The organism is Pedobacter suwonensis (assembly GCF_007833675.1).
Lineage (GTDB): Bacteria > Bacteroidota > Bacteroidia > Sphingobacteriales > Sphingobacteriaceae > Pedobacter > Pedobacter suwonensis.
Window position 1 is genome coordinate 4,035,428 of the sequence record NZ_CP031708.1, and the last position, 230,686, is coordinate 4,266,113.

The 230,686-nt window shown below is 39.9% G+C and carries 181 protein-coding genes, 4 tRNA genes, 6 rRNA genes and 2 pseudogenes (2 of these 193 cut by a window edge); 127 read left to right on the forward strand and 66 right to left on the reverse strand.

Annotated features, from left to right (window positions below):
* The 4 genes from DV942_RS16640 to DV942_RS16655 all read left to right on the forward strand — a co-directional run.
* Positions 1–2,986, forward strand: the 3' end of a protein-coding gene (locus DV942_RS16640; RefSeq protein ID WP_145859377.1) for an Ig-like domain-containing protein. 9,668 nt of this gene lie to the left of the window's left edge; 2,986 of the gene's 12,654 nt are visible here — the last part of the coding sequence; the start codon falls outside the window, past its left edge; it ends in the stop codon at positions 2,984–2,986.
* A 38-nt stretch (positions 2,987–3,024) separates the two neighbouring features.
* Positions 3,025–4,026: a PorP/SprF family type IX secretion system membrane protein gene (locus tag DV942_RS16645; RefSeq protein WP_145859380.1), complete on the forward strand. Its 1,002-nt coding sequence runs from the start codon at positions 3,025–3,027 to the stop codon at positions 4,024–4,026.
* A 71-nt stretch (positions 4,027–4,097) separates the two neighbouring features.
* Positions 4,098–6,098, forward strand: coding sequence for an OmpA family protein (locus DV942_RS16650; RefSeq protein WP_145859382.1), 2,001 nt, complete (start codon positions 4,098–4,100; stop codon positions 6,096–6,098).
* A gap of 321 nt (positions 6,099–6,419) precedes the next feature.
* On the forward strand, positions 6,420–9,218 hold the full coding sequence (locus DV942_RS16655) for a lantibiotic dehydratase (protein WP_145859385.1): 2,799 nt from the start codon (positions 6,420–6,422) through the stop codon (positions 9,216–9,218).
* Here the strand turns inward: DV942_RS16655 and DV942_RS16660 are convergent.
* Entirely contained in the window at positions 9,215–10,330 is a 1,116-nt protein-coding gene (locus DV942_RS16660) for a sensor histidine kinase (protein WP_145859387.1), read from the reverse strand. The genes DV942_RS16655 and DV942_RS16660 overlap by 4 nt on opposite strands.
* 145 nt (positions 10,331–10,475) lie before the next feature.
* On the opposite strand from DV942_RS16660, the gene DV942_RS23555 reads away from it, so the two are divergent.
* Positions 10,476–10,625 carry a hypothetical protein gene (locus DV942_RS23555; protein WP_159435288.1) on the forward strand — a complete coding sequence of 50 codons (150 nt, stop codon included), beginning with the start codon at positions 10,476–10,478 and terminating at the stop codon, positions 10,623–10,625.
* A 52-nt stretch (positions 10,626–10,677) separates the two neighbouring features.
* Entirely contained in the window at positions 10,678–10,827 is a 150-nt protein-coding gene (locus tag DV942_RS23560; RefSeq protein ID WP_159435287.1) for a hypothetical protein, read from the forward strand.
* A 238-nt stretch (positions 10,828–11,065) separates the two neighbouring features.
* Here the strand turns inward: DV942_RS23560 and DV942_RS16665 are convergent, their stop codons facing one another.
* Positions 11,066–11,809 (reverse strand): LytR/AlgR family response regulator transcription factor, encoded by a 744-nt coding sequence (locus DV942_RS16665; RefSeq protein ID WP_090986714.1) that lies wholly within the window; start codon positions 11,807–11,809, stop codon positions 11,066–11,068.
* Between the two features lie 375 nt (positions 11,810–12,184).
* On the opposite strand from DV942_RS16665, the gene DV942_RS16670 reads away from it, so the two are divergent.
* Together DV942_RS16670 and DV942_RS16675 are read left to right on the forward strand one after the other, a co-directional pair.
* Complete coding sequence (locus DV942_RS16670) at positions 12,185–12,559, forward strand: hypothetical protein (protein ID WP_090986711.1); 375 nt, start codon at positions 12,185–12,187, stop codon at positions 12,557–12,559.
* Positions 12,560–12,580: 21 nt separating this feature from the next.
* A complete protein-coding gene (locus DV942_RS16675) occupies positions 12,581–13,078 on the forward strand; it encodes a type I restriction enzyme HsdR N-terminal domain-containing protein (RefSeq protein WP_090986709.1) in 498 nt (165 codons plus the stop codon).
* Positions 13,079–13,216: 138 nt separating this feature from the next.
* Here DV942_RS16675 and htpG read toward each other — a convergent pair whose 3' ends face one another.
* From htpG to DV942_RS16710, 7 genes and pseudogenes are all read right to left on the reverse strand, one after another.
* Positions 13,217–15,103: a molecular chaperone HtpG gene (gene htpG / locus DV942_RS16680; protein WP_222431118.1), complete on the reverse strand. Its 1,887-nt coding sequence runs from the start codon at positions 15,101–15,103 to the stop codon at positions 13,217–13,219.
* 476 nt (positions 15,104–15,579) lie between these two features.
* Positions 15,580–16,320: a DUF4241 domain-containing protein gene (locus DV942_RS16685; RefSeq protein WP_145859389.1), complete on the reverse strand. Its 741-nt coding sequence runs from the start codon at positions 16,318–16,320 to the stop codon at positions 15,580–15,582.
* A 103-nt stretch (positions 16,321–16,423) separates the two neighbouring features.
* Positions 16,424–16,816 (reverse strand): response regulator, encoded by a 393-nt coding sequence (locus DV942_RS16690; protein ID WP_090498477.1) that lies wholly within the window; start codon positions 16,814–16,816, stop codon positions 16,424–16,426.
* A gap of 107 nt (positions 16,817–16,923) precedes the next feature.
* Positions 16,924–17,787, reverse strand: coding sequence for an N-acetylglucosamine kinase (locus DV942_RS16695; protein WP_244278870.1), 864 nt, complete (start codon positions 17,785–17,787; stop codon positions 16,924–16,926).
* Between the two features lie 157 nt (positions 17,788–17,944).
* Complete coding sequence (locus DV942_RS16700) at positions 17,945–19,228, reverse strand: TolC family protein (RefSeq protein ID WP_244950726.1); 1,284 nt, start codon at positions 19,226–19,228, stop codon at positions 17,945–17,947.
* A gap of 28 nt (positions 19,229–19,256) precedes the next feature.
* Positions 19,257–22,366 (reverse strand): annotated as a pseudogene (locus DV942_RS16705) (efflux RND transporter permease subunit).
* 2 nt (positions 22,367–22,368) lie between these two features.
* Positions 22,369–23,466: an efflux RND transporter periplasmic adaptor subunit gene (locus DV942_RS16710; protein ID WP_145859393.1), complete on the reverse strand. Its 1,098-nt coding sequence runs from the start codon at positions 23,464–23,466 to the stop codon at positions 22,369–22,371.
* 352 nt (positions 23,467–23,818) lie between these two features.
* Here DV942_RS16710 and DV942_RS16715 point away from each other — a divergent pair, with 352 nt between their 5' ends.
* The gene (locus tag DV942_RS16715) at positions 23,819–25,648 is read left to right on the forward strand and encodes a M61 family metallopeptidase (RefSeq protein ID WP_145859395.1); all 1,830 of its coding nucleotides are present in this window, start codon (positions 23,819–23,821) and stop codon (positions 25,646–25,648) included.
* Positions 25,649–25,781: 133 nt separating this feature from the next.
* Here the strand turns inward: DV942_RS16715 and DV942_RS16720 are convergent, their stop codons facing one another.
* A complete protein-coding gene (locus tag DV942_RS16720) occupies positions 25,782–26,246 on the reverse strand; it encodes a hypothetical protein (protein ID WP_145859397.1) in 465 nt (154 codons plus the stop codon).
* A gap of 258 nt (positions 26,247–26,504) precedes the next feature.
* Between DV942_RS16720 and DV942_RS16725 the strand changes: the two genes are divergently transcribed.
* Together DV942_RS16725 and ggt are read left to right on the forward strand one after the other, a co-directional pair.
* Entirely contained in the window at positions 26,505–28,280 is a 1,776-nt protein-coding gene (locus tag DV942_RS16725; protein WP_145859400.1) for an AMP-dependent synthetase/ligase, read from the forward strand.
* A complete protein-coding gene (gene ggt / locus DV942_RS16730) occupies positions 28,252–29,973 on the forward strand; it encodes a gamma-glutamyltransferase (RefSeq protein WP_145859403.1) in 1,722 nt (573 codons plus the stop codon). The genes DV942_RS16725 and ggt overlap by 29 nt, the downstream gene beginning before the upstream one ends.
* A gap of 263 nt (positions 29,974–30,236) precedes the next feature.
* Here ggt and DV942_RS16735 read toward each other — a convergent pair whose 3' ends face one another.
* Positions 30,237–31,637 carry an IS4 family transposase gene (locus DV942_RS16735; protein WP_145855910.1) on the reverse strand — a complete coding sequence of 467 codons (1,401 nt, stop codon included), beginning with the start codon at positions 31,635–31,637 and terminating at the stop codon, positions 30,237–30,239.
* Between the two features lie 352 nt (positions 31,638–31,989).
* On the opposite strand from DV942_RS16735, the gene DV942_RS16740 reads away from it, so the two are divergent.
* Positions 31,990–33,312, forward strand: a complete 1,323-nt coding sequence (locus tag DV942_RS16740; protein WP_145859406.1) for an OmpA family protein — start codon at positions 31,990–31,992, stop codon at positions 33,310–33,312.
* A 320-nt stretch (positions 33,313–33,632) separates the two neighbouring features.
* Here the strand turns inward: DV942_RS16740 and DV942_RS16745 are convergent, their stop codons facing one another.
* Positions 33,633–34,595: a hypothetical protein gene (locus tag DV942_RS16745; protein WP_186462332.1), complete on the reverse strand. Its 963-nt coding sequence runs from the start codon at positions 34,593–34,595 to the stop codon at positions 33,633–33,635.
* 125 nt (positions 34,596–34,720) lie between these two features.
* Between DV942_RS16745 and DV942_RS16750 the strand changes: the two genes are divergently transcribed.
* From DV942_RS16750 to DV942_RS16790, 9 genes are all read left to right on the forward strand, one after another.
* Positions 34,721–35,155, forward strand: coding sequence for a MarR family winged helix-turn-helix transcriptional regulator (locus DV942_RS16750; RefSeq protein ID WP_145859411.1), 435 nt, complete (start codon positions 34,721–34,723; stop codon positions 35,153–35,155).
* A 75-nt stretch (positions 35,156–35,230) separates the two neighbouring features.
* Positions 35,231–37,636 carry a 3-hydroxyacyl-CoA dehydrogenase/enoyl-CoA hydratase family protein gene (locus DV942_RS16755; RefSeq protein ID WP_186462494.1) on the forward strand — a complete coding sequence of 802 codons (2,406 nt, stop codon included), beginning with the start codon at positions 35,231–35,233 and terminating at the stop codon, positions 37,634–37,636.
* A 66-nt stretch (positions 37,637–37,702) separates the two neighbouring features.
* Positions 37,703–38,077 carry a four helix bundle protein gene (locus DV942_RS16760; protein WP_090986682.1) on the forward strand — a complete coding sequence of 125 codons (375 nt, stop codon included), beginning with the start codon at positions 37,703–37,705 and terminating at the stop codon, positions 38,075–38,077.
* Between the two features lie 131 nt (positions 38,078–38,208).
* Positions 38,209–39,384, forward strand: coding sequence for an acetyl-CoA C-acyltransferase (locus DV942_RS16765; RefSeq protein WP_145859416.1), 1,176 nt, complete (start codon positions 38,209–38,211; stop codon positions 39,382–39,384).
* Positions 39,385–39,427: 43 nt separating this feature from the next.
* Positions 39,428–39,679 carry a four helix bundle protein gene (locus tag DV942_RS16770; protein ID WP_244950728.1) on the forward strand — a complete coding sequence of 84 codons (252 nt, stop codon included), beginning with the start codon at positions 39,428–39,430 and terminating at the stop codon, positions 39,677–39,679.
* 289 nt (positions 39,680–39,968) lie between these two features.
* Complete coding sequence (locus tag DV942_RS16775; protein ID WP_145859418.1) at positions 39,969–41,762, forward strand: acyl-CoA dehydrogenase family protein; 1,794 nt, start codon at positions 39,969–39,971, stop codon at positions 41,760–41,762.
* Positions 41,763–41,970: 208 nt separating this feature from the next.
* Positions 41,971–42,417, forward strand: coding sequence for an FKBP-type peptidyl-prolyl cis-trans isomerase (locus tag DV942_RS16780; protein WP_145859421.1), 447 nt, complete (start codon positions 41,971–41,973; stop codon positions 42,415–42,417).
* A gap of 211 nt (positions 42,418–42,628) precedes the next feature.
* On the forward strand, positions 42,629–43,492 hold the full coding sequence (locus tag DV942_RS16785) for an FKBP-type peptidyl-prolyl cis-trans isomerase (protein WP_145859424.1): 864 nt from the start codon (positions 42,629–42,631) through the stop codon (positions 43,490–43,492).
* A gap of 124 nt (positions 43,493–43,616) precedes the next feature.
* Complete coding sequence (locus tag DV942_RS16790) at positions 43,617–44,636, forward strand: hypothetical protein (protein WP_145859428.1); 1,020 nt, start codon at positions 43,617–43,619, stop codon at positions 44,634–44,636.
* Between the two features lie 4 nt (positions 44,637–44,640).
* Here the strand turns inward: DV942_RS16790 and DV942_RS16795 are convergent, their stop codons facing one another.
* Entirely contained in the window at positions 44,641–45,936 is a 1,296-nt protein-coding gene (locus DV942_RS16795) for a cryptochrome/photolyase family protein (RefSeq protein ID WP_145859430.1), read from the reverse strand.
* A gap of 168 nt (positions 45,937–46,104) precedes the next feature.
* Complete coding sequence (locus DV942_RS16800) at positions 46,105–47,007, reverse strand: TIGR01777 family oxidoreductase (protein WP_145859433.1); 903 nt, start codon at positions 47,005–47,007, stop codon at positions 46,105–46,107.
* A gap of 167 nt (positions 47,008–47,174) precedes the next feature.
* On the opposite strand from DV942_RS16800, the gene DV942_RS16805 reads away from it, so the two are divergent.
* The 4 genes from DV942_RS16805 (at position 47,175) to DV942_RS16820 (ending at position 53,248) form a co-directional block, all read left to right on the forward strand.
* Entirely contained in the window at positions 47,175–48,449 is a 1,275-nt protein-coding gene (locus DV942_RS16805; RefSeq protein WP_145859435.1) for a DASH family cryptochrome, read from the forward strand.
* A gap of 209 nt (positions 48,450–48,658) precedes the next feature.
* Positions 48,659–51,454 carry a 2-oxoglutarate dehydrogenase E1 component gene (locus tag DV942_RS16810; protein WP_145859438.1) on the forward strand — a complete coding sequence of 932 codons (2,796 nt, stop codon included), beginning with the start codon at positions 48,659–48,661 and terminating at the stop codon, positions 51,452–51,454.
* A gap of 103 nt (positions 51,455–51,557) precedes the next feature.
* Positions 51,558–52,796, forward strand: coding sequence for a 2-oxoglutarate dehydrogenase complex dihydrolipoyllysine-residue succinyltransferase (odhB, locus tag DV942_RS16815; protein ID WP_145859440.1), 1,239 nt, complete (start codon positions 51,558–51,560; stop codon positions 52,794–52,796).
* Positions 52,797–52,888: 92 nt separating this feature from the next.
* Positions 52,889–53,248 (forward strand): ribosomal maturation YjgA family protein, encoded by a 360-nt coding sequence (locus DV942_RS16820; RefSeq protein ID WP_145859443.1) that lies wholly within the window; start codon positions 52,889–52,891, stop codon positions 53,246–53,248.
* A 162-nt stretch (positions 53,249–53,410) separates the two neighbouring features.
* Here DV942_RS16820 and DV942_RS16825 read toward each other — a convergent pair whose 3' ends face one another.
* The gene (locus DV942_RS16825) at positions 53,411–54,091 is read right to left on the reverse strand and encodes a 3-keto-disaccharide hydrolase (RefSeq protein WP_145859445.1); all 681 of its coding nucleotides are present in this window, start codon (positions 54,089–54,091) and stop codon (positions 53,411–53,413) included.
* A 270-nt stretch (positions 54,092–54,361) separates the two neighbouring features.
* Here DV942_RS16825 and DV942_RS16830 point away from each other — a divergent pair, with 270 nt between their 5' ends.
* On the forward strand, positions 54,362–55,330 hold the full coding sequence (locus tag DV942_RS16830) for a YpdA family putative bacillithiol disulfide reductase (protein WP_145859448.1): 969 nt from the start codon (positions 54,362–54,364) through the stop codon (positions 55,328–55,330).
* A 318-nt stretch (positions 55,331–55,648) separates the two neighbouring features.
* Here DV942_RS16830 and DV942_RS16835 read toward each other — a convergent pair whose 3' ends face one another.
* Complete coding sequence (locus tag DV942_RS16835; RefSeq protein WP_145859450.1) at positions 55,649–56,641, reverse strand: alpha/beta hydrolase; 993 nt, start codon at positions 56,639–56,641, stop codon at positions 55,649–55,651.
* A gap of 293 nt (positions 56,642–56,934) precedes the next feature.
* Here DV942_RS16835 and DV942_RS16840 point away from each other — a divergent pair, with 293 nt between their 5' ends.
* Both DV942_RS16840 and DV942_RS16845 read left to right on the forward strand, forming a co-directional pair.
* Positions 56,935–57,906: a polyprenyl synthetase family protein gene (locus tag DV942_RS16840; protein WP_090986653.1), complete on the forward strand. Its 972-nt coding sequence runs from the start codon at positions 56,935–56,937 to the stop codon at positions 57,904–57,906.
* Positions 57,903–58,961 carry a TerC family protein gene (locus tag DV942_RS16845; protein WP_342354887.1) on the forward strand — a complete coding sequence of 353 codons (1,059 nt, stop codon included), beginning with the start codon at positions 57,903–57,905 and terminating at the stop codon, positions 58,959–58,961. The genes DV942_RS16840 and DV942_RS16845 overlap by 4 nt, the downstream gene beginning before the upstream one ends.
* Before the next feature lie 122 nt (positions 58,962–59,083).
* Here DV942_RS16845 and DV942_RS16850 read toward each other — a convergent pair whose 3' ends face one another.
* Complete coding sequence (locus DV942_RS16850) at positions 59,084–60,109, reverse strand: IS110 family RNA-guided transposase (protein WP_145859452.1); 1,026 nt, start codon at positions 60,107–60,109, stop codon at positions 59,084–59,086.
* 334 nt (positions 60,110–60,443) lie between these two features.
* Between DV942_RS16850 and DV942_RS16855 the strand changes: the two genes are divergently transcribed.
* From DV942_RS16855 to DV942_RS16880, 6 genes are all read left to right on the forward strand, one after another.
* On the forward strand, positions 60,444–61,892 hold the full coding sequence (locus DV942_RS16855) for a M20/M25/M40 family metallo-hydrolase (RefSeq protein ID WP_145859455.1): 1,449 nt from the start codon (positions 60,444–60,446) through the stop codon (positions 61,890–61,892).
* Positions 61,893–62,413: 521 nt separating this feature from the next.
* Positions 62,414–63,151 carry a hypothetical protein gene (locus DV942_RS16860; protein WP_145859457.1) on the forward strand — a complete coding sequence of 246 codons (738 nt, stop codon included), beginning with the start codon at positions 62,414–62,416 and terminating at the stop codon, positions 63,149–63,151.
* Between the two features lie 637 nt (positions 63,152–63,788).
* Positions 63,789–65,105, forward strand: coding sequence for an adenosylhomocysteinase (ahcY, locus tag DV942_RS16865; protein WP_090986646.1), 1,317 nt, complete (start codon positions 63,789–63,791; stop codon positions 65,103–65,105).
* A gap of 347 nt (positions 65,106–65,452) precedes the next feature.
* Positions 65,453–66,787, forward strand: coding sequence for an IS5 family transposase (locus DV942_RS16870; protein ID WP_222431112.1), 1,335 nt, complete (start codon positions 65,453–65,455; stop codon positions 66,785–66,787).
* Positions 66,788–66,885: 98 nt separating this feature from the next.
* Positions 66,886–67,962 carry an IS110 family RNA-guided transposase gene (locus DV942_RS16875; protein WP_145859460.1) on the forward strand — a complete coding sequence of 359 codons (1,077 nt, stop codon included), beginning with the start codon at positions 66,886–66,888 and terminating at the stop codon, positions 67,960–67,962.
* A gap of 363 nt (positions 67,963–68,325) precedes the next feature.
* Positions 68,326–68,661 (forward strand): DUF6370 family protein, encoded by a 336-nt coding sequence (locus tag DV942_RS16880; RefSeq protein ID WP_145859463.1) that lies wholly within the window; start codon positions 68,326–68,328, stop codon positions 68,659–68,661.
* Between the two features lie 126 nt (positions 68,662–68,787).
* Here DV942_RS16880 and DV942_RS16885 read toward each other — a convergent pair whose 3' ends face one another.
* Complete coding sequence (locus tag DV942_RS16885; RefSeq protein WP_145859466.1) at positions 68,788–69,768, reverse strand: polysaccharide deacetylase family protein; 981 nt, start codon at positions 69,766–69,768, stop codon at positions 68,788–68,790.
* A 60-nt stretch (positions 69,769–69,828) separates the two neighbouring features.
* Here DV942_RS16885 and DV942_RS24030 point away from each other — a divergent pair, with 60 nt between their 5' ends.
* Positions 69,829–69,951, forward strand: a complete 123-nt coding sequence (locus DV942_RS24030) for a hypothetical protein (RefSeq protein WP_280525536.1) — start codon at positions 69,829–69,831, stop codon at positions 69,949–69,951.
* Positions 69,952–70,081: 130 nt separating this feature from the next.
* On the opposite strand, the gene DV942_RS16890 is transcribed toward DV942_RS24030, so the two are convergent.
* Together DV942_RS16890 and DV942_RS16895 are read right to left on the reverse strand one after the other, a co-directional pair.
* Positions 70,082–70,462: a GtrA family protein gene (locus DV942_RS16890; protein WP_145859468.1), complete on the reverse strand. Its 381-nt coding sequence runs from the start codon at positions 70,460–70,462 to the stop codon at positions 70,082–70,084.
* A 1-nt stretch (position 70,463) separates the two neighbouring features.
* Positions 70,464–72,104, reverse strand: coding sequence for an ArnT family glycosyltransferase (locus tag DV942_RS16895; RefSeq protein WP_145859470.1), 1,641 nt, complete (start codon positions 72,102–72,104; stop codon positions 70,464–70,466).
* Between the two features lie 83 nt (positions 72,105–72,187).
* On the opposite strand from DV942_RS16895, the gene DV942_RS16900 reads away from it, so the two are divergent.
* The 3 genes from DV942_RS16900 (at position 72,188) to DV942_RS16910 (ending at position 74,715) form a co-directional block, all read left to right on the forward strand.
* Entirely contained in the window at positions 72,188–72,904 is a 717-nt protein-coding gene (locus DV942_RS16900; RefSeq protein ID WP_145859472.1) for a pyridoxine 5'-phosphate synthase, read from the forward strand.
* A 93-nt stretch (positions 72,905–72,997) separates the two neighbouring features.
* Positions 72,998–73,888 carry an EamA family transporter gene (locus tag DV942_RS16905; RefSeq protein WP_145859475.1) on the forward strand — a complete coding sequence of 297 codons (891 nt, stop codon included), beginning with the start codon at positions 72,998–73,000 and terminating at the stop codon, positions 73,886–73,888.
* Between the two features lie 263 nt (positions 73,889–74,151).
* Positions 74,152–74,715 carry a hypothetical protein gene (locus DV942_RS16910; protein ID WP_145859478.1) on the forward strand — a complete coding sequence of 188 codons (564 nt, stop codon included), beginning with the start codon at positions 74,152–74,154 and terminating at the stop codon, positions 74,713–74,715.
* 49 nt (positions 74,716–74,764) lie between these two features.
* Here the strand turns inward: DV942_RS16910 and DV942_RS16915 are convergent, their stop codons facing one another.
* From DV942_RS16915 to DV942_RS16925, 3 genes are read right to left on the reverse strand one after another with little or no spacing between them, the layout of a single operon-like run.
* Positions 74,765–76,087 (reverse strand): serine hydrolase domain-containing protein, encoded by a 1,323-nt coding sequence (locus DV942_RS16915; RefSeq protein WP_145859480.1) that lies wholly within the window; start codon positions 76,085–76,087, stop codon positions 74,765–74,767.
* 4 nt (positions 76,088–76,091) lie between these two features.
* On the reverse strand, positions 76,092–76,682 hold the full coding sequence (locus tag DV942_RS16920) for an HAAS signaling domain-containing protein (RefSeq protein ID WP_145859483.1): 591 nt from the start codon (positions 76,680–76,682) through the stop codon (positions 76,092–76,094).
* Complete coding sequence (locus DV942_RS16925; protein WP_145859485.1) at positions 76,679–77,017, reverse strand: PadR family transcriptional regulator; 339 nt, start codon at positions 77,015–77,017, stop codon at positions 76,679–76,681. Before DV942_RS16925 ends, DV942_RS16920 begins: the two co-directional genes overlap by 4 nt.
* A 462-nt stretch (positions 77,018–77,479) precedes the next feature.
* Here DV942_RS16925 and gcvP point away from each other — a divergent pair, with 462 nt between their 5' ends.
* A complete protein-coding gene (gene gcvP / locus DV942_RS16930) occupies positions 77,480–80,356 on the forward strand; it encodes an aminomethyl-transferring glycine dehydrogenase (protein ID WP_145859488.1) in 2,877 nt (958 codons plus the stop codon).
* Between the two features lie 201 nt (positions 80,357–80,557).
* Here gcvP and DV942_RS16935 read toward each other — a convergent pair whose 3' ends face one another.
* The 3 genes from DV942_RS16935 to DV942_RS16945 all read right to left on the reverse strand — a co-directional run bounded on the left by DV942_RS16935 (position 80,558) and on the right by DV942_RS16945 (position 81,953).
* Complete coding sequence (locus DV942_RS16935; protein WP_145859490.1) at positions 80,558–80,995, reverse strand: hypothetical protein; 438 nt, start codon at positions 80,993–80,995, stop codon at positions 80,558–80,560.
* A 38-nt stretch (positions 80,996–81,033) separates the two neighbouring features.
* The gene (locus DV942_RS16940) at positions 81,034–81,489 is read right to left on the reverse strand and encodes a hypothetical protein (RefSeq protein ID WP_145859494.1); all 456 of its coding nucleotides are present in this window, start codon (positions 81,487–81,489) and stop codon (positions 81,034–81,036) included.
* An 83-nt stretch (positions 81,490–81,572) separates the two neighbouring features.
* A complete protein-coding gene (locus DV942_RS16945) occupies positions 81,573–81,953 on the reverse strand; it encodes a VOC family protein (RefSeq protein WP_145859497.1) in 381 nt (126 codons plus the stop codon).
* Between the two features lie 404 nt (positions 81,954–82,357).
* Between DV942_RS16945 and DV942_RS16950 the strand changes: the two genes are divergently transcribed.
* Entirely contained in the window at positions 82,358–82,942 is a 585-nt protein-coding gene (locus DV942_RS16950) for a YceI family protein (RefSeq protein WP_145859502.1), read from the forward strand.
* A 483-nt stretch (positions 82,943–83,425) separates the two neighbouring features.
* Here the strand turns inward: DV942_RS16950 and DV942_RS16955 are convergent, their stop codons facing one another.
* Positions 83,426–84,193 (reverse strand): MBL fold metallo-hydrolase, encoded by a 768-nt coding sequence (locus DV942_RS16955; protein WP_186462333.1) that lies wholly within the window; start codon positions 84,191–84,193, stop codon positions 83,426–83,428.
* 236 nt (positions 84,194–84,429) lie between these two features.
* Between DV942_RS16955 and recJ the strand changes: the two genes are divergently transcribed.
* From recJ to DV942_RS17005, 10 genes are all read left to right on the forward strand, one after another.
* The gene (gene recJ / locus DV942_RS16960; RefSeq protein WP_145859507.1) at positions 84,430–86,130 is read left to right on the forward strand and encodes a single-stranded-DNA-specific exonuclease RecJ; all 1,701 of its coding nucleotides are present in this window, start codon (positions 84,430–84,432) and stop codon (positions 86,128–86,130) included.
* A 47-nt stretch (positions 86,131–86,177) separates the two neighbouring features.
* Entirely contained in the window at positions 86,178–86,918 is a 741-nt protein-coding gene (gene lptB, locus DV942_RS16965) for an LPS export ABC transporter ATP-binding protein (RefSeq protein ID WP_090986617.1), read from the forward strand.
* A gap of 165 nt (positions 86,919–87,083) precedes the next feature.
* Positions 87,084–88,601 carry a GH3 auxin-responsive promoter family protein gene (locus tag DV942_RS16970; protein WP_145859509.1) on the forward strand — a complete coding sequence of 506 codons (1,518 nt, stop codon included), beginning with the start codon at positions 87,084–87,086 and terminating at the stop codon, positions 88,599–88,601.
* A gap of 289 nt (positions 88,602–88,890) precedes the next feature.
* On the forward strand, positions 88,891–89,298 hold the full coding sequence (locus tag DV942_RS16975; protein WP_145859512.1) for a hypothetical protein: 408 nt from the start codon (positions 88,891–88,893) through the stop codon (positions 89,296–89,298).
* Positions 89,299–89,925: a DUF2306 domain-containing protein gene (locus tag DV942_RS16980; RefSeq protein ID WP_244950729.1), complete on the forward strand. Its 627-nt coding sequence runs from the start codon at positions 89,299–89,301 to the stop codon at positions 89,923–89,925.
* A gap of 3 nt (positions 89,926–89,928) precedes the next feature.
* On the forward strand, positions 89,929–90,816 hold the full coding sequence (locus tag DV942_RS16985; RefSeq protein WP_145859514.1) for a YARHG domain-containing protein: 888 nt from the start codon (positions 89,929–89,931) through the stop codon (positions 90,814–90,816).
* 18 nt (positions 90,817–90,834) lie between these two features.
* Positions 90,835–91,263, forward strand: coding sequence for a YkvA family protein (locus DV942_RS16990; RefSeq protein ID WP_145859515.1), 429 nt, complete (start codon positions 90,835–90,837; stop codon positions 91,261–91,263).
* The gene (locus DV942_RS24175; RefSeq protein ID WP_145859517.1) at positions 91,247–91,567 is read left to right on the forward strand and encodes a DUF2752 domain-containing protein; all 321 of its coding nucleotides are present in this window, start codon (positions 91,247–91,249) and stop codon (positions 91,565–91,567) included. The genes DV942_RS16990 and DV942_RS24175 overlap by 17 nt, the downstream gene beginning before the upstream one ends.
* Positions 91,568–91,573: 6 nt before the next feature.
* The gene (locus DV942_RS23720) at positions 91,574–92,053 is read left to right on the forward strand and encodes a CCC motif membrane protein (RefSeq protein WP_208864428.1); all 480 of its coding nucleotides are present in this window, start codon (positions 91,574–91,576) and stop codon (positions 92,051–92,053) included.
* Between the two features lie 97 nt (positions 92,054–92,150).
* Entirely contained in the window at positions 92,151–92,564 is a 414-nt protein-coding gene (locus DV942_RS17005; RefSeq protein ID WP_145859519.1) for a BrxA/BrxB family bacilliredoxin, read from the forward strand.
* Between the two features lie 381 nt (positions 92,565–92,945).
* Here the strand turns inward: DV942_RS17005 and cdaA are convergent, their stop codons facing one another.
* The 3 genes from cdaA to folP all read right to left on the reverse strand — a co-directional run bounded on the left by cdaA (position 92,946) and on the right by folP (position 95,171).
* Positions 92,946–93,737 carry a diadenylate cyclase CdaA gene (gene cdaA / locus DV942_RS17010; protein WP_090986607.1) on the reverse strand — a complete coding sequence of 264 codons (792 nt, stop codon included), beginning with the start codon at positions 93,735–93,737 and terminating at the stop codon, positions 92,946–92,948.
* Between the two features lie 97 nt (positions 93,738–93,834).
* Complete coding sequence (locus DV942_RS17015) at positions 93,835–94,197, reverse strand: four helix bundle protein (RefSeq protein WP_145859522.1); 363 nt, start codon at positions 94,195–94,197, stop codon at positions 93,835–93,837.
* A gap of 119 nt (positions 94,198–94,316) precedes the next feature.
* On the reverse strand, positions 94,317–95,171 hold the full coding sequence (gene folP, locus DV942_RS17020) for a dihydropteroate synthase (protein ID WP_145859524.1): 855 nt from the start codon (positions 95,169–95,171) through the stop codon (positions 94,317–94,319).
* Between the two features lie 99 nt (positions 95,172–95,270).
* Between folP and DV942_RS17025 the strand changes: the two genes are divergently transcribed.
* From DV942_RS17025 to DV942_RS17045, 5 genes are read left to right on the forward strand one after another with little or no spacing between them, the layout of a single operon-like run.
* Complete coding sequence (locus DV942_RS17025; RefSeq protein WP_145859525.1) at positions 95,271–95,816, forward strand: DUF1599 domain-containing protein; 546 nt, start codon at positions 95,271–95,273, stop codon at positions 95,814–95,816.
* 28 nt (positions 95,817–95,844) lie between these two features.
* Positions 95,845–96,996, forward strand: a complete 1,152-nt coding sequence (locus DV942_RS17030; protein WP_145859527.1) for a BT_3928 family protein — start codon at positions 95,845–95,847, stop codon at positions 96,994–96,996.
* A 2-nt stretch (positions 96,997–96,998) separates the two neighbouring features.
* Positions 96,999–98,054: an ABC transporter permease gene (locus DV942_RS17035; protein WP_145859529.1), complete on the forward strand. Its 1,056-nt coding sequence runs from the start codon at positions 96,999–97,001 to the stop codon at positions 98,052–98,054.
* Positions 98,055–98,059: 5 nt separating this feature from the next.
* The gene (locus DV942_RS17040; RefSeq protein ID WP_145859532.1) at positions 98,060–98,506 is read left to right on the forward strand and encodes a DinB family protein; all 447 of its coding nucleotides are present in this window, start codon (positions 98,060–98,062) and stop codon (positions 98,504–98,506) included.
* A gap of 19 nt (positions 98,507–98,525) precedes the next feature.
* Positions 98,526–99,029 carry a shikimate kinase gene (locus tag DV942_RS17045; RefSeq protein ID WP_145859534.1) on the forward strand — a complete coding sequence of 168 codons (504 nt, stop codon included), beginning with the start codon at positions 98,526–98,528 and terminating at the stop codon, positions 99,027–99,029.
* Between the two features lie 115 nt (positions 99,030–99,144).
* On the opposite strand, the gene crtD is transcribed toward DV942_RS17045, so the two are convergent.
* Positions 99,145–100,629 (reverse strand): 1-hydroxycarotenoid 3,4-desaturase CrtD, encoded by a 1,485-nt coding sequence (gene crtD / locus DV942_RS17050; protein WP_145859537.1) that lies wholly within the window; start codon positions 100,627–100,629, stop codon positions 99,145–99,147.
* A gap of 39 nt (positions 100,630–100,668) precedes the next feature.
* Here crtD and rhuM point away from each other — a divergent pair, with 39 nt between their 5' ends.
* Positions 100,669–101,652, forward strand: coding sequence for a virulence protein RhuM/Fic/DOC family protein (gene rhuM / locus DV942_RS17055; RefSeq protein WP_145859541.1), 984 nt, complete (start codon positions 100,669–100,671; stop codon positions 101,650–101,652).
* Position 101,653: 1 nt separating this feature from the next.
* Here rhuM and DV942_RS17060 read toward each other — a convergent pair whose 3' ends face one another.
* A complete protein-coding gene (locus tag DV942_RS17060; RefSeq protein WP_145859543.1) occupies positions 101,654–103,357 on the reverse strand; it encodes a M28 family peptidase in 1,704 nt (567 codons plus the stop codon).
* Positions 103,358–103,399: 42 nt separating this feature from the next.
* Positions 103,400–103,858, reverse strand: coding sequence for a DoxX family protein (locus tag DV942_RS17065; protein ID WP_090986591.1), 459 nt, complete (start codon positions 103,856–103,858; stop codon positions 103,400–103,402).
* A gap of 231 nt (positions 103,859–104,089) precedes the next feature.
* On the opposite strand from DV942_RS17065, the gene DV942_RS17070 reads away from it, so the two are divergent.
* From DV942_RS17070 to DV942_RS17085, 3 genes are all read left to right on the forward strand, one after another.
* On the forward strand, positions 104,090–104,632 hold the full coding sequence (locus DV942_RS17070; RefSeq protein ID WP_145859546.1) for a hypothetical protein: 543 nt from the start codon (positions 104,090–104,092) through the stop codon (positions 104,630–104,632).
* Between the two features lie 397 nt (positions 104,633–105,029).
* Positions 105,030–106,442, forward strand: coding sequence for a 23S rRNA (uracil(1939)-C(5))-methyltransferase RlmD (gene rlmD, locus DV942_RS17080; RefSeq protein ID WP_145859547.1), 1,413 nt, complete (start codon positions 105,030–105,032; stop codon positions 106,440–106,442).
* A 69-nt stretch (positions 106,443–106,511) separates the two neighbouring features.
* Positions 106,512–106,925 carry a hypothetical protein gene (locus DV942_RS17085; RefSeq protein WP_145859549.1) on the forward strand — a complete coding sequence of 138 codons (414 nt, stop codon included), beginning with the start codon at positions 106,512–106,514 and terminating at the stop codon, positions 106,923–106,925.
* 141 nt (positions 106,926–107,066) lie between these two features.
* On the opposite strand, the gene DV942_RS17090 is transcribed toward DV942_RS17085, so the two are convergent.
* Complete coding sequence (locus DV942_RS17090; RefSeq protein ID WP_145859551.1) at positions 107,067–107,771, reverse strand: head GIN domain-containing protein; 705 nt, start codon at positions 107,769–107,771, stop codon at positions 107,067–107,069.
* Positions 107,772–107,960: 189 nt separating this feature from the next.
* Between DV942_RS17090 and DV942_RS17095 the strand changes: the two genes are divergently transcribed.
* Positions 107,961–108,467: a phosphoribosyltransferase family protein gene (locus DV942_RS17095; RefSeq protein ID WP_145859553.1), complete on the forward strand. Its 507-nt coding sequence runs from the start codon at positions 107,961–107,963 to the stop codon at positions 108,465–108,467.
* Positions 108,468–108,958: 491 nt separating this feature from the next.
* Here the strand turns inward: DV942_RS17095 and DV942_RS17100 are convergent, their stop codons facing one another.
* Positions 108,959–109,504 (reverse strand): REP-associated tyrosine transposase, encoded by a 546-nt coding sequence (locus DV942_RS17100; protein ID WP_145859555.1) that lies wholly within the window; start codon positions 109,502–109,504, stop codon positions 108,959–108,961.
* A 296-nt stretch (positions 109,505–109,800) separates the two neighbouring features.
* On the opposite strand from DV942_RS17100, the gene DV942_RS17105 reads away from it, so the two are divergent.
* The 9 genes from DV942_RS17105 to DV942_RS17145 all read left to right on the forward strand — a co-directional run bounded on the left by DV942_RS17105 (position 109,801) and on the right by DV942_RS17145 (position 116,344).
* Positions 109,801–110,439, forward strand: a complete 639-nt coding sequence (locus DV942_RS17105) for a 1-acyl-sn-glycerol-3-phosphate acyltransferase (RefSeq protein ID WP_244950730.1) — start codon at positions 109,801–109,803, stop codon at positions 110,437–110,439.
* The gene (locus DV942_RS17110; RefSeq protein ID WP_145859561.1) at positions 110,436–111,533 is read left to right on the forward strand and encodes a glycosyltransferase; all 1,098 of its coding nucleotides are present in this window, start codon (positions 110,436–110,438) and stop codon (positions 111,531–111,533) included. Before DV942_RS17105 ends, DV942_RS17110 begins: the two co-directional genes overlap by 4 nt.
* The gene (locus DV942_RS17115; RefSeq protein ID WP_145859564.1) at positions 111,503–112,177 is read left to right on the forward strand and encodes a carotenoid biosynthesis protein; all 675 of its coding nucleotides are present in this window, start codon (positions 111,503–111,505) and stop codon (positions 112,175–112,177) included. The genes DV942_RS17110 and DV942_RS17115 overlap by 31 nt, the downstream gene beginning before the upstream one ends.
* Before the next feature lie 28 nt (positions 112,178–112,205).
* A complete protein-coding gene (locus DV942_RS17120) occupies positions 112,206–112,415 on the forward strand; it encodes a DUF2683 family protein (RefSeq protein ID WP_145859567.1) in 210 nt (69 codons plus the stop codon).
* Positions 112,397–112,606 carry a type II toxin-antitoxin system YoeB family toxin gene (locus DV942_RS17125; protein WP_244278867.1) on the forward strand — a complete coding sequence of 70 codons (210 nt, stop codon included), beginning with the start codon at positions 112,397–112,399 and terminating at the stop codon, positions 112,604–112,606. The genes DV942_RS17120 and DV942_RS17125 overlap by 19 nt, the downstream gene beginning before the upstream one ends.
* An 88-nt stretch (positions 112,607–112,694) precedes the next feature.
* Positions 112,695–113,546 carry a 4-hydroxy-3-methylbut-2-enyl diphosphate reductase gene (locus tag DV942_RS17130; protein ID WP_090986568.1) on the forward strand — a complete coding sequence of 284 codons (852 nt, stop codon included), beginning with the start codon at positions 112,695–112,697 and terminating at the stop codon, positions 113,544–113,546.
* Positions 113,547–113,690: 144 nt separating this feature from the next.
* Positions 113,691–114,365: a fatty acid desaturase gene (locus tag DV942_RS17135; RefSeq protein WP_090986566.1), complete on the forward strand. Its 675-nt coding sequence runs from the start codon at positions 113,691–113,693 to the stop codon at positions 114,363–114,365.
* A 457-nt stretch (positions 114,366–114,822) separates the two neighbouring features.
* Positions 114,823–115,833, forward strand: a complete 1,011-nt coding sequence (gene hemH / locus DV942_RS17140) for a ferrochelatase (protein ID WP_090986564.1) — start codon at positions 114,823–114,825, stop codon at positions 115,831–115,833.
* Between the two features lie 7 nt (positions 115,834–115,840).
* A complete protein-coding gene (locus DV942_RS17145; RefSeq protein ID WP_145859569.1) occupies positions 115,841–116,344 on the forward strand; it encodes a gluconokinase in 504 nt (167 codons plus the stop codon).
* On the opposite strand, the gene DV942_RS17150 is transcribed toward DV942_RS17145, so the two are convergent.
* Positions 116,325–117,572 carry a 3-deoxy-D-manno-octulosonic acid transferase gene (locus DV942_RS17150; protein WP_145859571.1) on the reverse strand — a complete coding sequence of 416 codons (1,248 nt, stop codon included), beginning with the start codon at positions 117,570–117,572 and terminating at the stop codon, positions 116,325–116,327. The genes DV942_RS17145 and DV942_RS17150 overlap by 20 nt on opposite strands.
* A gap of 294 nt (positions 117,573–117,866) precedes the next feature.
* Between DV942_RS17150 and DV942_RS17155 the strand changes: the two genes are divergently transcribed.
* From DV942_RS17155 to DV942_RS17165, 3 genes are read left to right on the forward strand one after another with little or no spacing between them, the layout of a single operon-like run.
* A complete protein-coding gene (locus DV942_RS17155) occupies positions 117,867–118,895 on the forward strand; it encodes a UDP-glucuronic acid decarboxylase family protein (RefSeq protein ID WP_145859573.1) in 1,029 nt (342 codons plus the stop codon).
* 1 nt (position 118,896) lies between these two features.
* A complete protein-coding gene (gene galE, locus DV942_RS17160; RefSeq protein ID WP_145859575.1) occupies positions 118,897–119,919 on the forward strand; it encodes a UDP-glucose 4-epimerase GalE in 1,023 nt (340 codons plus the stop codon).
* Positions 119,920–120,477, forward strand: a complete 558-nt coding sequence (locus DV942_RS17165) for a hypothetical protein (protein WP_145859577.1) — start codon at positions 119,920–119,922, stop codon at positions 120,475–120,477.
* A gap of 47 nt (positions 120,478–120,524) precedes the next feature.
* Here DV942_RS17165 and DV942_RS17170 read toward each other — a convergent pair whose 3' ends face one another.
* Positions 120,525–121,754, reverse strand: coding sequence for an ABC transporter permease (locus tag DV942_RS17170; protein WP_090986552.1), 1,230 nt, complete (start codon positions 121,752–121,754; stop codon positions 120,525–120,527).
* 158 nt (positions 121,755–121,912) lie between these two features.
* Positions 121,913–122,266, reverse strand: a complete 354-nt coding sequence (locus DV942_RS17175) for a HesB/IscA family protein (protein ID WP_090986779.1) — start codon at positions 122,264–122,266, stop codon at positions 121,913–121,915.
* Positions 122,267–122,358: 92 nt separating this feature from the next.
* Here DV942_RS17175 and DV942_RS17180 point away from each other — a divergent pair, with 92 nt between their 5' ends.
* From DV942_RS17180 to dnaA, 3 genes are all read left to right on the forward strand, one after another.
* Entirely contained in the window at positions 122,359–122,889 is a 531-nt protein-coding gene (locus DV942_RS17180; protein ID WP_145859580.1) for a DUF7935 family protein, read from the forward strand.
* A gap of 150 nt (positions 122,890–123,039) precedes the next feature.
* Entirely contained in the window at positions 123,040–124,587 is a 1,548-nt protein-coding gene (locus DV942_RS17185; RefSeq protein ID WP_145859584.1) for an acyl-CoA mutase large subunit family protein, read from the forward strand.
* 540 nt (positions 124,588–125,127) lie between these two features.
* The gene (gene dnaA / locus DV942_RS17190; RefSeq protein WP_090502090.1) at positions 125,128–126,558 is read left to right on the forward strand and encodes a chromosomal replication initiator protein DnaA; all 1,431 of its coding nucleotides are present in this window, start codon (positions 125,128–125,130) and stop codon (positions 126,556–126,558) included.
* Positions 126,559–126,665: 107 nt separating this feature from the next.
* On the opposite strand, the gene DV942_RS17195 is transcribed toward dnaA, so the two are convergent.
* The 5 genes from DV942_RS17195 to DV942_RS17215 form a co-directional block, all read right to left on the reverse strand.
* Positions 126,666–127,217: an NUDIX hydrolase gene (locus DV942_RS17195; protein ID WP_145859588.1), complete on the reverse strand. Its 552-nt coding sequence runs from the start codon at positions 127,215–127,217 to the stop codon at positions 126,666–126,668.
* A gap of 44 nt (positions 127,218–127,261) precedes the next feature.
* Entirely contained in the window at positions 127,262–127,651 is a 390-nt protein-coding gene (locus DV942_RS17200) for a hypothetical protein (RefSeq protein ID WP_145859591.1), read from the reverse strand.
* Positions 127,652–127,801: 150 nt separating this feature from the next.
* Complete coding sequence (locus DV942_RS17205; RefSeq protein ID WP_090986544.1) at positions 127,802–128,572, reverse strand: TPM domain-containing protein; 771 nt, start codon at positions 128,570–128,572, stop codon at positions 127,802–127,804.
* A gap of 3 nt (positions 128,573–128,575) precedes the next feature.
* Positions 128,576–129,019, reverse strand: a complete 444-nt coding sequence (locus tag DV942_RS17210; RefSeq protein WP_090986542.1) for a TPM domain-containing protein — start codon at positions 129,017–129,019, stop codon at positions 128,576–128,578.
* A gap of 84 nt (positions 129,020–129,103) precedes the next feature.
* Positions 129,104–129,685: a LemA family protein gene (locus DV942_RS17215; protein ID WP_090986541.1), complete on the reverse strand. Its 582-nt coding sequence runs from the start codon at positions 129,683–129,685 to the stop codon at positions 129,104–129,106.
* A gap of 465 nt (positions 129,686–130,150) precedes the next feature.
* Here DV942_RS17215 and DV942_RS17220 point away from each other — a divergent pair, with 465 nt between their 5' ends.
* The 3 genes from DV942_RS17220 to DV942_RS17230 are packed head-to-tail and all read left to right on the forward strand — an operon-like array spanning position 130,151 to position 132,588.
* Positions 130,151–131,692 (forward strand): NAD(P)/FAD-dependent oxidoreductase, encoded by a 1,542-nt coding sequence (locus DV942_RS17220; protein ID WP_145859593.1) that lies wholly within the window; start codon positions 130,151–130,153, stop codon positions 131,690–131,692.
* Positions 131,693–131,726: 34 nt separating this feature from the next.
* A complete protein-coding gene (locus DV942_RS17225) occupies positions 131,727–132,194 on the forward strand; it encodes a DinB family protein (protein WP_145859594.1) in 468 nt (155 codons plus the stop codon).
* A gap of 34 nt (positions 132,195–132,228) precedes the next feature.
* Positions 132,229–132,588, forward strand: coding sequence for a CoA-binding protein (locus DV942_RS17230; protein ID WP_145859596.1), 360 nt, complete (start codon positions 132,229–132,231; stop codon positions 132,586–132,588).
* On the opposite strand, the gene DV942_RS17235 is transcribed toward DV942_RS17230, so the two are convergent.
* Both DV942_RS17235 and DV942_RS17240 read right to left on the reverse strand, forming a co-directional pair.
* Entirely contained in the window at positions 132,585–133,697 is a 1,113-nt protein-coding gene (locus DV942_RS17235) for an acyloxyacyl hydrolase (protein WP_145859598.1), read from the reverse strand. The two genes, DV942_RS17230 and DV942_RS17235, sit on opposite strands and share 4 nt — an antisense overlap.
* A complete protein-coding gene (locus tag DV942_RS17240) occupies positions 133,697–134,662 on the reverse strand; it encodes a lipid A deacylase LpxR family protein (protein ID WP_145859600.1) in 966 nt (321 codons plus the stop codon). Before DV942_RS17240 ends, DV942_RS17235 begins: the two co-directional genes overlap by 1 nt.
* A 1,042-nt stretch (positions 134,663–135,704) precedes the next feature.
* Here DV942_RS17240 and DV942_RS17245 point away from each other — a divergent pair.
* The 12 genes from DV942_RS17245 to DV942_RS17300 all read left to right on the forward strand — a co-directional run bounded on the left by DV942_RS17245 (position 135,705) and on the right by DV942_RS17300 (position 153,605).
* A 16S ribosomal RNA gene (locus tag DV942_RS17245) occupies positions 135,705–137,226 on the forward strand.
* A 263-nt stretch (positions 137,227–137,489) separates the two neighbouring features.
* A tRNA-Ile gene (locus tag DV942_RS17250) sits at positions 137,490–137,567 on the forward strand.
* Between the two features lie 80 nt (positions 137,568–137,647).
* Positions 137,648–137,723, forward strand: a tRNA-Ala gene (locus DV942_RS17255).
* A gap of 431 nt (positions 137,724–138,154) precedes the next feature.
* Positions 138,155–141,030, forward strand: a 23S ribosomal RNA gene (locus tag DV942_RS17260).
* Positions 141,031–141,169: 139 nt separating this feature from the next.
* A 5S ribosomal RNA gene (gene rrf / locus DV942_RS17265) occupies positions 141,170–141,281 on the forward strand.
* Together the 16S, 23S and 5S rRNA genes with 2 tRNA genes alongside form the textbook arrangement of a ribosomal RNA operon.
* Positions 141,282–143,401: 2,120 nt before the next feature.
* Complete coding sequence (locus DV942_RS17270) at positions 143,402–144,268, forward strand: DUF808 domain-containing protein (protein ID WP_145859602.1); 867 nt, start codon at positions 143,402–143,404, stop codon at positions 144,266–144,268.
* Between the two features lie 1,125 nt (positions 144,269–145,393).
* A 16S ribosomal RNA gene (locus DV942_RS17275) occupies positions 145,394–146,915 on the forward strand.
* Between the two features lie 263 nt (positions 146,916–147,178).
* Positions 147,179–147,256 (forward strand) — tRNA-Ile (locus DV942_RS17280).
* An 80-nt stretch (positions 147,257–147,336) separates the two neighbouring features.
* Positions 147,337–147,413 (forward strand) — tRNA-Ala (locus DV942_RS17285).
* 431 nt (positions 147,414–147,844) lie between these two features.
* Positions 147,845–150,720: ribosomal RNA gene (locus DV942_RS17290) — 23S ribosomal RNA — on the forward strand.
* Between the two features lie 139 nt (positions 150,721–150,859).
* Positions 150,860–150,971 (forward strand): 5S ribosomal RNA (gene rrf / locus DV942_RS17295).
* Between the two features lie 873 nt (positions 150,972–151,844).
* Complete coding sequence (locus DV942_RS17300; protein ID WP_450091357.1) at positions 151,845–153,605, forward strand: S8 family peptidase; 1,761 nt, start codon at positions 151,845–151,847, stop codon at positions 153,603–153,605.
* A 158-nt stretch (positions 153,606–153,763) separates the two neighbouring features.
* Here the strand turns inward: DV942_RS17300 and DV942_RS17305 are convergent, their stop codons facing one another.
* Genes DV942_RS17305 through DV942_RS17315 form a run of 3 tightly spaced genes read right to left on the reverse strand, consistent with a single transcriptional unit; the run spans position 153,764 to position 156,657 of the window.
* Positions 153,764–154,543: a polysaccharide deacetylase family protein gene (locus DV942_RS17305; RefSeq protein WP_145859606.1), complete on the reverse strand. Its 780-nt coding sequence runs from the start codon at positions 154,541–154,543 to the stop codon at positions 153,764–153,766.
* On the reverse strand, positions 154,544–155,476 hold the full coding sequence (locus DV942_RS17310; protein ID WP_145859610.1) for a glycosyltransferase family 2 protein: 933 nt from the start codon (positions 155,474–155,476) through the stop codon (positions 154,544–154,546).
* Entirely contained in the window at positions 155,473–156,657 is a 1,185-nt protein-coding gene (locus DV942_RS17315; protein WP_145859613.1) for a glycosyltransferase family 87 protein, read from the reverse strand. Before DV942_RS17315 ends, DV942_RS17310 begins: the two co-directional genes overlap by 4 nt.
* A 171-nt stretch (positions 156,658–156,828) precedes the next feature.
* On the opposite strand from DV942_RS17315, the gene DV942_RS17320 reads away from it, so the two are divergent.
* Positions 156,829–157,794, forward strand: a complete 966-nt coding sequence (locus tag DV942_RS17320; protein ID WP_090988308.1) for a phosphatidylinositol-specific phospholipase C — start codon at positions 156,829–156,831, stop codon at positions 157,792–157,794.
* 128 nt (positions 157,795–157,922) lie between these two features.
* Here DV942_RS17320 and DV942_RS17325 read toward each other — a convergent pair whose 3' ends face one another.
* A complete protein-coding gene (locus DV942_RS17325; RefSeq protein ID WP_244950731.1) occupies positions 157,923–160,499 on the reverse strand; it encodes an alpha-L-arabinofuranosidase C-terminal domain-containing protein in 2,577 nt (858 codons plus the stop codon).
* A 541-nt stretch (positions 160,500–161,040) separates the two neighbouring features.
* Between DV942_RS17325 and kdpA the strand changes: the two genes are divergently transcribed.
* The 7 genes from kdpA to DV942_RS17365 all read left to right on the forward strand — a co-directional run bounded on the left by kdpA (position 161,041) and on the right by DV942_RS17365 (position 170,304).
* Positions 161,041–162,753 carry a potassium-transporting ATPase subunit KdpA gene (kdpA, locus tag DV942_RS17335; RefSeq protein WP_145859615.1) on the forward strand — a complete coding sequence of 571 codons (1,713 nt, stop codon included), beginning with the start codon at positions 161,041–161,043 and terminating at the stop codon, positions 162,751–162,753.
* Positions 162,754–162,842: 89 nt separating this feature from the next.
* Positions 162,843–164,870, forward strand: coding sequence for a potassium-transporting ATPase subunit KdpB (gene kdpB / locus DV942_RS17340; protein WP_145859617.1), 2,028 nt, complete (start codon positions 162,843–162,845; stop codon positions 164,868–164,870).
* 117 nt (positions 164,871–164,987) lie between these two features.
* Positions 164,988–165,548, forward strand: a complete 561-nt coding sequence (locus DV942_RS17345) for a K(+)-transporting ATPase subunit C (RefSeq protein ID WP_145859619.1) — start codon at positions 164,988–164,990, stop codon at positions 165,546–165,548.
* 202 nt (positions 165,549–165,750) lie between these two features.
* A complete protein-coding gene (locus DV942_RS17350) occupies positions 165,751–166,821 on the forward strand; it encodes a porin (RefSeq protein WP_145859621.1) in 1,071 nt (356 codons plus the stop codon).
* A 373-nt stretch (positions 166,822–167,194) separates the two neighbouring features.
* Entirely contained in the window at positions 167,195–168,325 is a 1,131-nt protein-coding gene (locus DV942_RS17355; protein WP_145859623.1) for a sensor protein KdpD, read from the forward strand.
* A gap of 371 nt (positions 168,326–168,696) precedes the next feature.
* A complete protein-coding gene (locus DV942_RS17360; protein ID WP_145859625.1) occupies positions 168,697–169,074 on the forward strand; it encodes a hypothetical protein in 378 nt (125 codons plus the stop codon).
* A gap of 261 nt (positions 169,075–169,335) precedes the next feature.
* Entirely contained in the window at positions 169,336–170,304 is a 969-nt protein-coding gene (locus DV942_RS17365) for a helix-turn-helix transcriptional regulator (RefSeq protein ID WP_145859627.1), read from the forward strand.
* Between the two features lie 389 nt (positions 170,305–170,693).
* Here DV942_RS17365 and DV942_RS17370 read toward each other — a convergent pair whose 3' ends face one another.
* The 4 genes from DV942_RS17370 to DV942_RS17380 all read right to left on the reverse strand — a co-directional run bounded on the left by DV942_RS17370 (position 170,694) and on the right by DV942_RS17380 (position 173,133).
* Positions 170,694–171,164, reverse strand: a complete 471-nt coding sequence (locus tag DV942_RS17370) for a DinB family protein (protein WP_090985928.1) — start codon at positions 171,162–171,164, stop codon at positions 170,694–170,696.
* Positions 171,165–171,248: 84 nt separating this feature from the next.
* Positions 171,249–171,419, reverse strand: a complete 171-nt coding sequence (locus tag DV942_RS23565) for a hypothetical protein (protein ID WP_186462334.1) — start codon at positions 171,417–171,419, stop codon at positions 171,249–171,251.
* A gap of 161 nt (positions 171,420–171,580) precedes the next feature.
* A complete protein-coding gene (locus DV942_RS17375) occupies positions 171,581–171,832 on the reverse strand; it encodes an FUSC family protein (RefSeq protein WP_145859630.1) in 252 nt (83 codons plus the stop codon).
* A gap of 185 nt (positions 171,833–172,017) precedes the next feature.
* Positions 172,018–173,133: an acyltransferase family protein gene (locus DV942_RS17380; protein ID WP_145859632.1), complete on the reverse strand. Its 1,116-nt coding sequence runs from the start codon at positions 173,131–173,133 to the stop codon at positions 172,018–172,020.
* A 613-nt stretch (positions 173,134–173,746) separates the two neighbouring features.
* Here DV942_RS17380 and DV942_RS17385 point away from each other — a divergent pair.
* From DV942_RS17385 to DV942_RS17400, 5 genes are all read left to right on the forward strand, one after another.
* Entirely contained in the window at positions 173,747–178,123 is a 4,377-nt protein-coding gene (locus tag DV942_RS17385) for a CusA/CzcA family heavy metal efflux RND transporter (RefSeq protein WP_145859635.1), read from the forward strand.
* Positions 178,124–178,134: 11 nt separating this feature from the next.
* Positions 178,135–179,304: an efflux RND transporter periplasmic adaptor subunit gene (locus DV942_RS17390; protein ID WP_145859637.1), complete on the forward strand. Its 1,170-nt coding sequence runs from the start codon at positions 178,135–178,137 to the stop codon at positions 179,302–179,304.
* Between the two features lie 499 nt (positions 179,305–179,803).
* Positions 179,804–179,944 (forward strand): hypothetical protein, encoded by a 141-nt coding sequence (locus tag DV942_RS23570; protein ID WP_186462335.1) that lies wholly within the window; start codon positions 179,804–179,806, stop codon positions 179,942–179,944.
* Between the two features lie 181 nt (positions 179,945–180,125).
* Positions 180,126–180,728, forward strand: coding sequence for an MFS transporter (locus DV942_RS17395; RefSeq protein WP_134204736.1), 603 nt, complete (start codon positions 180,126–180,128; stop codon positions 180,726–180,728).
* Between the two features lie 301 nt (positions 180,729–181,029).
* A complete protein-coding gene (locus tag DV942_RS17400) occupies positions 181,030–182,148 on the forward strand; it encodes a Gfo/Idh/MocA family protein (RefSeq protein ID WP_145859639.1) in 1,119 nt (372 codons plus the stop codon).
* A 123-nt stretch (positions 182,149–182,271) separates the two neighbouring features.
* Here the strand turns inward: DV942_RS17400 and DV942_RS17405 are convergent, their stop codons facing one another.
* From DV942_RS17405 to DV942_RS17420, 4 genes are all read right to left on the reverse strand, one after another.
* Complete coding sequence (locus DV942_RS17405; protein ID WP_145859642.1) at positions 182,272–182,949, reverse strand: DUF4397 domain-containing protein; 678 nt, start codon at positions 182,947–182,949, stop codon at positions 182,272–182,274.
* A gap of 321 nt (positions 182,950–183,270) precedes the next feature.
* Entirely contained in the window at positions 183,271–185,124 is a 1,854-nt protein-coding gene (locus tag DV942_RS17410) for a RagB/SusD family nutrient uptake outer membrane protein (protein WP_186462336.1), read from the reverse strand.
* 4 nt (positions 185,125–185,128) lie between these two features.
* Positions 185,129–188,287: a SusC/RagA family TonB-linked outer membrane protein gene (locus DV942_RS17415; RefSeq protein ID WP_145859647.1), complete on the reverse strand. Its 3,159-nt coding sequence runs from the start codon at positions 188,285–188,287 to the stop codon at positions 185,129–185,131.
* A gap of 192 nt (positions 188,288–188,479) precedes the next feature.
* Positions 188,480–189,586 carry a glycoside hydrolase family 43 protein gene (locus tag DV942_RS17420; RefSeq protein ID WP_145859649.1) on the reverse strand — a complete coding sequence of 369 codons (1,107 nt, stop codon included), beginning with the start codon at positions 189,584–189,586 and terminating at the stop codon, positions 188,480–188,482.
* A gap of 292 nt (positions 189,587–189,878) precedes the next feature.
* Here DV942_RS17420 and DV942_RS17425 point away from each other — a divergent pair, with 292 nt between their 5' ends.
* Positions 189,879–191,486, forward strand: coding sequence for a DUF6377 domain-containing protein (locus tag DV942_RS17425; protein ID WP_145859651.1), 1,608 nt, complete (start codon positions 189,879–189,881; stop codon positions 191,484–191,486).
* A 147-nt stretch (positions 191,487–191,633) separates the two neighbouring features.
* Here DV942_RS17425 and DV942_RS17430 read toward each other — a convergent pair whose 3' ends face one another.
* Positions 191,634–192,005 carry an Hpt domain-containing protein gene (locus tag DV942_RS17430; protein WP_145859654.1) on the reverse strand — a complete coding sequence of 124 codons (372 nt, stop codon included), beginning with the start codon at positions 192,003–192,005 and terminating at the stop codon, positions 191,634–191,636.
* A 159-nt stretch (positions 192,006–192,164) separates the two neighbouring features.
* On the opposite strand from DV942_RS17430, the gene DV942_RS17435 reads away from it, so the two are divergent.
* From DV942_RS17435 to DV942_RS17450, 4 genes and pseudogenes are all read left to right on the forward strand, one after another.
* Positions 192,165–193,760: a response regulator gene (locus DV942_RS17435; RefSeq protein ID WP_145859656.1), complete on the forward strand. Its 1,596-nt coding sequence runs from the start codon at positions 192,165–192,167 to the stop codon at positions 193,758–193,760.
* 1,102 nt (positions 193,761–194,862) lie between these two features.
* Positions 194,863–197,517 (forward strand): hypothetical protein, encoded by a 2,655-nt coding sequence (locus tag DV942_RS17440; RefSeq protein ID WP_145859658.1) that lies wholly within the window; start codon positions 194,863–194,865, stop codon positions 197,515–197,517.
* Positions 197,518–197,520: 3 nt separating this feature from the next.
* Positions 197,521–198,579, forward strand: a pseudogene (locus tag DV942_RS17445) (nucleoid-associated protein).
* 4 nt (positions 198,580–198,583) lie between these two features.
* The gene (locus tag DV942_RS17450; RefSeq protein ID WP_145859660.1) at positions 198,584–198,907 is read left to right on the forward strand and encodes a hypothetical protein; all 324 of its coding nucleotides are present in this window, start codon (positions 198,584–198,586) and stop codon (positions 198,905–198,907) included.
* Between the two features lie 214 nt (positions 198,908–199,121).
* On the opposite strand, the gene DV942_RS17455 is transcribed toward DV942_RS17450, so the two are convergent.
* From DV942_RS17455 to DV942_RS17480, 6 genes are all read right to left on the reverse strand, one after another.
* Positions 199,122–199,928 carry a hypothetical protein gene (locus DV942_RS17455; protein ID WP_145859663.1) on the reverse strand — a complete coding sequence of 269 codons (807 nt, stop codon included), beginning with the start codon at positions 199,926–199,928 and terminating at the stop codon, positions 199,122–199,124.
* 14 nt (positions 199,929–199,942) lie between these two features.
* A complete protein-coding gene (locus DV942_RS17460; protein WP_145859665.1) occupies positions 199,943–200,176 on the reverse strand; it encodes a hypothetical protein in 234 nt (77 codons plus the stop codon).
* 500 nt (positions 200,177–200,676) lie between these two features.
* On the reverse strand, positions 200,677–201,234 hold the full coding sequence (locus tag DV942_RS17465; RefSeq protein WP_145859667.1) for a restriction endonuclease: 558 nt from the start codon (positions 201,232–201,234) through the stop codon (positions 200,677–200,679).
* A complete protein-coding gene (locus DV942_RS17470) occupies positions 201,218–202,063 on the reverse strand; it encodes a TIR domain-containing protein (RefSeq protein WP_145859669.1) in 846 nt (281 codons plus the stop codon). The genes DV942_RS17465 and DV942_RS17470 overlap by 17 nt, the downstream gene beginning before the upstream one ends.
* A 102-nt stretch (positions 202,064–202,165) precedes the next feature.
* Positions 202,166–203,110, reverse strand: coding sequence for a hypothetical protein (locus tag DV942_RS17475; RefSeq protein WP_145859672.1), 945 nt, complete (start codon positions 203,108–203,110; stop codon positions 202,166–202,168).
* Positions 203,111–203,140: 30 nt separating this feature from the next.
* Positions 203,141–205,744: a CHAT domain-containing protein gene (locus DV942_RS17480; RefSeq protein ID WP_145859674.1), complete on the reverse strand. Its 2,604-nt coding sequence runs from the start codon at positions 205,742–205,744 to the stop codon at positions 203,141–203,143.
* Between the two features lie 185 nt (positions 205,745–205,929).
* On the opposite strand from DV942_RS17480, the gene DV942_RS17485 reads away from it, so the two are divergent.
* Positions 205,930–207,834, forward strand: coding sequence for an ATP-dependent nuclease (locus DV942_RS17485; protein WP_222431119.1), 1,905 nt, complete (start codon positions 205,930–205,932; stop codon positions 207,832–207,834).
* Entirely contained in the window at positions 207,824–209,800 is a 1,977-nt protein-coding gene (locus tag DV942_RS17490) for a UvrD-helicase domain-containing protein (protein ID WP_145859676.1), read from the forward strand. Before DV942_RS17485 ends, DV942_RS17490 begins: the two co-directional genes overlap by 11 nt.
* Positions 209,801–210,237: 437 nt before the next feature.
* Here DV942_RS17490 and DV942_RS17495 read toward each other — a convergent pair whose 3' ends face one another.
* Complete coding sequence (locus tag DV942_RS17495; protein WP_145859679.1) at positions 210,238–211,857, reverse strand: hypothetical protein; 1,620 nt, start codon at positions 211,855–211,857, stop codon at positions 210,238–210,240.
* Between the two features lie 545 nt (positions 211,858–212,402).
* Here DV942_RS17495 and DV942_RS17500 point away from each other — a divergent pair.
* Together DV942_RS17500 and DV942_RS17505 are read left to right on the forward strand one after the other, a co-directional pair.
* Positions 212,403–213,335, forward strand: coding sequence for a hypothetical protein (locus DV942_RS17500; RefSeq protein ID WP_145859682.1), 933 nt, complete (start codon positions 212,403–212,405; stop codon positions 213,333–213,335).
* A 319-nt stretch (positions 213,336–213,654) separates the two neighbouring features.
* Positions 213,655–213,843: a hypothetical protein gene (locus tag DV942_RS17505; RefSeq protein WP_145859684.1), complete on the forward strand. Its 189-nt coding sequence runs from the start codon at positions 213,655–213,657 to the stop codon at positions 213,841–213,843.
* Positions 213,844–214,396: 553 nt separating this feature from the next.
* Here DV942_RS17505 and DV942_RS17510 read toward each other — a convergent pair.
* A complete protein-coding gene (locus DV942_RS17510) occupies positions 214,397–214,729 on the reverse strand; it encodes a YnfA family protein (protein ID WP_145859686.1) in 333 nt (110 codons plus the stop codon).
* Positions 214,730–214,781: 52 nt separating this feature from the next.
* Here DV942_RS17510 and DV942_RS17515 point away from each other — a divergent pair, with 52 nt between their 5' ends.
* The 15 genes from DV942_RS17515 to DV942_RS17585 form a co-directional block, all read left to right on the forward strand.
* Complete coding sequence (locus DV942_RS17515) at positions 214,782–215,102, forward strand: DUF6660 family protein (protein ID WP_145859689.1); 321 nt, start codon at positions 214,782–214,784, stop codon at positions 215,100–215,102.
* Positions 215,103–215,160: 58 nt separating this feature from the next.
* Positions 215,161–217,341: a TonB-dependent receptor gene (locus DV942_RS17520; RefSeq protein ID WP_145859691.1), complete on the forward strand. Its 2,181-nt coding sequence runs from the start codon at positions 215,161–215,163 to the stop codon at positions 217,339–217,341.
* Between the two features lie 119 nt (positions 217,342–217,460).
* Positions 217,461–218,384, forward strand: coding sequence for a cation diffusion facilitator family transporter (locus DV942_RS17525; RefSeq protein ID WP_145859693.1), 924 nt, complete (start codon positions 217,461–217,463; stop codon positions 218,382–218,384).
* Positions 218,385–218,533: 149 nt separating this feature from the next.
* Positions 218,534–218,887 (forward strand): HYC_CC_PP family protein, encoded by a 354-nt coding sequence (locus DV942_RS17530; RefSeq protein WP_145859695.1) that lies wholly within the window; start codon positions 218,534–218,536, stop codon positions 218,885–218,887.
* Positions 218,888–219,021: 134 nt separating this feature from the next.
* Positions 219,022–219,270 (forward strand): heavy metal-binding domain-containing protein, encoded by a 249-nt coding sequence (locus DV942_RS17535; RefSeq protein ID WP_145859698.1) that lies wholly within the window; start codon positions 219,022–219,024, stop codon positions 219,268–219,270.
* Between the two features lie 46 nt (positions 219,271–219,316).
* Positions 219,317–220,591, forward strand: a complete 1,275-nt coding sequence (locus DV942_RS24035; RefSeq protein ID WP_145859700.1) for an efflux RND transporter permease subunit — start codon at positions 219,317–219,319, stop codon at positions 220,589–220,591.
* Entirely contained in the window at positions 220,588–222,480 is a 1,893-nt protein-coding gene (locus tag DV942_RS24040; RefSeq protein ID WP_145859702.1) for an efflux RND transporter permease subunit, read from the forward strand. Before DV942_RS24035 ends, DV942_RS24040 begins: the two co-directional genes overlap by 4 nt.
* 3 nt (positions 222,481–222,483) lie before the next feature.
* Complete coding sequence (locus DV942_RS17550) at positions 222,484–223,719, forward strand: TolC family protein (protein WP_145859705.1); 1,236 nt, start codon at positions 222,484–222,486, stop codon at positions 223,717–223,719.
* A complete protein-coding gene (locus DV942_RS17555) occupies positions 223,694–224,962 on the forward strand; it encodes an efflux RND transporter periplasmic adaptor subunit (RefSeq protein ID WP_145859707.1) in 1,269 nt (422 codons plus the stop codon). Before DV942_RS17550 ends, DV942_RS17555 begins: the two co-directional genes overlap by 26 nt.
* Positions 224,955–226,169, forward strand: a complete 1,215-nt coding sequence (locus DV942_RS17560) for an efflux RND transporter periplasmic adaptor subunit (protein ID WP_145859709.1) — start codon at positions 224,955–224,957, stop codon at positions 226,167–226,169. Before DV942_RS17555 ends, DV942_RS17560 begins: the two co-directional genes overlap by 8 nt.
* Before the next feature lie 289 nt (positions 226,170–226,458).
* Positions 226,459–226,896: a hypothetical protein gene (locus tag DV942_RS17565; RefSeq protein WP_145859711.1), complete on the forward strand. Its 438-nt coding sequence runs from the start codon at positions 226,459–226,461 to the stop codon at positions 226,894–226,896.
* 109 nt (positions 226,897–227,005) lie between these two features.
* Positions 227,006–227,494 carry a DUF3347 domain-containing protein gene (locus tag DV942_RS17570; RefSeq protein WP_145859713.1) on the forward strand — a complete coding sequence of 163 codons (489 nt, stop codon included), beginning with the start codon at positions 227,006–227,008 and terminating at the stop codon, positions 227,492–227,494.
* A 117-nt stretch (positions 227,495–227,611) separates the two neighbouring features.
* Complete coding sequence (locus DV942_RS17575) at positions 227,612–228,184, forward strand: DUF3347 domain-containing protein (protein WP_145859716.1); 573 nt, start codon at positions 227,612–227,614, stop codon at positions 228,182–228,184.
* 58 nt (positions 228,185–228,242) lie between these two features.
* Positions 228,243–228,668, forward strand: coding sequence for a heme-binding domain-containing protein (locus DV942_RS17580; RefSeq protein WP_244950732.1), 426 nt, complete (start codon positions 228,243–228,245; stop codon positions 228,666–228,668).
* A 12-nt stretch (positions 228,669–228,680) separates the two neighbouring features.
* Positions 228,681–230,686 carry the 5' portion of a multicopper oxidase domain-containing protein gene (locus tag DV942_RS17585; protein ID WP_145859719.1) on the forward strand. It continues 778 nt past the right edge of the window, so only the first 2,006 of its 2,784 coding nucleotides appear in the window; its start codon is at positions 228,681–228,683; its stop codon lies off the right edge, out of view.

The following is a 230,686-nucleotide window of genomic DNA, read 5'->3' on the forward strand; positions in this document are numbered from 1 at the left end:
AAATACAGCGGCTAATGCAAAATCAATCACCATTACGATTAATTCTTCAGCCACTGACTCAGACATTGCCATTAGCGGGGTTACTTCAATCTGTAAAGGATCTACAGCTGCACTATCTGCCTCAGCAACATCGGTGATCAATCCTGTATTTACCTGGTATAGCGATGCTAATTTAACTACAGTAGCTTATGTAGGTGCTAGCTTTACAACTCCTGCACTTAATGCAACTACTAACTATTATGTAACTGTAAAGGGGGATAATAAATGCGGTAATTTAGCGGCAAGCGCTAAGATTGTTACGGTAACCGTTAAAGAATTTGCTACAGCTGCCGATATTGCAGTAAGCGATGCCCAAATCTGTTCAGGTTCTACCGTGATGTTAATGGCGTCAAGTATTACAGTTACTCAACCCGTATTTACCTGGTATAGCGATGCTTCATTAACGAACGCAGTATTTACCGGACCAACTTTTACAGTAACCGGTTTAACTGCCACTACTACTTATTATGTGAGTGTTAAGGGGGCTAATAAATGTGAAAACAGTGCTGCAGATGCCAAAGCGGTAACCGTAACAGTTAATCCACTGGCTACTACTACTGATATAATCCTCAACGGAAGTACCATCGCCTGTGCAGGATCATCAGCGGTATTGAGCGCAACATCTCCATCAGTAACTAATCCCGTATTTACCTGGTACAGTGATGCAGCTTTAACTAATGTAAGTTTTATTGGCGCAACATTCACCACTCCACCATTAACTGCCACCACTACTTATTATGTAACCGTTAAAGGTGATAATAAATGTGAGAATGCGCCTGGTACAGCCAGAGTAGTTACCATTAATGTTAGCCCGGTTGCCACTGCTGCTGATGTTGCTGCCGCTGATGCGACAATATGCGCTGGGGCTGGTACAACTTTGGTAGCAAGTACAACAACCGTAACCAACCCTACATTTACCTGGTACAACGATGCGGCTTTAACTTCGGTAGCTTATGTAGGTGCATCATTTGCCACGCCGGCATTAACTGCAACAACTAATTATTATGTAACGGTTAAAGGCGATAACAAATGTGAAAACTCAGCAATCACCGCTAAAATGGTAACGGTAACTGTTAACGAAGGTGCAACAGCTGCAGATATTGCCTTATCTGTATCGGCCAAGCTGTGTGGTTCTGGTTCCGCCGTAATCAATGCAAGTTCAACAACGGTAACCAACCCGGTATTTACCTGGTACAACGATGCCTCATTAACCAGTGTAGCCTTTACCGGACCAACATTTAACACACCGGTATTAACCGCTACTACCACTTATTATGCAACTGTTAAAGGAACCAATAAGTGTGAAAATACGGCAGCTAATGCAAAACCGGTAACCGTAACGGTTAACCCAAATGCTGTAGCAGCGGATATTACGGTAAATGGATCAACCTCAGTTTGTGGCAATACTGCAGCAACATTAGCTGCAACGAGCACAGCGGTAACCAACCCGGTATTTACCTGGTATAGCGATGCTACTTTAAATACGGTGGTATTTACAGGGCCAGTATTTACGACACCGGTATTAGCGGCAAATACAACATATTACGTAACTGTTAAAGGCGATAACAGATGTGAAAATACGTCTGCAACAGCAAGGGCAGTAGTGATTACGGTAAATGCGTCGCCAAATAATCCGGTAGTATCAGTGCCAAATGGCGGGATATGCGCGGGTGACGGAGCAACACTTACCATAACCAATGCTCAGGCAGGTGTTACTTACGAGTGGTACAATGCAGCAGTTGGTGGTAATTTACTGTTTACTGGTACAACATTTAATGTAACAGCTTTAACAGCAACAACAGATTACTATGTTTTAGCCATTGGAACAGGCGGTTGTACCAATAACAGCGGCCGCGTTAAAGTAACGGTCACCGTCAATACAAAACCTGCGGTGCCAACGGTAGCTGCTACATCAGTTAGCGTTTGTACAGGAAGTACAGCAATATTAACCGTTACGAATCCTCAAACAGGTGTTACCTACAATTGGTATACTACACCGGCAGGTGGAACGGTAGCTGGAACAGGTGTAAACTTTACAACACCAGCGGTCAATGCAAATACCACTTACTACGTTGAAGGTGCAAATGGAACTTGTATATCATCATCCAGAACAGCCGTGAATGTAATTGCACTACCGGTACCGGTTGTACCGGCATCGGTAACAGCGGCAAATGGAACACTTTGCGCAGGTAGCTCAACGATATTAACAGTAAATAATCCGGTAGCGGGATTAGCATACAGATGGTATGCTGCAAGCTCGGGTGGAACAGTGCTGGCAGAAGGCACCGCTTTTACCACACCAAACTTAAATGTGACTACAATCTATTATGTAGAAGCAAGTGCAGCAGGTGGTTGTGCAAGTGCAACAAGAACAGCTGTTACAATAACTGTGTTGCCGATATTGGCAAAACCAACCGTAGCCGTACAAACTACAACAGCTAATAGTGTAACGTTTGCATGGACCGCGGTAGCAGGTGCCACAGCATACGAGGTTTCACTAAATAATGGTTTAACCTGGGTTAACCCAACTGGCGGATCAACCGGAACAACTTACCTTATAGCAGGCCTGAAACCAGATCAAAGTGTAAGTATCCTGGTAAGGGCTAAAGGCCAGATCGAATGCCAGACCAGCCAAAATGGTTCGGCAACCGGCAAAGCTGCTAATCCTTTTGGCGATCAGGTTTATATACCGAATGCATTTACGCCAAATAACGACGGTAAAAACGATGTATTCCTAATTTATGGTAATACCATATCAAGCGCGAAAATGAGTATTTACACACAATGGGGTCAGTTGATATTTCAGTCAGATAACGTTTCAAACGGATGGGACGGAACCTTCAAAGGGGTAAATCAACCGAATGGAGTTTATGTGTACATGATTGATATTACCTTCAGTAACGGAACAACATCAATGAGAAAAGGTACAGTAACGCTGATTAGATAAGAAAAAGGATTAATAATAAACAGATAAAATCAAAGACCATGAAAATACTATCGGCTTTAAAAATATATGTTGCAGTACTGGTATCGTTGCTGTTTACAGCTAAGTCCTTTTCACAAACTGATCCGCATTTTTCACAATATTATGCAAACCCATTATACCTAAACCCCGCCTTAACCGGGGTAATAGATGGCGATTACCGTGCAACTGTAAATTTTAAACAACAATGGGGTGCACTAAACAGCTCTTTTTTAACCGGCGGCGCATCTTTCGATATGGCTCCAAAAAAGAACTTCGCATTTGGTGCAACCATTTTAAATCAAAGGGCGGGAGAGTTGGATTTTAACTATTTATCTGCTTTGGTATCAGGTTCGTACCGTTTAAGGTTTGGTGCCGAAGGACTGCAGATGGTGAGCTTTGGCTTACAGGCTGGTATCATTAACCGTAGTTTCGATTTCTCCCAGGCCAGGTTTGGTAACCAGTTTAATCCGATTACGGGTTACGATGGAGGCATGATGAGTGGAGAAACACTTTCATCTCAATCATCTTTGGTTCCTGACGTAAACGCCGGTATCATGTTTTTTGATGGCGATCCCAACAAAAACATTAACGTTTTCCTTGGTGCAAGTGCGGCACATTTAACCAGGCCTATGGATCGTTTCTCGGGTACAAACTCACGAGTTCCGGTACGTTTTACCGGACATGGTGGTGCGCGCATCAGGGCGTCAGAGCTATTGGATATTGTACCTAATGCCTTGTTCATGTATCAAGGTAATACAAACGAAGTGTCGTTAGGTGCTTATGCACAACTTAATGTCAATCCATCCGCTAATATTTTGTTCGGGGGTAACTACCGTATTAAAGACGCAGCTATTGCTTTTGTTGGTTTACAGTTAAAAAACATGGTTTTCGGGTTAAGTTATGACGTAAATACCTCTTCCTTTAATCGTGCATCAAACAGTAATGGTGGTTTAGAACTCTCGATATCGCTTATAGGCCGTAATGGTATAATTGGTCCGAATTTCTTTTGTCCACGTTTATAATTATTCAGGATAATATGGTTATGACTTGGAATCATGACGGTTTTATCACTATTGAAAACAAGTTTAGAAAGATGAGAAAAATATTATTCTTTTTTTTATTGGCATTTGGCGGTTTTGCAAACGCACAGTATGTGGTAAATTATAAAAAGGTGGCAGATACTTATTTCGAGAATAAGGATTATTATGCTGCAGCTACCTTTTATAAAAAAGCATTAAAAATTACTGGAGATAGCAGTCAGGTTGTTTTGCCTTATGGCAAGGAAAGAAAATCGGCAACTGATGAGAAGGTGATAGAAGATTATGAAGGGTCGATATATAATCTTGCGGAATCCAGCAGGCTTTATAGGGAATTTAACGATGCTGAAAAATATTATGCTATTGCCATAACCTTTACCAATACACGTTACAAAAAGGCATTATTTTATTATGCCGAGAGCTTAAGGGCAAATAAAAAATTTAACCAGGCTATTGATGCTTTTCAGCAGTTCATCCAGAAAAATCCTGGAGATCCTTTAACTAAAGATGCCAAAAAGGAAATAGAATCATGCAAGTTTGCGATTGAAGAAATGCGTTTCCCACGTATGATACAGGTTAAGAAAGTTCCAGCTGGTATAAATGGCCTGGGCTCTAATTATGCACCTGTTAAAATCAATAGTGAATTATATTTCACCTCATCCCGCCCGGTTACAGTAGGAAGTAAAAGAGATATGGTTAAAACAGCTACCGGAGAAATTCAGGTATCAACTAAAGCCAATCCATTTATGAATAACATTTATACGACTAAAGGAGAACTCAGTTCGGCTGATATTGACGTAAAAAAAGTAGATATCAATTTCCCTAAAAATATTGAAATCGCTGCAGCTGCTTTTACGACTGACGGAAATACCATGTACTTTACCGCCTGGAAGGATAAAGAAAAATATGCTATCTATTCGTCAAGGAAAGCCGGTGAAAAATGGTCAGATCCACAGCCGGTTGGTTTACAGGTAAATAGTAAAGATTTCAACTCTTCACAGCCTTTTGTTACCAGCGATGGTAAATTCCTGCTTTTTTCATCTGATAGAAGTGGCGGTTACGGCAAATTCGATCTTTGGTATTGTGCCATCCGCGAAGATGGTTCATTAGGTCAGGCGGTAAATTTTGGACCTGACATTAACACCGCAGATGATGAACGTGCGCCATATTATAATACGCTAACTAAAAAGTTATTGTTCAGTACCGATGGGCGTGTTGGTTTTGGTGGCCTCGATTTCTTTGAGTCAGAAGGAGATCTGGTAAACTGGTCTAAGCCAAAAAACCTGGGTTATCCATTCAATTCGTCAAAAGATGATCTTTACTTTACCGCTAGTGATGATCAAGGAACCAAAGGTTACATTAGTTCTGATCGCGAATCATCTTGTTGTCTGGAAGTATTTGAAGTGAAAAAAGAATACCTTTCTATAGCCGGTCTTTTAACTGATTGTAAAACCAGGCTACCGCTGGCAGATGCCGATGTAACTTTGACCAATGCAGAAGGATCGCAAAAGATGATTACAGGTTCTGACGGTATTTATACGTTTAAAGTAGACTCTAAAAGACCGGTCAAGTTACTTTTTGCAAAAGATAATTATTTCGCGGTTACTAAAAACTATCTTTATGAGGAGTTGGCAAAAGCAGATACCCTGCTTGATAAAGAATATTGTTTGAGTCCTTTTAAACTGGGCATACCCATAACCTTGGAGAATATTTATTATGAATTTAACAGTGCAGAACTTACAGAGCCTTCCAAAAAAGTATTAGACTTCCTCATTCCGATTATGGAAGATAATCCGCAAATGGAAATCGAATTGAGTTCCCATACCGATAATATCGGAACAGAAGAGTACAACCTGGACTTATCGAACAGAAGAGCAAAATCATGTACAGATTATTTGGAAAGTAAAGGAATAGCTGCGGCTAGAATGACTTCTAAAGGTTACGGAGAATCGATGCCTATTGAGCCGAATGAAATTATTGTAAAGCGCAAGAAAAAAGATAATCCTGAAGGAAGGGCAAAAAACAGAAGAACAGCGTTTAAAGTAATTAAAAAATAATACTTGTTATCATCCCAATTGAGCCATTTTCTGAAATAGAGATGGCTTTTTTGTGCCACCTGATTTATTGGTAAGCCACGCGATTATGCGTAGGATCTTCAATCTACTATTTATAAAAGTTACAGTTTCCGATTACCATTTTGCAATAAATTGTTTCAGGCTCGAGCCGCCATGAACAAAAAATAATTATAAACTCAATGCTCATTATCCCTGCAGATGTTGTTTTTTGAAATCAATAATGAAACAGATCGTCTCCAATTCTAAACTGAAAATTAATAATTGAATTAATCTTTGTAATTTTCGGCTTATCTTTTTAATGCAATGAAGCTGACTATTCAACCAACCATAATTTTTAGAACCCCTAAATTTTCATATCAATCCGAGCTGGTAGATTGTTGGGAGGAATTGAAGTCTGCCATCTCCATATCTTCAGCTGCTTTTTACGAAACCATCAAAGAAGTAAAGGCAAACGAACTCCATGATCTTCCGCCTAAGGTTTATTTTACCATTTGGAAATATTTTAACCGTGCAAAATTCCGGTCGACTCCTTATGGAACGTTTGCTGGTTTCAGTTTGCTAAACAATGCCATAAAGCCATCTGAAAGCAGGATCGTAATTGATGAAGACCAGAAAATACGTGAGCTGATCGATTGGCCATACAAGAATAATATTCAACTGCCATTGCAAGATTTGTTGCAAAAGAACTGCCTGCTATTTAGTAACAGCAGCTATTATTTAACATCGGATAGTATCCGTTATATTGCCTGCACTGATGGTGTTTTTGAGCTGGCTGAATTGGATCAGAACGAATTTGTACAACAGATATTGGCTGCCTGCCTAAAGCCGATCAGACTTAATGATTTACTAAGCCAACTAAGCTTAACTGATACTGAAACGCAAAATTTCTTTGGCTTGCTGCAGGATATGCATGATTTGCAGCTCATTTTTACCAACTACGACCCCAATATTATAGGAGATGATTATTTTGAACGTTTGGGACTAACCGCCACCGAAGACCTGCCAAAATACCTTATTGCGCAACGTAGAGCTGTATCCGGATGCATCAATGACCGTTTGCTTCAGTCTGTTCCGGGTTTGATCAGTATGTTACATAACATCATGCCGGTAAAAGGTCATGGTGCCCTTGATCAGTTTCGGAATAGGTTTAAGAAGAAATTCGAAGATCAGGAAGTACCGTTGTTATTGGCGCTAGACCCTGAAATGGGCGTAGGCTACGACGAATTGGAGCAAGCCGGTCAAAACAGCGGTTTTATAACACGTTTCATTAATAAGCCGGCTAAAAAAGAAGAAACAGAAAATCTGAAAACAACATTAAAAAGTTATCTTGCCGAACAGAGATTTGAAAAAGATAAAACTATTTATCTGAACAAACTTGATTTACCACAGCATCAGAAGCTGGTGCCATTACCTAACTCATTTAGCATGGTCATGTCGGTTCATGATGACCTGATTTTTGTAGAACAGATTGGTGGAGTTACATCCAACGCCTTAAGCGGAAGGTTTACCATGGCTGATGAAAGTGTAGCAAATTATGCAAAAGCCATTGCCGCTGCAGAACAAGAGGCAAATCCCGATGTTTTGTTTTTTGATGTGGCTTATATGGTAGAAGCTAATGTAGATAATGTAAACCGGCGGAAATTAATCTATGGGCATCAGTTGTCAATTTTAAATTTCGATACCTCATCTGTTCCACTTGCATTAAATGATATACAAATTTCAGTTAAGGGTACGGAGATTATCCTTCGCTCCAGGCAATTAAATAAAAGGTTGGTGCCAAGAATGGCCTCTGCCTATAATTATATCCGTTCAGACCTTTCTGTATTTAGGCTATTATGCGATTTGCAGCATCAGGGCTTGCAAACCAGTCTTTCCTTTCCGCTTGATGCCATTATTCCTGATCTTGACTACTACCCAAGGTTGCAATATCAGAATATTGTTTTAAGCAGCAATAAATGGAAAATTAAAAAAGAAGCGCTATTGGGTACCGGTCAAAAATTGCTCTCCATCACCGATTGTAGATCATACCTCAAAAATTTAGGCATAAGTGAATATTTTAAAGCCGGTATGTCTGATCAGACCTTGTGCTTTGCCTTAAACAACGACGATGATATAAATGCGTTTTTGCAGTATGTGCACAAACAGGGCAATACTTACGTTGAAGAAGTGATAATGCCTGAAAATAGTATTGTGGTTGATGAAGCTGCTAAGCCCTATTTCGCACAGTTCGTTTTAAGCATCAGCCATGGCGAACAAATTTATAGTCGTTTGGCTACAACACCCGCAGATAAAGGTGTTACCCGTTTTTTTCTGCCAGGTAAAGAATGGCTGTATTTCGAAATTTATTGCCACCAGCAAAGGAGCGATGAGATTTTGATGCAAGTAATTGCCCCCTTCCTTATTACTTATGCAGATCAGGTAAAATCATGGTTTTTTATTCGTTACAACGAAAATGGAAACCACATTAGGTTTAGGGTTCAACTCAACAATCCAAATGGTGGGCAGTTGTTGATAGCAAAGTTGATGGACGATCTGGAAGTGTTTGTAAATTCGGGTTTCGTGTCAGATGTGCAACTTAAAACGTATAAGCGCGAACTGGAACGTTATGGCAGTAATATAATCGAAGATGTAGAGAAGCACTTTGGTATAGACAGTAGATTTGTATTATCGCTTTTAGAAACGCAGACCGATGATTTTAATAAATATAGATTATGCAGTGTTTTGTTTTCTAAGGTTATTAAATCTAACATAATCGATAATTCGGCCATCAGTAAGATTGTGAGGTTAATGTCTGATAACTTTAATGAAGAGCATAGGTTGGATGCAGCCGATTTTAAGCAATTAAATATTCATTACCAGGAATTTCGGAAAACCGAATGGACAGCATTAACTGTAGAACAGGAGCACTGGTTTACTGCTTTTTCTGATTCGTTTATCAAAACCCTTGCACAATGTGGCGCGGAAAATGCACCAAAGTTACTGACCGATTTAATGCATATGCACGTAAACCGGCTTTTCAACAAAGATCAGCGAACACATGAAATGGTGATGTACTATTTTCTGCTAAAGGATATCCAGCGCCAAAATGCGACAAGAACTTAACGGTTTAGCTTGGCCAATGGATTATTTACCGTTACCTCTATTTCAGTAATATAACGGTTAAGCGGATCTTGATAATACTTGAATACATAATCATTGCCATAAAAATTACTTAAACGTTTGCCAACATTTTCAATACCTACATGATGGCTTTCTGTCTGTTTGCCATTATTATCATTAATCATATTTATGGTACTGATATTCAACTTGTCATTTTCGTAAGCAATTTTAATAATTGACGGCTGGGTAGAGTGTGAAACATTTCCGTGCTTAAATATATTTTCGACCAATGTCAATAAAATAAGCGGAGGAAATCTTAGCCCAAACATATCGCCTGTTACTTTAAGTTCCAGATTAATGGTATTAGCTGTACGGAGCTTATGGAGGTTGATCAGGTGTTCGATCTGTTCGATTTCTTCACTCAGCGGAACCATCTCTGATGCTGATGGGCGTTTTAGCGCATAACGCATCATTTCTGCCAGGTTCATAATGGCATCAGCCGCCATAGGCGCCTTTTTGCGGGCATCGTTATAAATGAAGTTTAAGGTATTAAACAGGAAGTGTGGATTGATCTGGCTACGCAGATAATTGTTTTGCGATTGAACAAGATCATTTTCCAAAGCCTGCTTTTCTATCTGTGTAACCAGATTCTGCCGTTCTAAGGCTTCGAATTTTTTCTGATCCTGAAATGATTTAACAACGTATATGTAGCCGGTTGAATAACCAATATATAATATGGAGCGATAAATGCATGGAAGTATAAATTCCATGTTAAACGATCTAGATGGATTTATTTCAATTAACCTGATCTGCTCAAACAAAATAATAAGCAGAAAGGTAGAAACAACGTATGCAAAAATGATTATGGCAATAAGGGCGGCAATCTTAAGAAGTTTTATGGGAAAGGATCCGGTTTTGAGCATTTTTTTTAGAAAAAAACCGTACACGTAAAAGGTAAAAATATTAACAATATAAACTAACAGGTAAGCTCCGGGTTCTCTGAATCTATGGGTAGCTAAACCCAGAATAAATACTTCATAAATGATATAAAGACTCCATACCAATAAGTGAAACTTATACTTTTCGTAGAATTTTTTTAAATGTAAAAAGCTCATTTTTTTCTTTTAATCTATTAAAATGGGGTTTTTATCTCCCAAAAACAGGGGTTGGTGTAAAAAAGTAGTTGGGGCTAATTTTGCGGTGCATCTTTACAGAAAATTAATCACAACGATAATAACAAAAATTTAAATACTATATATTATGAAAGCTCAACATACCAATCCTTCTGCAAAACTTGCTAAAAAAACTGTTTTTGTTTATAAAAATGTTAAAGCAAAAAACAACTTTTCTACTAACCCGACAGGAGATCAAAGCCACACGGTAATGACTAGTTTTATTATCGAATTTTAATTTCAAAATAACTCATTTTAATAGTTAACTCATCATTTTTAACATCATCATCATGAAAGTTCAACACACTGATTCTGCTGCAAAACTTGCTAAAAAAACTGTTTTTGTTTATAAAAATGTTAAAGCAAAAAACAACTTCTCTACTAATCCGACAGGAGATCAAAGCCACACGGTAATGACCAGCTTTATTATCGAATTTTAATTCTTAATAAGATATTCAATATTATATCATCATATTTAAACATCGTTACCATGAAAGCTCAGCACACAGGCAAACTTGCTAAAAAGACTGTTTTTGTTTATAAAAACGTTAAATCCAAAAACAACTTTTCCACTAACCCAACAGGAGACCAAAGTCACACCGTAATGACTAGCTTCATCTTTGGATTGTAGTCTCTTAACTTCATCACTTATCCTATTAGTGAGAAACCAGAAGGGTATTAATTTCGGTTCGATTTTAATAAACTACTCTGTACATAGGCGAAGAAAGCCTCTTTGTAACCTTCTCCTATTTGTATCATCTCGTTATTGATGAGCCTGATTATATTTCCGTCTACTTTCTTAATTGCTGCCTTGGCAACAATATTTGATTTATTGACACGGATAAATGCATGATTTTCCAGGGCCTTTTCAATTTCCTTCAGCGTAAGGTATGTGGTGTGGATCTCAGATTTTGTAATAATCTGTATATAATTCTGTAGTGCTTTGATATAAAGTATTTCATCAATAGCAATATTTGAAAAAGCATATTTGTGGTCGCCTTTAATATAAAGGGCGGCAACCTGATCAGCTTCTTTTGTTGTTGCCTTGTTGCTATTGTTTGATTCCTTCTTTAATATCCGATCAATACCTAATGCAAATTTTGCAAATGAAATAGGTTTTAATAGGTACTGATCTGATTGTACATCAAATGCTTGCAGGGCATAATCGGGATGCGCAGTTGTAAAAACCAGATACTTCGCCTTTTCCCTGATATTTTTGGCCAGTTCTAATCCGTTTATTCCTGGCATATCAATATCCATAAATAATAAATCAATTTCGTCTTCGATACTTATTTCGGTAAGTGCCTGGACAGGACTGGTAAAAGTTTTAAAAACAGTTAAACCAGGCATTTCTGCAATGTGGTCAGTTAATACTTCAATTGCATGTTGCTCGTCGTCTATAACAACGCATTTTAGATTCATGTGTAGAATTTGTGGGTTTATTTGATTTGAATGCAAGTTAAATAAAAATGAGTTGAATTAACAATTGCGCCTTAAAAAAACTTATCTCCCGGTTTTGTCTATTGAAAACCTGGGTTTCGTGTAATATTCCGGGTGGTTGATGTAAAAAAATTAACAGCGCTTCTTCTTTTTATAATCTTTATACTGTTTGCCAAAAACAAATGATTAGTAGTTAAAAGTTACTAATTGCAAAAACATCTGCCTGCCCAATCTTGTGTAGCCTGTAGATAATAATATTAAAAACAGGCCATACAATACTGGGTTTGATAGTGAAAACCTAAAAAAAGAAATACCGGAAAACCAAATAAATATTCCCTACATCTACCCATCCTCCAAATGAAAAACAACGAATACGAATATTTACTTAATAAGATCTACTATAAGGGGATTCTGAAAAATCAAGGAATTAACTCAGACATGTACCAGAGAATGCAAAATGAATATAGCAATCTTAACGGACAGCAGCCTGTTAGAGGCCAATTGGAGCGTGAATATGCCTTCAGGAAATCTTTCCTGGTTGTACGTAATTATGTACAACAGGCAATAAAAGATGGTATGAGAAGTTTTCAGTTTAAGATGGAAACAAATGACATCAATAAATTGACTTATATGGTTGATATGTTGGACAGAAACTTTTTTGATAAACAAAGCTTAGATCAGATTATCGCTACAGCAAATTCGGTATTCAACCAGTATCATTTAAAAAATTAACTATCTATAATAGGTAACAATATGGAATTGAAAGACGAAATCGGGCAATTTGCCGTAAGAATTAAGAAAATGCTTCCGCAAGTTCAATCTGAGGATTTAACAAGGAATGCGTTGGTTATGCCTTTTATCCAAATCTTAGGATTTGATCCTTCTGAGGTTCAATCTGACGCTGTTCTAGACTTCGGAGTTAAAAAGAGTAAAAAAGTTGATTATACCATTATGAAAGATGGTGAGCCAACAATTCTGGTTGAATGTAAACACCACAATGACAATTTGGATATTCACGATTCGCGCTTATCTAAATACTTCCGTAAAACAAAAGCCAAATATGGTTTATTGACCAATGGTTTGGTGTACCGCTTTTATACGGAGAAAATGGTGAGATCAAAGAAAAATCAAGAGCCTTTGTTCGAGTTTAAAATAACCGATACCAAAGCGGCTATCATTGCAAAAATGATCGAAGATCACAAAGATTATTTTAATGTAGATCAAAAAGTAAATGTTGTAACAGCTGGCTAAGCCTATTAAAACTATTTTAGGCGTTCTCGAAAATGCTTTAAAAGTCTTGATCTGATCAGGACTTTTTTTGTGTCTTTATATCAAAAAGAAGGGAGAAACCGATCCGATTTCTCCCTTGAAAATGATAGTATAATAAAACTATATTAATTCTACACTTCTGCTTACAAAAGCAGTTAACTCTGCTCCGGTTAACATACCTTGCGCCAAAAGCGCTAAATCTACTGCTTGTTTAGCCAGGTTTTGCTGCTCTTCTCCTTCAGCATTTAAAATTTTTCCTACCAATTTATGGTTTCCGTTAATGGCAACTTTGTAATTGTCGGGCATTTGACCATAAAAGTTCATTCCGCCTCCCATTGCAGCCATATCCTTCATCCTGCGCATAAATTCGTCCATGGTAATTGTAACTGGTAACTCATCCGGATGTAAAGCTACAACTTCTACATGCATGCCAGGTTTGGTAATGGCTTTTTCAAAAATAGTGGTTACTTCTTTCACCTGATCCTCACTTAAAACATGCTCGTTCTGCTCATCTTTCTCAATTAATTTATCCACCACACTAGAGTCAACCCGTTTAATTGATGTTTTTTCTAATTTTTGCTCCAGTTGATTAATAAAGTGATTGTCAATCGGCGAATCTAACACCAAAACATCATAATCCTTTTTATTGGCTGATTGGATAAATGCATCTTGTTTTGCAGCGTCGTTAGTGTATAAATACACAACATTTCCATTTTTATCCGTTTGTAATGCAGTTACTTTTTCTTTATATTCAGGAAGTGTATAAAGCTCATTTTTAGTATTGCCAACTAAGGCGAAGTCCTTGGCTTTATCGTAAAATTTCTCTTCGCTGATCATGCCGTATTTAACAAAAAGACCAATGTCTTTCCATTTATCTTCGTAGGCTTTACGATCTTTAGCAAATAATTCACTTAATTTATCTGCAACCTTTTTAGTAATGTAGTTATTGATTTTTTTAACGTTGCTGTCGGCCTGCAAGAAACTACGTGATACATTTAAAGGGATATCAGGAGAATCGATTACACCGTGCAATAACATCAAAAACTCGGGAACAATATCTTTAACCTCATCGGTAATAAATACCTGGCGGGAGTATAATTTAATTTTGTTGCGTTGCATTTCGAAATCGTTTTTCAACTTAGGGAAATACAGTACGCCGGTTAAATTAAAAGGATAATCAACATTCAGGTGGATCCAGAATAATGGTTCTTCGCTAAATGGGTATAGTTCACGGTAGAATTTTAAATAATCCTCATCTGACAAATCTGCAGGCGCCTTTGTCCAGATCGGGTTAGTGGTATTGATGATGTTATCAACTTCAACATCTCTATATTTAGTTTTGCCTTCTTCATCGGTACCGTCTTCTACCGATTCGGTTTTAGTGCCAAATTTAATTGGAACCGGTAAAAATTTAGCGTATTTGTTAAGGATTTCCTGCAGTTTACTTTCTTCTAAAAATTCTTCCGAATCTTTGTTTACATGTAAGATAATATCTGTACCACGGGTAGTTTTAGTGCCTGCTGTAATTTCAAATTCTGTACTTCCATCGCAAACCCAGCGGGCAGGCTCAGCACCATCCTGATAAGATAAAGTTTGAATTTCAACCAGATCAGCAACCATAAAAGCCGAATAGAAACCTAAACCGAATTTACCGATAATTTCGTTGGCATCTTTCGCATCTTTAAATTTCTCTACAAACTCACTTGCGCCAGAAAAAGCAACCTGGTTAATGTACTTTTTAATTTCCTCTGCCGTCATTCCCAGGCCATTATCGCTAATGGTAATGGTTTTTGCATCTTTATCAACCGCAACTTGTACTAACGGTGCGCCAACTTCGCCATTAAACTGGCCTAATGAAGCAAGTCTTTTAATTTTCTGAACAGCATCTACTGCGTTAGAAACCAATTCACGAAGAAAAATTTCGTTATCAGAGTATAAAAACTTTTTAATTATCGGGAAAATATTCTCAGTATGTATAGAAATATTTCCTTTTTCCTGTATGCTCATATGTAAATAAATTGTTTAATCTACATCCTGCATATCAAGGGTTGTTCCAAAAGAATTTGTTTGCCAAAATGACAGTAAGATGTAAGATGGAAAATGGGAGATGGAGAAAGAATGATTAATTTCTTTAGTAAAGATTCAAGACGATCGGCACTTCGAACGAAGTGCAACGCAGTAGAAATTTAATGTGATTCCGGAGTCTGTGTCCTCAGAACACTATTCGTTTTTATTGTTATACAATTTAAACTATGATTTGAAACGCAAAACCTGTATTTCAATTCATCTTAACCCGCTGTATCTTCTGCCCTGGATGAAAAATCGGGGGCATTCGTGCCATCGGGTTTAGATCATTTGGTGTTTGTGCTAATAGGAGCGGTTTCCACTCAGGGCGCCGATTCTATCGTCTTTATTTTAAGTTAAGCTCAGTTTTTGTTAGTTTAATACCATGGTTTTTACGGCCCACCGACAACAAGTATTTATTACTGCTCTTCTTCACTATAGGCCAATTCAATATCTATAAACTGGATAATCAGTGAACATACATTACCTTCTATATCAAAACCATAATAAACCGGGTAAGTGCCATCACCAAAGCCACTTTGAAAAAATGGAATATGATAATTAGTCTCTGGTATTTTCCAGTTAATCCAATCACCGTCTTTACGTTGGTAATCAGGGTTCTCAGAATAGCTGGCTGCAAAAAGTGCAGCGAAATAGTCATCATAGAGGTTTTTACCTGGATGTTCGTTATGAAATTTATCCTGAAACGTACAGAAATGTTTTAAAGTTTCTTTATCCAGTACACAAGCCAAGCCTGCATCCACATTAAAACCGAAAAATTCACCTTCATTAAAATCAATCAGATTTTCTGTGCCAATTAATGCTTCTTCAAAGCGAATGGCATCATAAGCTGTAAACTGCACTTTAACGGCAGTATACCGCGCGCAATCATCGTCGTCAGGAATAATAACAGCCGCCGTTACCGGAAATTCACCAATAGGAACCTTAATCAAATATGGCTCGGCATTTTTCTGGATATATACCAGGGGATCTCTCACCAGAATTTCTCCTGTAGGGATAGATACACTTCCCAGTTCAAGGCGATCTATCTTTTTGCCAGCCACAGCTGTTTCTTCAAAATAATCGTTCAAGTTGTTGGGGCAGGTTAATAATGCGCGTTTCTCGTTCCAGGTTTTTAACCATTCATTGCTTGGTATCATTAAGATCAGGTTAATTTTTTTGAGAGGTGATTTTTGTGCTGTAAATAAAGAAGCTAAGAAAATTTAAGATCTTCTTGGCTGAATATTTTAAATCTGAATGAGTTTAATTTAAAAGAAAACTTGGCTTATCTTCTTCCAGCGATAAGATTTTAGTGATTTTTTTTAGCAATACATCCATTTGGAAAGGTTTTGATAAAAAATCATCCTGACCATAATTTAAGGTTGTAAAATCTTTTTGATCGTATAAGCCGGAGATAAGCAGGATAGGTATTTTAGAAGTGCTTTCAATAGATTTTAGCTGTTCACATAATACACGGCCATCTATATGCCCTAAAGAAATATCAAGTAAGATTAAATCAGGACTGAATTTTTCAATTCTGTTAAAAATTTCTTCACCATCATTTAGTGCCGAAACTTTAAACCCTCCAATTTCCAGGATCAATTGTATGGTTTCTAAAACCTCAATATCATCATCTACTACCAATATTCTCTTCATATGTGTGTGCAATTATATGCTTTTAAAAGTATAACAAAAGTTTGCGCGGATATGTTTACCATATTAAGCATATTTTAACAAATTATGATGTAAATGTATATTTTAACTTAACTGGCCTGTTGTGCAATGCCCTCTTTGTTTAAGATGAAACTAAACAGCTCATCTATTGGTTTTTGTAAAATTTTGCCAGCCTCGATGCCGTTTTCCTGTAATACCGAAATGAGTTCATCCTGATAATAATAGGCAATGGAGCCTACGAAATGGCAAGGTACGTTTTTGTATCTGGGATAGTCTTTAACGTTCGTATCTACAAATTCCTGAAAGCCATTTCTTAATATTTCCTGAATAAAAGGGTGGTCTTTGTGGCTGGCCATGAAGCGGCTAAAGCTTGCCAGGTAGATGTTGGGGAAAGGTTTCTGGTAAACATTGGTAATAATCTGCTCTTTTTCGGCAGGGAAGGATTTTTTAAATTCTGCTGCCAATGTTGATGGCATTTTTCCGTACAGATAGCTTAGGAGCACCTTTTTTCCAAAGAAGGTGCCAGAGCCCTCATCACCTAAAACATAGCCCAGACCATGGTGACCATCATGAATTTTTTTGCCATCAAAATAACAGATATTAGATCCGGTACCTAAAATACAGTTTAAGCCTTCGGCGCTTCCACAGGTAGCATATACTGAACCCAGAAGGTCGTGGTCTACAGAAATAAAAGCACGGCTAAAAACAGCTGATAAACCGTTTGAAACCACTTCATGTTTATCTGGCGAAGAACAACCAGCTCCAAAAAAGTAAATCTCTTTCACCTCACCGGCGTATTGCAATAAGGATTCGTTTTTGGAAATCAGCTTGGTAATTTCTTGTTCACTTAAAAAATATGGGTTTATTCCAGGGGTATTAAATTTAATGGTTTCGCCATTATGATAACCCATCCAATCGGTTTTTGATGAGCCACTATCTGCAACAAGTATCATGGCCCTAAATATAAAAATTAATTATAGCATTTTATATTTGAAATAATTTCGTTACTTCTTTTAAAGCTTACTAGCACCGTTTTAGATATGGCTGTATTTTAGAAAGTTTGATAGTATGCCTTATGTTTGATTGCTCTTGGCAAGGGATTGAAACTATTTAGTTCAGCAAATCAACACTTCCGCTAATTGTTTTTAAAGTGTTTTCGGCTATTTTTGCCTGATATTGCATTTCGATGAAACGGTTTTGCGCGTCGATGGCATTACGCTGTGCTTCTCTCAGTTCTAACGGAGCTATGCTGCCCAAACGGTATTTTGCCAGAGTAATATCTAAATTCTGTTTCGCTATATCTACATTCCGCTGTTCTAATCTAATCAGATCAAGATAAGTACTATAATTTTTATAGGCAGCAAGTAACTGCGCATTCACATCCAATCTGGTTTTGTTCAGGTTAAGAATCGAATTATCGATCTCGATTTTGGCATTGCGCTCTTGCTGACGCTGTAAAAAGCCATTAAATAAATTGATACTTGCTGTAACGCCATAGGTAAATCCATTGGCCGCAAATTTTTGGTTAAAACCCGTGGGGCTGGTACTGTTTGCCCTGCTGTAACCCGAGTTCAGGCTAACTGCCGGATAACGGGCCCCACGGATAGACTTTAAATTCAAAGAAGCAATGCGTTGATTGATAAATGCATTCTGCACGTCAGGGTTCTGCTTTTCAGCCATTTCGGCCATCTTGCTAAATAAGATGCCTTTGTCTACATCAATACTATCAGCAACAGAAAAAGTGGTTCCAATGTCCCTAACCATTAATTGGTTTAAGCGAACTTTAGCGATCTGCAGCGCATTTTTGGTTTGCAGGTAATTTGATGTATCCGTATTATAATCAACCTGTGCGGTCAGCACGTCCAGTTTAGAACCACGTCCAAGCTGTAATTTCGTTTTGGCAATATTGGTGCGCAATACCGAAACATCCATGGCGCTATCCGCTGCTTTAACCAGTTGTTGTTGTCTTACAATATCATAATAGGCTGCAATTACATCAGCAACAGTAGTTAAAATGGTTAAGCGAGAATTTAATTCACCCTGTTTTTGTAATTCCTTTAAACGATCGTAATTGGCAAACATGCGAAAGCCATCGAAAATGGTCCAGTTTAATTCTGCACCATAACTGTTATTGGTACTCTTAGCACCGGTAATTACCCGATCAGGACCAGTTACAGGACTTTGCCTGGTATTTTGGATACTTCCGCCATTGGTGTAATTTCCGGTTATACTGGGTAGCATACCGGCATTGCCAATATTGGCATTGTTCTTTGCTATATCGATCTGGTTTTTGCTGATTTTGATGTCGTAATTGTGCTGTAAAGCAATAGTGATGGCTTCTTTCAGGCTTAATTTTTCTTGTGCAAAACCTGAAAACGATAAGCTTATCAGCATGATAAATATTTTTAATTTCTTGCTCATCTTATTCTTCTGTGTGTAAAGCTTCCTGTTCAAAACGATGTGCTTCTTTTAATTCTTGATTGGGCCGGTAAGGTTTTGCCCAATAAGAGTAAATGGCCGGTATTACAAATAGGGTTAATACCAAAGAGAATAAAGTTCCGCCTACAATAACGGTTCCCATGCTCATTCTGCTTTTTGCCGCAGCACCCAATGCGAGCGCAATAGGTAAGGCACCAATGGCAATGGCCAAACTGGTCATTAATATTGGGCGTAACCTCGAAACCGCAGCTTCCCTGATGGCCTCTGGGATGGGAATACCTTTTTCTTTAAGCTGGTTGGCAAACTCTACAATTAAAATTCCGTTTTTAGTTACCAAACCAATCAGCATAATGGTACCGATCTGACTGAAGATATTCCAGCTTTGGCCACACAACCAGAGCGATAAAAATGCCCCCGCAACTGCCATTGGTACAGTTAAAATTATAATAACCGGATCTTTAAAACTCTCAAACTGCGCAGAAAGAATTAAATAAACCAAAAGCAGGGCCAAACCAAACGCGAAAACGGTATTGGAAGAACTCTCCTTAAAATCGCGCGATTCTCCACCTAAGTCAGTAGAGAAAGTCTCATCCAATACTTTTTTTGAAATGGCATCCATCGCTTCTATACCTTCACCAATACTTTTGCCCGGTGCTAAACCTGCCGAAATGGTAGCGGCAATAAAGCGGTTATTACGGTACAGCTGCGGCGGACTGCTTTCTTCTTTGGCGGTTACCAGGTTATCAAGCTGCACCAATTCCCCTTTGTCGTTACGTACGTAAACTGAACTTAAATCCAATGGATCTTTTCTATCACCCCGGTCAAACTGCCCAATTACCTGATACTGTTTTCCATTCATAAAAAAGTACGAGAACCTTTGTCCGCTCAACCCTAAGTTCAGGGTTTGGGCAATGGCCGAAATAGAAACACCTAAATTTTTGGCTTTATCCCTGTCGATGGTCAGGTTAATTTCGGGTTTGTTAAATTTCAGGTTCACATCCGAAACGGTAAATGTGGGGTCTTTGGCTACAGCATCCATAAACAATGGAATTTTCTCACGTAGCTTTTCGAAATTTTGAGCCTGGATAATGTAGCTGATGGGTAAGCCACCACGGCGTCCTACTGAGATGGTAGGTTGCTGATTCACAATGGTTTTTCCTTCTGTATATTTTTTAGTTACGCGGGTAAGCATATCTGCAATCTCCTTTTGCGAACGCTCACGGGTTTCCGGATCGGTAAGGCCCATCCGTACATACCCAGAGTTTACCGCGCCAGAGCCGCCAAAACTTGGCGAAGTAATGGTAATGTTCACATTTTTTTCAGGAACAGAATCAATCACCAACTGATTCAGCTTCATGATAAACTTATCCGTGTAGGCAAATGAAGCGCCTTCCGGTGTAGATACGTTGATGTTGATGGCACTCCTGTCATCATATGGGGCAGTTTCTTTCGGTAATATCTTCCAGAAAAGGAAAATAAGCCCCATACAAACTAATATAATCGGCACAGAAAGCCATCTTTTAGCCAAAAATTTATTCAGGTTCGATCCGTATGCATCATTCAATTTTACAAAATAGGGTTCTGTCCAGTTGTAGAATCTAGACGGCTTATGCCCCCTTTTTTCATCAGGTAGGCATTTAACATCGGTGTTAGAGTAAGCGATACAAAGGCAGATATCAATACTGCAGCACCGATTACTACACCGAACTCTCTAAATAAACGACCAACAAAGCCTTGTAAGAAGATTACGGGTAAGAATACGGCTGCAAGGGTAATGGAAATCGAAATTACCGCGAAAAAGATTTCATTGGATCCTTTAATGGCTGCCTCAAATGGCGACATCCCTTCTTCAACCTTTTTAAAGATATTCTCGGTAACTACAATACCATCATCTACCACCAGGCCCGTAGCCAGTACAATGGCCAATAAACTTAGTACGTTTATAGAAAAGCCAAAGGCATACATGATAAAGAAGGTAAAAATCAATGATACAGGAATATCAATCAATGGCCTGAAGGCGATGGCCCAGTCCCTGAAAAAGAGATAGATGATTAAAATTACCAATACCAGCGATAAGCCAATTGTTTCAGCTACTTCGGTTACCGAACGCTTGATGAAAAGCGTATTATCTAATGCCACTTTTAGTTTAATATCCTGCGGTATATCGGCTTTTAACTTATCAAAACGTTTGTAAAACTCTTTACTGATGTCAAGGTAATTAGCACCCGGCTGGGGGATAATAGCGATGGCCACCATCGGTTTACCCGATTCGCGTAAAATGGTTTCTTCGTTTTCTGGTCCTAAAACTGCAAAACCCACATCTTTCAGTTTAACCACCTGGTTGCTGTCGGCTTTTAAGATTAGGTTGTTAAACTGACTTTCGTTGGTGAGTTTCCCTAAAGTTTTAACCGTTAGTTCAGTGGTAGCCCCGGTAATTTTTCCTGATGGGAGTTCCACGTTTTCATTATCTAAGGCCGTAACAATATCTTGTGAGGTTAAGCCATAAGCACTGAGCTTATTCGGGTCCATCCAGATACGCATGGCATATTTCCTTTGCCCTTGGATTTGCACACTACTAACGCCGGGAATGGTTTGGATCCGGTCAGCAATTACGTTTTCGGCAAAATCACTTAATTCAAGGGTATTCCGTTTATCACTTTGTATCGTCATCGATAAAATCGGATCGGAGTTGGCATCGGCTTTACTCACTACCGGTAATCCGTCAATGTCTTTAGGTAAAGTTCTGGCTGCCTGCGATACTTTATCACGTACATCATTTGCGGCCTCTTCAATATTTTTATCGAGGTTAAACTCTATGGTGATATTACTTGCTCCCTGGTTACTTGATGAAGAGATATTTCTGATCCCATCAATAGAATTGATCGATTTTTCTAAAGGTTCGGTAATTTGTGATTCAATAATATCGGCGTTGGCTCCGGGGTAAGAGGTTCTTACTGAAACTACGGTCGGATCAATGGAAGGGTACTCACGGACACCCAAAAAAGTGTAACCTATAATCCCGAAAAGAACAATTAACAGGTTCATCACAATGGCCAGCACCGGCCTTTTTATACTCGTGGTAGAGATACTCATAATTATTCTTTAACCAAATGAACTTTAACCGGTGCACCTTTTTTCAAAGCCATTGATCCGGTGGTTAATACCGTGTCGCCAGCTTTTAATCCCGATGTAATCACAATGTTTTCATCGGTACGTGTACCCGCTTCTACCTTAACCTCTTGTGCTTTACCATCTTTTTGGATATAAACGATCTTACCTTTCAAAACCGGGATAACAGCCTCGTTAGGAATCAGAATAGCATTTTGAAGGGTACTTAAAGCCAGTTTGATTTTCGCAAAGGAACCTGGTAGCAAAGCGTTGTCCGCATTGGGAGATAAAGCCCTAATTTGTAAGGTTCTGGTAGCGGAATTAATCCCCGGTTCTATCGCATAAACTTTTCCCTTGTTTTCTTTTGAAGAGCCATCAGTAGTAAATATAATTTCGGAGTTCACTTTGATCTGCCCTGCATATTTTTCCGGAACAGAGAAAGTAACTTTAACAGGATTTGTACTCACCAGGTTGGCAATCACTGTGGTTGGCGTTAAATAAGTGCCGATAGAAATGTTACGTAAACCGATACGGCCTGTAAAAGGTGCGCGGATAGTGGTTTTGGCCAATTGCGCCCGTACTAATTGTGCCTGGGCCTGCAACGACCTTAAATCTGCTAAGGAAGTATCGTATTCTTCCTGACTGATTGCCCCTTTTGCAAGCAATTGTTTTGCCCTGTTCTCATTTGTGCCGGAAAGTTTTTGTTTCGTCAGTGCATCCTGCAATTGCGCTTGTATATCCCGGTCATTTACTTTAACCAGTACACTTCCTTTTGATACCATAGTGCCTTCCTTAAAATAAATTCCGGTCACCAGTCCCGACACTTCACTTTTTAATACAACCGATTCGTTTGCGTCAATAGCGCCGGTTATTTCCAGGTCATTGTCAAACGATACCGGCTTTACAATAATTCCATCCACTGCCAGTGGAGCAGAGGCGCCTCCCTTACCAGCCTCTTTACCCTTTCCGGCACCAGCAGATGCACCACCTTTTCCTTCTAGTTTTTTATTTGCATTAATTCTGTAATATACCAGATAAGCCAGGCCTATTGCTAAAACAGCATAGATAATATACCTTTTCTTCATGTTATGATTTGTGTAGTGCGTATTCCAACGTTAAAAATGAAATTAATGTTTGGAATTAGAGCGTAAAAATATTCAAATAGTTTAGTCCTAATTTCGTTGTATTAAGGATGTTACCATCTCGGTCCGAAGTTCACAGCTTGGTTGCCGCATAATATTTATACTAAGTTGTTATTCCTTCATAAATCAACCAGTTAATGCCTGATGACATTTGGTGCTAAATCGCCCTGAGTTTTTCGCAAATCGCCAAGCGCCAGAAGTAAATTGAACAGAAACAACTATTTTACACCACATTGAGCTATTTTATATTAAAACCCCATCAATAAATCTAAATTTGTAGCAAAACACAGTGAATATGTTTAATAAAAAATCAGTTTTAAGTTTAGTTTTACTACTAACGTGTATTATGGCAGCGAAGGCGCAGGTAAAAATAGGCTTTGAGGTTTCGTTTAAAGAACCGCAAGCGCATTATGCAGAAGTGCAGATGAATATTTCTGGACTGACAAAAGATTATGTAGACGTAAAAATGCCTGTATGGACACCAGGTTCTTATTTAGTGCGTGAGTTTGAAAAAAGTGTTGAAGAATTTAAGGCTACTGCGGGTGGCAAAGCGGCAAAGGTTGAAAAGGTTAGCAAAAACACCTGGAGGATTTTCTCAGCAAAGGCTCCTAACATTCAGGTCAATTACCGGGTTTATGCATTTGAAATCTCAGTGCGTACACCATTTATTGATGAATCTCATGCTTTCTTATCACCAACTGGTATTTTTATGCACCCTGACGGCATGATCAAATCGGCAAGTACGGTAAAAATCGTTCCGTTCAATACCTGGAGTAAGGTTTCTACCGGCTTAGCTCCTGTTGCTGGCGAGCAGTTTACTTATAAGGCCAGCGATTTCGATATTCTGTACGATAGCCCTATTGAGGTAGGCAATCAGGACACTTTTGAATTTACAGCTGCCGGTGTTCGCCATGAAGTGGCTATGTATGGAGGCGGTAATTATGATAAAGAAAAACTAAAAGTTGATATGGCCAAAATTGTAGAAAAGGAAACTGCAGTTTATGGCGAAAATCCTAATAAATATTACCTGTTTATTGTTCATAATTTCTTAAAAGGGGGCGGTGGTCTGGAACACCTCAACTCCACTACTTTAGGTGCTACAAGAAATGCTTACAATACAGCCGAAGGTTATAAAGGCTTCTTAAGCCTGGTTGCGCATGAGTATCATCACCTGTGGAATGTGAAACGTTTGCGCCCTATTGCTTTAGGCCCTTTTGATTATGATAACGAAAATTACACCACTAACCTTTGGGTGGCTGAAGGTTTTACATCATATTATGAGAACAAATACCTGCACCGCGCAGGTTTTACCGATGTGAACGAATTTTTGAAAGATTTAGTTGGTGGCGTGGGTACAGTCTTAAATACCCCGGGTGCCAAATACCAGTCGGCAGCTTCGTCTAGTTATGATGCCTGGATTATTGGTTACCGCCCGAATGAAAATTCGAAAAACAATTCAATCTCTTATTATAATAAAGGCGAAGTAATTGGTATTTTAATGGATTTGGAAATTATCAATGCCACCAAAGGTGCTAAAAGCCTGGATGATGTAATGAAAGCGATGTATCTGCAGTGCAAAACTTTAAAGCGAGGTTATACCGATGCCGAATTTAAAGCCATGGTGGAGAAAATATCCGGAATCAGCTTTAACAATTTTTGGGCTAAATATGTAAATGGGGTAGATGATGTAGAATATGTGAAGTACTTTGGTTATGCCGGTGTAGATGTTTCGACAGAAAATGCAACGCCAGGTAAGCCGGTTACCGGTGCTGCCGGACAGTTGACCAATGATGGTCTGGTAATTACTTCAACAACAAGAAATTCTGCGGCCTGGATCAGCGGATTGAACGTAAATGACGTTGTACTCAGTTTAGATGATACCTCATTAGGTGATGCGCTAGCAACAGTAAGGTTGAAAAGCCCGATGATTTCGTTGGATGTTATCCCGTTGGTAGGTAAAAAGAATATTGGTGATGTGTTGAAACTTAAGGTTAGACGTGATGGATTAGAGAAAGAAATTTCGTTAACCCTGAAAGAGAATCCAAATGTACGCCTAAAAGTAACTGTTAACGAAAATGCCACACCGGCGCAGAAAGCAGTACTTAAAAAATGGACAGGAGTTTAATTTTTAATCGTAAATCTTTAGTCTATATATAAAGCACAAAAAATCCCGTAAGGAATTAATCTTACGGGATTTTTATGTTAAATGCTTTACTATACAAAGCTTAACGTCATGCGCTTAGCGCTAAACGCTATACCTAGAAAGTATATCTAAATCCCAGACCAAATCTTCCAGCATTAAAATCGCTGTTGTTGTCGCCAATGTAAAGTCTTGGTCTCCAATCTAAAGCCAATGCCAATGGTGCACCAGAGAATTTATAGTCTAAACCAACCATTGGAACAAGGTAAAAACTAGAACCGCCATCGTACAATTGAACGGAAGGACCACCACCTAAATACCAATCTAAACCTTTTGCGCCACGGATAGATGAATTGTATTGAATGAAACCTTGAATAACGGTTGAATTTCCACCAAACAATACATCTCCCTGAAGGGCCGCCTTAGGGCTGAAATGGTGTCTGATTGAAGGACCTACCAATGTAGCGCCGTCTCCGAAGTCAATACCTAAGCCTAATCCGGTTTTGTAGTTTTGGGCTTTAACGTTTGTTGTACTAAGGGCAAATAATGCAATGCATCCTAAAATTGTAAATAACTTTTTCATAATTTAAATGTTTTTGTAAATAATTATCAGCCTAACAACTTTAATGCCGTTTCTGTTTTTTCGGTAAAAATTTTAACCTGATAAAAAACAATGCTTGCATAGTAATTTTGTAATCGCTAAGTTTATTAAAAATATTTTAACGGAAAGTAAATACGGCATTTCACTCATTGCCAAGTATTATTTTCATTAATAAATACACATAAAGTAACCATCTTTATGTTTGATTTTTTTAATTTAACCAAATAATATACAATTCATATGGCGGCAGAAATTAAACGGGTTTTTGATCTCTTAAAGTACAGCCTCGAAAATCCTAAGCAGGAATTCATCAGCGGAAAAATTAACGGGAAATGGATAAATTATAGTACAGTAGATTTTTGCAATGCTGTAGATAACTTAAGCCGTGGACTAATTAAACAAGGTATTGGGAAAGGGGGAAGGGTTGCTGTAATGTCTCACAACCGGCCTGAATGGAATATTGCTGATTTTGCTGCCAGCCAGATCGGGGCTTACCAGATCCCCTTATATCCAACCTTAGCCGAGCATGATATTCATTTTATCTTAAAAGATGCAGAAATAGCCATAATTTTTGTAGCTGACGAAGAATTGTATAAAAAAATTAAACCTTGTGCCGATGCCATAAATCCTGATATTAAGATTTATACTTTTAACGAAGTTACAGCAACCGAAAACTGGAATACCTTAATTGAACTCGGTAAGGCAAGTACGGATATTGACCTGGAAGCCTATCGGTCAAATGTGGAGCCAGATGATGTTTTGACCTTAATTTATACTTCAGGTACAACAGGAACGCCAAAGGGAGTAATGCTAACGCACAATAACTTAGTTGCAAATTTTGTAAACTCGGCTGTAGTTATGCCCGAGGGGGTCAACAAAAGTTTAAGTTTTCTGCCTTTATCGCACATTTTTGAGCGGATGATCATTTATCTATACCTGTTTAATTATACAGGGATCTATTATGCAGAAAGTATGGAGACCATTGTTGCCGATATTCAGCATGTAAAACCTAATGCCTTTTCTACTGTTCCAAGGCTTCTTGAAAAAGTGTACGATAAGATCATGGAAAAAGGGAAGGCATTAACCGGGATAAAAAAAGGAATTTTCTTTTGGTCGGTAGCCTTGGCCGAAAAATATACCATCAATGCAGGTGCCTGGTACAATTTCAAGCTGGGTATTGCCCGTAAACTGGTGTTCAAAAAATGGAAAGAAGCTCTGGGTGGAGAAATCGTGGTCATCGTATCTGGCGGTGCTGCCCTCAATCCGCGATTGGCGAGGATTTTCTGGGCAGCTGGTATGCCTGTTTTTGAGGGTTATGGATTGACCGAAACCTCGCCTGTAATTACCGTTAATCATTTCGGCGGAACCATGTTTGGTACCGTTGGTGAGGTAATTAAAGGTGTGGAAGTTAAAATTGCTCCTGATGGGGAAGTATTGACCCGTGGACACCAGGTGATGAAAGGTTATTATAACCGGCCCGACTTAACCCAGGAGGCTATAGATCAGGATGGATGGTTTCATACCGGAGATATTGGTGAGTTGGTTGATGGCCGCTTTTTAAGAATTACCGACCGTAAAAAAGAGATGTTTAAAACAGCTGGTGGTAAATACGTTGCCCCGCAAATGCTGGAGAATAAATATAAAGAATCGATTTTTATCGAGCAGATCATGGTTCTGGGCGAAAATAGAAAATTTCCTTCTGCATTGATTGTTCCTAATTTCGAAACCTTAAAAACCTGGGCAGGCAGAAAGGGCATTAATTTCAGCTCAAACGAAGAGATAATTAAAAACGAGCAGGTGCTTGCTAAATATAATGAGGTTATTGAAGTGGCAAATGTGGATTTTGGTAAATGGGAACAGGTAAAGCGATTTGCACTCTTACCTAAAGAGTGGAGCATAGATGGGGGCGAGCTAACGCCAAAATTAAGTTTGAAAAGAAAAGTGATTACCGAAAAAAATAGTGAAATAATCGAAAAAATCTATCGGGATGCAGAAAACTATAAAGCCCCTCACTAATTATAAAAAATCAGTAATATACCTAAGCATGATGTTTTTATTGGCTGGTTGTGCAACCGGACAATTAGGTAAAAACAATAGTGGCGAATATAAAAACGGCATGGTGGTTTCAGCTCATCCGGAAGCATCTCAGGTAGGTATATATATCTTAAAAAAGGGAGGGAATGCAGTTGATGCCGCTGTTGCTGCTCAGTTTGCCCTGGCAGTGGTTTATCCTAATGCGGGAAATATCGGGGGAGGCGGTTTTATGGTTTACCGCAGTTCAACCGGAGAAATAAATGCCCTGGATTTCAGGGAAAAAGCAGCGAAGGCTGCTACCAGAGATATGTATCTGGATGCAGCCGGCAATCCAATTGTAGATAGAAGCCTTTATGGCCATTTAGCTGCGGGGGTACCAGGATCGGTAGATGGTATGGTAGAGGCGCATAAGAAATATGGAAAGCTTTCCTGGGCGCAGGTACTACAGCCGGCAATAGACCTGGCTCAACTTGGTTTTAAAATTACCAAAAGGCAGGCCGCTGAATTGAACGGTTTGCATAGAAAGTTTATGGAGTTTAACCCAAATGGAACAGCATTTGTAAATTTGGAAAGCACCTGGCAGGAAAATGATGTGTTGGTACAAAAAGAGCTGGCCAATACTTTAAAGCTGATCCAGGAGAAAGGCAGAGCCGGTTTTTATGAAGGGGCTGTGGCCGATTCGCTTGTAGCCGAAATGCAGCGCGGAAAAGGACTTATTACAAAAGAAGATTTAAAAAATTATCATGCCGTTTGGCGTAAGCCGGTAACAGGCAGTTACCGGGGCTATAAAATTATCACCATGCCGCCAACATCAAGCGGAGGCATTGCCCTCATCCAGCTGCTTCAGTCTGTAGAGCCTTATCCTTTGAAAAAATGGGGACATAATGCCGATTCAACCATACAGGTAATGGTCGAGGCAGAAAGAAGGGTATACGCCGATCGCGCAAAGCATTTGGGCGATCCTGATTTTTATGCCGTTCCGCAACAGCAGTTATTAGATGCTGCGTATAATAAAAACCGGATGGCAAACTTTAGCTGGGCCTCTGCAACTCCAAGTAGTGTTGTGTCAGCCGGTGAAATAAATGACAAAGAACATGAAGAAACCACGCATTTCTCTATCGTAGACCGTGATGGAAATGCCGTTTCCATTACCACCACTTTAAACGGTTCTTATGGATCGTTGGTGGCCGTAAAAGGAGCAGGTTTTTTGTTGAACAACGAAATGGACGATTTTTCAGTTAAACCAGGCGCACCAAATATGTATGGCTTGGTTGGCGGCGAAGCCAATGCTATCGCCCCGAATAAAAGAATGTTGAGCTCCATGACGCCGAGCATTGTGGAGAAAGACGGAAAATTATTTATGGTGGTAGGTACACCAGGAGGTTCCACCATTATTACTTCTGTATTCCAAACCATTATAAATGTAATCGATTTCGATATGTCTATGCAATCTGCTGTTAATGCTAAAAAGTTTCATCACCAGTGGTTGCCAGATGAGGTGTATGTAGAAAAGGATGCTATTGACAGCTTATCAATATCGAAGTTAAAGGCAAAAGGTTATAAAATTTTACAGCGAGGCCCAATTGGCAGAGTTGATGCCATCTTGAGGACCAAATGGGGAAATTATCAGGGTGGTGCCGACCCAAGGGGTGATGATAAAGCCATTGGCTGGTAGCCATTTCAGCTCTATTCATTAATTTTCTATTGTATCAAATTAGCTACATATTAATTGGGCATAATTTGGTGCATGATATGCTCAATAATGGTGTAACTAAACAGTGGACCTCATAATTGCTTTTTGACTATTTAACGTGAGCTATGGGGCTTAATTTTGCCGACATGCATGAACGTTTGGCTAGCCACAGCAGAAAATCTTCTTTCTCGGCATCACCGGCCTAACATCCCGATTGCTATCCTACCGTGTTGACACATCTTTTGCTAAGTTTCAGGGATATTTTTGATTCTCCATCCAATATTTATTTCAGCGAATTTTTGTAGACCAATCCATAATGTTGTTATTCCAGGCGGTCTTTCGCTTGCATAGCCTTTCCAGCCCCCCAGTCTGGCTATTGTCCAAACATGTCTTTTTAGGCTCTGCTTTTTATATAGATTTTTTTGTTTTTCAGTTTTTCCCTCCAATATTTTGATAAGATCTTCGCTGCACTCCTGTTCCTGTTTGGAAAAGCAGCTTTCGGCACAGAGGCCTTCTTCCTCTGGAACAGCATATGAGAGCTGCATCATAAAAAGCTTTAGTATCACATCCAACATTAGAAGGCTTAATTTCCTAATACTCTGACCATATTCGAGTTCGCTGGCCTCAATATTGAATCCTTCTTTTTTTAATATCCTAAAAACTTCTTCTATAGTCCAACGCCAGCTGTACCACTCTATACAACATAACGCCATATCAATATTTTCTAAAGGTATTGTCGTTAAGATCCTCCAACAAACAGGGTTGTTGCAGCCTTTTGATACTTTCTCCTTTGCCTCGATATAGAATAGCTTAACCGTATCGGGGCTTTCTTTTGAACTTGTGCCGGTTCTTTTGATCTCAACCTCTTTATACCTTACTTCTATATCGGCTATTCGGGTAGATCTCTTCTTTCTCTTATCGCCCTCAACCTTAATCTGATAACTGCCCTGGGCAGGGTGACCATCAAACACGTCGAAAAGCTTTGTTTTATCCGTAAGGGTACGGTTGGTGCTTGCCCGCACCAGCAAATCCGTTCTTTCATCGGGTATGCAGGAAAACTGTTCATAAATATCGCCTTCCCTATCCTGTACAATAATGATGGATTCAGCTTCTTTCAAAGCCTCTTTGCTCTTCTTGGACGATTCTATCCATTTATATGACTCCTTTTCCTGTATGGGAAGCGTGCTGTATTTACGCACATGTTTATTGACCCGAACCTCGGGCCTATTCCAAATTTTGATATAGGAAAAGCCATAGGGAACACAGCTTTGGGCATCCACAACCAGGGATGGATGGAGTAAATAGCCCAAACCTTGGAATTTTGCATTGGTAGTACCTAAACTACCATCTTTTTGCAATCGGTTTCTATGTTTGTACATATTGATTTCTGTACTATCCTGGATGCATAAGACTGTTTTTCCCTTGCAACTTACTCCACAACGGGAGGATATATCGGAAATGATGCTATCTTCTTCAACCCGCTCATTCTTCAGGAATCTATAAAAACCTTTTGCCTGTGAAAGGCTATCGGACAGTTGGCGTATGGAATGGACACCTTTGGTAAACAAATTATTTATAACCTCGACACAACGGTTATTTAAACGCTTGTCTGGAAAACAATCTCTATACCCATTTGATAATAACATCTACAAAACTAAAAATATTTGTGTCCACACGGTAGGATTGCTATCGGGATTCGGGAAGCACAGTCAAAGCCTACTCGCTGCCTTTAGCAGAAAAATTTTCAGCCGGCGTTTTTTGTTTCTTTCAAAAAGGAAGAAGCCCATCCCGCCATGACAAATAGAATGCTCAATTAACATAAAAATACAGTTGTTATTATCGCAAATGATCTTTTAGATCCATAGTTCACGTTATTTAACAGAGGTTTCAATAGCGCAAATTGGTGTTGATAAGTTAATAAGTATTTTTACCGCGTTGTATTTTTGGTATGGCTATTGTAAAGATTGTGAGACGCTATTCAACGTTAAACAGAAAATTATGAAACTACAATTATCTAAAGCCCTACCAGTTGCAATTGCTGGTTTATTAATCGGGTCGGTTGCTTCAGCTCAGGAAAGTCCGGCAACTTCAACTACAACCTTTAGAACATGGTCTATTGGAGTAAACGCTGGTGTGCTAACGCCATTATCACCACTGGGTGGAAAAAACGATTTCAGTAATAACAAATCAAGTTTGGGATATGGCCTATACATTAAAAAGCAGTTTACGCCTTATTTCTCTCTACGTTTAGACGGAGTTCGCGGTAAATTAAAAGGCGATAACTCCGAACCCTATGAAAGCGGTTTGGTAAACAACGCTCCGGTAAAATCTTTTGATACAGACTTATCTTATTCAGGAAGTTTAAATGCTGTAGTAAACATGTTCAATATCGATATGTTTAAAAAAGAAAATACTTTACAGCTTTATGCTTCTGCAGGAGCGGGTATTGCTGCTTACAAACCCACCATCACTACAGCAGCAGGAACTTCAGTATTTGGTAGTGGTGATAACATCCACGAATTGATTATTCCGGTAGGTTTAGGTGCGAAATTTAAAATTTCTGATGCCGTAAACTTTGATCTGGGTTGGACAATCAACTTTGTTGATGGCGATAACTTAGACGGTTATTACCAAAATGGAAACGATAAATACAATTATGCTTATGCAGGTTTAGAGTTTGCGTTAGGTAGTGGAAAACAATTGGCTTTCCATAATCCGGTAGCTTTAACTTATGATGAAGCCCTAAAAGCAAAACAAACTGCTGAAGGTCTACGGTCTGAATTGAATGCCCAAAAAGCTGATAATGCAAAGCTACGCTCAGAACTTAACGATGTATTGAAAGATTCAGATGGTGATGGCGTTGCTGATAAATTGGATAAATGTCCGGATACACCATCAGGTACCGTTGTGGATGGTGCTGGTTGCCCGTTAAAAACTCCGGAGAAAGTAGTAGAAAAAGTTATCGTAACAGAAGAAGACCGTAAAGTAGTTAACGAAGCGATTAAAAACTTAGAGTTCGATTTAGGTAAAGCTACTATTCGTTCTAAATCTTATGCTTCATTAAATAGGGTTGCAGCATTGTTGATACAGAAAAACTTTAGCTTAAAATTGGCTGGTCATACCGATAATACAGGATCAAAAGAACTAAACCTGCGTTTATCAAAAGAAAGAGCAGAATCTGTTAAAGCATACTTGGTTTCTCAAGGTGCCAACGCTTCACGTATTGAAGCTACAGGTTACGGTATGGGTCAACCGATTGCAACTAACAAAACAGCAGCCGGACGTCAACAAAACCGTCGGGTAGAGTTTACACTTTACTAAGTTGTTTTTAAACAATATTAAAAAGTCCTGGTGAAAATCAGGACTTTTTCAGTTTATGACGTTTTATGCAATGGTCGCTAGCCGATTTGGTTAATGGCTATAAATGCGGGTTGTCATCCTGAATGTAGAATCAATTTGCTTCAATGTAGGGGTAACTAAATGGCTATAAATACGAATTGTCATCCTGAACGCAGTGAAGGATCTTTCTTAGGCTTACTTGCGGCACGATTGGATTTGAAATTATGAGGAAATAGGTCTTATGGTAAAGATTCTTCACTGCGTTCAGAATGACAGCGTAATAATTAGTATTTGAAATCAACTTATTTCAGTGATACAATCACCTTTTTAATCTCGCTTAAATCGTTCATCTCAAAATCCGGCGATTGCGGGTAAAAGCGTTGATAAATAATTTTATCATCTTTACTGTCGTATACACTGATGATTTTATCGTTATCTCGCTGCGTATAAACCACATATTTAATAGGAGTAGCGTTACTCAGGATTAAACTATCCAATGCTTTATACGATACAAACTTAAGTTTATAATTATAAGGTTCGGCAATAATTCCTGATGGTGGTAAGAGAGCTAGTCTCGAAGAAAAAACCTCCTTAATATATTCGGGCACATACAGCGTTTCTTTTGCCAGTTCCGGCAAACGCACTCTATTGTAAAATTGGTAATCTAGATTACAATTTTCGCTGGCGAGCAATCCATCGTTTATTTGTTTTAAATAACCGCTTAAAAAGCCGGGCGACCAATTATAGAAACTGGCTTTATTATAGAAATGAGATAAAATATTATTTTTTATTCTTCGTTTCGTGCCATATTGCTGATCCTGTGTTTCAACCAGGAAATTGGTACTCGGATCAGCAAAAAGCGCTACTGCCGCCAATAAAATTTCTTCTTTTACCTTAGGCTTTTTAGACGGTGTTATTAACTTCAGTGCATAAATAATATTTGTATTGTTAATAGTGTCTGACTTTTCGGTATAAGCATCAAAATAAAAAAGTGAATAATTGGCAAGCGTATCATAACGTGCCAACTCTTCGGGTTTAATGATTTTATATGGTGTGATTTTCCAATTTTTTTTAATGGCCTGCTCAAATTTTTCCAATTCAGCATAGTCATTATACTGAAAGGTAAATACAGTGGTTGTTTTTTTGAAAACCTCTAGCTTTTGACTGTTTAGAAGAGATTTTCCAAAATAGGCAACTTGGCTTTGTGCAATAGCCGCCCATAAAATAAAAAAACTAAACAAGAGTATTTGCTTTACTTTAAACATATTCTGCGGTTTCATTTTGTGTATGGCTATGATAAGAAAAAATTGACAAATATTTTGAATTTTTCTATTGCATTAACAAAATACATTCATTAGCTTTGTTATGCAAGCATAATAAATTAGTGAAAATGAAGCATCAACAAACCATAGATTACCATATTAAGTTTGCCTGGCAAAATATGTTTAATAAGTATAATCAAATGGCTTCCAGTTTCGGGATTACACAGGCTATTGGTTATATGCTTATTAATATAGATGATGTTGAGGGCACTGCGGTTTCAAATTTAGCTGGCTTGCTTGGGGTTAAAGCAACCAGTTTATCGCGTATGCTGAATAACATGGAAGAGGCTAACCTTATTTTTCGGGAAACATCAGTAGGGGATAAACGTTCGGTAAAGGTTTTTTTGACTGATTTTGGTAAAGAGAAAAAGCAGTTGGCCAAGGGGGTTGTTCGGAAATTTAACGAATATCTTGATGAGCATTTTTCAAAAAAAGAAAAAGAGACTTTTATCAACCTCCTGATTAAATTGAATGACATAACAGTAGCCTATACTGTAGATTAATAAATATAGTAATGAAATCTGTTTGACAAGGACTGTATAAAACGGTTCGTCAGACTAATGAAAAGCAAATAGATGATGAAACGAAGCATTAATAAAGTTGCAGTTTTAGGGTCGGGTATTATGGGTTCGCGTATTGCATGCCACTTCGCCAATATTGGTGTTGAGGTATTATTGTTGGATATCGCACCAAAAGAACTCAGTCCCGAGGAGCAGGCAAAAGGATTAACATTGGACAACCCCATTGTAAAAAACCGGATTGTAAATACTGCTTTGCAAACGGCCGTGAAAACAAATCCATCTCCGGTTTACTCAAAAAAAGCCTTAAATAAAATCAAAACCGGAAACTTCGAAGATGATATGTCTAAAATCGCCGCTTACGACTGGGTGATTGAAGTGGTTGTCGAAAACCTAGATATTAAGAAAAAGGTTTTCGAACAGGTAGAGCAATTCCGTAAACCGGGCACCTTAGTTACATCAAATACGTCTGGTATTCCCATTCATTTAATGGCTGAAGGAAGAAGCGAAGATTTTAAATCGCATTTCTGCGGGACACACTTTTTTAATCCGCCACGTTATTTAAAGTTGCTGGAAATTATTCCTACGCCACATACAAAGCAGGAAATTGTTGATTTTCTGATGCAATATGGTGATAAGTTTTTAGGGAAAACAACTGTTTTATGTAAAGATACCCCGGCGTTTATTGCCAATAGGGTGGGCGTTTATTCGATTATGGCACTTTTGCATCTGGTCGAAAAATTAGATTTAACGGTAGAGGAGGTTGATAAATTTACAGGGCCGGCATTGGGCAGACCAAAATCGGCCACATTCCGCACATCGGATGTTGTAGGTTTAGATACCATGATCAAAGTGGCCAAAGGGCTTTATGACAACTGCCCTGATGATAAAGCACACGATTTGTTTAAACTTCCTGCATACGTGCAAAAAATGGAAGAAAATAAATGGCTGGGCGATAAAACCAAACAGGGTTTTTATAAGAAAACCAAAACTGCTGACGGAAAAACTGAAATTCTTGCACTCGACTTAAAAACATTAGAATATAAGCCTCAGCAGAAGGTCAAATCGGCGACTTTAGAAATGACCAAGCCGGTGGAAAACCTTCGTGAGCGCATGAAGATTTTTGCCAAAGGAAAAGATAAGGCAGGCGAATTGTTCCGCCATTCTTCATTTGGTTTATTTGAATATGTATCAGATAGGATCCCAGAAATTTCTGATGAATTGTATCGTATTGATGATGCGATGCGGGCTGGTTTTGGCTGGGAACTCGGTCCTTTCGAATTGTGGGATGCCATTGGCGTAAAAGAAGCCATCGAGGGGATGGATCAATATGGCAATAAAGCTGCAGCCTGGGTACAAGAAATGCTGGACGCTGGAAATACGTCATTTTATAAAGTAGAAAACGGGGTTAAAAAATATTACGATATCCCTTCCAAAAGTTATAAAGCGCTACCAGGAACAGAGGAGTTTATCATTTTGGATAACCTGCGCGAAAATAAAACACTTTGGAAAAATTCTGGCGTCTCCATTATTGATCTGGGTGATGGCATTCTGAATGTAGAATTTCATACTAAAATGAATACCATTGGCGGTGACGTGATTTCGGGAATCAATAAGGCCATTGATATGGCAGAAAAAGATTACCGTGGTTTAGTTATCGGCAATGATGGCGCAAATTTTTCTGCCGGTGCCAACGTAGGGATGATTTTTATGATGGCGGTAGAACAGGAGTGGGATGAATTAAACATGGCGATCAAAATGTTCCAGAATACGTCAATGCGCATCCGATATTCTTCTATTCCGGTGGTGGTAGCCCCGCATAATTTAACCCTGGGCGGAGGCTGTGAATTTAGTTTACATGCTGATCATGTTCAGCTTTCTGCCGAAACCTATATGGGCCTGGTTGAATTTGGTGTAGGTGTAATTCCTGGCGGTGGCGGTACTAAAGAGTTTGCACTACGTGCTTCTGATGAGTTTAAAGACGATCAGATTGTGCAGAATGCCCTGAAAGATCGTTTCCTAACTATCGGCATGGCCAAAGTCTCCACTTCGGGTTACGAAGCTTATGAGTTGGGCTATCTGCAAAAAGATAAATTCTCGATCTCAATGAACCGCAACCGTTTACTGGCCGATGCAAAAGCAAAAGCGATTGAGCTTGCAGATGCCGGTTATACCAAACCAGTACAACGTAACGATATTAAAGTGTTAGGAAAGCAGGGATTGGGAATTGTTTATGCCGGTGCAAATAGTATGTACGCAGGGCATTTCATCTCCGAACATGATAAAAAAATCTCTGAGAAACTAGGCTATGTAATGTGTGGTGGTGATTTATCTGCACCAACAGAAGTAACCGAACAATACTTATTGGATCTTGAAAGAGAGGCATTTTTATCACTCGCAGGAGAAAGGAAATCGTTAGAACGGATTCAGAGTATCATTACAAAAGGGAAACCGTTGAGGAATTAGATGTGAGACAGTAGACATTAGATTTGAGACAGTTTGCATCGTTCATAGCATCAGCAATAATAGAATATGAATAATTTAAAAGAGTTAAAAATTTGGAATAAGGCTATTAATTTAGCTGTTGATGTTTACAAAGCAACATCAACCTTTCCGACTGATGAGCGCTTTGGCTTAACCAGTCAATCTCGAAGGGCAGCTATCTCAATTCCATCTAACATTGCCGAAGGTGCCGGAAGAAATTCAGTCAAAGAATTTAATAATTTTTTAGGGATAGCTAATGGATCTTCTTATGAATTGCAAACTCAATTGGTAATCGCTAACAGACTTGATATTCTCGAATCTGAAATTTTAGATCTTTTACTGAATCAAATTGATGAACTACAAAAAATGACTTATGGTTTTCAGCAGATGCTGAATAAGAAAATTAATATGAAAAAGATGTGAGGGAGTAGATTTGAGACCAATTATCATCTCATGTCTCACATTTAATGCTTTAAATCTAAATACTAATCGATTTGAATTATTAGTTTGGGTTAAGTCTCACATCTAATATCTCAAATCTCAAATTTCAAACAATGGAAGCATATATTATAGCCGGATACCGTACAGCAGTGGGTAAAGCACCTCGTGGCGTATTCCGTTTTACAAGAGCTGATGATTTGGCCGCAGAAGTAATCAGGGCTTTGGTAGCATCAGTCCCAAATTTAGATAAAGAACAGATTGATGATGTAATCGTGGGTAATGCTACGCCAGAGGCAGAACAAGGCCTGAATATTGGCCGTATGATCTCGCTGATGGGGTTGGATACAGATAAAGTACCAGGTGTTACCGTAAACCGTTACTGTGCATCAGGTTTGGATACCATTGCCACAGCAGTTGCCAAAATTAAAGCGGGCATGGCCGATTGTATTATCGCAGGTGGCGTAGAGGTGATGAGCGGAATGCCTTTTGGTGGCTGGAAACTGGTGCCAAATGCAGAGGTAGCAAAAAATAATCCAGACTGGTATTGGGGCATGGGCTTAACTGCTGAAGCGGTAGCCAAAGAATATGATGTAAGCCGTGAAGATCAGGATGCTTTTTCATTAAAATCTCATGAAAAAGCTATTCACGCCATAAAAAACGGTCATTTGAAAGACGGCATTTTGCCAATTACGGTAAATGAAAACTATCTGGATGACAACCTTAAAAAGAAAACCCGTTCTTACGTGGTTGATACCGATGAAGGGCCACGTGCAGATACAACGCTGGAAAAGTTGGCGAAACTGAAACCTGTATTTGACGCAGTAGGCAGTGTAACTGCAGGTAATTCCTCGCAAACATCGGATGGTGCTGCATTCGTTCTGGTCGTGTCTGAAAAGAAAATGAAAGAATTAAATGCCGAGCCGATTGCCAGATTGGTAAGTTACGGTATTGCAGGTGTGCCGCCACGTATTATGGGCATTGGTCCGATTGAGGCGATTCCAAAAGCTTTGAAGCAAGCCGGATTGAAAAAGGAAGATATTGATTTAATCGAACTGAATGAAGCTTTTGCCTCACAATCGTTAGCGGTAATCAGAACATTGGATTTAAACCCGGATGTGATTAATGTAAACGGTGGAGCAATTGCCCTGGGCCATCCACTTGGTTGTACCGGAGCGAAGCTTACTGTGCAGATCATGAATGAGCTGAAAAGACAAAACAAAAAATACGGAATGGTAACCATGTGCGTAGGAACCGGGCAAGGTGCAGCTGGAATTTTTGAGCTTCTTTAGATCTGAGATCTTAGATGCGAGATTTGAGAAAATGTATAAGAACATGCCTGAGACAAATAATTTTTACAAAATGAATAATTTGAAAGCGCTAAAAATCTGGAATAAAGCAATTGATTTGGCCGTTGATTTATATAAAGCAACTTCAACATATCCGTCAGATGAACGTTTTGGATTGACTAGCCAATCTCGAAGAGCAGCTGTATCAAATCCATCTAATATTGCAGAAGGAGCAGGCAGAAATTTGCCTAAGGAATTTAATAATTTTTTTAGGCATAGCCAATTGATCTTCTTATGAATTACAAACTCAATTGGTTATTGCTAATAAACTCACAATTCTAAAATTTTGGGTTCTTAATCACTCAAATTGATGTATTACAAAAAATGACTTAAGGTTTTCAGCAGATGCTGGAAATGAAAATTAATAAAAAGGACATGAGACGATAGATATTAGATTTGAGATAATGTGGTTCGATCAAGAGAACTAAGATCTCACATCTGATATCTAAAAACTCATACAAAAATGATTTGAGTTTGAATTTGGGCAGGTCTCAAATCTCAAATCTCATTTCTCAAATCTCATAGCAATGGAAACAACTGAAAAAAAGACAATTAAAGGTGGCGAATTCTTAATTAAGGATACCACTTATCAGGAAGTATTTATCCCTGAAGAGTTTGACGAAGAGCAGCAGATGATTGCACAAACTTGTCGCGATTTTCTGGCGGCTGAGGTTTATCCCAATTTAGAAAAAATCGACAAGCAGGAAGATCCTGAACTCATGCCAACATTGTTAACCAAAGCTGGCGAACTGGGCATTCTTGGTGTTTCAGTACCCGAAGAATATGGCGGTTTCGGCAAAAATTTCAATACTTCCATGCTGGTTGCAGATGTGGTAGGTGCAGGCCACTCTTTTGCCGTTGCACTTTCTGCCCATACTGGAATTGGTACATTACCGATTTTATATTATGGCAACGAAGAACAAAAAGCAAAGTATATCCCTAAACTTGGTTCGGGTGAATGGAAGGCAGCTTATTGCTTAACGGAACCAAACTCAGGTTCGGATGCAAACTCAGGAAAAACAAAGGCTAAATTGAGCGATGATGGTAAACACTACATCATCAATGGTCAGAAAATGTGGATCACTAATGGTGGTTTTGCTGATGTTTTTATCGTTTTTGCTAAGATAGACGACGATAAAAACTTAACTGCATTTATTGTAGAGAAAGATTTCGGCGGCATTACCATGAACCCGGAAGAACACAAAATGGGGATTAAGGGTTCTTCAACCCGTCAGGTTTTCTTTAACGATTGCCCGGTGCCTGTTGAGAACATGTTAAGCGAGCGCGAAAACGGATTTAAAATCGCAGTAAATATTCTAAACATTGGCCGTATTAAATTATCTGCGGCAGCTATCGGAGCATCGAAAGCAACTTTAAATACGGCGATTAACTATTCAAACGAGCGGATCCAGTTTGGCCGCCCGATTTCTAAATACGGTGCAATCCGCTTTAAAATTGCAGAAATCGCATCTAAGCTTTATGCGGTTGATTCGGCAAACTATCGTGCAGGGCAAAATATTGATGATACTTACGATCAACTGGTTGCAGGTGGAATGGAATCTGGCAAAGCAAGATTAAAGTCTGTTGAACAATTTGCGGTAGAGTGTGCCATTTTAAAGGTTTGGGGTTCTGAAGCTTTAGATTACACGGTAGATGAAGGTGTGCAGATTTATGGGGGTATGGGCTTTAGTGCCGATGCACCTATGGATAGGGCCTACCGCGATGCCCGCATCAACCGTATTTTTGAAGGTACAAACGAAATTAACCGCTTGTTAACGGTTGATATGATGCTGAAACGCGCCATGAAAGGTGAGCTGGATTTAATGACGCCTGCTACAGCAGTTGCCGCCGAGCTGATGAGTATACCTGATTTTGGTGAAGAGGATGATACCTTATTTGCTGCAGAGAAAAAAGTGCTTTCTAATCTGAAAAAAGCAACGTTAATGGTAGCTGGTGCTGCGGTTCAAAAATTGATGATGACCCTGAGCAAAGAACAGGAAATTTTAATGAACATTGCCGATATGGCCAGTTATGTTTATGTACTGGAATCAGCTTTGCTGAGGACGGAAAAATTAGTGCATACCCGGGGTGAAGAAGCATGTGCAGGTCAGCTGGATTTATTGCGGATTTACATGGTAGAAGCTGTAGATGGCATAGCCAAAGCGGGTAAAGAAGCACTTTGGGCTTTTGCGGAAGGTGATGAACTGCGCATGATGCAGGTTGGTTTACGCCGTTTTACCAAAGTTGAACCTTTTAATGTTAAAGATGCCCGTCAAAGAGTTGCACAACAGCTTATTGAGGCAAATAAATATATTTTTTAGTAGAAGGCTGAGAGGTTTAGGGTTTAAGGATTGGGCGTGTAACCAATACCTTAAACCCTTTTTTATTGTGCGATGCCTAATAATATGCTGTCATGCTGAGGCACGAAGCATCTGCAACCGATGAAACAGATGCTTCGTGCCTCAGCATGACAGAAGCTGAAAAATAATAAGTCCTTAGCTTTATGGTATAAAAATCATATTTTCGCGTATGATTAAATTTAGATTACTTACGATACTATTTTTAAGTGTAGCTGTTATTTCATCTTGTAAAAAAGACGAAGATCCCGAAAAACAGATCACAGATTTTATCAAAAAAAATAATATCAATGCCATTAGAGATAACTCGGGTTTATATTATGAGATCATTAAGCCTGGATCGGGTTCATTTACTTATCCAAGCAATACCAAAATTACCATCAAATATGAGGGAAGGTTGTTAAATGGAAATGTATTTGATAATGGAGGTGGCAAAGAACAAACCTTTAACCTTGCAGAACTGATTCAAGGCTGGCGTATCGGTATTCCCAAAATCCAGAAAGGTGGCGAAATCAGGTTAATTGTTCCTCCAGGTTTAGGTTATGGTAGTAGTTCGGTAGGTCCTATCCCCGGAAATTCGGTGTTGGATTTTAATATCCAGCTATCAAACGTACAATAAGCATAAGATTAAAGGCAAAAGACCAAAGCAGCGATTTGATTTATCTATTTTTACCATAAGCATGTTTTTTAAGTGCTACAATTGTTAAAATAGGTTAAAAATTGTTGCAACCACATTAAAAGCTTATTTTTGCGGATAATGGTTAAGATTAAACATATTATTCTATTGATATGATATATTAACCATAACACTTACAGACGTACAATAATAAATGAACAAATTTACTAAACTTGGCCTATTCGCGATTTTACTGGCTACCATAATTTTCAGCTCATGTAAAAAAGAGTATGAGTCCATCCAAAGCATAGATGATGCGGCTATTCAAACATATTTGAAGCAGAATAATCTTAGCTTTACCAAAGATCCAACAAAAGGGTATTATTATAAAATTACGGCACAAGGTACAGGCAGTGCTGTGGCAAATCAGGATTCGGTTTATTATTCTTATACATTTAAAACATTATCAGGGCAAGTTTTTTTTCAATCTACTGATTTAATGATACCAGGTAATTATTTAGGTTATACAGACAGGTTTACTTTTAATCAACAACAATTCCTTTTAACTCCAGTTAGAGAAGTGCTATCGAAATTAAATCGAGGTGGGAAAGCCACTCTTATTATGCCATCATATATGGTTTTTGGTAAAAATGGTCTGAGTGCTCTTAACATTGCATCAAATGAAAATATTATTGTTGACCTAGGCCTATATCTTGAATCGAAGAGACATGAAATTGATGAATTGGAGATTAATAAGTTAATTTCCAATAATAATTTAACATTAACTAAGGATCCGTCAAGGGCAAGATACTCAATTATTACACCTGGTACTGGAACTGATGCTATTAATTTAAATTCTACAATAGTTGCAAATTATACATTAAGAACTTTAGATGGAGTTGTCGTACCACAACCTGCTCAAATAACGGATGTTTTAAGTAACTTATTTAAAGGTTGGCAATTAATATTACCTGGCAAGGTAACTGCTGGTGGAAAGCTTCGTTTGATTTTACCTTCTGATTTGGCTAATGGGATGCCTCTAGACTTCGATATTGAAATTGTAAGCGTTACAAATTAGATGAATCTATTCTCATTATAACGATATGCTCAACTAATAGTTGGGCATTTTTTTTGCTTTTAATTTTCTTAACTTATTTTTTAGGTGTATGTTTGGTGTGTAAGGGAAAACATACAATCTAATTATGATAAATAAATTTAATTTACGCTATTTAATACTACCTTTTTTGGTTAGTATATCAATCTTTTCCTGTAAAAAGGATGCCAATGTTGGAAATCAAGAAGAAAAACTTTTAACAAATGCTGTAAGCATTGAAAACGGATATTTAAAATTCAGAGATCAGAAAGCTTTTGATTCTTTGGTTAATATTTTGGTAAAACCAGAAAATTTTAATTCAAAACCAAAAGAATTACAAAATTTTAAGTCTTATAGGGACATCTATCTGGAAATAAGCAAAGAATATGAAAATGTAAATACCAATAAATCATTTGATGACTTTAAGAATAAATATTCGGAAATAGTAGAAATAAAATCAGATAGCTCCCTTACATATAAATTCGGTACTCCTCTTTCTGCATTATTTACTAATATAAAAGGGGAAGTAAAGATTGGTGATGTAACTACGGTTTACACTAATGATCAAAGAATGGTATCTTATTCGGGTAAACATAAAAGTGAATTGGAAGTTAGTAACATCAGTAGAACAGATTTGACTAAAGGAATATTTGTTTCCAATATTTCAACGAAGACACATACTTCGGGCAGTAATCAAGCATCAACGGAGGCTGAAGTTGTTACCACAGCGATAAAATCTCAATTATATTATAATGAAGATGGGAAAAGAAGATTGTTTGTTGATTTATGGCTTGAAAGCATGCCTGCACCCAGTACACATGATGCCTCTTTTAGATATTACTTTACTTCAAGACAGGAACTGAAAAGAACATTTGGTGGGTGGAGAACAAATGAAACAGATTATTACTTTAGTAACCTGAATTATAATTTTTCTGGCTTTACATACCCAATGGCGCCAGACGGTGTATCATATAATTTTAACTTGCCTAGTTATAGTGTTGGGAATGCAACAGGTCCAATTATTATCGATTTGGGAGTTAAAACGGGCTTAGGAAATGGAATTGCTGGTACAGGCCGCTTTTTTTCAGGAGGAGTACCCAATGCACCTTCATTTAATGTGCCTAATTAATAATTCAATTCAACGCCTCTTTAAAAACTTTTAAAACCCTTTCCCTTGCAAAAGTATGCTCAACTATTGGTTGGGCATATTTTTTTGTGCCAAATTCTGGTACCCATTTTTTTATATATTCAAGTTTAGGGTCAAATCTTTTGGTCTGCAGTTCGGGGTTAAAAACCCTGAAATAAGGTGCCGCATCATTCCCTGATCCTGCGGCCCATTGCCAGCCACCAACATTACTCGCCATTTCGTAATCCAATAATTTTTCGGCAAAGTAGGCTTCTCCCCAGCGCCAGTCAATCAGTAAATGTTTGCTTAGAAAACTGCCCACAATCATCCGTACACGATTGTGCATCCAGCCGGTTTGGTTCAGCTGGCGCATACCTGCATCAACAATCGGGTAGCCGGTATTGCCCTCACGCCAGGCCTTAAACTCCTCTTCGTTGTTGCGCCACTTAATTTTATCGTACTGTTTTTTAAACGAATCGAAAGCAGCGTAGGGGAAGTGCCAGATTATAGTCATGTAAAATTCCCGCCAGGCCAGTTCCGAAAGCCAGACATTCGATTTTGCTTCCAATGCATCTTTAACGGCTTTCCGAATGCTTAAGGTTCCAAAACGCAGGTGCAGCCCAACATGTGTGGTGCCATCAAGGGCGGGGAAATCGCGTTCTTTTGCATAACTATCGAGCTTGTCTTTGTAATCTATTTTCGGAAAATGCAGCTGACTCTTTTCAAAGCCCATTTCTTTTAAGCCCGGGCTTGGCAGGTGCCTGGTTTGTAGCAGGTTTTTAAAATACTTTTTAGTTGGATAAGCCTTTACATAAAAATCGTCTAGTTTGGCGTGCCATTGTTTATAAAAAGGCGTAAAAACGGTATAAGGCGTTTTATCTGCCTTTAAAATTTCGTTTTTTTCAAAAATAACCTGGTCTTTATAGGTTTTAAACACAATTTTTTCGCTGGTTAAAAACTCAGCCATGTTATCATCGCGTTCGCGGGCATAAGGCTCATAATCGTGATTGGTATACACCTCTTTGACCTGGTATTCCTTTAAAATCTCCGGCCATATTTTTTCGGGTTTCCCGTATTTTACCAGTAAATCTGATCCTTGCTGCTGAAGTTCTTTCTTTAGCGCTTCAATGGTTTCATAAATGAAGCTTACACGAGCATCATCTTTTGGTAGTTTATCCAGTATATTCTGGTCAAAAATAAAAAGTGGCAACACCGGGTAATTGCCTTTAAGGGCGTGATATAAAGCGGCGTTATCTGTTAATCGCAAATCGCGACGGAACCAGAAGATGGATATTGGAGTCATTCGGGGAAATTATAAATTAATTATTTTACGCCATGCTGAACTTGTTTACAAGAAGAAATATTGTTTTCTATTGCCTTGTAGCTACTTCGTGGTCAGCATCTATCCTGGAAAGACCAGAAATAAATCCGATAGCTATCGCATCAGGATGACGAAATTTGATCATTTAACCTATTTATAAAGATCTTTCAAAGCATCATCCAAATGTGTGAATTTAAATTTGAATCCTGCGTCTAAAATCTTTTGTGCAGAGGTATTATTGCTCATCAAAACGGCATCTACACGCTCTCCCAATAATAATTCCAATGCTTTTTTAGGTACTTTTATGGGCCAGAACGGACGGCGGAGCTGTTTGGCAATAGCTTTGGTTAAGGCAATGTTGGTTACCGGAAATGGAGCACAGGCGTTGTAGCAGCCTTCCATTTTCGGGTTTTCGATGGCTTCGATATACATTTCCACCATGTCGTCGATGTGTAGCCAGGGTGTCCATTGTTTTCCCGTACCCAAGCCCGCGCCAACAAATAATTTTACCGGTTTATCCAGTTGAGGTAATGCACCTCCATCATTGCTCAACACAATCCCGGTACGAAGTTTTACAATCCTTAGGCTCAGTTTTTTGCCTTGGTCTACCGCATCCTCCCAAAGTTTGCAGCAATCTGCCAAAAATCCATAACCTTTCGGGCTTTCTTCAGTTAAGATTTCATCGCCACAATCGCCATAAAAACCCACCGCAGAAGCCGAAATGAACGATTTTAGCTGAAGTCCAGGCTTTGATCTTATTGTTTTAAAGAGTAATTCGGTCGACTTTACACGGCTGTCAATAATCTGCTTTTTGCGTTCATCTGTCCATTTTTTATCGGCAACAGGCTCGCCCGCTAAATGGATGATGGCATCTACACCATTCAAACAGTCAGCCTCAATAGTTCCCTTATAAACATCCCATACAAAATTATTTGCATCGTTATCTTTCTTCCGCGAAAGTGTATTCACTTCATAACCCTTGTTCAGCAAGTGTTTTTTTAGTTCAGTACCCACAAGCCCTGTAGCGCCGGTAATCAGAATCTTTTTTGCCATCTTTTTTAAACACCAAAGATACAAAAGGGTTTGGTTGAGGCGCCTAAAATGCATTAACCTGGTTCTAATTCTTTTGTTTCCTATTTGTAAAGAATTACTTAGCCATTGGATGAAGAATAAAAATAAGATAAATTTGTAAAGCGTTCTTATACCCTTTTCGATAAAATATGTCCAAAAAAATTCTAGTCTGGTTTAGAAATGATCTTCGCTTGCATGATAACGAAATGCTGGTGGAAGCGATTGCTAAATCTGATGCGATTTTACCTGTTTACATTCTAGATCACCGTTCTTTTGGCGAAACCAGGTACGGGAGTTTAAAAACAGGTAATATCAGAGCGCAGTTTATTTTAGAAAGTGTTTTGGGCTTGCGCAATGCTTTAAAACAGATTGGCGGGAATTTGCTGATTGCTGAAGGTAAGCCCGAAGATATTATTCCTCAGCTTGTTCAGGAATATGAGATTACTGAAGTTTACCATCACCGCGAAGTAGCACGTGAAGAAACACATATTTCTACGCTGGTAGAAAATGCACTTTGGAAATTACGGGTCAACCTGAAACATTTTATCGGCCATACCTTATATAATAAGGAAGATTTGCCCTTCCCCATTAAGGACATTCCTGATGCTTTTAACCAGTTCAAAAAGAAAATTGAACGCGATTCGATTATCAAACCATGTTTTGCAGCACCAGATCGGATTAACGTAGCGGAGGTGATTGATTGGGGTACCTTACCTTCTTTGGAAGAACTTAATCTATTGCCGCAGCAAAAAGACCTGCGTGCTGATTTTGAATTTAAAGGTGGAGAAGCCGAAGGTCTGGCTCATCTTCAAAAGGTGATTTTGGCCATGCAACAAGCTGCGACCACAAAAAATTTAATTCTTGCTTCTAAACTCTCTGCCTGGTTAGCCATTGGAAGTTTATCTCCGCGCAAAGTGTACTGGGAAATAAAAAAGATGGAGAGTGTGCCCAATACCAAAGCAATGTTCAATCATATTTTATTGGGCCTGCTGTGGAGGGATTATTTCCGTTTCATGTTTAAAAAGTACGGTAATACGTTTTTTAGTCCGAATGGGTTTGGTAGCCAGGGCCTGGTTGATGTGGCAAATGAGCAGGAGAATTTTAATAAATGGCGCAACGCACAAACTGGTTTTGCTGTGGTAGATGCGGTAATGACAGAGTTAAACCAAACTGGTTTTATTTCGAACATTGCCCGCCAAACAGCAGCGCTCTACCTGATCAATAATTTAGAGGTAAGCTGGGTTTTAGGTGCTGCCTATTTTGAAGAAAAATTGATTGATTATAATCCTGCAAGTAATTGGGGCAATTGGGCCAATGTTGCCGGTGTAGGTAATGATCAAAAATCAAAAAGTGTTTTCGATCTTGATAAAAATATCAAAAATCTCGACCCAAAAGGCAACTACTCCATAACTTGGGCATCATAGTTGTGAGGATTGGATTTAAAATGGCTGGCTGTTAAATGAGCGCATTTGGGTAATTGAATTTTAACAGATTCTACCCATATTTTGTGTAACAGGCTGGTTCATTTACGCACTCGCAAATTTAATGCCCGCTCATTTATTTTAATCGAGATTTTTGCCGTTTATATAAGGTAAAATTCTAATTTTGTAATGCTTATAGTAAATAGTTAATAATGGATAAATTATCTTATCTTAATGGCGCAAACGCCGAATATATAGAGTCTTTATATCAATCCTACCAGCAAGATCCGTCATCTGTTGAGTTTGGATGGCAGAAATTTTTCGAAGGTTTTGATTTTGGAAGAGGATCGGAAGCACCTGCAGTAACAGCAGAAACGCCAGAACACTTTTTAAAAGAGGTTAATGTTTTAAATCTAATTGATGGTTACCGTAGCCGTGGACATTTGTTTACGCACACTAATCCTGTGCGCGAACGGCGTAAACATTTACCAACATTGGATCTGGCAAATTTTGGATTATCCGATGCCGATCTGGAAACTGTTTTCAATTCTGGTGTAGAGATTGGTATTGGTGCGGCAAAATTAAAGGACATTGTAGCCTTTTTAAAACAAACATATGCAGGTTCTATAGGAGCCGAATTTAAATTTTTACGTACGCCGGAAGTGTTGAACTGGATTCAGCAAAAAATGGAAAGTGCGCGTAATACCCCTAATTTTTCCATCGATGAGAAAAAACGTATCCTCCGTAAATTAAACGAAGCGGTAAGTTTTGAAAATTTCCTGGGTACAAAGTTTTTGGGGCAAAAGCGTTTTTCTTTAGAAGGTGCAGAAGCTTTGATTCCTGCTTTGGATTCGGTCATCGAAAAAGGTGCTGAATTGGGGATAGAGGAATTTGTAATTGGTATGGCACACCGCGGTCGTTTAAACGTACTGGCCAATATCATGCAAAAAACATATAAAGATATTTTTGCTGAATTTGAAGGTAAAAGTTATAGTCCTGATACTCCATACGGTGGTGATGTAAAATACCATTTAGGTTATTCTACAGATATAGCTACTGTTTCAGGCAAAAGCGTTCACTTAAGTTTATGTCCTAACCCATCGCACTTAGAAACCGTTGATGGTGTGGTAGAAGGCATGAGCCGCTCTAAAATCGATTTCAAATATGGTGGCGACAACAGTCGTTTAGCCCCGATTTTGATTCATGGTGATGCATCAGTTGCCGGACAGGGAATTGTTTATGAAGTTATTCAGATGGCAGGCCTTGAAGGTTACAAAACAGGAGGTACCATTCATCTCGTAATTAATAACCAGATCGGTTTTACCACCAACTATAAAGATGCCCGTACCAGCACTTACTGTACTGATATTGCAAAAGTAACGTTATCTCCGGTTTTCCATGTGAATGGTGATGATCCTGAAGCTTTGGTTTATGCCATTAATTTAGCCATGGAATACCGTCAGAAATATAAAAACGATGTTTTTATTGATATTCTTTGTTATCGTCGCTTCGGTCATAATGAGTCTGATGAACCTAAATTTACACAGCCGTTATTATATAAAACGATCGAAAAACACCCTAACCCAAGGGAAATATATATTGATCAGCTAACGAAAGAAGGTAAGCTGGAGGCTGGTTTGGCAAAAGAGATGGAAAAAGATTTCCGAGGCATTTTGCAGGAACGCTTAAATGAAGCTAAAGAATATGTGGCCAGCAACAGCGAAGTTAAATTTGGTGGTGCATGGGCAGATTTGCGGATGGCTACACCTAAAGATTTCGAAGCCTCACCGGTTACAGCCGTTAAAAAAAGTACTTTATTGGAAATCGGTAAACGCATTACCACTTTACCATCAAATAAAAAATTCTTCAAGAAAATCGAGAAACTATTTGCCGAACGTACCAAAATGGTAAACGAAACGCTGGTTTTCGATTGGGCAATGGGGGAGCAACTGGCTTATGGTACTTTATTATCAGAAGGTAAACGCGTTCGTTTAAGTGGTCAGGATGTGGAGCGAGGTACTTTTTCTCACCGTCATGCCGTATTGACACTTGAAGACAGCGAGGAAGAATATGTACCATTGGCCAATATCTCAGATCAACAGGCTTCATTTGATATTTACAATTCACACTTATCAGAGTATGGTGTTTTAGGTTTTGAATATGGATATGCCATGGCCAATCCAAACGCCTTAACCATCTGGGAAGCACAGTTTGGTGATTTCTTTAACGGTGCACAGATTGTTGTCGATCAGTATATTGCAAGTGCTGAAACCAAGTGGCAACGTGAAAATGGTTTGGTGATGTTGTTGCCTCACGGTTACGAAGGGCAGGGACCAGAACATTCGTCAGCGCGTATTGAGCGTTTTATGGAGCTTTGTGCAGATTACAATATGCAGGTAACCAACTGTACCACTCCGGCAAACTTCTTCCATGTTTTACGTCGCCAGTTTAAACGCGATTTCCGTAAACCTTTGGTTGTATTTACGCCAAAAAGTTTGTTACGTCATCCGGCCTGTGTTTCTAAATTAGAAGAATTTACCGAAGGTGGTTTTAAAGAAGTAATTGACGATGCAAATGCTAAAGTTGCAGATGTAACGCGTATTGTTTTCTGTAGCGGCAAAATTTATTACGAATTGTTGGAGAAACAACAGGCTGACAAAATTAACCATGTAGCCCTGGTTCGTGTAGAGCAGTTATATCCAACTCCGGTTGATCAGATGGAAGCCATTCAGAAGAAATATAAAAATGCAAAAGAAATTTTCTGGGTACAGGAAGAACCGGAAAACATGGGTGCATGGCCATATTTGTTCCGCAAGCTGTATAAAACCGGTTTAAAAGGCATTGATGTAATTTCGAGAAGAGAAAGCAGTAGTACAGCTACAGGTTTTGCAAAACAACATTCAAACCAGCAAGCTTATATTTTAGCCAAAGCTTTAGAAGTTTCGGTTACGGAGGATGTAAAGGATATTGCTAAAAAAGCTACAAAAAAATTAGTTCAAATAGATTAAATGAGGTTTAAGGTGTAGGGTTTGAGGTAGAAGGATGAGCAGCCCGGGCATTTCAACTTGATAATACTTAACCTTTAACAATAAAAAATATAACATTACAAAAATGAGTTTAGAGATAAAAGTTCCACCTGTTGGTGAATCGATTACCGAAGTTGTTTTATCAAGGTGGATAAAAAACGACGGCGATGTTGTTGAAATGGATGAAGTTATTGCCGAATTAGAATCGGATAAAGCAACATTCGAATTAACTGCAGAACAGGCCGGAACTTTAAAAACCATAGCAGCCGAAGGCGATACCTTAGCCATTGGCGCAGTAGTTTGTCAGATTGAAGAAGGTGGTGCAGCTTCTGGTCCTAAGGCCGAAGTTGAAAGTCCTAAAGCTGATGCACAAGCCCCGGCTGCAGTAGCGGAAGCACCAAAGGCTCAGGATACAGCTGCTTCTAAAGATTCTTATGCTTCGGGAACGCCTTCACCTGCTGCGGGTAAAATCCTTGCTGAAAAAGGCATTGATGCTGCCGCTGTAAAGGGTACAGGTGTTGATGGCCGTATTACCAAAGATGATGCTGTAAAGGCAGAAGTGGGTAAAAAAGCCGAAGCGCCAAAAGCAAGTGCTCCGGTTGCAGCTGCTGCTCCTGCAGGTAGCCGTAGCGAGCGCCGTGAAAAAATGTCGCCATTGCGTAGAACCGTTGCAAAACGTTTGGTTGCTGTGAAAAATGAAACCGCAATGTTAACCACTTTTAACGAGGTTAATATGAAACCAATTATGGATTTACGCGGAAAATATAAAGATCAGTTTAAAGAGAAATTTGGCGTTGGTTTAGGGTTTATGAGCTTTTTCACCAAAGCTGTTACCGAAGCATTAAAAGATTTCCCTGCTGTAAATGGTCGCATCGAAGGTGATGAATTGGTATTTAATGATTTTGCTGATATTTCTATCGCCGTTTCTGCACCAAAAGGTTTGGTGGTACCCGTTATCCGTAATGCAGAAAGCATGACACTGGCTCAGATTGAAAAATCGGTGTTGGAATTGGCTTTAAAAGCACGCGATAGCAAATTAACGATCGAAGAGATGACCGGTGGAACATTTACCATCACCAATGGTGGTGTATTTGGTTCAATGATGTCTACTCCAATTATTAATGCACCACAGTCGGCTATTTTAGGTATGCACAATATTGTTGAGCGTCCGGTAGCTGAAAAAGGTGAAGTGGTGATCCGTCCGATGATGTATGTCGCTTTATCTTACGACCACAGAATTATAGACGGACGTGAGTCTGTTGGTTTTCTGGTTCGTGTTAAACAGTTATTAGAAGATCCGGCAAGATTGTTACTAGGTGTTTAGTCCAAAACCCGATTAATCGGTATTAATATAGGAAGTCAAGTTTTATTAGCCATTGTGCGATAAAAGACTTGACTTCTTTTTTATGACCAAAAATGAAATTAACGTTCAACTTAAAATTTCTCTTCATTTTTTTAGCGATATTCCTGATTGAAGTTCTAATCGCAAAATATCTTCACGATGCTTTTATCAGGCCTTTTGGCGGTGATGTGTTGGTGGTGGTATTAATTTATGCATTCTTCAGAATATTTTTAGTAACCAATAATAAAAGGCTTGCTTTAGGTGTATTGGTCTTTTCCTTTATAATCGAATTCTTACAGGCCGTTCATTATGTAAACTGGCTGGGCCTGCAGGATAATAAGTTCTGGAGTATTGTTTTAGGGACTTACTTTTCTGTTTATGACCTGCTTGCTTACTTTATTGGCTATCTGATCTGTTTGTGTTTTAAGGGTTAATAAGGTGTTGGTCCGGATTTGTAATCCGGAACTGTTATGCTTTCCATAATCCAGTTCAACATTATATTAATAGATACATTTTTAGAGGATTATAAAATCCTTAGTTCAAAAGACGGGATTACAAATCCTGACTAACAATCAGGATTGAGGTGAAACACTTTCTTATCTTGAAAGTGCTTTAATGGGGTTCAGATCCAGCTGTTTAAATTCTACTTCGCTACCTTCCGCTTGTAAAGCAATTTGACCACTACTTGCAGTACAATTGATGCCATGGTTTACCAGAATGCGGTTTACCCAAACTTTTATTTCATTGTTTAGACATTGTATAATCATGGTATTCCATTCGCCAGCTGGTTTTTCACTATCGTCTGTTAAGTTTTTTATACGGCGTAGCTTGTCGCCATTTATACCCCAGTTTTCTTTTGGTCCACGCCTGTTTACCATGTCCGGTACGGTGATGTCTTCCTCAATGCACCAAAAATCGCCGGCATCTTTATGTTGCATCTGAACCTCCATGGATTTTGGAAACATTCCATACAGTATGCGTGGGGTTGAGGCGTGTACTAAAACGCCACAATTGCCTGGCTTGCCGGCAAAGCGGTACTGAACGGTTAATTGATAATTTTTATAAATTTTATCGGTTATCAAATGTCCGCCAGGTGTACCTAAACTCACCAACATGCCATTGCGAACAATAAATGGGTTGATGGTATCTGGCTTACTGTCCATTGCAGGCACGTCTGTGTGCCAGCCATCTAAATTTTTGCCGTTAAAAAGGCTCTTCTGGGCAAATGCCGACATATTTAATGTGAAGAATAATAGCAGGCTGAAACGAAATTTCATGATATTTGGTTTTATAGCTCAAATATACTTATTATCAAAATGTTAATGTCTGTATATTTTACTTAAAATGGTTTGCAACAGGCATAAATCCGTTGTGGTAAAGCGGTTGAAAACATCAACCCCGATAAAAAATTGCATTTGCATTACCCTGTATTGTCTATTTTTGCAAGAGTTGATTTAGTTCCTATTCTTTAACTCCCGTCCTAATAAAGGGGGAATATACTATTTTGATTTACCACATTAACAAATTGCATTTTTAGGCATAAAACAATGACCAAGAATCAGAATCATTACGACGTATTAATTATCGGTGCCGGCCCGATAGGGATGGCCTGTGCAATTGAAGCCAAAAGAGCAAACCTAAGTTACGTAATTATAGAAAAAGGTGCCTTGGTAAACAGTTTGTTCAACTATCCGGTATTTATGACCTTCTTCTCTACTTCACAGAAATTAGAGATAGGGGGCGTGCCTTTTGTAACCATTAGTCCGAAACCAAATCGTAATGAAGCTGTAGAATATTATCGCCGTGTGGCCGGAAAATTTGATTTAAAGATCAATCTTTTTGAACGTGTGCAACAGGTGGTTAAAAACGAATCTGATGTTTTTGAAATCAAGACTTCTAAAACAGGTTATACAGCAAAGAATGTAATTGTTGCCACAGGATTTTATGATGTGCCTTTGTTGATGAACGTGCCGGGCGAGGATCTGCCAAAAGTAACGCACTACTATAAAGATCCGCATTTGTATGCCTTTCAGAATGTAGTGGTAGTTGGTGCCAATAATTCTGGAGTTGATGCGGCTTTAGAAACCTATCGTAAAGGGGCAAACGTTACCATGGTGGTGAGAAGTGGTGAACTAGGTCCGCATGTTAAATATTGGGTGCGCCCGGATATACAGAATAGGATTAAAGAGGGCGAAATTACGGCATTTTTCCATTCGGAATTGGTTGAAATACGAGAGGGTGAGGTTGATATTAAAACGCACGAAGGAATGAAAACCATTCCAAACGATTTTGTAATTGCCATGACGGGTTACCAACCCGATTTTTCGATGTTGAAGAAATTCGGTATTGAATTACCAGAAAGCCTTTGCCCGGTCTACAATGAAGAAACCATGGAAACCAACGTAAAGGGTTTATACCTGGCTGGTGTAGTTTGCGGTGGATTAGATACACATAAATTGTTTATCGAAAACTCTAGGGTACATGCTGAAATGATTGTGAAGAATATTGTAGGCTAGGAACGATTTCTTTTAAGCTTGGATTATTGGGCACAGCTTTTTATCCTAATTGTAGACTATTGGAGAGATCGTCATTCCGAACTCGATTGGGAATCGTTATACAAGCGCTTTAAGATTAGCTTCGCTGAGCACTCCGTGGTTCCCACATGCGCGAGAATGACGACCACGTTGGTGGATTCTAGCAATGGTAGCGAAGTTTATAGGCCGCCCGAGAACCACGCGGTGCTCAGCCGGGCTAAATCTGTTTATATAGATCTCTCCATTGCGCTGCGCTTCAGTCGAGATGACGATCATCCTATCGAAAATTACGAACTATTATCAATAAACAGCAACTTTCAGCGTACGCTCTACAAAACTTTCAATTGCTTTTTCCACACTTGGCAAATCTTTCGAAGTAATATAAGATCCCATTACGTGGTTACCAGCATTAGGTATAGCTACTTTTATTTTTAAATGGTCTGGTGTACCCAGTTCATCAAACATTTTCAGCATGGCATCTACGCGAACAACAGGATCCTGTTCGAGTTCATTTTTATAATAATAAAGCATTAAAACAGGTTGCTTTACTTTCTGGAAAGTTTTTTTTACCATACTGCGTTCAATAAATTCTTCCAGTTCCACTAACGATTCGAGCCGGTAATTGGTGTACCAGTACTTTTTGTATTCGTCGGTGCGGTCGTCTACCTTACGTTCATCAGCACCAACAACCCGTCTGGCAATTTGCAAACCCCACGGATTATTCAAAAGCCAGGCGTTTTTATCATTGATGGCCACATTTGGCGACATTAAAATCAGGCTGTTAATTTCAGGATAAGTTGCTGCTAGTTTTAAAGCCACCGTTCCACCGGTAGAAGTACCCACTAGAATGACCTTTTTGCCCAGTTTTTTACCTATGGCATAGGCCTGTTTGCTGGTTTCCCAAAGGCGGTCTGCGGTAAAATACTGCATGGGCGCCAGGGTATCGATACCATGGTCGGCCAGGCGGGCAAGGTATAAATTAGCATGGAGCGCTTTAGCCAAGTTTAAATGTACCGGATTGCCTTCTGTTTTTGAGGCTGAAAAACCATGTAAATACACAATGGCATATTCAGTTTGCTGGTGGTGCATATCAGCCCAAACAATTTCGGCTTCATTACCTGGTTTTATCTTATGCATGGATTCTACGCTGGCGATGTAGTTATCCAGATCACCAAGATCGGGTACTTTAGTCAACTCTTTGCTAAATAATGGCTTTTTGGGCTTCGGGCCTAATAAGTAGGTCGCAACAACAAGTACAGATAGGCCAAGTATAATTTTGTAGCGTTTTTTCATTGATGCCAGCTTAAACGGGTTTAAATGTAAAGCTTGAAATTAAATAATGCTAATATTTCGAAGATTTATTATGCGCCATGAGGGGAATCTTACTGGCACAGCCCTTTCGACATAAACCTGATAGCGCCAAATAGCCCGCAGCCCGAAGCATGAGGGTGAGGACTATAGGCAATAGCAGGGGTGAAGATGTTAAATATCGCTGTCCGTGGCTTTCCAAATCCTTAATAATAAGACTATAGATTACCTTTTTATGGGAAATTAGCTTAAGTTTGCAATCAAAATTTTTCGACTTAATGCCGGGGATCGAACAGATAAAAACACCTATAGCTGCTGATATAAAAGCGTTTGAAAAAACCTTTAAGGAATCGATGCATAGCGACGCACCGTTGCTGGATAGGATTACCCATTATATTGTAAAACAAAAAGGCAAACAAATGCGGCCGATGTTCGTATTTTTTGCAGCTAAATTATGCGGTGGAATTACAGATTCGACCCACCGTGGGGCGGCTTTGGTTGAGCTTTTACATACCGCCACTTTAGTGCATGATGATGTAGTGGATAATGCTTATGAGCGTCGCGGCTTTTTCTCTATTAACGCTTTATGGAAAAATAAAATTGCCGTATTAGTTGGCGATTACCTGCTGGCGAAAGGATTATTGCTCTCGGTAAACAATAATGAGCACCGTTTGTTACAGATTGTATCAGAAGCGGTAAAACAGATGAGTGAGGGGGAGTTGTTGCAGGTGGAGAAGGTGCGTAGAATGGACATATCGGAAGATTTATATTTTGACGTGATCCGTCAGAAAACCGCTTCTCTGATTGCTTCCTGTTGTGCTGCTGGGGCAGCTTCGGCAGGTGCTGATGATGAAACGATAGAAAAAATGCGCCTGTTTGGCGAAAAAGTTGGTATTGCCTTTCAGATTAAAGATGATACTTTCGATTTTGGGACCGATGACGTAGGAAAACCTCTGGGAATTGATATTAAAGAGAAGAAAGTAACGCTACCTCTGATTTATGCCTTAAACAAGGCGGAGAAAGCAGAACGTAAAAAAATGATCAACCTGGTGAAAAATCATCAGGACGATCCGGTTAAAATACAGCAGATTATTGATTTCGTAAACAACCATAAGGGCGTTTATTATGCAAACCAAAAAATGTTGGATTACCAAAATGAAGCATTTGAGCTACTGCACGGTTTTGATGCAGGCGAAGCCAGAACGGGTTTAGAACAACTTGTACTCTATACCACTGAACGTAAAAAATGATGGGTAACGAATTACTTTTTAGCTTAGGTTTTCTACTTTTTATTGTCTTGATTCTGGCTTTAGACCTGGGTTTATTCAGCAGGAAAGATCATGTGGTAAGCTTAAAACAGGCAGGGATCATGAGCGTGATTATGGTGGCCCTGGCGATAGGATTTTATTTTATTCTGCTGGTTGAGGGGCATCAGTTGCATGGAATAAAGGATTTTGCACATCTGCAGGAAATTGTAACGTTGCACCAACACCATATTAAATTAATCCCTGATGATTTTGATGCCAGTTTAGCAATTTACAAGCAAAATCTTGGGCTCGAATTTTTAACGGGTTATGTTATTGAATACGCCCTTTCGGTAGATAATATCTTTGTAATCGTCCTCATCTTCTCGGCATTTGCGGTTGAGGAAAAATATTATCACAGAGTATTGTTCTGGGGGATATTGGGCGCTATTATTATGCGCTTTATCTTCATTTTTGTGGGGGCGGCATTAATTACCAAATTTGCATGGATCCTGTATGTTTTTGGGGCCTTTTTGGTATTTACCGGGGTGAAAATGTTTTTCAGCAAAGAAGAAGATGATAAAATTGATCCCGAAAACCATCCTGTTGTAAAATGGGCTTCAAAGATATTTTCCATTCATCCAAAATATGAGGGTAAAAGCTTCTTTGTTAAGATCAATCATAAAAGAATGGTTACGCCATTGTTTCTGGTGTTATTGATTGTCGAGTTCACTGATCTTTTATTTGCGGTGGATTCTATCCCGGCTATTTTTGCGGTAACCAAAGATCCCTATATTGTATTTTTCTCTAATATTTTTGCCATCATGGGCTTAAGGTCTATGTTCTTTTTATTGGTGAATATTATTCATAAATTCCATTACTTAAAAACTGGTCTAGCTTTTTTACTGGCTTTTATTGGCGTAAAAATGTTAGGGCATACCTATCTCGAAAAATGGGGTTTTACTACCGAGCATTCGCTGATTGTGATCTTAAGTATCTTGGTGATCAGTATTGTGGCTTCGTTGGCTTTTCCGAAGAAAGTGAATCATATTAAAAATTAATTTTTCCAATCAATAAATACGTCATCTCGACTGTAGCGCAGCGAAATGGAGAGATCTATCGAGACAGATTTCTCGACTGCGTTGCACTCCGGTCGAAATGATTGTTATGATAAAAACAAATTTTATGCAGCTATATTATAGTTATTTTTATAGCTGGTCTGATTTTTTATAACTGCAGCGACTTTCAGTGCTATTTTGTTTCTAACGGCATTGATTATGCTCATGCTGTGCTTCCCTTCATCCTTTTTTCTATTATAGTATGCTTTGAATTCCTGATTGTGCTGGATTAAAGATAATTCACACATGTGCAAAAGCCTTTTAAGCTCTTTATTGGCCATCCGGTGAACCTTTGGCTTGCCTTTTATGCTTATACCGCTGGTCTGTTCAAATGGTGCAACCCCTGCGTAACAGGCCAGTTCCTTTCCGCTAGGCCTGCCCGAAAAATTTCCTGTACAGCCGATCAGGTATACTGCTGTAACATGTCCCATTCCAGGGATACTTATCAATAGTTTATAGTTACGTTTGAAATCCCGTTTTCCCATGATAATCTTTTTGATCTGGTCCTCAACGTCCCTGATTGATCTGGCTATACCGTTTATTGCGCTTTTAAGTGCTTTTTCAACCACTTTCTGATACGCTTTCCCATTGACATTGCCAAGTTCTTTCATCGATACACTGATGCCGGCCCTTTGCCTAAGCAGTTTGGTCCTTGCCGATACCAGGTCTTTCAGCAGCATCAGCTCGGGATCAAGTGCAGCTGTAGCCTTTAGTTCATCCGCTTCCTTGAATGCATAGTTACATAAACGGATACTGTCTATCTTATCGTTCTTGCCCCGGGCTATCCCAAAACTCCATTTAATATGGGCTGCATTGCCAATATGGATGGGCAGGTTTCTCCTGCTGCAGAAACTCCATATCAAACGGTGATAGATGCCGGTGTTTTCCATGACAACCAGGGAATCTGCATTGAATGTGGTTTTCTGCAATTTCAACCACTTCTCGAACAGCTTTATGCCTGGAGCTGTATTATCAAACCGTGCAGTTCTTATCTCCTGTTTCACATGATCCAAAACAGCCATAACTGCAACATCAAAGTGGGGCTTGGAGACATCGATACCAATAAAGAATTTTGTAGTGGCAATCATCATCTTATTTTTTATGTTTGCATAAGGTTACCTAAATTTTGCCCCATCGATCCTAGTCCTTAATAATGGGGAATACCCTAATTGTTATCTGGTCACTAAGGGAAAAAACGGTAGCGGATTGCATCATTTCTTAGGTATAAAAACCTTGACGACATATTAATGTGCCGCTACCGTTTTAGGTAATCTGATTTATAATTTAAGCAAAGTAGATATTTCTTATCCTTAAATAAATATCAAAACAAATCTAAAGGACGAGTATGCGAGAAAAGCAAAATAAACGTTACAGCTGGTAATCTCTATTGAAAATTTGTACTTTCAGCAGATATAACTAAACCTAATGAAATACCTTTTCTCTACTGCTCTTCTGTGTACCGCGTTATTCGCTAATGCGCAAGATCAATTCGGAGCTGTTTTTGCCAAAATTAATGCTGATGTACAACAAAACTCAAAAGCTTATCAAACCCTTAAATATGAAACCGAGACAATCGGTCACCGTTTAACAGGTTCGGAAAATGGAGCAAAGGCAGAGCAATATGCCTTCGACTTATTAAAATCATACGGATGTGAAGTAAAATTTCAGCCTTTTGAAGTCGAAAGCTGGGCAAGAAAGACAATTAGTTTAGAAATCGGTAAGGATAAAAATAGCCTGATCAAAATGAAAGCCGTTACGCTTGCGCATTCGCCGGTGAGTGCTGATGTTACAGGTGAAATTGTTGATGCAGGTAACGGCTTGGAATCAGATTATCAGGCGAATCCGGAAAAATTTAAAGGTAAAATTGCATTGATTTATCTGGGGGTATTACCAGGCTCTGCAGCAGGAACCAAATCATTACACCGCTCAGAAAAAACTGCTATCGCTACCAAGTATGGCGCCATTGGGGTAATCATTATCAATACGGTAAAAGATGGCGTACTCTTAACTGGAACGGCTTCAGTCACAGGAAAATTGATTCCAATCCCTGCAGTGTGCATTGGTTTGGAAGATGGAATGGCTTTGAAAGACAAAATTAAATCGGAAACGCAGATTGCGCATATCACGATGACGAATTTCTCAGGTTTGATCAAAGCCCGAAACGTAATCGCTACTTTTAAAGGAACAGCGTTGCCTAAAGATAAAATTGTAGTTGGCGGACATTTGGATAGCTGGGATTTGGCAACAGGTGCCATCGACAATGGAATAGGATCTTTCGCCATTATAGATATGGCCCGGACTTTTAAAAAGCTAAATCTAAAAACCAAACGTACGGTAGAGTTTGTATTGTTTATGGGCGAGGAGCAAGGTTTGTTAGGCTCTAAAGCATACATCGATCAAGCTAAGAAAGACAAAACCTTGAACCAGGTAAAGTTTATGCTCAACTATGACATGACCAACGACCCTAAAGGTTTTTCTACTTCACGAGCTGAAATGAAAGATCTTTTTACATCCTGGGGAGCTGCTATCGTAAAAATTGATACTGGATTTAAAAATCTGTTTAATGCAGGCGCAGGTTTGCACAGCGATCATCAGCCATTTATGCTGGAAGGTATTCCTACAGGTGGTGGTTTTGGTGGTAAACTGCCCAATAACTCAGGACCTTTTTACCATTCAGATGGCGATAGTTTCAAACTGGTTGATGAACAGGAACTTAAAAATACCGTTCGCTATAGTGCCATGTTGACTTACGCTTTGGCCAATACGTCGAAAATCCCGGTAGGTGTTCAGGGCGAAGAGGAGTTGAGGGCTTTCCTGGAATCACAGAATTTAAAAGAACCCCTCACTATTGCTGGCGAGTGGAGATGGAAGTAATGATTTGCTAGATTCGCTTCTCGGATGATTACACTGATGTTGGGATTGAACCGATTATGATACAGTTAATTTGGGTAAGATAATTTATCAGTTAGAGCTTAGAGAACATACCAGTATTCATCTAAAAAATCACAATTTAAATAAGCGAATAGCTCGCTTAAATGAGGTTTGGTGTAAAAATTTTTTGGTGTTTGTGTAAGGTTCTGGATGATTGATGTAAAATTTAGCATTGACTTAATTTAGTGCTAACGGCGATCGGCATTCTTAACTATATTTGAATCATCAGATAATGGGGATTGAATTAATTATAGCTCAAAAACTAATCATTATTAATCTAAATTAATCCGAATTCTAAAAATGAGAATTATTAACACTCTCTTGCGCCCTGCGAAAAAGTTTTTTAAAGGGATGTTCGCAATGTCTATGCTCCACGCCATTGCCTTTGTATGCGTATTTATTTTTGATTCATGTAATAAAAATGACCTGGTAAAGGACATCACGGCTTGGCAAGAACCCGTTTCATGAATGCCCTTAAAACACAGAAAGAAAAAGTGGGATGTACTTCTTTTGGTGCTTATGCATTAAACAACAAATTACAAATTGGTGGTGGCAAGGGGAAATTGATGGTTGAAAATCCTAATAGTCCCGTTTACGAACCGATATACGTCGATTATCCTCCAGGTACAAATCCTGAGATTTATCCGATCCAGACTGTACACAATGTTTCACAGCTAGCCGAATTATTGTACGCTACAGACGGAACCGTACAATATGAGCCTACGCCAACCAATTCCGGAAATGCAATAGTTGTAGATGTTCAAGCTATCAATCAGGCATTAGATCCCGTAATATTAGAAGCAAAACAGTATTTGTACGCAAAAGGATTTACACCAAATGATATTACCGATATGATAACAGAACATAATGGTACTCAGCAAGATTTGGTCCCGTTCGTAATTGGATTAACATGGGCTGAAACACAGTCGCCATTAGAAATCACTAAAAACTATAATCCTTTTATCAGCACAGCAAATGCAAAATTAAATGCACAAGATTACATTAATTGCGCCGTAGCCGCCTTGGGTGTCGATATTTTATATGCCCTTAGCCAGTCTACATTGTCGACATGGTCTATTCCATTAATGAAAAAGGCCTTTGGAACCGTAGCAAAAAAAGTATTGGGTCCAATTGGAGTTGCAATTACTGTAGCCAGTTTTGGCTTCTGCCTTTATGCTACTGACCACATACAACCACATTAATATGAACTTATCTTATTTTGTGTTTGGCTTTATTATCCTGATATCTTTCGTTAAGAAGATAAAAGATCTCACTAGAGATATTAGAAGGAACAATACAGGCAAATTAAAAGCAGACGCTTTCTTTTTGGTACTTATGATTTTGGTAACAACGATAGTATTGTTTGCACTCTCAAAGCTAAATCATAATACCTAGAGTTTATATTTCATTTAATTCATCCCATTATCTGATATAATACGCTTTAGACGTCTATGGAGGTTCTAAATTTAACTGAATGATTTATTTTTTCAGATTTAGCATATCAATCAAGGTTTGTTAACCTTAAATGTTCGATAACTACGATTATGTATGTTGCTCTAACTCAATTTCAAATTTTAATTGTTTATAATTATACTTTATGGCTTAAATGAGCATGTCTATACAGCTGGTTTAGTTTTCTTTAGTAAAATACTGTCCAATTCAGTTTGATGTTGTAAAGTAATTGAAATGTATAATTTGAATCAAGAATTTTAATACGGCGAAATCAATTTAAGTTTGATTACTATTTTGTGTACTTTTGTAAAGTGTTGGAAATGTTTGCGTAATGTGGAATTGAAGACACATAAAGTTTTGAAAAACAGTTAATTAAATACAATTTATATGTCATCAGTAGAGACTACATACGTTCCTTACAAAGTTAAGGACATTTCACTGGCAGAATGGGGCCGTAAAGAAATCGAATTAGCCGAAGCAGAAATGCCAGGTTTAATGAGTTTGCGTAAAGAATTCGGTCCGTCACAACCGTTAAAAGGTGCGCGCATTGCAGGCTGTCTGCACATGACCATCCAAACGGCTGTATTAATCGAAACATTGGTGGCCCTTGGTGCTGAAGTTACCTGGTCATCTTGCAATATTTTTTCTACACAGGATCATGCTGCGGCTGCAATTGCTGCTGCGGGTATTCAGGTTTATGCCTGGAAAGGTTTAAATGAAGAAGAATTCGACTGGTGTATTGAGCAAACTTTACACTTCGGTCCTGATCAACAACCATTAAACATGATTTTGGATGATGGTGGCGATTTAACCAACATGGTTTTCGATAAATATCCTGAGCTAATTGCAGGTATCAGAGGTTTATCAGAAGAAACGACGACTGGTGTTCACCGTTTGTACGAAAGAATGAAAAACGGAACCTTGCACTTGCCTGCAATCAACGTAAACGATTCAGTTACTAAATCTAAATTTGATAACAAATACGGATGCCGTGAGTCATTAGTTGATGCGATCCGTCGTGCTACCGATGTAATGATGGCTGGTAAAGTAGCCGTGGTTTGTGGTTATGGCGATGTGGGTAAAGGTTCTGCAGAATCATTAAGCTCACAAGGTGTACGTGTTATTGTAACTGAAATTGACCCAATCTGTGCTTTACAGGCTGCAATGGAAGGTTACGAAGTGAAAAAACTAGCTAACGCCATTAAAGAAGCTGATATTGTAGTGACTACAACTGGTAACTGTGATATCGTTCGCGAGCAACACTTCAGGGCGTTAAAAGATAAAGCGATTGTTTGTAACATTGGTCACTTCGATAATGAAATCGATATGGCCTGGTTAAACGGCGCTTATGGCGATACAAAAGTAGAGATTAAACCTCAGGTTGATAAATATACGATAGATGGTAAAGACGTTATCGTTCTTGCCGAAGGTCGTTTGGTTAACTTAGGTTGTGCAACTGGCCACCCAAGTTTTGTAATGAGTAATTCTTTTACCAACCAGACTTTGGCGCAGATCGAACTTTGGACCAATACTGACAAGTATGAAAACAAAGTATATACTTTGCCTAAACATTTAGATGAAAAAGTTGCCCGTTTACATTTAGAAAAAATCGGTGTAGAATTAGATGTTTTAGATCAACACCAGGCTGATTATATCGGCGTACCGGTTGAAGGTCCTTTCAAAGCAGATACTTACAGGTACTAGTTCAGTTTACAGTTTTTAGTTAGCAGTTAACATAAGACAAATAATATAGAGGGATGTGCAGATTTGCATGTCCCTTTTTATTCCCCTCTCCCAGAGGGGTGCCTGTAAGGCGGGGTGTCCCTGTAGTTTTTTGAAAACGTACGTTCAATGCTCTTCGGAGGCAATAGTCCTGCTATCCCTTCAAGTCCTCACTCATGCTTCGCTTCGGTCTTTCCGTTCTATCAGTATCTATGTAGTCGCCCCTTAAAAACAATTTAAATATTTGATTGTCAATAATTTGTTGATAAATTTCAGTATTATAAATTGCGGGTTTTGGTTATATTTATATCAAAAGCTTGCAGATATTTATGCTTAAACAACCAAAAAACACAACACAACTAAGTTTTTTACAGCCGGGTTTAAAGGAACAATTGTCGAACAAACATCCCTTGTACATTTTAGCGGAGTATGTTAACTGGCAATTGTTCGAGGACAGTTTTAAGAAGCATTACAAGGAGAATTTTGGCCGCCCGGCCAAGCCGATCCGCCTGATGGTAGCGCTGTTGATGCTCAAGCACATCCGCAACCTGAGCGACGAAAGTGTTGTAGAACAGTGGGCAGAGAATGCTTATTACCAATATTTCAGCGGAGAGCGGGTATTTGCGGCAAAAGCCCCTTGTGAGGCATCAGAGCTTGTTCACTTTCGTAACCGTATCGGTGCCGAAGGTGTGGAACTGATCTTCAGGGAAAGTATCCGTATCAATGGAAAAGGTGGCAAGGAAGATAAGGCCAGCATAGACACTACTGTACAGGAGAAGAACATTACTTATCCTACCGATAGCAAACTGCACCGGAAGATCATCAAAAAATGTATCGGGATAGCTGACAAAGCAGGACTCGTGCTTCGTCAGCGTTATACCCGCACTTTAAAGAAGCTGAGTGTTGAACAGCGTTTCCGCAACCATCCTAAGAACGGAGCCAAAGCGCGGAAAGCAGACAAAAAAGTAAAAACAATAGCGGGCAGACTGGTACGGGAACTACAAAGGGAATTACCGGCAGAAAACTACAAAACCGACCTGGAGCTGTTTGAGCGTGTACTCCTCCAAAAACGGCAGGACAAAAACAAGGTGTATAGCCTGCATGAGCCGGATGTAGTATGCATCAGCAAAGGCAAAGAGCATAAAAAATACGAGTTTGGCAGTAAAGTATCCATCACAGTCACCCAGAACAGCGGTGTGATCATCGGTGCAATCAATATCCAGGGGAATGACTACGACGGACATACACTGGATGCAGCTCTGGAACAACAGCAAAGGTTAACCGGTCATACGCTTAAAGAGGTCTTTGTAGACCGGGGTTACCGAGGGAGAAAAGAGGTGCTCGGAACTACTATCCATACCCCAAAAACTTTCAGCAGTAAACTAACGAACTACCGAAAGACCAAACTAAAGGCAGGCTTTACCAAAAGAGCGGCCATCGAACCTAAGATCGGGCATCTGAAAACAGACCATCGCTTAAGCCGCAATTTTTACAAAGGAATAAAAGGCGATAACATCAATGTAATGTTAGCTGCCGCCGCGATGAACTTCAAAAGGATGATGAATATCTGGAAAGATCATCTTTGGGCGCTTTTTTTAAGCTTTGTTCAGCTCGTAAAAACATTCATGAAACAACCAAAATATGATACAATCTTTGTTCAATGACTTTTTAAGGAACGACTATGTAATAAAGTGATCTTAGTTCAAGTGGTCTTTAGCAAGCCACAATTGTTTAAATTTAAACAAAGAATAGAACTAAGATCATGACAAATTTAGCAGAAAAATTAGATTTTAGCGGTCATACGATAAGCTGTGGCATCGATGTGCACCTTAAAAGCTGGACAGTTTCACTTTATCTGGGTAAACAGTATCTCAAAAGTTTCGTCCAGTCTCCTCCATCAGTTGATGGACTGTGGAATTTTCTTTCGACCAACTATCCTAAAGCCCGTTATGAATGTGCTTACGAAAGTGGTTTCTGTGGATTCTGGATACAGCGTGCTTTTGCTGTGCATTCAATAAGCTGTATCGCGGTAAATGCTGCAGATGTTCCACGGACCGATAAAGGCACAAAGAACAAGAATGACAGGAACGATTCCAGGCGGATAGCCGAGGCACTTCAGGCTGGTCAGTTGGCAGGTGTTTATGTACCTGATCCCGAACTTGAGGCAGACAGGCAGCTGGTACGGCTCAACGAGCGGTATAGCAATGATCTTACCCGGTCAAAGAACAGGATAAAGGGTCTTCTCCGTCTGATGGGGATTGAGATACCCCAAAGGTTTGGGAAGGCCAACTGGAGCGGGGCATTTGTGAAATGGTTAAAAGAGGTCAGCTGTGGGGAGCCGAGCATCCGCATCGTACTGGACAGGCAGCTTTCTATAATGGAAGTGATCAGGATCCAGAAATTAGACACGCTAAGGGAAATAAGGAAACTTATGGACAAGGCGCACTACCGTACTATCGTAGGCCTGCTCTGCTCTATCCCGGGAATAGGCCCGGTCACAGCAGCTGTACTGATTGTTGAAATCGGTGATATTTCACGCTTTAAGAAATTTGACAGGCTCAACTCATTTGTCGGACTGTGTCCCATGGAGCATTCTACGGGTGAAAACGACAGAAAGGGAAGCATAACCACAAGACAGCACCGCCGGCTCAGGTATATGCTGGTGGAGGCAGCATGGGTAGCGGTAAGAACAGATCCCGCCCTTACGCTATGCTATAGCAGATGGACGGCAAGGGTTGGCTCCAGACGGGCCATTATCAAGGTAGCGAGAAAACTGCTTTCCAGGGTAAGGCATGTTTGGAATAACCGGACACCGTATGTGAGCGGACTTGTGAAATAAAAAACAAAAACCAGCTGTAAAGATATGATAGACTGCTTTCTAAACCTTGCCTGGCAAAAACCTGCTTTAATCAGTGTGCGGCTATCTTTTAACCCAATTATTGATAGATACCTGCGGCAAATTTAATGACCGCTAATAGGAGGATATAGCTAAGTTTTTATACTTTTATAAAAAAAAAAGCTTCTGAGAGGCATTAATTTAAACAATAGACAGCCAATTCTCAGGACAGGGAACGTCTTTTGCCCATAAAAAAGAAAAAGCTTTCTAAGCTGCTTGAAAGGGGTTTTATTCATAGGAGGTTTATTTTACTGCGGGCTGTGATTCTTTTGCAGCTGAAGACTTACATTTGAAAAAATAAAAACGATGAAAAGGTTAATATTTGCGCTGATACTTGGTGTATTTTCAGTTGCTGGGAATGCGCAAACTGGTTCTCAAAAAACTGCAAAAGTAATTACTAAACAGGTGGTTGATATTGCCTGTGGCGAATGCCGGTTTAAAATGAAAGGAAAAGATTGCGAACTGGCGGTTAAAATTGATGGCAAACCTTATTTTGTGGATGGAAAAGGCATCGATGATTTTGGCGACGCCCATGGCGAACATGGTTTCTGCAATGCCGTAAGTAAAGCAGAAGTGACTGGCGAGATTGTGAACAACCGCTTTAAAGCTAAGGAAATAAAGTTATTGACAATTAAGAAGTAGCTTTACCTCAAAGAACGCAAAGTTTTTCGGAAAGATGCGCCAAGGTTGATGCAAAAGATCTGCACCTAGCTTTGTGTTCTTTGTGACTTTTTCTCTGTGTTCTCTGCGGTTAAAAAACGTGATAGATTATTCAAATTCTTTCTCCAAACCCTGCCTTAAATCGAAAAGCAACCACTGTTTATTCTTTACATCAGCCTGTTTCGTTTTTAGCAACTGGATAAAATCTTTCACTCCAATTTCTTCATTGCCATTGCCATGGATCAGTACAATGCTGCCGGCGTTAGGTTGTTGTCCTTTGGCTAACCAGGCATCGCTTCCAACAGGTATTAATCCATAAGTTTCGATTCTTTCAACAATTTTTTGATCAGATACCAGTCCAGGAAAGCGGAAAAATACTGAAGGGGTTAGCCCATTTTTTAACATGAGTTTTTCGTTTTCCAATACCTCTACATCTAGGTTGGTTCCGGGTGCCAACAGGAAATTCTCAGCCAATGGCAGTTTATTTACCTCGTGATTGTAGGTATGATTGACCCAGGTAATATCCAGTTCCTTATTCTTTACTAAACTTTTTAACCAATTCAAATCATCTTGGTGTTTTAACATCCATTTGCCGGAAACAGAAATCGCTAATGGCGCAGGCTGTTCTGTTTTTTTAAATTCATCGAAAACAGATTGAAAAATAATCCTGTCTAAAGCCTTATGCGAAGGACAAAGATCGATGGTTAGTGTGATGCCCTTTTCCTTTGGAATGGCATGATCAATGCCAGCATTCTGAAGTTGCAAATCTCTGGCTGCTGCGGCTTCAATTGATTTGATATAAACTGTGTTTTTAAAAATGGCAAGTACGTTGGAATATTGCAGACCTCTGGTGCTGTAATTACTGGCCAGATCTACTTTGGTATCTAAAGTTTCAGGGTTTACCAGCAGTAAGTATTTTTGGTTATTTGCAGAAAAGCTTCTAAGCGCAATCAACCGCTCATTGTCATGCGTTGCCAGGGCAAAATTTACTTTATAGCGTTTAATATCTTCAAAATTTTGCGCAAAGATTTCAGTGCAGAAAAAGCAGATACAAAAAAGGCTGAGCAACGCGGGTTTAGATAACTTCATATTTCCTTATTTAAAATCTTTCTAATTTAAGCCAAATCCATTATCTTTACAAACGTCGCCATGAACAAAGAAAAATTAAAATTATGGTTTAAGCGGGTAGGGCTGATTGGTTTTTTATTCTTCCTGATTAAAGGATTAATATGGCTTGTTGTATTCTACTTTATCGGCAAAAATGTGAGTTAGGTAGTTCATTAGGTCGCTGGCCATTCGTTCGTTGGTTCGTGCCAGTGGTGTAAAATCTTTAGCCGACCGTGATCCTGATCTAATTGCTATCGGATTTGTTTCATGATCTTTCTGGTAAATATTCTAACGACTACTTAAATGTAAACAACATATTGGCCAAAAAATTCCAGACAAATACGATTACAATCGCAAAAAATTTTGCCACATAAAAGTTTGTTCCGTTTCTCCGTTGGTGGAAAAGATAGATGATAAAGGTATTTAAACCTAGGCCGATTAAACTCACTATTAAAAACTTAGTGAATTCAGTTCCCCAGTGGCTGTTGGTACTCTGGAATGTCCATATCCGGTTAATGAGATAATTATTGGTTACGGCTAAAGTAAAACCGATGGCATTAGCAATGTATTTATTGATTTTGATTTTTTCTTTACACAGCCAGGTTGCTCCAAAGTCGATTGCCATACCGAGCAGGCCTGTCAATCCAAATTTTATGATGCGGAAGAATAAATCCATTTTAATGCAATTTAACCAGGTAAAAATGTTCTAATAGCTGAGAACGCGTTTGCGCATTGATAAATTTTGGGGTGAGTTTGGTGATGTGATAGTAATCGAACGTTTTTAGCACTTGGGCGCCATATTCGTTTTTCAATTTTGCCAGTTCCGATTCTGGCGTGTAAATCACGAGGTCTTTTATATCCTTTGATTTATCCAGTTCCTCATAACTCCAAAAGTATTTCGGTTCCCCGCTGGCATAAAAATCGAAAGAATAAGCGTCAGGGTACATTAAAACAGCAGCTTTGGCTTTAGGGTAATTTTCTTTTAACCAGTTTCCCGCTTCCATGCCCGATTCATATTTCAGCACCGACGGATAGAAAAATACCGATAGAAAAATCATCAAGCCAACAGAAATCATCGCACTTCTGGCCAGTAGGTTGTCGATTTTTAATCCTTTGAAGATTGAAAACGAAACTGCCAATAAAATAACTAAAACGGCAATCGCTATATAATGATTTGTAAACCTGAAAAAGATTGCAACGGTAGATAAAATCAAAACAATTAAAATTGCCAGTGTATTTTGGACGGTAAAAAATACTTTCAAGCTTTTGCCTTCCAATTTCTGTATATATAAAGCCGTAATGATGGCGAATTGTGGCAAAATAATCAGGATGTAATGCGGCAACTGGAATTTCGAAAGAGAAAACAATAAAAAGGTAATGGCTGCACTCGTCCAGATCATGATGCTTGCTGCAGGTAACATTATTCTATTTTTCTTTTTGAAAAGGTTAACCACGGCGGTGTAAAACAAAATCGACCAGGGTAAAAAAGCCCACAGCGTGGTATGCAAAAAGAAGGATATATCGCCTTTACCTTTTATAGGGCCATTGTTAAAGAAGCGACCAAACTGGCTGTCCCAAAAGAAAAACTTCAAACCAGATACGCCGGTTTTTCCAAATACTACCTTTTCGGGATGCAAGTCGAACTGTATATATAAAGTATATAATTCCGGGATAATAAAAATAAAAATCAATGTAATGGCAATCCACCATTTGAGCTTTAGCAACTGTTTCCATTGCCTGGTGAGCAACCAGTAAATGATAAAACCACCAAAAACGGGGATGAGTACAAATATGCCTTTAATCATGATGGCGCACGCAGCGAAAAAAGAGCCTGTAACAATATGCCAGAAAGAACCCTGATGAGCTTTATAATAATGATAAATGGCTGCTAAAGTAAATGTGGTGATATAAACCTCAGCACGAACATCGAAAGTAGAAATGAGGATGTGCAGCGAACTTAAAAAAATCAATGCACTGATTAATCCTGTTTTTTCGTTGTAAATGTCTTTTGCCAGTTTATAAAGATACCATGCGCCTAATAGTCCAAATAAGAAAGAAGGAAGTTTATAGGCAAAGGCTGTGATTCCAAAAGCTTTAAATGAAGCAGCGGCCAGCCAAAAAGTTAAATGTGGTTTGTCTAACCAATCTGCACCACGGACATAAATATTCACCCAATCGTTGCGCTGTACCATGTTTTTGGCTATGGAGGCATAAAGTGCAGAATCTGGTTCCATTATACCGCCAAAAAGTGCTGGCACACTGACCAGTGCAACCAAAGCGATTAAAGTTTTATATAACGTGTTCTCTTTTAAGTTCATTTACAGGAAGCAAATATGAGCAAAAAAAAGTCAAATTTTTTTAAGGTTTAAGATTAACATGGGCAAAGCCTTATCTTTGCGTTATGACAAAGTTATCGGTTAACATCAATAAAATTGCTACACTCCGCAACAGTCGCGGAGGCAATAATCCTGATTTGGTAAAGGTTGCGTTAGACTGCGAACGTTTCGGTGCGGAGGGAATTACGGTACACCCGCGCCCTGATGAACGCCATATCCGTTACCAGGATGTTTACGATCTAAAGGCGGTTATTGCGACCGAGTTTAACATTGAAGGAAATTGTAAGGAAGATAAATTTGTTGACCTGGTTTTGGCCAACAAACCAGCCCAGGTTACTTTGGTACCCGATGCCGAAGGTCAGATTACCTCAAACCATGGTTGGGATACCATCAAACATAAAGATTACCTGAAAGAAATGGTTTCGGTTTTTCAGCAGGAGGGCATCCGCGTTTCGATTTTTGTTGATCCGGTAGTAGAAATGGTGGAAGGTGCAGCTGAAACCGGAACAGATCGGATCGAATTATATACCGAAGCCTATGCACATAATTATTTTGCAGATCGCGAAAAGGCAGTAGTGAGTTACATTGCTGCAGCCCATCATGCCAATAAATTAGGCTTAGGCATTAATGCCGGCCACGACCTGGATCTGCACAACCTGCATTATTTCGCACAAAGCATCCCAGGCTTATTAGAAGTATCAATTGGGCATGCCTTAATTAGTGATGCGCTTTATTTAGGTTTAGAAACGACCATTCAGAAATATTTACAACAACTCGCATAATTAACCACAGAGTGCACAAAGGAACACACAGAGAAACAGAGCCTCTGTGTGTTCTGTGAAGACTCTTATTTCTCTGTGGTTAAAAAATACACTATGTTTAAAGGAATTCTCCTTGTTTTTTTGGGTGCCTGTAGTTTCGGCATCCTGTCTACTTTTGTTAAACTGGCTTATCATGAAGGTTATACTTTGGGTGATGTTACCGGTGCGCAGGCTTTTTTCGGGGCGGTAATTTTATGGGTATTATTTTTCATCCAAAGTAGAACCACAGCCTATAAAGCTAAGGCTTTGCCCGCTAAAACACCCTGGTGGCAAATGGTCATTGCAGGAACCTGCACGGGTATGGTTAGTATTTTTTACTATCAATGTGTAAAGCTGGTGCCTAATTCGGTGGCCATTATTTTATTGATGCAGTTTATCTGGATGAGTATTTTAATGGAATACCTCATTTTTAAAAAGAAACCCACTGGTTTGCAATTGGTTGCTATTTTGTTGGTTCTGGGAGGTACAGTTTTGGCCAGTGGAATGGCAGAAACCAGTATGGGTAGCATGGATTTAAAAGGGATTGGTTTTGGTTTACTGGCTGCATTATGTTATGCCGGCTTTTTGTTGTTGAGTGGTAGAATCGGGAATGAATATGTGCCGCTAAAGAAAAGTGCGCTGATGATTACAGGTGCCTGTATTTTGATTTTCATCATCTTTCCTCCTGCATTTTTGTTTAATGGCGCTTTGAGTGGAAGCTTACTGAAATGGGGATTGATTATTTCTGTTTTCGGTACCGTAATCCCGCCATTATTTTACGCAGAAGGTGTACCGAGAATTGGCACTGCTATTAGTTCTATTTTGAGCGCTGCAGAATTACCTGTCGCTGTGATGTTGGCCGGTTTTGTATTGCAAGAACAGGTTTCGTTTTTAAGATGGGTTGGCGTTGTGGTCATTTTATCGGCAATGGTTTTACCAAATCTGAAGTTTTTAAAAAAGAATTAACCCGTTTTTAACCGCAGAGTTTGCAGAGAAGGCGCTAAGGGCGCAAAGTTATGAGAGCTGTCAAAAAATTATTTTTTTCTTTCTGTGGATGTGTGACTAGAATGACTTAAGTTTTTACTTCAAAACTAAAATAATTTCGTGTTGTTTAGCATGAACTTCGCGTACTTTGCCATTGTGTTTTCTTTCTTAGAAGGATAGTGCCATTGCGCGCTTTGCGGTTAAACTAAAAATAAATACCTTTAAAAAGCATATAGCATTTACATATGAAAAAAATAACCATTTATATCTTATCCCTGATCATTATCGGCATAGCTGGGTGCAAAACCAAAACCACCATCAACCAGGATGAGGCTGCTGAAGTGATTACCAATTATTTAAAAGCCAATCCGGAATATAAAACCACCAGGTTTAAATTTGGTGAGATGAAATTTAACAGTACGAACGATATGTTCGAACTGGGGAAATATAAATCTTTGGCCAGCAAAGGTTTGGTTACCCTAAGTTTAAAAGAAGCGAAGAAGAAATTTCTTTCTAAAGACAGCAGTTTTGTTTACCAGATTACCTTAACCGATAAAGCGGGTCCACTGGTGTTGAAACAGGATCGCGACAGGGCAACGGTAAAAGTGGTAGAATATGTTTTATCAGACGAGAAACCGGTTGATTTTGCGCAGGTAAACTCCAGCACAGCAAAGGTGACCGTATCACTTAAAATGACCACTACTGATTTCGAACCTTTTGATAAGGATGCAAACAAAAACAGCAACTTCATTACCAAAACCTATAAATTAAAGTTAAGTAAAGATGAAGGATGGAAAGTGCAGAAATAAGCAGGTTAGTCCGCGTTAAACTAACCTGCCTATTGATGGGGTAATCTATCTATTCTTTTGTAAACTTAAATTCTTTTCCGCCCTGTTTCAGGATCATTTGGCTTTCTGTGGGGTTGAAGTATAGGATGATGCCTGCATCTTCGAATATAAACTCATGGTTACCTTTGGAGCTTAATCTTATTGCAGGTTGGCCTGTGGCCTGCGCGATTAAAGTTGTATTGTCTTTCGTAATGGTGATTTTTATCGGGATTGCCGTTGATGCATAGGTGCCTAAATATTTATTTAAGTCTGTAGTGCTTTGCTCAGCTGTTTTAAAATCAGGAATTTGATATTCCTTATTAAAAACAGCACTTAATACGGCCAGTGAAATGGAATTATTGTTGAAGTTCGTGCCGTTACTGGTTAAAGCATAGGCTATATTTCCATCGCTGAAATATGAAAATGTAGCGCTGAAACCATCTATACTGCCCGAATGACCAAAACCTGCTTTATCATAAAACGGAATAGCCAAAATACCCATGCCGTATTTGCCGTTAACTGTTTTCATCTGAGCTAAACTATTTTGAGAAATCACTTTTCTTTCAAATAAGGCTGTGCTGAATTTCACCAGATCAATCGGGGTTGAAACAATCCCTCCGGCACCGAGTGGAATCGAAATATCAGTTTCATCGGCTAATTTCCAATTCCCTTCAAAACGGTACGAGCTGGCTTCGTTATTTTTAGAATTGATCTTTTTGCCTAAAAAAGTGTTGGTCAGGGCGAGGGGTTTAACGATGTACTTGTCCAATATTTGGGCATAAGGCATTTTAAACGTTTTTTCAAGAATATAAGATAGCAGTAAATAGTTCGAATTGCTGTAATCAGATTGAGTGTCCGGCTCAAAATCAATCCCGCCCTTACTAATTATGGCAAGCATTTCTTTTTCGGTCTTGCGATGTGTGTGCCATTTCAAGTATTCCTCTTTGTCATCTGTAAAATCATGTATTCCACTTCTGTGGTAAAGCAAATTCGCAATGGTGATGTTATCGGAATTTTTAATGTCAGGGAAAAATTTCTGGATAGTTTGATCAAGGCTGATTTTCTTTTCGTCGATAGCTTTAAATATTAAAGCGGCGGTAAATGTTTTAGAAATTGATCCGATCCTGTATTTGGTCTTTTCGTTTGCTTTTTGCTGTTCTTTAAGGTTTGCGAAACCCAATGTGCGGTTATAAATCACATGCCCATTTTGAGCAACAGCTACACTCCCCATAAATTTATTGTATTTGGAAAGCGTATCGAAGTAAGCATCCAGCTTAATCTTATCAAATGATTGTGAAAAGCTGAAATGGACCAGAATTGTCAGAAAGGTAAAGAGTGTTAATTTTTTGATCATGATGTTATTTGTTAATGGTTCTTTTTAATTTAAGGAGTAAAGTGATAATAAGGTAAAGTGCAATAGCCGAAACAACCATTGCTGGAATAAACCAGCTTCCTAGAAGCTCATCGGCAGGATTTACCAGGCCTTTTGAAAGCCCAAGGATAAAAACTTCACCTGGTTTATAGAAAAAGCCTACCTGTGATGGATTCCATAGTTTAGCACCGATCAAAAACACAAAACCAAACAGAAACAGGTACAGAATAAAGAATATAATGTATGATATACCATTGGTTAGATTGAGCAATAAAGCTTTAAAAACATGTACGGGGTTAAATGTTCTGGTGGCTTCTGCCATTTTTTTGTCAGCCACCAACGGTTTGAGTATTTCCTCAGGTCTTCCTAATTTTTCTAAGATATTAAGAAGATTTTCTACTTCATTTCCGGTTGGATGTGCCTGCAGGTTTTCATAAATATGACTGTTCAGCTCCATCAATATTTCATCCTGATTTTGCTGATTGAGGCCTCTAACCTCTTTTTTTATTCTGTACAGATAATCTTTGTAAATCCGCTCAGCCGATTGATCGTTAAATGGTATTTCTTTTAATTTCATTTCGTGATTTTTAATACTGAGTTATTCAGGTTGTGCCAGTATTCTTCCATTTTGGTTACCGTGTTTTTCCCCTCCGGCGTAATGCTGTAATATTTTCTGGGGATACCCGATTCTTGCTCCACCCATTCTGATAGGATCAATTTTTCATCTTTAAGCCGGTTCATCAGCGGGTACAGCGTTCCTTCGGCAATTTCGATCTCCGTAATCTTTTTTATCTCATTGATCAGATCATAGCCGTAATAAGCTTTGCCACTTTTTAAAACATTGAGCACAATAAAGGATAAGGTTCCCTTTTTAACCTGCGATATCCATTTATGAATAAAATCTTCGTTCATAAAGCAAAGGTATAACAAAATACATAGTATAACAATGTGTATGCTATTTTGATTAAATATTTTCGCATAAATTATTGATAATGAGTTTGATGTTTTTTTGTTAGGATTTGATTCAAAAGTTTAGTTCTTCAAACCTTGGTTTATTGCAGTTTCCATTGTGCCTAAACCCGACAGCAGTGGAAATCCTTTTTGCGGCAGATGCTTTGTACCTCAGTACGAAAAAGCAGCAAAAAGATTGTAGCGAATGGCGGGAACAGACTTAAATTTTAGGGCAGCCACTGCTTTCCAAATAATCAAGAAAACAGCTTAAAACTAGACAAGCGTTTGTCAGGCTTTTTACTCATAAAATCTATCTGTTTTGTCGCTTTTGAGTGTAAATAAGACGCCTTTTTTACACTGATTGATAGTGAAATACAGCTTCATTTTTGCTACCTTTGCACGCAAATTTATTATTCATACCGCATGAGCTTAAATATCCACTACAAGGAAGATTTTCAAAATCGTCATATTGCTCCTAATGAGGCTGATACAGCCGAAATGTTGCAAACTGTTGGCGTAAATTCTATCGACGAGCTGATTGAACAGACTGTTCCGACGGCAATCAGGTTAAAACAACCGTTAAACTTGCCTGCAGCGAAATCAGAAACTGAATATCTTGGTGCTTTAAAACAAACTTCATTGTTGAATAAAGTTTTCAAAAGCTTTATCGGTCAGGGTTATTACGATACCATTACGCCTGGTGTTATTTTACGTAACGTATTCGAAAACCCGGGATGGTACACACAATACACGCCATATCAGGCAGAAATTGCACAGGGTCGTTTACAGGCCTTATTAAATTTCCAAACCATGGTTATCGATTTAACCGGAATGGAAATTGCGAATGCATCTTTACTGGATGAAGGTACAGCTGCGGCTGAGGCTATGTTTATGCAATACAGCTTACGCAAAAACCAGGCAGCTAAAAAGTTTTTCGTTTCTGAATTACTTTTCCCTCAAACCATCGATATTTTAAAAACACGTGCCAATCCTTATGGTATCGAGCTGGTAATCGGCAGCCATCTAGATTTCACTGCTTCCGAAGAATTTTTCGGTGCAATTGTTCAGTATCCGGCAGGAAATGGCGAAGTTTTCAATTATGAAGCTTTCGCATCAGCTTTACACAGTCAAAATATTAAATTAACCGTAGTCGCCGATATCTTAAGCTTAACCTTATTAACGCCTCCGGGCGAGTGGGGTGCTGATGTAGTTGTAGGTACTACACAGCGTTTAGGTATACCAATGGGTTTTGGTGGACCGCACGCTGCATTTTTTGCCACTAAAGAAGAATACAAGCGTAATATCCCTGGTCGTATTATCGGTGTAACCATCGATAGCCACGGCGATTATGCTTTACGTATGGCCTTGCAAACGCGCGAGCAGCACATCCGTAGAGATAAAGCAACTTCAAACATCTGTACTGCACAGGCATTATTGGCTATCATGGCCGGTTTTTATGCTGCTTACCATGGCCCGAAAGGATTAAAAGCCATTGCTGAGCGTACACACGGTTTGGCCATCAGTTTGGCATCGACCCTTAAAAATTTAGGTTATGAGCAACTAAATTCAGCTTATTTCGATACCATCCGTTTCGATTTGGGCGATTTGAAAGGTGGTATCCATGCTTATTGTTTAGACAACGAAATCAACTTAAATTATGTGGGTAATACGGTGACCATTTCGGTTGATGAAACCACTACTTTTCAAGACATTACTTTAATTGCCAAAATATTTGCAAGGGCAAAAGGCATTGCTGGAGATCAGGTAGAGGTTGTCGAGAATGTAGAAACAGTTATTCCAGCCCCTCTGAAACGTACTTCTGCTTATTTAACACACCCGATTTTTAACTCGCACCACTCGGAACATGAAATGTTGCGTTATATCAAATCGTTGGAAGCAAAAGATTTATCGCTTTGCCACTCGATGATCGCTTTGGGTAGCTGTACCATGAAATTAAATGCTACGGCAGAGATGATTCCGGTTACCTGGTCTCACTTCGGTCGCATTCATCCGTTTGCCCCGGCCGATCAGGTATTGGGCTATTATTCTGTTTTTAACGAACTGGATAAGTGGTTAAGCGAAATTACCGGTTTTGCGGCCATGAGCTTACAGCCAAATGCGGGTGCCCAGGGTGAATACGCTGGTTTAATGGTTATCCGCGCTTACCACCACGATAGGGGCGATTTCCACCGTAACGTGGCGTTAATTCCGGCTTCGGCACATGGAACAAACCCTGCTTCTGCTGCAATGGCCGATATGAAAATTGTAGTGGTTAAATCTTTAGAAAACGGTAACATCGATGTTGAAGATTTAAAAGCTAAGGCAGAATTACATAAAGACAACTTATCGTGTTTAATGGTAACTTATCCATCTACTCACGGCGTATTTGAAGAAAGCATAATCGAAATCTGTGAAACGATCCACGCTAACGGCGGACAGGTTTATATGGATGGTGCGAATATGAATGCACAGGTGGGTTTAACAAGTCCGGCCAATATTGGTGCCGATGTTTGCCACTTAAACCTGCATAAAACTTTCTGTATCCCTCACGGTGGTGGTGGTCCTGGTATGGGCCCAATCGGTGTGGCTAAACACCTGGTTCCTTATCTTCCAGGTCATGCCGTGGTTGATATCGACAAAGGGAAATCTATTTCTGCAGTTTCGTCTGCTCCATGGGGTTCGGCTTCTATCCTGATCATTTCTCACGCATATATTGCGATGATGGGCGCTGAAGGTTTAACGAATGCTACCAAATATGCCATTTTAAATGCGAACTACATGAAAGCACGTTTAGAGCAGCACTATCCGGTGCTTTATTCAGGCGCTCAGGGCCGTTGCGCACATGAGATGATTTTAGATTGCCGTGCTTTCAAAGCTTTCGGAATTGAAGTAACTGACATTGCAAAACGTTTAATGGATTATGGTTTCCACGCACCAACGGTTTCGTTCCCGGTTGCGGGTACTTTAATGGTTGAGCCTACAGAATCTGAACCTAAGCATGAGTTAGACCGTTTCTGTGATGCATTGATCGCAATTAAAAATGAAATAGATCAGGTAGAGAATTTAACTTTCGATAAAACGGATAACCCGCTAAAAAATGCACCTCACACCGTTTCAGTAATTACTGCTGACAATTGGGAGCATGCTTATAGCCGTCAAACTGCTGCATTCCCGCTTCCTTATGTGTTAGAACGCAAGTTCTGGCCATCGGTTGGTCGTGTTAATGATAGTCATGGCGATAGATCTTTGATCTGTGCATGCCCTCCAGTGGAGAGTTATTTGGAAGAGATAGTTCCTTAGTGAGGTAGAAGGCGGGGAGGTAAAGGGTTTAAGGTTTTCCGTTCCATCGCCTAATTCTCCTCTCGATCGTCATTGCGAGGAGGGACAACGAAGCGCTCTATTGAGATAAATCATCTGCAAGTTCTATGAATTTTTTCATAAAGCTTGCAGATTTTTTTGTTTAAAGCTATTTAATGCTTGAACGCCTGGTTGTATCAAATGTTATTTATTTAATTGATTAATTTCAAAAGCAATATCATACATCATTGAATTATTTCTAACTAGTGAAATGAACCAATTCATTCCGCCAAGCCAAATTAACGGCATACCAGCTAACCAGATTTTGTAAAATGCTATAGATATTGACATGCCAATTAGTGTAAGGTAAACTAAAATGTGGTCTATTTCAATTCTATAAATGAGCAATAATTTTCCTTTATCCTCCGCTATCGTAAATTTTCCGCTATTTACTGATGCACAAATGTTGCCCCTCCATGCTGAATAAGTTCCTTTAAAATGCAATTCATTATTACTTTTTAAAACGATGATGCCTTTTTTTTCATCGATGTGTTCCTTTACCACTTTAATTTCGGCAGGATACCCGTCTAGGCTAATTGGCCGGTCAATACTAGTAGAGAATTTATACTTGAACAGGTTCATCAAACATCAATATTACTTAAGGTGAAGAGGTATCAATTTTATTTTCCTAACAGCAAGCCATCAGAATTTACGCTGTAGCCTTGTATTTTGATCTGATTATTTTCTGCCGTGAGTATAACCGTTTCTTTCGATTGGTATTTTGTTCTTTCTACCACGTAGTAAAGCACATAATTTGCAGAAGGATTGCTACCTTTTACCACTTTCGATTCCCAATGATCGAGTTTTTCACTTTTAATTTCGCCTAATTTGCTTAAAGCTCCATTTAAATAGTCGTTTAATTTTTCGGTGCTGGTTGCAGCTTTGAATTTTGTACTCAATAATGGGATTACTTTTTGAAATTCTTTTTTCTGAAGGAATTCGTAAAACTGATTAGCTACTCTTTCTGCATCTTTTTTATCTTCTTCACGGTTGATGTACGTGCTGTTAACATTGCAGCTACTTGCGAAAAAAAGCATAGTTGTTAAGTATAAAGCCGCGTAGATTTTTTTTCTCATAGAGGGTTAATTTTTCAAATAAAGGGTTATGTGATAAATATTAAAGATGTGCCAACAGCCTTAAGGCTGGTTTAAGTGTATAATCAGACAACTGCAGTTAATTTTTTAAATGTCCTGAAATGCCATAAAATCCCTGAAGGATCGTGCAGGACACATTCACTACCCCATTCTTCGTTGCGGACAGGCACAAGTTTTACGTTTTGATATTTGCCGGGTAAATCGAGGGCAAGCAATTCGGTATAATAACGGTCTACATCGTCGACATCCATAAAAACCATGCTTTTGTCGATCCAGTCTTTCACATAAGCATTCTGGAGGTAAAAGGCCAGGTTACCTGTTTTAAAGACCGACATCTGTGTGCCCAGCGTAGTTTTTTCGAACCCCAGGTCGCAGTAAAAGCTTCTCGATATTTCAAAATCTTTTGCACCAATAAATGGGCGGATGGATGTTGCTCTCTGGTTCATAGCTTTGTTTAAAATGATGAACCAATATAATAATTTATTATGGTTTGGTGGTTTGCAACCTCAAATAGTAGCACCGTATTTGCCATATAAATGGGATTGGAATGGTATCCTTTTTTGTTGCAGTTGCTTCGATGTGTTCAGTATAAGGATCGCAAAAAGATTTAATGAAAAGCCCGGTTAACCTAATATTTGCTTCTGTACTTGCTTTCCAAATCATTTAAAGGGATGTGGCTATAAACCTTATTTTACATAAAAAAGGAAACAAATTAAACCATTACCATAATTATAAAGTCAATAGAATGATTTTAAATAAATCCGATCATTTTTGAAAAAACTTAACATAGGTCAACAACAAGAGAGGGGTTGTTCATCTATATTTGTATCAAATTTTAAAAAACCAGAAAATGAAATTAAAAATCTCTTCAATTTTTTTATTAGTTGCAGTTGTTTCTTTATCAGCTTTTACAACTATTAAACCAGTAACCTATACTGTAGATGTAGCAAAATCAACCATTACCTGGATTGGTAAAAAAGTAACCGGTTCTCACAACGGAACAGTGGCTTTACAGTCAGGTACATTAGCAGTTAATGGTAAAAGCGTAACAGGTGGTACTTTTGTAATCGATATGACTTCAATTAAAGATGCTGATGGTAGTGCTAAATTAGAAGGTCACTTAAAAGCAGATGATTTCTTTGGTACAGCTAAATTCCCAACTTCAACTTTCGTTATTACTAAAGTTGCGGGTTCAGGTGCTAACGTAACCGTAACCGGTAATTTAACCATCAAAGGTATCACTAAACCATTAAGCTTCCCTGCAACTGTAACGGTTAATGCAGACGGAACAGCTTCAGCTTTAGCGGGTAAAATCATTGTAGACAGAACTAAATATGACATCAAATATGGTTCAAAATCATTCTTTGATAGCATTGGCGACAAAGCAATTGACGATAACTTCGAATTGTCTGTTAAATTGGTCGCTAAAAAATAATTTCCGGTCTCGGAAAATGGAAGCCCCGGCATCCGTCGGGGCTTTTTTTGTTAACCGCAAAGTGACGCTAAGGTTAACCATAGAGGAAGCCGAGTTTTTCACAGAGAAGCGCAGAGTTTATTAATAATACTAAATATTGCACCCAACTCTGTTTACTTTGTGCCTTCTCCGTGTACTTTGTGGTAAAAAGCAACTCTGCGCGCTTAGCGATTTTTCTTTGCTCCCTTCGCGGTAAAAAATAGAGACTTTAAAAACTCAGGATAATGCAAGAAACCAGGCGGCAAGGTGCTGCAAAGTCCAAAGATCTCTCCACTTCGCGTTGCTCCGGTCGAGATGACGAAACGATGTCAGTGCGTACCGAAATAAAATAAATTGATTTTTTAAACTTAAATTATACTAATCACTTCAGGATCTGTTTTCCCTAAACCCTAAACCCTAAACCCTAAACCCTAAACCCTAAACCCTAAACCCTAAACCCTAAACCTATCTTATCCGAAACCCCCCTTCAATAACATCCACAAAACCAGTTGCTGCACTTTTGCCATGATAGAATAAACATTCCCAATTCTCTTCAGCTGCTCTTTTACCAAACTCTTTCCGTAATTCCATTGCCTTGCGACCGTCGAAATCGTATTTGGCAATAAAATTTTTAACCAGTTCTTCTGGTTCAGGTAAAACATCACCGCCAAAAAATACTTTTTGATTGCCTTCTGTTAAAAGAAAAACCTGGTGATTCGGACAGTGGGCACCGGTAAATTCATATGCAATAGTTTCATCCAAAGCGCCATCCCCCTCCACAAATTTCAATTGTGCATTACGTTGCACGAAATCGAAAATATCAGTATGGTAAGATGACGAAGTGCTGCTGAAAGCCGTTTCCCATTCGCCCCGGTTGATTACATATTCAGCATCAGGAAAACTCAGTTCTATTTTATCATTGCTTTGTTTGTGGATCATCCCGCCAGAATGGTCGTAATGTAAGTGCGACATTAAAACTTTAGTCACATCAGTTGGATCGAAACCTGCATTGCGGATATTTTTGTGTAAAATCAGTTCGCCATGGTCATCACTAAAACCTAAACCTGTATCGAAAAGTACGAGGTCGTTTTTCAGTTCAACCAAAAAAGGCTGAACATTGATAAATAATGAAGCAGGTCTGTCTTTAAAGCTGTGTATAGCGGAATCGAAAGGCACAAATTTCTTTGATGCGTTAACAGAATAGGTTCCTTCGAATAGGGTGTGAACTTGCAAAATATAAATCTTTTAAATGTGTGTACAAAGGTAACAATCTAAACATTAGTATTTATCATAAGGACAGGTCTAATCAATTTCGATAGGGCTTTTCAGCATGACATGATTAAACAATCTTTACTGTTTGAAGTTAAATCTAACTTTTTGTATTTAAATGCTTTGTAAGGCATCGTACTCAAGTTTAGCGCCATCGTATCCAATTAAAATGTATATTTACTGTTCGGAGACAGTATAAAATGGAAAAAAGATGGGTGCTGGCATCAGATTGTGATGATGATACAGTAGCAAAAGTAGCAGAACAACTTAACATAGATCGTTCATTGGCACAGATTCTTGTGCAGCGGAATATCTGTGATTTTGATCAGGCGAAAAGTTTCTTCAGACCAGATCTTAATCATCTTCATGATCCTTTTTTAATGAAGGATATGGATGTTGCTATTGCCCGTATCGAAACCGCACTGGCCAGCCACGAAAAGATATTGATTTATGGGGATTATGATGTGGATGGCACCACTTCGGTTGCACTCGCTTATAGTTTCTTTTCAAAGCTCACTAAAAATATAGAATATTATATCCCAGATCGTTATCTGGAAGGTTATGGCATTTCTACTGCCGGGATTGATTATGCCAATGAAAATGGGTTCTCCCTTATTATTGCATTAGACTGTGGCATAAAATCGATCGATAAAATTGATTATGCCAATAACCTGGGGATCGATTTCATTATCTGCGATCACCATTTACCTGGAGATGAACTTCCACAGGCCATAGCCGTTTTGGACCCTAAACGTTCAGACTGCGCATATCCTTTTAAAGAACTGGCCGGCTGCGGAATTGGTTTTAAACTGGCGCAGGCTTATGCACAAAAACATCAGCTTCCAAAAGAAACCTATCTGCAATATTTAGATCTGGTGATGGTAAGTATTGCGGCAGATATTGTGCCTGTAGTAGGCGAGAACCGAATTTTAGCTTATTACGGACTGAAAAAATTGAACGCTAATCCTTGCGAAGGTTTACGGGCTTTGATGGAGGTTTCAGGCAAAACCGAAAATTACACCATTACCGATGTGGTTTTTACATTAGGTCCGCGGATTAATGCTGCCGGAAGGATCGATCATGCGAAACATGCCGTTGCCATGCTGCTTTGCCAGGTAGATAGCAATTCCCTGGAACAAAGTGAACTCATCAACCTTAAAAATACCGAACGCAAAACTTATGATCAGGACATTACCCGCGAGGCTTTGGCTTTAATTGGGGAAAGTGAAATCCTCATCAATAGAAAAACCACCGTGGTGTTTAACGAAAACTGGCACAAGGGGGTCATTGGGATAGTAGCTTCGCGCCTGACAGAAAAATATTACCGTCCAACCATTGTTCTTACCAAATCTAACGGACATGTAGCTGGCTCGTGCCGCTCGGTAGTAGGTTTTGATTTGTATGAAGCTTTAAGCGGTTGTGCATATTTATTAGATCAGTATGGCGGACATAAATTTGCTGCAGGCTTAACCATGCAGGAGCAAAATGTAAATGCTTTTGCCGATAAATTTGAAGAAATTGTATCGGCGAGTATTACAGAAGAGTTGCTGACACCCATGATCAGGATTGATGCCGAAATTGAACTGGCACAGATCGACGGTAAATTCTTCCGGGTTTTATCGCAGATGGGCCCTTTCGGGCCGGAAAATATGACACCAATATTTGTTACTCATAACGTATATCTTGCACAGCATGCCATGGCAGTTGGTCAAAATCATTTAAAAATTAACATAAAGCAACAAAATTCGCCTATTTTTGAGGGCATTGCATTTGGATTGGCAGAATTTCAAAATCTTTTGCAACCCAGGGTGCCGTTTTCCGTTTGTTATACGTTAGAAGAAAATGTGTGGCGGGATAAGAAACGCTTACAGTTAAATATTAAAGGGATAAAAGTTAATTAATTGAAACCTTACAGGTTTTTAAAACCTGTAAGGTTTAGCTAATATGTATGATACTAAAAGCCGAAAATCTGGTTAAAAAATATAAACAGCGTACTGTTGTAAACAACGTTTCCTTTAACGTAAGCCAAGGGGAAATTGTGGGGCTTTTAGGTCCGAACGGGGCAGGGAAAACAACTTCTTTTTACATGATCGTTGGTTTAATTAAACCGAATGAGGGGCGTATCTTTTTAGAAGAAGAAGATATTACTGAAGATCCGATGTACCGCAGGGCGCAAAAAGGAATCGGCTATCTGGCACAGGAAGCATCAGTTTTTAGAAAACTTACCGTAGAAGATAACATCCTGGCCATTTTGGAAATGAGCAATTTAACCAAGGAAGAACAGCGTGATAAACTCGAAGAACTGATCAATGAATTTAGTTTGCACAAAGTACGTAAAAACCGTGGTGATTTATTATCCGGAGGCGAGCGTCGCCGTACCGAAATTGCCCGGGCTTTAGCTGCAAATCCTAATTTTATCTTATTGGATGAACCTTTTGCGGGGGTAGATCCTATTGCTGTAGAGGAAATTCAAAGTATTGTGGCTAAACTGAAACATAAAAATATTGGAATTTTAATCACAGATCACAACGTACAGGAAACACTATCCATTACTGATAGGGCATATCTACTTTTTGAGGGAAAAATTCTGGAACAAGGCGTTCCGGAAGTGCTTGCTGAGAATGAAATGGTGAGAAAAGTATATTTGGGATCAAATTTTGTATTGAAACGTAAGAAATTTGATATTTAAAATAGTTACAAACAAAATTCAACCTGGCATGTTGCCTACTCGCAAGGTTAAACCAAAAGCTACTAAATTTATTGTGTATAAAAATCTCTGTATATTCCCATTTAACCATAGGGCTGGTGTGAAAGTCTGTGGCGGCCTGGCACCCGTTAGTTTTAGCATTTAAAAATGGCAATTGTAAATTCAATTTTTACCTGGTTAATGAAAAAGCGGATCCACCAGATCGAGCTTTTTATGAAATATCCGCACGATGTTCAGGAAGAGTGGTTTCACAGTCTGATTGATAGTGCAGAGAATACCGAGTGGGGTAAATTGTACGATTATAAATCAATATTAACACCGCAACAATACCAGCAGCGTGTTCCGATCCAGAACTACGATACCCTAAAACCTTACATTGAGCGTATGCTTAATGGCGAACAGAACATCCTTTGGCCGTCTGATATTAAATGGTTTGCAAAATCATCGGGTACCACTAGCGACAGGAGTAAGTTTATCCCAGTCTCTGAGGAGTCGTTGGAAGAATGCCACTTTAAAGGGGGAAAGGATATGCTTTCTATCTATTGTAATAACCGTCCCGATAACCAGATGTTTACCGGAAAAGGTTTGGTTTTGGGTGGGAGCCATCAGGTTAACCAGTTAAATGAAGATTGTTTTTATGGTGATTTATCTGCTGTACTGATTAAAAACCTTCCTATCTGGGCCGAATATTACCGCACACCCGATATGTCTATCGCTTTGATGGACAATTACGAAATTAAGATGGATAGAATGGCAGAAGCCACCATTAATGAAAACGTAACCAGTATTTCGGGCGTACCAACCTGGACCATCGTATTGGCTAAAAAAGTACTCGAACTTACCGGAAAGCAAAATTTATTGGAAGTTTGGCCTAAACTTGAATTATATATCCATGGAGCGGTAAATTTTGCGCCTTATCGCGAACAGTTTAAACAGTTGATTCCTTCCGCTGAAATGTATTATCTGGAAACTTATAACGCATCAGAAGGATTTTTCGGCATCCAGGATCAGGATCATTCAGACGAAATGTTGCTGATGCTTGATTATGGGATTTTCTATGAATTTGTGCCGATGGAAAATATAGGAGAAGAAAATCCTAAGGCGCTGTTGCTAGGAGAGGTAGAGCTGCATAAAAATTACGCGATAGTTATTTCTACAAACGGTGGTTTATGGCGATACATGATCGGCGACACTATTCAGTTTACCTCCCTTTCTCCTTACCGCATAAAAATTACCGGGCGTACAAAACATTTTATTAATGCCTTTGGCGAAGAGGTGATCATCGATAATGCGGAGCAGGCCTTAACTAAAGCCTGCCAGCAAACAGGCGCTGAAATAAAAGATTATACCGCAGGGCCTATTTACTTTAAGGATGAAAAGGCGGGCGGACACGAATGGATCATAGAATTTGATAAGCAGCCTGATGATTTTGAAAAATTTGTGGATGTGATGGACCAAACCCTGCGCGAGGTAAACTCAGATTACGATGCCAAACGTTTTAAAGATATGGCGCTGGCCCGTCCTAAAGTACATAATGCACCTGCTCACACTTTCTACAACTGGTTAAAGGCGAAAGATAAATTGGGCGGTCAGCATAAAGTGCCCCGGTTAGCCAATGAGCGTAAGTATGTAGATGATATTTTGGAGATGATGAAATCAGCTTAATTTTTATTTAAACATGTCAGTGAGAACTGTAGAAATACATTTAGCGGTGTTGCAGCATATTATTATTGACAGACACCCTAAAAAAAGTCGTCCTTGCGAGGAGGAACGACGAAGCAATCTTTCATGCTGATGATCCTTACTATAAAGATTGCTTCGTCGGCTGAAAAAGCCTTCTCGCAATGACGATCCCCGGAGAGGTTTATTTCAATTAGATGTTGCTCTCAATAATATTGGTTTTATAAAATAAATTATTCCTTAGTGTGCTGGCTATAAATAACTTCACTCCATCATGAAAAATATCATACTTTTTTTCTTTATTTTAGGATCATCAATATACCAATCAAAAGCCCAGGTAAAAGAAAGCTACAAAGCACAGATTGCCTATAAAATTGTAGAAACTTCTCCTCGTTGTAAACAGCTTACCAAAGGACTTTACGAAAGGATTGTTAAAAATGGTGGTACCTCTTATGGTGTTATGCTTGAGAGCAGCCCCAATCCTAAAACCGATCCATCGCAGGGATACTCTAAAACCTATAATTTTAACCTGCACGAAAGTTATGCCGATAGGATGCCTGTTCTAGCTCGGTTTGTGTTTGATCCAAAAAAGCAACAGCTTTACGAGGAGGATGTACTAAATGATAAACTGATTGCCATCACTTTCGACAAAAAGTTATTGAAGCACTTTAATGAAAAGTAGATGAAAAGTATCAGCTATAAACAGTTAGCATGGGTATTGTTTTTTACCTACTTTTTTATGCTGATGGTGCAGATTACATCCCGTTACATTCCACTAAATAGTGAGGTGTCTTTCCTGCAGATTAAACAAACAGAAGTAGCAGGCATCAAAGCCTATCTTCCCATATTTTATGTGCACGTTTACAGTGCTATAATTGTTTTATTGGCTGGCTTTACGCAATTTAATCCTAAAATTTTATCCAGGTATCCGAAAGTACATCAATGGCTGGGCTATTGCTATGGAGGCTTTGTGTTGTTCTTTTCCGCACCATCTGGCATTTTTATAGGCTATTTTGCAAATGGCGGTTTAATAGCGAAAACATCGTTCATAATATTGGGTTTTTTATGGTTTTGGTTTACTTTAAAGGCTGTTTTGCTCATCTTAAATGGGAAAATAACAGCCCATAAAGAGTTTATGTACAGAAGTTTCGCCCTGGCCGCTTCAGCTATTACCTTGAGGCTGTGGAAAGTTATTTTAGTATATTTATTCCATCCTGCACCAATGGATGTTTATCAGATTATAGCATGGTTAGGTTGGATACCCAATTTATTGATCGCCGAGTGGCTTATTAAACGGAAAATAATTTAATTGATGAAAAAGATCTTCTTATTAACGCTGTTCCCAATTTTAATGCTTTCTTGCAGGGACGCTAAAAAAACAAATGAACAAAAAAAAGCTGTTCAGATAGCTCAGCCCGAAATCCACAAAGAACTTTACGGTTTTTGGGTAGGTAATTTTTACTCGGAAGATGAACTGGAATATGATGGCGATATGATCGATGCGCTAAAAAAGCTCAATATCAATATTAAAAAGATTACTAAAGATACCGTAATTGCACAATGCATAGTATCGGGGAATAGTCGACCTTTATTGGGTAAGCTATCAAACCAAGGCGGTAAAATCACTATTATGTTAGGTGAACCAGGCGGCGATAAGGAGGATGGGAAATTCGAAATTACCTTAATTGGCGATACTTTAATTGGCAAATGGAAAGCTTATAAAACTGAATTAAAATTGCCAGAAAGAATGTTCAAACTTACCAAAAAGGCATTCGTTTATAATGCAAACCTGATGCTGCCCACCGAAAGTAATTATGTAGACTGGAGCAAGTGTAAAATGATCCCAAAAGTGGATACTGCAGAAGATGGAAAAATAGATACGTTGGAGGGAAATGCTTTTTACAGAAGTGCATCAGATCAGATATTTAAGATAAATGCTTCGACCACCTTACTAAAAGAAGAAGATTTAAAAAATTTAAGAAAACTAGACTTGCAGATTATTAAAAATACCATTTTTGCCAGACATGGTTATGCTTTCAAAAAGCAAACTTTTAGAAATTTTTTCGATCCTGTAGAATGGTATGTCCCCGTAAAAAACAACGTTGATAATGATTTAACACCTCTAGAAAACAAAAATATCAAGTTATTAGACCGTTTTACAAAATATGCGGAAGACAATTATGATGCTTTTGGCCGTTAATTTGTAATATGCTAAACCATGAAGTTGAACAGGGAAAAAATATTAGGTTTCTTTAAGAAATCGCAAAGCAAAGCTTCGGTAATCTTGAGTGATAAAACCAAAGCCAGCAATACCATCAAAGATGCTTTAGGTAAGGCCGTAAGCAATAAAGGGGAATTGGAGGGAATCTGGTCAAAACTGGTTCTGCTTTTTGCGGTATCTAAAGATTATGTAAATGGCGATTATACCGAAATCCCTAAAAGATCGATCATTGCCATTTTAGGAGGACTAATTTATTTCCTATCCCCAATTGATGTAATTCCTGATTTTGTGCCTGTTCTGGGATTCATTGATGACATATACGTTCTAAATCTGGTATACAGACAGGTGCTTAAAGATCTGGAAAGATATAAAGCCTGGAAAGATGGCCAGGGAAAAATAATTGACATAAATGGCTCGACCGCATAAAACCTTTTTAGAATGGTTGGGCGAACATCTTTTTAGTTGTCCGTTTAAAACTCATTTCGGGATTGACTGTCCGGGCTGTGGCCTGCAGCGATCCGTTTTGGCTTTGTTTAAAGGTGATTTATCCGCATCATTTAAGTTTTATCCTGCAACAATCCCGCTTATTTTTCTGGTATTATTTAGTTTGATTCACTTAAAATTGGACTTTAAATTTGGCGCGCAGCTGATCAAAATCGTTTTTGCAGGGGTTGCAGTAATTATTTTAATCAATTACATTTACAAAATATACACTCACCAATTGATCTAAATATCTATGTCAGAAGAACAGGAAACCCCTCAAGAAAATAAACCTATTGATCTTTCTAAAGGTCAACAGTCAGAACCTGCACCATTTCAGCCCCTGGGGAACGGGCCGGTAACCCCGCCGCCTTTTCAACAGCCACCACCATTTGGCCAGTTTGGAGGTGGAGGTTTTGGTCAGCAGAATTTGCCAAATGCTACAGCTGCACTTGTATTGGGTATTATAGCTATCCCCGCATGTTGTTTTTACGGCATATTTGGGTTAGTATTTGGTGTAATAGCCTGGATATTAGGTGCTGGTGATATGAAAAAATATCAGCTTAATCCGGGGTTATATACGGAGTCATCATATAAAAATGCAAAAGCAGGCAAGATCTGCGGAATGATTGCGACTATTTTAAGTGCATTATTTATTGTGATCTTTATATTGATTATAGCGGGAGCGATTACCAACCCTCAAATGTTTGATAATTTTATCAAAGGAATGAAATAGGTTATTAATTTTACCTTAAAAATATAAATCGGATGGTGCATGCCATTCGATTTTCTTATTTTTGTACTATTGATATTGTAAATAAAAAACTAAGATAATGTATCCAGAATATTTAGTAGAGCCAATGCGTAAGGAATTAACCAACGTTGGTTTTCAAGAGTTAAAAAATGCAGCAGACGTAGATCAGGCGATTAAAGGCGAAGGAACTGTATTGGTGGTTGTAAATTCTGTTTGTGGTTGTGCAGCAGCAAACGCACGTCCGGCAGCCCGCGCAGCGGCAGCACACGAAAAACATCCTGATAAATTGGTTACCGTTTTTGCAGGTATGGAAAAAGAAGCAGTAGATCAGGCTAGAAATTACATGATGCCTTTTCCTCCATCTTCTCCGGCAATGGCTTTGTTTAAAGATGGTAAATTGGTACATATGATCGAGCGCCACCAGATTGAAGGCAGACCAGCACAAATGATTGCTGATAACCTGATCGGTGCTTTTGAACAATACTGCTCATAAATGATTGCACAGATTATTGGATTACACCGGTAATTAGCTGATTTAAATTATAATGAGATGGTGAATGGAAACATTCACCATTTTGCGTTTAAATGGATTGATGAAATGATTATTTTTTATTTACGAGACTTCTACTTGATCGTCGTGCTGATGCGACAGCTATCGGATTTATTTCAGCAAAAATCCCCTCTCTGGTCTTAGCGTCCCACAGCTGGTCTTAGCATCTCGCTAAGACTTTAATTAGGTTGTTCCTTTAACCCCATAACACTAAATAAATAACAGGTCTTAGCGAGATGCTAAGACTAGAGAAGAGTCGGAAAGGCTAGAGGATTAAAGATTCTTCACTGCGTTCAGAATGACAGTAATGTGAAAATTTGTGCTTTAAAAATCTTTGTTAAGCAATTTCTCCAGTTCGCCGAAAGAAACATTCATTCTTACACGGCCTTGTTTGGCATAAGATATTTCTCCGGTTTCTTCAGATATAATTACGGCCACCGCATCAGTGGTTTCCGAAACGCCGATACCTGCGCGGTGCCTTAAGCCGAATTGAGGGGGCAACTGGTCATTATCTGTTAAAGGCAAAATGCAACTCGCGCTTTTAATTCTGTTTTCAGAGATTACTACGGCGCCGTCGTGCAGCGGACTGTTTTTCTGGAAAATGCTTTCTAGTAAACGTTTTGATATTTTGGAATCAACAAATTCGCAGCTATTGGCAAAAAACTGTTCATCATAAAATTTAACAAATACGATTAAGGCTCCTGTACGCGTTTTCTTCATGCTTTTACAAGCATCGATAATAGGCTTTATACGGGTTAAATTGTTTCTTTCAATTTCTTTCCGGCCAAATAAATAACCCCACCAGGCTTTGTTTTTTTGTAAAAAGGCATTTTTTCCGATCAGCAAAAGAAAACGCCTGATTTCAGGGTGGAAAATTACAATAAGGGCAATAATCCCCACACTCATAAATCTGTCTATGATGGCAGTCAGTAATTCCATGTGCAGGGCCTTTACTATCCAGTAAAAAACGGTGATAATAAACATCCCAACCAGAAGGTTAACAGCTAAAGTGTTTCGGATCAGGGTATAAACATAGTAAATTAATAAAGCCACCAAAATGATATCAACGATATCAGTTGGTGATACTTTAAGGAAATCAAAATCAAAACCTTTCATTAGTGGCAAGATAGCAAAACGGATTCCAGTTTACAAGCAGGATAGATTAACTGTTTAAACTGGTTAATCGGTTAATTGTAGAGCTGGTGCAGAAAACCTAATTTCTTAATATCGATTTACGCAAAGCGTTTAATTTATTGGTTAATTCATCAAGTTTTAGTCGAAATGAAATATATTCTTCTTCGCTGATATATTCCAGGTCATACGCACCAATGATATGGTTGATGGTTTCGATTGCACTCGAATAAGACATAGTTATAAAATGTGCTTTATCTTTAGGCGTAACTCTCGCTGAACCTTCTGCTAAGCAATCACCAATACTGCTTGCAGATCTTTTGATCTGACTTGTTAAGCAAAATACCTCCTCTTTTGGGAATTTCCTGGTCAAATTATAAATATCTTTTCTAAATATCCTGGCTTTTTGCCAGGTCTCTAATTTTTCAAATGAGTAAATATGCATAACAATTAGTTTAGATTATATCAGGAACTGGAGTGTAATTACAATTTAACAAGATATTGAAATTATCAGACATAGGCAATTTGCTATTTGTACGATTAACCGATTTAACAATTGACCGATTAACCCTTTATCTTCTCCACCAACCGCACACACTCTACCGCTTCTTTCACATCGTGTACCCTTAAAATACCCGCACCTTTTTGTAGCGCAATGGTGTTGAGTACTGAAGTGCCGTTTAAAGCCTCTGGTGCTGTAATGCCAAGTGTTTTATAGACCATTCCCTTTCTCGAGAAACCCACTAAAACAGGGAGTTTGAAGATTTTAAACGCTTCCATTTGTTTGAGCAGTTCATAATTATGTTCAGCGGTTTTCCCAAAGCCAAAACCCGGGTCAATAATCACATCATGGATGTGCAGTGCTTTAAGTGCAGCAACTTTTTTTGCCAGATCATCGATCACTTCGAGCAATACATTATTATAAACCGGATTTTGCTGCATATTTTGTGGTGTACCCTTCATGTGCATAATGATGTATGGCACCTGCAGCCTGGCTACTGTTTCGAACATCTGCCCGTCCAGATTTCCGGCTGCAATGTCGTTAATGATATGTGCACCAGCTTCAATGGTTTCCCGGGCAACCTTTGCCCTGAAAGTATCAATGGAAATAATCGCTTCTGGAAATGCTTTTACCAAACTTTCTACCACAGGTACCAAACGGTCTGTTTCTTCATTGGTAGAGATATCCTGAGCGCCTGGCCTTGATGAGTAACCACCAACATCAATAAATGTAGCCCCTTCACTTAAAAATTGTGCTGCTTTACTCAAAGCTTCATCAATCGTTTTTGTACGGCTGTTGTGATAAAAGGAATCAGGAGTGATATTTAAAATTCCCATTACTTTTGGCGTGCTTAAGTCGATAAGTCTGCCTTTTATATTTAAGCTTTGTTTGGGCTCAAAAAAGTTTTTTTCTGCCATAATAAACCCTTTCGGGATTTGGGTTTCGCTTTAAAAATGTATCTTTAGCTTTTGTTTTTTCACGACAAAAATACACTAAAAACTAAATAATTATTGGCTTTGGCACAAACAAATACCTCTACAGAATTTGACGAAGTGATTGCGGTTTGCAGATCATTATTTTTAAAAAAAACTAAAGATTACGGAACTGCATGGCGGATTTTGAGACTAAGTTCAATAACTGACCAGATTTTTATCAAAGCACAGCGTATCCGTACCCTGGAAGAAAAAAAAGTAAGTAAGGTGGGAGAGGGTGTGATATCTGAATACATCGGGATTGTAAACTATTGCGTGATTGCCATGATGCAACTCGAATTAACGGAAAGCGACCCGAATGAAATGCCTTTTGAAGAAGTTGAAAAAAGGTTTGACGATAAGGTAACGGAAACCAAAGATTTGATGTTTGCCAAGAATCACGATTATGGAGAGGCCTGGCGAGATATGCGCATTAGTTCGTTAACCGACCTGATTTTGATGAAAATTTTTAGGGTTAAACAGATAGAAGATAACGAAGGCCAAACGCTGGCTTCAGAAGGTGTTAATGCGAATTATCAGGATATGTTGAACTATTCTGTTTTCGCACTGATCAAACTTGGCGTAAAATAGCAAAATAGCCTTTAAAATAGATACATAGATGCGAAATATAGTTTTAAGATTCTCCAGGATTTTTGTCGGTGCTTTATTCATATTTTCAGGATTAATCAAAGCGAATGATCCGCTTGGCTTTGGCTATAAACTACAAGAATATTTTGAAGTTTTTCATATGAATTTCCTGAGTGGAATGGCTACTGGTATTGCCATTTTACTTTGTACCTTAGAAATTGTGCTCGGTGCCTTATTGTTATTGGGTTTCTGGAGCAAAAAAGTAGCCTGGGGCCTGTTGCTGCTCATTATCTTTTTTACCCTGCTTACCTTTATATCCGCAGCATTTAAAGTAGTAACCAGTTGTGGATGTTTCGGCGATGCCATTCCGCTTACACCGTGGCAGTCGTTTACCAAGGATCTGATCCTTTTGGCAATGATCATTGTTATTTTCCTTAATAAAAATCTCGTCCATCCATTATTTAAAAAAGAAGCAACACAAAGAAATATTGCCCTTTTAGTAACGGTTGTATCGCTAGGTTTTGGATTATATACTTACAATGTTTTGCCTGTTATTGATTTTTTGCCTTATAAAGTCGGCGCACATATTCCATCGTTAATGGTCATTCCTGCAGGAGAAAAGCCTGATGAATTTGAGATCATGTATCACCTCAAAAATAAGAAAACCAAAGAGGAAAAAGACATGAGCGATAAAGCCTATCTTAAAACGGAGATCTGGAAAGATAACAATTGGGAAATTATCGGCGAACCGGCAAAAAGGCTGGTTAAAAAAGGATTTGAGCCTAAAATCAAAGATTTAAACATTACGGATGCTTCCGGAACTGATTATACAAAGGAACTGATCGAAAACCCATACTATAATTTAATTTTTGTGGCTTACGATCTGCACGCAACCAATGAAGCTGCTATTGGTAAATTAAACGCACTGGCCTTAAATGCCACCCAACAGTTTAATATCCGTACAGTATTGCTTACTTCTAATTCGGCACAGGATGCACAAGCATTTATTAAAAAAAATAACCTGTTCTCAGAAGTATTTTTTGCAGATGCCGTTCCGCTAAAAAGTATGGTAAGGGCAAATCCTGGTGTTTTATTGATGAAAAACGGAGTGGTGATCAATAAGTGGCATTACCATAATGTACCCACTTTCGACCAACTCAGCCGGAAATATTTCGATAAATAAACATGATCGGATATGCACTAAAAAAACTCATATATGGACTGCTGGTGATGGGCGGTGTGATATTGGTTGTTTTTGTGCTGTTTAACATTTTACCCGGCGACCCTGCAAGAATGACAATGGGGCAGCGGGCCGATGTACAATCACTTGAGGCTGTTCGTAAAGAATTTGGTTTAGATCGATCGAAGCCGGTTCAGTTTATTTTATATCTGAACGACTTATCGCCTGTCAGTATTTTGGATAATAACAGTGCCAGTCAACAGAAATACCATTACGCCAAACTCATAACTTTTGATCAAAAAGTACTGGCTTTAAAATGGCCCTATCTGCGTAGTTCTTACCAAACTAAGCGAGATGTTACTGCGATTCTTTCCGAAACGGTGCCTAATACTTTTATCCTGGCATTAACAGCAATGATTTTTGCTACCATAATAGGTGTGTTGCTGGGAGTGCTGTCTGCAGTATATAGAGATTCGTGGATTGATAAAACAGCCAATGCATTTGCTATTTTAGGGATATCCGCCCCTTCATTTTTCGCGGGAATTATTATTGCCTGGCTATTTGGCTTTGTGCTGAGCGATTTTACAGGCTTAAAAATGAATGGGAGTCTTTATTCCTACGATCCATTTAATGGAGAGGTGTTAACGTTAAGAAACTTGTGGTTACCAATGATTACACTGGGGTTAAGGCCATTGGCCATTATTGTGCAGTTAACTCGTAGCGCCATGCTGGATGTTTTGGCGCAGGACTACATCAGAACCGCAAAGGCTAAAGGTTTAAGCAAAAATGCGATTATTTATAAGCATGCCCTAAGAAATGCCATGAATCCTGTTATTACAGCTATTTCCGGATGGTTTGCATCTTTATTGGCAGGCTCTTTCTTTGTCGAATACATTTTCGGCTATAACGGTTTAGGGAGGACAACAGTAACCGCCTTAGAAATGTCTGATTTTCCGGTAGTCATGGGATCAATTCTTTTTATTGCCTTTGTTTTTGTAGTCATTAATATTCTGGTCGACATTTTATATGCCTATGTTGATCCGAGGGTTAAATTAAGTTAATTACGATGAGTGAAGAGGAAATCATTAAGTATACTGAACTTGCCGATAGACGGATTATCGAAATATTTAAGCAGGCAATTATCGAACTGCCTGATGCAGAACGTTTGTTCAGCCATGTGCTGAATGCCCAGCATATTTGGGCGCAACGTATTTTTGGCAAAAAACCGGTTTACGGTGTCTGGGATATTCACCCCAGAGAAAATTTTGAAAGTATCTCTTTAGAAAATTTCAGACTGATTAAAGAGGCATTGAATAATTACACTTTAGATCAAAGGATTTTATATTCGAACTCCAGAGGGGATCAATATGAAAACCGTGTAGATGAAATTTTATTTCATTTGTTTAATCATTCTACTTATCATCGCGGGCAGGTTGTAACCTTATTAAAGAAGGCTGGGTTTACGCCACCTGTAACCGACTATATTATGTTAAAACGCGACCATTTATTTTAGGTCGGCAATCAGAAATCACATGAAAATTTTCCTTATCGGCTATATGGGCTGCGGCAAAAGTACCAAAGCAAAACAACTCGCACACCGTTTAGCATGTCCGGTGATTGATCTGGATGCCGAAATCGTTACGAAAACAGGTAAAAGCATTGCAGAATATTTTGCAGAATTTGGGGAAAGTGGTTTCAGGGATTATGAAAGTGAAATGCTTAAAACCTTTAACTATCCGGAAAGTTGTGTAGTGGCTACCGGAGGTGGATTACCTTGTTTCTTCGATAATATGGAATGGATGAATGCACATGGTACAACGGTTTATCTGCAAATGGAACCTGCTGCTTTGGTTTCACGCTTACATAACCGCCAAAAGCGTCCGTTGATTAAAGATTTGGATGATCAGCAACTCCTGGTCTTTATAAAAGAAAAACTCCATGAACGTGAACCTTTTTATACCCGGGCAAAAATAATTGTAGATGCATTTGATCTTGATGGAGAGCAGTTGGAGGAAGCCGTTAAGAGAGGTTGTTAGTCTGCAGTCCATAGTCTTTAGTCTTCAGTTGATTAATCGCTTTTAGCAATACTGCGATAGGTCGTAAGCGATCAACTATAGACCATCAAACCATTGACCCAATGGCTATGAACTATTAAACCACTAAACGAATATCATCATCAATAATCTTAGCAGATAATAAAGCCAATGGGATTCCGCCACCTGGATGTACGCTACCACCGCAGAAGTAAAGATTCTTCACTTTAGAACTGAAGTTGGAGTGCCTTAAAAATGCGGAAAACTGATTGTTGGAGCTATTGCCATATAAAGCGCCCTGATATGATCCTGTTTTGCTTTCTATCGATCTAGGATCAAGAATCTGTTCGCAAATGATATCTTTTTCAATGTTCCGGTTTAAAATCCGGCTGATTTTTTTTGTGATATTTACCTTCGCTTCCTTGATCAACTGATCCCAGTTTTGTCCGGTATTGGCAGGTACATTAATCATCACAAACCAATTCTCAGCATGGGCCGGTGCATCCGTTCTGATGTGTTTAGAACTGATGTTAATGTAAACGGTAGGGTCGCGGCTCACGGTTTTATCTTTCCAGATGGCATTAAATTCCTTTTGATAATCTTCGGTAAAGAAAATGTTGTGCAGGCCTAGCTCACTATAATTGCTGTCCATGCCCCAGTAGAAAATTAAGGCTGAACTACTTCGTTCCTGCGTTAATAGTTTTTTCGGCTCTGCTATTCCTTTCAATAAATTTTTATAAGTAAACCAGATATCAAAGTTAGAGATTACGATGTCTGCTTTGTAGATTTTATTGTTAACTTTAACACTCTTTATTTTAGGTTTGCCTGCATCGGTGTATAGAATTTCTTCAACTTTCTGGCTGTAATGAAACCTAGTACCCAGTTCTTCAGCCAATTTTACTAAAGCGCTTACAATACCATACATTCCATCTTTTGGGATAAAAGCACCAAAATGATATTCGAAATGCGGAATTACATTTAGTGTAGCTGGTGCCTGATAGGGGTCTGAACCATTATAGGTGGCATAACGATTGAAAAGCTGGGCAATGCGCCCATCTTTAAAAAATGCCTGGTTTGCCAAAGCCTGTGTTCTGAAAGCATCAATCTGACCAAAACGGAATATCGATTTTAAAGTATCCCAATGCAGGTAACTTTTAAGTTTATGTAAACTCCTTTCTAAAAAAACGCGATGTGTAACCTCGTATATTGTCTCGCTTTTTTTTAAATAACGCTGTACTTCAGCTGCGGTTGAATGGCTTTTTTCTTCAATATCCCGGGCAAATTTGTCAAGATCAGCGGTAGCATTTAGCCTTAAACCATCTTCATAAAAGTAACGGCAAATTTCGTTTAATTTAGTGTATTTAAAATAATCTTCAGGATTTTTCCCGGCCAGTTTAAAGAGTTCATCCACGTATTGTGGCATGGTAAAAAGACTTGGGCCGGCATCGAACCTGAAACCATTCATTTTTATTTCCCCTAGTTTACCTCCGGCTTTTGAGTTGGCTTCAAAAACATCAACTTGATAACCTTTAATAGCGAGGCGGATAGCAGAAGCAATTCCCGCGATTCCGGCTCCGATAATTATGGCTTTTGGTTTAGGCATAATACGAAAATAGCATAAATATTTTACTAACTTGATGCAATGACTAAGGATGAAATTATTATTTATAAAAATGAAGCAGGACTGCCAGCAATAGAAGTGGTTTTCGGTAATGATACTGTTTGGCTTACTCAACAGCAGATGCAACAGCTTTTTAATAAAACTAAACAGAATATTAGTCTCCATATTAAGAATATATTTAATGAAAATGAACTTGTAAAAGATTCAGTTGTCAAGAAATCCTTGACAACTGCCTTAGATGGTAAAAGTTATAATACATTTTACTATTCACTTGATGTAGTTATTTCTGTAGGCTATCGGGTAAAATCGGTTGAGGGAACAAAATTTCGTATATGGGCTAACCAGATTTTAAAAGATTATCTACTAAATGGATATGCCTTAAATTACAAAAGATTACAAGAACAAAGCCAGCAACTCATTGAATTAAAGCAAGCCATTAAGTTGGTTAATGCTGTTCAAAATAGTCACATGCTTAATAATGAAGAATTAAAAGATACTTTTAAAATTCTTACAGATTATGTTTATGCTTTAGATGTTCTTGACCGTTACGACCATCAGCAGTTAGAAAATGAAGTTTCTGGCCATAAGGGTGATTTTAGAATAGATTACAATTCTGCACTTGAAGCAATAGAAGATTTGAGAGTGAAATTTGGTGGAAGCAAACTTTTTGGAAATGAAAAAGATCAGTCATTTAAAAGTTCATTGTACACCATTTATCAAACATTTGATGGGGAAGAACTTTATCCGAGTATGGAAGAAAAGGCGGCAAATCTATTATATTTTGTAGTAAAAAACCATTCATTTTCTGATGGCAATAAACGGATTGCTGCCTTTTTATTTGTTTGGTTTCTAGATAAAAATAAAATGCTCTATCGAGAAGATGGCACAAAAAGAATTGCCGATAACGCGTTGGTTGCACTCACGTTACTCATAGCAGAAAGTGATCCTAAAGAAAAGGAAATGATGGTTAAAGTAATTATTAATTTGATCAACTATAAAAATTAACCTATCTCAATTCCTCCAGATACGCTTTTGTCTGTTTTTCGATCTCATTAGTGGCAAATTTAATGGACGAACCTACTCTCGTAGTTTCTGTTTTAACTGCCATTTTGTTGATTGTTGCCAGTGCATCAACGTACCATTTGCCCCAAACCTCAATAATATGTTTCTCAACATCTGCCGATTTTCCATTCGCAATTGCTTTTTTGCTGAGCTCAAATTCTGTTTTTAAGCGGATCAGCGCATCTCCTTTAACTTGAGAAACAGTAGCAATAGCCGTATTTTCGTCTGCAGAAATTAAGGTATAGGCCGCAGTTAAACCACTTATACCCACGTTTTTCATTTCCGTTGCAGAAACTTTATCAATTCTATCGTTATCGGTGTGATAAAAAACATCGGTAAAGTGCCACATCAGTAAACCTGGTATTTTATTTTGTAAAAACGGAGTGTGATCGCTTCCCCCTTCAAAAGGGTTATAGTTAACCGTCCAATTGGCAAATTTACCCTGTGCTTTACAGATATCGAAAATAAAATCGTTGAAATAATGCGGGAAAAGATCTTTCTCACTCACATCACCAGCACCCCATTCCGTATGTTTATCCGTACCTCTTGTCCAAATGGCTGATGGATCTGGCATTTTTTCGATTAAGAAAGAGCCGCCAGTTTTTTTAGTGTTTTCGCCAACCATATCCAAACTCATTCCCCACATAATACCCCTGGCCCTCGTGGTATCCTCGGTAATATATCTTCTTGTTGATACGATTTCATCGCCCCATAAAAAGGTCAAGCTGCGTTCAGGTTTTATCTTTTTTGCCTGATACAGTTCTGCCGTTAATCTTGCCATTTCTGCTAATGTGCCGACACCACTGGCATTATCGTTTGCACCAGGCTCCTGAACATGTGCACTGAAAACAAAACGTTCATTAGGATTTATACTTCCTTTAACATTTGCCACAATGGTTAATTCTTCGGAAGGATATATTTTAGTCTGAATATTGACTTTTAATTTAGTATGACCTTTTAGGCAAGCGGCTTTTAACTTTTCTTTTGCTGCATAGGAAAGGAGTAATGTCCATACTTCGCTATTGGCTTTCATGCTGCCAAACTGAATGGAAGTTTGATGAATTTCCGGTTGGGTATATTTTGGCATTGAATAGCCTAAAACCCCAATGGCCCCTGCTTTAGTTGCGATTTGTAGTAAACGCGATGGATTATTTTCAGAAAACAGAATTTTTCCTTTCAAATCCATCTTTTCTATTTCTGCTGCAACTATTTTTTCGATGTAAACCACGTTAGCCGTTACACCAGCAGCAGCAGTTGAGCCACAATTGATGGGAATCATGTTACGGTTGGTTTTATAAGAAATAAGCGGTTGTGTCTCACCTATAATATTGATATTGGCATCAATAGGCTCCCAGGTGTTATTTTTCATCGCTCTTTTTTCAATCCGATAAGTTAAGGGCGCTTCAAACTCATTTTTTTTCTGTTCTACAAAACCAGCCTTTTTAAGGATATTTTCCACGTAATGAATACTGGCGTTAAAGCCAGTATTGCCAGGTACACGAAAGTATTTTTCTACAAAGGCCGTTGTTTCGTAGGCATTTTTTTCCTGAAACCCTGCTCTTGTCATTTTGAAAAATCCATCTGTAGTGTTTTGCGCATAACAGGTAACGCCCGCCAAAAGCAGTAGAAAAAGTATCTTAGTTTTCATGATCATTAGTAAAAACGAAAGATACTAAGAATTTAATGTTGTTTAGTCGTAACGCTTTCCCATTTTACGTTTTAATCCTTCATCAACCGATAGTGGTCCAGAGCCAACTACCCAAAAAATGATAAGAAGAAATAAAATTAACACGGAGAACCAGAGTTCTGAATTCAGGGGTGAGAATCCTATAGTAAGGTTAACGAAAAATACGGCAAACAATAAAATTGGAAGCTGAATAACAACTGCAAAGCGGGTAACTAAACCTAAAGTGATCAAAATACCACCGACTAAATGTGCAAATGCAACAACATGAATGGCAACACTGATCAACATGCCTGAAAAACCAAATACGTTGTTTTGTGTAATCATGTTCTGGAGAACAGAAGTGTCGCTGACAAAAGAAACACCTTTTCCAAAAATGATCAGGCCAAGTACAATCCGAAGATAATCCAGCCATTTTGCGTGATGAACATCTCCCCAATGTTCAATTTTACGGATAACGTTCATAATGAACCTCCATTTTTATGTAAATGATATATTAAGTTAAGAATTTATATTTATTATATCAAATAAGTATTTGAAAATCAATTTATAATAGCCTTTTTAAGAACTGGATATTTTTATTTTCAGATATTGTTTGGACTAAAAATTAGCTTATACGGAAAGCCGTAATCGAATGTTATTTTCTATTCTGATGTTTGTGGAAAGACAACACTTAAAAATTTAATAAAATTTATCATGACGCTTAAAGATTTAACAAGGGATAAAAAAGGCTTATTTAGTAAATTACATATACTTATTGCCATCATAATTCTGTTTTCTTGTAAGAAGACTGTCAATGAAAAGCCCGAAGAACTTTTATCCCCGGTTGAGTATGGCTATGAAGTAACATGTGATTACTGTGATATTTCCTATGTAGACATTTATAACCAAAATAAGATCATAAGAAGTAATACCGGAAAATGGACATACAAGATTGGCTCTGCCGTTTCTTTTGATTTAAAACTATCCATTAAAACAAGTATGTTGAGCGCGCAAAATATCCATGCTTATATTTTAAGAAATGATGAAATAGTATATGGCAATCTTGGATATAATTTTGCAGAAATATCATACAATACTAAACTAGGAAATGGTACATCAAGTTTTGGTAGTTATGCATCAACAGGAACAGGAAGTAGCACTACGCCGGTTTCTTCAATTTGTGGGGCAAAAACCAAAGCCGGAGGGTATTGTAAACGTGTAGTCTCAGGAGGGGGAAGATGTTGGCAGCATAAATAGGTGTCTTTGAGCATCAGATAATTTAACATAAAATTAATTTGTACCGTTTTGGTTTTTGGTCTGAATTTTGTATTATTGCTTAAATAGATTCGTTTTTTATCATGAGCAAGGAAATACTAGAGTTTTCTGTACAAGTGGATGAAAAATTCGACCTAAAATTTAACTGGTTGGGCGGCTTTTGGGACGCAGCATTTAGATTTTTTGGAAAATAATTTTTTAAAGCCATAATTATTGAAGGAGAATCAGCTTCCTGATGGAAAGTTATGGCTTGATTTTTCTGGTTCTTCAGTCTATCGCGCTCTTTATTGCTGGTTTCAATCTTTTTGACCGACAGTTTTTAAGCCTTCTGTCTTTCTGTCCTACACCTTCTACCTCTTTTTCCTATCTTTGCAAAATAATGAGTAGAAGAAAACCTGGTACGGTAACTATTGTTCCAAACGTACAAATAATTGATATTGCTGAAGAAGGAAAAGGTGTTGGCAAAGCTGATGAATTGGTCATCTTTGTGGATAAAGCTGTTCCTGGTGATGTAGTAGATGTGCGGTTGACCAAAAAGAAAAAGAATTTTGCAGAAGCAATCATTGATCAGTTGCATGAAAAATCAGCATTGCGTACTGATCCTTTTTGTCCTCATTTCGGAACCTGTGGTGGTTGTAAATGGCAGCACATGGGTTACGATGCTCAATTAAAGTTTAAGCAGAAAAATGTTGAGGCAGCTTTACAGCGCTTGGGCAAAATAGATACCTCTGGTACAGAACCGATTCTGGGTTCTGCAAAAAACAGATATTACCGCAATAAATTAGAATTTACTTTCTCGAACAAACGTTGGTTGGAGAAAACTGATGTAGAGCGCGATGAAGATTTTGATATGAACGCATTGGGTTTTCACGTACCCTTACGTTTCGATAAAATTTTAGATATCGAACATTGTTATTTACAGGATGAACCCTCCAACTCCATCAGAAACGCTGTCCGTAAATATGCTTTAGAAAATGATTTGTCTTTTTACGATCTGCGTAACCATGAGGGCGTTTTGCGTAACCTGATTATCCGTACTTCCAGTACAGGAGAAGTAATGGTGGCGGTGGTATTTGCTTATCCTGAACAAAAACAGGTTGATGGTTTAATGGAATTTGTGAAAAATGAATTCCCGCAAATTACCTCTTTACTTTATATTATTAACCAAAAGAAAAACGATACTATTTTTGATCAGGATGTCGTAGTTTTCTCTGGTCGCGATCATATTTTCGAAGAGATGGATGGCATCCGCTTTAAAATCGGGGTAAAATCTTTTTACCAGACCAATTCTGAACAAGCCTTCGAACTTTATAAAATTACCAGGGAATTTGCCGGATTTAAAGGTGACGAACTGGTTTATGATTTGTACACCGGGGCAGGAACAATTGCCAACTTTGTGGCCCGAAATGTAAAACAGGTGGTAGGCGTAGAATATGTACCTACCGCGATTGAAGATGCTAAGTTCAATTCTGAACTCAACGGAATTGATAATACGATCTTTTATGCCGGTGACATGAAAGACATTCTTACTTCCGAATTTATATCGGCCCATGGTAAGCCTGATGTAGTAATCACCGATCCACCACGTGCCGGGATGCATGCGGATGTAGTACAAAGGCTACTGGAAATGGAAGCTGAAAAAATTGTTTATGTAAGCTGTAATGCGGCCACGCAAGCTAGAGATTTAGAGTTACTGAAAGAGAAATACGATGTGGTGCGCATTAAACCCGTAGATATGTTTCCGCATACACAGCACGTAGAAAATGTAGTGCTTTTGAGGTTAAAGGCGTAAGATGTAAAAATGGAAGATGTATGATGGAATTTAAAACGTTTCAACATTTAAACCTTTCGATAATAAAAAATGGATAGAGAAGAATTATTAGGCGCAACACCCGAGGAGAACGGAGCACCACAAAAGAAGCAGGAAAGTCCGCTGATAAGCTTAGAAAAAGACCTGGAGTTTTATGCTGATGCGATTAAAGAAGTTGCCATCGAAATTATGGTTGAAGGCATTTCAGCCTACCCGATTTTTATTGCGCACCAACACGAGGTGAACATTGGAGAACTTATCTTAAACAAGGAAGAACTTAATACCGATTGGACGATACAAGCTTCTACCTTTGAAGAGTTTGTAGAAAAAGGGATCATCAGCAAAGAGAAAAAAGAACCCTTCTTAAAAGTGTATAAAAAACCGGAAGATTTTATGTGCGTATTCGTAATCGTTCCTGAAGGTGCTAACTTTATTTATTATCCGTATAAAAGAGGTAGAGGGTAGAACGATGGAGGGGTAAAGATTTATGTGCCAATGGCAATAGTAGCCAGAATCTGTATAATCTTCGAGTATCTGGGAATTTTTTATAAAGAAGACGCTGCTTGCATCCACAGAGCAGCGCCTATCATTAACTAAACTAAACTTTTAATTTACGTGGTGCACATCCCCACTTTTTGAGCTTGATGTTTTTTTAAGTGACGCGTTCCCCTTATAACTTACATCGCCACCGCCACTTGCACTGGCTTCCAAGCCTTTGTTTACGTAAAGATTTACATCAGAACCACCAGAAGCCTGAACCTTTGCATAATCTGCAATTAATTCATAAGCATCGATATCGCTACCGCCACTGGATTGAATAGTCATATTTTCTGCTTTTCCTTTTAAATCAATGTCGCTGCCTCCGCTTGATTGGATAGATAGATCTTTACAAACTACGCTAAGTTTCAAATCTGATCCACCGGATGACCGGATGGCAAGTTTATCTGTCTTGAGCTGATTTTGTGTAAAAACATCTGAACCTCCCGAAGCTGCTATCGCATTTAAGCTTTTAAAACTGACGTAAGCTTTAATGGTACGGTTTTTAAACATACCTCCCCAGTTGATGCCATCTTTAAATTTGATGGTAACATTGCTGCCACTTTGCTCTACAACAATATCTTTTAATATTTCCGAATCAGCTTTTACATTTACACTTTCGCTTCCACCCTGGGTTAAGTACAAATCAATTCCGCTACTTACCCCAATGCTGTTGAAGTTTTTAACTGTGAAGCTTTTGGTTTCCTGTGCTTTAGCTATGTAGCTAGCTGCCACTATAAATAAGATGGCGGATGATTTGATAAAGATTTTCATATTTGTTTTTCGTTAAATGATTATGAAGCTATTGCAATGCAATATTTGCATCTCAAGGCTTCGGTTCTCGTTTTGGTTACAGATTAGACGCATCTCTGGCGAAAACGTTGCAAACGATAGAAATTATTTTTTAAATAGTTTGAATTTCATCCTTAAAATCGTTCTTTTTGTATTCAATCCGATTATACAATGGCATCGCAATTACTTATTCTTAACAAGAAACAAATTCAGCAAAAAATAGATCGTATCGCTTATCAGATTTTAGAAGATAACCTGAACGAGAAAGAAGTGGTACTTGCCGGTATTTGGGACCGCGGTTATAAATTAGCGCAAAGGTTAGAGAAAGTGCTTAAAAAGATTTCAGGCTTTAAACTTACCTTGTTGCGTATCGATCTGCAGAAGGAAAGCAGCAAACTGGTAGCTTCAACAAATTTGGATGAAAGCCATTGGAAAAACAAAGTGATTATTATTGTTGATGATGTATTGAATAGTGGTAAAACCCTTGCTTATGGTTTAGGTGTTTTCTTAAACACGCCACATAAAAAAATCCGTACGGTGGTTTTGGTTGACCGCAGCCATAAAATCTTTCCCATTGCCACTGATTTTGTTGGACTTGAACTTGCCACTGTTTTAAAAGAGCATGTTGATGTAGTGATGGATGTGGAGGGTGAGGAAGACCGGGTTTATTTGAGCTAGGATTGATGTAAGATGGAAGAGGTGGTATGGGCGATGGGATAGTATAACTGATATTGTTGCGCGTACTACAACTACTCAATATCGTCCTCGTTTGTAACGAGGATGTGAGAAGAGCGATTTTATCGCTTATTTAATTATTTATATTGAAGATATTTGCGCCACACATTACAAATGTGGATCTCTCTGATCCTCGTTTCAAACGAGGACCATAATTTTATTCTGGAGTCAGCATAATTTTGGCGTTTCTTTACATTGCGATATCGTCCTCATTTGTAATGAGGATGTATTAGAAACGCGATTTTATCACTTATTTAATTATTTATATTATAGGTACTTACGCCACATTACAAATGTGGATCTCTCTGATCCTCGTTTCAAACGAGGACCATAATTTTATCTTGGATTTAGCATAATTTTGGCGTTTTTTTATATTGCGATATCGTCCTCGTTTGTAACGAGGACGCGTGAAAAGAGCGATTTTATCGCTCTCTTTAAATCAATTCAATTTTTATTAAACCCTCAATTCCTGCATAATCCCTGGCGCTACTGTAAATATATTGTTCAGGAGATTCAACTATACCAGCTTTAACTGGGTTCTCATGGATATAATGTAGTTTTTGATATGCATCTATTTCTTGCAAATCGATAGGATGATTGTCATATTGCCAGATTTTATAATTTTCGGCCCTATTGGTTTTTCTAGCTTCAAAATTAAACTTATCTAAAAGCCAATCTTTTCTGCTTTCAGGTATTTCCTTAATTGCTGTTGCAAGTTTTTTAGATGTAAATTTTTTAAAGTCTCTCAGAAAATCAGACATTTTATTTGGCTCTTCACATCTTCCAATAAAATGAATGTGATTCGTCATCAGAACCCAAGCATTCAGTATTAATCCTTTATACTCAATACAGTGCCTTAATGAATCAACAATTATGTTTTTATATTCCGGTCGCGTAAATAAATCGATCCAACCGACTATTGTGCAGGTTATGAAATAAGTTTGATGCTGACCCGTAATGATGTATCTGCTTCCTCCCATAATAACAGATATTTAAATCTTTCAATAAAATTATGCCATCGGTAATGCAATATTTGGGAGATTTACAGTAAATATAAATAAATATTCGTTTGTTATAATAAGATTATAGTCCTGGTTTGGAACTTGGATGTATCAAAAAAGTGGTGAAATTGCTTATTGAGAAATTATTATGTAGTTTCATCACATTAGAAATGTGAATCTCGCTGATCCTAGTTAAAAACGAGGACCATCAATTCATCAAAACAATCTTTTTAATCATCTATATATAGTACACATTTGCAATTCACCTCAATTTTTTGCAATTTTCCGAAATGTATCAGCCCAGAAAAAATAATCTGATTTTCAAATTTTTCTCATGGTATATTCAGTTTATTATCAAAAAAGATTTTGCTGCATTCAATTATAATGCAGTAGAAATAAAATCGGATTCTTCTATTTTGATCCTGGCCAATCATTTCAGCTGGTGGGATGGTTTTTTTCTGTTTTACATCAACAAAAAAGTGTTAAAAAAACAGTTTCATGTTTTGGTGAATGCCGAGAACTACACTAAAATAGGTTTTTTGAAGTATTTAGGTGCTTTTGCTGCCGAAAATAAAGGTAAAGATGTGCTGGAGACGCTCAACTATGCAGGCAAATTGTTAGATAATCCTGCAAACCTGGTGCTGGTATTTCCACAAGGCAAATTGTATTCTAACCATTTAAACGGTATTAATTTTGAAAAAGGGGTCATGCAGATCATTAATGCCAGCCAGAAAAAAATCAATATCATTTTTGCTGCTACTTTTATCGATTATTTTGCCAAGAGAAAGCCTACAGTTTATAATTATTTACAGCGTTGGGAAACTGAAGAGTATGTAAGTTTGCAATTGCTAAAAAGCGCCTATAATAAACATTACGATCAATCGGTTGTTAAACAAAATCAACTAATTGAATGACAGTTTTTATTTACGCCGTTTTAATTTTTCTGGTCATCCGCGTTTCGGTTACGGTTTTCAATTTCCTTTCTAACCCAAAGTTGCCAAGGGTTGTTAAACATCATCATGACCTGGTTTCGATTCTCATTCCTGCAAGAAATGAGGCGGAGAATATTTTAGAATTGCTTATTTCGATAAAAAATCAGGATTATACCAATTATGAGGTTTTTGTTTTGGATGATAACAGCAACGATAATACTTTCGGGGTAGTCGAAAAATTTTGCCTTGATAATCCGAAATTCAAGGTGGTAAGTGGTAAAGCGTTACCTCCAGACTGGCTGGGTAAAAACTATGCCTGTCACCAGCTTAGCGAATTGGCCACCGGTAAATACTTATTATTCATTGATGCTGATGAAACCATTAAAAGAGGGTTGATCAACAGCCTCATCAGCAGGATGGAAATTGGAAGCCTTACCTTGCTCAGCGTTTTTACCAACCAAACAATGAAATCGATAGGTGAATGGTTAACTGTGCCTTTGATGCATTTTATCCTGTTGAATTTATTGCCTTTGCGATTGGTGAAGCTTTCTAAAAATCCGGCTTTTGCAGCAGCCAGTGGGCAATGTATGTTTTTTAATGCCCATAATTATAAAGAAAACCGTTGGCATGAGCGGGTTAAACATCATGTTGTGGAAGATGTGGAAATTATGAAACTGGTAAAACAGGAAAAATTTAATGCAGAAGCACTTCTGGGCAACGGATTGATTTATTGCAGAATGTATAAGAATTTGAGCGAAAGCATAAATGGCTTTAGTAAAAATTTACTTGCAGGTTTTGGTAATAACATCATAATATTATTACTTTACCAGCTTTTGGTAACGGTAGGACCATTGGTTTTGATCTTAAACTTTAATGTTACTTTACTTGTATTACCATTAACTTTAATAGTATTAAGCAGAATGATGATTTCCTATTTATCCGGACAGCGTGTTTTGATAAATCTGGTTCTACATCCTTTACAGATGTTGTTCTTCTTAATCATTTCACTCATTTCTATAAAAAAACACATTTTTAAAACGAGCACATGGAAGGGCAGAACGATCAAAACGATTTAAAGGTTAAAAGAATTGCAGTTGCAATAATTGTCGTTTTTCATGTAGTTGGCTTGTTTGGCTTCATAATCCCCGCTGCACAGCCTTATTTTGTAAAACTAGTCCCTTTTCATTTATTGCTGATGTTTGCCATAATTGTTTTTTCATACAATGGCGATGTAAAAAGATTATTATTGTTCGTTTCAGGAGTATTTCTCTGTGGCTTTTTAGTCGAAGTATTGGGCGTACATACGGGAAAGATATTTGGCAGCTACTACTATGGCGATACACTGGGTTACAAAGTTGCTGCAGTTCCATTGCTAATGGGTATAAATTGGGTGATCCTGATATTCAGTATTGGGCAAATGATGAAAAGTATAAAAATCAGGCATAGTATTTTGGCATCGGTTATAGGGGGCTTTGCACTTGTAGGGCTTGATTTCTTTTTAGAACCGGTGGCTATGAAGTTCGATTACTGGCACTGGGACTGGCACGAAATTCCGGTTCAGAATTATGTGGCCTGGTTTATTGTTTCGGTAATTTTGCTGAAGTTTTATAATGCTTTAGGCCTAAAACAGCAGAAATATATTGGTGTGACTATGTTTGCCGCACAGTTAATCTTTTTTGTTGTCTTATACATGACAACCGGAACAAATATTTTTGCTTAATTTTGTATGTTAATTCTAATTAATTTGCATGATGGAAACTCTAATCGTACAGCCTAAAAATAAAAAACAGCTTTTGGCGGTTGAGGCCGTTTTACAAGCACTAAATGTAACTTTTAAAAAAGAGAAGAGCTATAGTCGTGACTCCATAAATGACATAGCCAAAGGAGAAGAAGATATAAAAAATGGACGTTTAACAAGGGTTAAGGATGTTCAAAATATATGGGAAAGTATTTTGTAGACATTACAGATCAAGCTAAAAAGCAATTAGCTGAGATTTTTAAATCAGGAGACAAAGCTTCCATTAAAAAACTTCAGCAAATTTTTATAGAATTAAGTATTCATCCAAAATCAGGTGTAGGTAAACCTGAACAGTTAAAATTTGAATTTTCCGGTTATTGGTCAAGGCAAGTAAATAAAAAGATAGATTAGTTTATAGAATTGATGAAGAGATTATTGCTGTATTTGTAATTTCTGCAAAGGGACACTACCATGATAAATAACTAATCCTAAGAAAAAAATGAGCAATCTAAACTTACAGGTTAATATCGATAAATCATCAGGCTTTTGCTTTGGCGTAGTATATGCTATAGAAATGGCAGAAGACATTCTGGATAACGAAGGTTATTTATATTGCCTTGGCGATATTGTGCATAATGATGAAGAAGTAGCGCGTTTAACCAATCGCGGATTAAAAATTATCGATCATGAGTTCCTAAAAAACTTAAAGAACGAAAAAGTTTTGATCAGGGCACACGGTGAGGCACCTTCAACCTATCAACTGGCTTTAGAAAATAACCTTACATTAATAGATGCTTCATGCCCGGTTGTGCTTAAATTACAGAACAGGATTAAAAATTCGCATGATGATAATGAGCAGGTTCTTATTTTTGGTAAGCATGGCCATGCTGAAGTGATCGGATTACAAGGCCAAACAGCTGGTAAAGCCATTGTTTTTCAGGATTTGGCCGAATTAGATCAGGTTGAGCTTCCGGCTAAATTTACCTTATACAGCCAAACTACTAAAAGCACCGATAAATTCTATCACATTAAAGATGAATTATTGAGTCGTGGTTACGAAGTTAAGGCCAACGATACCATTTGCAGACAAGTATCTAACCGATATGAAGAACTGGAAGATTTTGTGAGTCATTATGATAAGATCGTTTTTGTTTCGGGAAAGAAATCTTCAAACGGAAAAGTGCTTTATGATGTTTGTAAGAAATATAATGCTAATTCTTACTTCATTTCGAATGTAGAAGAGTTGGAGCAAGGCTGGTTTGCTGAAAACGATAGGGTAGGTATCTGCGGAGCTACCTCTACCCCAATGTGGCTGATGGAAAATGTTAAAGCCGCTTTGGAGCAGTATTAGATTATAAGAAGATCTGATAAGTATTCTATAGTAGAATCGTCATCTCGACTGTAACGCAGTGGAATGGAGAGATCTGCTTTGATAGATCTCTCGACTTCGTTGCACTTCGCTCGAGATGACGATCACATATTTTGATATAAAAAATTGAAAAAGATAAATCCATATGCCGGAATTCTGGTTGCGTTAACCGTAATTACCTGTTGGTTTATTTCTCTTTATTTTTTGCTGATATGGGATTTTAAATGGAGCAATCCTTTGGTTTATCTCATGGTTTTTGTTCAGATGCACTTGTACACCGGCTTGTTTATAACCGCCCACGATGCCATGCATGGAACAATAGCGCCGAACACAAAGGCGAATAATTTTATTGGTTATCTATCTGTTTTTCTCTACGCTGGTTTTTTTTATAACCGTTTGTATGCGAAACATCACCAACATCACCGTCATGTACATACTGAAAAGGATCCGGATTTTGCGCCACATGGCTTTTGGAAATGGTATTTCCGTTTTATGTTAAATTATGTTACCATTATTCAATTGGTTATTATGGCCATAGCTTTTAATGTTTTAAAAATCTGGATTGATGAAAAAAATCTCTTACTATTTTGGGTACTGCCATCTTTGTTAAGCACTTTTCAACTCTTTTATTTTGGAACATATTTGCCTCATAGAGGAGAGCATGATAATGAATACCATTCGAATACGTTACAGAAAAACCATTTTGTAGCTTTTATAACCTGTTACTTTTTTGGTTATCACTTTGAGCACCATCAAAAGCCAGGTATGCCCTGGTGGCAGCTTTATAAAACGAAGGGATAACAGTATCATCAGTAGTGAGGCCGGGTTAGCAACATCTGATCATAGCGTAAGATGTTTTTACCTTACACTAAATAAACAACCTCTAATTTCCTAAAGAATCTTTTGCTGGTTTCTCCAACTGTCAGATAGTAAAATCCGGCTGCACAGCGATAGTAGCCGCTACAAATAAGAGTTAATAAGGTCTAAAAACGTTAAAAACTTGCACAAAACTGCGTACATAAACCTGACTGGACGAAAATCCTTTTTGAGGTATGAACGTTTAAATAGCATTACCTGCCACAAAAAGATTGTAGGGAAGGCAGGACCATACTTAAATGTACTTGCTATCTTCGCTTTTCTAATAAATAGGTAGCCAATACAAGTTTTTTGACCAAAAAATGGCGGCCATTAAATTTTTACATAGGGAAAAAGCAATAAAAAGGCGATATTTGCGCCACAAAACATATTCTTGGTATAAATGAGCAAAAAGGGAATTTTACTGGTAAATTTAGGAACACCTGATAGTCCGGCAACAGCTGATGTTAGAAGATACTTAGACCAATTTTTAATGGATGAAAGGGTAATCGATATTCCCAAACTGAACAGGACATTATTGGTTAAAGGTATTATTGTTCCCTTCCGTAGTCCTAAAACTGCAAAATTATATAAAGAAATCTGGAATGAAGATGGCTCACCGTTGCTGTTTTACAGCAGGGTACAGGCTAAAATGCTTCAGGAAAGATTAGGTGATGAATACCATGTAGAACTGGCTATGCGTTACCAAAATCCATCTATTGCCTCTGCTCTGGCCAATTTAAAAGCAGGTTTGGTAGAAAGTATACAGGTAATCCCCATGTTTCCACAATATGCTTCTGCCAGTACCGGTTCGGTAATGCAGCTGGTAATGGAATTGGTGAGTAAATGGCCAACAGTTCCCCCCATCTCTTTCATTAATTCATTCCACGATAACGAATTAATGATAAAAGTTTTTGCCGAAAATGCAAGAAAACATCACGTAGAAAGTTATGACCACGTATTGTTTAGTTTCCACGGCTTACCAGAACGTCAGCTTTTAAAATGCGATCATACCGGGAGTTATTGTTTAAAAAATGCCGATTGCTGCCAAACATTAAATGATACTAATAAATTCTGCTATTCTGCCCAGGGACATGATACCGCCAGGTTAATCGCTCAGGAATTAAACCTGTCAAAAGATCAATATACTGTTTGTTTTCAGTCCCGTTTAGGTAAGGAACCATGGGTACAGCCTTACACTACCGATGTGTTAAAGAAATTGGCTGCCGAAGGCAAAAAACGCCTTTTAGTTTTTAGCCCGGCTTTTGTGGCTGATTGTTTGGAAACGCTTTACGAAATCACGGTAGAATACCACGAAGAATTTAAAGCGTTGGGTGGCGAACATGTTCAGTTGGTGGAAAGTTTAAACGATAGTCCTGTATTTATTGAGGCTTTGGCCGGAATGGTAAAATAGATCAACGATGGGAAGTTTTATTATTTTAATGGGCGTATCAGGAAGTGGTAAAACAGTAATCGGAAAAGCCCTGGCCCCAAAAATAAATGCAGAATTTATAGATGGTGATAACCTGCATTCGCAACGGAACGTAGATAAAATGGCAGCTGGGATTGCCTTGACAGATGCTGATCGCTTAGATTGGCTACAGTTGATTGCTAAAGTTGGCCGTGAACATGCTGACAATGGAGGCAATTGTATTATCGCTTGTTCTGCACTTAAAAAATCTTACCGGGATCTGTTGAGAGCAGATAATAAATCCATACATTTTGTGTATTTGAAAGGAAGTTTCGATTTGATCCACGATCGCATTGTTAAACGCAGTCATCAATACATGCCTTCCAGCTTATTACAAAGTCAGTTTGAAACCTTAGAAGAGCCGCAAGCAGATGAACCGGATGTATTTACCGTTTCTATAGACCAAAGTATATCCGAAATAGTTGAAGAAATTGCTAAGGCTGATCTGGTTTAGTAATTACAGAAACAATCTGACCTGTTGCCCCTTTTTTATCCCCCACATATTTGCTGGCCGCATTCGCTGCGTGTCGATCGCTTGCAAAAGCATTAAAGGCATTAATTAGTTCTTCAGCTGATGTTATGCTTCTCGCCGCACCGATGGCAATAAGATCTTTTGCTTCCTGAAATTTATTGTATTTAGGTCCGAAAATTACCGGTAACCCAAATGCCGCAGCTTCTAAAGTGTTGTGGATGCCTATGCCGAAGCCGCCGCCGATATAAGCCAGCTTACCATATTGATATAATGACGAAAGCATACCAATGTTGTCGATGATTAAGATTTGAGATTTTAGATTTAAGCGTTGAGAACTGCTGACTTCTGACTGGGAACTGAAAGCTGAAAACCGTACACTGCCAACGGAAAACTGTTTCTCAATACTTTCTATATGGCTTTCGTGGATCTCGTGTGGGGCAATGATAAATTTCCAATTCGGATATTGCAGAGGTAATGCAGATAATATTTTTTCATCTTCGGGCCAGGTACTTCCGCAAACTAAAGTAGGGGCGCTACCGATAAAGCTTTCAATAATATCGAGCTGTTTTGGTGATTGCGCATTTTCGTAAACCCTGTCGAAACGGGTATCGCCACTAATGGTTACATGATTTAATCCGATTGATTTTAAAAGGTTTGCGCTTTCCTCATTTTGCACAAAAAAGTGGGTGACCGATTTTAATATGTTTCGGTAAAAACTGCCATACCATTTAAAAAATACCTGACTTTCTCTGAAAATCCCGGAAATCACATATAAAGGAATGCCCTTGGCTTTTAGTTCCTTAAAATAGAAATGCCAAAATTCATATTTGGTAAAAATCGCTATTTCAGGGTTAACGGCTGCTATGAAACGTTTGGCATTAGCCGCAGTATCAATCGGGAGATAAAATACGTCAGCCAAGGCATAATTTTTTCTAATCTCGTATCCCGAAGGTGAGAAAAAAGTAACTACAATTTTCTTTGTCGGGTAAAGAGCTTTCAGTTTTTCTAAAACCGGCCGGCCTTGTTCAAATTCGCCTAAAGAAGCAAAATGGAACCATACATGTTTTTCTGCTGGATTAACTATCTGGGCAATCGAGGTAAAGATATTTTTGCGGCCATTGATAAACAATTTTGCCTTTGGATTAAATAATGAGAATATCCTGATGAGTAAAGTATAGCCCCAGATTCCGATGATGTAAAGTAATTTCATATCTTCGTGCCAAGATAAAAGGAATATATTTAAAAAGCTTAAAATATATGAAAGCCTTGCGTTTTACTGATATTAATGGATAAACAGACTTCACGGCCCGCCTTTTAGCTAGTCAAAATAAAATGAGGAATCTGCCTGAAAAATTAAATCATTTTTGATGGGCGGAATTGATACGATTTGAAAAAAATGACCGATCTTGGCTATAATTATAACGCTAAAGGTAGAAGACTATAAACCCCTGTTTTACCATTGTGGATAACATCAAAAATATATTGAATAAGATTATTAAAAAATATGAGTGAAATAAAGGAAAAATTCCCTTCGGAAAGTTTGGGGAGTAGAAAGAGAATATTGATTACAGGCGCAGCCGGATTTTTAGGCTCACACCTTTGTGATCGTTTTGTAAAAGAGGATTATCACGTGATCGGGATGGATAACCTGATTACCGGAGATATAGCTAATATCGAACACCTCTTTAAACTGGAGAATTTTGAGTTTTATAACCACGACGTTTCCAAATTTGTTCACATTCCAGGTAAGCTCGATTATATTTTACATTTTGCTTCACCTGCAAGTCCGATTGATTATCTTAAAATTCCAATCCAGACCCTTAAGGTAGGCTCTCTGGGCACACATAATCTTTTGGGTTTGGCGCGTAATAAGAATGCCAGGATGCTGATTGCATCGACCTCAGAAGTGTATGGTGATCCGAATGTAAATCCTCAGCCGGAAGAGTATTGGGGAAATGTAAATCCGGTGGGGCCACGTGGTGTTTACGATGAGGCCAAGCGTTTTCAGGAAGCCATAACTATGGCTTACCATACTTTCCATGGCGTAGAAACCAGAATTGTTAGGATTTTTAATACCTATGGACCAAGAATGCGACTAAATGATGGACGTGTTTTACCTGCTTTTATCGGACAGGCTTTAAGAGGGGAAGATTTAACTGTTTTTGGTGATGGAAGTCAGACACGCTCTTTTTGTTATGTTGATGATCTGATAGAGGGTATATACCGTTTATTAATGAGCGACTATGCTCAGCCGGTAAACATTGGTAATCCGGATGAAATCACGATCAAACAGTTTTGTGAGGAAATCATCAAGCTTACTGGTACTACACAGAAAATTGTTTACAAGGAACTTCCGCAGGATGATCCGAAACAGCGTAGGCCGGATATTTCAAAAGCGGAAGAGCTATTGGGTTGGGAGCCAAAAATAGGTCGTGCAGAAGGATTAAAAATTACATATGAATACTTTAAGTCTTTGTCTTCAGAGGCTTTGGAAAAAATAGAACATAAAGATTTTACCACATTTAACCGTTAAAATGGCAAAAATATTAGTTACTGGCGGAACAGGATATATCGGTTCGCACACAGCAGTAGAATTACACAACGCAGGATACGAGGTTGTAATTATCGATAACCTTTCTAATTCGAATATCAAGATTTTAACCCAGCTGCATGCCATCACCGGTAAATGGTTTAATTTTCATGAAATTGATTTACAGGATGAAAAAGCAGTAAGGGAATTTGCCGAAAACCATGCTGATATAGATGGAATTATCCATTTTGCTGCTTACAAGGCGGTGGGTGAATCGGTAGAACAACCCTTAAAATATTATAAAAATAACTTTTTCGGATTAATTAACCTGCTTACTTCATTTAACAGAAAAATTAATTTTGTGTTTTCTTCATCATGTACAGTTTATGGTCAGCCAGATACTTTGCCGGTAACCGAAGCGGCATCAGTTAAAAAAGCAGAATCTCCTTATGGGAATACCAAACAGATTGCTGAAGAGATACTGGCAGAAACTGCTGCGGTAACGCCTGATCTAAGTGTAATCGCTTTGCGTTATTTTAATCCGGTTGGTGCACATGAAACTGCTTTGATTGGTGAGCTGCCAAATGGTGTGCCTGCAAACCTTGTTCCCTTTATTACCCAATCAGCTATTGGAAAACGTGGTCCGATTACTGTTCACGGAAATGATTATGATACGCCGGATGGTTCCGCTATCCGCGATTATATCCATGTGGTTGATCTTGCAAAAGCACATGTTGCCGCTATAAAAAAATTAGAAGATGGGAATCCTAACGGTAACTATGATGTATTCAATATCGGTACCGGTAAAGGATTTTCAGTTTTGGAGATTATTGCTGCTTTCGAAAAAGCAAACGGACAGAAACTGGATTATAAAATCGGGCCAAGAAGGGCTGGAGATGTTGTGGAGATTTATGGCGATGTAGAGAAATCAAATAACGAATTGGGCTGGAAGGCCGCCCTCGATATCAATGAAATGATGCGCTCTGCCTGGGAGTGGGAAAAATACATTAAGGCTAATCCTTTTTAAATGAAATTATCGGAGCACAAAGATTTAAAAACCGCTATTGCTGCACTGCCTGTTAAAGAAAAAGACAAGCTGTTATTGCGTCTGGTAGCAAAAGATAAAGTGCTTACCGAACACCTTCATTATAAGTTATTAGAGGATGAGACGGATCTGGAAGACCGCAAGGAAAGGATTAAGGCTGAAGTTGAGGAGCAGATTACTGAGCTTAAAAAACTGAATGCAAAAGAAGCTTTAGTAAAAGTGAGGAAGATGATCACTGCTGTCAATCATTTTTACAAAGTGACAAAAGATCCTGTTGGAGAGGTTGAGCTAAAATTGTTTATTCTTAATACTATCCCTCTGGATTATAAAAAGTCAATTTTTGGTTACCGCGATTTTATGATGCTTTTTAGTGTTTATTACATTAAAACGGTTGCGGTAACCATCAATAAATTCAAAAAACTTCATGAAGACCTGCAGTTCGACTTTGCGGAAAACCTAAATCAGCTGCTTGATAAAATTTACTCCTCTAAATTGGCTGGTGCTGCAGAAGCCAGCAATTTACCAAAAGAAATCGTCTAAAGCTATAGCTTATCATTAGGCTCGGATTACAGCACTACTGAACCAGTTTATTCATACCTTAACGCCTCTACAGGATCCAGTCTGGAAGCTTTTTTTGCGGGATAATAACCAGATAAAATTCCAACTAATACACATAATACAAAACCACCAATAATAAACAACCACGGGATTAAAAATGAACCACCCATGGCCAGGGAGATTAAGTTTCCTAATACAATGCCGAGGAAAATCCCGAATACACCACCCATTAAGCAGATTACTACGGCCTCAATTAAAAACTGGCGACGGATGACTTTTGGATTGGCTCCAATGGCTTTACGTATACCAATTTCGCGCGTACGTTCGGTAACAGAAACCAGCATGATATTCATCAAACCTATCGAGGCTCCAATTAAAGTGATAATACCGATTGCAACACCACCGATGGCTACAAACGCCAGGTTTTCGAACAAGGTTTGGGCAATGGCATCACTTTTGGTAATTTCGAAATTGTTGGGTTCGCTTACCTTTACTTTGCGTATATTTCTGAATAGCGCAGTAGATTCACCAATAATGTTTTCCTGCATGTCATTACTAGGTACCATTACTGTAATGGTATAAGATGGATTGGCATTGGCATTAATCTGCTTTGCTTTCAGCAGTGGCACGTAAACGGCCCTGTCTCCACTAAAGCCCATACTCGATCCTTTTTTCTCCAAAATACCAACAATTTTAAATCGGTTATTGCCTACATTGATCAACTTATCCAAGGGATCTGAATCTTTGAAGAGTTTTTCAACTACTTCGCCACCAACTATACAAACATTACTTCCCAACTGTATTTCAGAAACGCTAAAATTTCTTCCCTGTGAGAGGTTTAAGCCCTGAGCGGCTAAACCATTTTCATCAATCCCCTGAACGTTAATATTTGGGTTGGTTTTTAAACTACCATATTTTATAGTAGAACCACCACTAGCAAAAACACTTACTGCCACGGTAGCGGGGGTATTCAGGCTATCTTTAAACTTAACGGCATCTTCGTAACGGATGGCTTTAAAAGGTTTGGGTCTTTTCCCGTTTCCAATCCTGATTCCTGTACCCCGGTTTCTGATGGTAAATGAGTTGGCTCCCATGCTACTAAAAGCATCTGTCATACTTTTTTTTACAGCATCAAGAGTGGTTAAAATCCCCACCAAAGCCATTAAACCAATGGCAATAATCAAGGCGGTAAGCATGGTACGCAAGCGGTTCGCTTTAATAGATTCTAATGCCAGTCGGATGTTTTCTCTGTAATTCATTTATTGTAAGTGCCAGGTCAGGTATTGAGTATTAAGTATGGAGATGGGATTTAACCTTATACCCTACACCTTTTGCCTTAAACCATTATGTGTAAAAATAAAAAAAGTCCCGATGTTTAGACAAGGGGACTGTATGATATGTTACAATAATATTTTATTTATGCCGAGAAACTCGTGCCACAGCCACAGGTGCTGGTTGCATTGGGGTTAATGAAGGTAAACCCACGTGAATTTAAGCCGTCCTGCCAATCAATCATCATGCCCATTAAGTACATCTGGTGTGCTTTGTTCATGAAAACCTTGATGCCGTTGATCAGAAATTCCTGATCGCCATCTTTTTTCTGATCAAAACCTAAAACGTAATTCATGCCGGCACAGCCACCACCTTCAACGCCAACGCGCAATCCGTAATCATCGCCAATTTCCTGCTGATCTTTTAATTTATATAACTCTTTGGCTGCCCCTTCGGAAAAACTAACTGGTGCAAATGCTGTATCAACTGTTGTGCTCATGTTATTTAAATTTAATCTGTTACAAATATAAATAATAATGTACATTTTTGCTTTTAGCAGGCAGTTAATATTACTGTACTTAAACAATACTTATGAATACACAACAGATTTTAGTTGATATAATGATCTTATTTGCAGGCATTTTTATGGCCTTAATGGCAACTTATTACATTTTAAGAAACGATATTCAACGTTTTTTTAACTTAAAAACCATCGAACTGAACAAAGAGAGCCGGGCGCAGATTTTACCCCTGCGCTTACAGGCCCATGAACGTTTGATTATATTTGTTGACCGTATTAACCCTGCTAATTTGCTTGTTCGGTTGCATCAGCAAGGGATTGCCATCGCTACTTTACAAGCAGGTATTTTAAATGAAATCCGTGCAGAATATCAACATAACATTACCCAGCAGCTGTATATAGATAGTGTAACCTGGGGAGTGGTGAGAAAACTAAAAGATGATACCATTGCCATGATCAATAACGCGGTGCCAGGTTTACCAGCCGATGCAAATGGGATCGAACTCAGTAAAGCAATTTTACAGCACATGGCCGGTATAGAAGAAAATCCGTATGATTTAACAATTGAGATGATCAAGAAAGATATTTATAAACTGTTTTAGCGTTGATTGTTAAATGAAATCTGGTGAATAGCTGAGTTTACAGTTACCGATTAACCGTTTTCGATAAGTAACCACGAACTGCTGGCTATTGGTCTGTAAAGCACAAACAAACTAATGGCTAATGAAGCATTGAACTAATAAACTAACCAAATGAGCGAGAAAAAACATACTACTACTTCGGGGATTGAAATAAAAGCCTTATATACAGAAGCGAGGCCCATGAAAGAGTTTCCTGGTGAATTTCCTTTTACCAGGGGAATCCAAAAAGATATGTACCGTGGGCGCTTATGGACGATGCGGCAGTATGCTGGTTTCTCAACCGCTGAAGAATCAAACAAACGTTATCATTATTTATTGGCGCAGGGAACAACTGGTTTGTCTGTTGCTTTTGATCTTCCCACGCAAATTGGTTACGACTCTGATCATGAAATGGCTGAAGGAGAGGTGGGCAAAGTTGGAGTGGCTATTGATTCATTAAAGGATCTTGAAATTTTATTTGATGGTATCGAGCTGAAAGACATCACGACCTCAATGACGATCAATGCAACGGCTTCAATTTTATTGGCCATGTACATTGCGCTGGCCAAAAAACAAGGGGCAGATTTAAAGCAGATTTCAGGTACAATACAGAACGACATCCTTAAAGAGTATGCAGCAAGGGGAACATACATCTATCCGCCAAAGCCATCGATGCGTTTAATTACCGATATTTTTGAGTTTTGCAGTAACGAAGTACCAAAATGGAATACCATCTCTATATCTGGCTATCATATCCGTGAAGCTGGATCTACCGCGGTGCAGGAACTTGCTTTTACATTGGCCAATGGCAAAGCTTATTTAAAAGCTGCTTTAGATCAAGGTTTAAATATTAACATCTTTGCGAAACGTTTGTCATTCTTCTTCAACTGCCACAATAATTTTTTTGAAGAAATAGCCAAGTTTAGGGCCGCAAGGCGCATGTGGGCAAAAATTACCAAAGATCTGGGCGCGACAGATGAAAAGGCCCAGATGTTGAGGTTTCACACCCAAACCGGAGGTTCAACCTTAACTGCGCAACAACCATTAAACAATGTAATCAGGGTTAGCAACCAGGCCATGGCTGCGGTTTTAGGCGGGACCCAATCCTTACATACCAACGGTTATGACGAAGCGTTGTCACTTCCAACAGAATCGGCGGCGAAAATTGCTTTACGCACTCAGCAAATCATTGCTTTTGAAAGCGGGGTTACTGATACGGTAGATCCGTTAGCAGGCTCATTTTTTGTAGAAAGCCTCACTGATGAGGTAGAAGCTGCAGCCTGGGCTTATATCGATAGGATAGATGCTATGGGAGGATCAGTTAATGCCATTGAAAATGATTATATGCAAAATGAAATTGCTGGTGCTGCGTATCAATATCAAAAGGAAATTGAAAACGGTGAAAGGATTTCGGTCGGCGTAAATAAATTTACCCAGGAGGAAGAAGGTTTTACCGAAGTGTTTAATATAGATGATTCCATCCGCAAGCTGCAATCCGAAAAGCTGGATCATTTAAAATCAACCCGCGATCAGCTTGCGGTTGAGCAAGCATTACACCAATTAAAAGAAGCAGCCAAAGGCGAAACGAACCTGATGCCATTGATCATTAACGCCGTTGAGAAATATGCTACACTTGGAGAAATTGCAGATGTATTTAGAGTCGCTTTCGGCGTTTATTAACTGAATATTTAACGCATTGATGTTTGCTTTGCTTTGAAAGTAAATTTTAAGTGTTCTGCTTTTGATAAACATCGCAACGTAACAAAAATTTTCGTTCTTCGATAATGAAAATATCAGCACTAAACTGTTGTAAAATTAATTCAGTGATAAAACGCCGGGAGATATATTATGCCATATTTTTAATTCAATATTAATTTATCGAAGCTATGGTTTTGATTCTCAGTTTATTTGAAATTTAAAATGCTAAAACGGTTAAGTGTGGTTAAAAATGGCTTAGATTTTGCTTTTCAGGAGCCGTTCGAAGTGAAGAACGGATATTGGCGATAAATCGTGAATAATGTGGATAACCAGTGTTAATAAATAGTTATCAACATAAAAAATTGAGGTTAACAGGTATACTGTATTACCTATCAATAGGTTACGATTTATTTAAAATTTTTGTTTAAAATGTTGATAATTATGTCAATATTCGTAGTCCCTAAACGGACCATCCCTTTAATTCGAATAGGTACTGTTAACCAATAAATTATAGAAATCGCAATGGAAAAAACTTGTACAGAAGTATGGAAGAACTGTCTTCAAATTATTAAGGATAACATTCCGGGCCAAAGTTTCAAAACTTGGTTCGAGCCGATAACGGCTCTTAAATTGGAAGGCAAGGTTTTAACCATACAGGTGCCAAGTTTGTTCTTTTACGAATGGCTTGAAGAACATTATGTGGGCTTGCTGCGCAAGACCGTAAAGAAACAACTTGGAGAGGATGGCAGGTTGGAATATAACATCGTTGTAGATAAATCATCAAACAGCGGTAATCCTTATACTACCAATATGCCCTCAAATGGAAATGGAGCGGAGGCAAAGGTACAATCGATGCCGATTCCGGTTTCCATTAATAAGGATATTAAAAACCCATTTATTATCCCTGGATTAAAAAAATTAAATGTTGATCCACAATTAAACGCTAACTATACTTTCGAAAATTATATTGAGGGAGATTGTAATCGCCTGGCGCGTTCTGCAGGTTACGCTGTAGCAGCTAAACCAGGTGGCACATCTTTTAACCCCTTAATGATTTATGGCGGAGTTGGTTTGGGTAAAACGCATCTGGCACAGGCAATCGGTAATGAGATTAAACGGAGCATGCCAGATAAATTGGTAATTTACGTAAGCTGCGAGAAATTCTGTCAGCAGTTTGTAGATTCCTTAAAAAACAACACCATTAACGATTTCGTTAACTTTTACCAAGCAATGGATGTAATCATTATGGATGATGTGCACAACTTCGCAGGTAAAGAAAAAACACAGGATATTTTCTTCCACATCTTCAACCACTTGCATCAATCGGGCAAACAGGTAATTTTAACTTCTGATAAAGCACCGAAAGATTTAGCCGGTTTGGAAGAACGTTTGTTAAGCCGTTTTAAATGGGGTCTATCTGCTGATCTGCAAATTCCTGATCTGGAGACGCGTATCGCTATTTTAAGGAAGAAAATGTATGCAGATGGTATTGAGTTACCTGGTGAGGTGGTTGAGTATGTTGCGCACAACATTGATAATAATGTGCGTGAATTAGAAGGTGCTATGGTATCTCTTTTGGCACAGGCCACGCTAAATAAAAAAGAAATTGATTTGGCGCTAGCTAAGCAGATGTTGAAAAACTTTATTAAAAATACCTCAAAGGAAATTTCAATGGAGTACATCCAGAAATTGGTTTGCGAGTATTTTGAGGTTCCTGTTGATATGGTGAAATCGCAAACACGTAAACGCGAAATTGTTCAGGCTCGTCAGATTTCAATGTATCTCTCTAAAAGCCATACTAAATCATCATTAAAAACAATTGGTGCTTTCTTTGGTGGACGGGATCACAGTACGGTAATTTATGCCTGCCAAACCGTTGAAGATTTAATCGATACTGATAAAAAGTTCAAAGCTTACGTACACGATATCCAAAAGAAATTGAAAATGAGCTAAACTTTTACGAGCTTATTGCTAATAATAAAAGCAGCCAGACGTTTAGCATCTGGCTGCTTTTTTTACCTGTAATTTTTGAGATGGGAATAAGGGGCCTGTCTCAGATTTTACAAACCCTTGGCTATTTCCTGGAACCCATAAAACAAAGCTGCAACGTGTAAGGCCTGGGCTATTTTGTTTTCATTAATCAGTTGCTTTACTTCATCAACAGTATACTCTTCAACATTTAAAATTTCGTGTTCATCTAAATGCTGTTCATGGGTTTTGATACCACCTGTTAAAAAGTAGGTAAATGTTCGGTTGTTCGATGTTGCAGGATTGGGATAAAGTTCGGCAATAAATTTACAGGTTTTAAAACTGTAACCTGTTTCTTCCAGCAGTTCACGCTTTACTGCAAACTCCGGAGCTTCGTCACCATCAATCACGCCACCTGGAACTTCCAGGGAAACGATATCGGCTGCATGGCGGTACTGGCGTACCATAATTATTTTTCCTTCTTCTGTTAACGCAATGGCATTTACCCAATTTGGGTATTCTAAAACATAATAATCATCCTTTATTACGCCACCCGGAAGTTTCACTTCATCAACGCGCAAGGTAGCCCACTGTTCGCGTACCAAATATTTAGAGGCAATTTTCTGCCACTTTTCTATAATCATTTAATTTATGTTGTTTATTTTGTTTGGCTCCATGCGCTTGGCGTTTAGCGCAGGTATTGTTGTATTGTTTTCTGACGGTGCAGGTTTACCAAATGTACAATCTTATGTTCATCCGACAGGTATTGATACACAAAATTAAGTTTTGGCACAACAGTCTGGTTACGCTCCTGACTTATGCCTAACTCATAATATAAAAATTCGCTTAACGAATCAAGTTTTTCGGGAGGAAGGTTGCTTGCCACGAGCCAATTTTCAAAAACAGACAGATCTTCATTTTCTAAAATTTCTTTCGGCAATTGAAAACCACTTTCCATAGTTTCTTCGAAAAGTCGATCGGCTTCAGTTAATTTACCCTCTAATTTGAGTCCCATGATGCGGGCTAAAACCTGGGTCAGTTTCTGTATTTCAGCTGTAATTAAATCTCTTCGGTACATGGATGTAAGTTGAAATGTTATTTTGTTGGAAAATTAAAATGTTCTGTAACGCTCAAAACAAAACCTTTTCCAATCTATGGACTATGGACTATGGACTATGGACTATGGACTATGGACTATGGACTATGGACTATGGACTATGGACTAAAGCTACCAGCTTCCACTGCTGCCCCCTCCACCAAAACTGCCTCCGCCAAAACCACCGAATCCGCCGCCTCCGCCACCGGAAGAACCGCCTCCCCAGCCACCACTGCTCCGACCACCGCCGCTTCCAAATAACATCGCCCAGAAAAGCGCGTTAGATGCTCCTCGTCCGCCAATAACTTCGCTTCCGCCTCCACCACCTTTTCTCATGATGATGATTATCACAATTACAATAATAATAATGATGGCAATGCTACCTGAGCCGCCTTTCTTTGAAGAAGCTTTCGGATTATCATTTTTATATTCTCCTCTGGTATATTTTATAATGGATGTAGTAGCCTCATCTAAGCCTGCATAATAATTTCCTGCTCTAAAATTGGGTTTAATATCATTATCAATAATACGCTTGGCATAAATGTCGGGTAAGGCGCCTTCAAGGCCGTAACCGGTTTGTATAGAGATTTTTCGGTCGCCAACTGCCACCACGATCATAATACCATTGTTTTTGCCGCTTTGCCCAACACCCCATTTTCGGCCTAGTTCTACAGCATACTCATTAATATCATAATCGCCTACCGATTTTAAAATAGCAACAGCAATCTGTGTAGAAGACGAATCGTTAAAGGTTACCAGTTTATTTTCGAGCTCCTGTTTCTGATCGGCCGATAATACATTGGCATAATCGTTAACCAAAGTACCAGGCTTTTCCGGAAAATCCTGAGCAAAAGCAAAAGCAAATAATAAACTGAATAATGATAAAAGGAATATTTTCTTCATCTCTTATTTGTTTTCAAGGTTATCCATAAAAACAATATCGTTCGGTAATTCATTGATATCACCTTTTTGCGGAGGGAAGAACAAGGCTAACTTTTCTCCAGCCAATGCTACACCCGCAATAATACCATCAGCCAGATTACCTTTTGCAAAATGCGCTGTCATGGCAATTTTAGTCGTTTCCCAAAAGTTGTCAGGTACTACTTTGTGAATGCCAACATCGCCGATAATGGCGAATTTATGGTCAGCATGTGCCAGATAAATCAGCACACCATTTCTTTTTGCAGTTTTATCCATATCCAGTTTAGCAAAGTATTCGGTGGCTTTTTCGTATGGATCGCCTGCGCAATGTTTATCAATAGCGATTCTAATTTCTCCGGAGGTTGCCCTTTCTGCATCGGAAATCGCATTTGCTATTTTTTCCTGTTCAATATCTGAAAATAACGACATGTACTTATTTTTATATGAAGTAAAAAGGGTAATAAATGTTCAATTTATAAACATTCACTACCCTGGTATGTGGTGTCGGGAATATTAAAATTCTACTTTAGGTGCATCTTTGGCAGAAGCATCAGCCTCAAAATATCCTTTAGGTTTAAATCCGAACATCCCAGCTGTTAAATTGGTAGGGAACGACCTGATTTTTCCATTGTATTCCTGCACTGCATCATTAAAATCTTTACGGGCAACAGTAATTCTGTTTTCGGTACTCTCTAACTGTGCAGATAAATCACTGAACTGTTGTGTAGCCCTTAATTCAGGGTAACTTTCAGTAATCGATAATAATTTACCCAGTGCCTGACTTAATTGTCCCTGAGCAGCCTGGTATTTCTGGATATTCTCAGGAGTTAGTTCATCAGCTTTAACCGTCATCTGTGTTGCTTTTGCACGTGCTTCCGTTACTGCAGTTAGTGTTCCCTGCTCAAATTTAGCAGCTCCTTTTACAGTTGCTACCAGGTTCGGAATCAAATCCGCTCTTCGTTGGTACTGGGTTTGCACCGTTCCCCATTTCGATTTAACGTTCTCGTCGAGTTTAACCATGCTGTTATAACCGCATGAACTTAAAGTACTCACTGCAATAACTGCAGCTAAAAATCCAAATATTAATCTTTTCATTTTTATGGTTTTGTCTTTTTAATAGAATTGATTGATGGTCAATTTACGAATTAGATATCAAATTGCATGCCTTTGTTACACTTTGAATGTTTATATGACAGGTTGGCAAGCTACTTGCCGGAATTCATTCACAGCATCAGGCATTTTTTTTAACGAATATCCAATTTAACAGCTTTTTTATAGAACGCAAGGTGCCACATTTTTAAGCGGACGTTCCTGCGCTGGGCCTTATCCTGATGAAAACCTGTGAAGCATGCAAACACACCGAAAAATTAGGTCTGCAATATTGAAAACCTAGATAGTAGCAGAAAAAAAACAGCCTATGAAATGCTGAAACTGCTTTTCAAAAAATGAAAAAAGCAACATTAATCATCCAACAAGTTTTAGGAAGCATTCCAAAAGCAACAAATATTCTTTCCGGATGCTTATCTTTGTAACTGTTCGGGATAAAAACCTGACTTATTTATGCAAAAAGACATCGAAATTACTTTGCTCCCTGATCAGGTTGAGCAGACTGAAGTTATTGAACAGAAACTTGCGGCAGGTTTAAAACTTTCTGAAACGAGGATTAAAGGTTATGAAATTCTCAAAAGATCGATTGATGCCCGTTCAAGAAAGGTGATCTTTCGTTTACAGGTAAGGGTTTTTGTAGATGAAGAAGCAGTTCCCGAAGTTTATCACATCAACTATCCCAACGTAAGCGAAGCCAAACCTGTCATTATTATCGGCGCTGGTCCGGCGGGTTTGTTTGCAGCACTGCAATGCATCGAAAATGGATTAAAACCCATTATTATCGAAAGAGGAAAAGATGTTAAACAGCGGCGTAGAGATTTGGCGGCCATAAATAAGCAGGGTTTGGTTAACACCGAATCTAATTACTGTTATGGCGAAGGTGGTGCCGGAACCTATTCTGACGGTAAACTATATACACGCTCTAATAAACGTGGCGACATCAATAAAGTACTACAGGTTTTTGTAAACCATGGGGCAGAAGCCGATATTGCGATCGATGCCCGTCCACATATTGGTACCAATAAACTTCCCCATATCATTACATCTATAAAAGATACGATCTTAAATGCCGGCGGCGAAGTGATGTTCGATAGCCGGATGACGGATATTTTGATCGAATTTGGAAAAGTAAAAGGCATTGAGATAAATTTTGAAGAAAAATTCTTTGCTGATGACATTATCTTGGCAACTGGTCACTCCGCAAGAGATGTGTACGAATTATTGAACAGTAAAAATATTCTGATTGAAGCAAAGCCATTTGCGTTAGGTGTCCGGATTGAACATCCTCAGGCAATTATTGATTCGGCTCAATACCATTGCGATATCCGCTCTGAATTTTTGCCGCCAGCTTATTACAGTTTGGTTGAGCAGGTTGGTACACGTGGCGTATTTTCTTTTTGCATGTGTCCCGGGGGAATCATTGCACCTTGTTCCACCGGCGAAAATGAGATTGTGGTTAACGGTTGGTCGCCATCTAAACGGAATAATCCTTTCGCTAATTCCGGAACTGTGGTTCAGATCACATTAAACGATGTTCAGGGTTATGATCCGTTGAGAATGTTAAATTTTCAGTCTGAAATCGAAAAAGCCGCTTTTGAAGCCGGCGGCGGTAATTTGGTGGCTCCTGCACAGCGAATGGTCGACTTTGTGAACAATAAATTATCAATCGATCTGCCAAAAAACTCCTATCTGCCTGGTACCAAAAGTTCGATGCTGGATAATATCCTGCCCAATTTCGTATCTGATAGTCTGCGTGCGGCATTGCCACTGTTTGGAAAAAAAATTAGAGGATATTATACAAACGAAGCCATTCTAGTTGGGGTAGAAAGCAGGACATCCTCACCGGTCAGGATTCCGAGAGATAAAGAAACCTATCAGCATCCTCAGGTAAAAGGTTTATATCCTTGTGCAGAAGGAGCGGGTTATGCCGGTGGAATTGTTTCGGCAGCAATTGATGGAATCAACTGTGCAAATGCAATATTGAGCGCATCTTAACAAACTTTTACCGTGTACCAATTGTTATCCGGGTATGTTTACTATTACGAACGAAATAAAAAAAGCTTTTAATGGCGATGCCTGGCATGGTAACCATGTGATGCAAACGCTCAATAATGTTAATCCAGAAAGCGCGTTTAGCCATTTTGTTCCGGGTGCGCATTCTATTGCTGAAATCGCCCTGCATTTAACCGCATGGACGGAAGAAGTTTCTTCCAGACTCGTAGGCAAACCAGCTGCTGAGCCAGAGAGGGGTGACTGGCCTGAACCCGAAGAGCGTACAGCCCAGGCCTGGGAACGCATTATCTTTGATTTTAAGATCGCCAACGAAGAACTGATCCGCCTTTGCGAAAGTTTAAAAGACAGCCAGTGGAATGAGGATGTAAAAAATGAACGAAATCCGGCGCTTGGCACCGGTGTAACCCATGCGGAGCTTGTAAGTGGACTGGCACAGCACCATGCCTATCACTCCGGCCAGATTGCTTTATTATCGAAATTTTAGGCTGTGTAATCCTTCATATGTGTAATCATTTGTTATGAAAAAGACTTTAATTATCGGCGCATCGCCAGATCCATCCAGGTATGCATACAAGGCAGCCCATATGCTCAGGCGTTTCAATCATGACATTGTTAATGTTGGGATAAAGAAAGGGGAAGTAGCAGGTGTTGAAATCGAAAAGCCTGGAGAAATCCATCAGGATATTGATACCATCACCTTATACATCGGTCCGGCTTTGCAGCCACAATACCACGATTATATTTTATCTACAAAACCAAAAAGGGTAATCTTCAATCCGGGTACCGAAAATTATGAATTGGAGAAATTATTAGACTTGCACGGTATAGAACCTGTTGAAGCCTGCACCTTGGTTTTGCTTAGCACAGGGCAATATTAAAATCTATAAACTACACCCCAGTTTACGAAATCGGCCTGAGCAAAATGCATATAGGTTTTGGCCTGTAAACCCAAATGTGGGGTGATGTTGAAAGTTGGTCCAAAGGTCCAATACCAGGTTGCTTTATCCATCAATCTATTGAAATGGATGTATTTACCGATCTGTCCCGCAACGGTTACCCGCCATAAGTTAATGTCAGCACCTATACTGATGCCGGTTCGCCATTGATCATATGAAGTGCCATAGTTTTGAAATGTATTACCATAGTTGTTGGGATCGAAAGTAGTATAATAATAAACTGCATCGGCACCCGCCTTAAGCGACATTACATCATTCAAATAAAAGTTATAACCTGCATATAACCCACTTTTGTACAGGCTTTTATTTCTATTCTCAAATACGCCCCTCGCGCCCAAACCTACACTAAGTTCAATCGAATTACGCTGTAAGGTTGTGTAGGTGCTTTTCCGTTCCTCAGTTAATGTTTTTGGATTGTTGAGTTTAAGCCCGATGTAAACATTCCCGGTATTCAATCCGCCATTGGGAACAGTAGCCCCTCCGTTTGATGCATGTAGAAAACCGAAACCAGCCAATAAATCAATGTGTTTACTGACTGCCAGCTCCATACCTAAATCTGCTTTAATGATTTCGTTAACCGCACTCCCCAAAAACCGGTTTTTAGTATTATTATAATAATACTTGTTTGTGTAACCCAGGCCCACACCTGGTGTGAAGTTAAATCTGGCTCTTCCGGTTTTGAATAATTGAAAGTCCATCTGGGCCACTAAGCCATATATTTGCCCAAAGGCATTGGCCGATGTATCTTTTGAGCCTTTCAGTTTACTTAAATTCCTAAAAACAAAGCCAATTCCGTAAGATTTTGCCCCGCTGAATCCGATCCATTTATCGCCGTTCTGGCTAATGTCCTTAAAATAAGCCGCGTCTAAACCTGTAATCTGATCCTGAAACAAATGTCCCTGATCGTTATTAATATGTGTACCAAATATGGGCTTAAAAATAATAGAACGATTTTCTGGGGCCATCTGAGCCCTGGCAAATGAATAGCCTGTGGTGACTAAAATCAACAATAAGAGTAGCTGTTTTTTCATTAGTTTTTACTAAAACGGTAAGCAAGACTATAAAAGGCATAACGATAGCCTTTTGCACTATGTTGAACCTCGTTTGAAGTAAAGGTAGCAGTATAATTGGCTGTCCAGCGCGCGATGCTAAAAGTTAGGCCCATCTGCGTGGTAAAAACCATGGGCTTCGGCTTAAAGGTAACCGGACCCTTATCGTTCAGGAACAGACCGCCCTGAAGGCTCGAATCATAGGCTATTGCGTGTAGCTGTGGTGCCACCGAAAGGAAAAGTTCATATTTACGTTTAGCATGATTTTTATGATGATTGCTTATCAAACTGTTAAATGCAGCTGAGCCATCCATTTCATTAAATTTTCCTAATCTGAATAATGCACCAACATTTGCTTTCGTTATTACATTGCCCGCTGCTGCCGAAGCAGTTCCTGTAACATCAAATATTTCGTTAGGTGTAGCCAGCAGGCGTTTGTTGTATTCGATACCAAGATTAAGCGTGGGTTCGCTATTTAGTCCATATTCCCAGCCGGCAATTTGATTCTGGCCAACGAGTTTATGGTAAGTTTTCTGGAATTCTTCGCCCAGAGCATCCTTTCCAGTTAGCCCAACCTGTGCCGAAACCTTTAAGAGCTGTTTGTTTTGATAGAATCTGCTGTAATTAGCCTCACCATAAAGATAGGCCGTAAAAGGACGGTCGTGCAGGGCAGGGTTCGGAGCAAAACTATAATAAGGATTGTATATTTTCTGGCCCAATTCGAAACCAATAACTTCCTTACTACGTCCGGTTTTCAGGTTGTCGCCATCTAAAGCATGCCTGTATTTAATAAAAAAACCATTAGTGTAATATTTATCGCTCGTAATATCTATGTAGGCGTCATTCTCTGTAATAACCACGAGTTCATTTTTGTAATTCTGGGCCTGGCTAAGCTTTGCCATAAAGATAAAGAGCAGTGGTAAGTATGTTTTAAGCGCAATTTTCATTAATAAGGATGTTTATTACGTGGTAAAAGTATTAATTATTGTTTAATATCCCGATAATTCAATTATTCACTTATTGTGCTATTGTTTATTAGCAAAGCAGGGTCAGTGGTACCATATAAGCATGTTCCCGCTATTTGCTCCAAATCCTCGCTGCGCTGCGGGTTTTCCGCTGCTATCGGGTTTAGGTGGGCAGTTTCTTCTGAATTTTCAATTGGCCGGGCGCAGGGGAACTTCGGAAGTTTAGTATGTTTCTCCAGCCGATCCGTCATCCTGCGGGTAGCCGAAGGATCTTTTTGCCATCCCGGATTTCGGACCTTATCAGATCCTGGAACTGTTCAAGACAGCAATAAACAGGCGAAAGGCATAATTGTTTTGGTCTGTCGAAAAATATTTCCCATTGAAAACCATGAACTTACGTTAAAACCTCTATTAATCGTTTCAAAATCTTTGTGGGGAATGATATTTTTCCTACTTTTGCATCCCGCTTCGGAGGAAGGGATTTGTTGAAAAGATGGCTTAGAGAGATGGAGGGCGATATTATTTTAAAATAAATATTGCTTAAGAGAAAAAGATTGCTACCTTTGCAGCCCGGTTCGGAAGAACGGAAAGCTGGTGAACACCGGCATATTGAAACAGAGGGAGAGAAGAAAAAGCAATCAGAAAAATAAAAATTATTTTATTTGGAAGTTCGAAAAAGATTCCTACCTTTGCACTCCCAACGGAAACGAAGGGAAAACAAAGAAAGATCAGGTAGCGGATGTTACGGCGATCAGCAGAAAAGATTGAAACAGACGGAAACGCGTTCAGGACAAACAAGACCTGGACGAACTGAAATCTGGAGATATATAAAGACGGGCCGCGAGGCAACAACAGTCGATAAGTTCTTAAAAGAGATGTCAATGTAGCGCAGTGAGGTAATGAAGTACGTATTCAAGTACAGAATGCCTGACTGAATTTTAAAGTCAATGTCTGACAGACATAACAAAAAAGAAGACTATTTTTAACGATAGTTAAAACTGGTCAGTATTGAACAACACATTTTACAATGGAGAGTTTGATCCTGGCTCAGGATGAACGCTAGCGGCAGGCCTAATACATGCAAGTCGAACGATACTTTCCAGCTTGCTGGAGAGGAAAGTGGCGCACGGGTGCGTAACGCGTATGCAACCTACCTTCATCAGGGGGATAGCCCGGAGAAATCCGGATTAATACCGCATAAAATCACAGGATGGCATTATCCAATGATCAAACATTTATGGGATGGAGATGGGCATGCGTGTCATTAGCTGGTTGGCGGGGTAACGGCCCACCAAGGCGACGATGACTAGGGGATCTGAGAGGATGGCCCCCCACACTGGTACTGAGACACGGACCAGACTCCTACGGGAGGCAGCAGTAAGGAATATTGGTCAATGGAGGCAACTCTGAACCAGCCATGCCGCGTGCAGGAAGACTGCCCTATGGGTTGTAAACTGCTTTTATCCGGGAATAAACCTAAATACGTGTATTTAGCTGAATGTACCGGAAGAATAAGGATCGGCTAACTCCGTGCCAGCAGCCGCGGTAATACGGAGGATCCAAGCGTTATCCGGATTTATTGGGTTTAAAGGGTGCGTAGGCGGCCTGTTAAGTCAGGGGTGAAAGACGGTAGCTCAACTATCGCAGTGCCCTTGATACTGATGGGCTTGAATGGACTAGAGGTAGGCGGAATGAGACAAGTAGCGGTGAAATGCATAGATATGTCTCAGAACACCGATTGCGAAGGCAGCTTACTATGGTCTTATTGACGCTGAGGCACGAAAGCGTGGGGATCAAACAGGATTAGATACCCTGGTAGTCCACGCCCTAAACGATGAACACTCGCTGTTGGCGATACACAGTCAGCGGCTAAGCGAAAGCGTTAAGTGTTCCACCTGGGGAGTACGCCCGCAAGGGTGAAACTCAAAGGAATTGACGGGGGCCCGCACAAGCGGAGGAGCATGTGGTTTAATTCGATGATACGCGAGGAACCTTACCCGGGCTTGAAAGTTAGTGAATGATTTAGAGATAGATCAGTCCGCAAGGACACGAAACTAGGTGCTGCATGGCTGTCGTCAGCTCGTGCCGTGAGGTGTTGGGTTAAGTCCCGCAACGAGCGCAACCCCTATGTTTAGTTGCCAGCATGTCATGGTGGGGACTCTAAACAGACTGCCTGTGCAAACAGAGAGGAAGGAGGGGACGACGTCAAGTCATCATGGCCCTTACGTCCGGGGCTACACACGTGCTACAATGGACGGTACAGAGGGCAGCTACATAGCAATATGATGCGAATCTCACAAAGCCGTTCACAGTTCGGATTGGGGTCTGCAACTCGACCCCATGAAGTTGGATTCGCTAGTAATCGCGTATCAGCAATGACGCGGTGAATACGTTCCCGGGCCTTGTACACACCGCCCGTCAAGCCATGGAAGCTGGGGGTACCTAAAGTATGTAACCGCAAGGAGCGTCCTAGGGTAAAACCGGTAACTGGGGCTAAGTCGTAACAAGGTAGCCGTACCGGAAGGTGCGGCTGGAATACCTCCTTTCTGGAGTAGCGTTGACTACTCACTGCGCAACATGATATTTCTAAATAAGGTAGAGGGTAAAGAGGTAGAAGGTATAGGGTTCAAGGACCATATCGTTCAAGCTGATACCATATACTTTATAACAAAGAGAAAAAAAAAGAAACACCCAGAAGAAAACGGTGGGCATACTATAAGGGTAAGCTTAACGGATGAAGCTGAGGTTAGCAAAGGAAAAGCGGTAGCGGTAAGATACTATATACTGCATCAGATGCTGCCCAAAGCAAAGTCCCGTAGCTCAGCCTGGTTAGAGCACTACACTGATAATGTAGGGGTCTCCAGTTCAAATCTGGACGGGACTACCATTGAAGTTTACAATTGGCGGTTTGCAGTTGACAGTTACCATAACTGAAAACCTGGAACTGAAAACTGATAACTACACTCTGGGGATTAGCTCAGCTGGCTAGAGCGCCTGCCTTGCACGCAGGAGGTCAACGGTTCGACTCCGTTATTCTCCACCATTAAAGGTTGAGGGCTGAAAGGTAGAAGGTTTAGGGTAAGACCCATGGCACTACCGGCCACGACAGAAAACAAAAAAACGAGTTTACCTGGATCGGTAACATACATTGACATAAAGAGAGAAAAGAAGAAAACGCCACGGGGCACATACATTACAAAAAGTATGAAACGGTTCGAGACCGCAGTTTTTCACTAACAAGGTTAAGCAGAGGCTTAGGCGCAGGACAATGAAACCCTCCACCTTTATACCCTCTACCTTTAACCTCGGTAAAGTTCTTTGACATATTGGAAGAAGTTAAAAAAGAAGAGCAAACAACAATAGGCGACTGTTGTGTTTGTGCTCACCAGGCGGAGTAGCAATACGATGTTAGGTATGAGACATCATAACAAGAGCAAAAAAGCATACCATGCGGCGCAAAAGGCGCATGAGTAGAAGAAAGTAAGAAAGAGTACACGGGGGATGCCTTGGCTCTCAGAGGCGAAGAAGGACGTGATAAGCTGCGATAAGCTCCGGGGATCTGCAAATAGGAACTAGATCCGGAGATTTCCGAATGGGGCAACCCGGCATGTTGAAGACATGTCACATATAATGAGCAAACCTGCCGAACTGAAACATCTAAGTAAGCAGAGGAAGAGAAAATAACAATGATTTCCTGAGTAGTGGCGAGCGAAAGGGAAAGAGCCCAAACCTACCTTGTTACGGCAAAGTGGGGGTTGTAGGACTGCAACGTGGCATTGGTAAACAGAAGTGGAACGGGATGGGAAGCCCGGCGATACATGGTGATAGCCCAGTACACGTATAGAATACCAGTCTAGCAGTATCCTGAGTACCGCGAGGTCGGAGACGCCTTGTGGGAATCAGCCGGCACCATCCGGTAAGGCTAAATACTCCTGAGAGACCGATAGTGAACCAGTACCGTGAGGGAAAGGTGAAAAGAACCCCGAACAGGGGAGTGAAATAGAACCTGAAACCGTGTACTTACAAGCGGTCGGAGCATCCAAGTGGTGTGACGGCGTGCCTTTTGCATAATGAGCCTACGAGTTACTCTTCTCTGGCAAGGTTAAGTGCTTCAGGCACGGATCCGAAGCGAAAGCGAGTCTGAACAGGGCGTATAGTCAGAGGAGGTAGACGCGAAACCTTGTGATCTACCCATGGACAGGTTGAAGGTGCGGTAACACGTACTGGAGGACCGAACCGATAAACGTTGAAAAGTTTCCGGATGATCTGTGGGTAGGGGTGAAAGGCTAATCAAACTGGGAAATAGCTCGTACTCCCCGAAATGTTTTTAGGAACAGCGTCGGCATCGAGTTACATAGAGGTAGAGCTACTGATTGGGTGCGGGGGAGTCAAATCCTACCAAATCCAGACAAACTCCGAATGCTATGTAATATGGCCGGCAGTGAGGCGCGGGGTGCTAAGGTCACGCGCCGAGAGGGAAAGAACCCAGACCATCAGCTAAGGTCCCCAAGTTACGGTTAAGTTGAACTAACGAGGTCCGATTGCACAGACAGCTAGGATGTTGGCTTGGAAGCAGCCATTCATTTAAAGAGTGCGTAACAGCTCACTAGTCGAGCGATCGGGCATGGATAATAAACGGGCATTAAACCGTACACCGAAGCTATGGGATTGAAATATATCGGTAGGGGAGCATTCTATGTGCAGTGAAGGTATCTGGTAATGGGTGCTGGAGCGCATAGAAAAGCAAATGTAGGCATAAGTAACGATAAGGCGGGCGAGAAACCCGCCCACCGAAAGGATAAGGTTTCCTGATCAACGCTAATCGGATCAGGGTCAGTCGGGACCTAAGGAGAACCCGAAGGGGAAATTCGATGGACAACTGGTTAATATTCCAGTACTTTTTATAACTGCGATGTGGGGACGGAGTAGTGACACTGCCGCGATCTGACGGAATAGATCGTTGAAGGCTGTAGGTATATCGAACATAGGCAAATCCGTGATCGATGCTGAGCGCTGATAGTACCAAGGACCTTCGGGCGATTGGATAGTGCAGGTAATCAGACTTCCAAGAAAAACCGCTAAGCTCCAGGTTATAAAAACCCGTACCGCAAACCGACACAGGTATCCGGGAAGAGGATTCTAAGGTGCTCGAGTGAATCATGGCTAAGGAACTCGGCAAAATGGCCCTGTAACTTCGGGAGAAGGGGCGCTGACAGCAATGTCAGCCGCAGTGAAAAGGCCCAGGCGACTGTTTAACAAAAACACATGGCTTTGCAAAATCGAAAGATGAGGTATAAGGCCTGACACCTGCCCGGTGCTGGAAGGTTAAGAGGGGATGTCATCGCAAGAGAAGCATTGAATCGAAGCCCCAGTAAACGGCGGCCGTAACTATAACGGTCCTAAGGTAGCGAAATTCCTTGTCGGGTAAGTTCCGACCTGCACGAATGGTGTAACGATCTGGGCGCTGTCTCAGCCATGAGCTCGGTGAAATTGTGGTCCCGGTGAAGACGCCGGGTACCCGCAACGGGACGGAAAGACCCCATGCACCTTCACTACAATTTAACATTGACATTGGGTACAGGATGTGTAGGATAGGTGGGAGGCTATGAATCGGTGTCGCCAGGCATCGTGGAGCCAACGTTGAAATACCACCCTTTCTGTATTCGGTGTCTAATCCCGCTAAGCGGGAGACATTGTTTGATGGGTAGTTTGACTGGGGTGGTCGCCTCCAAAAAGGTAACGGAGGCTTTCAAAGGTAAGCTCAGTACGCTTGGTAACCGTACGTGGAGTGCAATAGCATAAGCTTGCTTGACTGTGAGACATACAGGTCGATCAGGGTCGAAAGACGGATATAGTGATCCGGTGGTTCTGCATGGAAGGGCCATCGCTCAAAGGATAAAAGGTACGCTGGGGATAACAGGCTGATCTCCCCCAAGAGCTCATATCGACGGGGAGGTTTGGCACCTCGATGTCGGCTCGTCACATCCTGGGGCTGGAGAAGGTCCCAAGGGTTCGGCTGTTCGCCGATTAAAGTGGCACGCGAGCTGGGTTCAGAACGTCGCGAGACAGTTCGGTCCCTATCTGTTGTGGGCGTAGGAATTTTGAGTGGGGCTGACCTTAGTACGAGAGGACCGGGTTGGACCAGCCTCTAGTGAATCTGTTGTTCCGCCAGGGGCATTGCAGAGTAGCTACGCTGGGAATAGATAAGCGCTGAAAGCATCTAAGTGCGAAACTAGCCACGAGATGAGAATTCCATATAGGACCGTAGCAGACTACTACGTTGATAGGCTACAGATGTAAAGGTGGCGACACCACAGTCGAGTAGTACTAATCATCCGAAGCTTTCAAAGCAAACAGAACTGTTGTTTGTTCTTCATGCTAACTTCTTTCAATAATATGTCATTTGAGGCCGGAAGGCGGAAGGCATAAAGGCGGAAGGTTTACCCTCTACCTTAATACCCTCCCTCCCTCAACCTTAAATAAAAATATTCAGGTGCCTATATCGGTGGTGTCCACCTCTTCCCATTCCGAACAGAGAAGTTAAGCCCACCAGAGCCGATGGTACTGCGGTAACACGTGGGAGAGTAGGTCGGTGCCAGATCTTAAAGAGAAGCCCTTCAGCAGTAATGTTGAAGGGCTTTCTTGTTTTATCAGCAAAGGGCATAGGGCATAGCGCATAGCGGTTTCCCGGCATTATGGGATTAGGACGCTAAGCTTTGTTTCCCGCAGATTACACCCATCTCCGCAGAAAGCCATTTCATCATCCGTTCTACATTCTTCCATCTTTTAAAATTTAAACGGCTCGTGAGCTTTTCCTTACCATTGAGGAGTTAAGCAGCTATTGCAACGTTTCCCGCAGATTACACCCATCTCCGCAGAAAGCCATTTCATCATCCGTTCTACATTCTTCCATCTTTTAAAATTTAAACGGCTCGTGAGCTTTTCCTTACCATTGAGGAGTTAAGCAGCTATTGCAACGTTTCCCGCAGATTCCACTGATCTCCGCAGAGAGCATTCCATCATCCATTTTGATTCTTCCGTCTTTTACAAGTTAAACGGCCGTGAGCTTTTCCGTACCATTAAGGAGTTAAGCAGCTAAGCTTCGTTTCCCGCAGATTACACTGATCTCCGCAGAAGCATTCCATCATCCATTTTACATCTTCCATTATATCTCGGGTAGAACAGCCCTGATGGGAGCGTCATCCCTTTTGGATAAGAAAAATTGTTTAAAAAATAAGGTTTCCCAAAAGGATAGAGCGCACAGCAGGACGGGACACAACCGACAAGCACAGGAAACTGCGCTCCAAGACCAAGAGGTATCTAAACCATTAAGGAGTTGAGAAAAGTTAAGGTTGTACTCCCGCAGAAAACGCTGATCTCCGCAGAGACCATTCCATCATCTATTTTACATCTTCCATCTTTTACAATTTAAACGGTCTGTGAGCTTTTCCGTACCATTGGGGAGTTAAGCAGCTAAGCTTCGTTTCCCGCAGGTTACACTGATCTCTGCAAAAGCGAGCATTCCATCATCCATTTTACATCTTCCATCTTTACTCCTTTATTTTATGTCCCGGGTAAAACAGCCCTGATGGGAGCGGCATCCTTTTGGCTAATAAAAATTGTTTAAAAAATAAGGTTTCCAAAAGGATAGAGCGGACAGCAGGACGGAACCCAACTTACAAGCACAGGAAACTGCGGTCCAAGACGAAAAAATTTTTTAACAATTAAGGAGTTGAGAAAAGTTAAGGTTGTGCTCCCGCAGAAAACGCTGATCTCCGCAGAGACCATTCCATCATCCGTTTTACATCTTCCGTCTTTTATGTTATGTCCTAGCTAAAATAGCCGTGATGGAAGCGGCATCCCTTTTGGCTAAGAAAAATTGTTAAAAAATAAGGTTTCCAAAAGGATAGAGCGCACAGCAGGACGGGACCTATCCCAAATGCTCGGGACACTGCGCTCCAAGACGACAAAATTTTTTAACAATTGAGGAGTTGAGAAAAATTAAGGTTGTGCTCCCGCAGAAAACGCTGATCTCCGCAGAGAGCATTCCATCATCCGTTTTACATCTTCCGTCTTTTATGTTATGTCCTAGCTAAAATAGCCCTGATGGTAGCGGCATCCCTTTTGGCTAAGAAAAATTGTTTAAAAAATAAGGTTTCCAAAAGGATAAAGCGCACAGCAGGACGGAACCCGGCCCAAACGCTCGGGACGTTGCGCTCCAAGACGAAAAAAATTTTTAACAATTAAGGAATTGAGAAAAGTTAAGGTTGTGCTCCCGCAGAAGACGCTGATCTCCGCATAGACCATTCCATCTTCGTTTTACATATTCAATGTCATATTCCTGGTTAGATAGTCCTGATAGAAGCGGTATTTCTTTTGGAAGAGATGAAATATGTCTAAGGAGCAAGGTTTTCCCGAAAGGATTGCAACGGACAGGACTGCCCCCGACTTATACGCACGGGACGCTGCGCTTCGCAATAACCTGACTGTGTCATTACCCAGATATTCTCTATGAACTTCTTTAGAAATTTCAGCAATAGTAGCTTATTTTTTCTTTTTCGAACAGTTTTGGATTATTAATGTTATAATGCGGATAAATATTATTGACTTTTAATTAAATCTGTGGGAAATAGCCTTGGTATAATATAGCTAAAGATTTAATGTGAGATCATTTAAATTTAAAAAGTAATCGATATTTTGCGACATTAATAAATTTTAAATATGGCTTCTGGTTTTTTTGCGATTTTGGATGATATAGGTGCGTTAATGGATGATGTGGCTGTAACGGCAAAGGTAGCAGCTAAGAAAACGGCTGGTATTTTGGGAGATGACCTGGCAGTAAATGCAGAGAAATCAACTGGTTTTCTTTCTTCCAGGGAACTACCGGTATTATGGGCAATTACCAAGGGTTCACTGGTTAACAAGCTCATTATAGTACCCATTGCGCTATTGCTCAACTTCTTTTTTCCGGTAGCTATTAAAATGATCTTAGTACTCGGAGGATTATATCTGGCATACGAAGGGGTAGAAAAAGTTGTAGAATATTTTTTCCATCGCTCGAAACCCGCACATGTGGAAGCAAAAGAGATTATTCAGAATGACGAGACGGCAGAAAAAGCCAAAATCAGATCAGCTATTATAACAGATTTCATTCTTTCCATAGAAATTGTCATCATCGCCCTGGGCAGTGTTTTAGATGAAACGCTTACCGTCCAAATTTTAACCGTTTCATTGATCGCATTATTGGCTACAATTGGTGTTTATGGAATTGTTGCGCTTATTGTTAGGATGGATGACGCCGGATACCGTTTAGTTAAAGCGTCCGGCGATAAAGGTATTCTTTCATCAGTTGGTAAAACACTGGTAAAATCGTTACCTATTATCATTAAAATTTTAAGCATTGTGGGTACCGTTGCATTGATACTGGTATCAGGAGGAATTTTTGCGCACAATATTGCATTTATGCATCATATTTTCCCTTCGTTTCCATCTATTCTGAGGGAATTTGCTTTTGGATTAATAATCGGCCTGGCTTCCGTATTAGTGGTAATGGCCATTAAAAAACTTTTGGCCATTATTAGAAGATAAAAAGTAGCTATTCATTTTACTGCTTAAGTTGTTATTCTTAAAATTTGATCTCTGCAGGTCAGGCTAGCTTCCTGTTGTTATTAACTCATGGGTTTTTACGCTTCCATAAACTTTAATTGCCAGTTGAGTGGTGTTGTAGAGTGTCGGTAGTTTTCGGGTTTATTTTTCTCTTTAGCAAAGCAGGGTCAGTGGTACTATATAAGCATGTTCCCGCTTTCGCTTATAGTCCTCGCTGCGCTCCGGGCTATTCCGCTGCTATCGGGTTTAGGTGGGCAGTTTCTTCCGAAATTTCAAGTGGCGGGGCGCAGGGGAACTTCGGAAGTTTAGTATGTTTCTCCAGCCGATCCGTCATCCTGCGGGTAGCCGAAGGATCTTTTTGCCATCCCGGATTTCGGACCTTATCAGATCCTGGAACTGTTCAAGACAGCAATAAACAGGCGAAAGGCATAATTGTTTTGGTCTGTCGAAAAATATTTCCCATTGAAAACCATGAACTTACGTTAAAACCTCTATTAATCGTTTCAAAATCTTTGTGGGGAATGATATTTTTCCTACTTTTGCATCCCGCTTCGGAGGAAGGGATTTGTTGAAAAGATGGCTTAGAGAGATGGAGGGCGATATTATTTTAAAATAAATATTGCTTAAGAGAAAAAGATTGCTACCTTTGCAGCCCGGTTCGGAAGAACGGAAAGCTGGTGAACACCGGCATATTGAAACAGAGGGAGAGAAGAAAAAGCAATCAGAAAAATAAAAATTATTTTATTTGGAAGTTCGAAAAAGATTCCTACCTTTGCACTCCCAACGGAAACGAAGGGAAAACAAAGAAAGATCAGGTAGCGGATGTTACGGCGATCAGCAGAAAAGATTGAAACAGACGGAAACGCGTTCAGGACAAACAAGACCTGGACGAACTGAAATCTGGAGATATATAAAGACGGGCCGCGAGGCAACAACAGTCGATAAGTTCTTAAAAGAGATGTCAATGTAGCGCAGTGAGGTAATGAAGTACGTATTCAAGTACAGAATGCCTGACTGAATTTTAAAGTCAATGTCTGACAGACATAACAAAAAAGAAGACTATTTTTAACGATAGTTAAAACTGGTCAGTATTGAACAACACATTTTACAATGGAGAGTTTGATCCTGGCTCAGGATGAACGCTAGCGGCAGGCCTAATACATGCAAGTCGAACGATACTTTCCAGCTTGCTGGAGAGGAAAGTGGCGCACGGGTGCGTAACGCGTATGCAACCTACCTTCATCAGGGGGATAGCCCGGAGAAATCCGGATTAATACCGCATAAAATCACAGGATGGCATTATCCAATGATCAAACATTTATGGGATGGAGATGGGCATGCGTGTCATTAGCTGGTTGGCGGGGTAACGGCCCACCAAGGCGACGATGACTAGGGGATCTGAGAGGATGGCCCCCCACACTGGTACTGAGACACGGACCAGACTCCTACGGGAGGCAGCAGTAAGGAATATTGGTCAATGGAGGCAACTCTGAACCAGCCATGCCGCGTGCAGGAAGACTGCCCTATGGGTTGTAAACTGCTTTTATCCGGGAATAAACCTAAATACGTGTATTTAGCTGAATGTACCGGAAGAATAAGGATCGGCTAACTCCGTGCCAGCAGCCGCGGTAATACGGAGGATCCAAGCGTTATCCGGATTTATTGGGTTTAAAGGGTGCGTAGGCGGCCTGTTAAGTCAGGGGTGAAAGACGGTAGCTCAACTATCGCAGTGCCCTTGATACTGATGGGCTTGAATGGACTAGAGGTAGGCGGAATGAGACAAGTAGCGGTGAAATGCATAGATATGTCTCAGAACACCGATTGCGAAGGCAGCTTACTATGGTCTTATTGACGCTGAGGCACGAAAGCGTGGGGATCAAACAGGATTAGATACCCTGGTAGTCCACGCCCTAAACGATGAACACTCGCTGTTGGCGATACACAGTCAGCGGCTAAGCGAAAGCGTTAAGTGTTCCACCTGGGGAGTACGCCCGCAAGGGTGAAACTCAAAGGAATTGACGGGGGCCCGCACAAGCGGAGGAGCATGTGGTTTAATTCGATGATACGCGAGGAACCTTACCCGGGCTTGAAAGTTAGTGAATGATTTAGAGATAGATCAGTCCGCAAGGACACGAAACTAGGTGCTGCATGGCTGTCGTCAGCTCGTGCCGTGAGGTGTTGGGTTAAGTCCCGCAACGAGCGCAACCCCTATGTTTAGTTGCCAGCATGTCATGGTGGGGACTCTAAACAGACTGCCTGTGCAAACAGAGAGGAAGGAGGGGACGACGTCAAGTCATCATGGCCCTTACGTCCGGGGCTACACACGTGCTACAATGGACGGTACAGAGGGCAGCTACATAGCAATATGATGCGAATCTCACAAAGCCGTTCACAGTTCGGATTGGGGTCTGCAACTCGACCCCATGAAGTTGGATTCGCTAGTAATCGCGTATCAGCAATGACGCGGTGAATACGTTCCCGGGCCTTGTACACACCGCCCGTCAAGCCATGGAAGCTGGGGGTACCTAAAGTATGTAACCGCAAGGAGCGTCCTAGGGTAAAACCGGTAACTGGGGCTAAGTCGTAACAAGGTAGCCGTACCGGAAGGTGCGGCTGGAATACCTCCTTTCTGGAGTAGCGTTGACTACTCACTGCGCAACATGATATTTCTAAATAAGGTAGAGGGTAAAGAGGTAGAAGGTATAGGGTTCAAGGACCATATCGTTCAAGCTGATACCATATACTTTATAACAAAGAGAAAAAAAAAGAAACACCCAGAAGAAAACGGTGGGCATACTATAAGGGTAAGCTTAACGGATGAAGCTGAGGTTAGCAAAGGAAAAGCGGTAGCGGTAAGATACTATATACTGCATCAGATGCTGCCCAAAGCAAAGTCCCGTAGCTCAGCCTGGTTAGAGCACTACACTGATAATGTAGGGGTCTCCAGTTCAAATCTGGACGGGACTACCATTGAAGTTTACAATTGGCGGTTTGCAGTTGACAGTTACCATAACTGAAAACCTGGAACTGAAAACTGATAACTACACTCTGGGGGATTAGCTCAGCTGGCTAGAGCGCCTGCCTTGCACGCAGGAGGTCAACGGTTCGACTCCGTTATTCTCCACCATTAAAGGTTGAGGGCTGAAAGGTAGAAGGTTTAGGGTAAGACCCATGGCACTACCGGCCACGACAGAAAACAAAAAAACGAGTTTACCTGGATCGGTAACATACATTGACATAAAGAGAGAAAAGAAGAAAACGCCACGGGGCACATACATTACAAAAAGTATGAAACGGTTCGAGACCGCAGTTTTTCACTAACAAGGTTAAGCAGAGGCTTAGGCGCAGGACAATGAAACCCTCCACCTTTATACCCTCTACCTTTAACCTCGGTAAAGTTCTTTGACATATTGGAAGAAGTTAAAAAAGAAGAGCAAACAACAATAGGCGACTGTTGTGTTTGTGCTCACCAGGCGGAGTAGCAATACGATGTTAGGTATGAGACATCATAACAAGAGCAAAAAAGCATACCATGCGGCGCAAAAGGCGCATGAGTAGAAGAAAGTAAGAAAGAGTACACGGGGGATGCCTTGGCTCTCAGAGGCGAAGAAGGACGTGATAAGCTGCGATAAGCTCCGGGGATCTGCAAATAGGAACTAGATCCGGAGATTTCCGAATGGGGCAACCCGGCATGTTGAAGACATGTCACATATAATGAGCAAACCTGCCGAACTGAAACATCTAAGTAAGCAGAGGAAGAGAAAATAACAATGATTTCCTGAGTAGTGGCGAGCGAAAGGGAAAGAGCCCAAACCTACCTTGTTACGGCAAAGTGGGGGTTGTAGGACTGCAACGTGGCATTGGTAAACAGAAGTGGAACGGGATGGGAAGCCCGGCGATACATGGTGATAGCCCAGTACACGTATAGAATACCAGTCTAGCAGTATCCTGAGTACCGCGAGGTCGGAGACGCCTTGTGGGAATCAGCCGGCACCATCCGGTAAGGCTAAATACTCCTGAGAGACCGATAGTGAACCAGTACCGTGAGGGAAAGGTGAAAAGAACCCCGAACAGGGGAGTGAAATAGAACCTGAAACCGTGTACTTACAAGCGGTCGGAGCATCCAAGTGGTGTGACGGCGTGCCTTTTGCATAATGAGCCTACGAGTTACTCTTCTCTGGCAAGGTTAAGTGCTTCAGGCACGGATCCGAAGCGAAAGCGAGTCTGAACAGGGCGTATAGTCAGAGGAGGTAGACGCGAAACCTTGTGATCTACCCATGGACAGGTTGAAGGTGCGGTAACACGTACTGGAGGACCGAACCGATAAACGTTGAAAAGTTTCCGGATGATCTGTGGGTAGGGGTGAAAGGCTAATCAAACTGGGAAATAGCTCGTACTCCCCGAAATGTTTTTAGGAACAGCGTCGGCATCGAGTTACATAGAGGTAGAGCTACTGATTGGGTGCGGGGGAGTCAAATCCTACCAAATCCAGACAAACTCCGAATGCTATGTAATATGGCCGGCAGTGAGGCGCGGGGTGCTAAGGTCACGCGCCGAGAGGGAAAGAACCCAGACCATCAGCTAAGGTCCCCAAGTTACGGTTAAGTTGAACTAACGAGGTCCGATTGCACAGACAGCTAGGATGTTGGCTTGGAAGCAGCCATTCATTTAAAGAGTGCGTAACAGCTCACTAGTCGAGCGATCGGGCATGGATAATAAACGGGCATTAAACCGTACACCGAAGCTATGGGATTGAAATATATCGGTAGGGGAGCATTCTATGTGCAGTGAAGGTATCTGGTAATGGGTGCTGGAGCGCATAGAAAAGCAAATGTAGGCATAAGTAACGATAAGGCGGGCGAGAAACCCGCCCACCGAAAGGATAAGGTTTCCTGATCAACGCTAATCGGATCAGGGTCAGTCGGGACCTAAGGAGAACCCGAAGGGGAAATTCGATGGACAACTGGTTAATATTCCAGTACTTTTTATAACTGCGATGTGGGGACGGAGTAGTGACACTGCCGCGATCTGACGGAATAGATCGTTGAAGGCTGTAGGTATATCGAACATAGGCAAATCCGTGATCGATGCTGAGCGCTGATAGTACCAAGGACCTTCGGGCGATTGGATAGTGCAGGTAATCAGACTTCCAAGAAAAACCGCTAAGCTCCAGGTTATAAAAACCCGTACCGCAAACCGACACAGGTATCCGGGAAGAGGATTCTAAGGTGCTCGAGTGAATCATGGCTAAGGAACTCGGCAAAATGGCCCTGTAACTTCGGGAGAAGGGGCGCTGACAGCAATGTCAGCCGCAGTGAAAAGGCCCAGGCGACTGTTTAACAAAAACACATGGCTTTGCAAAATCGAAAGATGAGGTATAAGGCCTGACACCTGCCCGGTGCTGGAAGGTTAAGAGGGGATGTCATCGCAAGAGAAGCATTGAATCGAAGCCCCAGTAAACGGCGGCCGTAACTATAACGGTCCTAAGGTAGCGAAATTCCTTGTCGGGTAAGTTCCGACCTGCACGAATGGTGTAACGATCTGGGCGCTGTCTCAGCCATGAGCTCGGTGAAATTGTGGTCCCGGTGAAGACGCCGGGTACCCGCAACGGGACGGAAAGACCCCATGCACCTTCACTACAATTTAACATTGACATTGGGTACAGGATGTGTAGGATAGGTGGGAGGCTATGAATCGGTGTCGCCAGGCATCGTGGAGCCAACGTTGAAATACCACCCTTTCTGTATTCGGTGTCTAATCCCGCTAAGCGGGAGACATTGTTTGATGGGTAGTTTGACTGGGGTGGTCGCCTCCAAAAAGGTAACGGAGGCTTTCAAAGGTAAGCTCAGTACGCTTGGTAACCGTACGTGGAGTGCAATAGCATAAGCTTGCTTGACTGTGAGACATACAGGTCGATCAGGGTCGAAAGACGGATATAGTGATCCGGTGGTTCTGCATGGAAGGGCCATCGCTCAAAGGATAAAAGGTACGCTGGGGATAACAGGCTGATCTCCCCCAAGAGCTCATATCGACGGGGAGGTTTGGCACCTCGATGTCGGCTCGTCACATCCTGGGGCTGGAGAAGGTCCCAAGGGTTCGGCTGTTCGCCGATTAAAGTGGCACGCGAGCTGGGTTCAGAACGTCGCGAGACAGTTCGGTCCCTATCTGTTGTGGGCGTAGGAATTTTGAGTGGGGCTGACCTTAGTACGAGAGGACCGGGTTGGACCAGCCTCTAGTGAATCTGTTGTTCCGCCAGGGGCATTGCAGAGTAGCTACGCTGGGAATAGATAAGCGCTGAAAGCATCTAAGTGCGAAACTAGCCACGAGATGAGAATTCCATATAGGACCGTAGCAGACTACTACGTTGATAGGCTACAGATGTAAAGGTGGCGACACCACAGTCGAGTAGTACTAATCATCCGAAGCTTTCAAAGCAAACAGAACTGTTGTTTGTTCTTCATGCTAACTTCTTTCAATAATATGTCATTTGAGGCCGGAAGGCGGAAGGCATAAAGGCGGAAGGTTTACCCTCTACCTTAATACCCTCCCTCCCTCAACCTTAAATAAAAATATTCAGGTGCCTATATCGGTGGTGTCCACCTCTTCCCATTCCGAACAGAGAAGTTAAGCCCACCAGAGCCGATGGTACTGCGGTAACACGTGGGAGAGTAGGTCGGTGCCAGATCTTAAAGAGAAGCCCTTCAGCAGTAATGTTGAAGGGCTTTCTTGTTTTATCAGCAAAGGGCATAGGGCATAGGGCATAGCGGTTTCCCGGCGTTAGGGGGTTAGGGCGCATAGCGGTTCCCCGCAGATTACGCTGATCTCCGCTGAAAGCATTCCATCATCCGTTTTACATTTTCCATCTTTACTCCTCTATTTTCTGTCCCGGGTTAAATAGCCCTGATGGGAGCGGCATCCCTTTTGGCTAAGAAAATTTGTTTAAAAAATAAGGTTTCCAAAAGGATAGAGCGCACAGCAGGAACGGAGCCGGCCCAAACGCTCGGGACACTGCGCTCCAAGACCAAGAGGTATTTAAACCATTAAGGAGTTGAGAAAAGTTAAGGTTGTGCTCCCGCAGAAAACGCTGATCTCCGCAGAGACCATTCCATCATCCGTTTACATCTTCCATCCTTACTCCTTTATTTTATGTCCCGGGTAAAACAGCCCTGATGGTAGCGGCATCCCTTTTGGATAAGAAAAATTGTTTAAAAAATAAGGTTTCCCAAAAGGATAGAGCGGACAGCAGGACGGGACCTATCCCAAATGCTCGGGACATTGCGCTCCAAGACCAATAGGTATTTAAACCATTAAGGAGCTGAGAAAAGTTAAGGTTGTGCTCCCGCAGAAACGCTGATCTCCGCAGAGACCATTCCATCATCCGTTTTACATCTTCCATGTTTCCGATCAAAAAGCGAGCGGGACGGTACCTGACCCAAAAAGCACAGAAACTGCGCTCCAAAATAGATCAAATACGCTTGTTAAAAGATGTGAAAACTTTCATCCTGAAAGTAATAAAACCGTATTATTGTAGTAATACGTACATATGATGATGATGAATGTGAACCTTAAGAAATTAACTTTTCTCGCTATTATTTTGGGCTTAAATTTTAATGTTTTTGCACAAAGTAAGAATGTACAACTCCCCGCAAATTGGTTTAACCTCGATTTATTGGAAAATGGATATTTCGGTATCAGTACAGAGAGGGCTTATCGCGAACTTTTAAAAGATAAAAAACCTAAACAAAATGTTGTGGTAGCCGTAATAGATGGTGGTGTAGATACTGCACATCCTGATCTAAAAGGTGTTTTATGGACAAATAAAAAAGAGATTCCTGGAAATGGAATAGATGATGATGGCAATGGTTATATTGATGATATTCATGGCTGGAATTTTATTGGCTCTAAAAAGGGTAACCTGGAGTTCGATAATTTGGAACTCGTTCGTTTGTTAAGAATTTATACGCCGAAATATCAGTCGACAACCAATTTAACACCATTAGACAGCACACAAAAGGAAGAATTTAAACTGTATAAAAAAATGGTGGGCGATTTTGGTAAAAAATATGAAGATGCCAGTAATACCTTTTCAGTGTTGATTGCCATTAACAAAGTTTTGGATACGGTAGCTAAAATCAGTAAAAAGGAGATCCCAACGATGGATGATGTGGATCGCTACAAAGCTGATGATGAAACTGAAGAGCAGGTAAAAACAATTATCAGGAAAGGTGCAAGGGAAGATGGAAGTTTCGAGAAATTTTATAAGAGTATTAAAGAGGGGTATAAGCAATACGACGCGATGTTGAAGTATAACTTAAATCCTAAATATGACATGCGCGCAGAACTGGTTGGAGACGACTACAGCAATGCTTACCAAAAGGATTATGGAAATAATGATGTAAAAGGTCCGGATGCTTTTCACGGTACGCACGTTTCGGGGATTATTGGTGCCGGTCGTACCAATTCCTTAGGAATCATGGGGGTAGCCAATCATGTCAGTATCATGGCCATCAGGGTAGTACCGACGGGCGATGAACGTGATAAAGATGTAGCCAACGGCATCAGATATGCCGTAGATAATGGTGCGAAAGTAGTTAACATGAGCTTTGGTAAAAGTTATAAGTGGGATAAGAAAGCGGTAGATTCTGCGGTGAAATATGCTGAACTTAAAGGGGTATTGCTAGTGCATGCAGCCGGAAATGATAATCAGAATAATGATCTGGAAGAAAATTTTCCCAATAAATTTTTCGACAGTAAAGAGGCAGATGCCTATAAAGAAGCCAATAAAAAGCCGGTCAAGCCAGATTTTACGCCACCGAAACCTATGGCACAAAATAATGGAATGGGTATGAGGCCACCTTATAACCGATCTACATTCGTAAAACCTATACCAATAGACTCTGCAAAGTTTAATCTTCCTCATGCCAATAATTGGATTGAAGTAGGTGCCAGTGCCTATAAAGATGATGATAATCTGAAAGCCAGTTTCTCCAATTATGGTAAATATACTGTAGATGTGTTTGCTCCCGGATTTTTAATTAATTCAACGATTCCTGATAATAAATATGAAGAGGCGGACGGAACGAGCATGGCTTCGCCTGTGGTGGCCGGATTGGCGGCACTGATCTTAAGTTATTATCCGGATTTAAAGCCGGCACAGGTACGGGAAATTATTATGAAATCGGTTTCCAAAGTGGCCCATAAGGTGAAGTATAAGAATGAAAGAGGCGAAAACACCCGTGTACCTTTTAGTGAAATTTGTGTGAGTGGTGGGATTGTTAATGCCTATAACGCACTGAAATTGGCAGAGACGTATAAATAAGGCAGGTTTTTAGTTTGTGGAGCGCAGGATCATTGCAGCTATTTAGGCTTGTTCCCGTGCTCCGCTATATCCCTCGGCTGCGCATTCGGGGATGTCGCTTCGCCCGGGGCTAAACACGCTGGTTGCAGCCCTGAATGAAATGACAATACCCTTAAAATCTAAGAATTGAGGGTTTTAATAAACTCCTGGAAGGTGCCAAATGGGTAGTTTTTTGCTTTCATCCATGAAATAAGCGCTTCCATGCGCTTAATCATTTTCACACCCGTATTCTTCCTAACGTAACCAGGGAAACCAAAGCGTTCAAAATCACTTAAGTCGGTAAATTCCCATGGATGAAAGTAAATATTCAGGTATTTATCTTTTTTATAGGTCCAGCTGGCTAAGGTTTTGTAAATACTTAAGGGCAGGTTATGGAAGGAAAGCCAGAATAGAGGGAAACGAATCACTGGACTAACGGAAGCAGGAATCTGCAAAACGTTATCTTTGATAAAATGTGTTCGTGAAATATTGAAGTTATTGTAGCGTCCGGGCAAATAAGTTGGATTAATAGAAGTATTGTAGGTATATCCGGCCTTTTCAATCTCCTTTTCATCAACTGGCATCATTCTCGCCATGCGATAACCTGTAATTTCTTTGCCCGAAAGTTCTTCTAGTTTTAATTTTGATTGAAGCAGATGTTCTGGCTTAAAGTTAGAATGATAATACCCGTGCGAAGCGAGTTCGTGTCCGGTTTCGGTAATCCTTTTAATCAGATCGGGAATATTTTCTGCAAAGGTAACGGTGCAGAAAAAGGTAGCCTTCACCCTGTATTTATCCAAAATATCTAAAATGGCAATGGTACCTGCCCTCGAAATGGCAATTTGATCTTCAAAAGAAATATCTTTTCCATACTCGAAAGGCATATCAAATTCTTCGATATCAAAACTTAATAGTACCATTTATTTTTGTTGAATATTGGTTGAACGGATAATGTAATTAGGGCGGTTTTTAGTTTGCATAAACATTTTGCCTACGTAAATGCCTATAATACCTAAGATGATGAGCTGTAAACCTCCAAAAAAAACAATCGTCATAATTACAGATGCCCAACCAGAAACTTCTACATGGTTTACAAAGGCGTAGATAATATAAGGCACATAAAGCACAGAGGCAAAAGACAGGATAAAACCCAGGTAAACTGCGGTGTAGAGCGGCTTGATGCTAAAAGAAGTAACGCCGTGCAAGGCTAACCTAAGCATTTTTTTAAGGGTGTATTTACTTTTACCTGAAAAACGTGCCGCCGGATTATATTTAATAGCATATTGCTTAAAACCCAGCCATTTTACCAGGCCTCGAAGAAATGGCTCGTTTTCATGAAAATTACGGAAAACATTAACCACCCGCTGATCGAGCAGACGGAAATCTGCTGCTCCAGGCTCTAAATCGATATCAGAAAGCCAGTTTAATACCTTATAAAACAGGCTTGATGAACTTCTCTTACCTTTCGATAGATTTTTATCTTCTTCACGAATGGTGTAAACCACTTCATAACCCGCTTCCCATTTTGCAATCATATCAGGAATCAGTTCTGGAGGGTGTTGCATATCGCAATCCATCGAAATTACACAATCGCCAAAAGCATGATCCATGCCTGCCTTAACAGCCAGTTGATGACCAAAATTTTTAGAAAATTCAAGGAAAAAGATATTACTTGCTGTTGAAGCATAATCTTTAATCTGTTCGAGCGTATGATCGGCACTACCATCATCTACCAATATTATTTCGTACTCGTAATTGATGGTTGAAAAAACTTGTTTAATGCTTTCTGCAATGACAAAAATATTATCGGCTTCGTTGTAAGCAGGAATTACTATAGAAACTAACTTCTTCATTTATCGGTAATCAGATAAGACTCAAAATCTTCTTTCATCATTTGGTAGATTATAGTTAGCCAAATGATGACGCAAGGTAGGGCTTTAAGCGAATATAGACGAATAAATTCTTTAACCTGTCCTGGGAAAATATCCGTTGGAGACAGGCTGGTTAATATAAATGCAAAGATAAATAAGCCAATGGTCCATCCATTTTTTGGGTTCTGCTGCAGCATAAACCAAATGGCAACCCCTGCAAAAGCAATAATATAAGTTGGCGATTCGGAACCGCTGCTAAATATCACCGTAAAAATCAATGTTGAAGCCAATAACATTAACCTAAAACCTAGATGTTTATACTGATTGATACGGACATAAGGCAAACCAAATAATATTAATCCACCTAGCAAAAAAGGGGTATTCGGAATGTTGATATTACCGGTTATACGCCTCACAATTCCCATTAAAGAAATATCCTGAAAAGATGTTAACGAGGCATTTAAATCATTTTTATGAGCTAAAGAATGATACCAGTCACTATAGGATTGCATGACAAAAGCCGGCGAGGAAATGACCATTGGCAAGGCAAACAACCCCGCAAATGCAATAAAGCAGCCTAAAATAAATTTTAACTTATTTTTGGTGAAAAAGAAAAATGCCAGTCCAACAATCCCGTAAAGTTTAATCAACGTGCCTAAGGCAATAAAAAAAGCAGATTGTACTTCCTTCTTTTTGATCAGATAAGAGAAACTAAGCAATATTAATCCAGTCAGGGCGATGTTAAACTGGAAACTGAAGAGTGCGGTTAAGGTTTCATGTGCACAGATCCATGCTATTATTGTTCGCTTGTTAAGGGATATGGGGAGGCTGTAAATGCCCCAAAGTAATATGGTTACATTGGCGATGTTCCACAATATACAACCAAGGCCGTCAGGCAATAAGGCAAAAGGCGCTATGAAAACAGAAAATACCGGCCCGTAATGGTTACTGTCTTGGTATTCGGGATAATTATTATATAGATTCTGCAAGTCTACAGTATGCCAGTAAACATATTTGAAGATCAGATAATTATTGTAAGAATGGTGGTGGTATTGTTTAAAACCAGCTACCAAAGCCAGTATGAGATAAACGGCAAATACACATTGCTTTTTTAAAAGTAATGAAGACAGTTTGCTGAGGTTATTTTTTGTGAAAATGTTCATTATGATTTGATGCCGCAATATAACTATTTCGTTACGTCAATACGAAATAGATCGTCCGGAACAGCGAGCCAATATTAATTAATTATGAAATTAGTGATGGAATATCGATTTAGTAAATCATTTTACTAGTTTTATTAAGCTGAACCAGATAATCATCAATCTTAAAAAACTATGAGAAAATTACAACTACCACTTTTTGTGGCCTTGGTGCTAACCTTTAGTGCCTGTAAAAAAGAACAACAAGAAACTGAAAAATTTTCTGGACCAAAACTCAAAGAAAATGTAAATCCAAATGCGGCTTTATCAGGTTTTTCGCTTAATAACTGGATGAGCGTACTTGCCGATCAAAACAGCATAGCACTCATTTCTATCCCAGGTACGCACGATTCCGGCGCTACGATCGAACCTGTTTCAGGCACTGCAAAATGCCAGAACCTGAGCATTACCGATCAGTTAAATGCTGGCGTTCGTTATCTGGATATCCGCTGCAGGCACATAGACAACGCTTTTGCCATTCATCATGGAGCCATTTATCAAAATCTTAATTTTAATGACGTGCTGAATGCCTGTATCAATTTCCTGAACAGTCACCCAACAGAAGCCATTATTATGAGCGTAAAAGAAGAACATACCCCATCAAACAATAGCCGTTCTTTTGAACAAACATTCGATAGTTATGTACAGCAAAATCCCGGCAAGTGGGATTTAGGAAACAACATTCCTACTTTGGGCAGTATCCGTGGGAAAATCAGACTTTTGCGAAGGTTTTCCGCATCATCGCCAAAAGGAATTGACGCTACGGCCTGGGCCGATAATACTACATTTGAGATCAATAACGCGGCAAATTTAAAAGTTCAGGATTTTTACAATGTTAATGATGTAAATACAAAGTGGACGAGAATAGAAACCTTGTTAAATGAAGCCAAAAATGATACATCAAATAAACTTTACCTGAATTATGCAAGTGGTTATAAAGCTGGTATATTCAGTATCCCAAGTATTACAACGGTATCGAATTTCATCAATCCAAAAATTACCACATTTTTTGCCAACAATACCCATGGGAAATTCGGAATTGTGGCACTTGACTTTATTGATTCGGGCAGAAGCCAATCAATTGTTAATACCAATTTCTAATATTAACGCAGCGATTTAATGGTTCAGTTTACTTAAAAAGGATGCACAGTCTAACTAGATAAAGTGCATCCTTAATGAAATATTATTTTACATTGCAAAAATTGTAAAAGGGGGATATTTCCTATATCCTACTTTGCTTTAAATCTTAAAACGGTAAATGAATAAGCCGGCAGCTCCAGTTGTCTGATTGTTTCAGAATCAATTTTTGTCACAACCGGAACAGCTCTCTTGTCATTCGGGTTGCCGGAAAGTACGGTTTTAAAGGCATTTTTCCCAAACTGTTGCTGATTGAAATCAAATGAGGTGTTTACATTTACCGGAAGCAGGTTAACCATTTTAACGACTAAATCTCCGGTTTTAGCATCTTTAACCATTGAACAGGCTATCCGTTTTCTCACGTTTTCTTGATTCGAAGAGAGTACCACAGTTGATGGAATATGCTCATCTCCGGCATTCTGTCCATATAGTTGTTGTACAAAGTAGCCTATAGTAGGTTTTACTTCTGTATTGTTAAAATAAATCAGATCAGGATCCCATTGGGTATGGCCCTCTTTAGCTAAAAGCGGGGCGTAAGAGGCCATGCTCACCACATCACCATTGCGTTCAAGTGAAAGGAGATACAAGGCCTCGGCAAGCGAGGTTTCCAGGTTTGTCCTGTTACCACCTGGTAAACTTGCTGCATATTCGCCCAGGTAAACTTTAGATTTAGAACGATCATAACTATCGTAAAAATCCTGATTATTGATAAACCAGCCTGGCGACTGGTAATAATGTTCGTCAATTATCGGTACATTAAGGTTTGATGCAATTTGCCAGCCGGCTTCATAGTCAGTTCCTTCAAAAAATGGACCTGCAGTGCCAATAACTGTAATTTCGGGGTGCGATTTTTTTAAGGCATTGTAAATCATCGTAAACCGTTCAGCAAATACCTCTGTAATCTGGTCTTCATTACCAATGCCAATATATTTCAGGTTAAATGGTTTGGGGTGTCCTGCTTCGGCACGTTTTTTCCCCCATTCAGTTTTTACATCGCCATTGGCGTATTCAATTAAATCTACAATATCTTGGATATATTGCCCCATTTCACTCATTGGTATACCGCCCTGCTGGCCACCACCACCTGTGGCCGAATTTTGGCAAGGTACACCAGCAGCTATAACGGGAACAGGTGCAGCACCAATATCTTCACAAAACTGGAAATATTCATAATAACCAAGCCCCATGGTTTGATGATAGCCCCAAAGATTTCGGTCTGGTTTGCGTGCCGCTAAAGGTCCGATGGAGTTTTTCCATTTATAGATATTGGCAATACCATCTCCGTGGGCAAGGCAACCTCCCGGAAAACGTACAAAACGCGGATGTATAGCTCCAATGGCTTGTGCCAAATCCGACCTCAAGCCATTTTTGCGGCCCTTAAATGTGTTTTTTGGAAATAATGAAACCATATCAATTGCAATACGCCCTTGGTTAGCCATCACGATTTCGAGTTTTGCATCGCTTGCATCCGCAGCAGACACTAAACTTAAAGCTGCTGTTTTCCAGTTGTTTGAAGTAATATTTAAATTTGATTTGGCCAAAATTCCTAGTTTGTCACTTACCAGCCTTACCTCAAGATTCATCCTTTTTGTATCCAGTAATTTCGCTGATAGTGAAAAATCGTAAGTTCCGCCTTTTTTTACTGTTATTCCATCAAAACCGCTATTTAGGATAGATGCCCCGGCAACTGGAATATCCAAAACTGCATAGTGCGGATTATTGGGATGGATTGGCGAAACCGAATCTATTTTCATTGTTGCACGGTCGCCTTTCAATGTCCAGGCGTAACTGCTGTTCCAGTTTTGGTCATTATACTCTTTATCACGAATGTGATATTCGAAATCCCGGTTTTGAATCAGTTCTGCATACAATCCTCCATCAGCCGCATAATTTAAATCTTCGAAAAATACACCTGTTAGCATGTTGCTGATCGGCTTTGTCTGATCAGGTTTGAAAGTTATCCTGGCCTCTACATTTTTAAGACCTGCAAAACGCACGGCATCATCTTTAGTTGTCTCTCCATTCTGTTTATTTTTGTAATCTTTTAACTCATATGTTTTTTTCAAACCCAAAATAACTTTCCATGGCAAATGGTACACCTGACCCTTACCGGCATGGGGTAGATTAACAGCGGTACGCAGGTCATGATAAGCTGATGCGGGCACTTCTTTTATAGGGCTGTAATGGCTTAAATCTTTGGTTTTGGTTTGAAAATACTTTTCGTCGGCATCCGCATAGGTTACGGTATATTCATCAAGATTAGGGTTATAGGCAATAACCGGACGTAAAACATTCTTACCCTGATTTACATAGGGGTAGCTTTGCGGGTTCCAGCTGATCAGATCTTCAGAAGTTGAAGTTGCAAATTGTAATGTATGGTTATTCAGGCTCCAGATGCATACCCACAGTCCGTTTTTACCCTGAATAAGGAAAGGTGTTATCATTTTTTTCTCGCTTCCCCATCGGCCATAATCACTCTTTAAAAAGGTATAATCATTTCCTATCGGCGTCCAGTTCTGTTTATCCAAACTCCAGGCAAACCGAAGTCCGTTGGCATTGTAAGCGAATAAATAAGCCGAATCAGGCTCGTTGGCTATTTTTTTGTTGATGGCCAATACATTTGCAGCCATGAAGATGAATGCGGCAAAAAGCCAAAACTTTCTTTTCATTTTCTGTTAAAATTTAGTCGTTAAATTCAACAATGCATCAGCAGCAAAACGATTCGGGCTTGCTTAGGAGTGATGATTTTGGTTAGAATTTTTTCTAAATTAAATAATAATCGTCATTATAACGATTATTATTTTGATTCTCTTACAGAGAAACACTTTAGTAAGCGCGTATAACCGATACCAATATGAAAAAAACCTTTCCAAAATGGAAGGGTTTTTTAACACCTGCTTAAGGTTAAAGCAGAATATTGTTGTTTAAGGTATTAGTTATCTGTTATTTAAGTGCGTGTTCTCTTTTCTGGTATAAGAGTTGGCTACTGGCCTGTAAAATCATTACAATCATGACAATATTATTTTTCTTAATCCTGGTGCTGCTCTGCTGTGCTACTTACAAATCAATAAACTGGTTCGAAAAAATCTAACACTATGATCGCATTATTTATGATCGCCGTCGCCGTATTTATCTATATGATTTACGTGCTGATCAAACCCGAAAAATTTTAATCCTTCCTCCATCAATGGAGATTTAACAAATTAAAAAATGAATACTGAATTAACAGGCATTATAGCCACATTTCTGCTCACCCTGGTTATTGCTATACCTCTAGGTAAATACCTGGCCAAGGTTTTTGCAGGAGAAAAAGTCTGGACAGATTTTTTGAAACCAGTTGAAGCTGGTATTTACAAGCTTTCCGGAATCAATATCAAAGAACAGATGAACTGGAAACAGCAGTTGAAAGCACTGTTTACCATTAATGTCTTATGGTTGTTCTATGGATTTTTTGTACTTATTTTTCAGGATAAACTTCCGTTCAACCCGGATGGGAATCCTGGAATGACACCTGATCTGGCTTTTAACACCATTATCAGCTTTGTTGCCAACTGTAATCTACAACATTATTCTGGCGAGAGTGGCGTAAGTTACCTTACCCAGCAATATGTGCTGATGTTTCTTCAGTTTGTAAGCGCGGCAACAGGTATTGCTGCTGCAGTAGTGCTTTTTAAAGCATTTAGAGATAAAACAACAACCGAGCTCGGCAATTTCTGGGAATTTTTTGTAAAATCCATTACACGTTTATTGCTGCCATTATCTTTTATAATGGCTTTGATCTTAACCTTTAATGGTACACCAGCCAGTTATAAGGGGAAAGATAAATTCATTTCATTGCAAGGCGATACCATTAATGTTTCGAGGGGACCAGCTGCTCAAATGATCGCGATTAAACATTTAGGTACAAATGGCGGAGGTTATTTTGGAGCCAATTCGGCACATCCTTTCGAAAACCCGAGTTATTTTACCAATATGGTTGAACTGATTGCACAGGTTATTATTCCTATTGCCATGGTAATTGCATTCGGCTATTTTATCCGCAGAAAAAAAATGGGCTGGACCATTTTTGGGGTGATGACCATCGGTTTATTTATGCTGCTGCTTCCTATGCTTAGTTCAGAACTAGGCGGGAATCCAGCCTTAGCCAAAATGGGTATTTCACAAACAACCGGGGCGATGGAAGGTAAAGAAGTGCGCTTCGGTCCGGCTGCCTCTGCCTATTGGGCAACCGTAACTACCATTATTTCTACAGGTTCCGTAAACAGCATGCACGATAGTACCATGCCAATGTCGGGTACCTGGCAGTTATTGGGGATGATGATCAACTCATTCTACGGAGGTTGTGGTGTTGGTTTATTAAATTACTTCATTTACCTGATTGTTGCCGTGTTTATTTCAGGCCTGATGGTGGGCAGAACGCCGGAGTTTCTGGGACATAAGGTAGAAGCCAGAGAAATTAAAATTGCGGCCATTATTACTTTGTTGAGTCCGTTTTTAATCCTTGCCGGAACTGCAATCGCAAGTTATATATTCACCAATTATGGCAATGCTGCATGGGCTGTTCAGCCTAAAAACTGGCTCAATAATCCTGGTTTCCATGGCTTCTCTGAAATGCTGTATGAAATGACTTCATCTAATGCCAACAACGGTTCCGGCTTTGAGGGGCTTGGAGATAACAATATATTCTGGAATCTATCTACCGGTATAGTGATCTTCCTGGGGCGTTTCCTGCCAATTATAGGCCCGGTTGCCATCGCTGGATTACTAGGCGCTAAAAAATTCATCCCTGAATCGGCTGGTACACTTAAAACAGATACCAAAACCTTTGCACTGATGACTTTTGCGGTTATCATTGTTTTAAACGCACTTTCTTATTTCCCTGCCCTGGCTTTAGGTCCGTTGGCAGAATACTTTACTCACTAGGATGGAAAAGGTAAGATGGATAATGGAAAATGCGCAATTAACGCCTACATCATCCATCACACATCTTCCATCATACATAAATAAATAATATGAAACCCAATAATAAATTGTTCGAACCTGCCTTGGTGCAGACCGCGCTAAAACAATCTTTCATTAAGCTTGATCCTAGGGCAATGGTACGGAACCCCGTTATGTTTACCGTAGAAATCGGAACCCTGATCATGGCTTATGTTACGGTATACTCTTTCAGCCATACCGGACAAGGAGCGCCCTTATACAACTTCTTCATCTTTTTAGTTTTATTGCTTACCGTTTTGTTTGCAAACTTCGCTGAAGCCATTGCAGAGGCAAGAGGTAAGGCACAGGCCGACAGCCTTCGTAAAACAAGAGAAGAAACACCTGCAAAAGTGCTTCTGGATAATGGAAGTATCGAAATCCGTTCTTCTAACCAGTTAAAAAAAGGTGATGTATTTATATGTGAAGCAGGCGATACGATTCCAACGGATGGAGAGATTATTGAAGGTATTGCTACTATTGACGAATCGGCCATTACGGGTGAGTCTGCTCCGGTAATCCGCGAATCAGGAGGTGATAAGTCTTCGGTAACAGGCGGAACAAAAGTTTTATCTGATGAGATTAAAGTTCAGGTAAGTACAGCTCCGGGAGAAAGCTTTTTAGATAAGATGATTGCCTTGGTTGAAGGTGCATCACGTCAGAAAACACCAAACGAGATTGCTTTAACTATTCTGCTGGCCAGTTTTACACTGGTATTCATCATTGTATGCGTAACCTTGAAACCTTTTGCTGATTATGCCAATACACCGATCACCATTGCCGCGTTGATTTCGCTTTTTGTATGCCTGATCCCAACTACTATCGGCGGACTTTTATCTGCCATTGGTATTGCCGGAATGGACAGGGCCTTAAGGGCAAACGTAATTACCAAATCGGGTAAAGCGGTTGAAACAGCAGGCGATATTGATGTATTGCTATTAGACAAAACCGGAACCATTACCATCGGTAACCGTAAAGCCACCAATTTTTATCCAACTGCAGGTGTAAATATTAAAGTTTTTACAGATGCCTGTGTATTAAGTTCTTTGGCAGATGAAACTCCGGAGGGAAAATCAATCATTGAACTGGCCGCCGAACAGGGTGTTCAATCTACCGGAACGCCAGAAGGATCTGTTTTTATCAAGTTTACTGCCGAAACCCGTTCGAGCGGACTAGATACTGCCGATGGCAAAAGGATCAGAAAAGGTGCTTTTGATTCGATCAGGAACATGGTGCAAAAAGCCGGAAATCATTTTCCTTCTGATATTGAAGATCATGTAAAAACCATCGCTACCAATGGCGGTACACCTTTAGTGGTAGCTGAAAATGAAAAAGCCCTTGGTGTAATCGAATTACAGGATATTATTAAACCCGGCATTAGCGAACGTTTTGAACGCTTAAGGAAAATGGGGGTAAAAACAGTAATGGTAACCGGAGATAACCCGTTGACCGCTAAATACATTGCAGAGAAAGCGGGTGTTGATGATTTTATTGCCGAGGCCAAACCTGAGGATAAAATGAATTACATTAAAGATGAACAAACCCTTGGTAAGCTGGTAGCGATGATGGGTGATGGTACCAATGATGCACCTGCTTTGGCACAGGCCGATGTGGGTGTTGCCATGAACAGCGGAACACAGGCCGCTAAGGAAGCTGGTAACATGGTTGATTTGGATAACGATCCGACCAAACTGATCGAGATTGTAGAAATCGGTAAACAATTGTTGATTACCCGCGGCACATTAACCACTTTTTCCATTGCAAATGATGTGGCCAAGTATTTTGCCATTGTTCCGGCTTTATTTATCGCTTCAATACCAGCGCTGCAAAGTCTGAATATTATGGGCTTGCATTCGCCAGAATCGGCGATCATGTCGGCAGTAATTTTTAACGCCATCATTATCCCGATACTGATCCCATTGGCTTTAAAAGGTGTGGCTTACAAACCCATCGGAGCAACTGCTTTATTACGCAGAAACCTGTTTATCTATGGTATTGGTGGGGTAGTAGCCCCGTTTATAGGGATTAAAATAATTGATTTATTAGTCGGCCTGTTTGTATAAATGTCAATTTGAGCGCAGAATCTTTAGATATGGGATAGCAGAAAAATAAGCACTATTAGCAGATAAAGATGCTTCGCAACTCAGCATGACACCAAGAAAATTTAAAAAGAAAACAAAATGAAAAAATACATCGTTCAATCCATCCGCTTAACATTGGTATTATTGGTACTGTTATGCGTAATATATCCTGTTACTGTTGCCTTTATCGGCAAAATGTCTAAAGGAAATGGTGGTGGAGAAAAAATCACCAAAAATGGTAAAACAGTAGGTTATGCCTTATTGGGCCAGTCGTTTACTAAACCGCAATATTTCTGGGGAAGGCCATCGGCTGTGGCCTATAATGCAGCGGGTTCTGCAGGTTCTAACAAAGGACCATCAAATCCTGATTATTTAAAAGAAGTGCAATCCCGTATTGATACTTTATTGAAATATAACCCTGGTATCAAAAAATCTGATATCCCCGCCGATATGGTTACTGCATCAGGAAGCGGACTTGACCCAAATATTTCGGAACAAGGCGCTGCGATTCAGGTTGACAGAGTTGCTGCGGCCCGTAAAATCGATGTGAAAAAGGTAAAAGAACTGGTGGCCATGAATACACTGAAACCATTTATGGGTTTATTTGGCCCCTCATCCGTAAATGTGTTGAAATTAAATCTTGCCCTTGATGCGTTTTAGTTTTAATATCGTCCTTTCGACTGTAGCGGAGAGATCTAAAATCACTCGTTTAAAGATCTCTCCATTCCACTGCGTTCCAGTCGAGATGACGACCGTTTATAACAAACAATTTCCCAAAACAATAACAACGGCAATGCATTAAGGCCTGGTATCAAAGAAATCTGGGCCTTAGGCTTTGCCCAATACAAAACAATCAGATAAAATGAAAAAAATACTATTACTTGCCGTTACACTCGCTACAGGATCTATTGCCAAAGCACAGGAAGAACCTAAAATTAAAGTAACGGGATACCTTGAGGCTTATTATGGATACGACTTTAATCAACCTGCAGACCACAACCGTCCTGGTTTTATATATTCGCATAACCGCGCAAACGAAGTAAACCTAAACCTGGGTTTCATCAAAGCTGCTTATGACAGCGGAATGATCAGGGCTAATGTAGCTGTTATGGCAGGAACTTATGCCAATGCCAACCTGGTTGCCGAGCCTGGCGTATTAAAAAATATCTTGGAGGCCAATGCAGGGGTGAAATTATCCAAAACAGAAAATCTTTGGGTCGATGCCGGAGTCTTTTCGTCGCACATCGGTTTCGAAAGTGCAGTTTCGAAAGATTGTTGGGTGCTGACCAGAAATATTTCTTCAGAAAATACACCTTATTATGAATCGGGTGCAAAAATTACTTATGGCACTAAAGACGGTAAATTTACGGCTAGCGCACTATACCTGAACGGATGGCAGCGCATTAGCCGCCAGAATGGAAACAATAGACCTGCCGGTGGACTTCAGCTTACCTTGAAACCTACAGATAAAATTACAGTAAACTATAGTAATTATCTTGGAACGGAAGGTGTTGATTCAGTTCGGGTTAATCGGTTTTACCACAACCTTTATGGCATCTTCCAGCTAACCAATAAATTTGGCATCACCCTTGGATTTGATTATGGTACGCAACAAAAGCAAAAAGGCAGCAGTGATAAAAATGAAGTCATTTCTCCGGTAGCTATTGCACAATACAAGTTTGCACCAAAATGGGCCATTGCCGGAAGGTTTGAATATTATGAGGATAAAAACGGCATTTTTATTCCAACTGGCACGCCACAGGGTTTTAAAACCAAAGGTTATTCTTTAAATCTTGATTATTCGCCAATAGCCAATGCTGTTGTAAGGCTGGAGGGAAAAGCCTATGATAGCAAAGACAAAATATTTACCAGGGAAGGTGCTGCGGTTAATGCCAATGCAAGTTTAACGGCGAGTATTGCAGTATCGTTTTAGCATACCAAAGCTTTCGTCATTTCGAGCGGAGCAAAGCGGAGTCGAGAAATCTTTCGATACAGATCTCTCCATTCCGTTGCACTTCAGTCGAGATGACGTTCATTTTCGAAAAAAATAAAAGCATGCATCCCTACATAGAAATCATATTCAGCCTGTTTTTAGCGTTCTTAGGAATATTCATGATGTGGAAATTAAATTCTTTAAAAAGACAGGGCAGGTGCAAAAAAAGAAGTTATGCCACAGAAAAGTATTTCAAACTGCTTTATAATAAGATTTCTTTTAGGTTTATAATCTTATTATTTACGTTGGCTATGATCATAGTCATTACGACATTAATAGAAAAAGGAATCATGAATGTTAGCTGGTAAAGATTGTGGAAGAAGAACAAAAAGAAGAATCGGTCAGGCATTTTTTAGACCTGGTTAAAAAATCCAGGCGCGGAAAGCTTAAAATCTATATGGGCATGAGTGCTGGTGTGGGTAAAACTTACCGAATGCTCCAGGAATCGCATGCCTTGCTTCGAAATGGTGTAGATGTCTGTATCGGTTATGTGGAAACCCATAAAAGGGCGGAAACCGAAGCACTTGTTGCAGGCTTGCCGATTATTCCAAGACGGAAAATCTTTTATCGGGGCAAGGAAATAGAGGAAATGGATCTCAAGGGGATCCTGAACCGCCATCCCGAAATTGTGATTGTGGACGAACTCGCCCATACCAATGTTGAGGGCAGTAAAAACACTAAACGCTGGCAAGATGTTTTCGATCTGCTCGAAGCGGGGATCAGCGTTATTTCTGCAGTAAACATTCAGCACCTGGAAAGTATTAATGAAGAAATTGAGCAGATTACTGGTATTGCCATTACCGAACGGATCCCGGATAAGATATTAGAAATTGCCGATGAAATCGTAAATATCGACCTTACTGCTGACGAATTGGTTACCCGCCTTAAAGAAGGCAAAATTTATGAGCAGTCAAAAATTGAAAGAGCGTTAGCTAACTTTTTTCAGTCTGATAAAATCCTTCAATTGCGCGAACTGGCTTTAAAAGAAGTAGTGCATCAGGTAGAACGGAAAATCCAGACTGAAATTCCCAAATCGATTAAGCTCAGGCCCGAACGTTTTTTGGCCTGTATTTCATCTAATGCCGAAACTGCGGGAATAGTGATCCGCAAAACAGCAAGACTGGCTTCCTATTACCGATCGCCATGGATGGTATTGTATGTGCAGCGCGAGAACGAAAGTATGGAGCGCATTAAATTGGACAAGCAGCGCCATTTGATCAACCATTTTAAACTGGCTACCGAACTGGGTGCCGAAGTCATTAAAATTAAAAGTAACGCCATTACCGAAACCATCATTGATGTTGCTACTAAAAAGGAAATTACAACGATATGTATCGGTAAGCCCCATCTTAATATTTTTCAGGTAATTTTACGTACACCGGTATTTAACGGACTATTAAAAAATCTGGCCATGAAGGATATTGATCTGGTGATTTTATCATGAAAAATTTACTCCATGTCTTAAGATTAGCTTCCAGTTTATAAAATCGTAAGGCGCAGAAACTTTATAGCTGCCTAATTACCGTTTGCCTGGTATCTTGTTTGATATTAGACCGGTTGATTCTAGAAACTACCTTATCCAAATAAAATTTTATTAGTGCATTCTGCCTTGTGGCACGGTAGTTTTTTCGCAGCTGTGGTTGTTTTCAGGATTCCATCAGTATACATTAAATTGCTGGATTTGGTCTTGAAGATTTCAGGCCGCTGATCGGCTTATCATCAGCTTTGTCTTACTCTTGTCGTATATCCACTGTTCTACTTTTCTCAAATTTATCAAAACTATATCTTTTGTGTGGGGTTAAAATAATAGGACCTATGAAAAGCGATATGGAAAGAAATGATACGAAAACACGTCTGATTAATGAGATTACCACTACAGGTTTACAAAGTGCAGCGAAGAAATTAGGGGCTCCGGCAAGTAAAAGACAGATCAGGAAAGGTGTTTCTAAAAACATCAGTTTAATAGATGAGCTGTTGCGTCTTGCTTTAATTAAAAACAAAGATGCATCAAAACAAGTGCAGCGCAATATTGAGTTTGTTGGTCTTGGGGTAATAGCTGCACATACTTTTTACAAGGGTTTTAAAAAGAAAAAACCATTGTGGATTTATGAAGGCATTTTCTTAACGGCGGCACTTGGCGGCGTGTTATTGGCTACGCAACTTAAAGCAGCAAAAATGATGATTAATCAGTAACATCATTTTATTCAATAGTTTTAAAACAGGCAAAAGAACATTCGCAAATGTGGTAAAACCGTATAAATTGCAATTGTCTTTGATCTTACCTAGATTCTATAAGGCTTGGATAACCTCCCTTAATCTATAAAACATAAGTTGCTACTGCCATAAGGCTGTCATCATATTTCCTAAATTTGCAATGCGGATAAATTAATCTGGATTCCTGCCAAAGGGCAAACAGATTAAATTAGCTGAGAAATTTAAACTGCATTTTAAGGAATGGATATTACCAAAAGATTTGACCGGATATTACAGCTATTTTTTCTTTTACAATCTAAATCTATAGTTACTGCGGAAGAATTACAAAAACGGTTCGAAATCAGTTTGAGGACGATTTACAGGGATTTAAAGGCCCTGGAGATGGCCGGAATACCGATCGTAAATGAACCAGGAAGTGGTTATTCGATTATGGAAGGTTTTAGGTTACAGCCATCCAGGTTTAGCCAGGAAGAAATTCTCAGTTTAATGGTTGCTGAAAAAGTGATGCAGAAACATGAAACAGAATTTGTTAAAAAACATTTTGATGCTGCACTCATCAAGATAAAAAGCTCTTTCCAGGTGCATCAAAAAAAAGATTTTCTGCATTTAGAAGATACCATACATCTTAAAAATGATTTTAAATCCAATGATTACCTGCCCAACATTATTGATGTATTGCTCAATAGCACGTTAAAGAAGAAGATAACCCGCATCGATTACCTCAAAAGTAGTGATGTTTATCCGGTTGGCAGATCTGTAGAACCTATAGGTATATTTTATGAACATGGTTTCTGGTATCTTTTGGCCTATTGCCATTTAAGGAAAGATTACCGAAATTTTAGGTTGGACAGGATTAAAAAAGTTACGGTACTTGAAGAAAATTTTACTATTTCACACCCGCCAATTCATGAGTTTCGTGATAAAGGATTGTCAGAAAACAAAACGAAAATCGAACTCAGGGTAGATCGGAAGTACGCCCACTACCTATACTGGGACCGCCAGATTTTCGGATTCAGGGAAGAGGAAATTTCGGATGATTTTGTGTTGATGTATTTCGATTGTTCCCTCTCTGTTGTTTCTTTTGTACGCTGGTTTATTAAATTCGTTGATGTAGCTGAAATTATAGAGCCAGCCCATTTAAATCATGAACTGGTAGAAATCATGGAATCTGGTTTAAAAAGGATAAAAAACAAAGGGGCTATCTTATAAATTATAATTCGCTTGGAATTTGTCACGTTGAGCCTGTCGAAACACTTTATCAGAAATCTAAAAGAAGTCCTTCGACAAGCTCAGGATGACAATTTTATTTCATAATACAGTTTTTTATTTAATAACCTGAACTTGATAATTATTTAATTAAAATACTGCCTTATAAACGACTCGTCTCCGACCGATTCGTCATACTGAACTTGTTTTACAAGTAGAAATAATATTTTCAATGGTCTTGTAGCTACTCCGTGGTCAGCATCTTTTTAGCAGGAAAGACCCTGAAATGAATTACCTTCGGTGAGCTCGCTAAGGCTCGGTTCAGGGTGACGGCATCTTAATTAAAAGTCGATATAAGCTACAGAGAGGCAATATTATTAATCGAACTCAGGTTAATACCTATCCCAGAAAAATGGAGGTTCAATACCTAATGCCCTCAAATAAACAAAGCCCTGCCCACGGTGGTGTATTTCGTTATCGATGAAATATAAGAGGTGACTAATGATGGTAAACTCATACATTCCAAACAATTTGATGGTGTCGTGAAGCTGTTCTTCATTTATTTTATTAAAGTATGCTGCAATTTTGGTAGTATCCTCATCCCATTTCGTTAGTAACTCTTCTTTGGTATGCAACGGAAGATCATGATTAAAAGGTGAAGTTTCTCCCGTTACCATTTCCTTTAAACCCGGAACATCAATCGATAGTAATTCTTTAATCAATGCTGAAAATGGTCTCATTCCACCGATTGAGAATTCGAATAATTCTTTTTCAGGAAATTTTTCAATGGTTTTTCGGGTTAGCTTTCGGTGACCTAACCAGTGTTGTAGTAATTCGCTTTTGGTAATCATAACTGCTGACATTTTGTTATATAATTTAATAGAACAAAACTAAAACCAGCCTATGACAACGGCCTGTCACTCAAAACAGATTAAATATTTTCATTTTTAGTTTCTTTTTTGTTGGCCCGGAGCAAATGGTCTGGCCGATTTGGAAGCCGTACCTTTTTTAGCCTGCCCCGGAGGCACTTTTCCGCTGTTGCCGGCTGTTCTTGTGCTATAACAGGCACTGGAAAGCAGCATTACCGATAAGGTTACAATAAAATATATCTTTTTCATAATCATACTAGAGCGATAACTGTGCCAAATGGAGGTTTTCCCTCCGATTAGTAGTGTCAAGCTTGTTGTTACTATACCGAGCGGTAGCTACCATTAAACCCTCATCATGAGTTTAAAGCTTTAAGGATATGATCAAGATATGCTGTTAACTCTCCATCTAGTTATTTCAGTCCTCTTTCTTTTAAAAGGTTTTCTAATTCGCTGTTATCATATTCAGAATTATTAACCAGTTTATAGATGAAAAACAAAGGGATGAGTGTTAAAAAGCCTAATGTATTTTTTGCCACGCTAAAAAATATAATGCCAGCCAGAAACCCTATTAACAATGCATTCATCACGGCTGCCGATTTCTTTTTCTTTGCTTCCTGCAGTAATTCCTGGTCCGTTAATTCTGATAGTTTTTTCGTTTCCATTTTGGTGAGCTAGTACGTTTTTTAGTTAATGATTCCAGTCAATATGCCAAATATAAATAATTGGTGCCACAAGCATCCTGATTTGCGTTTTAAAAAATTGGGAAATCACCTATCCGAAAACGTAATTTAAAACTGTACCTAACGTTACGGCTTTTGGTAACGAGATTCAAAGAATGATACTCATGTTATGCAAACTTTTTTCGTAACCATTTACGGACTGGTTCATCATACCACTTTAAAGTGGCATAGGCTAAAGCAACACTTCCTATTAAAATGATTAAAGCGTATGGCCAGGCCTTTATAATGGTAATGCCATTATGGTTACTGATCCAGGCCACATAAAAATAAACCAAAGGATAATGCACCAGATAAATCGGGTAGGATAGATCACCCAGAAATTTGCATATCTTGTACTCTGATTTTGTTTGCAATACGCCGCTGGCACCAATGTACACAATAAGTGGAAAAACGATGATGATACCTATCGACTCATATAACCCATTCATCCAAAGATGCTGAGCACCACCAATGCGGGGCATATAAAGTATCAGGGCAATTAATAAGCTGCACCATAAAAAAGCATTTTTAATTTTGGCAGGCTTCGCAACGCGGGAAAGCAACAAACCTGCAAAGAAAGGGTACATGGTCCGGGTAAAACCAATACGTACCTGTTCTACGTTTAATGTCCAGCCACCACTTACATCTCCATTGGTAATGGCCAGATAGGACAATGCAATGGCTGCAATCACTACTAAGATGCTTAATGCTGTTTTTGAAAATTTTCTGATCCATACCGCATAAAGAATATTGGCTATGTATTCAAAAAATAACGACCAGCCCACACTGTTCATCGGATGCATTTCTTGCCAGCCACGTATGTCAAGTGATAGTGGTATGGGCAGAATGGTATAACCGATCAGCAATACCAGTAACATCTTCCACAGCGGTACGGTATGAATGAGCGGCCATATGGCAGAGTCTGTAAAATAGAATCCGATAGCGCCAATGGTCATACCCAAAATGACCATGGGTTGCAGACGTACGATACGGCGCTTGAAAAAACTGCCGACACTCATTTTATTCCATCTGTCGTCATAAGCATAACCCATCACAAAACCCGATAACAAAAAGAAAAAATCTACCGCAAGATAGCCGTGGTTCACCAGGATGTCAAGGTGGCCAGTTCCAAGCGGTTCGGTTAAATGAAAGGTGACAACGATTATAGCGGCAATACCCCTCAGACCATCCAGAATAGGGTAGTGCGGCTTGGTAATTAACTCATTACCCGGTTTAATATTCATGTAAAGGCTTTAAAAAAAGGTAAGCCATAAAAATAGCCAACATTCCTTGCCGCATCACTTTGCATCTATAATGATACGTAACATATGTAGTCAATGAAGAGATTATCATTTTTAACGATCAAAACAAGATCTAGATAATAAAACCAGCTTTGTAAATTAAAAACTTAAATCATTACATTTGCCCTTGGTGAAAAACTTTATATTCCTTTTTTCTTTTTATTTGATCCTTCTGGGCCTAATGCCCTGCCAGGACAAGGAAGATATGGTTTCAAGGTTTCAAACCGAAAGCATCGTACAAAGTGGTCATACTAAAGCTGAACATGCACATGGAGAAGCCTGTCCGCCAATCTGTAGCTGTGCCTGCTGCTCGGTCGGTCAGCACTTCCCTTCAGAAAAGTTAACCAACCTCACTATTCCGGTATTTCGCAAACCATACCCAATTTTCAAATGCTCTGCATTGAAAAAGCAACCCATTGATATCTGGCAACCGCCTAAACTCGTTTAATCAATTTATCTTATTGCTGTCCGTGAAAAGACAGTTTCTTACCTGCATATTTTGTGCTACACAGCGCAATAATGCCCTGCTATTTATTGATTTTTGATTTAAACAACCATGTTGAACAGAATAATACAGTTCTCCATCAGGCAAAAACTGCTGGTGGGAATTTTGATGCTGGCGCTCATTGCCTGGGGAATCTACTCCCTGAGGCAACTTCCTATAGATGCGCTTCCGGATATTACCAATAACCAGGTCCAGATTATTACTTCGTCTCCCAGCAATGGCGCGGAAGATATCGAGCGTTTTGTAACCTATCCGGTAGAGCAGACCATGGCCACTATTCCTGGAATAGAAGAAGTCCGTTCCTTTAGCCGGTTCGGTCTTTCAGTTGTAACGGTCGTGTTCAAGGAAAATATAGAAATTTACTGGGCCCGTCAGCAAGTGAGCGAAAGGCTTACTGAAGTAGAAAGAGCTATTCCAAAGGGGATCGGCACACCAGAAATTGCACCTTTAACTACCGGGCTGGGAGAGATCTACCAATATGTTATCCACCCTAAAAAAGGATATGAAAAGAAATACGATGCCACCGAGCTTCGCACCATTCAAGACTGGATTGTTCGCCGCCAGCTTTTGGGTGTGGAGGGTATAGCAGATGTGAGCAGCTTTGGCGGCTACCTCAAGCAGTACGAGATTGCCATTAATCCGGATAAACTGAGAAGCATGAATATCTCCATTAGCGACATTTTTAAGGCGCTTGAGAAAAACAACCAGAATACCGGCGGATCATACATTGATAAAAAGCCTAATGCCTATTTTATCCGGAGCGAAGGACTGATCAACAGTATAGACGATATTGAGAATATCGTGGTAAGGACAAATGAAAACAGTACCCCTGTGCTGATCAGAAATGTAGCTGAAGTGAGGATCGGAGCGGCCACCAGATATGGTGCCATGACCCGGAACGATCAGGGGGAGGTAGTAGGCGCGGTAGTGATGATGTTAAAGGGCGCCAACTCATCAAAGGTTATCAAAAACGTAAAAACCCGGATGGATCAGATAGCCAAAAATCTTCCGGAGGGGGTTGTCATTGAGCCATTCCTTGATCGTACCAAATTGGTAAACAGTGCCATTGGCACAGTAACGAAAAACCTGGCAGAAGGTGCATTAATTGTGATTTTTGTATTGGTACTGCTTTTAGGGAATTTCCGCGCCGGATTGATTGTGGCTTCGGTGATTCCGCTCGCCATGCTTTTTGCCATCTGTTTGATGAACCTTTTTGGCGTCAGTGGAAACCTGATGAGCCTGGGTGCGATAGACTTTGGACTCATTGTAGATGGCGCGGTTATTATTGTAGAAGCCTCACTTCATCATCTTGGGCTTCGCCAAAACAAAAACAGGTTAAGCCAGCAGGAAATGGACGCAGAAATTTTTGAATCTGCTTCCAAAATCCGTAACAGTGCCGCTTTTGGCGAAATCATTATCCTGATTGTTTATCTACCGATTTTGGCTCTGGTAGGCATAGAAGGTAAAATGTTCAGGCCAATGGCGCAAACAGTAGCCTTTGCTATTTTAGGTGCTTTTATCTTATCGTTAACGTATGTACCGATGATGAGTGCACTTTTTCTAAGTAAAACCATCAATACCAAAAGAAATATTTCAGACCGGATTATGTCTTTTTTTCAACGCGTATATACGCCGATGCTCAACTTTGCATTGCGGGCAAGAGTGGCAGTTGTGGGTATTGCAGTTGGATTATTTGTGCTTGGCCTGGTCATTTTCAATTACCTGGGGGCCGAATTTATTCCTACATTGGAAGAGGGCGATTTTGCCGTAGAAACCAGGGTGCTTACCGGAAGCAGCCTTTCGCAAACCATTGAAGCCTCTACGCGTGCAGCGAAAGTATTAAAGGCAAATTTTCCGGAGGTAAAGGAGGTTATCGGAAAGATTGGCTCCAGCGAAATTCCTACCGACCCGATGCCGGTAGAAGCCTGTGACCTGATTATTATCCTCAAAAATAAGCGCGATTGGACAACTGCTTCAACGAGAGATGAACTGGCAGAAAAAATGCAGACCAAGCTCGAACAGTATATCCCGGGAGTTACTTTCGGTTTCCAACAGCCTATACAAATGCGTTTTAATGAACTTATGACTGGCGCAAGGCAAGATGTGGTAATCAAAATTTACGGAGAAGATTTTTCCAAGCTCAGTACCTACGCAGCGCAGGTTGGTGCTATAGCCGGGAAAATAAAAGGGGCACAGGATATTTATGTGGAACAGGCTTCGGGACTTCCACAGGTGATCATCAAATTTCATAGAGAAAAGATTGCACAGTTCGGATTGAATATTGAAGATGTGAATACGGCTATCCGTTCGGGATTTGCGGGAGAAGTGGCTGGTTTGGTATTCGAAGGCGAAAAACGGTTCGATATGGTTGTCCGCCTCGAAAAAGAAAACAGGCAGTCGCTTGATGACGTGAAAAATCTGTTTGTTACAGCAACTAATGGCAACCAGATTCCACTGGAACAACTGGCCGATATCGAGTATAAGGAAGGACCTAACCAGATTCAGCGCGATGATGCAAAGCGACGGATTACTGTCGGTTTTAATGTGCGGGGAAGGGATGTAGAAAGTATCGTAAAGGAAATTCAGCAAAAGGTTGATGCAGAAGTTAAGTTTTCACCAGGATATTACCCCACCTTTGGCGGTACTTTCGAGAACCTGCAGGCAGCCAATAAAAGATTAAGTGTTGCCGTGCCGCTGGCCTTACTGCTCATCTTACTGTTGCTTTATCTTACTTTTTCATCCATTAAACATGCACTGTTAATTTTTACCGCCATCCCTTTATCGGCTATTGGTGGTGTATTTGCCCTTTGGGCACGTGGTATGCCCTTTAGTATCTCTGCAGGCATAGGCTTTATAGCGCTATTTGGTGTTGCGGTACTTAATGGTATTGTACTTATCAGTGAATTTAACAGGTTAAAAAAAGAAGGAATGAAAGATATACAGGAAATTATCAGAAAAGGAACCTCGGTTAGGCTGCGCCCGGTTATTATGACGGCCCTTGTAGCCTCTCTGGGTTTTCTTCCAATGGCCATCTCTGGCGGAAGCGGTGCTGAAGTGCAGCGACCGCTGGCTACGGTTGTTATCGGCGGACTAATCTCTGCAACACTGCTAACCCTTTTGGTACTTCCGGTGCTTTATATCTGGATTGAAAAAATGGGCAGTAACAAGTTAAAAATATCACCGATAGCAGGCATTATTGTCGTATTTATTGTGTTTTTTGGATTGCAGCCTGCTAAGGCGCAAACTTCGTTAACACTTAAACAGGCCGTATCTGCAGCGCTGGAAAACAACCGGATAATAAACGGGGCTAACCTTGATGTAGCCTTGCAACAGACACTTAGAAAAGGCACTTTCGAAATGCCTAAAACGGAAATATCCATGCTTTACGGCCAATACAATAGTCTGGTTAAAAACGATAACAACATTACCGTTTCTCAGACCATTCCTTTTCCAACGCTTTTCGCGGCAAATGCAGCGTTGGGTAATGAACGGATCAAAGCAGGCCAGCTTCAGGTGGCTTCCAGTAAAAACGAACTTGTATTTCAGGTAAAAACGGTTTATACCAATCTTCAGTATCTGTATTCAAAGGAGAAACTATTGTATGAGCAGGATAGCATTTATAAGGGTTTTTTAAAATCGGCGTCGCTCAAGTATAAAACAGGTGAGGGTAATCTGCTTGAAAAGGTTGCTGCGGAAACACAGCTTAAGGACGTACAGAGCCTGCTTAACCAAAATGGATCTGATATTGAAATTTATAAAGCGCAGCTTGCTACGCTTCTTGGTGGGGGTAGCCTATCCTCAATTGCCGACAGGTTTTTAACAGAAACACCCGAAATTTCTATCGGAGACACTGCGCTTCTACATGAAAATCCTGCCATAGCCTATTTCAGACAGCAGGTTGTAATCGCCGAAAAGCAACGCAAAGTAGAATTGGCCAAAGCCTTACCCGACTTTACACTTGGCTATTTCAACCAATCACTAACCGGTTTTCATAAAGTTGATGGAAATGATGTTTTCTTTGGTCGCGACAAACGTTTCCAGGGCTTTCAGGTAGGCCTTTCCGTTCCTTTATTTTATAGAGCTTATGCCGTAAAGGCAAAGGCAGCATCGATTAATAAGGATATTGCCTCGAACAATCTGGAACTTCAGCAACGAAAATTGACGGGCCAATATCAGCAGGCTTTAAGCGAATACCTGAAAAACAGGAAACGTTACGACTATTTTGTCACTTCAGCCTTAGCCAATGCTGCCTTAATATTAAAAAACAGCCGCATTGCTTATCAGAACGGAGAAATAGGCTATTCAGAATACCTGATAAACCTTAAACAGGCAAATGGTATTTACGAAGGCCGGCTGATGGCCTTGCTCCAGTTAAGCCAGAGCATCAATCAAATTGAATTTTTAACCGGTAACCACCAATCATTTTAAACATAAATATCATGAGATCCATATATAAATTTCTTATCCTGGCGTCCTTTCCATTTTATTTGGCTGGCTGTAGTCGTCAAAGCGCAGAAAAAGAACCTGAAAAAGAAAGCGTTCATGAAAAGAGCGATATTGTAACGCTTAACCCGGAACAGCAAAAGCTATCCGAAATTACCCTTGGCGAAATTGAGCTGAAAGAATTAAGTGGAACAACAAAAGTAAACGGCATGCTCGACCTTCCTCCACAAAGCCTGGTATCAATATCTACACCACTGGAAGGAATTTTGAAAAGCACCAATATGTTGCAGGGAAAACGCGTGGCGAAAGGGGCGCTCGTAGCGGTTATGCAAAATCCGGAATTTATTCAGATGCAACAGGATTACCTGGATTATAAAAGCCAGCTACAGTTCCTGAAAGAGGAGTTAGACCGCCAGGAAGAATTGGCAAAGGAAAATGTAAATTCTAAAAAAGCATTGCAGAAAGCAAGAAGCGAATACCAAAGTGTGAGTGCAAGGTTGCTGGGGCAACGGTCAAAACTCTCCCTGATGAATATTAGTTTTTCAGCATTGGAGAAAGGACAGATTCAAAAAACCTTCAATTTATATACCCCAATTGCAGGCTATGTTACCCAGGTTAATACCAATATAGGTGCCTTTGTGAGTACAACCGATGTGATGTTTAAAATTGCCGATACCGAACACCTGCATGCTGAACTTACCGTGTTTGAAAAAGATGTACCCAAGCTTAAACTGGGGCAGAAGGTTCGCTTTGTACTCGCTAACGAAGAAAAAGAACGTATGGCCACGGTTTACCTCATAGGTAGGGAAATTAGCAAAGAGCGTACCGTACAAATCCACTGTCACCTGGATCAGGAAGATACGCAATTGCTTCCGGGCATGTATCTTAAAGCCTATGTAGAAAGCGGCGTGAGCAAGGTTGAAGCATTACCCGATGCGGCAATTGTTGAATTTGAAGGTAAAAAGTTTGTCTTTATCGAACAGCCACCTAGCAGAAGTAATAAAACTTATCGCTACAGGATGATGGAAGTAAAAACCGGTGTCGCCGAAAATGGTTATACCCAAATTTCTTTTGCGGAACAGATTGATAATGTGAAAGTAGTGGTCAAAGGCGCCTATGATTTGTTAAGTAAGGTAAAAAATACCGAAGAGGAAGAGGAACATTAAATTGAAACCAAAAAATTGCTTTTTTTATTACGATGTTTTATGTTTAATAAATTTTGGCTTAGTTGAGTCTGGAGACTCAACACTATTCCTGCTCCGTAGAGTCGCTTTGCTTAACTCTACGGAGAGATGGGGGGGTATAACTGTTTTTTTAAGGTATCATCGAAAAAGCAAGCTGAAGCAGGTTATTGAAAGGTATAGAGGCTCTGGATATAACAAGAGAGTCCCTACATGGTCGATTTTTTTCGTTCTACCATTATCTATGATCCTGGGTGTATGGGGTTATGCACTTATTGGGTAACAAACGATGTGAAAGAGGGGATTTGTTTGTAGTTGAGAATGGAGACTCAATACTATTTATACTCCGTAAAGATGCTTCGCTTAACGCTACGGAGAAGTAGGAGAAGCATTACCCAATGCGGCAATTGTTGAATTTGAAGGTAAAAAGTTTGTCTTTATCGAACAGCCACCTAGCAGAAGTAATAAAACTTATCGCTACAGGATGATGGAAGTAAAAACAGGTGTCGCCGAAAATGGTTATACCCAAATTTCTTTTGCAGAACAGATTGATAATGCGAAAGTAGTGGTCAAAGGCGCTTATGATTTGTTGAGTAAGGTGAAAAATACCGAAGAGGAACATTAATTGAAACCAAAAAATTGCTTTTTTTATTACGATGTTTTATGTTTAATAAATTTTGGCTTAGTTGAGTCTGGAGACTCAACACTATTCCTGCTCCGTGGAGATTCTTTGCTTAACTCTACGGAGAGATGGGGAAAAGAGGCGATTATTATATTATCTTTCTAAATTAATTTAAATTATAAGCTTGAAGCGTATTTTAGAGATCATATTACCAATCTCCGCTATTTTTTCATTGGGTATTGGTATATGGCAAATGTTGCAAACGAAAACAATGATTCTTCCTTCCTGGTTTTTGGTTGCGATTTCCTTACCTGGCACGCTGCTTTTATCTTTTGCTTTCGGTTTTATATTGAAAAAACTGCTAAATTCAAAATGGCAGACCTCAATATTTACCTCCATATTTGTAATCATATTTTGTTCTATATTTTACATAAGTGAACATAAGCCGGTTTATATTATTATTGTTCCAAAAAACTATGTTGGAGAAGTTAGATTGTTTCTGTCTAATAAAAATGATTTTTCCATCAATGAATACGGTATCGGTTATATTGATAGGAGAACTTTCAATGATGGTTTTTATCCAAAAATCATCCAGACAGGGAATGATATAACCAAACAAATAAAAGAGTATGGCAAGGGTGCATCTGCAACTACATCAGAAGATGCTTACTCTTTTAATCATCTGTCTTTTCATATCCTGGATAGCGGAAAGAAAGTAGATGGCAAAGATATTGAAGAACTAATCAGGATTAAAGCAATAGATACTGCGCGTCTATATAAAAAATAAACGCCTTAGTCTGTTCGTAGCCTTGCTCCTGTAGTTTGAATCAGGAAGAATGCCGATCAAATTTGATTGGGTTGCTCTTGAGTCTGGAGACTCAACACTATTTGTGCTCCGTAGAGTCGTTTTGCTTAACTCTACGGAGAGATGTGTCCTTCAAATAAAGCTTCAAACCATATCCTTAAAACCAAAAGTAACTTTTTAGTGTTACCTATCATAAAGTAAATCAATCCTTTAAGCTTGGATATTTCAGATGAATATATGGGTTGATGCTTTGCCAGATAAGTTACATAGCCACAGGATAAATATGAATACCAGAAGAGACTTTCTACAAAAAATGGGTGCATCAGCATTGATGTTGCAATTAAGTTCCATATCAGCATTTGCTGATGCTCCCGAAGAAATCAAGCAACCTTATGATGGTAGGGTACTCCGGGTAGCCATTATGGGTTTGGGTGGATATGGTACCCGGGTAGCAGAGGCGATGAAAGCCTGTACCAAGGCTAAACTGGTAGGTGTAATTAGTGGTACGCCTTCAAAAATTAAAGATTGGCAAGCCAAGTACAACATTCCCGAAAAGAATTGTTATCACTACCAGAACTTTGATGAGGTGAAAGATAATCCGGATATAGATGCCATTTATGTAACTACACCAAATGCCCTGCACCATGGTCAGGTTATTCGTATAGCAAAAGCCGGAAAACACGCGATATGCGAAAAGCCGATGGCATTAAATGCCAAAGAAGGTCAGGAGATGGTTAGTGCCTGTAAAAAGGCAAATGTGAAGTTACTGGTTGGTTATCGAATGCATTTTGAACCCCGTACGCTGGAAGTGATCCGAATGAGAAACGCGGGCGATTTCGGCAAGATCATGTTTTTCCAGGGGCAATGTGGCTTTAAAATAGGCGACCCCACGCAGTGGCGATTAAATAAAGCGCTGGCTGGTGGCGGATCCATGATGGATATTGGGATTTATGCGATTAATGGGGCAAGGTATATGGTTGGCGAAGAGCCGATTTGGATAACAGCCCAGGAAACCAAAACCGATCCGGTAAAGTTTAAAGAAGGTGTGGATGAAACCATTCAATTTCAGCTGGGTTTTCCCGGCGGAGCAGTGGCGTCCTGCTTATCCAGTTATAACATCAACCACCTGGATCGATTTTTTATGAGTGGCGATAAGGGATTTGCAGAAATGCAACCTTCTACCGGTTATGGTCCAATCAAAGGCAGAACCCATCGGGGCGAACTCACGCAGCCGATAACCACGCATCAAACGGTACAGATGGATGAAATGGCAAGCATTATTTTTGAGGATAAGAGGCCGGTAGTTCCTGCAGATGGAGAGGAAGGCTTAAAAGACCTTAAAATTATTGATGCCATTTATGAAGCCGTAAAAACAGGGAAAAAGATCAGGTTAACGGTTTAAGCAACGGCTTTAAATGGGTAATGGAGTTCAATGATGATTTGGCCAGCAATAGACATGATAAGCACTAAGACTGGTTTTTAAATTAACTATATATCATAAAAAAAGCGGCCGAGGCCGCTTTCTTTATTTCTGAACAATGATATGGTATTTAGCTTTGGTGCTTGTTGAGCTATCAAACCAGATGGTATATATTTTTCCGGCTTGTAACTCTGAACCTGCTATGGTTGTGGTTTCCAGTGAACCAGACATGTTAACGTTTAAGCTGGTATTGGCATCAATCGTTTGATAAGCTGAAGCTGCTTTAAAAGCTAAAGCCGAAAGAATACTGGTACCGGTAGATGTTGTCACATTAATGGTACTGCTTAACATAGGCGCCACATTGATAAAACGAACTTTCGCTTTGCCACTCACAGTATTATCATCATTGGCATAGGTATTAATGGCCATTGTACCATCAGCTTGTTTTACCAAAAAAGCAGTTTGAGAAGAATTTTCACTTGCATTTACATTTGCAGATGCGGTTACTGTTGCTGACCCCGAGTTTTTAAAGGCAATGGTTTTACTGCCTGTCGTGGTAGAGATGTCCGTTGCAGTATTGGAATAGGCTATAGCCGATGCACTTACTTTAACATCATTAATATAAGCATCCTGCGCAGCAGATCCTTCCACAGAATTCACGAAAGATATTCTGGCATTAGCACTCAGATCGTTGTTGTTATCTTTCTTGCAGGATGAAATCGAAAGCACCACCGTTGCGGCTACCGCAAAACGTGTGATCAAAGATTTAGTTTTAAGTTTCATGACATTCAATTTTTTATTGAACCATCCCAAAAAAATGCCAACGCCCGAATTTTAATGGTTAAAAACTTGTTTTTCAGATTTTTATATTTATTTTTCTATTATTTTAATAAAATACTCTTGTCAAAAAAATGTATATAAAACAGTTCATTTGTAATATGTTTGGTACATCATCCTTTACCGAAATACTTTGCCGATTAGGTATGTTCAAATAACGCATATCAGGATTTACCTGAACAAATAGCATAAACGCCTCCGGATTTGAGAATAATCCGGAGGCGTTGAATTCATCTGCTAATGAGTATCCGTTTTGGTTTTGTACGCTTACCAGCCATAGTTTTGTACCAGGTTAGGATCTTTGTCAATTTCTGCCTGTGGTATGGGCATAAGGTAGTGCTTATCTGCAAATACCCGGTTTTGTAAAACAACAGTCTTATAAAATACCGCCACTCCCGCCGCTTCGCTTGATACATCCAGCCCTGTACTGCTGAGTTCAGCTGCCGAAGGACGTGCATTTAGTCCCAGTGCTGGTACATTATCCACCGTTTTGGCGATCAGCCATCGTCTTACATCCCAGAACCGGTGGCTTTCAAATGCCAGTTCCACCCTTCGCTCATTTTGGATACGGTTTCGCATACCCGCTTTAGTATTGTCGGCTGCCAGGATCGGTAAGTTTGGCATGGCCACCCGGCTCCGAACCAGATTGAGGTATTGATAAACGGATGGGTCTGGCGCATCCAGGTATTCATTCATGGCTTCTGCATAATTCAGGTAAATTTCTGCCAGGCGGAAAAGCGGGAAATTTCGCGTTCCGGTACCTGAATTCGCATTTCTGTCGTAACTAGGCGATAAAAACTTCCGCACATTATAACCCCATGGGTTAGTACCCGGCTTACCAGTAGCCCAACCATCGGTTATTCCGTTGCCCGCACCATACCAGGCCAGTCGTACCGGGCGTTTGGTTGCATCGAACCTCCATACGTCGTACTGGAAAAATATACTGGCATAGAACCGCGGGTCGCGGTCTTTATACATGTTCGATATATTATTTACCGTCTGAAATTTCAAACCATCCCATAACTGTCCATTCCAAACGCCGCTTGTAGTATAGCCAGAACCGGTTTGGTTTATCGGGTAACCATTTTTCATCTCATAAGCGTCAACAAATTGCTGTAAGGGCGTTAGTTTCCCGTTTCCTTTAAAGGGAGCGCCGTTTGGCAGATAGTTGCCATCAATATCTGTTGAGTTGCCAAGGATCCGCTGCAGAATAGTCTCGGTGTAATCACGGGTATAAAATTGTGCAGCATAATTCTGAACAGGGTTGTCAGGAAAAGGACTGTACAATTTGTAAATACCCAGGTCAATAACTGCTTTCGCTGCGTCAGCAGCCCTTTTCCACTTATCTTTATCATAGCTGCGGTTAAAAAGAACTTTACCATCTTTATTTTGCACATTGGCGTAAAGAGGGTTGCCATTAAATAGTGGACTCGCGGCATATAACAGGGTGCGGGCTTTTAATGCCAGCGCTGCGCCCCTGGTAATGCGGCCGGTTTGTGCGGCTTCCTGCACAAGGGGCAGCACATTCGCAATTTCGTCACATTCTGAGGTAATGAAATTAACTACCTCATCCACCGAATTGCGTGATACCTGCGTATCTTCCAGGTTTTGAGGATCCACATCATTAGCACTCGTAATCAGCGGAACTGCTCCGTAGCGTTTAAAAAGCTCAAAGTAAAACTGGGCGCGAAGAAAACGTGCCTCGGCTTTATAACGGGGTTTCCAGATCGCATAATAACTTTCCCGGTCGAGCGGTACCGGAACAGCATCTATGCGCTTGATAAATATATTCGCCCTGCGGATATCCTGATATTTTCCCGACCAGTTACCGTATGGATTATCATTGGTACTCCAGGCGCCAAGATTATATTTGTAGGCATCTACCGCCTCTCCATTGTCGAACCAATGATGGTAAGTTTCGTCAGTTGCAGCCGTTAAAGGAGAGGTTAACTCATTGGGAAGGGCATTGTACAGGCGCGCCAGGGCCTGCTCTGTCAGGTTGATGTTGTTATAAACATCATTCTCACTTGAATATTCTGCAGGAACAACATCCAGATATTTTTTACAGGATGTGCTACTGATTAATAGTGCTGCCAACAGCAGCTTGGTTATATTTTTCATGGGATTACATTGAAGCATTTATTCCTAAGTTGATTACACGCATTTGAGGGTAGTCTCCAAAGCCATTGGTACGCTCCGGATCGAAAATCTTCATCTCGGACCAGGTAAAAATATTTGATCCGGTGGCAAAAGCCCTGATATTGGTCAGACCGATTTTTTTAACCCAGTTTTTAGGAAGCGTGTAACCCACCTCCACATTTTTAAGCCGCACATAGTTGGATGATCTTAGCCAAAATGTTGAATTCTGATTGTTGTTTACATTATTAGATGATGATAATCTTGGCCATTTGGCATTTGGATCAGGATTCTGCGTTGTCCAGCGGTTATCCATATAATCTGCCAATACTGAGCTGTTATTCGAGAAAGCCCATGCAGAAGTACCAGTTAGCCAAACTTTTCCCCCGCCGGAACCCTGAAAAAGAACATTTAGGTCAAAGTTTTTGTAAGTATAGGATAGGGTTAAACCCAGAATCGATTTGGGGGTGGTTACCTGACCAAGGTAACCTTCATCCTGACTGTTAATCACACCATCCCGGTTACGGTCAAGATATTTGATATCCCCAGGACGTACGGCACCGAATTGCTGAGTCGGGCTTGCAGCAATATCTGCCGCATCCTTAAACAGGCCAATTGCAGTTAAGCCATAAGCTTCATTAATCTGTGTGCCTTTCAATCCGCGGTAAGGCAATGCATATACTGGTTCAGCAGCATATTGTATGCGGTTTGTGGCATACGAATAAGAACCCCGGAGCATCAGGTTATGATTACCAAAACGTTTGCGGAAGGTAAGTTCTCCTTCAAAACCCTTGTTATCTACAATACCTGCATTTATGGCCGGTAGATTTTGAACACCTGTTACATTTGGAATGATGGCTGCTGTGGTCAGGATCTGCGAGCGCCTTTCGGTAAAAACATCACCTGTAAAAGCGATCTGCCCTTTAAATAGTTCGAAATCCAAGCCAATATTGGTTTTCTTTGACTGTTCCCAGGTTAAGAATGAATTTCCAGTAGCACTTTCCTGGGCACCTGAATAACCATCTCCATCGGCTGCCAGGCCAAATCGGTAGCCGCTTCCGTTTCCGGTTTGCCAGGTGCTTAAATAGGCAAAACGGCCAACACTGTTATCTACGCCAACAATACCATAAGAGCCTCTTAATTTTAACAGGCTTACCAGTTTAGAATCTTTCAGGAAGTTTTCATTAGACAGGATCCAACCAGCAGATGCCGCAGGGAAAAAGCCCATACGCCTTCCCTTCATAAAGTTCTCAGAACCGTTATAACCGGCATCGAATTCCAGTACATAACGCCTGTCAAATGAATAATTGATCCTGCCTACCAGGCCCAGCTGTTTGTAGGGCAGCGCGGCAATAGCGCCATCAGCAGTGGCGGTGGCCAGAAAACTCTGTGACTGGTTATAACGCAGCATACCCGAAACAACATGTTTTTGGGCAAACGTCCTGTCGTAGTTCAGATAACTTTCAAAGGTCGATTTGCGGCTGCCATTGGCCGCAATATTAAAGCCGAGCAAACCATCGCCAGTGGTCAGTTCTTCGTAACGTCCTTTGCTCAGGTCCGTTTCATTTTCGTTTGTGATAAAACGATAGGTAGAATAATTCCGTTGGCGGGTAATGTTCCTAAAGTTCTGAGCATCGTAAGCGAAGCGTGTTCTGAAGCTCAATCCTTCAGTAACAAAAGGCAGTTTTAATGTAAAGCCGATAATGGAACTTAATGTATTTTCGAAAAAACGCCCGTATCCGAATTGCGTTAAACGGCCGTAAGGGTTGGCCGGAGAGTCTTTTTGTCCGGATACTGAACCATTAGGGTTTTTTAAAGGATAGATATATGCAGGTGTATTGCGTATCTCAGACCAGAATGCGCCTGCGGTTTCAGTTGGATAGTTTCTATCGCGGACAATGTCTGAAAGATTCAGCTCAAGCTTCAGTGTAGGCAAAAGATCAATATCAATATTGCTCCTGAAGTTATACTTGTTCATCACCGCATTGATATTGTAAGCATTCAAATCGTCATATTTGTATAACCCATCCTGTTTCAGGTAGGCCATCGATACAAAATACCTCGCTGTTGAGGAGCCGCCGTTCACATTTAGATTGGCCTGGCTCATCATTGATGAAGGTTTAATCAATTCTTCTGTCCAGTTTACATTTGGATAGAGGTACTGATAAGTAGGATTACTGCGGTCGCGGAATTTATTGAGGTATGCATCCGTGTAAAGGTTGGCATTGAGCCCGTCATTATTCAGTGCTTCTCTGAATAAGCTGAGTGCATCGAATGAATCGAGGTATTCTGGCATATTGAAAGGGCGCTGTTGTGAAGTCTGTGCGGTGAGTGAAATTAGCGGTTTACCCGTCTTCCCTCTTTTTGTAGTTACCAGCACAACGCCATTAGCGCCTTTCATCCCATAAACAGCCGTAGCCGCTGCATCTTTCAAAACGCTCACGGTTTCTACATCATTAGCATCAATACCATCAATGCTGTTCTCTATACCATCAACCAGTACCAACGGGCTTTTGCCCTGATAAGTGCCGAATCCACGGATGTAAAGTGCTGATCCATCGGCTCCGGGTTCGCCGCTGCTTTGTATAGTTAACAGTCCCGGTAAACGCCCTGCAAGACTGTTGGTTAAACTGGCGGTTGGCGTTCGTAATAGTTCCTTTGAGGTAACCGAAGTAAGGGCGCCGGTAACATTGTTCTTCTGTTGTGTACCATAGCCCACTACTACCACGTCTTCTAACATGGCCTGGTTCTGGCGTAGCCTGACTGCAATAAATTCCCTCGAACCAACTGCCACCTCCTGCCTTATAAAACCCACCATACTAAATACCAGGGTTGCATCTTCCGGAACTTTGATCATGTAGCCGCCATTAACGTCGGTTACTACACCATAACCGTTGCGGCCTTTTACGCTGACCACTACGCCGGGCAAACCAACTCCGCTGGTGTCGGTTACACTTCCGCGGACCTCAATATCTTTCAACATGGTGTTTGCTGAAAACATCGCGGGATCGTTTTTTTTCCCGCTATCAGACCTGGCATTTGCGTAGGCTGAGGAACAAAGGAATAAAATGAAAATAATAAACAGCTTAGCAAGACTAATGGTCCTGGCAGCAGTTCCTGCTTTGTTGTAATGTAAAAGTTTTCTCATAACTGGTTTAAAAGGATTTGCTTAATTAAATGATCTGAATTAGCATAGTTAATGCGATCATACTCCTGTACAGTAGAAGCATTTTTGGGGTTTATAAATCGTTTATCTAAATAGCGGGTTAATAAAAAAAAAGTAATAGGCAGGCCGTCTTGCCATGTTTAATGGCACAGTGCTAATTGCTCGTTAATTGGCTTATTGTTCGTTAATAGGGCAGGGAAGGTTAATCCCGGTACTAATGGCGGTTCCAAAATCGGGTGATCCATCTGCTTTCCAGCTAAGCTGTTGCATTCTTGTGGTTCTGGCCTGACCCGGGTTATTTGGTGTGCTGCGGGCGTGGTAGATAAACCAATTTTCAGATTTCACCATACCGTTCTGGTCGGTGAAGCTACTGGTAAAAAAACCGTTGTGTCCGGGGCCATAAACTGAATTTTTATCGCTCTTCACAAATACCTGTTTTTTGTTGATCCAGTTTTCTGCTATTGCCGGGTCGCTGCCGGTCTTCAACTGAATCTGTGCTAAACAGTAATTATCACTACTGTAACGGCTGGCAGAGAAGATGATAAATACGGGGCTGTTGGCATCGCGTTGCAGCATAATCGGCCCTTCGTTTACACCTGCGCCAAGAAAAGTGGGCTCCCATTTTTCCCAGTCATTTGTTGGTGATGATATCTTGATTCGTGGTCCGCTGATCGTCCAGGGGTTCGACATGGGGGCGAGGTAAATATATTGTTTATATTTTTCGGTAGGATTTTCCCAGCCTGACCACACGAAATAGTTTTTATTCCCTATGGTAGCAACAGAACCATCTATCGCCCATTGATCATTTCCTGAATCGGCGATTTTGCCTTTAAAGTTCCAGATTCCCTGGGTTGGGTCTGCGTTTTCATTTTCCAATACAAACATGCGGTTACTGTCATCTACCCCCTTTTGTGCCGCGGCAACATAGATATACCATTTTCCTGCTAAGAAATGCAGTTCCGGGGCCCAAAGGTCAGCTGAGTGATCGGTATTTTCAGGGGGTGTCCAAACCGTTGTTTCAATGGCATTGGCCAGTTGCGACATCGCTTTCGTTTTGGCTATAGCCACACGGTTACCCTTGGTAGACAGAAAATAGTAGTTTCCATCTTTTTGGGCAACAAAAGGATCGGCATGATCGCCATTTACCAATGGGTTTTGGAAGTATTTTACAAGGGCACCTTGTTCGGTGTTGATCGTCGTATCTCCCTGAGAACTTTTCTGACAGGCTGTGGATAATAGGGGAAGTCCCGCAGTCATCAAAATAAGAAATTTGTTCCTCATAAAGCTTGGAATGGTTGGTTATTTGGTTGACCAAAAGTAGCGATCAAAAAACGGTATCATTCCGATCCAGAGGCTGATCTACCTCAAATCAAGATTGTATAATTTTTAAATATCTGTATAACAGATATTTGTGTTCATATCGTCGCTTGAAAATCAAAACTGTTTTCAACCCGTTTTAGGTAACGGAATGCTGTCATTTTAATTTTAAACCCTAATATTGTAATGCCATATCAGCATAGATCAGAATTTGCTGTATGTTTATGTAACAGGCTGGCGGCCATCCGAAATATTCATGATAAAGAAAATTTTTGTAATAATCATATTGCTGGTCCATGTTCTGGCAGTTAGTGCACAAACATCGAAAGTGGACAGTTTATGGAAATTACTGAGAAGAGAACTCTCAGCAGAAAACAATTATATCCGGCAGAAAGAACAAAAAATTGAAAGGTTGCGTACACAGCTCGCAACTGTTCCTGCTGAGGATTATCTTGATCGTTACAAATTGTTGTCAGGATTGTTCAATGAGTACAGTTCTTTTCGTTTTGATTCTGCAATTACCAACGGTAATAAATTGATTGCCCTCTCAAAAAAGTTAAGCGGTAAGCACTACCTCATTCAAAGCCAGATGGGCCTGGCTACGGTTTTGGTGAAGTCGGGCTTTTACAAGGAGGCTTTTGAAACAATTGCAGAGATCGACACGGCTGGCCTCCCGGGCAGGTTACGTTACGATTACCTTAATTTACGTGGTATGCTTTTCGATGAAATCGGCGCTTACGACAATGACGCATATTATGCTGTGGGCTACCGCAAAGCCGCCCAGGCAGCATTCAAAAAGGCGGGGACTTTGATCAATCCTGGTGAACTTGAAAAAACCATTAGCCTTGCTTTTCTGCCCCCGGCTGAGCAGGATAAAAAACCAGACGCAGCGTTTTATTACCGATATCTACTGACTCACGGTTTATCAGAGCATCAGATTGCCATAGTCGCTACCAGAATTAGCCATGCCTACACAGGTGATGATAAGCTGATGTTACTCACCCTTGCGGCAATTAACGATATCCGGTCGGCTACTAAAGAAACTTTCGCCATATTTTTACTGGGACAGGAACTTTTTAAAATGAACCGGAATGATGATGCTTATATCTGTATGCAGGAGGCGCTCGGAAATGCTGCTTTTTATGGAACCAGAAACAGGGCGGCACAAATCGAATCGGTATTGCCCTTAATCGCAAGCCGACTGATAGAAGAAAAGCAACATGAGAAGGAAATGCTCTGGATTGGAATTGTGATTTTCGTGTTGGTGGCGGTGGTTTTGCTGTTCCAGTTGGTACTTTTCCGGAAACAGGTGATTCATATCAAAAAAAACGATCTGATCATTACAGAAAAGAATACAGAACTTGAAGACGTGAACAGCAAACTCTGGGAATCGTCCCGGATCAAGGAAGAACTCATCGGCCTGTTTTTTAAAACCTGCTCATCTTATATCGAAACGCTTGATAAGGTTAAACGCAAAGCTCAGCACAATATTAAATTAGGGAAATATCAGGATGCAACCCAGGTGCTGGGAAATGTTCATATACAGAAAGAGAAATATCAATTGTTCAATACCCTGGATAGGGTTTTTTTAACCCTTTTCCCCAACTTTGTTTCCTCGTTTAATGCACTTTTAAGGCCTGATGAGCAGATTGAGCTAAAAGAGGGTGAAATGCTCACTGCCTCACTTCGTATTTTTGCATTGATCCGCCTGGGAGTTAGCGATACGGAAACCATTGCCCGTATATTGGATTATACCGTAAATACCGTTTATACCTATAAGGCCCGTATGAAAGCAAAAGCTTTGGTTGCCCCGGAACAGTTTGAGCAAAAGATAATGGAAATTAAATTTACAGATGACCGCTAATGATATAACAAACTGCAAATACATTTTCCAACATAGATTCACAATGGCTGGATGTCAACTTATATTCCCTGCGTTTAAAGTACAAATGATATAGTCAATATAAGCTTCTTAATTACTTGCCAACTTAGTCATTTTCCTGCTTAAGCATTAATTTGCGAGTTGGTTTTTGTAATGAATCAATTGTGCGCTCAGTTTATTAATGGATGCTTTTACGTGTCCAAAGCAGAATACTATATTTCCCACACCTACCTTAGTAAGCGCAAATTGTTCTATTTCTAAAAGGTCTTCAATAATATCTTCTCTACCCAGGTAGCCAAATGAAGTCTTCATTTTATGTACGAGAAACGCAATTTTATCCCAGTTTTGTAATGCAATTTCATCATCTATTTCCTCCATTAGCTTTGGTATATGCGAATTGAAAAGATCAATTGTGGTAATGATAAACTTCGTATTGGTTCCTGAAATTTTTTCAAGATAGGAAAGGTTTAATGGTTTATCGACATTGTTTGAATCACACATATCCGAAGCTGATCTTAGGGTTAAATATTCTCATTCTGTACTATTTATATTTTTGAATTAAATATATACGATGTAGGATGAATCTGTTATAGTGAGATGTGTAACTTATCTGAAACAATGTAACAAAAAGATTGTTTAAAAAGCTTAATATGCTTTCGAATGATAAATATCCTGATAGTAGACGACCATTATAATAATGTTAAGATCTTGGCAACTGCGCTAAAACGAGACGATATTGTATGCTACGTTACTACATCTCCAAAACTAGGTTTGCAAATGTGTATCGATCATTCTATTGATATTGCATTGATAGATGTGAATATGCCAGAACTATCGGGGTATGAACTACTCGAGTCTATAAAGAATAACCCATTAACACGCGGGGTAATGGTGATTTTGATTACAGGTTACTCCATGGATACCAACGATGTGGTGAAGGGTTTAACGCTTGGGGCTGTTGATTATCTCTTTAAGCCTCTTGATTTACATGTCACCGTGGCAAAGGTAGATTCCATTACCAAGCTAATCCTCCAACAGCGGGAAATCAATAATAAAAATCATCAGCTGGAACAGTATAAGAAAGAACTGTTGGAGATGGTTTCTATTGCAGAAAAGAGTAAACTGGCAAAAGAAAACTTCCTGGCCAATATGAGCCATGAAATACGGACACCATTAAACGCTATTTTGGGGCTGATACACATTTTGGAAACCACCAGATTGGACGCTGACCAAGCTAAACTTTTGGGAATGTTGACTTATTCCTCTAAGCTTCTGCTTCAGTTAGTGAACGACATTCTGGATATATCGAAAATTGATGCCGGGAAAGTGAAACTGAATAAAGTGGAAACCGATTTGAGCAGACTGGTTAATGATATATGTGAGCTGACCCGGCCCCTGGCAGAAAGCAAAAATCTTGTTTTATCATGTTCTGTTGATAAAAACATACCAGAAGTTGTGATGGCAGATACCTTAAGGCTCAATCAGATTTTAATTAACCTGGTCAATAACGCGATTAAATTTACCGAATACGGTGGTGTAAATGTGAAGGTTACCATCTCCGAAGTCAGAGAATCGCAGATATTATTGAACTTTTCTGTTTCTGACACCGGAATCGGTATTCCTAATGAATTAATTGGTCAGATCTTTAACCGGTATGAGCGGCTGGAATGCCCCATGGCTGATAAATTCGGCTCTACTGGTTTAGGCTTACCAATTGTTAAAAAACTGGTTGAACTTAAAGGAGGCACCCTGAATGTGGAAAGCAGCGTTGGAGTGGGTACAACTTTTACCTTTACGAACTGGTACAAAGTGAATAACAAAGTTGAAGTAGCTAAATTAGCTGAAAGTAAAGAGCGGTTTTTAAAATCTTTCAGCAATATTTCCTTGTTGCTTGCTGATGATGACGAAATTAACCGGTTCGTGACTAAACAAATATTATCAGAATGGAATATTCAGGTTGATGAGGCCGAAAATGGACTGGATGCTTATATTAAAGCTAAATCAAAACAGTATGATGTGATACTAATGGATATCAATATGCCCGTGATGAACGGTGTAGAGACTACACGAAAAATCAGAAATGAATTATCTGAACACAATAGGTACATCCCTATTATGGCATTCTCTGCATTTATCAGGGATGAAGACAGGATAGCTGGAGACCATGTTGGGATAGATGCCTATATCCAGAAGCCGATTGAACCAGAAACCTTATATTCACAACTGTATAAGCTGCTAAATAAGGATCACTTATAGCATTTTAATAAATCTATAGCCAATATATTCCATTTCCTGATCGATTGGGTTGTCAATCTTCTGCCCTCAGTCTTGTTCGAATTGATTGAGCCTTAATGATTTAATTTCTGTTTAATATCCAGCTTTAACAAGCGTTGATCTTGAAAGCTTTTTACGAAATGTTATGTCGGAGAAAGTGCTATTATAAATTTGACTTTGTGACCAATGCTTCGGATGTTTAGATATTCAGATTAATCAGTAATCCTTGAATCACTTTTGCCATGTGACGAATATTTTGGCCCATCTACTCTTAGCGTCTCGCGATGGTAAAAGCCAATTAATTATAAATAGATCTAAACAAAAAAAGCCCATCTTTCGATGAGCTATTAATTAGTAGGGTCAATCCGTGGAAGTTCGAACCTCTTTGAGCATTGCGAAGCGGTAGTAAATTTTGAGAAAACTTTAAAAAACAAAGTCGAGGGTCAGTATAGAAAGAAAAAGAAAGATTGATCATTATTCCCTAATACTTTCATCTGAGTAGTAGCCGATTATTACATGTCGGAAGGTGGTTTGGATATGAAAAAAAAATTAGGGAACAAAGTAGATCATATTATCTTGATGGTCAAAAATGAAGGTTAATTTTTTTGCAAAAATAACCGATAGTGTGTTTATCAATATATAGGAATCATGCAGAGAAGTTATGTTTCTTAAACCTGCCTTTTAAAAGTATTGTCGTGTGTATCTGATTTACTTGGAATTTGTCAATTGCTTTCAAGTTATTGTTCATATATTAGGCATATCAATTAAACTCTCATTATGAATAATAATTCTTACACGTCATTTTCTGGCCAAGCATTTAATAAAATTAATCACTGTCCACTATGCTTAGTAGTGGTATTAAGTTTGGAAGAACGTCAAAAGTTTTCGGTGAAAATGCCTAATTTCTTGCTTTAACTTTTAGGAACTGTAACCACAGTCTCATTGGTATTAAGATATAAGTTTTTAATGAAATTATCCTAATCATTTTAGCCATCTAATTATATCTTAAGTCTAATTAGCTAAAATCATGGTGAATTCTAATCAATAATTTAATTCAAAAACAACAACATTCAAATTCAAATATATGTCTGGAAATGCTGGTATTAGAGGGTATTTGCTCCAAAGCATCGTAACGGTATTAGATAGTTTCGAAAATCAAGATTGGGAAAACGTTTGCCTAGAGCCTACTAATGAGTCCGAAAAGGTGGATATCATATGGAAATACCCAAATAAAGAAACGAAGGTAGTTCAGGTAAAATCATCACAGAATGAGATTACGTACTCCAAAGCATCGAATTGGCTAAAACTATTGAAAGCATCGCAAGATGCAAATTCATATGAGCTAATTGTCATCGGTCATGTCGACGAAAAACTTAATAAAAATTCAAATATTGATGAGGCAGATATAAAGAAATACCCATTGGACTTTGAACTGTTGAAAAACAATTCTATTGTCAAGATTAATCAGTTTTTCGAAAATAGGAACAGACCAAAGGTTTCGACAAAAATTATCGAAATAATGCTCAATAGTTTGAATCATGATTTAAGTGAGAAATCAGTTTTTGGTATTGAGATTAATCGACAAGATTTTGAGCACCAGATGGTTGAATGGCTTTCAGAGATTGAAAAATATGTGGTTAGAAATCCACTAATACAGTATTTGCCTATAAAAGAGGCTGAGGGAACAAGTCTCAAAGAGCAAATTGTCACTAACTTTCTAAATCTAATCGGTTGGTCATCTTACTCTGATGGTACGGTCGAAAAATACTATGATGAAAAAACACTTAGCACTGCTACAGCAAAAGTAGATTATTATCTTCAGTTTGAAAGTAAGCTGAAAGATGATGTAACCAATCACATTTTTATCAATTCGATCCATGATTTTAAGTATCCAGATTTACCTAGACATGAGATCACTAATTTTCTCAACGTTTCAAATAGAATTACCAATAATTACAAACAGAATAGAAGGATTTCTGATGAAAAGGGACATTCAATTTTTAATATTCTTTTATGGTTCGTGGATGATAATTCGGAAGATACCATCAATTTCATTTCCAAAGTCCAATCAGATTTTCGTTATGAATTTCTAGGTGTCGATCAGCAGTATTTTTTAGTTGACAATACGAAAGCAAATTTCATAATAAGTGCAATCGCTACTGCAAGGGAATACCGAGAAAATTTGCCAGTTAAATTTTTATATCCAATAACGGAATTTAACTCAGCTTATGATAAAATTGGTAAAAGGGAATTCCAACTTCCTCCAGAATATATCAATACTAATATTCTGCCGATCATTAAAGAAGATAACGAGAAGATAAGTGTCTTATTATTCACTGCGGACAAGTTTAGTAGGGAAGGAGTAAAGCGATTGATTTGGTTTCTGATCAAGCTTACCTCCGGCTTATCCAATGAGTATATCATATATTTTTCTGATTATGACTCAAAATATAAATATCAGGTTGATGAAGTTATTAGGTCATTTGCTAATCCTGATATTTTCGGCAAAATTAAAGTCGAAAAGTTCCTTTACGAAATCACTTCGGCTAATTTAAAAGATGTTAAGTTAGCTGCTCAGAATTCGGAAAATTCTCAAGTCAATGACTTAAGTAAGATTGGGGAACTTAAAATTAATTCAGTATTCAGGGAACAGTTACCATATGGAGATATTTTAAAACCGATACTTGGAACAGATAATATTACGGCGAGTGATCTAAAATTATTTTTAAACCTTAAAGGTATCTTCTTAAAAAACTCAGATAAAAAAAGGATAATTGATTTGATGGTTAGCCTGTTATTCAGTCCAGAGGAACTAATGGAATTTATCAATTTGATTAACGTTAAAGAAAGGCCAGTAAATAGTGTGCCCATATTTGTACCTCTAAAGTCGGATTTATCAATAAAGGAGATCTTTCTGAGAATCTCACCTGATTTTTCAGCTATAACAAATGGTCTGCAGGCAAAATTGAATGATCCAGTTGTTTTCCAAGAAGACCCTCAGGAGCCAGGTACATTTATCTTTTCATCATATGTTGAGAAGAAAGATCTGACTAAACAAGTTGCGGTGAATACTACATGGGATTTGATTAGGGTTAGCTATAAAAAGAATGGAGATAAATTGGTCATAAATACAATTGAAACAAATTCGAAAGACGGAAAAAGTATTGCCAACAGAATAGTCGAGCAAATAAAAAAGGAGTTGCTGAGTAAAGACATGATTAAGAATGATACGATTGTCATCAAATTTTCTGACTTTGATTCCAATAAAGAACGGGTAAATTTTCTGCTGAGTTTTACGGATATCAAACCCACACAATTTTTTGTTGATCAGGATATTAGGTCTTTGAAATTCATATTTGATGATACACAGGTTATTCCAGATGAGTATAAGGATAAAACCGACAAAGATTTGGTTATTCTTTTTAGAGGAAAGAATCTGAAGGGAATCAAAGAGTTATCGGAGGACTTTTTCAAAGAAATTATTTTGCTAGAGGAGTTATCGATTACCTACAAGTTTGAAGTAAAAGGAGTAATCGGTTACTATAATGTGAAGTTCAATTTTTCGGATGCCTTAAAATCTAAGCCAGTTATGGATGGGGAATTTATCTCCCAGCCATTTTTACATCTAAGCTATCATGTTAAACATAAGGTTCGGGACATCCCAAAACTTGAGAAAATGCTTTCTAGAGAGATTCAGGATCTTAAGATTTATTTATTAAGAAAATTCAATAAAATATAACTAATGATTTCATTTTTCGAAGCTTCGCTTAAACAACTTTCAATTCACTATACTGGCAATAAATTAGTTGAAGAATATTACAAACTGTCTGATGCGCCATTAAAAATTGATGATGAACTATTGAATAATTTATTGATGTAGTTTTTTATAAAGCCTTTTGAGAAAGTTAATGAAGTTTATCATTTTTATCACCCAAATGATAACCTGCAGCTTAATGAAGTATATCACTTTGCGACTGAGATTTTTGAAAACAATCAGCTTTTTCATGAAGACTCACAGCAACTCGCAAAACACCTTTTTGATGTAGCCAACCATCCGAAAATTAAATCAGGCGAAATGTATGTAGCCTATTTTGAGAAGGTACAGATTGAGGGTGAACAGCTTGATGTAATTGGTATTTTTAAGTCAGAAACAAAAGATACTTACCTCAAGGTTTATTCCGAACTTGATGGTTTTGGGATGAGTTATGAACAGGAAGCCATCAGCATAAATAGACTTGATAAGGGTTGTTTGATTTTCAATATCAACAAAACAGATGGTTATAAAGTTGTGGTTTTAGATCAATCTAAAAGTAGCAACGAAAGTGCTGTTTACTGGAAAGATGAATTCCTTAAGCTGAAAATACGAAACGATAGTTATAACCAAACCAATAATGTTTTAGGCGTTTACAAGAATTTTGTAACCCAAAAACTTGATGATGATTATGAAATAAGCAAAGCAGATAAAATTGATTTGCTAAACCGCTCAATGAAGTATTTTAAAGAAAAAGAAACCTTCGATATTGAGGAATTTGGAAATGAGGTAATTGGTAATGCAGAAGGGATCGAATCTTTTAAAACTTACAAGAAAAATTACGAGCAGGAGTATGAATCGCCAATTGCCGATACTTTTGAAATTGCCGAGTCTGCGGTGAAAAAACAGGCTCGTACTTATAAAAGTGTACTAAAGCTTGATAAGAACTTTCATATCTACATCCATGGAAATAAGGATATGATTGAAAGAGGTTATGATGATGATAAATCGATGAACTTTTATAAGGTGTATTTCAGGGAAGAAGAGTAAAAAAATGGAAAATGATTACAAAAAATTACTGCATGATTTTATAGCTTATAAACTTAATAATGAGTTAGTATTTGGTTTTGGCGGCAACGAAGATGGAGAATACTCATGTCTAACGCTGAATGAATTAAATACAGATAATATGCTGACCTTGAAGTTGTATGAAAATCAGAAGTACACTTTTGAAAATGAATTTTGGGATGATGAGGGAAATCCTATTCGTCAAGTCATTTATTTAAATGATTCGGATTTAAAGTTACTGACACTCCAACTGCAGTCAATGATGCAAACCTATTTAACAGAGCAATTATCAAAATATAATAAAACCTAGCCTAGCAAATATAATTGTTGTCCGGTGGGCAAATTAAATATCACGCTAAGATTAGAGATTTTAAAATAAGTTGTCAAGTTTGAAATGATTAAGGGTGCCTGCTCTCTTCCTTTCCCACTTTCAGCGCTTTTTAGGTTTGCTTGGCTCACATATACAAAAGGCCCGATAGGGCCTTTGCTTTGAAATTTTATCTTATTCATTCGAAAGCACTGGTTCAGCTTTGTTGGTCAGACTTATCTTTAGCTTTATTCAGATAATATTTGGTGAACCAAATGGCGACATCCTTATCCGGTATATTGTCCCATTCTTTTACACCACCAATTACTTTAAAATGTCCGCTTACTTTATAAGGTTCATAATTTCCGGAATTATCAAAGAAGAAGGACTGGTAGGCAATTTCGGCAGCATCATAAAGCAGGTCCAGAGAACGGTAGTAGCGGCTTTCAATCCGCTCCGGCGGAACATCATGCCCCCCCTCCTTCACCCGCAGCGCAACACGGAACTTATTTATCTCGGAAGACTCTGTACTTACAAAATAAAGATAAACTTTATATCCCGCCTCCGCGGCCAAACGCATATCATCCAAATTTGACTTATGGGAAAACACCGTTTCAAATGAGAAACGCTTCTTCGCCCGGATCAAAGCATGACGAAGAAACCTGGCTATAATCTGCGCCAGACGGTCAAGATTACCCATAAGTAAAACTTTTAGCTTTTTGCCTTCAATAGCAAAAGAGCGTAACAGTTCCTCCTTAGTAAAACCACCAAAAAGCAAACCCTGCGAAACTGCAAAATCAGCAAGTTCAGGATCCGAACAATTTACCTCATAAGGGCCAAAACTAAACTTTCCCTTTTTTAAATTTTGTGCAATATCATCCGCATTGATATAAATACCCACATCGAGTTTTACGCCCTCTTTAACCTGAGTATCACGGATTTTTTTGATGATGGTACTTTTACCAGAACCATTTGGCCCAGCAAATACCCTGAGTCTTAATTGAGAAGGTGATTTTTCAGACAAAGCAATAACAACAATTAAATAGTTTGCAATTTTTCTATCTGCTCCACTCTACCATCACTATGCTCACGCACTACCCAGCCATCCTTTACCGTCACCACAAAACCCATTACCTCCATTGCATTTTTTGCCGCAACCTTTCCCGCACTCTTTGCCTTATCAACAAGAATCTTTTTGGTCAAATAAGCAAACCCATCTTTGGTAGCCCATTTACCTCTCCCTCTGGGAGCTATCTTCGCTTTAACTGACATAATAAATAAATATACAAAAATAACAAATTGTTTTTTACATCTCATCGAATAATACCCACAAACTTAACAACTACATGATCAATACGAACTTTTTCTATATTTAATGTCCTATCAAATGATAATTCTAGAAAAAATAGAAACTATCAAAATTGCGCTTGATAATCGTCCAGTTAATCGAAAAACGGTTTCATTATCAACTATATGATCCCGCTTAATTCTCTATAGGAGATTTAGTATCTTGGCATAATCAAAACTTATGTTAACGCAATTAAAATTAATAGTGATGATTTAGTTTCTGCTAGCAGCGAACGGGCAGCTACATGCCACAGTTTAGTGAGTTTTCAAGATTTGTTTTTAGAGAAATGGTAGTGGGAAACTTGGAATGGATAAAAGTAGCTGTTCCACATGTATAATCCATCAGAATGGATTTGGGACAGGCTGATCCGTAATACAAAAATCTAGTATCAAAAATGTTTGTCTATATCACTGGCAATACTCGCTTATTCATGTTGGATATAGAATTGCTCCAATAACTGCATGATGAGATCTGATGGCTCATCGCCACGTTCTTTCATATACAGCATTTCCTTCAACTTGTCTTTGGTAACGAACAAGATGACCTTTTCTTCTTGGTTATAGACTATATTGCGCTGCGTCTTTGCGCTATCGTCAACTGGTTTGTTGGTTATGATGATGGCTAATTTGCCCATTGTCTTTTTGATATAGTTCCTTGTCTGGTTGACTTCATCCTTGCCAACAGTTTCCTTTTCGTAGTTCTTGAATTCAAAAACAATCATTCTTGCCTGTAGTTCAAGATAAAGCGTATACCAGTTCCGTAAAAGTGGATCGGTGGTGGCGCCCAAGTTTCTATTGGCAAAAATTGCGTCTCTTCTGTCAATTCCAGAAAAGCTTGAAACCTGTGGACCGTGATTGATCAATGAGGGGACAAAAAGGTATTCCAATATTTCTAGGCACAATGTTTCGAACTGTCTCCAGCCAGCGGTTCCAGCCGGGCAGGTGTCCAATCTCTTTATGAAACCGTTAACTAAGCTGCTCATCTGCAAAATATTTGATTTGAATGGCTTTGTTGTCGGCAATGATATCTTTAAGGTCATTTCCGTCGATAACTCTAAGATCAATGCCATTAGCTTGATGAAGCTCGCCTATATATTCTCTTACGACGGAAGTTAAAAGGCTATTGGTGATCAGTAAAAGCTTAGTATCATCTATAGAAACATATTTGTGCCTAGCCAACATGTCTTTGAGTGAAGATAGGCTAAATCTTTCCTGACGGTAGAGTTTGCTCTCGATCAGCCATGTTTCTTTCCTTTTTCTTCCGAAGGGGTCTTGTTCAATATAGTTGGCGATGAAATCTATTCCTTTGTCTAGTTTGGTAGTCTCTTTGTGAATGTTCAGGAAATTGAGTTTTGAAAGCAGGTCGAAGATCATGTCTTCAAACCTTTTAGGACTCAGGTTATCGAAAGTGATGGAGCTTCGAAATTTAATCTTTTCGATCAGCAAGTCAGCTTCGGCATATTTATTCTCCCTGAGGTCAACATACTTAAACTGTTTTAGATTATCTGGAATGATCAAATCTTCAAGAAGTACCAGTATAATTGCGATATCTCTTTTTTTTGCATCCTCAAGAAACTGGTCATCATAAGCAAAAGATAATTTGCCATCTCTAAAAAGTTTTTTTGTGAGACATATTACAAGAAAATCGCTTGCGTTCAATTCATAAGAAATGATATCATGCCAACTCGTACCTGGAGCTATTCCGGAATCATTCCGTATCTCAAAATTGTTTTCTACGAGTTTATCCCTTAAAAAATCCACCTTCTTTTCGTCAGCCATGGCGTATGACAAAAATATTTTTGCTTTTCTCATAATTGATCTCGTTTGTTACTAAAGGTAATATTTTTATTTCCTGTGTCGATATTTTAGCAACGGTAACTATCCAACCAGTGTCGAAGAATTACCTTTTGGGTACTAACTGTTTAAATTTACATATTTTTTCAGATCGGAAAAGGTACTGACCTGCTCTCTATGACTGATAATGAAGATTAGTGTGAAAAAATAGCTCATGCCCAAAAAATCTTGAGTAATGGAAATTGGCTGTTTTCCATGGGCTATGTCATTTCTCTTATCCTTGATTGCCGTAAATTTTGGCATTAGTGATTGAAATATCTCATGGGTGGTTAGGTTTTGAAAACGTAATTCGAATGCTTTGCAGATTTTCACCCTCAAACGGTTTTCCTCTTCTGACAGACCAATTTGGACTGCGGGAGATAATGAGTTGACAAAACATTCGAAGCTGGAAAATAGCATGAAAAAGGATAGGTTCAATTTATTTTCAAGGTATAGTGAATAGCTTTCTCCAAGTAAGGATTCGTAAAAAAAGATCGAGGATAGATTAGGTACATATCTTATAGTAACCCATGAGTAAACTGACCAATCCAAAGGGTCAATGGACATAGAATCCCCAAAAAATGTCCCTTCATATTTCAATGACCTCGATTTATTGGCAATTGAGGCGACACGGATCGAATTAAACTTAAATTCGTCCATATCATTTGTGTCATGGCCGTTCTGATACAAAACATCTTGATGGTGCATATATAGGTAGTTCAGAAATTCTTCCTCTCTACCTGGAGTAAATTTAGATCCGCTTTCCATCTCCATTTGAACAAAATCATCATTGTGAAAGATCTTTTGATTGTCGAAGGTGAAATCAATAACCGCTTCGATTTGACTGGTCAGTTTCCATTGGTTTTTGAAAATATACTCCTTTCCATAATCGCCTGCATAATTACTCATGTCATAATCTGGTGTATGATTTATTTTTATTAAAAAGGTTTCCTTTCGAAAACTTCCCGATAATTTTAGTAGTTTTTCCTTGATGTCCTTAATTTGGATGAAGTCAATGTATTTCATGGTTTTAGAATGAGTTGGCGGTCAGTTTATTCAGATTAATCCATAAAGGAGCATTCCTGAGTACAGGAAGATATTGTCGAAAGGCTTTTCAGGAGCCATAGAAATACCCTCAAGCCTTCTATGTCGGATCTTTTCATCGGCGATTTCACTAATCAGTTGTTCGAAAAATTCTCGGGTTTCATTTTTTATCTGCCATATTGTTTTTGAATAGGCGCTTCTTATATTTTTGTCCTCTTTCAGGTTGCTATAGAATAGTTTGGCATAAAGAAAGGACACAAGGTCTAGGGTTGGCCACTGTGATGCCATTACTAGGGTTCCATTATTCTGCAAAGAGGCAGTTGTGAAACCAGCAAGCTCATGGGTACTGTATATTTTTTGGTGATTTCTGTTAATCGTATCTCCCGCGTTGCAGGCATTGAAGTAGACCAGTTTCAGTTTTTTACTTTCTATTTTTGAAAAAGAGAAAAGGTGAAGGTGGTTTTCATTTAAGGTCGAAAATCCAGGATCTGAAAAGATTGAGATCGGTTGGCCGTGGGAAATGATATGTATAAGGTCAACATCCCCTGATAGCGAATGAAGGTCTTGGTGTTCTGAGACTTGTTCAAAATTCCTTTTTAATGCAACTACTTCCTCCTGAAATAATTCTAAGGCGTTTTCACCCCGTTGGATGATGGCCACTTTGTCGAAATCAAAGTCCATCGTTTTCGCTTGGTACATCAATGGGCAGACCTGTATGAAAAAATTTCCAACTTTTAACCTGCTGCTGATTCTGGTATCCGATAGCAGGGTCTGTACTATTGGGAATGCGGCATCAAAGACTGAAGGGAAATAGTAAATTCCCTTTGCATCTGTTTGCACAGCGGCCAAAATTAGTGGGTCAAGATGTGATTTGATTTCTTCTGTATAGAAGAGTAGGTCATTTACGAATGAATCCTTTTTAGCGCCTCTTTGGTATTCACCTGTAGATTGGATAAAATTTCTGGCTTTCTGTTCGTATGGGACAGCCAAGCTGGCTCTTTTTTCTGTGTCTATGGTATAAACTACATTTCCCCTCGACCTGAAGAAGCCAAAAAGAACTATAATTCCCTCCTTAATCTTGCCCTGGATAAGTTCGGCCATTGCATTTGCACCCCTTTTATAAATGTCAGGAAGCTTATACTTAGTGATAAGTGCACGGGCCGCGGATTCGAATTCCTGCCACGGAAGCAAATTTTCTGGTACAGGTGCTAACTCAAGTTCGAGAAGGTTGGGATTTTGAAAGGGATCGTCATATTTTTCATTGAACCCTATCATAAGCACGCCGCCTTCATCCTGTAAAATTTTGAATGTGGTGTTGATTCTTTGGAGTTCTTCAGTTGGGACGTGCCCGGTTGAATTGATATGCTCCATCCAGCTGTTTACAGCCAGCCAGTCGCTCTGGGAATTTTGTTTCAAATAGCAGAAAATCGGCAAAAGTTTTTCGGTCGGTAGCTCTTCGGCAAGAAAATCTATAATTGATAGGATCCTGTTCACATATTTCTCACGCAAACCTCTTTTAAAATGGGGTCTAAATACTGTTGAGAGTAGTATTTCAATATTTTTAATGCACCTGAGCAATATCAGCAACGACTTGCTGTAATGTTTTTGTAAGGCAAGGACCAATGAAAAGCATAACAGATAATCTATCAGCCCTTCGATGTAACTTGTGTCGATATTTCTCTTCAGGGCAACTTGGAACTCCAACGAGAATGCTTCAAGTCCTGTGAAGATCTTTTCGGCCTTTTGGAGCTTGCCAAGATCTTTATAGCAAATGCCCATATGATAATTGATGAAGAATTCTCGGTACCGGTCAATTTGGCCATGTTTCCCCTTAATTATTTCCCTATATATTTTTAATGCTTCTTCGGGTTTTTTTAATCTAATTTTCACTGTGGCGTAGTTTGTCATCGTGCCAAAAGGTATTTCGATCTTATATTTTTTGTAAAGAGCGTGGCTTTTGTTAAAAACCTCTTCTGCAAAAACATGGTCATCTTCACTGACACCTGCCTCCGCAAGTGCGGCATACACAGGGGCTAACAACTCTTCTTTGTCTCTGTCAATGACCTTGTGTTCGATCTCATTTACCAAACGATATGCTGATTGGCTTGCCCTTGCACCAGCAAAGATTCGAACGGCACTTAACTTCACTGCTATTGCTTCTTCTATCTGGTCGATGCTTAGGTAATAATCGGAAACAATTTTTAAAACGATCAGAATCGAATCTTGGCTAAGATCATTATCCGTTAAGTTTTTTTTTATGTTTTGGCAGATGATTACCCCATAGTGATAACCATGGTCATCGGCCAGGCACGCCTCAAGTGCCAATCTCAGGATATTTGGCATGTCATGGAAAAGCTTGAGCTTGATCAACGCCGTTATCAGGAGGTAGTAGCTTGCTACAATTGTACTTCCATGTTCTTCTTTCGAAAGTGTCAATTGTAAAGAGGCAGCTTCTTTTACAAAACTTGGATTATCATCATTGATATCTTCAAGCAAACATACAATCTCTTTGATCTTGTGTTCATCTAATCCCTCTTTGATGATTTTTGCAAAGAAAAGCTTATAAGCTTCGATGCCATGCTTACATGCATCTGCCAGTTTAAGATGGAATTCCATGGACTTGAGGGCGTAAATTGTGAAAAGAGATTGCTAAAATACAAAACATCCTACGTATTATTCATTGATAACTTTCCGAAACTTCCAGACTTTCTGATCAAGAGCTAAATAGTTTAGCCATTGAAAATTTAATATGCTATATTTAGATATTGCAACATATGGCCAATTCCATATTAAAATTGCGATTGAACATTGAATTATTGTATCTCTCAAACCTAAAACTCTGGAATTTCAGAAAATTCGGAACTCCGGGAACCTTTGATCTGGATAAGCCAAATCTAGACCTTGATTTTGGCGATGGTGTCAATGTGCTGATCGGTGAAAACGATAGTGGGAAATCAGCGATCATTGATGCGATCAAGCTGGTGCTGAAAACCCATGCGTCTGAATGGATAAAGGTAGACTATGACGATTTTCATCAGTCTAGCCAGCGCCTGCGGATCGAATGTATGTTTTCTGATCTCGCTGATATAGAAGCTAAAAACTTTATCGAATGGCTTGGCCACACCGGAGAAGGAGATAAAATGAAACCGTTCTTAAGGGTGCTACTGGACGTGAAAAGGAGAGATGAAATGATTTTGCCCACAGATATCCGTGCAGGGGTCGAGGCTGATGGGCACCTTCTGACCGTAGAGGCGAAGGAATATCTAAAGACAACTTATTTAAAGCCGCTCCGCGATGCCAAAAATGAATTAGTCCCTAGAAGAAATTCAAGGCTGTCACAGATATTGTCCGGACACCAGGCTTTCAAGGGACAGGAGAAATCCCACCGTTTTGTTGGTCTGGTCGGTGAGCTGAATGCCCAGATCGAGGGGTATTTCAAAGGCACTGACAAAGACGGTAAGACGCTTGGCGATGATGATAAAAAGGGCCAATTGCTCAAAGAAGTGATAGATAAATATCTAACGCTCTTTTCCGACCGTTCTTCAAAATTTGAAATGAGCGGTGGTACGCTAAAAAGCATACTTGAGGGATTGAGCCTGCTTTTTATGGATGAGATGAACCTGGGACTAGGAAGCCATAACCTGTTGTTTATAGCATCGGAGCTCCTGCACCTGCAGCGGGCGGACTGGTCAGGTCTTAAATTGGGGCTTGTCGAGGAAATCGAAGCCCACCTTCATCCCCAAATACAGTTACAGGTCATCGAGACCCTACAGAATGAAGCCAAGGGTATACAGCTCATCCTTACGACCCATAGTCCGAATATAGGTTCGAAGACCAAACTAAAGAACCTGATCATCTGTACCAATAACAATGCTTTCCCTATGGGGCCCGATTATACCAAATTGTCAGGGCCAGACTATAAGTTTTTAGAACGTTTTCTGGATGTCACCAAGGCCAATCTTTTTTTTGCAAAAGGGGTGATTTTGGTAGAAGGCTGGGCTGAGGAATTGATTTTGCCGGTTATCGCAGAAAAGATGGGAGTCAACTTGACAAAGGCCGGGGTTTCGATCGTAAATATCGCCAATACCGCATTTTTGAGATATTCTCAGATATTCGAGCGGTTGGATGGAAAGGTGATGGACTTGCCGGTTGCGGTGGTGACAGACGTAGACGTAAAACCGTTCGAAGCTGGCGTAACAAAAACGATCGCTGGAACAGATGGTAAACAGGAGGAAGTTCAATTGACAAGAGATGAAATTGAAGCCCTCATCATTTCAAGCCAGGAAGCAAAAACTGAAAAATATGAGGGGGATAACGTCGAACCCTGCATTTCTCCCTATTGGACCTTGGAATATTGCATTGCACGTTCTTTGAAACTAAGGAAGGTTTTCTACAAATCTGTCCTAGAGGCACTGATAGAGCAGAAGGAGGACGATGGCGTTTTAGCACTTGAGAAATATCAGTTAGCGGTTACAAATGTTGATAAATGTTTTTCTAACTGGACCCAAAACGAAGAAGAAATTGCATACAAAATTTACGACCATGTGCTCAATGGTAACAACGATCTTGGACTGGCTAAGGATAAGATTTCTAAATCCATCATTGGACAACGCTTTGCCGATAACCTAAAAAATGAAGCTGTAGATAAAATCCAGGACGAGCCCAGTATAGATTACCTGATTAATGCGATAACATATGCAAGTTGAACAGGCTGATATAGATTTTGCCGAAACGGTACTGTTCGGGAGTACGGGCCACTTTGATAAAGAACGTCTTGATTTTATCCGGGATTTCACAACATTGGATCTGCAAGCAGTACCTGGGAGTGGCAAAACTACGGTGCTGCTTGCAAAGTTGCTAGTACTGGAGCGCCATCTCCCCTTACCGTACGGTGAAGGCGTATTAATCCTTTCCCATACCAATGTTGCCGTTGAGGAAATCGCCAGCAAGATTGCCATCCATTGCCCTAAACTTTTCAGCTATCCCAACTTTTTAGGCACAATCCAGAGCTTTGTTAACCAGTTTCTAGCAGCACCCTTTTATGAACAGGTTTACCGTTCGAGCATTGTCAGGATAGACAACGAAATTTATGATCAGGTTTTCCTTCAGAACCTGAACCTTTGCCTGCCCAAAAAGTCAAAACCAACTCATAATAAAATACTGCATATAAGAGGTGCGAATGTTGATCAGTTATTATGCTACCGTTTTGATAAAGATGATAAGGAAACTTACCTGGTCAAAGAGCTCAATGGAGATAAGTTGGAGGTGAACAAACCACGGGGAAACACGAAAAAAGACAATTACAGGGACTGGACCAAAGAGGAGAAGAAATTGGTTTTGGATTATCTTTTTGCCCTCAAGACAAGGTGCTTGAAAAATGGGATATTGCATTTCGACGATGCCTATTTTCTGGCCAAATCTTATCTTCTGCGCGTTCCATCGGTGTCCGGATTGTTGAGGCTACGGTTTCCCTATGTGTTTGTCGATGAAATGCAGGATATGGAAATCCACCAGCATGATATTCTGGAACAACTTTTTTTTGGAGAAGGAATCAAAAACTGCTTTCAGCGGATTGGCGACATTAACCAGTGCATCTTTGGAAGCAGCTCAAAAAGTTCAGAAATCTGGAACACTCGTAAAAAAGCTCTTACCCTGGTAGGTAGCCATCGGCTTAAACCAAAACTTGCAAGCATCCTTTCTGCTTTCGGCGCAAAAATGCAGGTGGATGTCTTGGGATTCAGAATGGGTGTCGATCTTGGTCCGCATTTAATTGTCTTTGAAAAAAAATCTATAGCCAACGTTATTCCAAAATTTGCTGAACTTGTTCTAACTTTCCTGGCGGATGGAAAGATTTCCAGCGAGTCTGTCCACCCTATAAAAGTAGTAGGATGGAATGGCAAAGAATCTGACGATGGGAAGTTGAGGATAAAAGACTACTTTCCAGGCTATTCAGCTGCAGAGTCCAAACTTAGGATCGATCATTTGAGTTTGTTCGACTATCTGGTGCTTAGTGGAAACAAAGCACATACTTTCTCTTCACTGCGGAAAAATATACTCAATGGAATTTTAAAGATCCTAAGACTTCAGAGCAATCTGCCACCTGATCCCTATAGCACGAAACGGAAATTTGTAAGATATATCAAATTTAATTTTCCGGGAATATACCAGCGTTTCCTATCGGTACTCTATCTGGCATGTTCAGATTGCCTTAGGCAAAAGCCCTTGGATGCCCACAAAAAGCTTGTAGGCTTCCTGCCCGGAATGTTTGCTGAAATCTTTCAGGTGACATTGGAGGAAAAGGCCGCCGAATTTCTTGGAGAACAAGTCAGCTCTGCCATAAAAGATGAACCTAAGCCCGTTCATAACCGGATTGTCTACAAGGATATCGAACTGCAGGTAGGGACAGTTCACTCGGTAAAAGGCGAAACGCACTTAGCGACACTCTACCTCGATACCTGCTACTACGATCTGGAAAGCGTGAAATCCTGTGCGCAGCTTACTGGAAAGGATGCATGTAAGGAGAGCGGCATCAGAAAAAAAGAATCAGCTACGATGATGTACGTTGGGTTTTCGCGTGCGACCGACCTTTTATGTTATGCTGTCCCAGAAGGTAATTTGGATCACTCAATTGATCAGATGCGTGAGCTAGGGTGGACAATAATAAAAATATAGCGCATCCCATTGATATTTCAACTAGGCACCAATTGATTATCCGGCCCTTTTCGCTGTTGTCTTTTTATATTGGACATTCTTTTGGTTTAAGGCTATTTTGAAGTATAATCTTTATGATCTGTATCACGTTGGGTAGCGTTCGGAGTTTTTACTCGCATGTGCATAGATGTTCAGAAATATATCGGTCGTCCGTGAGTTTGGTCATGGATCCGTATCACATTCACCAAGTGCTTTGACATCTGTATTTCGCTCTCTTTAACTTAAAAACATTTTTGCAATGGAAAAAAATCTGAAGGTTCTTATCAAAGCTCGAAAGGAAACTTGAAACTTTATTGACCTGCCATCACTAGAGCGGGTGAGGCCTGAAGTTATCGCTGTTAGCTCTTCACAAAATGGAAATGGATATTTGGATTTTCTAACAAGTAAGATAATGACTCTTATTTTTTGCCGTAATATTTTGCGAGGATTTCAACTTCTTTCTTGAAACCCTTGCTTGATAGTAGATCCAACAATTTTGGTCTGTCGTAGGCTACATCCATTGCCGTCGGCTTAAGTCGGCTTTTATTCATTTTTTTTGTGAATTCTATGCCGTCTGCCCAAAAATGTGCTGAGGTCATATATACTGCACAAAGCTTTTTGCCAGCCTTGATGTCATTGGCATAAAATTCCTTTGCAAAGGGTATTGTGCGTTCAAAAAACCATTTTAGGCTAGCTTTCTTGTCCCTATCGCCCAGGGAGATGGTCGAGTCCTCGCCATAACCTTTAAGTTCGACTATGATAATCTCCTCGGGATTGGAAGAATGGAAGATGTAGTCGTATTCGTAGTATTCCTGCTTAGAATTTGCTCTAGTAACTTTTAGCGTTTTCCCTTGGAGCACTGAGGCATTTGGAAACATATATTTCAGTACTGGATACATCAGTATTTCAAATAGTACGCCCTTGAGGTCTTTAAGTGCATCTTCTTGACCCGCGGATCTTATCGACTTAAGCATCTTATTTATTGTCGCCTCTATGTCTGGCTCAGCTAGGTCAATGTCATTGATTTTGTTAAGCTTGGAAATTATCGAATAAATTCTTGTGCCGAATATTGAACCAATGTCAAGGGCAACAAATCCCAGTGCCTTTATCTTGTTTAGTACTATTTCTGAACATTCCTTATAGACAATTATTGGTAGAATTTTTCTTTTTTCATTTTTTGTAGAGTTCTGGTTAATCTGTACCCTGCTCAGAAAACCATCAAGATGAATTTGTGCATAAGGCTTGGACAGAACTACATCGAGCGCGACAAGCGTCATTTTTTCAGTTGTTTCAGCTTTGACCCCTGACAACTCGCTAAACCCTGTGGTTTTCGTATAGCTAAATACGTCCCATGCTAAGTTATTGTGAACCGCGCCTACGGAGGGTGTCTTTTTATTTCGATAGATGATCTGGGAGTTATCCATTATGTTCGATTTTACAAGCCACCTCATGATATCAGGCAAAAGGGTCGTATCAGTTACCATGTCAGAAAAGGCTCCGTTCATCATATTTTGCTCTATGTTTTCGCCATAACGTTCAAAATCATCTGTCAACAAAATATAGTTCACGCCGTTTTCATCTCTTTGCTGGTAAACAAGCTCAAGTTTTTCCAATAGTTTCAGGATGTCTTCTAATGATGAAACTTTTGTAGAGCTTTCCTCAATTGGGCAGGCGCTAATTTTAAGCCCATCATAATAGGAGCATATACCATCGTTGTGCAGTAGATAAGCTAATAATCTAAAAACAGGGGGTCTAGCAGTTGCACAAATGGTCATTACCGAAGTGAGGGAAATCTTGTTTTCTGGCAGGATATAAATGAATTGTCCTTTTCCAAAAGTGAAAGGGGAAGAGGATTTGATATGTCTCGTATCCACGGCCCTAGAAATTACTTTTCTGGCATTGACATCTGTCAGTTTAAATTTCTTGACCAAATTCGCCTTAAGCTCACTCCCTGATTCGAAAAGACGTTTAGTAAGTATCCCATGGAGATGCTCTGCATAAATTTCCTGAACTGTTTTTTTGTTTGTCGATTTTGTCACACTGCCCTTATTAATTTTATTTTTTATTTATTAGCGACATCAATTTTTTTTTAATTTAAAAAGATGATTATTATTAAATAATTGTATTTCAATTACTTGTGAAAAATTATTAGAACGTTTCTATAATGAATTCTTCCTTTTTAAATTTTGTTATGTCACATAATAATTTAAATGTAAGGATTTTTTTGAAGTTTTTACTTCATCGAAAAGCCTACCGCAAACAAGTACAGTTGAGGCTAACCAATGCGATTGTCATTATCACCTAGCTTGTCATGCCAATTTTGCACTTGTTCTGAGGGCAATGGGGCGCTTGGCGCACAAACCAATCTATTTGACCCCGTTGCGCCAATATTTCATAAATTGTAAGCTCCTTGAAAATAAACTGTTCTAATAAAATTATTATTGGTAAATATGGGGTCAATTGACAGCAGTTTATCCAATCAGGCTAAACGAAATTTAATTCATAAAATTCCTTTCAATATTAAAAGATCATGAAAACGTTGTGTTTTTTAAGGTAAATTATGTCAAATTGCAAAACCTGACAAATGAAATCTAGGATTTATATCTCCACTCCGGATGAGCATCAATTGACCATGGAAAGCCTGCTCGATCGGGCATTAGCGAAAGATCCTTTATCAATAATGGAAACTGAAATTTTCTGCACACGCCTGACAAGGGAATCAAGGGCTACATTTAGTATATGTGATGAATATCGTTTCAGGGATTATTATTTTAGCAGCTTTTCATACGGAACAATTCCAGAGCATCTAAAACTGTCCGAAGCTCAAAAGGACGAACTTAACCATTTTGCGGATGATTGGTATGAAAATGTGATTCTTGTACAAAATCATAAATCTCTTGCGTTACAGCAAATCGCTAAGGAGGCAAGGCGTGAGATTAAACAGATGGAAAAAGAATTTAGCCACAATGGGTTTCTAGTCAGAAATTTTTTGTACAAAGCCCGCTTGAGGAAAATTTCGTGGATGTCAAGATTCATTAACTTTAAAATATTCCATGAATACTTTCTGGGATATCAGAACAATCAGGTAGTTATTCCATCAATATTCGGAGATGTCATATTCAATGAGGTTTCACTGGCTCACATCTACACAAGGCATTTTGCCGCTGGGGAGAAGCAGTATGTGCCCGATCAATCCTTTTTTATTAATGACTTTCATTTTAATTCTATTCATCGCCTGATACTCCTTGTGCTCAGTTGGATCGGTAAAGAAAATATAGCAATAAATCATCCTTTTGGCAGAGCAATAACCTTTAAATACAAAGCCGCTTACTATCAGCTTTACATTGATAAAAGCTATATGCAAATAAAAGGAAAAGGAAATGTTGAATACCTTGTTGTGAAATCTCTATTCCCAGTCAACAATAAGGATATATTGAATCAGATAGAGCAACAGGTTCCCCACAAGGTTTCAGGTGATTTGACAATATATGAACAGCTAGAACTAAAAGGCGTTTAAGTGAATGAACTAATTAATTGACAATGGCTTATCCATTCATGCCTCAGTCACTTGATTACTAATATTAAGTAGAGTCGATAAAAAGTGTGGGTAGGGATTAAGATTGTGTTGCCTTTAGAACAAGCTGTAGTAGGACGAATATGCTCTTAATAATCAAAAATATCTGGTTTTGATTTTCTTTAATGTTGGAATAAGTTGAATTATGAAAGCTTTTACTAGCCGATTAATTGATTACGAATGTAATTGGACCATAATCCGATAGCATGATTCAATTACGTATTTATTAACCTATTTTCAATTGGCTTAATTCATCATAATTATGGAAAATCTAAATAACCTAAATTTCAGTCGCTTAAATGATATTACTATTCAGGAAGTTAAGGCTCTACCCATGTTTAAACACTTTTCTGACAGTGAAGCTGAAGAGGTAATTCGAACACTAAAAAGATTTTCAGAGATAATTGTAAAGGATCATTTAAATAAGGAGAACAGAGATATAGAACGCTAATGATTTGAGGTTCGAATTCTAAAGTGTTGTTAATCAATTAATAATTTGTTTTTCGCCGCTTCGGTTAACCGAAGCAGGATCGAACCTTTAATTGCTTTATTTTTAATAGATAAGGCGTTTATAATTAGTTTCCTGATTTTTGTTATGAAATATCATAAAATGAAAAAGCCTTGATTTAAGCTCCTTTCAAAGAAAAGGTTCGAACTTCAAGGCTTTTTGCCGTCTTGGTAGAGTCAATCCGCGAAAGTTCGACCTTGTTTGAGCATTGTGAGGCGGTAGTTAATTTTGAAAAGGTTTTAAAAAATAAGATTGAAGGGCATTATAGAAAAAAGAAAAAGCCGCTTGATTTATCTTTGAGAAGAATTGATTGGACAGACCAAAATAACAAAACGAGGATAAAAAAATCTTTACATCAGATTGGTTGAGGTGAGACGGATTAATTAGTTCTCGCCTTGCCCCATCATTTGAGTTAATATTTTTTTAATGATCTTATTCTTTAACCTGTTTTTTAGTTTCAGGATTTTTTATGACAAAATGATTTAATATCGTTGAGCTAGACGGGCCTTGGAGCATAGATGATAACACATACCCCGATTAGTGCAATGCCCGCCCCAATAATGTCCCATTTATCAGGTACAAATCCATCAACTTTCCAAGCCCATATCAGTGCCAAAACAATAAAAATGCCACCATAGGTTGCATAAGTTCTCCCAAAGTTGGCTGTCTGCCAAGTGGCGACTACGCCATAGGCAATCAGGATAATGGCTCCGATGAAACCGTACCATAGCGGTTTTCCTTCTTTTATCCAAAGCCAGATAAGATAACCCCCGCCGATTTCGCAAAGACCTGCGATAAGAAAAATTGATAAAGACCTGATGATTTCCATAGCTATTATGCGGGTTTTAGCAAACGTTCACGAAAATACATACTTTTACACCGTGAAATTTATTGCACTGCTTTTATCTATCATCGTACTTACCCTAACTGCAGTACCATGCTGCGCTTTAGAGCGGGAAGATAATCATGCACATAAAACTGATAAAAGAGAAAAACATGCATGCAATGAGCATGCTGATGATTGCTGCAAAGACTGTTCACCATTTTATGTCTGCGGCACCTGTATCGGCTTTACCATCACTACACGTACAATAATCACTTTTGCAATCCAGCTTTTGCCTATTCAGCACAATACGGCTTATATCCCAGTTGAACTGCAGGTTATTGCCTTATCCATCTGGCAGCCCCCTAAACTTTCATAGCCTATTTTCAATCGTCCTGAATGGACATATTTATCGAAATCATTACTTATAAATCATTATGAAAAGAACGATTGCGGTTTTGGCTATACTGTTATTTACAGTTACTGCCTTTGCCCAAAATACATATAAAGCTGTCATCAAAGACGCAAAAACAAATCAGTCACTTTCTGGAGCAACACTAAAAGTATTGGGCACAACCATTGGCACTAGATCAAATAGTATAGGTACTGTAAATATTAGTGGCATACCTTCAGGTAAACAGATTATCCGGTATAGTTATATAGGCTATCAGACCAAAACCGATACCCTGACATTTCCCCTTACTGAAGCCGGCATTATTACCGTTTTACTTGCCCCTGCTGAAGAAGACGAGGACCTGGAAGAGGTGGTGATCTCTGCTACAAGAAGTAGCCGCACCATTGATAATATTCCCACACGGGTCGAGGTCATCTCAGGAGAGGAACTGGACGAAAAAGGAAACATGAAACCTGGCGACATCCGTATGATGCTGGCAGAAAGTACAGGTGTCCAGACCCAGCAGACTTCTGCTACCAGTGGAAACTCTAGCATCCGTATTCAAGGCTTGGACGGTAAATATACCCAGATTATCCGCGACGGTTTTCCTTTATATTCAGGATTTTCAGGTGGATTAGGCCTGCTTCAGATCGCACCATTGGATTTGCAACAGGTAGAGGTAATCAAAGGTTCATCTTCTACACTTTACGGTGGCGGCGCAATCGCAGGATTGGTAAACTTAGTTTCGAAAAAGCCAACTGAACAGCGTCAGCTTAATTTTCTGCTCAATGGAACATCAGCGCTCGGACTGGATGCCAGTGGCTTTTACGGCCAGAAATTTGATAAAATCGGTATTACGGTTTACGGTGCATATAACAAAGGAACGGCCTACGATCCTTCAGATATTGGCTTAACAGCTATCCCCAAGTTTGACCGTTTTACACTAAACCCGAAATTATTCTTTTATTTCAATGATGCGACTACACTTTCGGCCGGAATCAATGCCACAACTGAAAAACGGATTGGCGGCGATTTGGAATATGTGAAAGGAAATGGCAGTGCAGCCCATTCTTATTTTGAAGAGAATAAGACAGGACGTTATAGCTCTCAGGTTGAATTGGACCATAAACTGAGTGAAAAGGAAAAGCTGGTTATCCGCAATTCAGGGAGTTATTACGACCGCAGTATCGGATTACCAAATTATTTGTTTTCTGGTGTTCAGATATCTACATACAGTGAGGCCAATTATAGCCGTAACGGAGAAAAAGCAGACTGGGTATTGGGTGTAAACTTTTTGACCGATAATTTTAAGGAAGACCAAAACAGTAACAATGCACTCAGAAGTTACAATTATAATACGCTTGGTGCATTTGCGCAGAATACCTGGAATCTATCAGGAAAATTTAGCATCGAATCAGGGGTGAGGGGAGATTACCACAATGAATATGGGTTTTTCTTTTTACCAAGAATCTCTAGTCTATGGAAAATCAATGAGCATTTCTCCACCCGCTTAGGTGGGGGGTTGGGTTATAAAGCACCTACTGTATTTACCGAGGATGCTGAGCGGATCCAGTTCAGAAATGTACAGCCTTTAGATGTGGCAAATACAAAAGCGGAACACTCTTATGGTGCTAACTACGATGTGAACTACCGCACCTCTATATTTGACGGAAAGGTAGGGTTCAGTATCAATCAGATGTTTTTTTATACCCGAATTAATAACCCTATATTGTTGACTGCCACTACTGGAGCTAATCTGGCCTATGTCCAGCCAAAAGGTAATTTAGATACCAAGGGAATGGAAACTAATGCCAAAGTAACCTATGGTGATTTTAAACTTTTTATAGGTTATACATTAGCTGATGTGAACCAGCATATGAATAGTGCCAGTACGAGTTATCCATTGGTTTCAAAACACAGGCTTAATAATGTACTAATGTATGAGATCGAAGATAAATGGAAGGTAGGTCTTGAAGCATACTATTTCAGTAAACAGAAGCTCAATGACGGTGCTACAGGTAAAAGTTATTGGACTGCCGGGTTTATGGCGGAGAAGATATGGGAACGTTTTTCGTTATTCATAAACTTTGAGAACCTGACAGATACACGTCAGACCAAGTTTGATACCATTTACACAGGAAGCATTACCAATCCTACATTTAGGGATATCTATGCGCCTGTTGATGGGTTTATTGTCAATGGAGGCATTAAACTGAAATTTTAGAAAAATAATCTAGATCAAACCAGCCCGTTGGTATCTCTATTTATTAAATTTACAGATGCTGATGGGCTGTCTTTTTTGATTTAAAGGCCATCCCATCCAAGATACTTTATCCTAAAATAATGGAACATAACCATGAAGGTCATAGCCACGGCCATGCCCCACAGATAACCAGTTTAAACAAGGCTTTTATAATAGGGATAGTATTGAACCTTACCTATGTCCTTGTCCAGATCATTATCGGGCTAAGGATCAACTCGCTCTCCCTGTTGTCGGATGCAGGCCACAATTTCCTGGATGTTGCGGGCCTTGCTTTGGCGATGCTTGCTTTCAAGCTTTCCAAATCAAAAGCAACAGCAAAATACACTTATGGACAGAAAAAAGCTTCTATTTTGATCTCTCTGCTCAACGCAGTTATACTACTGATATCAATAGGAGCCATTGGTTATGAAGCTATTTTCCGTTTTCAGAACCCACAACCTCTTCCCGGCGTAACCATTGCGATAATCGCCGCAATAGGTATCGTAATCAACGGTGTATCTGCTTTTATGTTTTTTAGGGACAAAGACAGGGATATCAATGTGAAGGCTGCTTTCCTTCACCTGGCATCTGACGCCCTGGTATCATTGGGACTGGTTGTCGGGGGCTTGATAATTTATTATACGCACCTATACTGGATTGATCCACTATTAAGCCTGATCATCTGCACGGTAATTATTGTGAGTACATGGAACCTGTTAAAAGATAGCCTGCGCCTTTCATTGGACGGCGTACCTGAAAGTATAGATTTAGAAAAAGTGAAAGCAGCTGTAATGAAAACTGATGGCGTAAAGGGATTTCATCATGTCCACGTTTGGGCGATCAGTACCTCGCAGAACGCACTGACAGGGCATGTGGTTGTTTCGGGTGAATTTTCGAATATCCAGATCGGCACATTGAAAAACAAAATTAAACACGAACTGGAACACCTGAATATTCAGCATGCTACACTGGAAACCGAAGTGGAGGAATGTGAAAACGGAGATTGCACCGAATCCCCCGGATAGCTGTAAGTTAAAAGAGCAGTCCTATAATCTTATAACATTTTCTGGGAATTATATAAACCTGTAATCTGATTTCAGGTTAACTTTACCTAGTTCATCCAAAATATCCTTATATTAGTTTTGTGAAACGCACGGCAGTCATAATAATAACAATGATCTATATGCTATCCTCTTTGGGGATGGCTGTAAACCGTTTTTATTGCTGTGGGAGACTGGCTTCGGTAAAACTTATCCTTGCATTACCGGACCAGAACGATGTTAAGGCCAAAACAAAGGATAACTGCTGTAAGAACGAAAGAAAAAGCTTAAAGATAAAGGACAGCCATTTCAGTGCTGACGTACTCACTTTGGATGTTCCAATGCCTGCGGTTCTTCCCGAACCCATTTTGTTTTCACAGGTAAACCTTTTTACAGAGCGCCCTATAGCTCAGTCTTATCAGGCTAATGCCCCGCCCGGGCAGCCCGAAACACCAATCTATATCCTCAACTGCACTTACCGGATTTAATCCTCTTTTCTGCCTTTTCCTATCTGGAAAAGATTGCGGAGCATTCCCATTTTAATCAATTTTCTTAATTATAAATCACGCGTAGGCCATTGTTTGGCTCTATGCCATTATTCAATTCCTAAAATTCCAACAAAATGAAAAAATTAGTTTTTGTGGCATTTGCCATGCTGTTTTCCGGTATCTCCCTATTTGCGCAGACACCTGCCAATCCCACTAAACAGGCTACAGTAAAAACAAAAAAGGCTGTTGCCCCCAAAGTGCAGTACACCTGCACGATGCATCCGGAAGTTTTAAGTGATAAGCCCGGGAAATGTCCCAAATGCGGCATGACGCTCGTAAAAAAGGAAGCGACTAAAAAGAAAACAGGTAAAATGAAAATGTAAGTTCATCATGCCCGGAACGGCATGTTCCGGGCCAATTATAATTAAGATGATTAATCAACTTATTTCCCTGTCCTTAAAGAACAGGTACATAGTCCTGCTGATCGCAATAGCCTTGTTTGCATGGGGCAGTTATGCCATCCGCGAAAATCCCATCGATGCAATACCCGATCTTTCGGAAAACCAGGTAATCGTTTTTACCGAATGGCAGGGCCGGAGTCCCCAGATCATGGAGGACCAGGTAACCTACCCTTTGGTGAGCAACCTTCAGGGCATTCCCAGGGTCAAGGCGATCCGTGCTACATCAATGTTCGGGATGAGCTTTGTTTATATCGTTTTTGAAGACAGGGCTGATGTCTACTGGGCACGGAGCCGTGTACTGGAACGGTTAAACTATGCCCAGCGCTTACTGCCTGAAGGCATTACGCCAACACTCGGTCCTGATGGAACGGGCGTTGGGCATGTGCTCTGGTATACCCTGGATGCCAAGGGCATAGATCTTGGCGAGCAGCGCGCACTCCAGGACTGGTATATCAAGCTTGGCCTGCAGACCGTTCCCGGTGTAAGCGAGATCGCTTCCTTCGGAGGCTTTGAAAAACAGTACCAGATCAATATTGACCCACATAAGCTCAATTACTATAACATTCCCTTATCCCAGGTACTTAAGGCTGTCAAGAGCAACAACAATGATGTCGGTGGACGCAAGTTTGAAATGAACGGAACAGGTTACATTGTCCGTGGCCTTGGCTATATCAAAAGCCTGAAGGATGTTGAGGATATCTCAATCGGTACGATAAAAAGTGTCCCTGTCCGGGTACGCGATATTGCCACCGTTCAGATGGGCGGAGACCTGCGTCTGGGCATCTTTGATGAGAACGGCACAGGTGAAGCCGTTGGGGGGATTGTCGTAATGCGTTACGGCGAAAACGCCGATCAGGTTATCCATGCGGTCAAGGACAAGATGAAGGAGATCGAGCGCGGACTACCTTCCGGCGTAAAATTTAAGATTGCCTACGACAGAAGCGAACTGATCGAAAGCGCCATCAGCTCGGTAAAGCATACGCTGATCGAGGAAATGATCACCGTATCCGTTATTGTGGTACTGTTCCTGTTCAGCTGGAGAAGCGCCCTGAGTATCATCATCCAGATACCTATTACCATCGCGGCAAGCTTTATCCTGCTCAATGCATTTGGCATCAGCTCCAACATTATGTCGCTTACCGGTATTGCTCTTGCCATAGGCGTTATTGTAGACAACGGCATTGTCATGGTCGAAAATTCACACCGCAATCTATCTATTGCACAAGAAAAAGAAACATTATGACCACACCCGAAAGAATCAAAATTATAGAAGCCTCCTGTAAACAGGTTGGCCGGGGCGTTTTTTTCTCAACCCTGATCATTGTCGCTTCTTTTCTGCCGGTATTTTTGCTCGAAGGGCAGGAAGGCAAACTGTTTGGCCCTCTGGCATGGACAAAGACATTTATACTGGCCATAGATGCTGTTCTGGCAGTAACACTGGCACCCGTGCTGATCTCGTTTTTTCTAAAGGGGAAACTAAGGACAGACGCGCATAACCCATTGAACCGAACCCTTGAAAAAATCTATCAGCCCATCCTCAGCTGGTGCATAAAATGGAAAAAGACAACAATCGGGATCAACATCATTGCGCTTCTGATCAGTGTCCCATTACTGCTCAGTCTGGGCAGTGAATTTATGCCCCCGCTTGACGAAGGATCTATCCTGTTTATGCCGGTAACCCTGCCCGATATTTCCAACTCGCAGGCCAAACAGTTATTGCAGGTACAGGACAGGATCATAAAAAGTGTACCCGAAGTCAAAAATGTACTGGGTAAAGCAGGCAGGGCAAATACGGCCACAGATAATTCTCCCATCAGTATGGTAGAAACGATTGTCCTTCTAAAGCCAAGGAGCGAATGGCGCAAGGGCATTAAAAAAGAAGACATCATCAATGAACTCAATGCGAAGCTCCAGATCCCCGGGGTGGTAAACGGCTGGACACAACCGATCATCAACCGCATCAATATGCTCTCTACCGGTATCCGTACAGACGTTGGTTTAAAAGTCTATGGACAAAACCTGGATACCTTATATGCGCTATCCACCAAAATGAAGCAGGCACTACAGGGCCTGAACGGGGTCAAGGATCTATATGTAGATCCCATTACCGGCGGGCGATATCTGGATATACAGGTCGACAAGGAAGCAATAGGAAGATATGGGCTCAGTGTTGACGATGTAAACCAGGTGGTAGAAAGTGCCCTAGGCGGCATGAACGTTACCCCAACCATTGAGGGCCGTAGGCGCTTCAGTGTAAACCTAAGACTGGCGCAGGATTATCGGAGCAGTCTGGATGAGATCAGGCGCACACTGGTGCAGACCCCATCCTTCGGGCCTGTCCCGCTATCTTCAGTAGCCCATATTACAATCAGTGACGGACCGGCGATGATCCAGTCAGAAAATGCCCTGTTGCGCGGAACGGTACTCTTTAATGTGCGTGGACGTGATCTGGGCAGTACAGTCAAAGAAGCGCAGGATAAACTGAACGGTATAGCAAAAACCCTGCCCAAGGGATATTTCATTGAATGGAGCGGGCAGTACGAGAACCTGATCCGTGCCGAACGTACGTTGAAGCTCGTTTTGCCCATTGTGCTGCTGATCATTTTCGCCTGCCTATATTTTGCTTTTCATTCGATAAGGGAAGCCTTCTTCAGTCTGATCTCTATCCCCTTTGCCCTGATCGGCGGGGCATATATGGTCTACTTTTTTGGTGTGCATTTATCGGTTGCCGTTGCGGTAGGTTTTATTGCCCTGTTCGGTATTGCCGTTGAAACGGGGATCGTGATGGTGATATACCTCAATGATGCGATGCAGCGCCTGGTCGCGGACAAAGGCAATTCCAGCGAAACAATCAGTAAAAAAGACCTGCGGAGCTATGTGATGAACGGCGCGGTAAAGCGGCTGCGCCCAAAACTGATGACTGTCTGCGTGGCCCTGTTCGGCCTTGTCCCGGTATTATGGGCAACGGGAACAGGAAGTGACGTAATGCTGCCGATCGTGCTTCCCATGATAGGCGGAGTATTAACCTCTTCAACCCATATACTCCTTGTTACACCACTCATTTTTCTAATGGTCAAAGAGCACGAACTCAGGAAGTATGGCAAGCTGGAAGTTCTGGACGTAAAAGAATAAACCATGAAAATAAAACATCGAATGATATATGGTCTATTGCTGTGTGCTCTTAGTTTAACAGCTAGGGCCCAGCAGGAATACCTGACACTGGACAGTGTGCTGGCAAGGGTTTCGGCGAACCCGTTATTGCGGACCTATGATGCGCAGATCAATGCGCAGGATGCCTACGCGGGCTCTGCCAGAAGCCTGGATGCACCAAAGCTGAGCGCAGGGCAGTATCAGACACCTTATCAGCTTAAGCCCGATGGTGGTTCCTTTATGGTTACTGCCGAACAGATGTTCACCAACCCGGCCAAGCTCCGAGCTAAGGAAAACTACATGAAAAGCATATCCAGGGTTACCGCCGAAGAAAAGAAATACATGAACAACCAGTTGAACGCACAGGCCAAACAGTACTATTTTGAGCGTGCAATCCTGGAAAGGAAACTGGCACTTTTGGATAACACCACTGGGTTATTGGAATACATGTTAAAGGCTTCCAATATCCGGCTTACCTATGGAAAGGAAAAACTGGATAACATTTATAAGACCAAAGCTGAACTGTTTCAACTGGACAATAGCCGGGAAGAAATTAAGAGTGAAATCAGACAGAAAAATATCCTGCTCAATACCCTGATGAACCGGAACAAGGGGCAGGATTTTATGATAGACACCAGTCTTGTGCTCAGGGATTATGCGGCTACAGTGACCGATACGGGTACACTTGCATCGGTACGGAGCGATATCAGGGGCATTGACCGCAATATCGAACTGCAACAGCTTAATGCGAAAGTAGAATACAGTAAACGTAAACCCGACTTCGGGCTGCAGGCGGGGCATATGTTCAGTTATGGCGGAATGCCGAACCAGTACATTTTAATGGGTTCCATCACCATTCCGATTGCACCCTGGTCTTCCAAAAGCTATCAAGCAAACCTGAAGGGCAGCCAATACGAAATCGAGCAGCAGCGTGAACGCAAGATCTCGCTACTCAATCAGGTGGAAGGAGAGCTGGCTGGACTGAAGGCTGCATGGACAGGCAAATCCAGGCAATTGAAAAACTACCGGCAGAACATTATTCCTGCCCTGCAGAACAGTTATAAAACATCGCTCCTGGCCTATGAACAGAATACCGGTGAACTGCTGCCGGTACTGGAAAGCATAAAAAGCCTGCAGACGGCAAGGATGGACGCTTTAGAGCGGTTGGGAGAAATATTATTGATACAGGTAGCTTATGAAAAAGAAAATGAAATGCATTAAGATCATATTACCGGCCATGCTTTTTGGTATGTTGCTGATCGCCGCCTGTTCCAATCCAAAACAGGCACCGGTCCAGGCTCAATCCAAAACCGCAGTACAATATACCTGCCCGATGCATCCACAGGTACTGGAGGATCACCCCGGTAATTGTCCCATCTGTGGGATGACACTGGTAAAAAAATCTGGTCAGGCCAGCGAGGGTTCCGACATAGCCTTGAGTCCAGTTTTGGAGCCTGTTAACAGTACGGTGATCTCCTTGGTGGCTTTTGCCTTGCCCCAGGAAAAAGAAGTGGACACACGGATCTCCGCAGAAGGCTATTTGGATTTTGATACCCGTACATTTAACAACATCGCCTCGCGTTTTTCCGGCCGTATCGAAAAGATGTACATCAAATTCGCCTTTCAGAAGATCCTTCCCGGACAGCGCATCTTCGACATATATAGTGCGGATATGGTAACGGCACAACAGAACCTGATCTATGTTGCAAAGAATTCATCAGGCGAAACCGAGCTGCTCAGGGCTGCTAAGCAAAAACTATTACTGCTCGGAATGACATCTGCCCAGGTTGAACAGGTAATCAAAACGGGCAAAGCATTTTATAGCCTGCCGGTATTTAGTCCCTATGAAGGACATGTCCATGATGCTGCACATAGCCAGATGGCAGGGACAGCGGGTTCAGACCAAAGACCTGACTTCAGCCGTAACATGCCCCTTGCCATAAAGGAAGGGATGTATGTAGAAAAAGGGCAGACTTTGTTCAATGTTGTTGATCCCCATAGGCTGTGGGCCATTATCAAGATTGGCAGAAATTCACTGGCCAGCTTACGGCTAAATGAACCGGTTAAGATTACCCTGCCGGATCTGCCAGGTAAAACGCTATATGGGAAAGTAGACTTTATTGAGCCTACCCTTCAGCAGGGAGACAAAACAGTTAGCATCAGGGTTTATCTGGACAATATGGAACATCAACTGAAGGTAAACAGTTTGATCAACGCCTCGATAGAGACAGGAAAATCCAGGGGGTTTTGGATACCGAGGTCTGCTTTACAGGACCTGGGGCAGACAAAAATAGTCTGGCTAAAAAAAGGCGGTTCCTACCATGCCCATACAGTAGCGGCCGGGACTATAAATGGCAGCGAAATACTGATAAAAAAAGGACTTGCCCCAACCGATACGCTGGCGGTGGACGCGGGATATTTAACAGACAGTGAGAGTTTCATCAAAACAAAGGGTCATGAATAACATAAAAAGAAATAGCCTGAAAAGGATCTTTACTTTGCTGTTTATTGTGCTTTCAATAAGTGTATTTAACAGCTGCAAACAAAAAGCGCAACCTGTGGCACAGGCAAAAAGCAAATTTTATTATACCTGCTCCATGCATCCACAGATACATGAAGACCATCCCGGCAACTGTCCGATCTGCGGCATGAAACTGATCAAAGTTGAGCTTACAGGATCAGGAAATTCAGCCACGGAAAAAATAACATTAACAGCAAGCCAGATCCAGTTAGCAGGTATAACAGTTGATACGGTAAGGGAGGAAAATACAGGGAATGAAAAACTGCTGACCGGAACTGTTGCCACCGACGAAAGTAAGGCGGAAGAGATCAGTGCAAGAGCGGCTGGACGGATACAGCGGTTATTTGTAAGGTCTGTAGGACAGAAAATAACAATGGGTCAGGCAGTGTATTCCATTTATAGTGAAGACCTCTTATCAGCGGAAAAAGAATACCTTTTGGCCCGGCAGCAGCAGAAGGTTTTAAATAATCCTGATGTAGATTATGACGCGCTGATCAGTACGGCGGAGCACAAACTATTATTATGGGGACTGAATGCCGCCCAGATCAAGAACCTTTCCTCTTTGTCCAAAACTTCGGCCACTGTTACCATATACAGCAAGGTTAATGGAACGGTAAGCGACATAGCCATCCACGAAGGCGACTATGTAACCGAAGGAATGGCAATATTAAAAACGCAAGGATTGAACAGTTTATGGGTTGAGGCGCAGTTATATGCCAGCGAAAGCGGGAACTATAAAGAAAATGACATAGTTAATGTCTCTTTTCCGGACCTGAACTGGCAGGTTATTAAAGGCAAGGTCGGATTTATAAATCCTGAACTATCAGATGACTCGAAGGTTGTACTGATCAGGGTCGCAGTTCCAAATACGCTAGGGCTCATCAGGCCGGGGATGTTGGCATACATAGCAATTGGTAACGGAAAACAGAATAATGTAGCCATACCAGCATCTTCAATACTCGCAACAGGTAAAGGCAATAAGGTATGGATCAAAAATAGAGATGGCAGCTTTTCTGAAAGAAAGATCAATACCGGAGCAGGAAATCCGGGATATGTACAGGTAGTATCCGGCATTTCGCAAGGTGAGGTCGTGGTAACAGGCGGAGCTTACCTGCTGGAGAGTGAACTGGTATTTAAAAATGGAGGATAAGGTTATGATCATTGGCTGCATCATACCTTATGGATAAATACCTATGTTGATTAAAATTTGGTATCGTACGTAACTTGATTGCGCTAAATACTGTCTGGACTTTGGTGCAAAGCAAATCCAGCATTTGACAGGTCGGAGTCGGCGAAACGAAATTACTTTTCGAGGGGCCAAAAAATATTGAAACAAGTTCAATGTCAGAAATTTGAGATGATTTTCTAATATAATTATATAAAAGATATGGAAAATTATATAAATTTAATTTCGCATCTTTATATAGATTTGTAGTCTGATGAAAACCAAAGCCATCTTTCTTTTAGTGATTTTTCTGCTCAACACTGTTGTCGGCTTTGCCTGTGCAGTTGGAATGGAAAGAGATACTCATGGGGAAAGTCATGGACATAACTCTTCCAAAATAACTAACGATAAACATCGTCATCAGCATAAAGGTGCACACCTGCATAAGCACAGTTCTTTAAAGGGAACAAATCTTTCAAAAGAAGATCCTTGTTGCAAGACTCTGGTCAACGACCTTGTGGTTCAGGGGAAGCTTGTTCCCCAAAGCGTTAAAAACCAGGTTATCCTACCTGTTCTGTTGCTCCCAGATAATAATTACAACTTTTTACTTCCTTCTGTCAAACTGGCTCTCAAAAAGAGTGTTTACACCGGACAGAGGGAGCGGCCACCCAATAGGGACATCAGGATTACCATCAATAGCTTTCAGATATAAGATTTCACCACGAATTACCAATAGAGCCCGTGTTACATTGACATGGTGCTTGACTTTCGCGTGGCCAAAACTCCCTGCGGGAAAAGTGTAAACATTTAATCTTAAAATCATGAAAAAAATATTTCTTGTGGTTGCCGTATTGGCAATCGTTTTCACAGGCCGTGCCCTTGCGCAAAATAGCCAGACACAGTCACTTTTAACTTCTTATTACGATATCAAAAATGCATTGGTAAATGCAGATGCGACGGTCGCCGCCTCCAAAGCCGCTGAGTTTTCCAAAGCGATGGGCAGTATGGACATGAAATCAATGCCAGAAACGGATATGAATATATTTATGGGGTTACAGGATAAGCTTGCATTTGATGTCAAACACATATCAGAGAGCAAAGATATTGTCCATCAAAGAGAACATTTCGCAAATTTTTCGACCAATTTCTTTAAACTCGCGAAAGCAGTGAAACTTACCAATGCCTCTATTTATTATGCCTATTGTCCAATGAAAAAAAGTTACTGGCTTTCTGATAATGCTACTATCAAAAACCCTTATTTCGGAAAGCAGATGCTGACCTGTGGCTCAATAAAGGAGACTATCAAATAATTCATATTGTTATCGAACGGACATTTAGCATTGAGATGTTTTGGTCCGTTCAATATAGCCGTGTGCATATATTCTACATACAGCTCGAAATAATTTATTCAAAATATATCAATAACAATGAAAACATTAATATATAGCCTTCTGGGCCCACTATTGTTCCTTGCTGCCTGTACAAATGGCAAAAATGAAAAGCAACATTCTGCTGTAGCGGAGTCTACAGCCAAAAGTGTTTCCAAGGAAACTAACCAAGGGAAAAAATCATCAACGGCTGCGCTTTTATCCGTCTATCTGAAATTAAAAAATGCCCTTACCACGGACAATGATAAACAAGCTGCTTCCGCAGGCAGTGAAATGGTAGCAGCGTTCGCCAGTTTTGATGAAAAATCATTGACTTCGGAGCAGGACAAGACATATAACGATATTCGGGATGATGCCAAAGAGCACGCAGAGCACATCGGTTCCAATGCAGGCAACATTGCCCATCAACGTGAGCATTTCGATATGCTGAGCAAAGACATGTACGATTTGATCAAGCTCCTTGGCACTGACAAGCCCCTGTATGTTGACCGTTGTCCCATGTACAACAGTAACAAGGGTGCAATCTGGGTGAGTGAGATAAAGGAGATCAAAAACCCTTACCTTGGAAAAGCCATGCCGACCTGTGGTACTGTCAAGGAAGAACTGAAATAGCACAAAAATGAAGGGCATAAAAAAAATCTTTCTTGGGCTATTAGTTATCTTCTTGCTTATGCAGATCCTGCAGCCTGCACGCAATAAAAGCCTGCAGGCTATACCTCAGGATATATCCAAACTTGTTTCTGTGTCTGATGATGTACAGGGGATACTTAAAAAATCATGTTATGACTGTCATAGCAACAACACAGAATATCCCTGGTATGCCTATGTTCAGCCGATTCACTGGTTCCTTGACAGTCATATAAGATCGGGAAAAGAGGAACTGAACTTTAATGAATTCGTCGGCTATACCTTTCGAAGGCAGCAGAACAAACTGCGGGCCATAGAAAACAGCATAAAAGATGGTACAATGCCCCTTTCCTCTTATACCCTGATCCACAGAAATGCGATATTGGATCAACGGGAAAAGTCGGTACTCTTAAAGTGGGTACAGAATTCAAGGGATAGTTTGAACAGAAAGAATCTTACTGGTCTTTAAATTAACAAAGAAATGAAAAATATATTAACAGTCTTTTTATTGATGCTCTATTCTGTGGTTTCGGCCCAGGATATGAAGGGAATGAAAATGGACAAGAACGGTAGTGCTGGCCAGGCCAAGGTAATCTATACCTGTGTAATGCACCCGGAAATACAGTCAGAAAAACCCGGGAACTGTCCGAAGTGCGGAATGAAGCTTATCCTTCAGAAAGGTAAAGCGGATAAGGCAAAGACAGCTGATCCGGTCAAAAAGAAACAGGAAGCAAAAAAGGGGGCTATGGAAGGCATGAAAATGCCGGCAGAAAAAATGGAAAGGAATCCGAAACCAGAATCAGTAACCTATACCTGCCCAATGCACCCCGAGATCCATGATTCCAAACCTGGCAACTGTCCCAAATGCGGAATGAGGCTTATTAAGGAAAAACCAAAGGCTAGTTCTGAGAAGACTGGGGAGATGAAGGAAAGTCCCAAAAAGAGTGAGGGTATGGGTGATATGGCGGGCATGGAAATGGATGATAACAGTTCTGATATGGAAAGTATCAAAACTGCAAAGGCAAATTTGGGCCCGATTAAGACCGTTCCAAGTAAATTTCCACCACGCACCGTCCGTTATGATCTTTACATAGCCGATACAACGGTAACTTATGGGAAAAAATCAAAGCGGGCAATTGCGGTAAACGGACAGATCCCCATGCCGACATTGACCTTTACGCAGGGCGATACCGCACTGATCTACGTGCACAATAATCTCGACGAGGAAACCGCGCTGCACTGGCACGGACTATTTTTGCCGAACAAGATGGACGGTGTTCCTTTTCTGACCCAAATGCCAATCAAACCGCACACTACCTACATCTATAAGTTCCCCATCGTCCAGCATGGAACGCACTGGTACCACAGCCATAGCGGCCTTCAGGAACAGATAGGTATGTATGGGGCATTTATCATGAACAAAAGGACGGAGTGGGATACTCCAACCCTCCCGGTAGTCATTAGCGAATGGACAGATATGAAGCCCGAGGAGGTTCATAGAAGCCTGAAAAATGCCAACGACTGGTTTGCAATCAAAAAAGGGACTACCCAGAGTTATGCAGAAGCGATCAGGACCGGACATTTTAAAACAAAGGTAGCCAATGAGTGGAAGCGCATGAATGCCATGGATGTGAGCGATGTGTATTATGAGGCCTTTCTTATCAATGGGAAAAATCAAAGTGAACAGCCGCAATTCAAGGCGGGAGACAAGGTTAGGCTGCGTATAGCAAATGGGGGCGCTTCGGATTACTTTTGGCTTAAGTACGCCGGAGGCAAGATTACCGTTGTCGCAACCGATGGAAATGATGTGGAGCCTGTAGAGGTCGACAGGCTGATTATAGCGGTTTCCGAAACCTATGATGTAGTGGTCACGATTCCGGAAAATAAGAGCTATGAATTTTTGGTCACTCCTGAAGACCGTACGGGATCAGCATCGCTATGGCTGGGCAAGGGAGAAAAGGTGCATGCAGAGAAAATGCCCAAACTGAAATATTTTGCCGGAATGAAGATGATGAACGATATGATGGATATGAGCGGCAATATGGTGCAGATGGAGGGCATGAAAATGCAGAACCAGGTGATGGATATGAACACTGTAATGTACCCGGAGGTAACCGGTGAGGAAAATCCAAAAACAGGAAAAGAAATGAAGGGGATGCCGGGTATGCAGATGTCCGGTGATAAAAGTCTGGCAGGGATGAATATGGAGGCAGAAAGTCCCGATATCATCACCCTCAATTACAACATGCTCCGTGATCCAAAGAAAACAACCCTGCCAAAAGGCCCCTGGAAGGAACTCAAGTTTGACCTTACAGGAAATATGAACCGTTACGTCTGGACGCTGGATAACAAAACCGTTTCTGAAAGCGATAAGATACTGATAAAAAAAGGCGAAAATGTGAGGATAATCCTTTACAACAACAGTATGATGCGCCATCCCATGCACCTTCACGGCCATGACTTCAGGGTAATTAACCGGCAGGGAGA

Bases quoted from the DNA above. Each gene is read 5' to 3' on its own strand.
- DV942_RS16645 (WP_145859380.1), top strand. From the start codon at position 3,025: ATGAAAATACTATCGGCTTTAAAAATATATGTTGCAGTACTGGTATCG.
- DV942_RS16650 (WP_145859382.1), top strand. From the start codon at position 4,098: ATGAGAAAAATATTATTCTTTTTTTTATTGGCATTTGGCGGTTTTGCA.
- DV942_RS16655 (WP_145859385.1), top strand. From the start codon at position 6,420: ATGAAGCTGACTATTCAACCAACCATAATTTTTAGAACCCCTAAATTT.
- DV942_RS16660 (WP_145859387.1), bottom strand. From the start codon at position 10,330: ATGAGCTTTTTACATTTAAAAAAATTCTACGAAAAGTATAAGTTTCAC.
- DV942_RS23555 (WP_159435288.1), top strand. From the start codon at position 10,476: ATGAAAGCTCAACATACCAATCCTTCTGCAAAACTTGCTAAAAAAACT.
- DV942_RS23560 (WP_159435287.1), top strand. From the start codon at position 10,678: ATGAAAGTTCAACACACTGATTCTGCTGCAAAACTTGCTAAAAAAACT.
- DV942_RS16665 (WP_090986714.1), bottom strand. From the start codon at position 11,809: ATGAATCTAAAATGCGTTGTTATAGACGACGAGCAACATGCAATTGAA.
- DV942_RS16670 (WP_090986711.1), top strand. From the start codon at position 12,185: ATGAAAAACAACGAATACGAATATTTACTTAATAAGATCTACTATAAG.
- DV942_RS16675 (WP_090986709.1), top strand. From the start codon at position 12,581: ATGGAATTGAAAGACGAAATCGGGCAATTTGCCGTAAGAATTAAGAAA.
- htpG (WP_222431118.1), bottom strand. From the start codon at position 15,103: ATGAGCATACAGGAAAAAGGAAATATTTCTATACATACTGAGAATATT.
- DV942_RS16685 (WP_145859389.1), bottom strand. From the start codon at position 16,320: ATGATACCAAGCAATGAATGGTTAAAAACCTGGAACGAGAAACGCGCA.
- DV942_RS16690 (WP_090498477.1), bottom strand. From the start codon at position 16,816: ATGAAGAGAATATTGGTAGTAGATGATGATATTGAGGTTTTAGAAACC.
- DV942_RS16695 (WP_244278870.1), bottom strand. From the start codon at position 17,787: ATGATACTTGTTGCAGATAGTGGCTCATCAAAAACCGATTGGATGGGT.
- DV942_RS16700 (WP_244950726.1), bottom strand. From the start codon at position 19,228: ATGCTGATAAGCTTATCGTTTTCAGGTTTTGCACAAGAAAAATTAAGC.
- DV942_RS16710 (WP_145859393.1), bottom strand. From the start codon at position 23,466: ATGAAGAAAAGGTATATTATCTATGCTGTTTTAGCAATAGGCCTGGCT.
- DV942_RS16715 (WP_145859395.1), top strand. From the start codon at position 23,819: ATGTTTAATAAAAAATCAGTTTTAAGTTTAGTTTTACTACTAACGTGT.
- DV942_RS16720 (WP_145859397.1), bottom strand. From the start codon at position 26,246: ATGAAAAAGTTATTTACAATTTTAGGATGCATTGCATTATTTGCCCTT.
- DV942_RS16725 (WP_145859400.1), top strand. From the start codon at position 26,505: ATGGCGGCAGAAATTAAACGGGTTTTTGATCTCTTAAAGTACAGCCTC.
- ggt (WP_145859403.1), top strand. From the start codon at position 28,252: ATGCAGAAAACTATAAAGCCCCTCACTAATTATAAAAAATCAGTAATA.
- DV942_RS16735 (WP_145855910.1), bottom strand. From the start codon at position 31,637: ATGTTATTATCAAATGGGTATAGAGATTGTTTTCCAGACAAGCGTTTA.
- DV942_RS16740 (WP_145859406.1), top strand. From the start codon at position 31,990: ATGAAACTACAATTATCTAAAGCCCTACCAGTTGCAATTGCTGGTTTA.
- DV942_RS16745 (WP_186462332.1), bottom strand. From the start codon at position 34,595: ATGTTTAAAGTAAAGCAAATACTCTTGTTTAGTTTTTTTATTTTATGG.
- DV942_RS16750 (WP_145859411.1), top strand. From the start codon at position 34,721: ATGAAGCATCAACAAACCATAGATTACCATATTAAGTTTGCCTGGCAA.
- DV942_RS16755 (WP_186462494.1), top strand. From the start codon at position 35,231: ATGAAACGAAGCATTAATAAAGTTGCAGTTTTAGGGTCGGGTATTATG.
- DV942_RS16760 (WP_090986682.1), top strand. From the start codon at position 37,703: ATGAATAATTTAAAAGAGTTAAAAATTTGGAATAAGGCTATTAATTTA.
- DV942_RS16765 (WP_145859416.1), top strand. From the start codon at position 38,209: ATGGAAGCATATATTATAGCCGGATACCGTACAGCAGTGGGTAAAGCA.
- DV942_RS16770 (WP_244950728.1), top strand. From the start codon at position 39,428: ATGCCTGAGACAAATAATTTTTACAAAATGAATAATTTGAAAGCGCTA.
- DV942_RS16775 (WP_145859418.1), top strand. From the start codon at position 39,969: ATGGAAACAACTGAAAAAAAGACAATTAAAGGTGGCGAATTCTTAATT.
- DV942_RS16780 (WP_145859421.1), top strand. From the start codon at position 41,971: ATGATTAAATTTAGATTACTTACGATACTATTTTTAAGTGTAGCTGTT.
- DV942_RS16785 (WP_145859424.1), top strand. From the start codon at position 42,629: ATGAACAAATTTACTAAACTTGGCCTATTCGCGATTTTACTGGCTACC.
- DV942_RS16790 (WP_145859428.1), top strand. From the start codon at position 43,617: ATGATAAATAAATTTAATTTACGCTATTTAATACTACCTTTTTTGGTT.
- DV942_RS16795 (WP_145859430.1), bottom strand. From the start codon at position 45,936: ATGACTCCAATATCCATCTTCTGGTTCCGTCGCGATTTGCGATTAACA.
- DV942_RS16800 (WP_145859433.1), bottom strand. From the start codon at position 47,007: ATGGCAAAAAAGATTCTGATTACCGGCGCTACAGGGCTTGTGGGTACT.
- DV942_RS16805 (WP_145859435.1), top strand. From the start codon at position 47,175: ATGTCCAAAAAAATTCTAGTCTGGTTTAGAAATGATCTTCGCTTGCAT.
- DV942_RS16810 (WP_145859438.1), top strand. From the start codon at position 48,659: ATGGATAAATTATCTTATCTTAATGGCGCAAACGCCGAATATATAGAG.
- odhB (WP_145859440.1), top strand. From the start codon at position 51,558: ATGAGTTTAGAGATAAAAGTTCCACCTGTTGGTGAATCGATTACCGAA.
- DV942_RS16820 (WP_145859443.1), top strand. From the start codon at position 52,889: ATGAAATTAACGTTCAACTTAAAATTTCTCTTCATTTTTTTAGCGATA.
- DV942_RS16825 (WP_145859445.1), bottom strand. From the start codon at position 54,091: ATGAAATTTCGTTTCAGCCTGCTATTATTCTTCACATTAAATATGTCG.
- DV942_RS16830 (WP_145859448.1), top strand. From the start codon at position 54,362: ATGACCAAGAATCAGAATCATTACGACGTATTAATTATCGGTGCCGGC.
- DV942_RS16835 (WP_145859450.1), bottom strand. From the start codon at position 56,641: ATGAAAAAACGCTACAAAATTATACTTGGCCTATCTGTACTTGTTGTT.
- DV942_RS16840 (WP_090986653.1), top strand. From the start codon at position 56,935: ATGCCGGGGATCGAACAGATAAAAACACCTATAGCTGCTGATATAAAA.
- DV942_RS16845 (WP_342354887.1), top strand. From the start codon at position 57,903: ATGATGGGTAACGAATTACTTTTTAGCTTAGGTTTTCTACTTTTTATT.
- DV942_RS16850 (WP_145859452.1), bottom strand. From the start codon at position 60,109: ATGATGATTGCCACTACAAAATTCTTTATTGGTATCGATGTCTCCAAG.
- DV942_RS16855 (WP_145859455.1), top strand. From the start codon at position 60,444: ATGAAATACCTTTTCTCTACTGCTCTTCTGTGTACCGCGTTATTCGCT.
- DV942_RS16860 (WP_145859457.1), top strand. From the start codon at position 62,414: ATGAATGCCCTTAAAACACAGAAAGAAAAAGTGGGATGTACTTCTTTT.
- ahcY (WP_090986646.1), top strand. From the start codon at position 63,789: ATGTCATCAGTAGAGACTACATACGTTCCTTACAAAGTTAAGGACATT.
- DV942_RS16870 (WP_222431112.1), top strand. From the start codon at position 65,453: ATGCTTAAACAACCAAAAAACACAACACAACTAAGTTTTTTACAGCCG.
- DV942_RS16875 (WP_145859460.1), top strand. From the start codon at position 66,886: ATGACAAATTTAGCAGAAAAATTAGATTTTAGCGGTCATACGATAAGC.
- DV942_RS16880 (WP_145859463.1), top strand. From the start codon at position 68,326: ATGAAAAGGTTAATATTTGCGCTGATACTTGGTGTATTTTCAGTTGCT.
- DV942_RS16885 (WP_145859466.1), bottom strand. From the start codon at position 69,768: ATGAAGTTATCTAAACCCGCGTTGCTCAGCCTTTTTTGTATCTGCTTT.
- DV942_RS24030 (WP_280525536.1), top strand. From the start codon at position 69,829: ATGAACAAAGAAAAATTAAAATTATGGTTTAAGCGGGTAGGGCTGATT.
- DV942_RS16890 (WP_145859468.1), bottom strand. From the start codon at position 70,462: ATGGATTTATTCTTCCGCATCATAAAATTTGGATTGACAGGCCTGCTC.
- DV942_RS16895 (WP_145859470.1), bottom strand. From the start codon at position 72,104: ATGAACTTAAAAGAGAACACGTTATATAAAACTTTAATCGCTTTGGTT.
- DV942_RS16900 (WP_145859472.1), top strand. From the start codon at position 72,188: ATGACAAAGTTATCGGTTAACATCAATAAAATTGCTACACTCCGCAAC.
- DV942_RS16905 (WP_145859475.1), top strand. From the start codon at position 72,998: ATGTTTAAAGGAATTCTCCTTGTTTTTTTGGGTGCCTGTAGTTTCGGC.
- DV942_RS16910 (WP_145859478.1), top strand. From the start codon at position 74,152: ATGAAAAAAATAACCATTTATATCTTATCCCTGATCATTATCGGCATA.
- DV942_RS16915 (WP_145859480.1), bottom strand. From the start codon at position 76,087: ATGATCAAAAAATTAACACTCTTTACCTTTCTGACAATTCTGGTCCAT.
- DV942_RS16920 (WP_145859483.1), bottom strand. From the start codon at position 76,682: ATGAAATTAAAAGAAATACCATTTAACGATCAATCGGCTGAGCGGATT.
- DV942_RS16925 (WP_145859485.1), bottom strand. From the start codon at position 77,017: ATGAACGAAGATTTTATTCATAAATGGATATCGCAGGTTAAAAAGGGA.
- gcvP (WP_145859488.1), top strand. From the start codon at position 77,480: ATGAGCTTAAATATCCACTACAAGGAAGATTTTCAAAATCGTCATATT.
- DV942_RS16935 (WP_145859490.1), bottom strand. From the start codon at position 80,995: ATGAACCTGTTCAAGTATAAATTCTCTACTAGTATTGACCGGCCAATT.
- DV942_RS16940 (WP_145859494.1), bottom strand. From the start codon at position 81,489: ATGAGAAAAAAAATCTACGCGGCTTTATACTTAACAACTATGCTTTTT.
- DV942_RS16945 (WP_145859497.1), bottom strand. From the start codon at position 81,953: ATGAACCAGAGAGCAACATCCATCCGCCCATTTATTGGTGCAAAAGAT.
- DV942_RS16950 (WP_145859502.1), top strand. From the start codon at position 82,358: ATGAAATTAAAAATCTCTTCAATTTTTTTATTAGTTGCAGTTGTTTCT.
- recJ (WP_145859507.1), top strand. From the start codon at position 84,430: ATGGAAAAAAGATGGGTGCTGGCATCAGATTGTGATGATGATACAGTA.
- lptB (WP_090986617.1), top strand. From the start codon at position 86,178: ATGATACTAAAAGCCGAAAATCTGGTTAAAAAATATAAACAGCGTACT.
- DV942_RS16970 (WP_145859509.1), top strand. From the start codon at position 87,084: ATGGCAATTGTAAATTCAATTTTTACCTGGTTAATGAAAAAGCGGATC.
- DV942_RS16975 (WP_145859512.1), top strand. From the start codon at position 88,891: ATGAAAAATATCATACTTTTTTTCTTTATTTTAGGATCATCAATATAC.
- DV942_RS16980 (WP_244950729.1), top strand. From the start codon at position 89,299: ATGAAAAGTATCAGCTATAAACAGTTAGCATGGGTATTGTTTTTTACC.
- DV942_RS16985 (WP_145859514.1), top strand. From the start codon at position 89,929: ATGAAAAAGATCTTCTTATTAACGCTGTTCCCAATTTTAATGCTTTCT.
- DV942_RS16990 (WP_145859515.1), top strand. From the start codon at position 90,835: ATGAAGTTGAACAGGGAAAAAATATTAGGTTTCTTTAAGAAATCGCAA.
- DV942_RS24175 (WP_145859517.1), top strand. From the start codon at position 91,247: ATGGCTCGACCGCATAAAACCTTTTTAGAATGGTTGGGCGAACATCTT.
- DV942_RS23720 (WP_208864428.1), top strand. From the start codon at position 91,574: ATGTCAGAAGAACAGGAAACCCCTCAAGAAAATAAACCTATTGATCTT.
- DV942_RS17005 (WP_145859519.1), top strand. From the start codon at position 92,151: ATGTATCCAGAATATTTAGTAGAGCCAATGCGTAAGGAATTAACCAAC.
- cdaA (WP_090986607.1), bottom strand. From the start codon at position 93,737: ATGAAAGGTTTTGATTTTGATTTCCTTAAAGTATCACCAACTGATATC.
- DV942_RS17015 (WP_145859522.1), bottom strand. From the start codon at position 94,197: ATGCATATTTACTCATTTGAAAAATTAGAGACCTGGCAAAAAGCCAGG.
- folP (WP_145859524.1), bottom strand. From the start codon at position 95,171: ATGGCAGAAAAAAACTTTTTTGAGCCCAAACAAAGCTTAAATATAAAA.
- DV942_RS17030 (WP_145859527.1), top strand. From the start codon at position 95,845: ATGCGAAATATAGTTTTAAGATTCTCCAGGATTTTTGTCGGTGCTTTA.
- DV942_RS17035 (WP_145859529.1), top strand. From the start codon at position 96,999: ATGATCGGATATGCACTAAAAAAACTCATATATGGACTGCTGGTGATG.
- DV942_RS17040 (WP_145859532.1), top strand. From the start codon at position 98,060: ATGAGTGAAGAGGAAATCATTAAGTATACTGAACTTGCCGATAGACGG.
- DV942_RS17045 (WP_145859534.1), top strand. From the start codon at position 98,526: ATGAAAATTTTCCTTATCGGCTATATGGGCTGCGGCAAAAGTACCAAA.
- crtD (WP_145859537.1), bottom strand. From the start codon at position 100,629: ATGCCTAAACCAAAAGCCATAATTATCGGAGCCGGAATCGCGGGAATT.
- rhuM (WP_145859541.1), top strand. From the start codon at position 100,669: ATGACTAAGGATGAAATTATTATTTATAAAAATGAAGCAGGACTGCCA.
- DV942_RS17060 (WP_145859543.1), bottom strand. From the start codon at position 103,357: ATGAAAACTAAGATACTTTTTCTACTGCTTTTGGCGGGCGTTACCTGT.
- DV942_RS17065 (WP_090986591.1), bottom strand. From the start codon at position 103,858: ATGAACGTTATCCGTAAAATTGAACATTGGGGAGATGTTCATCACGCA.
- DV942_RS17070 (WP_145859546.1), top strand. From the start codon at position 104,090: ATGACGCTTAAAGATTTAACAAGGGATAAAAAAGGCTTATTTAGTAAA.
- rlmD (WP_145859547.1), top strand. From the start codon at position 105,030: ATGAGTAGAAGAAAACCTGGTACGGTAACTATTGTTCCAAACGTACAA.
- DV942_RS17085 (WP_145859549.1), top strand. From the start codon at position 106,512: ATGGATAGAGAAGAATTATTAGGCGCAACACCCGAGGAGAACGGAGCA.
- DV942_RS17090 (WP_145859551.1), bottom strand. From the start codon at position 107,771: ATGAAAATCTTTATCAAATCATCCGCCATCTTATTTATAGTGGCAGCT.
- DV942_RS17095 (WP_145859553.1), top strand. From the start codon at position 107,961: ATGGCATCGCAATTACTTATTCTTAACAAGAAACAAATTCAGCAAAAA.
- DV942_RS17100 (WP_145859555.1), bottom strand. From the start codon at position 109,504: ATGGGAGGAAGCAGATACATCATTACGGGTCAGCATCAAACTTATTTC.
- DV942_RS17110 (WP_145859561.1), top strand. From the start codon at position 110,436: ATGACAGTTTTTATTTACGCCGTTTTAATTTTTCTGGTCATCCGCGTT.
- DV942_RS17115 (WP_145859564.1), top strand. From the start codon at position 111,503: ATGGAAGGGCAGAACGATCAAAACGATTTAAAGGTTAAAAGAATTGCA.
- DV942_RS17120 (WP_145859567.1), top strand. From the start codon at position 112,206: ATGATGGAAACTCTAATCGTACAGCCTAAAAATAAAAAACAGCTTTTG.
- DV942_RS17125 (WP_244278867.1), top strand. From the start codon at position 112,397: ATGGGAAAGTATTTTGTAGACATTACAGATCAAGCTAAAAAGCAATTA.
- DV942_RS17130 (WP_090986568.1), top strand. From the start codon at position 112,695: ATGAGCAATCTAAACTTACAGGTTAATATCGATAAATCATCAGGCTTT.
- hemH (WP_090986564.1), top strand. From the start codon at position 114,823: ATGAGCAAAAAGGGAATTTTACTGGTAAATTTAGGAACACCTGATAGT.
- DV942_RS17145 (WP_145859569.1), top strand. From the start codon at position 115,841: ATGGGAAGTTTTATTATTTTAATGGGCGTATCAGGAAGTGGTAAAACA.
- DV942_RS17150 (WP_145859571.1), bottom strand. From the start codon at position 117,572: ATGAAATTACTTTACATCATCGGAATCTGGGGCTATACTTTACTCATC.
- DV942_RS17155 (WP_145859573.1), top strand. From the start codon at position 117,867: ATGAGTGAAATAAAGGAAAAATTCCCTTCGGAAAGTTTGGGGAGTAGA.
- galE (WP_145859575.1), top strand. From the start codon at position 118,897: ATGGCAAAAATATTAGTTACTGGCGGAACAGGATATATCGGTTCGCAC.
- DV942_RS17165 (WP_145859577.1), top strand. From the start codon at position 119,920: ATGAAATTATCGGAGCACAAAGATTTAAAAACCGCTATTGCTGCACTG.
- DV942_RS17170 (WP_090986552.1), bottom strand. From the start codon at position 121,754: ATGAATTACAGAGAAAACATCCGACTGGCATTAGAATCTATTAAAGCG.
- DV942_RS17175 (WP_090986779.1), bottom strand. From the start codon at position 122,266: ATGAGCACAACAGTTGATACAGCATTTGCACCAGTTAGTTTTTCCGAA.
- DV942_RS17180 (WP_145859580.1), top strand. From the start codon at position 122,359: ATGAATACACAACAGATTTTAGTTGATATAATGATCTTATTTGCAGGC.
- DV942_RS17185 (WP_145859584.1), top strand. From the start codon at position 123,040: ATGAGCGAGAAAAAACATACTACTACTTCGGGGATTGAAATAAAAGCC.
- dnaA (WP_090502090.1), top strand. From the start codon at position 125,128: ATGGAAAAAACTTGTACAGAAGTATGGAAGAACTGTCTTCAAATTATT.
- DV942_RS17195 (WP_145859588.1), bottom strand. From the start codon at position 127,217: ATGATTATAGAAAAGTGGCAGAAAATTGCCTCTAAATATTTGGTACGC.
- DV942_RS17200 (WP_145859591.1), bottom strand. From the start codon at position 127,651: ATGTACCGAAGAGATTTAATTACAGCTGAAATACAGAAACTGACCCAG.
- DV942_RS17205 (WP_090986544.1), bottom strand. From the start codon at position 128,572: ATGAAGAAAATATTCCTTTTATCATTATTCAGTTTATTATTTGCTTTT.
- DV942_RS17210 (WP_090986542.1), bottom strand. From the start codon at position 129,019: ATGTCGTTATTTTCAGATATTGAACAGGAAAAAATAGCAAATGCGATT.
- DV942_RS17215 (WP_090986541.1), bottom strand. From the start codon at position 129,685: ATGAAAAGATTAATATTTGGATTTTTAGCTGCAGTTATTGCAGTGAGT.
- DV942_RS17220 (WP_145859593.1), top strand. From the start codon at position 130,151: ATGCAAAAAGACATCGAAATTACTTTGCTCCCTGATCAGGTTGAGCAG.
- DV942_RS17225 (WP_145859594.1), top strand. From the start codon at position 131,727: ATGTTTACTATTACGAACGAAATAAAAAAAGCTTTTAATGGCGATGCC.
- DV942_RS17230 (WP_145859596.1), top strand. From the start codon at position 132,229: ATGAAAAAGACTTTAATTATCGGCGCATCGCCAGATCCATCCAGGTAT.
- DV942_RS17235 (WP_145859598.1), bottom strand. From the start codon at position 133,697: ATGAAAAAACAGCTACTCTTATTGTTGATTTTAGTCACCACAGGCTAT.
- DV942_RS17240 (WP_145859600.1), bottom strand. From the start codon at position 134,662: ATGAAAATTGCGCTTAAAACATACTTACCACTGCTCTTTATCTTTATG.
- DV942_RS17270 (WP_145859602.1), top strand. From the start codon at position 143,402: ATGGCTTCTGGTTTTTTTGCGATTTTGGATGATATAGGTGCGTTAATG.
- DV942_RS17305 (WP_145859606.1), bottom strand. From the start codon at position 154,543: ATGGTACTATTAAGTTTTGATATCGAAGAATTTGATATGCCTTTCGAG.
- DV942_RS17310 (WP_145859610.1), bottom strand. From the start codon at position 155,476: ATGAAGAAGTTAGTTTCTATAGTAATTCCTGCTTACAACGAAGCCGAT.
- DV942_RS17315 (WP_145859613.1), bottom strand. From the start codon at position 156,657: ATGAACATTTTCACAAAAAATAACCTCAGCAAACTGTCTTCATTACTT.
- DV942_RS17320 (WP_090988308.1), top strand. From the start codon at position 156,829: ATGAGAAAATTACAACTACCACTTTTTGTGGCCTTGGTGCTAACCTTT.
- DV942_RS17325 (WP_244950731.1), bottom strand. From the start codon at position 160,499: ATGAAAAGAAAGTTTTGGCTTTTTGCCGCATTCATCTTCATGGCTGCA.
- kdpA (WP_145859615.1), top strand. From the start codon at position 161,041: ATGAATACTGAATTAACAGGCATTATAGCCACATTTCTGCTCACCCTG.
- kdpB (WP_145859617.1), top strand. From the start codon at position 162,843: ATGAAACCCAATAATAAATTGTTCGAACCTGCCTTGGTGCAGACCGCG.
- DV942_RS17345 (WP_145859619.1), top strand. From the start codon at position 164,988: ATGAAAAAATACATCGTTCAATCCATCCGCTTAACATTGGTATTATTG.
- DV942_RS17350 (WP_145859621.1), top strand. From the start codon at position 165,751: ATGAAAAAAATACTATTACTTGCCGTTACACTCGCTACAGGATCTATT.
- DV942_RS17360 (WP_145859625.1), top strand. From the start codon at position 168,697: ATGAAAAGCGATATGGAAAGAAATGATACGAAAACACGTCTGATTAAT.
- DV942_RS17365 (WP_145859627.1), top strand. From the start codon at position 169,336: ATGGATATTACCAAAAGATTTGACCGGATATTACAGCTATTTTTTCTT.
- DV942_RS17370 (WP_090985928.1), bottom strand. From the start codon at position 171,164: ATGTCAGCAGTTATGATTACCAAAAGCGAATTACTACAACACTGGTTA.
- DV942_RS23565 (WP_186462334.1), bottom strand. From the start codon at position 171,419: ATGAAAAAGATATATTTTATTGTAACCTTATCGGTAATGCTGCTTTCC.
- DV942_RS17375 (WP_145859630.1), bottom strand. From the start codon at position 171,832: ATGGAAACGAAAAAACTATCAGAATTAACGGACCAGGAATTACTGCAG.
- DV942_RS17380 (WP_145859632.1), bottom strand. From the start codon at position 173,133: ATGAATATTAAACCGGGTAATGAGTTAATTACCAAGCCGCACTACCCT.
- DV942_RS17385 (WP_145859635.1), top strand. From the start codon at position 173,747: ATGTTGAACAGAATAATACAGTTCTCCATCAGGCAAAAACTGCTGGTG.
- DV942_RS17390 (WP_145859637.1), top strand. From the start codon at position 178,135: ATGAGATCCATATATAAATTTCTTATCCTGGCGTCCTTTCCATTTTAT.
- DV942_RS23570 (WP_186462335.1), top strand. From the start codon at position 179,804: ATGATGGAAGTAAAAACAGGTGTCGCCGAAAATGGTTATACCCAAATT.
- DV942_RS17400 (WP_145859639.1), top strand. From the start codon at position 181,030: ATGAATACCAGAAGAGACTTTCTACAAAAAATGGGTGCATCAGCATTG.
- DV942_RS17405 (WP_145859642.1), bottom strand. From the start codon at position 182,949: ATGAAACTTAAAACTAAATCTTTGATCACACGTTTTGCGGTAGCCGCA.
- DV942_RS17410 (WP_186462336.1), bottom strand. From the start codon at position 185,124: ATGAAAAATATAACCAAGCTGCTGTTGGCAGCACTATTAATCAGTAGC.
- DV942_RS17415 (WP_145859647.1), bottom strand. From the start codon at position 188,287: ATGAGAAAACTTTTACATTACAACAAAGCAGGAACTGCTGCCAGGACC.
- DV942_RS17420 (WP_145859649.1), bottom strand. From the start codon at position 189,586: ATGAGGAACAAATTTCTTATTTTGATGACTGCGGGACTTCCCCTATTA.
- DV942_RS17425 (WP_145859651.1), top strand. From the start codon at position 189,879: ATGATAAAGAAAATTTTTGTAATAATCATATTGCTGGTCCATGTTCTG.
- DV942_RS17430 (WP_145859654.1), bottom strand. From the start codon at position 192,005: ATGTGTGATTCAAACAATGTCGATAAACCATTAAACCTTTCCTATCTT.
- DV942_RS17435 (WP_145859656.1), top strand. From the start codon at position 192,165: ATGATAAATATCCTGATAGTAGACGACCATTATAATAATGTTAAGATC.
- DV942_RS17440 (WP_145859658.1), top strand. From the start codon at position 194,863: ATGTCTGGAAATGCTGGTATTAGAGGGTATTTGCTCCAAAGCATCGTA.
- DV942_RS17450 (WP_145859660.1), top strand. From the start codon at position 198,584: ATGGAAAATGATTACAAAAAATTACTGCATGATTTTATAGCTTATAAA.
- DV942_RS17460 (WP_145859665.1), bottom strand. From the start codon at position 200,176: ATGTCAGTTAAAGCGAAGATAGCTCCCAGAGGGAGAGGTAAATGGGCT.
- DV942_RS17465 (WP_145859667.1), bottom strand. From the start codon at position 201,234: ATGAGCAGCTTAGTTAACGGTTTCATAAAGAGATTGGACACCTGCCCG.
- DV942_RS17470 (WP_145859669.1), bottom strand. From the start codon at position 202,063: ATGAGAAAAGCAAAAATATTTTTGTCATACGCCATGGCTGACGAAAAG.
- DV942_RS17475 (WP_145859672.1), bottom strand. From the start codon at position 203,110: ATGAAATACATTGACTTCATCCAAATTAAGGACATCAAGGAAAAACTA.
- DV942_RS17480 (WP_145859674.1), bottom strand. From the start codon at position 205,744: ATGGAATTCCATCTTAAACTGGCAGATGCATGTAAGCATGGCATCGAA.
- DV942_RS17490 (WP_145859676.1), top strand. From the start codon at position 207,824: ATGCAAGTTGAACAGGCTGATATAGATTTTGCCGAAACGGTACTGTTC.
- DV942_RS17500 (WP_145859682.1), top strand. From the start codon at position 212,403: ATGAAATCTAGGATTTATATCTCCACTCCGGATGAGCATCAATTGACC.
- DV942_RS17505 (WP_145859684.1), top strand. From the start codon at position 213,655: ATGGAAAATCTAAATAACCTAAATTTCAGTCGCTTAAATGATATTACT.
- DV942_RS17510 (WP_145859686.1), bottom strand. From the start codon at position 214,729: ATGGAAATCATCAGGTCTTTATCAATTTTTCTTATCGCAGGTCTTTGC.
- DV942_RS17520 (WP_145859691.1), top strand. From the start codon at position 215,161: ATGAAAAGAACGATTGCGGTTTTGGCTATACTGTTATTTACAGTTACT.
- DV942_RS17525 (WP_145859693.1), top strand. From the start codon at position 217,461: ATGGAACATAACCATGAAGGTCATAGCCACGGCCATGCCCCACAGATA.
- DV942_RS17530 (WP_145859695.1), top strand. From the start codon at position 218,534: ATGATCTATATGCTATCCTCTTTGGGGATGGCTGTAAACCGTTTTTAT.
- DV942_RS17535 (WP_145859698.1), top strand. From the start codon at position 219,022: ATGAAAAAATTAGTTTTTGTGGCATTTGCCATGCTGTTTTCCGGTATC.
- DV942_RS24035 (WP_145859700.1), top strand. From the start codon at position 219,317: ATGATTAATCAACTTATTTCCCTGTCCTTAAAGAACAGGTACATAGTC.
- DV942_RS24040 (WP_145859702.1), top strand. From the start codon at position 220,588: ATGACCACACCCGAAAGAATCAAAATTATAGAAGCCTCCTGTAAACAG.
- DV942_RS17550 (WP_145859705.1), top strand. From the start codon at position 222,484: ATGAAAATAAAACATCGAATGATATATGGTCTATTGCTGTGTGCTCTT.
- DV942_RS17555 (WP_145859707.1), top strand. From the start codon at position 223,694: ATGAAAAAGAAAATGAAATGCATTAAGATCATATTACCGGCCATGCTT.
- DV942_RS17560 (WP_145859709.1), top strand. From the start codon at position 224,955: ATGAATAACATAAAAAGAAATAGCCTGAAAAGGATCTTTACTTTGCTG.
- DV942_RS17565 (WP_145859711.1), top strand. From the start codon at position 226,459: ATGAAAACCAAAGCCATCTTTCTTTTAGTGATTTTTCTGCTCAACACT.
- DV942_RS17570 (WP_145859713.1), top strand. From the start codon at position 227,006: ATGAAAAAAATATTTCTTGTGGTTGCCGTATTGGCAATCGTTTTCACA.
- DV942_RS17575 (WP_145859716.1), top strand. From the start codon at position 227,612: ATGAAAACATTAATATATAGCCTTCTGGGCCCACTATTGTTCCTTGCT.
- DV942_RS17580 (WP_244950732.1), top strand. From the start codon at position 228,243: ATGCAGATCCTGCAGCCTGCACGCAATAAAAGCCTGCAGGCTATACCT.